160 protein-coding genes, 1 other RNA gene and 3 pseudogenes (1 of these 164 cut by a window edge) are annotated in these 187,991 nt (G+C 74.5%); 109 read left to right on the top strand and 55 right to left on the bottom strand.

Annotation, left to right across the window (positions count from 1 at the left end):
* Positions 1-6: 6 nt before the first annotated feature.
* Complete coding sequence (locus tag KMZ30_RS22045; protein ID WP_215512843.1) at positions 7-1,884, bottom strand: methyl-accepting chemotaxis protein; 1,878 nt, start codon at positions 1,882-1,884, stop codon at positions 7-9.
* A 59-nt stretch (positions 1,885-1,943) separates the two neighbouring features.
* A complete protein-coding gene (locus KMZ30_RS22040; RefSeq protein WP_215512842.1) occupies positions 1,944-3,821 on the bottom strand; it encodes a methyl-accepting chemotaxis protein in 1,878 nt (625 codons plus the stop codon).
* Between the two features lie 253 nt (positions 3,822-4,074).
* Between KMZ30_RS22040 and KMZ30_RS10335 the strand changes: the two genes are divergently transcribed.
* Positions 4,075-4,506 carry an Asp23/Gls24 family envelope stress response protein gene (locus KMZ30_RS10335; protein WP_215520010.1) on the top strand — a complete coding sequence of 144 codons (432 nt, stop codon included), beginning with the start codon at positions 4,075-4,077 and terminating at the stop codon, positions 4,504-4,506.
* A complete protein-coding gene (aqpZ, locus tag KMZ30_RS10330; RefSeq protein WP_215512840.1) occupies positions 4,503-5,237 on the top strand; it encodes an aquaporin Z in 735 nt (244 codons plus the stop codon). The genes KMZ30_RS10335 and aqpZ overlap by 4 nt, the downstream gene beginning before the upstream one ends.
* Before the next feature lie 73 nt (positions 5,238-5,310).
* Here the strand turns inward: aqpZ and KMZ30_RS10325 are convergent, their stop codons facing one another.
* Positions 5,311-6,828 carry an LCP family protein gene (locus KMZ30_RS10325; protein WP_308279731.1) on the bottom strand — a complete coding sequence of 506 codons (1,518 nt, stop codon included), beginning with the start codon at positions 6,826-6,828 and terminating at the stop codon, positions 5,311-5,313.
* 121 nt (positions 6,829-6,949) lie between these two features.
* On the bottom strand, positions 6,950-8,218 hold the full coding sequence (locus KMZ30_RS10320) for an LCP family protein (RefSeq protein ID WP_215512839.1): 1,269 nt from the start codon (positions 8,216-8,218) through the stop codon (positions 6,950-6,952).
* 249 nt (positions 8,219-8,467) lie between these two features.
* On the opposite strand from KMZ30_RS10320, the gene KMZ30_RS22355 reads away from it, so the two are divergent.
* Entirely contained in the window at positions 8,468-9,871 is a 1,404-nt protein-coding gene (locus tag KMZ30_RS22355; RefSeq protein WP_215512838.1) for an LCP family protein, read from the top strand.
* 8 nt (positions 9,872-9,879) lie between these two features.
* On the top strand, positions 9,880-10,896 hold the full coding sequence (locus KMZ30_RS10310; RefSeq protein ID WP_226902260.1) for a glycosyltransferase family 2 protein: 1,017 nt from the start codon (positions 9,880-9,882) through the stop codon (positions 10,894-10,896).
* Here KMZ30_RS10310 and KMZ30_RS10305 read toward each other — a convergent pair.
* The gene (locus KMZ30_RS10305; RefSeq protein WP_215512836.1) at positions 10,859-13,702 is read right to left on the bottom strand and encodes a glycosyltransferase; all 2,844 of its coding nucleotides are present in this window, start codon (positions 13,700-13,702) and stop codon (positions 10,859-10,861) included. The two genes, KMZ30_RS10310 and KMZ30_RS10305, sit on opposite strands and share 38 nt — an antisense overlap.
* Positions 13,699-14,061, bottom strand: coding sequence for a hypothetical protein (locus tag KMZ30_RS10300; protein ID WP_215512835.1), 363 nt, complete (start codon positions 14,059-14,061; stop codon positions 13,699-13,701). Before KMZ30_RS10300 ends, KMZ30_RS10305 begins: the two co-directional genes overlap by 4 nt.
* A gap of 27 nt (positions 14,062-14,088) precedes the next feature.
* Here KMZ30_RS10300 and KMZ30_RS10295 point away from each other — a divergent pair, with 27 nt between their 5' ends.
* Positions 14,089-16,122, top strand: coding sequence for a glycosyltransferase family 2 protein (locus KMZ30_RS10295; RefSeq protein ID WP_215512834.1), 2,034 nt, complete (start codon positions 14,089-14,091; stop codon positions 16,120-16,122).
* Here the strand turns inward: KMZ30_RS10295 and KMZ30_RS10290 are convergent.
* Genes KMZ30_RS10290 through KMZ30_RS10275 form a run of 4 tightly spaced genes read right to left on the bottom strand, consistent with a single transcriptional unit; the run spans position 16,119 to position 21,959 of the window.
* A complete protein-coding gene (locus KMZ30_RS10290; RefSeq protein ID WP_215512833.1) occupies positions 16,119-18,191 on the bottom strand; it encodes an acyltransferase family protein in 2,073 nt (690 codons plus the stop codon). The genes KMZ30_RS10295 and KMZ30_RS10290 overlap by 4 nt on opposite strands.
* Positions 18,188-20,287: a glycosyltransferase family protein gene (locus KMZ30_RS10285; protein ID WP_215512832.1), complete on the bottom strand. Its 2,100-nt coding sequence runs from the start codon at positions 20,285-20,287 to the stop codon at positions 18,188-18,190. Before KMZ30_RS10285 ends, KMZ30_RS10290 begins: the two co-directional genes overlap by 4 nt.
* A complete protein-coding gene (locus tag KMZ30_RS10280; RefSeq protein ID WP_215512831.1) occupies positions 20,284-20,880 on the bottom strand; it encodes a hypothetical protein in 597 nt (198 codons plus the stop codon). The genes KMZ30_RS10285 and KMZ30_RS10280 overlap by 4 nt, the downstream gene beginning before the upstream one ends.
* Positions 20,877-21,959, bottom strand: a complete 1,083-nt coding sequence (locus KMZ30_RS10275; RefSeq protein ID WP_215512830.1) for a glycosyltransferase — start codon at positions 21,957-21,959, stop codon at positions 20,877-20,879. Before KMZ30_RS10275 ends, KMZ30_RS10280 begins: the two co-directional genes overlap by 4 nt.
* 99 nt (positions 21,960-22,058) lie before the next feature.
* Here KMZ30_RS10275 and KMZ30_RS10270 point away from each other — a divergent pair, with 99 nt between their 5' ends.
* From KMZ30_RS10270 to KMZ30_RS10260, 3 genes are read left to right on the top strand one after another with little or no spacing between them, the layout of a single operon-like run.
* Positions 22,059-23,321: a nucleotide sugar dehydrogenase gene (locus KMZ30_RS10270; protein WP_215512829.1), complete on the top strand. Its 1,263-nt coding sequence runs from the start codon at positions 22,059-22,061 to the stop codon at positions 23,319-23,321.
* On the top strand, positions 23,305-24,213 hold the full coding sequence (locus KMZ30_RS10265) for an ABC transporter permease (RefSeq protein WP_308279730.1): 909 nt from the start codon (positions 23,305-23,307) through the stop codon (positions 24,211-24,213). Before KMZ30_RS10270 ends, KMZ30_RS10265 begins: the two co-directional genes overlap by 17 nt.
* The gene (locus KMZ30_RS10260) at positions 24,200-25,930 is read left to right on the top strand and encodes an ATP-binding cassette domain-containing protein (RefSeq protein ID WP_215512828.1); all 1,731 of its coding nucleotides are present in this window, start codon (positions 24,200-24,202) and stop codon (positions 25,928-25,930) included. Before KMZ30_RS10265 ends, KMZ30_RS10260 begins: the two co-directional genes overlap by 14 nt.
* Before the next feature lie 168 nt (positions 25,931-26,098).
* Here the strand turns inward: KMZ30_RS10260 and KMZ30_RS10255 are convergent, their stop codons facing one another.
* Genes KMZ30_RS10255 through KMZ30_RS10245 form a run of 3 tightly spaced genes read right to left on the bottom strand, consistent with a single transcriptional unit; the run spans position 26,099 to position 28,479 of the window.
* Positions 26,099-27,040 (bottom strand): glycosyltransferase, encoded by a 942-nt coding sequence (locus KMZ30_RS10255; RefSeq protein WP_226902439.1) that lies wholly within the window; start codon positions 27,038-27,040, stop codon positions 26,099-26,101.
* Entirely contained in the window at positions 27,037-27,696 is a 660-nt protein-coding gene (locus tag KMZ30_RS10250; RefSeq protein ID WP_215512827.1) for a CoA transferase subunit B, read from the bottom strand. Before KMZ30_RS10250 ends, KMZ30_RS10255 begins: the two co-directional genes overlap by 4 nt.
* Positions 27,697-27,699: 3 nt before the next feature.
* Complete coding sequence (locus KMZ30_RS10245) at positions 27,700-28,479, bottom strand: CoA transferase subunit A (RefSeq protein WP_215512826.1); 780 nt, start codon at positions 28,477-28,479, stop codon at positions 27,700-27,702.
* Positions 28,480-28,678: 199 nt separating this feature from the next.
* On the opposite strand from KMZ30_RS10245, the gene KMZ30_RS10240 reads away from it, so the two are divergent.
* The 3 genes from KMZ30_RS10240 (at position 28,679) to KMZ30_RS10230 (ending at position 35,094) form a co-directional block, all read left to right on the top strand.
* Positions 28,679-31,057 carry a cell wall-binding repeat-containing protein gene (locus KMZ30_RS10240; RefSeq protein WP_215512825.1) on the top strand — a complete coding sequence of 793 codons (2,379 nt, stop codon included), beginning with the start codon at positions 28,679-28,681 and terminating at the stop codon, positions 31,055-31,057.
* Positions 31,054-33,270: a cell wall-binding repeat-containing protein gene (locus KMZ30_RS10235; RefSeq protein ID WP_215512824.1), complete on the top strand. Its 2,217-nt coding sequence runs from the start codon at positions 31,054-31,056 to the stop codon at positions 33,268-33,270. Before KMZ30_RS10240 ends, KMZ30_RS10235 begins: the two co-directional genes overlap by 4 nt.
* A gap of 210 nt (positions 33,271-33,480) precedes the next feature.
* Positions 33,481-35,094, top strand: a complete 1,614-nt coding sequence (locus KMZ30_RS10230; RefSeq protein ID WP_215512823.1) for a peptidoglycan-binding domain-containing protein — start codon at positions 33,481-33,483, stop codon at positions 35,092-35,094.
* A gap of 82 nt (positions 35,095-35,176) precedes the next feature.
* Here the strand turns inward: KMZ30_RS10230 and KMZ30_RS10225 are convergent, their stop codons facing one another.
* The gene (locus KMZ30_RS10225) at positions 35,177-35,899 is read right to left on the bottom strand and encodes a TIGR03089 family protein (protein ID WP_215512822.1); all 723 of its coding nucleotides are present in this window, start codon (positions 35,897-35,899) and stop codon (positions 35,177-35,179) included.
* 44 nt (positions 35,900-35,943) lie between these two features.
* Between KMZ30_RS10225 and KMZ30_RS10220 the strand changes: the two genes are divergently transcribed.
* Positions 35,944-37,989, top strand: coding sequence for a thioesterase domain-containing protein (locus KMZ30_RS10220; RefSeq protein WP_215512821.1), 2,046 nt, complete (start codon positions 35,944-35,946; stop codon positions 37,987-37,989).
* A 34-nt stretch (positions 37,990-38,023) separates the two neighbouring features.
* Here KMZ30_RS10220 and KMZ30_RS10215 read toward each other — a convergent pair whose 3' ends face one another.
* Entirely contained in the window at positions 38,024-38,818 is a 795-nt protein-coding gene (locus KMZ30_RS10215) for an inositol monophosphatase family protein (RefSeq protein ID WP_215512820.1), read from the bottom strand.
* Between the two features lie 210 nt (positions 38,819-39,028).
* Here KMZ30_RS10215 and KMZ30_RS10210 point away from each other — a divergent pair, with 210 nt between their 5' ends.
* From KMZ30_RS10210 to KMZ30_RS10175, 8 genes are all read left to right on the top strand, one after another.
* The gene (locus KMZ30_RS10210) at positions 39,029-39,385 is read left to right on the top strand and encodes a PadR family transcriptional regulator (RefSeq protein ID WP_215512819.1); all 357 of its coding nucleotides are present in this window, start codon (positions 39,029-39,031) and stop codon (positions 39,383-39,385) included.
* Positions 39,382-40,119 (top strand): hypothetical protein, encoded by a 738-nt coding sequence (locus KMZ30_RS10205; protein WP_215512818.1) that lies wholly within the window; start codon positions 39,382-39,384, stop codon positions 40,117-40,119. The genes KMZ30_RS10210 and KMZ30_RS10205 overlap by 4 nt, the downstream gene beginning before the upstream one ends.
* A gap of 80 nt (positions 40,120-40,199) precedes the next feature.
* Positions 40,200-41,186, top strand: coding sequence for a DNA topoisomerase IB (locus KMZ30_RS10200; RefSeq protein WP_308279729.1), 987 nt, complete (start codon positions 40,200-40,202; stop codon positions 41,184-41,186).
* 183 nt (positions 41,187-41,369) lie between these two features.
* Positions 41,370-42,446, top strand: coding sequence for a glycosyltransferase family 2 protein (locus tag KMZ30_RS10195; protein ID WP_215512816.1), 1,077 nt, complete (start codon positions 41,370-41,372; stop codon positions 42,444-42,446).
* Between the two features lies 1 nt (position 42,447).
* Entirely contained in the window at positions 42,448-44,316 is a 1,869-nt protein-coding gene (locus KMZ30_RS10190) for a glycosyltransferase (protein WP_308279728.1), read from the top strand.
* 4 nt (positions 44,317-44,320) lie between these two features.
* Positions 44,321-45,256, top strand: a complete 936-nt coding sequence (locus KMZ30_RS10185; RefSeq protein WP_215512814.1) for a lysylphosphatidylglycerol synthase domain-containing protein — start codon at positions 44,321-44,323, stop codon at positions 45,254-45,256.
* Positions 45,253-46,059: a class I SAM-dependent methyltransferase gene (locus KMZ30_RS10180; RefSeq protein ID WP_215512813.1), complete on the top strand. Its 807-nt coding sequence runs from the start codon at positions 45,253-45,255 to the stop codon at positions 46,057-46,059. Before KMZ30_RS10185 ends, KMZ30_RS10180 begins: the two co-directional genes overlap by 4 nt.
* Positions 46,059-46,994 (top strand): DNA-3-methyladenine glycosylase family protein, encoded by a 936-nt coding sequence (locus tag KMZ30_RS10175; RefSeq protein ID WP_215512812.1) that lies wholly within the window; start codon positions 46,059-46,061, stop codon positions 46,992-46,994. Before KMZ30_RS10180 ends, KMZ30_RS10175 begins: the two co-directional genes overlap by 1 nt.
* Before the next feature lie 126 nt (positions 46,995-47,120).
* Here KMZ30_RS10175 and cofE read toward each other — a convergent pair whose 3' ends face one another.
* Both cofE and cofD read right to left on the bottom strand, forming a co-directional pair.
* Positions 47,121-48,176: a coenzyme F420-0:L-glutamate ligase gene (cofE, locus tag KMZ30_RS10170; protein ID WP_215512811.1), complete on the bottom strand. Its 1,056-nt coding sequence runs from the start codon at positions 48,174-48,176 to the stop codon at positions 47,121-47,123.
* Entirely contained in the window at positions 48,173-49,147 is a 975-nt protein-coding gene (gene cofD / locus KMZ30_RS10165; RefSeq protein WP_215512810.1) for a 2-phospho-L-lactate transferase, read from the bottom strand. Before cofD ends, cofE begins: the two co-directional genes overlap by 4 nt.
* Positions 49,148-49,395: 248 nt before the next feature.
* On the opposite strand from cofD, the gene KMZ30_RS10160 reads away from it, so the two are divergent.
* The 3 genes from KMZ30_RS10160 to KMZ30_RS10150 are packed head-to-tail and all read left to right on the top strand — an operon-like array spanning position 49,396 to position 54,288.
* Positions 49,396-49,671, top strand: a complete 276-nt coding sequence (locus tag KMZ30_RS10160) for a WhiB family transcriptional regulator (protein ID WP_308279727.1) — start codon at positions 49,396-49,398, stop codon at positions 49,669-49,671.
* Between the two features lie 58 nt (positions 49,672-49,729).
* Complete coding sequence (locus tag KMZ30_RS10155) at positions 49,730-52,819, top strand: glycosyltransferase (protein ID WP_215512809.1); 3,090 nt, start codon at positions 49,730-49,732, stop codon at positions 52,817-52,819.
* Entirely contained in the window at positions 52,816-54,288 is a 1,473-nt protein-coding gene (locus KMZ30_RS10150) for a DUF5719 family protein (RefSeq protein WP_215512808.1), read from the top strand. Before KMZ30_RS10155 ends, KMZ30_RS10150 begins: the two co-directional genes overlap by 4 nt.
* A gap of 15 nt (positions 54,289-54,303) precedes the next feature.
* Here the strand turns inward: KMZ30_RS10150 and KMZ30_RS10145 are convergent, their stop codons facing one another.
* Positions 54,304-54,720 carry a metallopeptidase family protein gene (locus tag KMZ30_RS10145; protein WP_308284319.1) on the bottom strand — a complete coding sequence of 139 codons (417 nt, stop codon included), beginning with the start codon at positions 54,718-54,720 and terminating at the stop codon, positions 54,304-54,306.
* A gap of 59 nt (positions 54,721-54,779) precedes the next feature.
* Between KMZ30_RS10145 and KMZ30_RS10140 the strand changes: the two genes are divergently transcribed.
* The 5 genes from KMZ30_RS10140 (at position 54,780) to KMZ30_RS10120 (ending at position 59,572) form a co-directional block, all read left to right on the top strand.
* On the top strand, positions 54,780-55,151 hold the full coding sequence (locus KMZ30_RS10140; protein ID WP_215512806.1) for a DUF3499 domain-containing protein: 372 nt from the start codon (positions 54,780-54,782) through the stop codon (positions 55,149-55,151).
* A gap of 156 nt (positions 55,152-55,307) precedes the next feature.
* A complete protein-coding gene (locus tag KMZ30_RS10135; protein WP_215512805.1) occupies positions 55,308-55,907 on the top strand; it encodes a TadE/TadG family type IV pilus assembly protein in 600 nt (199 codons plus the stop codon).
* Positions 55,904-56,455, top strand: a complete 552-nt coding sequence (locus KMZ30_RS10130) for a TadE family protein (RefSeq protein WP_308279726.1) — start codon at positions 55,904-55,906, stop codon at positions 56,453-56,455. Before KMZ30_RS10135 ends, KMZ30_RS10130 begins: the two co-directional genes overlap by 4 nt.
* The gene (locus KMZ30_RS10125) at positions 56,455-58,089 is read left to right on the top strand and encodes a pilus assembly protein TadG-related protein (RefSeq protein WP_215520009.1); all 1,635 of its coding nucleotides are present in this window, start codon (positions 56,455-56,457) and stop codon (positions 58,087-58,089) included. Before KMZ30_RS10130 ends, KMZ30_RS10125 begins: the two co-directional genes overlap by 1 nt.
* Positions 58,090-58,138: 49 nt before the next feature.
* Complete coding sequence (locus KMZ30_RS10120; RefSeq protein WP_215512803.1) at positions 58,139-59,572, top strand: phosphomannomutase/phosphoglucomutase; 1,434 nt, start codon at positions 58,139-58,141, stop codon at positions 59,570-59,572.
* 24 nt (positions 59,573-59,596) lie between these two features.
* On the opposite strand, the gene KMZ30_RS10115 is transcribed toward KMZ30_RS10120, so the two are convergent.
* Positions 59,597-62,614, bottom strand: coding sequence for an AfsR/SARP family transcriptional regulator (locus KMZ30_RS10115; RefSeq protein WP_215512802.1), 3,018 nt, complete (start codon positions 62,612-62,614; stop codon positions 59,597-59,599).
* A gap of 189 nt (positions 62,615-62,803) precedes the next feature.
* On the opposite strand from KMZ30_RS10115, the gene KMZ30_RS10110 reads away from it, so the two are divergent.
* Together KMZ30_RS10110 and KMZ30_RS10105 are read left to right on the top strand one after the other, a co-directional pair.
* Entirely contained in the window at positions 62,804-63,010 is a 207-nt protein-coding gene (locus tag KMZ30_RS10110) for a Trm112 family protein (protein WP_215512801.1), read from the top strand.
* An 11-nt stretch (positions 63,011-63,021) separates the two neighbouring features.
* A complete protein-coding gene (locus tag KMZ30_RS10105; protein ID WP_215512800.1) occupies positions 63,022-64,185 on the top strand; it encodes an SIS domain-containing protein in 1,164 nt (387 codons plus the stop codon).
* A 6-nt stretch (positions 64,186-64,191) separates the two neighbouring features.
* On the opposite strand, the gene KMZ30_RS10100 is transcribed toward KMZ30_RS10105, so the two are convergent.
* A complete protein-coding gene (locus tag KMZ30_RS10100) occupies positions 64,192-64,728 on the bottom strand; it encodes a YbaK/EbsC family protein (RefSeq protein ID WP_215512799.1) in 537 nt (178 codons plus the stop codon).
* A gap of 39 nt (positions 64,729-64,767) precedes the next feature.
* Between KMZ30_RS10100 and KMZ30_RS10095 the strand changes: the two genes are divergently transcribed.
* From KMZ30_RS10095 to KMZ30_RS10070, 6 genes are all read left to right on the top strand, one after another.
* Positions 64,768-65,820, top strand: a complete 1,053-nt coding sequence (locus tag KMZ30_RS10095) for a cation diffusion facilitator family transporter (protein ID WP_215512798.1) — start codon at positions 64,768-64,770, stop codon at positions 65,818-65,820.
* 250 nt (positions 65,821-66,070) lie between these two features.
* A complete protein-coding gene (gene ahcY / locus KMZ30_RS10090; protein WP_215512797.1) occupies positions 66,071-67,522 on the top strand; it encodes an adenosylhomocysteinase in 1,452 nt (483 codons plus the stop codon).
* A 213-nt stretch (positions 67,523-67,735) separates the two neighbouring features.
* The gene (locus KMZ30_RS10085; RefSeq protein ID WP_308279725.1) at positions 67,736-68,743 is read left to right on the top strand and encodes a glycosyltransferase; all 1,008 of its coding nucleotides are present in this window, start codon (positions 67,736-67,738) and stop codon (positions 68,741-68,743) included.
* Complete coding sequence (rffA, locus tag KMZ30_RS10080; RefSeq protein WP_308279724.1) at positions 68,740-69,942, top strand: dTDP-4-amino-4,6-dideoxygalactose transaminase; 1,203 nt, start codon at positions 68,740-68,742, stop codon at positions 69,940-69,942. The genes KMZ30_RS10085 and rffA overlap by 4 nt, the downstream gene beginning before the upstream one ends.
* Positions 69,939-70,706, top strand: coding sequence for a GNAT family N-acetyltransferase (locus tag KMZ30_RS10075; RefSeq protein ID WP_215512795.1), 768 nt, complete (start codon positions 69,939-69,941; stop codon positions 70,704-70,706). The genes rffA and KMZ30_RS10075 overlap by 4 nt, the downstream gene beginning before the upstream one ends.
* Before the next feature lie 46 nt (positions 70,707-70,752).
* Complete coding sequence (locus KMZ30_RS10070; protein ID WP_215512794.1) at positions 70,753-72,582, top strand: hypothetical protein; 1,830 nt, start codon at positions 70,753-70,755, stop codon at positions 72,580-72,582.
* 80 nt (positions 72,583-72,662) lie between these two features.
* Here KMZ30_RS10070 and KMZ30_RS10065 read toward each other — a convergent pair whose 3' ends face one another.
* Positions 72,663-73,610, bottom strand: a complete 948-nt coding sequence (locus KMZ30_RS10065; RefSeq protein ID WP_215512793.1) for a glycosyltransferase family 2 protein — start codon at positions 73,608-73,610, stop codon at positions 72,663-72,665.
* Positions 73,611-73,821: 211 nt separating this feature from the next.
* Here KMZ30_RS10065 and KMZ30_RS10060 point away from each other — a divergent pair, with 211 nt between their 5' ends.
* The 5 genes from KMZ30_RS10060 to KMZ30_RS10040 all read left to right on the top strand — a co-directional run bounded on the left by KMZ30_RS10060 (position 73,822) and on the right by KMZ30_RS10040 (position 78,705).
* The gene (locus KMZ30_RS10060) at positions 73,822-74,418 is read left to right on the top strand and encodes an acyltransferase (RefSeq protein ID WP_215512792.1); all 597 of its coding nucleotides are present in this window, start codon (positions 73,822-73,824) and stop codon (positions 74,416-74,418) included.
* Positions 74,415-75,500: a DegT/DnrJ/EryC1/StrS family aminotransferase gene (locus KMZ30_RS10055; protein ID WP_215512791.1), complete on the top strand. Its 1,086-nt coding sequence runs from the start codon at positions 74,415-74,417 to the stop codon at positions 75,498-75,500. The genes KMZ30_RS10060 and KMZ30_RS10055 overlap by 4 nt, the downstream gene beginning before the upstream one ends.
* Positions 75,497-76,486: a Gfo/Idh/MocA family protein gene (locus tag KMZ30_RS10050; RefSeq protein ID WP_215512790.1), complete on the top strand. Its 990-nt coding sequence runs from the start codon at positions 75,497-75,499 to the stop codon at positions 76,484-76,486. The genes KMZ30_RS10055 and KMZ30_RS10050 overlap by 4 nt, the downstream gene beginning before the upstream one ends.
* A 53-nt stretch (positions 76,487-76,539) precedes the next feature.
* Positions 76,540-78,159 (top strand): hypothetical protein, encoded by a 1,620-nt coding sequence (locus KMZ30_RS10045; RefSeq protein ID WP_215512789.1) that lies wholly within the window; start codon positions 76,540-76,542, stop codon positions 78,157-78,159.
* Between the two features lie 96 nt (positions 78,160-78,255).
* Entirely contained in the window at positions 78,256-78,705 is a 450-nt protein-coding gene (locus KMZ30_RS10040; RefSeq protein ID WP_215512788.1) for a GtrA family protein, read from the top strand.
* A 9-nt stretch (positions 78,706-78,714) separates the two neighbouring features.
* On the opposite strand, the gene KMZ30_RS10035 is transcribed toward KMZ30_RS10040, so the two are convergent.
* Positions 78,715-80,229 (bottom strand): hypothetical protein, encoded by a 1,515-nt coding sequence (locus KMZ30_RS10035; protein ID WP_215512787.1) that lies wholly within the window; start codon positions 80,227-80,229, stop codon positions 78,715-78,717.
* Positions 80,226-82,433 (bottom strand): hypothetical protein, encoded by a 2,208-nt coding sequence (locus tag KMZ30_RS10030; protein ID WP_215512786.1) that lies wholly within the window; start codon positions 82,431-82,433, stop codon positions 80,226-80,228. Before KMZ30_RS10030 ends, KMZ30_RS10035 begins: the two co-directional genes overlap by 4 nt.
* Positions 82,434-82,490: 57 nt before the next feature.
* Between KMZ30_RS10030 and KMZ30_RS10025 the strand changes: the two genes are divergently transcribed.
* Positions 82,491-83,858, top strand: coding sequence for a hypothetical protein (locus KMZ30_RS10025; RefSeq protein WP_215512785.1), 1,368 nt, complete (start codon positions 82,491-82,493; stop codon positions 83,856-83,858).
* Between the two features lies 1 nt (position 83,859).
* Here KMZ30_RS10025 and KMZ30_RS10020 read toward each other — a convergent pair whose 3' ends face one another.
* A complete protein-coding gene (locus KMZ30_RS10020) occupies positions 83,860-85,200 on the bottom strand; it encodes a hypothetical protein (RefSeq protein WP_215520008.1) in 1,341 nt (446 codons plus the stop codon).
* Positions 85,201-85,462: 262 nt separating this feature from the next.
* Here KMZ30_RS10020 and KMZ30_RS10015 point away from each other — a divergent pair, with 262 nt between their 5' ends.
* From KMZ30_RS10015 to KMZ30_RS09985, 7 genes are all read left to right on the top strand, one after another.
* On the top strand, positions 85,463-85,642 hold the full coding sequence (locus tag KMZ30_RS10015; protein WP_215512783.1) for a Flp family type IVb pilin: 180 nt from the start codon (positions 85,463-85,465) through the stop codon (positions 85,640-85,642).
* Between the two features lie 94 nt (positions 85,643-85,736).
* Positions 85,737-85,937 (top strand): Flp family type IVb pilin, encoded by a 201-nt coding sequence (locus tag KMZ30_RS10010; RefSeq protein ID WP_215512782.1) that lies wholly within the window; start codon positions 85,737-85,739, stop codon positions 85,935-85,937.
* A gap of 115 nt (positions 85,938-86,052) precedes the next feature.
* Positions 86,053-86,829 (top strand): Flp pilus assembly protein CpaB, encoded by a 777-nt coding sequence (gene cpaB, locus KMZ30_RS10005; RefSeq protein WP_215512781.1) that lies wholly within the window; start codon positions 86,053-86,055, stop codon positions 86,827-86,829.
* A complete protein-coding gene (locus KMZ30_RS10000; RefSeq protein ID WP_215512780.1) occupies positions 86,826-88,004 on the top strand; it encodes a CpaE/TadZ family protein in 1,179 nt (392 codons plus the stop codon). Before cpaB ends, KMZ30_RS10000 begins: the two co-directional genes overlap by 4 nt.
* On the top strand, positions 88,001-89,404 hold the full coding sequence (locus KMZ30_RS09995; protein WP_215512779.1) for a TadA family conjugal transfer-associated ATPase: 1,404 nt from the start codon (positions 88,001-88,003) through the stop codon (positions 89,402-89,404). The genes KMZ30_RS10000 and KMZ30_RS09995 overlap by 4 nt, the downstream gene beginning before the upstream one ends.
* Entirely contained in the window at positions 89,401-91,419 is a 2,019-nt protein-coding gene (locus tag KMZ30_RS09990; protein WP_308279723.1) for a type II secretion system F family protein, read from the top strand. The genes KMZ30_RS09995 and KMZ30_RS09990 overlap by 4 nt, the downstream gene beginning before the upstream one ends.
* A 1-nt stretch (position 91,420) precedes the next feature.
* Entirely contained in the window at positions 91,421-92,332 is a 912-nt protein-coding gene (locus KMZ30_RS09985; RefSeq protein ID WP_308279721.1) for a type II secretion system F family protein, read from the top strand.
* 196 nt (positions 92,333-92,528) lie between these two features.
* On the opposite strand, the gene KMZ30_RS09980 is transcribed toward KMZ30_RS09985, so the two are convergent.
* Positions 92,529-93,185: a response regulator transcription factor gene (locus tag KMZ30_RS09980; protein WP_215512778.1), complete on the bottom strand. Its 657-nt coding sequence runs from the start codon at positions 93,183-93,185 to the stop codon at positions 92,529-92,531.
* Positions 93,186-93,204: 19 nt separating this feature from the next.
* Positions 93,205-94,803: a sensor histidine kinase gene (locus KMZ30_RS09975; RefSeq protein ID WP_215512777.1), complete on the bottom strand. Its 1,599-nt coding sequence runs from the start codon at positions 94,801-94,803 to the stop codon at positions 93,205-93,207.
* Between the two features lie 112 nt (positions 94,804-94,915).
* Between KMZ30_RS09975 and mtrA the strand changes: the two genes are divergently transcribed.
* The 7 genes from mtrA to KMZ30_RS09940 all read left to right on the top strand — a co-directional run bounded on the left by mtrA (position 94,916) and on the right by KMZ30_RS09940 (position 102,735).
* Positions 94,916-95,593 (top strand): MtrAB system response regulator MtrA, encoded by a 678-nt coding sequence (gene mtrA, locus KMZ30_RS09970; protein ID WP_308279719.1) that lies wholly within the window; start codon positions 94,916-94,918, stop codon positions 95,591-95,593.
* 26 nt (positions 95,594-95,619) lie between these two features.
* Complete coding sequence (gene mtrB / locus KMZ30_RS09965; protein WP_308279718.1) at positions 95,620-97,308, top strand: MtrAB system histidine kinase MtrB; 1,689 nt, start codon at positions 95,620-95,622, stop codon at positions 97,306-97,308.
* Positions 97,305-99,068 carry an LpqB family beta-propeller domain-containing protein gene (locus tag KMZ30_RS09960; RefSeq protein WP_215512775.1) on the top strand — a complete coding sequence of 588 codons (1,764 nt, stop codon included), beginning with the start codon at positions 97,305-97,307 and terminating at the stop codon, positions 99,066-99,068. The genes mtrB and KMZ30_RS09960 overlap by 4 nt, the downstream gene beginning before the upstream one ends.
* 135 nt (positions 99,069-99,203) lie before the next feature.
* Positions 99,204-99,980 (top strand): ComF family protein, encoded by a 777-nt coding sequence (locus KMZ30_RS22350; protein ID WP_215512774.1) that lies wholly within the window; start codon positions 99,204-99,206, stop codon positions 99,978-99,980.
* Positions 99,981-100,125: 145 nt separating this feature from the next.
* On the top strand, positions 100,126-100,752 hold the full coding sequence (gene hpf / locus KMZ30_RS09950; protein WP_215512773.1) for a ribosome hibernation-promoting factor, HPF/YfiA family: 627 nt from the start codon (positions 100,126-100,128) through the stop codon (positions 100,750-100,752).
* Between the two features lie 56 nt (positions 100,753-100,808).
* Positions 100,809-101,537 (top strand): response regulator, encoded by a 729-nt coding sequence (locus KMZ30_RS09945; protein ID WP_308279717.1) that lies wholly within the window; start codon positions 100,809-100,811, stop codon positions 101,535-101,537.
* Positions 101,530-102,735, top strand: coding sequence for a winged helix-turn-helix domain-containing protein (locus KMZ30_RS09940; protein WP_215512772.1), 1,206 nt, complete (start codon positions 101,530-101,532; stop codon positions 102,733-102,735). The genes KMZ30_RS09945 and KMZ30_RS09940 overlap by 8 nt, the downstream gene beginning before the upstream one ends.
* Before the next feature lie 62 nt (positions 102,736-102,797).
* Here KMZ30_RS09940 and KMZ30_RS09935 read toward each other — a convergent pair whose 3' ends face one another.
* Positions 102,798-103,946: a GNAT family N-acetyltransferase gene (locus tag KMZ30_RS09935; RefSeq protein WP_215512771.1), complete on the bottom strand. Its 1,149-nt coding sequence runs from the start codon at positions 103,944-103,946 to the stop codon at positions 102,798-102,800.
* A 179-nt stretch (positions 103,947-104,125) separates the two neighbouring features.
* Here KMZ30_RS09935 and secA point away from each other — a divergent pair, with 179 nt between their 5' ends.
* Positions 104,126-106,990 carry a preprotein translocase subunit SecA gene (gene secA, locus KMZ30_RS09930; protein WP_215512770.1) on the top strand — a complete coding sequence of 955 codons (2,865 nt, stop codon included), beginning with the start codon at positions 104,126-104,128 and terminating at the stop codon, positions 106,988-106,990.
* Positions 106,991-107,495: 505 nt separating this feature from the next.
* On the opposite strand, the gene KMZ30_RS09925 is transcribed toward secA, so the two are convergent.
* Both KMZ30_RS09925 and KMZ30_RS09920 read right to left on the bottom strand, forming a co-directional pair.
* Entirely contained in the window at positions 107,496-108,035 is a 540-nt protein-coding gene (locus KMZ30_RS09925) for an Rv3235 family protein (protein WP_215512769.1), read from the bottom strand.
* Positions 108,032-108,793 carry a LysM peptidoglycan-binding domain-containing protein gene (locus tag KMZ30_RS09920; RefSeq protein WP_215512768.1) on the bottom strand — a complete coding sequence of 254 codons (762 nt, stop codon included), beginning with the start codon at positions 108,791-108,793 and terminating at the stop codon, positions 108,032-108,034. The genes KMZ30_RS09925 and KMZ30_RS09920 overlap by 4 nt, the downstream gene beginning before the upstream one ends.
* 124 nt (positions 108,794-108,917) lie before the next feature.
* Between KMZ30_RS09920 and KMZ30_RS09915 the strand changes: the two genes are divergently transcribed.
* Positions 108,918-109,460 (top strand): hypothetical protein, encoded by a 543-nt coding sequence (locus tag KMZ30_RS09915; protein ID WP_215512767.1) that lies wholly within the window; start codon positions 108,918-108,920, stop codon positions 109,458-109,460.
* A 5-nt stretch (positions 109,461-109,465) separates the two neighbouring features.
* Here the strand turns inward: KMZ30_RS09915 and KMZ30_RS09910 are convergent, their stop codons facing one another.
* A complete protein-coding gene (locus tag KMZ30_RS09910) occupies positions 109,466-109,702 on the bottom strand; it encodes a helix-turn-helix domain-containing protein (RefSeq protein ID WP_215512766.1) in 237 nt (78 codons plus the stop codon).
* 128 nt (positions 109,703-109,830) lie between these two features.
* On the opposite strand from KMZ30_RS09910, the gene KMZ30_RS09905 reads away from it, so the two are divergent.
* The 5 genes from KMZ30_RS09905 (at position 109,831) to pruA (ending at position 115,394) form a co-directional block, all read left to right on the top strand.
* The gene (locus KMZ30_RS09905) at positions 109,831-110,493 is read left to right on the top strand and encodes a CpaB family protein (protein ID WP_215512765.1); all 663 of its coding nucleotides are present in this window, start codon (positions 109,831-109,833) and stop codon (positions 110,491-110,493) included.
* Positions 110,490-111,755 carry a nucleotide-binding protein gene (locus tag KMZ30_RS09900; protein WP_215512764.1) on the top strand — a complete coding sequence of 422 codons (1,266 nt, stop codon included), beginning with the start codon at positions 110,490-110,492 and terminating at the stop codon, positions 111,753-111,755. The genes KMZ30_RS09905 and KMZ30_RS09900 overlap by 4 nt, the downstream gene beginning before the upstream one ends.
* A gap of 12 nt (positions 111,756-111,767) precedes the next feature.
* Positions 111,768-113,213: a WS/DGAT/MGAT family O-acyltransferase gene (locus tag KMZ30_RS09895; RefSeq protein WP_215512763.1), complete on the top strand. Its 1,446-nt coding sequence runs from the start codon at positions 111,768-111,770 to the stop codon at positions 113,211-113,213.
* Positions 113,214-113,235: 22 nt separating this feature from the next.
* Positions 113,236-113,664 carry a DUF6912 family protein gene (locus KMZ30_RS09890; RefSeq protein ID WP_215512762.1) on the top strand — a complete coding sequence of 143 codons (429 nt, stop codon included), beginning with the start codon at positions 113,236-113,238 and terminating at the stop codon, positions 113,662-113,664.
* A gap of 101 nt (positions 113,665-113,765) precedes the next feature.
* The gene (gene pruA / locus KMZ30_RS09885; RefSeq protein ID WP_215512761.1) at positions 113,766-115,394 is read left to right on the top strand and encodes an L-glutamate gamma-semialdehyde dehydrogenase; all 1,629 of its coding nucleotides are present in this window, start codon (positions 113,766-113,768) and stop codon (positions 115,392-115,394) included.
* A 171-nt stretch (positions 115,395-115,565) separates the two neighbouring features.
* Here the strand turns inward: pruA and KMZ30_RS09880 are convergent, their stop codons facing one another.
* The 3 genes from KMZ30_RS09880 to KMZ30_RS09870 form a co-directional block, all read right to left on the bottom strand.
* The gene (locus KMZ30_RS09880; protein WP_215512760.1) at positions 115,566-116,060 is read right to left on the bottom strand and encodes a DUF2505 domain-containing protein; all 495 of its coding nucleotides are present in this window, start codon (positions 116,058-116,060) and stop codon (positions 115,566-115,568) included.
* A gap of 67 nt (positions 116,061-116,127) precedes the next feature.
* Positions 116,128-116,649, bottom strand: coding sequence for a hypothetical protein (locus KMZ30_RS09875; protein WP_215512759.1), 522 nt, complete (start codon positions 116,647-116,649; stop codon positions 116,128-116,130).
* On the bottom strand, positions 116,646-116,957 hold the full coding sequence (locus KMZ30_RS09870) for a hypothetical protein (protein ID WP_215520007.1): 312 nt from the start codon (positions 116,955-116,957) through the stop codon (positions 116,646-116,648). Before KMZ30_RS09870 ends, KMZ30_RS09875 begins: the two co-directional genes overlap by 4 nt.
* 76 nt (positions 116,958-117,033) lie before the next feature.
* Between KMZ30_RS09870 and KMZ30_RS09865 the strand changes: the two genes are divergently transcribed.
* The 4 genes from KMZ30_RS09865 (at position 117,034) to KMZ30_RS09850 (ending at position 126,179) form a co-directional block, all read left to right on the top strand.
* Positions 117,034-118,206, top strand: coding sequence for a M20/M25/M40 family metallo-hydrolase (locus KMZ30_RS09865; RefSeq protein ID WP_215512757.1), 1,173 nt, complete (start codon positions 117,034-117,036; stop codon positions 118,204-118,206).
* Entirely contained in the window at positions 118,196-119,596 is a 1,401-nt protein-coding gene (locus KMZ30_RS09860) for an aminotransferase class I/II-fold pyridoxal phosphate-dependent enzyme (RefSeq protein ID WP_215512756.1), read from the top strand. The genes KMZ30_RS09865 and KMZ30_RS09860 overlap by 11 nt, the downstream gene beginning before the upstream one ends.
* 162 nt (positions 119,597-119,758) lie before the next feature.
* Entirely contained in the window at positions 119,759-124,672 is a 4,914-nt protein-coding gene (locus KMZ30_RS09855) for an NAD-glutamate dehydrogenase (protein ID WP_215512755.1), read from the top strand.
* Between the two features lie 25 nt (positions 124,673-124,697).
* A complete protein-coding gene (locus tag KMZ30_RS09850) occupies positions 124,698-126,179 on the top strand; it encodes a sensor histidine kinase (protein WP_215512754.1) in 1,482 nt (493 codons plus the stop codon).
* A gap of 100 nt (positions 126,180-126,279) precedes the next feature.
* Here the strand turns inward: KMZ30_RS09850 and KMZ30_RS09845 are convergent, their stop codons facing one another.
* Positions 126,280-126,528, bottom strand: coding sequence for a WhiB family transcriptional regulator (locus tag KMZ30_RS09845; protein ID WP_030527568.1), 249 nt, complete (start codon positions 126,526-126,528; stop codon positions 126,280-126,282).
* Positions 126,529-126,904: 376 nt separating this feature from the next.
* Here KMZ30_RS09845 and KMZ30_RS09840 point away from each other — a divergent pair, with 376 nt between their 5' ends.
* Entirely contained in the window at positions 126,905-127,240 is a 336-nt protein-coding gene (locus KMZ30_RS09840; RefSeq protein WP_215512753.1) for a hypothetical protein, read from the top strand.
* A gap of 98 nt (positions 127,241-127,338) precedes the next feature.
* On the opposite strand, the gene KMZ30_RS09835 is transcribed toward KMZ30_RS09840, so the two are convergent.
* The 3 genes from KMZ30_RS09835 to KMZ30_RS09825 all read right to left on the bottom strand — a co-directional run bounded on the left by KMZ30_RS09835 (position 127,339) and on the right by KMZ30_RS09825 (position 132,098).
* Positions 127,339-127,632: a HigA family addiction module antitoxin gene (locus KMZ30_RS09835; RefSeq protein WP_215512752.1), complete on the bottom strand. Its 294-nt coding sequence runs from the start codon at positions 127,630-127,632 to the stop codon at positions 127,339-127,341.
* Between the two features lie 16 nt (positions 127,633-127,648).
* Positions 127,649-127,930 carry a type II toxin-antitoxin system RelE/ParE family toxin gene (locus KMZ30_RS09830; RefSeq protein ID WP_215512751.1) on the bottom strand — a complete coding sequence of 94 codons (282 nt, stop codon included), beginning with the start codon at positions 127,928-127,930 and terminating at the stop codon, positions 127,649-127,651.
* 115 nt (positions 127,931-128,045) lie between these two features.
* Positions 128,046-132,098 carry an FtsK/SpoIIIE domain-containing protein gene (locus KMZ30_RS09825; RefSeq protein WP_215512750.1) on the bottom strand — a complete coding sequence of 1,351 codons (4,053 nt, stop codon included), beginning with the start codon at positions 132,096-132,098 and terminating at the stop codon, positions 128,046-128,048.
* A gap of 148 nt (positions 132,099-132,246) precedes the next feature.
* Between KMZ30_RS09825 and KMZ30_RS09820 the strand changes: the two are divergent.
* The 4 genes and pseudogenes from KMZ30_RS09820 to KMZ30_RS22720 form a co-directional block, all read left to right on the top strand.
* Positions 132,247-132,873 (top strand): annotated as a pseudogene (locus KMZ30_RS09820) (ATPase, T2SS/T4P/T4SS family); the annotation flags it as partial.
* Positions 132,874-132,949: 76 nt separating this feature from the next.
* Complete coding sequence (locus KMZ30_RS09815) at positions 132,950-133,666, top strand: hypothetical protein (RefSeq protein ID WP_215512748.1); 717 nt, start codon at positions 132,950-132,952, stop codon at positions 133,664-133,666.
* Entirely contained in the window at positions 133,666-134,073 is a 408-nt protein-coding gene (locus KMZ30_RS09810) for a hypothetical protein (RefSeq protein ID WP_215512747.1), read from the top strand. The genes KMZ30_RS09815 and KMZ30_RS09810 overlap by 1 nt, the downstream gene beginning before the upstream one ends.
* Before the next feature lie 290 nt (positions 134,074-134,363).
* The gene (locus KMZ30_RS22720; RefSeq protein ID WP_443678500.1) at positions 134,364-135,353 is read left to right on the top strand and encodes a rolling circle replication-associated protein; all 990 of its coding nucleotides are present in this window, start codon (positions 134,364-134,366) and stop codon (positions 135,351-135,353) included.
* Positions 135,354-135,517: 164 nt separating this feature from the next.
* Here KMZ30_RS22720 and KMZ30_RS09800 read toward each other — a convergent pair whose 3' ends face one another.
* Positions 135,518-136,909, bottom strand: a complete 1,392-nt coding sequence (locus KMZ30_RS09800) for a recombinase family protein (RefSeq protein ID WP_215512746.1) — start codon at positions 136,907-136,909, stop codon at positions 135,518-135,520.
* A 22-nt stretch (positions 136,910-136,931) separates the two neighbouring features.
* Between KMZ30_RS09800 and KMZ30_RS09795 the strand changes: the two are divergent.
* From KMZ30_RS09795 to KMZ30_RS09760, 8 genes and pseudogenes are all read left to right on the top strand, one after another.
* Positions 136,932-137,546 (top strand): annotated as a pseudogene (locus KMZ30_RS09795) (TadA family conjugal transfer-associated ATPase); the annotation flags it as partial.
* Entirely contained in the window at positions 137,543-138,412 is an 870-nt protein-coding gene (locus KMZ30_RS09790; RefSeq protein WP_215512745.1) for a type II secretion system F family protein, read from the top strand. The pseudogene KMZ30_RS09795 and the gene KMZ30_RS09790, both read left to right, overlap by 4 nt.
* Positions 138,409-139,338 (top strand): type II secretion system F family protein, encoded by a 930-nt coding sequence (locus KMZ30_RS09785; protein ID WP_215512744.1) that lies wholly within the window; start codon positions 138,409-138,411, stop codon positions 139,336-139,338. Before KMZ30_RS09790 ends, KMZ30_RS09785 begins: the two co-directional genes overlap by 4 nt.
* Before the next feature lie 19 nt (positions 139,339-139,357).
* Positions 139,358-139,564 carry a hypothetical protein gene (locus KMZ30_RS09780; RefSeq protein WP_215512875.1) on the top strand — a complete coding sequence of 69 codons (207 nt, stop codon included), beginning with the start codon at positions 139,358-139,360 and terminating at the stop codon, positions 139,562-139,564.
* 10 nt (positions 139,565-139,574) lie between these two features.
* On the top strand, positions 139,575-139,961 hold the full coding sequence (locus tag KMZ30_RS09775; protein WP_308279716.1) for a TadE/TadG family type IV pilus assembly protein: 387 nt from the start codon (positions 139,575-139,577) through the stop codon (positions 139,959-139,961).
* 50 nt (positions 139,962-140,011) lie between these two features.
* Positions 140,012-140,437 (top strand): TadE/TadG family type IV pilus assembly protein, encoded by a 426-nt coding sequence (locus KMZ30_RS09770; RefSeq protein ID WP_215512743.1) that lies wholly within the window; start codon positions 140,012-140,014, stop codon positions 140,435-140,437.
* Entirely contained in the window at positions 140,434-140,898 is a 465-nt protein-coding gene (locus KMZ30_RS09765; RefSeq protein WP_215512742.1) for a pilus assembly protein TadG-related protein, read from the top strand. The genes KMZ30_RS09770 and KMZ30_RS09765 overlap by 4 nt, the downstream gene beginning before the upstream one ends.
* Positions 140,899-140,945: 47 nt before the next feature.
* A complete protein-coding gene (locus KMZ30_RS09760; protein WP_215512741.1) occupies positions 140,946-141,290 on the top strand; it encodes a hypothetical protein in 345 nt (114 codons plus the stop codon).
* A gap of 361 nt (positions 141,291-141,651) precedes the next feature.
* Here the strand turns inward: KMZ30_RS09760 and KMZ30_RS09755 are convergent, their stop codons facing one another.
* The gene (locus KMZ30_RS09755; protein ID WP_215512740.1) at positions 141,652-142,386 is read right to left on the bottom strand and encodes a FadR/GntR family transcriptional regulator; all 735 of its coding nucleotides are present in this window, start codon (positions 142,384-142,386) and stop codon (positions 141,652-141,654) included.
* 155 nt (positions 142,387-142,541) lie between these two features.
* Between KMZ30_RS09755 and KMZ30_RS09750 the strand changes: the two genes are divergently transcribed.
* The 4 genes from KMZ30_RS09750 to KMZ30_RS09735 all read left to right on the top strand — a co-directional run bounded on the left by KMZ30_RS09750 (position 142,542) and on the right by KMZ30_RS09735 (position 146,247).
* Positions 142,542-143,069 carry a gluconokinase gene (locus tag KMZ30_RS09750; RefSeq protein WP_207022725.1) on the top strand — a complete coding sequence of 176 codons (528 nt, stop codon included), beginning with the start codon at positions 142,542-142,544 and terminating at the stop codon, positions 143,067-143,069.
* The gene (locus KMZ30_RS09745) at positions 143,066-144,478 is read left to right on the top strand and encodes a GntP family permease (protein ID WP_215512739.1); all 1,413 of its coding nucleotides are present in this window, start codon (positions 143,066-143,068) and stop codon (positions 144,476-144,478) included. Before KMZ30_RS09750 ends, KMZ30_RS09745 begins: the two co-directional genes overlap by 4 nt.
* Positions 144,479-144,599: 121 nt before the next feature.
* On the top strand, positions 144,600-145,718 hold the full coding sequence (gene prfB / locus KMZ30_RS09740; RefSeq protein WP_215512738.1) for a peptide chain release factor 2: 1,119 nt from the start codon (positions 144,600-144,602) through the stop codon (positions 145,716-145,718).
* Between the two features lie 4 nt (positions 145,719-145,722).
* Positions 145,723-146,247, top strand: coding sequence for a TY-Chap domain-containing protein (locus tag KMZ30_RS09735; RefSeq protein WP_215512737.1), 525 nt, complete (start codon positions 145,723-145,725; stop codon positions 146,245-146,247).
* A gap of 15 nt (positions 146,248-146,262) precedes the next feature.
* Here the strand turns inward: KMZ30_RS09735 and KMZ30_RS09730 are convergent, their stop codons facing one another.
* Positions 146,263-148,344 (bottom strand): cell wall-binding repeat-containing protein, encoded by a 2,082-nt coding sequence (locus tag KMZ30_RS09730; protein ID WP_215512736.1) that lies wholly within the window; start codon positions 148,342-148,344, stop codon positions 146,263-146,265.
* 299 nt (positions 148,345-148,643) lie between these two features.
* On the opposite strand from KMZ30_RS09730, the gene ftsE reads away from it, so the two are divergent.
* The 5 genes from ftsE to KMZ30_RS09705 all read left to right on the top strand — a co-directional run bounded on the left by ftsE (position 148,644) and on the right by KMZ30_RS09705 (position 154,326).
* On the top strand, positions 148,644-149,366 hold the full coding sequence (ftsE, locus tag KMZ30_RS09725; RefSeq protein WP_215512735.1) for a cell division ATP-binding protein FtsE: 723 nt from the start codon (positions 148,644-148,646) through the stop codon (positions 149,364-149,366).
* 1 nt (position 149,367) lies between these two features.
* Entirely contained in the window at positions 149,368-150,273 is a 906-nt protein-coding gene (ftsX, locus tag KMZ30_RS09720; protein WP_215512734.1) for a permease-like cell division protein FtsX, read from the top strand.
* 138 nt (positions 150,274-150,411) lie between these two features.
* A complete protein-coding gene (locus KMZ30_RS09715; RefSeq protein ID WP_215512733.1) occupies positions 150,412-151,791 on the top strand; it encodes a M23 family metallopeptidase in 1,380 nt (459 codons plus the stop codon).
* Between the two features lie 70 nt (positions 151,792-151,861).
* The gene (smpB, locus tag KMZ30_RS09710; RefSeq protein ID WP_207022730.1) at positions 151,862-152,353 is read left to right on the top strand and encodes an SsrA-binding protein SmpB; all 492 of its coding nucleotides are present in this window, start codon (positions 151,862-151,864) and stop codon (positions 152,351-152,353) included.
* A gap of 2 nt (positions 152,354-152,355) precedes the next feature.
* Complete coding sequence (locus KMZ30_RS09705; protein ID WP_308284318.1) at positions 152,356-154,326, top strand: DUF2207 domain-containing protein; 1,971 nt, start codon at positions 152,356-152,358, stop codon at positions 154,324-154,326.
* Positions 154,327-154,422: 96 nt separating this feature from the next.
* Here KMZ30_RS09705 and KMZ30_RS09700 read toward each other — a convergent pair whose 3' ends face one another.
* Entirely contained in the window at positions 154,423-154,596 is a 174-nt protein-coding gene (locus KMZ30_RS09700) for a CsbD family protein (protein WP_215512732.1), read from the bottom strand.
* A gap of 211 nt (positions 154,597-154,807) precedes the next feature.
* Here KMZ30_RS09700 and KMZ30_RS09695 point away from each other — a divergent pair, with 211 nt between their 5' ends.
* The gene (locus KMZ30_RS09695) at positions 154,808-155,413 is read left to right on the top strand and encodes a DinB family protein (RefSeq protein WP_308279714.1); all 606 of its coding nucleotides are present in this window, start codon (positions 154,808-154,810) and stop codon (positions 155,411-155,413) included.
* Here the strand turns inward: KMZ30_RS09695 and KMZ30_RS09690 are convergent.
* Entirely contained in the window at positions 155,402-158,785 is a 3,384-nt protein-coding gene (locus KMZ30_RS09690) for a pyruvate carboxylase (protein WP_215512862.1), read from the bottom strand. The genes KMZ30_RS09695 and KMZ30_RS09690 overlap by 12 nt on opposite strands.
* A gap of 161 nt (positions 158,786-158,946) precedes the next feature.
* On the opposite strand from KMZ30_RS09690, the gene KMZ30_RS09685 reads away from it, so the two are divergent.
* Both KMZ30_RS09685 and ssrA read left to right on the top strand, forming a co-directional pair.
* Complete coding sequence (locus KMZ30_RS09685; protein WP_215512730.1) at positions 158,947-159,543, top strand: hypothetical protein; 597 nt, start codon at positions 158,947-158,949, stop codon at positions 159,541-159,543.
* A 131-nt stretch (positions 159,544-159,674) separates the two neighbouring features.
* Positions 159,675-160,042, top strand: a transfer-messenger RNA (tmRNA) gene (gene ssrA / locus KMZ30_RS09680).
* 75 nt (positions 160,043-160,117) lie between these two features.
* Here the strand turns inward: ssrA and KMZ30_RS09675 are convergent.
* Both KMZ30_RS09675 and KMZ30_RS09670 read right to left on the bottom strand, forming a co-directional pair.
* A complete protein-coding gene (locus KMZ30_RS09675; protein WP_215512729.1) occupies positions 160,118-160,732 on the bottom strand; it encodes a YgjV family protein in 615 nt (204 codons plus the stop codon).
* Positions 160,729-161,349, bottom strand: a complete 621-nt coding sequence (locus KMZ30_RS09670; RefSeq protein WP_215512728.1) for an SIMPL domain-containing protein — start codon at positions 161,347-161,349, stop codon at positions 160,729-160,731. Before KMZ30_RS09670 ends, KMZ30_RS09675 begins: the two co-directional genes overlap by 4 nt.
* An 83-nt stretch (positions 161,350-161,432) precedes the next feature.
* Between KMZ30_RS09670 and KMZ30_RS09665 the strand changes: the two genes are divergently transcribed.
* The 5 genes from KMZ30_RS09665 to KMZ30_RS09645 all read left to right on the top strand — a co-directional run bounded on the left by KMZ30_RS09665 (position 161,433) and on the right by KMZ30_RS09645 (position 166,537).
* Positions 161,433-162,860 carry an NAD-dependent malic enzyme gene (locus KMZ30_RS09665; protein WP_215512727.1) on the top strand — a complete coding sequence of 476 codons (1,428 nt, stop codon included), beginning with the start codon at positions 161,433-161,435 and terminating at the stop codon, positions 162,858-162,860.
* Positions 162,857-163,237, top strand: coding sequence for a VanZ family protein (locus KMZ30_RS09660; protein ID WP_215512726.1), 381 nt, complete (start codon positions 162,857-162,859; stop codon positions 163,235-163,237). The genes KMZ30_RS09665 and KMZ30_RS09660 overlap by 4 nt, the downstream gene beginning before the upstream one ends.
* Before the next feature lie 222 nt (positions 163,238-163,459).
* Positions 163,460-165,604, top strand: coding sequence for a DEAD/DEAH box helicase (locus KMZ30_RS09655; protein WP_215512725.1), 2,145 nt, complete (start codon positions 163,460-163,462; stop codon positions 165,602-165,604).
* Positions 165,601-166,158 carry a YqgE/AlgH family protein gene (locus tag KMZ30_RS09650; protein WP_215512724.1) on the top strand — a complete coding sequence of 186 codons (558 nt, stop codon included), beginning with the start codon at positions 165,601-165,603 and terminating at the stop codon, positions 166,156-166,158. Before KMZ30_RS09655 ends, KMZ30_RS09650 begins: the two co-directional genes overlap by 4 nt.
* A gap of 58 nt (positions 166,159-166,216) precedes the next feature.
* A complete protein-coding gene (locus KMZ30_RS09645; protein WP_215512723.1) occupies positions 166,217-166,537 on the top strand; it encodes a DUF3039 domain-containing protein in 321 nt (106 codons plus the stop codon).
* A gap of 48 nt (positions 166,538-166,585) precedes the next feature.
* Here KMZ30_RS09645 and KMZ30_RS09640 read toward each other — a convergent pair whose 3' ends face one another.
* From KMZ30_RS09640 to KMZ30_RS09630, 3 genes and pseudogenes are all read right to left on the bottom strand, one after another.
* Positions 166,586-167,152 carry a hypothetical protein gene (locus KMZ30_RS09640; protein WP_215512722.1) on the bottom strand — a complete coding sequence of 189 codons (567 nt, stop codon included), beginning with the start codon at positions 167,150-167,152 and terminating at the stop codon, positions 166,586-166,588.
* Between the two features lie 16 nt (positions 167,153-167,168).
* Positions 167,169-167,714, bottom strand: coding sequence for a matrixin family metalloprotease (locus KMZ30_RS09635; RefSeq protein WP_215512721.1), 546 nt, complete (start codon positions 167,712-167,714; stop codon positions 167,169-167,171).
* Between the two features lie 243 nt (positions 167,715-167,957).
* A pseudogene (locus KMZ30_RS09630) lies at positions 167,958-169,314 on the bottom strand (ISL3 family transposase).
* A gap of 366 nt (positions 169,315-169,680) precedes the next feature.
* Here KMZ30_RS09630 and KMZ30_RS09625 point away from each other — a divergent pair.
* The 5 genes from KMZ30_RS09625 to KMZ30_RS09605 all read left to right on the top strand — a co-directional run bounded on the left by KMZ30_RS09625 (position 169,681) and on the right by KMZ30_RS09605 (position 175,285).
* Positions 169,681-170,673 (top strand): zinc metalloprotease, encoded by a 993-nt coding sequence (locus KMZ30_RS09625; RefSeq protein ID WP_226902255.1) that lies wholly within the window; start codon positions 169,681-169,683, stop codon positions 170,671-170,673.
* Between the two features lie 95 nt (positions 170,674-170,768).
* On the top strand, positions 170,769-172,535 hold the full coding sequence (locus tag KMZ30_RS09620; protein ID WP_215512720.1) for a DEAD/DEAH box helicase: 1,767 nt from the start codon (positions 170,769-170,771) through the stop codon (positions 172,533-172,535).
* 2 nt (positions 172,536-172,537) lie between these two features.
* Positions 172,538-172,822, top strand: a complete 285-nt coding sequence (locus KMZ30_RS09615) for a hypothetical protein (protein WP_215512719.1) — start codon at positions 172,538-172,540, stop codon at positions 172,820-172,822.
* A 141-nt stretch (positions 172,823-172,963) separates the two neighbouring features.
* Positions 172,964-174,787, top strand: coding sequence for a 5'-nucleotidase C-terminal domain-containing protein (locus KMZ30_RS09610; RefSeq protein ID WP_215512860.1), 1,824 nt, complete (start codon positions 172,964-172,966; stop codon positions 174,785-174,787).
* A 198-nt stretch (positions 174,788-174,985) separates the two neighbouring features.
* Positions 174,986-175,285: a hypothetical protein gene (locus KMZ30_RS09605; RefSeq protein ID WP_215520006.1), complete on the top strand. Its 300-nt coding sequence runs from the start codon at positions 174,986-174,988 to the stop codon at positions 175,283-175,285.
* Between the two features lie 17 nt (positions 175,286-175,302).
* Here the strand turns inward: KMZ30_RS09605 and KMZ30_RS09600 are convergent, their stop codons facing one another.
* Positions 175,303-175,794: an Lrp/AsnC family transcriptional regulator gene (locus KMZ30_RS09600; RefSeq protein WP_215512717.1), complete on the bottom strand. Its 492-nt coding sequence runs from the start codon at positions 175,792-175,794 to the stop codon at positions 175,303-175,305.
* A 107-nt stretch (positions 175,795-175,901) separates the two neighbouring features.
* Here KMZ30_RS09600 and hppD point away from each other — a divergent pair, with 107 nt between their 5' ends.
* Positions 175,902-177,140 carry a 4-hydroxyphenylpyruvate dioxygenase gene (gene hppD, locus KMZ30_RS09595; RefSeq protein ID WP_215512716.1) on the top strand — a complete coding sequence of 413 codons (1,239 nt, stop codon included), beginning with the start codon at positions 175,902-175,904 and terminating at the stop codon, positions 177,138-177,140.
* Positions 177,141-177,204: 64 nt separating this feature from the next.
* Here hppD and KMZ30_RS09590 read toward each other — a convergent pair whose 3' ends face one another.
* A complete protein-coding gene (locus tag KMZ30_RS09590) occupies positions 177,205-178,038 on the bottom strand; it encodes a DUF427 domain-containing protein (protein ID WP_215512715.1) in 834 nt (277 codons plus the stop codon).
* Between the two features lie 54 nt (positions 178,039-178,092).
* Entirely contained in the window at positions 178,093-179,592 is a 1,500-nt protein-coding gene (locus KMZ30_RS09585) for an amino acid permease (protein WP_215512714.1), read from the bottom strand.
* Positions 179,593-180,028: 436 nt separating this feature from the next.
* On the opposite strand from KMZ30_RS09585, the gene KMZ30_RS09580 reads away from it, so the two are divergent.
* Positions 180,029-180,889: an RDD family protein gene (locus tag KMZ30_RS09580; RefSeq protein ID WP_215512713.1), complete on the top strand. Its 861-nt coding sequence runs from the start codon at positions 180,029-180,031 to the stop codon at positions 180,887-180,889.
* Positions 180,890-180,899: 10 nt separating this feature from the next.
* On the opposite strand, the gene fahA is transcribed toward KMZ30_RS09580, so the two are convergent.
* Together fahA and KMZ30_RS09570 are read right to left on the bottom strand one after the other, a co-directional pair.
* Entirely contained in the window at positions 180,900-182,108 is a 1,209-nt protein-coding gene (fahA, locus tag KMZ30_RS09575; protein ID WP_215512712.1) for a fumarylacetoacetase, read from the bottom strand.
* Positions 182,105-182,995 carry a hypothetical protein gene (locus KMZ30_RS09570; protein WP_215512711.1) on the bottom strand — a complete coding sequence of 297 codons (891 nt, stop codon included), beginning with the start codon at positions 182,993-182,995 and terminating at the stop codon, positions 182,105-182,107. Before KMZ30_RS09570 ends, fahA begins: the two co-directional genes overlap by 4 nt.
* A gap of 71 nt (positions 182,996-183,066) precedes the next feature.
* Here KMZ30_RS09570 and KMZ30_RS09565 point away from each other — a divergent pair, with 71 nt between their 5' ends.
* Positions 183,067-183,270: a hypothetical protein gene (locus KMZ30_RS09565; protein ID WP_215512710.1), complete on the top strand. Its 204-nt coding sequence runs from the start codon at positions 183,067-183,069 to the stop codon at positions 183,268-183,270.
* Positions 183,271-183,319: 49 nt separating this feature from the next.
* On the opposite strand, the gene KMZ30_RS09560 is transcribed toward KMZ30_RS09565, so the two are convergent.
* From KMZ30_RS09560 to KMZ30_RS09550, 3 genes are read right to left on the bottom strand one after another with little or no spacing between them, the layout of a single operon-like run.
* The gene (locus KMZ30_RS09560) at positions 183,320-184,408 is read right to left on the bottom strand and encodes a DNA polymerase IV (RefSeq protein ID WP_215512709.1); all 1,089 of its coding nucleotides are present in this window, start codon (positions 184,406-184,408) and stop codon (positions 183,320-183,322) included.
* Between the two features lie 25 nt (positions 184,409-184,433).
* On the bottom strand, positions 184,434-184,595 hold the full coding sequence (locus tag KMZ30_RS09555) for a hypothetical protein (protein ID WP_157577414.1): 162 nt from the start codon (positions 184,593-184,595) through the stop codon (positions 184,434-184,436).
* On the bottom strand, positions 184,595-184,951 hold the full coding sequence (locus KMZ30_RS09550) for a hypothetical protein (protein WP_215512708.1): 357 nt from the start codon (positions 184,949-184,951) through the stop codon (positions 184,595-184,597). The genes KMZ30_RS09555 and KMZ30_RS09550 overlap by 1 nt, the downstream gene beginning before the upstream one ends.
* A gap of 228 nt (positions 184,952-185,179) precedes the next feature.
* Between KMZ30_RS09550 and KMZ30_RS09545 the strand changes: the two genes are divergently transcribed.
* The 4 genes from KMZ30_RS09545 to murI all read left to right on the top strand — a co-directional run.
* Positions 185,180-186,418 carry a homogentisate 1,2-dioxygenase gene (locus tag KMZ30_RS09545; RefSeq protein ID WP_215520005.1) on the top strand — a complete coding sequence of 413 codons (1,239 nt, stop codon included), beginning with the start codon at positions 185,180-185,182 and terminating at the stop codon, positions 186,416-186,418.
* 28 nt (positions 186,419-186,446) lie between these two features.
* A complete protein-coding gene (clpS, locus tag KMZ30_RS09540; RefSeq protein ID WP_030527521.1) occupies positions 186,447-186,737 on the top strand; it encodes an ATP-dependent Clp protease adapter ClpS in 291 nt (96 codons plus the stop codon).
* On the top strand, positions 186,737-187,336 hold the full coding sequence (locus tag KMZ30_RS09535; RefSeq protein ID WP_215512706.1) for a DUF2017 domain-containing protein: 600 nt from the start codon (positions 186,737-186,739) through the stop codon (positions 187,334-187,336). The genes clpS and KMZ30_RS09535 overlap by 1 nt, the downstream gene beginning before the upstream one ends.
* A gap of 108 nt (positions 187,337-187,444) precedes the next feature.
* Positions 187,445-187,991: the 5' portion of a glutamate racemase gene (murI, locus tag KMZ30_RS09530; protein WP_215512705.1), read on the top strand. Its footprint extends 281 nt past the window's final position; the window shows 547 of its 828 coding nt (coding positions 1-547); the start codon lies at positions 187,445-187,447; its stop codon lies beyond the right edge, outside the window.

Raw genomic sequence — 187,991 nt, 5'->3', positions numbered from 1 at the left:
GCCGGGTCAGTGCTGGAACTGGGCGACGAGGGTCTGGAGCTGGGTGCTCATGCGGGCGAGCTCGAGGGAGGCGCTCTGGCTGTCGGCGGCGGAGCCGCTGGTGACCTGGGCGGTGTCGGCGACGATGCCGACGGAGTCGGTGATGTCGCCGGAGCGGGTGGCGGCGGCGACGGCGCGCTGGCTGATCTCGGTGGCGGTGACGCTCTGTTGCTCGACGGCGCCGGCGATGGCGGTCTGGTGCTCGGTGATCTCCTCGACGACGGTGGCGATCTGGCCGATGGCGGTGGCGGCGGCGGCGCCGTCGGTCTGGATCTGGTGGACGCGGTCGGTGATGTCGGCGGTGGCGGCGGCGGTCTTCTGGGCGAGGTCCTTGACCTCGCCGGCGACGACGGCGAAGCCGCGGCCTGCCTCGCCGGCGCGGGCGGCCTCGATGGTGGCGTTGAGGGCCAGGACGTTGGTCTGTTCGGCGACGGCGCGGATGAGGCCGATGACGTCGGTGATCTCGGCGGAGGAGCGGCCGAGCTGTTCGACGGTGGTGGTGGTCAGGCGGGCGAGGTCGGTGGCCTTGACGGCGACGCGGGCGGCTTCGGAGGCGGAGTGGGAGATCTCGCCGATGGAGGCGCCGAACTCGGTGGAGGCGGCGGAGAGGGAGTCGATGTGGGAGAAGACCTCCTGGGCGGCGCCGGAGGCGAGCTGGGCGCGGGCGCTGGTGTGCTGGGCGGCGGAGGCGATGGAGGCGGAGGCGACGGAGACCTCCTCGCTGGCGGCGGCGAGGGTGACGGCGTCGTCGCTGATGGTGGTGATCATGGTGCGCAGGCGGGTGGTGGCCGCGTCGAGGGAGCGGCCGACGTCGCCGAACTCGTCGCGGCCGTCGGGCAGGTCCTTGGCGCGCAGGTCGCCCTCGGCCAGGGCCTGGACGGCCTGCACGGTGCGGCCGGCGTCGCGGCGGGTCAGCACGACCATCCCGGCCACCAGCCACAACGCCAGCACGAGCGAGACGGCGGTGGCCGTGAGGTCGAAGCGCTGCTCGCCCGCCAGGTGGGCCTGACGCGTGGCGAGCAGGGCGTCGAACGCGTCGATCGTCGGCTCGGCGGCCGTGACGGCGGCGGCCGCCAGGGCGGAGGAGTCCGTGGCCTCCCGGGTCTCCAGGTCGGCCAGGACGGCGTCGCTGAGGGCCGCGCCCGCGTCCGCGACGTCACGCAGCCCGGCCACCTCCTGGGCGAGGACCGCGCGCTCGGTGGTGGCGACGGCGACCTCCACGTCGTCGCGCAGGCCGCGGACGTGGGTGCGGATCGCCCCGGCGAGCAGGGCCTGCTCGGCGACGCGCTCGTCGACCGAGGTGGCCTCGGAGGGGACACGGGCCTCGATCGCCTCGAGGAGCAGGTCGGGAAGCCCGACGAAGGCCGCGTCGGCGAGGCTGGCCGAGTCCAGGTCGGCGTCGAGGGTGACGTTCGCGGCGTGGCTGACGGCCTCGACGAGGTCGACGAGGGCGCCCGCGGTGTCGGCGACACCGGCGGGAGTGGTCGCCCCGGACGCCGTGGCATCGACCGCCGCCATCTCCTCCTCGACACCCAGCTCCGGGTGCGCGGCGACGGCGGCCCGCAGCGGGGACAGGTCCAGCGGACGGCCGCCCGCCAGGTCGGCCAGGGCCGCGACGGCCGGGTGCAGCACCTGCACACCGGCGCGCTCGGCGGTGGTCTCGGCGATGTCCGGCGAGCTGAGCGCGAGGTAGGAGCGGCCCAGCAGCAGCACCGGCACGAGCAGGACCACGGTCAGCAGCAGCAGGCGTGAGGCGAGGCGCAGTCGGCCGACGACGGCGACGACGGGTGCGACCACGATCGTGCCCGGGTGCGGGCGGGAGGTCGTCGGGGCGGCAGTGCTCATGGTGTCGTTCCTCGGGGTGAGCGGTGGTGGGGCGTCGTGCTGCTGGTCGTGCGGCCGGGTCAGTGCTGGAACTGGGCGACGAGGGTCTGGAGCTGGGTGCTCATGCGGGCGAGCTCGAGGGAGGCGCTCTGGCTGTCGGCGGCGGAGCCGCTGGTGACCTGGGCGGTGTCGGCGACGATGCCGACGGAGTCGGTGATGTCGCCGGAGCGGGTGGCGGCGGCGACGGCGCGCTGGCTGATCTCGGTGGCGGTGACGCTCTGTTGCTCGACGGCGCCGGCGATGGCGGTCTGGTGCTCGGTGATCTCCTCGACGACGGTGGCGATCTGGCCGATGGCGGTGGCGGCGGCGGCGCCGTCGGTCTGGATCTGGTGGACGCGGTCGGTGATGTCGGCGGTGGCGGCGGCGGTCTTCTGGGCGAGGTCCTTGACCTCGCCGGCGACGACGGCGAAGCCGCGGCCTGCCTCGCCGGCGCGGGCGGCCTCGATGGTGGCGTTGAGGGCCAGGACGTTGGTCTGTTCGGCGACGGCGCGGATGAGGCCGATGACGTCGGTGATCTCGGCGGAGGAGCGGCCGAGCTGTTCGACGGTGGTGGTGGTCAGGCGGGCGAGGTCGGTGGCCTTGACGGCGACGCGGGCGGCTTCGGAGGCGGAGTGGGAGATCTCGCCGATGGAGGCGCCGAACTCGGTGGAGGCGGCGGAGAGGGAGTCGATGTGGGAGAAGACCTCCTGGGCGGCGCCGGAGGCGAGCTGGGCGCGGGCGCTGGTGTGCTGGGCGGCGGAGGCGATGGAGGCGGAGGCGACGGAGACCTCCTCGCTGGCGGCGGCGAGGGTGACGGCGTCGTCGCTGATGGTGGTGATCATGGTGCGCAGGCGGGTGGTGGCCGCGTCGAGGGAGCGGCCGACGTCGCCGAACTCGTCGCGGCCGTCGGGCAGGTCCTTGGCGCGCAGGTCGCCCTCGGCCAGGGCCTGGACGGCCTGCACGGTGCGGCCGGCGTCGCGGCGGGTCAGCACGACCATCCCGGCCACCAGCCACAACGCCACGACCAGGGCGGCGAGGGTCGCGACGAGGTCCTCCCGCTGGGCGGCGGTCAGCTCGTCCACGCGGCCCGAGAGCAGGGCGTCGAACGCGTCGATCGTCGGCTCGGCCGCGGCGGTCGCCGCCGAGGCCACCGTGGTGACGTCGGCCGCCTCCCGGTTCTCGAGGTCGCGGACGATGCTCGCGGACAGCGCGTCGGCGGCAGCAGCGGCGGCCGTCAGGCCTTGGACCTCGCGAGCGAGGGCGGGGCGGTCGGTGTCGGCGAGGGCCACCTCGAGGTCGTCGCGGATGTGGCGGGCCTGGGTCCGCAGGGTCCCCCCGAGCAGGGCCTGCTCGGCAACGCGCTCGTCCACCGTCGTGGCCTCCGTGGGCACGCGGGCCTGGGTGGCCTCGAGGAGGAGGTCCGGCAGCTCGGCGAAGGTCGCGTCGGCGAGGCTGGAGGAGTCCAGGTCGGGGTCGAGGGTGACGTTCGAGGCGCGGCTGACGGCCTCCACGAGGTCGACGAGGGCGCCCGCGGTGCCGACGACACCGGCGGGAGTGGTCGCCCCGGACGCCGTGGCATCGACCGCCGCCATCTCCTCCTCCACACCCAGCTCCGGGTGCGCCGCGACGGCGGCCCGCAGCGGGGACAGGTCCAGCGGGCGACCACCGGCCAGCTCGGCCAGCCCGGCGACCGCGGGTCGCAGGACCGCCAGGCCCTCGCGCTCGGCGGTGGTCTCGGCGATGTCGGGTGCGCTGAGGGCCAGGTAGGAGCGCCCGAGCAGCAGGACGGGCACGAGCAGGACGGCGGTCAGGAGGAGCAGGCGCGCGGGGAGCCGCAACCGCCGGACGACCACGAGGACGGGCGCGAGCAGGACTGCGCCCGGTCCACGGCGCGGGGTCGTCGGGGTGGCAGCGCTCATCGGGGTCCTTCCCTCGTGCTCGAGCGTCCCGGGGGCCGGTCGCCGCCTCGGATCGTGACGACCCATCGGCCGGCGGGTGCGGCGGCTCCAGAAAGATTTCGTCAAGAACGGATCAAACCCTCGACAGCCTCGTGCCGCCGCGAAGGCGCCGATTCGATGTGGCGCACGTCACCCTCGACACGGCGTGCGCTCCGCCGCGTCCCGGCGACTGACGGGGTGGACCACATCACCGAGAGAGAAGGAGCTGACCACCATGACAGGCCCCGCCACGACGGCCGGGACCGTCGCCACCGCCCCCACCACCCGGGGGCGCACCCGCATCGCCGACTCGGTCGTCGGCACCGTCGCCACCCTCGCCGCCCGCGAGGTGCCGGGCGTCGCCCGCGTCGGCACCGGGGCCGAGCGCCTCGCCGGCGCGGTCGTGCACCGACTGACCGGCAGCGCCACCTCGACCGCCGGCGTCACCGTCGTCGTCGAGGAGGGCACCGCCTCGTTCGAGGTCGAGCTCGTCGCCACCGGTGACCGCCCCGTCCACGAGACGGCCGACGACGTGCGCGAGCACGTCGTCGAGGCCGTCGAGGGCATGACCGGCCTGCGCGTCGGCCGGGTCGACGTCACCGTCGCCGACCTCGAGGACCCGGACCCCACCACCAGCACCGACCACACCGAGGAGGACGACCGATGAGCACCGCGACCGAGACCGTCTCGACCACCCGCCGGCTCGGCGCCGAGCTCGTCGGCACCTTCTGGCTCGTGCTCGCCGGGTGCGGCACGGCCGTCCTCGCCGCCACCGCGACGGCGCAGGCCGACGGGCGACCCGTCCTCGTCGGGGTCGGGTACCTCGGCGTCGCCCTGGCCTTCGGCCTCGCCGTGACCACCGCCGCCTACGGCGTGGGTCACCTCTCCGGCGGCCACTTCAACCCGGCCGTCAGCGTCGGGCTCGCCGTGGCGGGCCGGTTCTCGTGGCGCGACCTGCCCGCCTACGTCGGGGCGCAGCTCGTCGGGGCGGTCCTCGGCGCCGGCGTCCTCCTCGCGGTCGCGTCCGGGCGTCCCGGCTTCACGACGGCCGACGGGTTCGCCACGAACGGCTTCGGCGACCGCTCGCCGCAGCAGTACGGGCTGCTCGCGGCCCTCGTCGTCGAGGTCGTGCTCACCGCCGTCTTCGTGCTCGTCATCGTCGGCGCCACCGGCGAGCGCGCCCCGAAGGGCTTCGCGCCGTTGGCGATCGGCCTGACGCTGACGCTGATCCACCTCGTGTCGATCCCGGTGACGAACACCTCCGTCAACCCCGCCCGCTCGCTCGCCCCGGCCCTGTTCGCCGGCGGCGCCGCGCTCGGCCAGGTGTGGCTGTTCGTCCTCGCGCCGCTCGTGGGCGGGGTGCTCGGCGGGGTCGTCGCCGCGCGGCTGCGTCCCTGACCCGGCCGGACGACGGACGGCGGCCCGGTGCGTGCGCACCGGGCCGCCGTCGGGTGACGGGGGCGACCCGTCCTCAGGTGGTCTGGCAGATGGACTGGCTGGCCGGTCGGGTCTCGAGCGTGGGGGTCGCGCTCGGTGCCGGCGCGGCCGCCGTGACCGACGGCGTGGGCAGCGGCTCGCTGCCGACGCGGTTCTCGACCTCGACGGGGTTCTCGGCGCCCGGTCCGAGGGTGACGCGGACGGTCTTCCCGAGTCCGGTGGCCTCCTCGACCTTCGCGCCGGGGAAGGCCGCGGCGACCGTGCGCGCGGCCTCCTCGTGGCCCGTCGAGTACTCGACGAGCGTGCCGGTGCGTGCGTCCGGTGCGTTGCCCGTGCCCGAGACGGTGAAGCCCTGCGCCTCGAGGATGGCGGCGTCCTGGCTCGCGAGCCCGGAGGTGCCGGCGCCGTTGAGCACCTGGACGGTGATCTCGTCGGGGGAGACGGTGAGCGGCGACGCGGACGGCGACGGGTTCGCGCCCTTCGTCGGCGTCTCGTTGACCGGGTGGTCCTCGCGGATCGACTCCCAGATGAGGTCGGCCGAGTCCTGCCACTGCACGCGGTTGGGGTCGTTGGGGTAGACCTCGTTGGGCACGGTGATGAACTCGATGTTCTTCAGCCCGATGCCGCGGATGCTCTCGGCGAGGTCCTTCATCGTGCCGAGGCCGAACTCGGGGTCGGTCGTCAGCGACCTGGTCGCCGCGCTGAGGAACGAGTAGAGGTGCGTCGGCTGGAAGAGCAGCTTGCTCGAGGTCGCCTCTTGGGCGACCGAGGAGAGGAACGCCTGCTGGCGCTTGATCCGGCCGAGGTCCGAGCCGTCGCCGACGGACTTGCGGGTGCGGACGTACGCGAGCGCCTGCTCGCCGTCGAGGGTGTGCTTGCCCGGCGTCAGCCTGAGGTGCGAGTTCGGGTCGTCGATCGACTCGGTGGTGCAGACCTCGACGCCGTCGAGCGCGTCGACCATCGACTTGAAGCCGCGGAAGTCGACGACGGCGTAGTGGTCGACGAGCACGCCGGTGTTGCCCTCGAGCGTCCGGATGAGGCAGCCGGTGCCGCCGATCTTGTAGTTGTGGTTCCACTGCCGCATGACCCACTGGTCCTTCGGCGCGCTCTTGGAGCACTCCGGCGGGGCCTTGGTCATCGAGTCGCGGGGGATGGAGACGACGGTCGCCCACGTGCGGTCGGCCGACAGGTGCACGAGGAGGTTGGTGTCGGAGTGCTGGCCCGGGTCGTCGACGACCTTGCCGTAGGTGTCGTTGCCCTCGCCCGTGCGGTTGTCGGAGCCGAGGAGCAGGAGGTTGACCGCCCCGCGGGCCTCGGGGGCGCGGGTGGGACGGTCGGTGCCGACCGCCTCCGAGACGTCGACCTTCGTGATGTTGCTGTTGAGCTTCCACGCGGCGACCGCGACGCCGGTGCCGCCGACCGCGAGGGCGACGACGAGCGCGATGACCGTGCGCTTGACCCACGGGCTGCGGGTGCTGCCGTGCACCTCACGGCGGCTCGGCAGGGCCTGCGGGGTCCCCTCGGGGGCGTCGTCGGGTCGCGCGCCGTCCACCGGGGCCTCCTGCGCTCGGGGTCCACCCGCGGCACCGACTCGGTGGGCGGGGTCCCGCGGGCACGGGACCGGGCGAGTGTACCGACCGGTTCTGGACGGATCCTGAGAACCGGGGCGGGGGTCAGCCCCCGGTCGGCTTCCCGTCGGTGCCGGGCGGCGGGGCCTCCAGCGGGGTGCCGTCACGCAGCATCCCGAACAGCTCCTTCGAGCGCTGCGCGTCCCAGACGACCGAGGAGCCCGCCGACGTCGTGACGTTCGCGTTCCCGATGGGCACCACGAGGCTGAGCGCCTCGTCGGAGGAGACCTTCCGCATCGTCGAGAGGATCCGGTAGGCGTCGAGGAGGCTCGTCTCCTGCCCGACGTAGACGCTCGAGGCGGCGGCGTGGGTGAAGGACCACCAGCGCCACGGCACGAGGACCGTCGAGGGCGTCGCGGCCTCCTTCATCACGGCGCCGAGGAACTGCCGCTGCCGCTTGGCCCGGCCGATGTCGCCCTCGGGGTCGGAGTAGCGGGCGCGGACGTACCCGAGCGCCGTCGGACCGTCGAGGGTCTGGCAGCCCTTGGCCAGGTCGATGTGCGCCTTCTCGTCCTTGATGGCCCGGGGGACGCACAGGTCGACCCCGCCGAGGCTGTCGACGACGGTCGAGAAGCCCCCGAAGCCGATCTCGACGTACCCGTCGATGCGCAGGCCGGTCGCCTGCTCGAGCGTCCGGACGAGGAGCTTCGGGCCACCGATCGCGAAGGCGGCGTTGACCTTGTTCTCCCCGTGCCCGGGGATGGGCAGGAAGCTGTCGCGCGGCACCGAGACCAGGGCCGGCTTCCCCGAGCCCGACGGGGTGTGGACGAGGATGATCGAGTCGGTGCGCCGGCCCTCGGCGGTGCCGGTGCCGAGCTTCTTGCGGTCCTCGCGGCTCAGGCCTTCCCGGCTGTCCGAGCCGACGAGCAGGTACGTGTGGCCGTCGCCCGCGGCCGGACGCTCGCCGGAGGGGACGTCGTCGACGCGCGAGACGCTCGACCAGGCGTGCCACGGGGCGAACGCCGTGAACCCGACCCACGCGACGAGGAGGAGGACGACGAGCGAGGCGATGCGCCGACCGCGTCCGGGTCGCCGCGTGCGGGGAGCGCGCGGGGGACGGGGCTCGCGCGGCGGCCGGCTCGTCCGGCCGCCCGGCGTCCGCCCGCCGCCGCCTCCGGCCGGGACCGGCCGGCCGTACTCGTCGTACGCCACCGGGTCGGCGGCGACGCCGGCCGGGGGCGCCCCGCCGGACCGCCGGGCGGTGCCGGGGGAGGGCGCGCCGCGCCGGCGCCGGGTGTCGACGACGTAGACGTCGTCGTCGCCGCTCCCGGGCGCGGGGCGGCGCGGGATCGGTCGGGCGTGGTCGTCGGACATCCGGGTCCTCTCGGGAAGGGGCCGACCACTTAGTGTGCCCGCAACCGCCGGGCGCCCGTCGTCCGCGGTCCGGGAAACGGCGCCCCGGCCCCCGGCGCGCCTCGCGCGGAGGGCTCCGGCCCGCGCGAATACTGGGCGGCTATGGGAGAGGCAGGGACCGGCGTGCTCGAGCGCACCCGGGGGTCGGGTGAGCGACGCGGGCCGGGTGACGGGACCGGGGTGGGACGTCGGCACCACCGGCGGCGAGCCGTGACCCTCCTCCTCCTCACGCTCGTCCTCCCCGGCACGGCCCAGCTCGTCGCCGGGCGCCGCGCCGTGGGCCGGCTCGCCCTGCGCGTGTGGCTCGGCGTCCTGGCCGTGCTCGCCCTCGGCGGGCTGCTCGCCCTGGTCAGCCGGCCGGCGGTGCTCTGGCTCCTGACGCGCGGGTGGCTGCTCCTGCTCGCGCAGGTCGTGCTCGTGCTCCTCGCGGTCGGCTGGGCCGCGCTCTTCGTCGATGCGTGGCGCCTCGGCCGCCCGGACCGGCTGCCGATGGGCGACCGCCGGGGCCTGCTCGGCGGGCTCGTCGTCCTCCTGCTCGTGCCCGGTCTCGTCGGCTGGACCGGCGTCGGCGTCGGGCAGGCCCGCGGAGCGCTCACCTCGCTCTTCGGCACCGGCGAGGCCGCCGCCGCGGCGCACGGCCGGTACAACGTCCTCCTCCTCGGCGGCGACAGCGGCAAGGGGCGCACGGGACTGCGCCCGGACTCCATCCAGCTCGCGAGCGTCGACGCCGCGACCGGCCGCTCGGTCCTCTTCGGCTTCAGCCGCGAGACCGAGGACATCCGCTTCCGCCCCGGCTCGACGATGGCCCGGCTCATGCCCGAGGGCTGGACCTGCGGTGACGACTGCCTGCTCAACGGCCTCTACACGTGGGGTCGGGACCACGCCGAGCTCTTCCCGCCCGGCACGAAGGACCCCGGTCTCCTCGCGACGAAGGAGGCGGTCGAGAGCCTGAGCGGCCTCGACGTGCAGTACTCCGTCATGGTCGACCTGCGTGGCTTCGCGAGCATCATCAACGCCGTCGGCGGCCTCGACGTCACCGTGCAGCGCCGCACCCCCATCGGGGGCAACGGCGCGCCGGTCAGCGGGTACATCGAGAAGGGCGAGCAGCACCTCGACGGCTACCACGCGCTTTGGTACGCCCGGAGCCGCTACGGGTCGACGAACTACGAGCGGATGGCCCGGCAGCGCTGCGTGACGAGCGCCCTGGTCAAGGAGCTCAACCCGCAGACCCTGCTCCTGAAGTTCGGGAGCATCGCGCAGAGCACGACGGGCCTCATCACCACCGACATCCCGCAGGACGCGCTCGCCGACCTCGCCGACGTCGCCGTGAAGACCAAGCAGGAGAAGATCACCTCGGTCAACTTCGTGCCGCCGCTCATCAAGCCGTGGGACTACGACCCCGAGGTGGTCCGCTCGACCGTCGCGAAGGCCATCGCCCGCAGCGAGGCCGGCCCGTCCCCCAAGGCCACGGCCGCCGGCCCGCGGCCGTCCGCCGCCGCGTCCGCCACGAGTTCGCCCACGCCGACGGGGTCGACCCCCGCGGTGATGGAGCGCCCCGGCACCGACCCCGACGCCGACACCGGCGACCTCGCGAGCGTGTGCTCTGCGGGATGATGTCCCCGATGAGCACCGAGCCCGCCGCACGCCCCGCCCAGCAGCCGCTCCCGGCGACCCCGTCGGTCAGCGTCGTCGTCCCCGTCCTCGACGAGGAGCGCCACCTCGAGGACGCCGTGCGGATGGTGCTCGGTCAGGACTACGCCGGACCGCTCGAGGTGGTCCTCGCGCTCGGTCCGTCGCGCGACCGCACCGACGAGGTCGCCGAGCGGCTCGCGGCGGCCGACGAGCGGGTCCGGTTGGTGCGCAACCCGACCGGCCGCACACCGGATGCGCTCAACGCCGCCGTCGGGGCGGCGACCGGCGACGTCGTGGTCCGCGTCGACGGGCACGCCGAGATCCCGCCCGGGTACGTCGCGACCGCCGTCGCGACGCTCGCCGAGACCGGCGCCGACAACGTCGGCGGCACGATGGACGCCCGCGGGCGCACGGCGTTCGAGCGGGCGGTCGCGGCGGCGATGCGCAGCCCGCTCGGGGTCGGCTCGTCGCGCTTCCACACCGGGGGCGGGGCCGGGGAGGTCGACACCGTCTACCTCGGCTGCTTCCGGCGCTCGGCGCTCGAGCGCGTCGGGGGCTACGACCGGCGCTTCACGCGGACCCAGGACTGGGAGCTCAACCACCGGATCCGGGCGTCCGGGGGCACCGTGTGGTTCACCCCGGACCTCGTCGTCACCTACCGACCGCGGTCCGGGTTCCGCGGGCTGGCGCGCCAGTACCGCGACTACGGGCGGTGGCGGCGGGTGGTCGCCGGGCTGCACGGCGGCACGCTCAACGCCCGCTACCTCGCCGCGCCGACGATGGTCGTCGGCACGGGCGTGGCGACGCTCGTGGGCCTCGCGTGGTGGCCGGCGCTCGTCGTGCCGGCGGGCTACGTCCTCGCCGTCGGGGTCGGCGGGGTCGCGATCACCGCCGGTGAGCCGGTGCGGACCCGGCTGCTCGCCGGGCCGGTGCTCGCGACGATGCACTGGGCGTGGGGGTGGGGCTTCCTCACCTCGCGGCCGCGTCGCCTGCTCGGCGACGGCTGACGTCCGGGGCCGGGCTGCCGGCCGGCTCGAGGACCACGCCGTCCCGGCGCACGAGCACCCCGACGACGCCGAGATCGCCTGCGCGCGAGGCGAGCACGTCGTCGAGCATCGCGTCGGCGGTGTCACGGACGGTCGCGAGGAGCCACGCGGCCACGCAGCCGGCGTCCGCGTCGTCGCCGAGGACGAGCGCGACCTCGTCGGCGCGCTCGCCGTCGGCCGCGCTGCGCACCGGCAGCGCGAGGACCCGGCGTCCGGCGTGCGCCGCCGGGAGCCACGACGGCGCGCCGAGCAGCGGCTCGGGGTCGACGGTGGCCGGCGGGCGCGGGGGCCCGAGCAGCTCGCGCACGTCGGCGAGGAAGCGCTCGTGCCCGAACGCGGCGCGGACCATCGCGAGGGTCTGCGCCACGCGGGCGTGGAAGACCTCCGGGTCGCGGTAGCGGGCCACGACGGCCGGGACCTCGTGCGGCAGCGCGTAGTCGAGCGCCGCCCCGAACGTCGGCTCGTGCTTCGGGTGGGTGACGACGACGCAGCCGCTGGCGGCCGCCTCGAGGAGCACCCGGCCGAAGGCCTCGTGCGCGTCGGGGTTGTCGACGTAGACGAAGACGTCGAGGTCGGCGAGGAAGTCGCGCGTGTCGAGGGCCCGGTGCGGTAGCACCTCCCACTCGGCGGGGTACCGGTCCGGCCCGCTGCCCGCCGCCTCGGAGAGACGCTTCAGCTGGGCGCGCGCGCCCATCATCCGGACCCGGTGACCGGGGCCGAGGTCGTAGGCGGCGAGCACGTCGGCCCACGTCGAGGGGAACTTGATGACGTCGTCGCGCGAGTACCGGCCGACGACGAGCTCGCCGCCCGCGGCGGGGTCGCGGCCGTCCTCGCGGACGTGCCAGTCGTCGACGTCGATGAGCCCGAGGTCGTCGGTCGGGAGGAGCTCGATCGTCGGGTCCTGCGCCTCGAGCAGCTCGCGGACGGTCGGTCCCTGGGGCCACCACACGGGTCGCCGCCCGAAGAGCTCCTCGGTCCGCTCGGTGACGTCGCGCACGACGTAGCGCTGGTCGGAACCGTCGAGCTCCAGGGGCGCCTGGTTGGCGACGACGACCACCCGGCGCGGCCGGAAGGCGGCCGGGGCGTGCGGGGGGTACTGGAGGATGAGGGGGTAGCGGACGACGAGCACGTCGACGTCGACGTCGTCGTCGACCTGCACCTGGGACACGGCCCCCGAGCGCAGGAGGTCGACGAGGGGTGCGCACAGGGGCGGGTCGTCGGTGGACATGAACCGCAGCGCCTCGAGGTGGAGGACCCCGACGGTGAGCCCGCCCTCGAGGCAGGCGCGGATCTCCTCGAGCATCGAGCGCTGCGGGCCCCCGAAGCGCCGCCAGTCACCACCGAACACGACGTCGTAGCGGCGGGGCCCGGCGGCCGGCCGGGTGTTCCAGCGCTGCGGCTGCGGGAACGTGCGGGCGGCGGTCGGGTCCAGCCACGGGTCCTCGGTCCCCGTCCGGATCCCCTGGTGCCAGGCGGCGTAGACGCTCTTGTACTCGTGCCGTGACCCGTGCCGCCATCCGCGCGAGAACTCCTCCGCCGAGAGCGAGCCGGCGAGGGTGCGGTTGAACGTCATGACGTGGGGGAGGGTCGGGACGCGCTGGCCGAAGGCGGCCTCGATGCGCCGGGCGTACTCGGTGTCGGCGCCCTTGCGGGTCGGGTCGAAGAAGCCGACGCGCGCCAGCGTCGGGTGCACCGGCACCATGAGCGAGGCCGCCGACGGGTAGCGGGGTGCGTAACCGGGTCGGCTCAGGCGCAGGTCCTCGCCGATCCGGACCCCCTGCGAGCGGACGGCGACCCGGCCGGGGTTCTCCAGGAGGTGGCGGACGGTGACCTCGACCATCTGCGGGTGCACCCAGTCGTCGGAGTCGACGACGGTGAACCAGTCGCCGGTCATCAGCCGCAGGGCCGTGTTGCGGGCCCGGTAGGTGCCGCCGTTGACCGCCTTGCGGACGACGGTGACGCGGGGGTCCAGGGCCTCGACCTCGTCGAGCAGCGGGGCGGTGCCGGGACCGGAGGCGTCGTCGACGACGAACAGCTCGAGGTTGCGCCACGTCTGGGCGAAGACCGAGCGGACCGCCGTCAGCAGGTCGCTGCGCCGCGGGCGGAACGTGCTCATGAGGACCGTGACCCGGCCGGGGTGCTCGACGGCGGGTGCGTCGGCGGTCAGCCGGTCGAAGGGGGTGCCGGTGCCGGGGGCCAGCCGGACGGGCGCCGTCGGCCCCCCGACGGCCTCGGCGAAGGCGGCGCCCCACGCGCGCTCGTCGCCCGTGCCGGTCGCGGCGAAGGGGTTGAGGGCGTCGGCCCGGGCCGCGAGCCGCACGTCCTCGCGGACCTCCGGACGCTCGAGCAGGCGCAGCGCCCCCCGCGGGTCGCCCGCCGCGAGCCGGACCTGCCCGAGGAGCTCGACGGCGCGCTCGTGCACCCGGCCGAGCGCGTGGTCGGCCTCCAGGACGTCGGCGAGGGCGAGCACCGTCGCGGTGGACTCCGGTCCGGGCAGCTGCAGCGCGACGACCATCGCGTACCGCGCGAGCAGGTCGGCGTCCATGCCGGGCTCGAGACGGGCGGGCCGCCCGTCGGCCCAGGCGGACAGCTGCTCCGGCGTGTGGCCCGGCCAGGCGTGCTCGGCGATCACCTCGCGGGCGTGGACCGAGCGCGTGCGCAGCGCGGTCGTCAGCACCTTGTCCGGCGCCCGGTTGCCACGGCGCAGCGTGTCGCGGGCGACGGTGCGCCGGGAGGCGGACGGGGTGGCGGCCCCGCGACCGCTCACGACTCGGAGCGCTCGGCGCCGTCGTGACCGGCGGCCAGCTGCTCGACGGTGCCCTGGAGGCGGTCCAGCCGGGCGGTGTACTGCGCCTGGAGGAGGCGCACCGTCCCGACGACGTCGGCGGCCGTGGCCGGGGGCGGGGTGAGGGCGGCGTCGGGGACCCCGCGGGCGCCCTTGTCGAGGCGCCGCTCGATGCGGCGGACGCGCACGTTCGTGTCGGCGGCGAGGCCGATGAGCACGGCGGCGAACCCGGCCCCGACGAGGGCCAGCAGCCACGGCTGCCCGAGCACCGCGCCCACGAGGAGCAGCACGGCGAGGCCGGCCCCGGCGACGAGGCTGGCCTGTACGATTCGGGACTTCATGGAACTCCTAGTGCGACGCGAGCAGCGATGACAGCATATCCGCGCCCCACCGAGGCCGGGCCGGGGCTCCTGCCCTCCGCACCGGGCCACCTCTACGCGGGAGTCGCGACGACCGCCGCCGAGGCGGGGGCTCCCGGTGCCTGGACGGCGGCGCACCTCGTCGACGCCGTGGACCGCGCACCGGATGCGATGGCGCAGTACGCGACCCGCACCCGTTCGGTCGTGGTGCGCGAGGCGCTGGCCCGCCGAGCCACGGACGGCGCCTCCGGGTGGGCCGACGTCCTCGCCGGGGCCCCGGTGCACGGCGAGCCGACCCTGCGGGCCGCGCTCGCGCTCGCCCTGGCCGCCGAGCCCGACGGCTCCGGGCTGCGGGTCGCCGCCGACCTCTACGACGACCTCGCGCACACCGTCGACGTCGCGCGCCTGGCGCCGGTCCACCACCTCCTCGCCCTCCAGACGCGCTACCTCGCCGGGCCCCGGACGGCCGTCGCCGACCTCCTGCCCCGGTGGCGACGCGCGCCCGCGGTCGTCCGGGACGGTCTCGCGCTCGACCTCGCCCGCCCCGCCGCGTGGGACGCCGGTGCTCCGGGGTCCTCGGAGGAGGAGCGCCGCTGGGGCGCCGCGCTCGGCCGGATGGTCTTCGGCCACCATCCCGACGTCGTCGTCGGGGTGGCGTCCGACCGCACCGGGGTCGCCCCCTTCGACCGGCTCACCGCCGCAGGCCACCGGCCCGCCTCGGTCTCGGGCGAGCTCGTCACCGTCATCGTCCCCAGCTGGCGACCGGACGCGCCCGGGATGCGCGTCGCCGTGCGCTCGATCCTCGAGCAGACCTGGGCCGACCTCGAGGTGCTCGTCGTCGACGACGCCTCCGGTCCGGACTTCGACGACCTCTACGCCGAGGTCGGCGCGATGGACGAGCGGGTGCGCGTCGTGCGGATGGAGCGCAACGGCGGCAGCTACCTCGGCCGCAACGCCGCGTTCCGGCTCGCCCGGGGCACGGCGATCACGTTCCAGGACAGCGACGACTGGTCGCACCCCTGCCGCATCGCCGACCAGGTGGCCGCGCTCGCCGAGTCGCCCACCGTCGGGGCGAGCCGCAGCGACGCGCTGCGCGCCCGGGAGGACCTCAGCCACCAGTGGCTCGGCTACCGGCCGGTGCGCGCCAACGCGAGCTCGCTCATGCTGCGCCGCAGCGCGGTCGACGCCCTGGGTGACTTCCTGCCCATCCGCCGGGGCGCCGACTCCGAGTACGCCGAGCGCATCACCGCGACCGGCGGGGCCGTCGTCGACACCGGCACGGTGCTCGCCGTCACGCGGCTGCGCTCGGGGTCGCTGTCGCGCGGCGACTTCTCCTACCAGTGGACGACGCCGCAGCGGCTGGCCTTCAAGGGGCTGTTCCGCTCCTGGCACCGGGCCGCGGGGGCCGACGGGCTGCACGTCGACGCGGGGGAGGGACTGCCCCTGCGGGTCCCGACGGCCTTCGAGGTGGCCGCCGGGCGCCGGCGGCTCGACCTGGTCGTCATGGCCGACCTGTCGCTGCCCGTCGACGACGTCGTCGACGGCGTGGTCGAGCCGGGTCGCCGGGTGCCGCCGACCGATGCGCTGACGCTCGACGCCGCCCGGGTCGCCGTGCGCGCCGAGGTCGTCCGCGAGGCGCTCGCCGCGGCACGGGACGGCCGCTCGGTGGGGGTCTGGCACGTCGAGGCCCCCCACCGCCGGGGCGGGCGGGCCGAGATGCACGACTCGTGGTTCGACCTCGTCACCGACGGGACCCTCGCCGCCGCCGTCAGCCCCGACGAGGCGGTCGACGTCGAGCGCCTCGTCGTCGCCGACCCGCGGCTGCTCGCCGTCGGGCCGACCACGACCCTCGCGCTGGAGCCGCTCCGGGTCGAGCTCGTCGAGCCGGACCCGCCGGCGGCGGCGTCCGACCTGCTCGCCGACCTCGTGGCGAGCGACGTCGACCCGCTCGTCGTCGACGACGCGCTGACCGTCGCCCGACGGCTCTTCGGGGCGGTGACGGTCGTGCACCGCCCGGTGCCCGTCGCCGCGACGGGCCGCTAGGGGCGGTCGACGACCGCCGCGAGCCGCTCCTCGAGGGGGGCCTGGAGGATGCGCACGAAGGTGCCGGTGATGTGCGAGCCCTGGCGGTAGGTCAGGACGTTGCGGTAGATGCCCGCGCACTCGCCACCGGGGCAGACCCAGGGGTCCATGTCGACCCACGAGGCGCCGCTGCTCTTCGCGGCGGCCTCGAGCGCCGCGCTGCCGGGGCTCTGCTCGTAGGGCCACGAGCAGGCCGCCCGGTCGTCGGGGTGCTGGGCGACGCACTCGTAGACCGGGGTGAGGTCGCTCGGCGGGTTCGGGGTGTTGGACAGCGCGACCACGCGGACACCGGCGTCCTCGAGGGCCGTCCACGTGGCGACCAGGCCGGCGCGGTAGGCGTCCGGCGTCGCGGTGCCGGAGGCGTCGTAGGCCGTGCTGTAGACCGACGAGGTGATGACGACGTCCGGCTTGTCCGGCCCGGTGAGGCGCTTCAGCACCTCCTGGCCCCAGGTGCGGCACGCGTCGTACGGCGCGTCCTGGTAGGGCACGGTGGCGTCGACGAAGGGGCACGAGCTCTTCGTCCAGCTCGTGACCTTCCAGCCGCGCTCCTGCCCGATGGCGTCGACGGCGGGGACCCACTGGGCGACCTTGGAGTCGCCGACGACGGCGACCGACAGCGAGCCCTTCGGGTCGCCGGCGGTGCAGGGCTTGGGGGTGCTCACCTCGACCTCGGTCTGGCAGCCCTGCGCGTAGAGCGACGGGACGTCGGCCGTCGCCCCCTGCGCGGTCGGCGTGAGGGTGCTGAAGAACGGCTCGGCGTCGTAGGAGTCACGGCCGGGCGGCGTCGTCAGCGAGGTGAACCCGGCGTCGGTGCGGGCCCCGCGGTCGTCGGCCTGCGAGCTCGTGGCGGCCCACATCCCGAGGCCGACGACGAGGCCGGCCACCGAGATCGCGGCGCCGACGCCGAGGGCCCGGCGCGGGTGCTCGCCGAGCCACGGGTGGCGGCGCAGCGGGTTCTCGACGAAGCGGAACGAGAGGTAGGCGGGGACGAACGACACGAGGACGGCGAGCGTGCCGGTCACCGCGGAGAGCGGCCCGAGCACCCACTCGAACGCCCGCAGCACCGGCCAGTGCCACAGGTACAGGGAGTAGGACAGGCCGCCGACCCAGCGCAGCGGCCGGGTGCCGAGGAGGACCTCCGGGCCGGTGCGGTGCGCCCGGAAGCCGGCGACGATGACCACGGCGGTGGCGAGGGTCGGCAGCACCGCGGCGTAGCCCGGCCAGGCGAGCGTGCCGTCGTAGGTGAGGGCGGCCAGGGCCAGCGCGGCGAGCCCGACCCAGCCCAGGACCGCGGCGAGCCGCTCCGGCAGCCGGGCCCACCGGTTGGCGCCGAGGGCGACGAAGGCGCCCAGGCCCATCTCCCAGAGGCGGGTCGTCGTGACGAAGAACGCGCGGGCGGGGTCCTCGGCGGTGAGGACGAGCGACCAGACGAAGGTCGGCAGGATGATGAGCAGCCCGAGCCCGACGGCGAGGGCGAGGCGGGTGCTGCTCCAGCCGAAGCGCCGGCGCAGGAGGAGCACGAGGATGATGGCCAGCGGCCAGACGATGTAGAACTGCTCCTCGACCGCCAGCGACCAGAAGTGCAGGACGGGGGAGGGTTCGAGGTCCTCGGCGAGGTAGTCGACCGAGCGGCCCGCGAAGACCCAGTTGACGACGTAGCCCGCGGCCCCCGCGATGTCGAGGCCGAAGGTGCCCCGTTGCGTGCGCGGCGCGAGGAACCACGTGAGGACGGCCGTCGTGAGCAGGACGAGGCCCGCTGCCGGCAGCAGCCGCTTGGCGCGCCGGGCGTAGAACCCGACGAGCGAGAGCCGGCCGCTTCGCTCGACCTCGCGGACCACCTGGGTGGTGATGACGAAGCCCGAGACGACGAAGAACACGTCGACGCCGATGAAGCCGCCCGAGGGGCCCAGGCCCGCGTGGTAGGCGAGGACGAGCCCGACCGCGACGGCGCGCAGGCCCTCGACGTCACCGCGCCAGCGGCGGGGGGTGGCGGCGGGCGACGGGGCGGGACGGGACTGCGTCGTCGTCACGGCGTGCTCCCGAGGACGACCTCCACGTACGTCGCGTCGGCGTCCGAGCCGTCGAAGAGGTCGGCCGCGCGGGCGGCGGTCGCGGTGACCGCCGCGGGCCAGGTGTCGGGGTGGGTCACGGCGACCAGTCTCTCAGCCGCTTGCTCCACGGTGGTCACGACCCACGCGTCGTCGACGAGGCCGTGCGGGCCCCCACGGCTCGCGAGCAGCGGCCAGTCGCGCACGACGGGCACCGCGCCTGAGCCGGCTCCCTCGATGAGCCCGCGGTGGCAGCCCTCGCTGCGGCTGGTGCTGAGGATGACGCCGATGCCCTGCAGGACGGCGGGGACGTCGTCGGTCCAGCCGACGACCTCGACCCGGTCGCCGAGCTCGGCCAGCCGGCGGTCGACCTCGGCGTGGTACGCGCGACCCGCCACGGTGGGGACGGCGGCGCCGGTCGGTGGGGCGCCGACGCACACGAGGGTGTAGCCGGGGCAGCGCTCGAGCAGGTCGAAGGCCCACAGGGGGTCCTTCGGTCGACGGCTCCAGCCGATGAGGCCGAGGCGCGTGCGGGCCCCGGGCGTCTTCGGTCGGGCGAGCCCCTCGATGCTGCCGAAGCTGGGGACCACCCGGACCGGCACGTCGTGGCCGAGGACCGCGAGGAGGGCGCGGACCAGGTCGCGGAAGGCGGGGCTGACGACGACGACCTCGGCGACCCGGGTCCAGTCGGTGAGGACGAACCACGGGTCGAAGGCGTCGACGCGGTGGATGCGCATCGACAGCCGCGGCCCCGGGGGGAGCGCGTGGCTGAGGAACGCGGTCGACTTGTCGGCCCAGTCCGAGAAGACCGCCCGGTGCTCGTCGCCGACGGCCGCGAGGTCGCGCAGGAGGTCGGTCTCGGTGCGGCGCAGTTGCCGGCGGTCAGGCACCCCGGGCCCCGCCGGCCAGCGGCGCAGGAGGGTGAGGGCCGCGAGGGCGTCCGGGGTGAGCGGCTTGGCCGAGAAGGTCTGCCGGCGGGCGAGGTCGACGACGTCGACCTCGAGGCCGCCCACGGTCTCGAGGGCGGCGACGACCTCGGGGTGGAAGGTGCCGTAGGCGCCTGTGACCACCGCGACGGGCGCCCGGTCCTGCGCGGCCCGCTGCTCCTGCGTCCGCTCGCGCGCCAGCGCCCCCCGTCCCCCGGAGGTCACGGCGCGGAAGGTCGTGCTCGCGACGAGGTCGGCGAGGAACCGCTCGGGGGTGTCGACGAGCGGTGAGCCGTCGCCGTCCGCGTGCAGCTCGCGGTGGAAGAGCAGGAGCAGGGCGTCGGACAGCAGCGCGAGGGCGAGCTGCCCGCGACCGGCGGCGAGGGCCGCGTCGGCGGCCTCGAGCGTGCCGCGGGCCACGGCCGAGAGCCGGTCGAGGTCGGTCGCCCCGGGGTCGGGGTCGAGGACGAGGCCGGCGGCGGCCTCCTGGGCGGCGAGGCCGGACGCGAGGGCCGCACCCCCGTCGGGCCGCAGGATCCGGCCGGCGAGCCGGGCCGCCCGCCCCCCGAGCGTCCGCGAGCGCCCGGCGAGCCGCCGGGTGAGGTCGGCGACGAGGAGCGTCGTCGGGGCGCCCGGGACCGGCGCAAGCCGGGGCGGCGCGAGCTCGTCGTCGGGCACGGCGAGCGGGTCGGAGCCGGCCTCGGCGACCGCCTCGAGCCGCTCGGCCCACGTCGTCAGGTCGGCGAGGAGGCTCCGCAGGGCCGGCACGTCGGTCGAGCGGACGAGCGGGAGGCCGTGGAGCACGGCCGGGACGCCGTCGAGGGCCGCGTCGAGGAGGGGGTCGGACGAGACGACGAGGTCGACGCCACCGGTCACCGCCCGACGCAGGTCGGCGGAGCGCTTGAGGTCGTGGACGACCCGGGCCACCGCGGGGCGGCCGCGGGCCGCGACGAGCGACGCCGCCCGGACCCGGCCCTCGCGCAGGGCGGGCAGCGCGTCGGCGGGGGGCTCCAGCGCCTGCGTCCGGACCCCCACGGAGGTGGCGCCCGGGTCGAGGGGCGCCGGCTCGCCGTCGGGGCGGTGCAGGACGAGCACGCGCACGAGGGGGTCGGTGGCCGCGGCGAACCAGCCCGCGTGCAGGGGGCCCGTCACCGGAAGCGTCCCGCCGTGCGCCCGGACTCCAGGGCGGGGCGGACCGCGCGGAGCAGACGGGCGTCGGCCGCGGGGACGCTCCCGTCGGGGGCGAGGTGCACGAGGTGCCACGTCCGGAAGCCGTCGACGACCGAGACGAGCCGGCGCCCGACGTAGGCCTCGTGCTCCGCGGGGTCGCCCCACCAGCCCGCGGCCGGCACGACGTGGTCGACGACCACGCCACGGCCGCGCACGGCTGCGAGGTCGGGCCGGTCCACGACGAGCACGGGACGGAAGGCGCCGGTCTCGTCGCGCAGGGCGCAGACCGCGTCGAGCCCGCGCGCGAAGGTGTCGTCGTCGGCCCCGAGCAGGACGAAGGCGACGACCGGCAGCAGCTCGGCGTCCGGGTCCGCCGCCGGGCCCGAGCGGAACGGGCGGCGGGCGACCCCGAGGCCGTGGTCGGGGTCGAAGACCCGCCACACGAGGTCGGTCAGGGTGCGGTTGGAGCGCAGCCGGGGCAGCACGCGGTCGCCGACGAGGCGGAAGCCGGGGGTGCGGCGGGCCGCGGCGGCGAGGCGCTGGCGCCGGTCCGCGCTGCGGTCGAGGGGGCTCATCGGGCCCCCTCCGCGAGGGAGGCGACGAGCGTCGCGGCCGCCCCGGCGCCGTTGCCCGGGTCGGCGGAGCGGGCCGCCGCGGCGAGGGACGGGCCGCGCTCGAGCAGCGTGTCGACGGCCGCCCGCCCCCGGTCGTCGGTCAGGGTGCGGGCCGAGAGCGCCCAGCCGCGCGCCGCCGCGTGCTCGGCCCGGGCGACCTGGTCGTCGAGCGAGGTCGCGTCGTTGGGGACGAAGAGGGTCGGCAGCCCGAGCCGCAGGTGCTCGTGGAAGGAGTTGTAGCCGGCGGCCGCGATCGCGACGTCGAACGCGGCGAGGTGCTCGGAGATGGGGAAGTGGCGCACGAGGTGCACGTCGTCACGGCCGGCGGCCTGCTCGGCGATGCCGGCCTGGGTCACGCACACCCCGACCCCGCGGGCCGCGAGCGCGCGGACCGCCGCCCCCACCTCGTCGGCCGTGTCGTTGATGTTGCCGGCGCCGAGGGAGACGAGGGCGAGCGGACCCTCGGCCGGCAGCCCGAGGGCGCGCCGGGCGGTGGCGCGGTCCGAGCACTCGGCGGGGTCGACGAGGGTGACCGGCCCGACCCGGTGGGCGTCGGTGCCGACGGTGGCGCCCCGGTCGGCGTCGGCGGCGAGGTCGCCGGGCTCGAGGACGGCGTCGAACCACGCGGCCTTCGCCAGCTGGTGGGTGTTGCGCCCGGGCTTCCACATCGCCCGGCGCGACCACACGGCGCGCGTGCCGGGGGAGGCGGCGAGGGCGGCGTCGAGGCCGGCGTAGGGATGGGTGCCGTCGAAGACGAGGACGGCGGGCCGCAGCCGCTGCACCGCCTCGCGCATCCGCTCCGCGAAGAGCCAGCGCCACTCGCCCGAGTCCATCCCGGTGGCGTCCTTGCTCGGCAGGTACTCCCACGGCACGCCGTAGCCGCCCACGACCGGGACCGCCTGGCTCAGCGAGACGACGTGGGGGCGCAGCCCGTCGGGCAGGCGGCGGCCGTACGCGAGGAGCCGCGTCAGGTGCCCCATCCCCGCCCCGTTGCTGGAGACGAGCAGGACGACGTGGTCCGTCCCCGGCGAGCGTGACATGGTGCCCGATCATGCCACGCGCCGGGGGCCCGCCGACGCTGGGATAGAGTGTCGGACGCTCTGGACCAGGAGCTCCCCCCGACCTCTCAGGAGATCTGCATGTCCGTGGACGTCACCGTCATCGGCCTTGGCTACGTGGGCCTGCCCCTCGTCCAGGAGGCGGTGCGCGCCGGGCTCACCGTGCGCGGCTACGACATCAACCAGGGCGTCGTCGACGCGCTGAACGGGGGCACCTCCCACATCGACGACATCAGCGACGCCGAGCTCGGCGAGATCCTCGCCGGCGGCTTCCGGGCCGCGACGACCGAGGACGTCATCGCCGACGCGCAGACGGTCGTCATCTGCGTCCCGACCCCGCTCGGCGAGGACGGCGGGCCCGACCTCGGCGCCGTCGAGGGCGCGGTCCACGCGATCGCCCGCAACCTCACCGCCGGCAAGCTCGTCATCCTCGAGTCCACGACCTACCCCGGCACGACCGACGAGGTCGTCCGCCCGATCCTCGAGGCCGGCGGGATGACCGCGGGTGAGGACTTCCACCTCGCCTTCTCGCCCGAGCGCATCGACCCGGGAAACGAGAAGTTCGGCGCGAAGAACACGCCGAAGGTCGTCGGTGGCTTCACCCCCGCGTGCGGCGACAAGGCCGCCGCGTTCTACGGCCAGTTCGTCGACACCGTGGTGCGCGCCAAGGGCACCCGCGAGGCCGAGACGGCCAAGCTGCTCGAGAACACCTACCGCCACATCAACATCGCCCTCGTCAACGAGATGGCGCGCTTCTGCCACGACCTCGACATCGACCTCTGGGACGTCATCGACGCCGCCAAGACCAAGCCGTTCGGCTTCCAGGCGTTCTACCCGGGCCCGGGCGTCGGCGGCCACTGCATCCCGATCGACCCGAACTACCTCTCCTACAACGTGCGCGCGAAGCTCGGCTACCCGTTCCGCTTCGTCGAGCTGGCCCAGGAGATCAACGCGACGATGCCGGCGTACGTCGTCCAGCGCGCGCAGGACCTCCTCAACGAGGACGGCAAGGCCATCCGCGGCGCCTCGGTGCTCCTGCTCGGCGTCACGTACAAGCCGAACATCGCCGACCAGCGCGAGTCGCCGGCCGTGCCGGTCGCCCGCCACATGCTCGACAAGGGCGCGAAGGTCAGCTTCCACGACCCGCACGTCGACGCGTGGAAGCACTTCGGCGACACCGTCCCGGCCGCCGGCGACCTCGACGCGGCGGTGGCCGAGGCCGACCTCGTCGTCCTGCTGCAGAACCACCGCGGCTACGACGTCGACGCCCTGGCCGGTGCCTCGAAGCGCTTCTTCGACACCCGCGGCGTCGTGACGCCGAGGGACCGTGCCCACCGCCTCTGACGAGGCCCGCCGCCCGGCGCCGTCGGCCGGTGCCCTGAGCGACGCGGACGCCGAGGAGCTCGCGCGGAGCAACGGGCTGACGCTGCTCACGGCGCGGCCCTCGTTCCCGGACTACGTCCGCGACCTCTGGCAGCGGCGGGGCTTCGTGCTGACCCTGTCCCAGGGGCGCACGGAGGCGCGCTACCAGAACAACCGGCTCGGCCGGCTCTGGTCGGTGTTCAACCCGATGCTGCTCATCCTCAGCTACTTCCTCATCTTCGGGGTGCTGCTCGGGACCCGGCGGGGCGTCGACAACTTCATCGGCTTCCTCTCGATCGGCGTCATCGTCTTCGGCGTCAGCGGCTCGGTCATCTCGAGCGGTGCGCGGTCGATCACCGGCAACACCGGCCTCGTGCGGGCCCTGCGCTTCCCCCGGGCGGTCCTGCCCGTGTCGGTCGGCGTCACGGAGGTGCTGGCCGCGCTCCCGGCGTTCGGGGTGCTCGTCGTCCTCATGCTCGTCAGCGGCGAGCGCCCGACGTGGACCTGGCTCCTCCTGCCGCTCGCGGTCGCGCTCCAGCTCGTGCAGGTCATCGGGCTCGCGCTCATCGCGGCCCGCATCACGCACGGTTCCCGCGACCTCGCCAACCTCATCCCGCTCCTGCTGCGCCTCCTGCGCTACACGAGCGGTGTCTTCTTCTCGATCTCGCACTACACGGCGCGGGCGCCGTCGGTCGGTCACGTCCTCGAGTACCAGCCCTTCGCGCTGCAGCTCGAGACCGTGCGCCAGTCGCTGCTCGCCGAGACCCCGCTGGAGCTGATGCCGTGGATCGCCTCGGCGATCTGGGCCGTCGTGCTCCTCGGCGGGGGCCTCGTCTTCTTCTGGCGTGGGGAGGCCACCTATGGGCGCGGCTGAGCGCACCCCCTCCGTCGTCGTCTCGCACGTCGACATCGTCTACCGCGTCTTCGGCAGCCGGGCGCGCACCGGCGACCGCCCGCCGGGCCTGCGCGGGATGCTCGCGCGCGGCGACCGCGCCCCCCGCCGGGTGCACGCCGTCAAGGACGTGTCGTTCGTCGCGTACCACGGCCAGTCGATCGGCATCATCGGGCGCAACGGCTCGGGCAAGTCGACCATCCTGCGGGCCATCGCGGGGCTCATCCCGCCGACGAGCGGCCGGGTGTGGGCCGACGGCTCCCCGGCGCTGCTCGGGGTCAACGCCGTCCTCGAGAAGTCGCTCTCCGGCGCGCGCAACGTCTACATCGGCGCACAGGCCCTCGGCCTGACCAAGGCCGAGGTCGACGCGAAGTTCGACGAGATCGCCGACTTCGCCGACATCGGCGACGCGATCCACCTGCCGATGTCGACCTACTCGTCGGGGATGGCCGCGCGGCTGCGCTTCGCCATCTCGACGGCGGCGCGACCGGGGGTCCTCATCATCGACGAGGCCCTCTCGACCGGTGACGCCGCCTTCCGCGAGCGCAGCGCGCAGCGCATCGAGGACCTGCGCGGGGAGGCCGGCACGGTCTTCCTCGTCTCGCACTCCGCGAACACCATCCGCGAGATGTGCGACCGCGCGATCTGGCTCGACCGGGGCGAGCTCGTCGCCGACGGTCCGGTCGACGACGTCGTCGACGCCTACGAGGAGGCCGGTCGCCGCGGGACCATCGGCCCGATCGAGATCGAGCAGGACGTCCCCGGCGTCGAGCGCTGGGCGGGCAAGGACCGCTACGCGGTGTCGGCCACCACCTCGGCACGCGCCGTCGAGCCGCGTCCCGAGCGGGTCCTCGTCGCCGGTGGCACCGACCTCGCCGTCGCCCTCGCCGCCGTGCCCGCGGCCGTGCGCTCCAACTCCCCGCTGCTCCTCGTGCGCAGCCGGTCCGTCCCGCCGGTCGTGCTCGCCGAGCTGCGTCGCCTCGCGCCCGACGAGGTCGTCGTCGTCGGCGACCCGCAGGGCGTCGGCGACTCCGTCGTCGAGGCCCTCGAGAAGGCAGGCCTGGACACGCGGCGCGTCCCCGGCGGCGACAGCCAGACCGTCGTCGCGACGCTGGCCCGGGACGAGGCCCCCACGGGCCGGCCGGTCTTCGTCGTGCCCGCGCGCGACGAGGCGGCGGCCCTCGCCGCCGCCCTGCGCGCGGTCGCCGTCGAGGGCACCGTGCTCGTCGTCGGCACCGACGGGGTCGACCCCGAGGTGCTCGACACGCTGCGGGCGCTGCGCCCCTCCGAGGTGCACCTCCTCGTCGAGCGCGCCGACCTCGCCGCGTCCGTCACCGACGTCCTCGCCGAGGCGGCCGGGGTGCCCGTGCGGCGCCACCTCAGCCCGTCGCCCGCGGAGGTCGCCGTCGCGGCGACCGAGGGGCACCGCGAGAACGTGGACCTCGTCTACGTCGCGGCCGCCCCGGCCGACGCGGTCACCGGCGCGCTGGTCGCCGCGCAGAGCGGCATGCCGCTGCTCCTCGTCGAGCGCGACGCGGTGCCGGAGCCCGTCCACGACGCCCTGCGGCGGCTGCGGCCGGCGCACGTCGTCGTCCTCGGCGGGGTGCCGTCGGTCTCGACGGCGGTGCGCCAGCAGCTGACCGACTACGTCGTCGACGAGGACGCCGACGAGGCCTCGCGCCTCGAGGACTCCTTCTGACCGGTCGGGTGCCGTCGGCCGACGGGTCCGGGCGTGGAGCAGCCCCGTCGTCACGGTGACGGCGCGGATCCTCGCTCGTGACGGGGATGCAAGACCGTCACGACGGAGCAACCCCGTCATCACGGTGACGGCGCGGATCCTCGCGGTCCTCGGTCGGCCCGCGCCGGGTCAGACCGAGTCGGCCCGGCGGTACTCCTCGTAGTTGTGGCCGAGCAGGCCGGCGAGCGTGCCCACCCCGGAGGCGACCCGGCGCACGGCGAGCGAGCGCAGGGCCGGGCGGGCCAGGGCCACCGGCAGCAGCACGACGCCGTGGCCGGTGCGCAGGACCGCCCGCGCGAGCACCTCGAGGGTGGTCCGCGGGCCCGGCGCGAGCAGCCGCCGGGCGACGGTGTCGCCGGCGCCCGACCGGTAGGCCCGGCGCACGTACCAGCCCCAGGTGAGGCGCGCGCCGCCGATGGTCTCCTCGACGACCGCCTCCTCGCACCACTCGACGACGAACCCCTCGCGCACCGCGCGGAGGAAGAAGTGCAGGTCGCTGGACCCGGTGTGCCGGAACGCGTCGTCGAACGGCACGTCCAGCCGGTCGAGCACGGCCCGGGAGACGAGGGCGTTGCCGGTGTACCCCTTCGACATCCGGGTGCCCGTCGTGTGCCGTCCCGTGGGGTCGAACAGGTCGCTCGAGCGGGCCCAGGCGGGGGCGTCCGCCGGCAGCCGCCGACGGACCGGTCCGGTCACGGCGTCGGCGCCGGAGCGCCGCCAGTGGCCGACGAGCGTCGCGAGCCAGTGCGGCGGCGCCTGCTCGTCGTCGTCGACGAAGACGAGCGCGTCGGCGTCGGCGGCGAGGGCGAGGGTGACGATGCGGCGGCGCACCGCGGGGATGCCCGGGTCGGGCTCGACCTCGTAGGTGACCGGCCAGCCGAGCGACCCGGCCAGCGCGTCGGCGACCTCGCGGGCGCTGCCCGCGGGGTCGTTGTCGACGACGACGAGCCGCGGCTCGACGCCGTCCAGGCCGGTCTGCGCGGCGAGGGTCTCCCCGAGCCGGCGCAGCCCGTCGGGCCGCAGCCGGGTCGCGACCCCGACGACGACCCGGAGCGGGGGAGCGGCCGTCAGCGGGTGCTCCCCGGCGCGGGCTGCAGGTCGACCGTCAGCGGGGCGCCGGTGGCCTCGCGGACCTGCTCCTCGGTGACGTCCGGGGCGAGCTCGCGCAGGACGAGGCCGTCCTCCGTGACGTCGATGACGGCGAGGTCGGTGATGATCCGCTGGACGACCTGCTTGCCGGTCAGCGGCAGCGAGCACTCGTCGACGATCTTGTGCGAGCCGTCCTTGGCGACGTGCTCCATGAGGACGACGACCTTCTTCGCGCCGTGGACGAGGTCCATCGCGCCGCCCATCCCCTTGACCATCTTGCCGGGGATCATCCAGTTGGCGATGTCGCCGGTGGCCGAGACCTGCATCGCGCCGAGGATGGCGGCGTCGACCTTGCCGCCGCGGATCATCCCGAAGGACAGGGCGGAGTCGAAGTACGAGGCACCGCGGCGGACCGTGACGGTCTCCTTGCCGGCGTTGATGAGGTCGGGGTCGACGGCGTCCTCGGCCGGGTACGCGCCGACGCCGAGGATGCCGTTCTCGGACTGCAGGACGATCTCGACGTCGTCGGGCACGTAGTTCGGCACGAGGGTCGGCAGGCCGATGCCGAGGTTGACGTAGGCGCCGTCCTCGAGCTCGGCGGCGGCGCGGGCGGCCATCTGCTCACGGGTCAGCGGCATGGCTCAGGCCTCCTGGGTCGCGCGGACGGTGCGCTTCTCGATGTGCTTGTCGGCGGCCTGCTCCGGCGTCAGCGGCAGGACGCGCTGGACGTAGATGCCGGGCAGGTGCACCTCGTCGGGGTCGAGCTCGCCGGGCTCGACGAGCTCCTCGACCTCGGCGACCGTGACGCGGCCGGCCATCGCGGCGAGCGGGTTGAAGTTGCGGGAGGACTTGTTGAACACGAGGTTGCCGTGCCGGTCGCCCTTCCAGGCGCGAACGAGGCCGAAGTCGGCGACGATCGCGTGCTCGAGGACGTACTCGCGCTCCTCGCCGTCGCGCTCGAAGACCCGGACCTCCTTGGCGGGGGAGGCCTTCTCGACGCCACCGTGCCCGTCGTACTTCCACGGCAGGCCGCCGTCGGCGACCTGGCTGCCGACCCCGGTCGGGGTGAAGAAGGCCGGGATGCCGGCGCCGCCGGCGCGCAGCCGCTCGGCGAGCGTGCCCTGCGGGGTCAGCTCGACCTCGAGCTCGCCCTCGAGGTACTGGCGCGCGAACTCCTTGTTTTCCCCGACGTAGGAGGAGACCATCCGCCGGATCTGCTTGCTCGCCAGCAGGATCCCCAGACCCCACTCGTCGACCCCGCAGTTGTTGGAGACGACCTCGAGGTCCGTCGTGCCGGCGCGGTGCAGCTCGGCGATGAGGACCGACGGGATGCCGCAGAGCCCGAACCCGCCGACGGCGAGGGTGGCCCCGTCGGAGATCCCGGCCACGGCCTCGGCAGGAGTGGCGACGACTTTGTCCATGGCGGGCACTCTAGTGCGGGGTCGTGGGGACCCCACGAGCGGTCCCGGCCACACCGACCGGGCGGTTCGACGGTGCGCGGCACCACCCCCGCCGACGCCGCCCCGGCCGTTCGGTCACGATCTCCTGTGACGCCAGTGAACGCAGGGGTCCCCTGTGGCACCCTGACTGCGTCCGACCCCCTGCCTCTGGACCCCCATCATGACCTCTGCTGCCCTTCGGCGTCCCCTGTCCCTCGTCGTGGCCGTCGCCGTGGCGACCGTCGTGCCCGTCCTCACCTCCGGTGGGACCGGCGCGGCCGCCGCCCCGACGCCCGTCCCCACCGCCCTGCGCTCCTACGGCCTGGCCCCCACCGGCGGCACCGCCGCCGCGGCGCCGTCGACGTCCTCGGCGCAGGAGCGCTCCGCCGTCGCGACGCCGCCCGCCGCGCAGTCCCGCGTCGTCGAGATCGGCGGCCGGGCGCACGTCGTGGGGGTGACCTGGCCGGACGGCGCGGTGGCGTCGACGGCGCGGGTCGAGATCCGCGAGGAGCGCGCGGGCGCCTGGGGCGCCTGGCAGTCCCTCGAGGCCGAGTCCGACGACGGGCCGGACGCCGGCACCCCGGAGCAGCGCGGCCAGCGCGGCGGCACCGCCCCGTGGATCTCCACCGCGGACGCCGTCCAGGCCCGCGTCGTCGGTGACGCGACGGGCGGCACGCAGGCACGCCTCGACGTCGTCGACGCGTCGACCACCGCCGCCGACGAGGCCGTCACCTCCACCCCGGCCGGCAGCGCGTCGGCCGCCGGGACGATGCCCACCATCCTCACCCGCAAGGACTGGGGCGCCGACGAGAGCATCCGGCACGCGAAGCTCGGCTACGGCGAGATCAAGGCCGCCGTCGTCCACCACACCGTCGGCTCGAACACCTACTCCTCGTCCGAGGTGCCGAGCATCATCCGCGGCATCTACGTCTTCCACACCAACGGCCGCGACTGGGGCGACATCGGCTACAACTTCCTCGTCGACCGCTTCGGGCGCACGTGGGAGGGGCGCTACGGCGGGATGGACCAGCCGGTCATCGGCGCCCACGCGATCGGCGTCAACAGCCAGAGCTTCGGCACCTCCGTCATGGGCGACTTCACGTCCGCCGCAGTGCCCTCGGCCGTCGTCACCGCCCAGTCCAAGCTCATCGCCTGGAAGCTCGGCCTCGCCCACGTCGACCCGACGACGACGACGACGCTCGACGGCTTCGGCACCAACCCGACGGTCATCGGCCACCGCGACGTCTACGCCACGTCGTGCCCCGGCGCGCAGCTCTACGCGAAGATCCCGCAGATGCGGACGCTCGCCCGCCAGTACCAGGGGACGATGCTCTACGGGCCGCGGATCAGCCGGACCGCCTGGTCCTACGGCGGGTCCGGGGCCGACCTCTCGGCGCGGGCCGGGGGAGCGATGACCTGGACCATCACGGTGTCGAGCCCCTGCGCCGGCACGGTCGCCTCGCTGCGCGGCACGCGCAGCGCCGCCGGCGGGTTCTCCGTCCGGTGGGACGGCCGTGACTCCTCGGGCGACCTCGCCCTGCCCGGCGACTACGTCGTGACGATGACGGGGAAGGCCGGCTCCGGCAGCACCTCGAGCTCGACGGTCGAGTGGCCCGTGACCATCGCCGCGACGACCGGGTCACCGCCCGGTGCCTGCCCCCCGCGCCTGGAGGGGTCCGACCGGTTCGCCGTCGCCGTCGCGGCGTCGAAGGCCAAGGACCCGTCGACCCGCAAGGTCGTCCTGACCAACGGCCAGGCCAACGCGATGGCCGACGCGCTCGTCGCCGCGCCGCTCGCGCAGAAGCAGGGCGCCGTGCTGCTCCTGACGAACACCACCAAGCTGCCCTCGGCGACCCGTGCCGAGATCGTCCGGCGCAAGGTCACCCAGGTGACGGTCGTCGGCGGCGAGCCGTCGGTGTCGTCCGCGGTCGTGCGCGAGCTGACCTCGCTCGGGGCCACGGTGACGCGGATCGGCGGCGCCACGCGCTTCGAGGTCGCGGCCAACGTCGCCCGCGCCGTGACGGGCGGCGCGGCGGCCCCGGACGTCCTCGTCGCCAGCGGTCGGCAGGCCGCGCTCGCCGACGGCCTCGCGCTGTCCGGCCCGGCGACCCGCCTCGGCCGTCCCATCCTGCTCGTCGACGCGACGGTCCCCGCCGCCACCCGCACGGCCCTGACGACCCTCCAGGTCCGGCGGACCGTCGTGGCCGGCGGCGCCGTGACCGTCCCCGACACCGTGCTGCGGGCGCTGCCCTCGGCCCGGCGCCTCGACGGCGCGAACCGCTACGACCTGTCGGCGAACATCGCGACGTGGGCCCGCGGGGCCGGTGTCCCGACGGCCGACGTGCTCGTCGCGTCGGGCGAGACCACGGGGCTCGCCGACACGTTGTCGGGTGGTCAGCTCGGACGCCCGACCCTCTACGTCCGCCAGGCCGCCACGAGCCCCTCGGTCGTCGCGTGGCTGCGCGCGGACCCGGCGTCCACCGCAATCACCGTGCTCGGGGCGCCGGTCACCGTGTCGTTGCGCACCGGCGGCTACCTCCGCGCGGCGGTGACCCCGTGACGCGCGCCCGGCTGCTGCGGCCGCTCGTCGCGGCGACGGCCGCGCTCGCCCTCGGCGGCGCCCTCGCCCCGGCGGCGCTCGCGGGCTCGGTGACGTGGGGGGCCGACCAGGCCCGGCCGGGGCCCTCCGCGTCGGGCGAGACCCCGACGGTCCTCGCGCCGTCGCCGGCGCCGGCGCAGGCCCGGACCGCGGCCGCCGCCGGCACCTGGACCCTCTCGGGGGCCGGCTGGGGGCACGGGGTCGGGATGAGCCAGTACGGGGCGATGGAGATGGCCCGCGACGGCTACACCGCGTCGCAGATCCTCCGGCACTACTACACGGGGACCGACTACACGGTGGTCGACGACTCCGCCCAGGTCCTCGTCAACCTGCAGCACCAGACCTCGTCGACGACCTTCTCGACGTCCGCGCTCTCGGCGGGCGGGGGGACCCTCACCGTCGTCTCCGGCGGGACCGCGCTCACCGCGCCCGCCGGCACCACCGCGACCGTCACGGCCTCCGGCTCCGGCGTCAAGGTCACCTGCCCGGGGTGCAGCCCCGCCACGACGGCCTCGGGCACCACGGCGGCCGTGTACTGGGACGACACGAGGACGTTGCTCTCGACCGGCGGGGCGCGCTACCGCGACGGCAGTGTCGCGGTGAGCCGCACGCCGGGCGGCTCGACGCTCGAGGTCGTCGGCCGGATGCGCCTGCACGACCAGTACCTCGACTACATCCGCGAGGTGCCGTGGTCGTGGCCGACCGCCGCGCTCGAGGCGCAGGCCGCCGCGGCCCGCGGGTACGCCCTCAGCGCGATCCGGGGCGGGGTGCGCAGCGCGTGCGCCTGCCACGTCTACGACACGGTGCAGAGCCAGGTCTTCGGGGGCTACCCCGGGTCGGCGGACCTGCCCTACTGGAAGAGCTGGCAGGCTGCGGTGCGCGCGGCGGGCTCCGGCACGCGGGGCTACGTCGTCACCTACCAGGGCGCGGTCATCCAGGCGTTCTACGCGTCCTCGACCGGCGGACGCACCCAGAACAGCGAGGACGTCTGGTCCTCGGCCGTGCCGTACCTGCGCAGCGTCGACGACCACTGGAGCCTGCGCTCGAGCAACCCGCGCCGGGCGTGGGTCTCGCGGCCCTCCACCTCGACGCTGGCGTCCGCCTTCGGCCTGCCCGACGTGGCCTCGCTGGACCTGTCCTCCCGGGACGCCTCGGGCGCCGTCCACACGGCGACCGCGACCTCGACCGGTGGTGCGCGGGCGAGCATCAGCGGGGCCTCGTTGCAGGCCAGGCTCGGGCTCTACTCGAGCTACGTCGCCCGTCCCACCGAGCGCATCGACGGCAGCAACCGCTACGCCGTGGCGCAGGCCGTCGCGGCGACCCACGACCAGGGCGCGAGCACGGTCGTCATCGCCAGCGGCGAGGACGCCGGGCGCGCCGACGCCGCCGTCGCCGGACCGCTCGCCCAGGCCCTCGGGGCGCCGCTCCTCCTCACCCAGCAGGGCAAGCTGCCGACGCAGACCCGCGCCGAGCTCGCGCGTCGGGCCGGCTCCCTGACCCGGGCCGTCGTCGTCGGGGGCGCGCCCACGGTCGACGACGCCGTCGTCACCGAGCTGCGGGCCCGGGGTCTCTCGGTGACCCGCCTCGGCGGGCGCGACCGCTACGAGGTGTCGGCGGCGGTGGCCCGCCGGGTCGCCGCCGAGCGCCCCGTCGCCGCGGTGGTCGTCGCCTCGGGATGGGCGCTCGCCGACGCGCTCGGCGCCGGCGGACCTGCCGGCGCGGTGGGCGAGCCCATCCTCCTCACGCGCCAGGACCGGCTCCCGGACCCCGTCGTGAGCACGCTGGGCGACCTCGGCCTGGACGCCGCGCGGATCGTCGGCGGCACCCCCTCGGTGGGGGCCGGCGTCGAGACCGCGCTGCGGGCGCGCCTCTCCTCCGTGCGTCGCCTCGACGGTGCGGACCGGTACGAGGTCGCGGCCGCCGTCGCCGCCTACTACCTGCCGCGCCTGGGCGCGGTCACGCGGGTGTCGCTCGCGAGCGGCGAGGACCGGGCGCTGACCGATGCGCTCACCGCCGGCTCGCTGGGGCAGCCGATCGTCCTCACGCGCAGCACCGACCTCCCGCCGTCGAGCGCGGCGGCCCTGCAGGCGATGGCCGGCCTGGAGCGGGTCGTCGGGCTCGGTGGGACGGTGTCGGTCTCCACCCGCGTCCTCGACGCCGCCGGGGACGCATGAACGGCGTCCCCGGCATCGGCCGTTCGGGCCTTTACCAGGGCAAGTACACGCGTGTAATTCGACGGAATCGCTTGCGGCACGCCCGTGCCCGATGAGAGAACAGATGTGCCCGGTGATCCGGTGGTGACGGATGTGACATCCGGGACCACGGATCGCCGAGTGCGCCCGGCCCCCTGCCCCGGGCGCCCGTACTCCGGATGGAGCCTCTGCGTGTCCCTGCCCAACCACGACTCCGTGGCGCCCCGGCGCCTGCCCGCCCGCGCCCTGGGCGCCCTCTCGGCGTCGGTCATCGCCTTCCCGCTCGTCGCGGGCTCGGCCCAGGCCGCGACCTTTCCCTACCCCAAGCCGTCGAAGCCGCTCCCGAGCGCCCTCGACGTCGCACCGCCCTACCAGCCGGGGACCCTCTGCCTCACCGAGGACCAGCCCGGCCCGGTCGCCTTCGCCAAGCTCCTCAACGCCACCTACGGCGCCCACGTCTACGGCGTGCTGCGCGCGTGCGACCAGGAGCACGGCGAGGGCCGCGCGCTCGACTGGATGCTCAACGCGAAGAACGCGAACGACCTCGCCCTCGGCAACGCCGTCACCCGCTGGCTCGCGCAGGCCGACTCCGAGGGCCGCTCGGGGGCGATGGCCCGCCGCTTCGGCATCAACTACATCATCTGGAACAAGCGGATCTGGAAGGCCTGGGCCCCCGACCGCGGCTGGCAGGCCTACACCGGGTCCTCGCCGCACACGGACCACATCCACCTGTCCTTCACGTGGGACGGCGCGGTCAAGACCACGTCGTGGTGGACCGGCAAGGCCGTGACCACCTACCTGACGGGCCCTCCCGGCGGTGTCCAGCCGACCTCGCGCGACCCGAAGGACTACGTCAACGTCACCCTGCGGAAGGGCTCGCGCGGCATCGCCGTCGAGGTCCTGCAGAAGGCGATCGGCGGCCTGACGGTCGACGGCTCGTTCGGTCCCGCCACGGAGGCCCGTGTGCTCGCGTACCAGAAGCAGAAGGGCCTGACGCAGAACGGGATCGTCGACAGCCGCGTCTGGAACGCGTTGATCGGCGCGCCGGCCGGCGGGTCGGGCGGCACGGCGCCGGCCCCCTCGACCTCGCCGCTCGACAAGTACGCCAAGATCACCCTGCGGCTGTGGTCGCGCGGTGAGGCGGTCAAGGCGATGCAGAAGGCGATCGGCGGCCTGACCGTCGACGGCTCCTTCGGGCCGAAGACCCTGGCGCGCGTCAAGGCCTGGCAGAAGTCCAAGGGCCTCGCGGTCGACGGGGTCGTCGACGCGAAGGACTGGAAGGTCCTCGCCGGGGGCTCCGCCGGCGGGGGGAGCGGCAGCACCGCCCCCGTGACCACCCGGCCACCGTCGAGCGCGCCGACCTCGTCGACGCCGACGACCGAGCTGACCGCCTACAAGGGCACCACCCTGCGCAAGGGGTCGAGCGGGTCCGCCGTCCGCGCCCTCCAGAAGGCCCTCGGGGGCCTCGCGACCGACGGTCGCTTCGGCCCCGCCACCCAGGCACGGGTGGTCTCGTTCCAGCGGTCGGCGAAGCTGTCGGCCACCGGGGTCGTCGACCGCCGGACCTGGGACGCCGTGGAGCGCGCCGAGCACCCGCTGCTGCGCTACTGGAACACCGTGCTCCGCCGGGGTGCGCACGGCAGCTCCGTCACGGCGCTGCAGAAGGCGTTGCGCATCACCGCCGACGGGTCCTTCGGCCCGAAGACGGAGGCGGCCGTCCGCTCGGCCCAGAAGTCGGCGCACCTCGCGCAGACCGGGGTCGTCGCGACCCTCACCTGGAAGGCCGTCGAGGCCCGGATGCGCTGAGCCGTCGCCGCGCGGTGGTCCCTCGGGCCGCCGCGCGGCGACGACCCGGCGCCGCCGCTCCGACCGGCTCGTCGGCCGACGGTCACCGGCGCTCGGTCACGCCCTCGCTGTCGAGGCGCGCCGCGAGCACGTCGTCGCCGGGTGTGCCGCGGGTCAGCACGAGCGAGCCGTCGGCCGCGAACGCCTCCAGGGCGAGGCGCAGGAAGGCCTCCGTGTCGGAGGTGGCCGTGTGCAGCCGCCCGGCCGTCCCGGCGGCGGGCACGAGCGCGTCGAGGGCGTGGAGGCCGGCCGCCGTCCGCAGGCCGTCCGCGCCGGGCTCCGGGTCCTCCCGCGGCTCGAACACGTCACCGTGCGTGGCGATCTCGCGCGCCTCGTCGACCGCGCCCGGGGGCACCTCGACGGAGGCGGCCCGCGCGAGCGCGGCGAGGGTGACGACGACCACGTGGTCGGCGTCGTCGAGGTCCGCCACGCCGGCCGGGTCGTCCGTCACGACGACGTCGACCGGGCCCGGGGCGTCCGACGTCACCACGCACGCCCCGACCGACCACGCGGCGAGCGCCCAGTACAGGGTGCGCCAGTGCGGCGGCAACGCGAGCCGCACCGCCGTCCCCGGCGACGCGTCGAGCTCGTCCTGGAGCAGGTTGGCCGCCTTGGCGACCCAGTTGGCGAGGACCCGTGCGGAGAGCTCGATGCGCTCGCCGTGGGTCGGGCCGTCCGTGTCGTCGTAGACCGTGATGCGCGGGCGGCCGGGGTCGCTCGCGACGAGGCGGGCGAGCAGCGCGGCGGGGGTCGGGTCGTGGGCCATCGCCCGCACGGTAGCAACGGGGACGCGGTCTAGGCTCATGGCCCATGACCGACCCCGCCCCGGAGCCCGGCCGCCTGCTGACCCGGGGAGCCCTGGCCGCCGGCCTCTGGGTGGTCCTCGTGACGTCGCTCGGCGGGCTCGCGGCCGCGGTGGGGGTGTGGACGCCGTGGGTCGGCTGGCTCGTGGCCGTGCTCGCCGCCGTCGGCGCGTGGGTCGCGGTGCGCGGCCTGCCGGGGGTGCGGACGGGGGTCGGGCCGGCCGTGGCGCTCGTCGCGCTGGTCGTCGGCTTCGCGGTGTACGCCGGCGTCACCCACTCCGAGCACGTGCTGCCCCGGCGCGACGCCGCGAGCAACCTCCAGGCGGCGATCAGCCTGGCCGCGACGGGGGAGCGGGTCGTCCCCGTCGACACGTCGGTCATCGGCGGCCCCCGCGCCCTCGAGGACGGTGAGGTGACCGTCGCCAGCGCCGCCTTCTACCAGGTCGGGTCGGCGCAGGACCCCGCCGTGCAGCCGCAGTTCCTCATGGCGCCCGCCGTCGTCTACGGGTACGGCGTCTGGGCCGGGGGGCCGCCGGCCGCCCAGGTCCTGCCGGCGGTCGTCATGGGGCTGGTGCTGCTCGCCCTCGGGCTGTTCGCCGCGCACCTGGCCGGGCCGTGGTGGGGCGTGGCGGCGGCTGGTCCGACCGCGGTGCTCTTCCCCGTCCTCAACGTCGCGCGGGGGACCTACTCGGAGCAGCTGGCCCTGCTCACCCTCGTCGGCGGGCTGCTGGCCCTCACGCTCGCCGTCGGGCGCGACGGGCCGGGCGTGCGCCGGCTCGCGCTCGTCGCCGGCGTCCTCGTCGGGGGGACCGGGCTCGCCCGTGTCGACGCGCTGCGCGAGGTGCTCCTGCTCGTCCCCTTCCTCGCCGTCGGCGCCGCCCTCGGTCAGCGCTGGGTGCGGCCGGTGTCCGTCGGGCTCGTCGCCTCGAGCGTGGTCGCGTGGGGGCTCGCGCTGCTGCTCTCGTACCGCTACCTCGGCGACATCCACGCCAGCCTGCTGCCGCTCGCCGCCATCGCCGTCGTCGTCCTCGCCGCCTCGCTCGGCGGCCTGGCGCTGTGGCGGCGCGGGCGCCGGCTGCCGGGCGGGGCCGTCCGCCGGCTGCCGGACGTCGTCGGCGCGCTGACCGTCGTCGTCGGCGTCGGCCTGTGGACCCGCCCGTGGTGGATGACCGTGCGCCAGGACCCCAACGACCCCGGAGCCCGCTACGTCGCCGGGATGCAGCGCCGCCAGGGCCTGCCGGTCGACGGGGGTCGCACCTACGCCGAGCACACCGTCGACTGGCTCTCCTGGTACGTCGGCTGGGCCGCGCTCGTCGTCGCGCTCGTCGCGCTGGCGGTCCTGCTGCGCCGGGCGCTGCGCGCGCTCGGCGAGGGGCGGCTCGCGCCGTGGGCGCCCGTGCTCGTCGTGGCCGCCGGCTCGACCGTCCTCACGCTGCTGCGCCCCGGCATCACCCCGGACCACCCGTGGGCCGACCGGCGGCTGCTCGTCGCGCTCCCGTTCGTCGTCGTCCTCGTCACCGTGGCGGCGGCGTGGGCGTCGCGTCGGCTGGTGTCATCCGGGCGCGCCTGGGGGACACCGCTGGTGGCGGTCGTGACGGTCCTCGCGCTCGGGGTGCCGGCGGTGCTCGCGACGTGGCCGTTCCGTGGGGTCGGGGTCGAGCGCGGGTCGCTCGAGGCGGCCGACCGCGTGTGCGCGGCGCTCGCTCCCGACGACGTCGTGCTCGGCATCGACGGCCGCGCCTCCTCGGAGTGGCCGCAGACCGTGCGCGGGATGTGCGGCCGGCCGTTCTTCGTCGCGTCGACCCCGGTGCGCCAGGACCCGCAGCGCCTCGGGGTCCTCGTCGAGCAGCTCGCGCGCGGCGCGTCGTCGAGCGGGCACCGGCTCGTCCTGCTCGCGGCCGACGGCCCGGAGGCCATCGAGGAGCTCGGTCTCACCCCGCGCTCGGTGGCGGACCTGCGCTTCCCCGAGGAGGAGCACGCGCTCGACCGCCCGCCGCGACGCACCGACCTCGGCGGCGTTCGCGTGTCGGTCGCCGAGGTGCCCCTGCGCTGACCGCTCGTCACCGGCCGCGGCCGGCGGCGGTGGGTCAGCGGGTGAAGTGCTCCGCGGCCCGGCGCCGCACCGCGCCGCAGGTGTGCGGGTCGACGGCGACCACGAGGCCGGGGAGGAGCGAGCGCGGGCCGTACGGGGTGCCGTCGGGGTGGACCACCGAGCCGCCGGCCTCGGTGACGAGCAGCGTGCCGGGGGCGTGGTCCCACGGGTTGGAGCGCGAGTAGACGATGTAGTCGGTCGCGCCCTCGACGAGCCGGGTGTAGTCGACGCCGCAGCACACCCACGACAGCCGCATCTTCGGCAGGCCGTCGAACGCGTGGTCTCGCAGGCTCCACATCGAGGTGACGCCCTGCGGGTCGCGGTCCTCGGGGACGGGCGTGCAGGTCATGCGCTCGCCGTCGCGGAACGTGCCGGCCCCCTTCTCGGCGACCCAGGTCCGGCCGTGCTCGGGCTGGTGGATCCACGCCCGGACGGTCTCGCCGCCGATCGTCTCGGCGACCATGACCGCGTGGTCGGGGGAGCCGTGGACGAAGTTCTTCGTGCCGTCGACCGGGTCGACGGTGAAGGCGTGCTCGGCCCCGAGGTAGCGGTCCATCAGCGCGTGGTCGGCGGCGAAGGCCTCCTCGCCGAGGACGACGGCGTCGGGGTAGGCCTCGCGCAGGCGCGCGGAGATGACCACCTCGGCCTCGCGGTCGGCGACGGTGACGAGGTCGCCGGGGTTCTTCTCCATCACCTCGCCCTCACCGAGCGAGCGGAACCGGGGCGTGATGACCTCCGCGGCGACCTCGCGCAGGAGGTCGGCGACGGCGTCGGTCGAGAGGCCGGACATGGGGGCAACGGTTCCACACGGGTGCGACGTCGGCCAAAACGACCCCACCCGCCTCCCCTTTTCGGGGTGACCCCGACATGTCCACGAGACCCCGGTTCGGAGCCGGGGTCTCGTGGACGAACCGGGGGGACGGACCCGGCCGGCCGGCGTCCGCCAGATCGCCGGCCGAGATAGGTAGACAGACCATCTAGGTAGTGCCACGATGTAGCCATGACGACGGAGGAGTGGCCCACCGAGTGGCTGCGGGCCGTGCTGGGCCTCGCGGTCCTCGGGGTGCTCGAGGACTCGCCCGCCCACGGCTACGCGGTGGCGCAGCGACTCGCCGAGCGCGGCCTCGGCAAGGTCCGCGGCGGCACGCTCTACCCGCTGCTCGGGCGGCTGCAGGACGCCGGATGGGTCCAGGGCGAGTGGGAGCCGGGCAGTGCCGGCCCCGGGCGCAAGGTCTTCCGCCTCACCGCCACCGGTCGCCGCCACCTCGCCGAGCAGGGCGAGCGATGGGATGCCTTCTGCCGCACCACCGGCCTCGTGCTGTCCCCGACCACCGCCTCCGAGAGGACCCCCCGATGAGCGAGACCCCGTCCACCCGCCACCCCCGCGAGCTCGCCCCCGCGGCGGACCCCGCGTGGGTCGACGCCTTCGTCGTCGAGCTGCGCCTGCTGGGCGTCCCGGGCGAGACGATCGGCGACCACCTCGTCGTCGTCGACACGCACCTGCGGGAGTCCGGCGAGGCGGTCCGTGAGGCGTTCGGAGACCCGCGCGGCTACGCCCGCTCCCTCGCACCCTCCGGGGGGACGTCGGCCGGGGTCGACGGCGACACGGTCCTCATGGCGGTCCTCGGCCTGCTCGGTGTCGTGCTGGTGCCGCTGGCCCTCGGCGCCCTCCTCGACGGCGCCGGCGTGGCCGTGACCGCGGGTGGCCTCCTGCTCGCGCTCGTCCTCGGCGCCCTCCTCGCGGGGCTCCTCGCCCCCGGAGCCCCGCTGCTGCGGCTCCTCGTGGAGCGCCGGTGGGTCGGGGTCGTGCTCGCGCCGGTGCTCGTGGCGGTCGGGGCGGCCGTCCTCCTGCTGCTCCCCGGCGAGCTGGTCCGCGTCCCCGCGGTCGTCGTGCTCGCCGTCGGGCTCGTCGTCCTCGCGGCCGGTGCGCTCGTGGCCGGCCGCGCGGCTCCGGACCGGGTGGCACCCCCCGGAGGCGGTGCGGCCGACGCGGCGGCGGACCGCAGCGGGCGGCTCGTCGCGATGCTGCTCCTGCCCGCGTGCGCCGCCGTGGGGTGCGCCCTCGTGCTCCTCCTGCGGGTCCTCGGCTGAGCGCGGCCGCGTCCTCGCAGGTCACACGCGTACGGCCGGCCTCGCGTGGGTAGGGTCGCGCCATGGCGAGGTTGCGGCGGGTGTCCCCGCGGTCGGCGGGGTGGACGCGCAAGCGGGCGGGCAAGGGCTTCTCCTACCGCGACGCCGCGGGGGAGTCGCTGCCCAAGGAGTCCGTCGAGCGCATCCGGGCCCTCGCCATCCCGCCCGCGTGGCAGGACGTGTGGATCTGCCCCCGCGAGAACGGCCACATCCAGGCGGTCGGGACGGACGCCGCCGGTCGGCGCCAGTACCTCTACCACCCGGACTGGCGCACGGCCCGCGACGAGCTGAAGTTCGACCGCGTCAAGGTCGCCGGCACCCGGCTGGCCAAGGCGCGCGAGTCGATCGTCGGCGACCTCGCCGCGGAGGGGATGCCCCTCGCACGCGCCGCGGCGACGGCCACGCGCCTGCTCGACCTCGGCTACTTCCGCATCGGCTCGGACGCCTACACCGACGCCAACGGCTCGTTCGGGCTGACCACGCTCGAGCGCCGGCACGTCCGTCGCCGGGGCTCGGACCTCGTCTTCAGCTTCGTCGGGAAGTCCGGCATCGAGCACTCGATCTCGGTCAGCGACCCGCAGGTCATCGAGTCGCTCAACTACATGCGCAAGCGGCGCGGCGGCTCCAAGCGGCTGCTCGCCTACCGCGGCGAGGCGAAGTGGGCCGACCTGCAGGCGTCGGCGGTCAACGAGTACATCTCGACGATGGTCGCCGAGGACCTGACGGCCAAGGACTTCCGCACCTGGCACGCGACCGTGCTCGCCGCGGTCGCGCTCGCCGAGTCGCCGGAGAAGGGTGACACCGCCGCCTCCCGCCGGCGCGCCGTCAAGGCCGCCGTCGAGGAGGTGTCGGCCTACCTCGGCAACACCCCGACGATCGCCCGCAAGTCCTACATCGACCCGCGCGTCATCGACCAGTACGAGGACGGCGTGACGATCGCGGGGACGCTGCGGCGCTCCTACCCGGACGACGCCAAGCGGCAGGCGGCGATCGAGAAGGCGGTCGCGCGCCTCATCGACGGCGCCTGACCCCGCCGTGCCGGGGTGGTCTCGGCGTGCCGGGGCGTCATGGCAGGGCGGCGGGGCGAGGTGAGGGCGGCGAGGCGGGGTCGAGGCGGCCAGGCGGTGCGAGGGCGGCCGGGCGAGGTCGCGGTGGACCCCCGGGAGCGCCGGGACGAACGCAGGCGCGCCGCGCCGGTAGGCTCGCGGGCGATGAACGAGCACCCCGCGGCGCCCGAGGGCGACCCCACCCACGACGTCCTCCACGCGGCCCCCACCGAGCAGATCGACGTCCGCACCGGTGAGATGGCCGGCCGCAGCAACGACCCCGCGACCGGCGGCCGGGCCACCCGGACCAGCGGCGGCTACGTCATCGAGGACGGGCCCGACGGCCCCGGCCCGGCGCCGTACGTCACGGTCGTCCTGCCCTGCTACAACGAGGGTGCGCACGTCCTCAAGGAGATCGACCGCATCTCCGCCGTGCTCGAGGACTCCGAGCACACCTACGAGATCCTCTGCATCGACGACGCGAGCACCGACGACACCCTCGAGGTGCTGCGCGGGGCCCAGCGGCGCTACCCCCACATCCGCGTCCTGCCCTTCCGGCGCAACGGTGGCTCCGGCACCGCGCGGCGCATCGGCACGCAGCAGGCCCGCGGCGAGATCGTCGTGTGGACCGACGCCGACATGACCTACGAGAACGAGCGCATCCCCGAGCTCGTGCGGATCCTGCGCGACGACCTCACCTACGACCAGGTCGTCGGCGCGCGCACGACCGAGGAGGGCACGCACAAGTGGGCCCGCGTGCCCGCGAAGTGGCTCATCCGCAAGATCGCCGAGTGGCTGACCAAGACCCGCATCCCCGACCTCAACTCGGGCCTGCGCGCGTTCCGCCGCGAGGTCTCGCTGCCCTACCTCCGCCTGCTGCCGGCCGGCTTCTCGTGCGTCACGACGATCACCATCGCGTTCCTGTCCAACCAGCACGACATCAAGTACGTCGAGACGACCTACGCCAAGCGCGCCGGCGTCAGCAAGTTCCACTTCGTCGGCGACGCCTACCGCTACATCCTCCAGGTGCTGCGGATGGTCATGTACTTCGACCCGCTCAAGGTCCTCATGCCGCCGGCCCTGTGGATGGTGGCGCTCGGTCTCGTCAAGGCCGTCGTCGACATGGTGCGCCACCCGTTCTACTTCCCGGCGAGCACGGTGCTGCTCGTCGTCAGCGGCATCATGATCGCCTCCCTGGCCCTGCTCTCCGACCTCGTCGTGCGCTCGCGCGACGGTGTCTGAGGTGTCGGACAGCGCGCTGCGGGTCGCCCTCGTCGGGCCGACGCACCCGTTCAAGGGCGGTGTCGCGGCGCACACGACGAGCCTCGCCCACGAGCTCGCGGACGCCGGCCACGAGGTCACCCTCGTGTCGTGGAGCCACCTCTACCCGGCCCTCCTCTACCCGGGGGAGCAGGCCGTCCCCGGCGGCGCCCCGGACGTCGAGCCCTTCCCGCGGACGCTGCGCGTCCTGTCGTGGGCCCGCCCCGACACGTGGCTGCGCGCCGGGCGCCGGCTGCGCGACGTCGACGTCGTCGTCGTCGTCCACGTCGTGCCGGCGGTCGTGCCGGCCCACCTCGCCCTCCTGCGCGCCGCGGGCGCCGGGGGCGGTCGTGGCCCGCGCGTCGTCGTCGTCGCGCACAACGTCCTGCCGCACGAGCCGGGGCCGGGGGACCGGCCCCTCGTCGGCTCCCTCCTGCGCCGCGCCGACGCCGTGCTCGTGCACTCCGACGCGCAGGCGGCCCTCGCGGCCGAGCTCGGCGCACCCCGCGTCCGCGAGGTCGACCTGCCGCCGCACCTGCCCGGCGGTCCGCCCGAGCCCCGCCCGGACCACGACGGCCCCGTCCGCCTGCTCTCGCTCGGCATCGTCCGCGACTACAAGGGCATCGACCTGCTCCTGGAGGCCCTGCGCGAGGTCGACGGCCCGACGCTCACCGTCGCCGGCGAGCTCTGGGGGGATGCCGGCCGCCGGGTGCGCGAGCTCGCGGCCGACCCCCGGCTGCGCGGCCGCGTCGAGGTCCACGGCGGCTACGTGCCGGCCGACCGCATCGCCGGCCTGATGGCCCGTCACGACGTCGTCGTGCTGCCCTACCGGTCGGCGACGGCCTCGCAGAACGTCCTCCTCGCCCGCCGCCACGGCCGGCCGGTGCTCGCGACGAGCGTCGGCACCTTCCCGGCGCAGGTGCGCGACGGGGTCGACGGGCTCCTCGTGCCGCCGGCCGACCGCGAGGCGCTCGTCGCCGCGTTGCGCACGCTCGCCGAGCCGGGCACCGCCGACCGTCTCGCCGACGCCGTCCGCGAACCCGACCTGTCCGGCCCCTGGGCGCACTACGTCGGCGCCCTCGAGGCGCTCGCCGCGCCGCCGGCCGTGCCCGTCGACGAGCCCGAGCCAACGGTCGTCCCCGTCGGGCCGGTCGCCCGGGCCAAGGCCGTCGTCGCAGGCCTGCGCGCCCGCCGGCAGCCGGTCCTGACGATCGGGCCGCTCGACATCCCCGAGGACGTCCGCGCCACCGACCTGCTCGCCGTCGACGCCGACGCCGTCCGGGCCGCCGAGGTGGCCCGCGAGCTCGGGCTGCCGCGCGCCAAGGACCCGGTCGCCGCGTGGGCCGCGCTGGGCGCGGTCGCCTCGCTCGTGCGCGTCCTCGACGACCGCTCGCGCACCGCCGTCATCGTCGACGAGTCGGGGTCGACGAGCCCGTTCTCGCGCTGGGCACGGGCGCTCGGCTTCGCCCCGGTCGAGCTCGAGCTGACCGGGCGGCGCGCAGCGGTCGAGGCACTCGACGTCGACACCGCGAGCCTCGACGTCGTGGCCCGCCTGCACCCCGGGGGCTGCACCGCCGACGACGTCCAGCACGTCGTCGGTCAGGCGTCGTGGTCGCTGCGCTCCGGCGGGCTGCTGCTGCTCACGCTGCCCATCGGCGACGACGACCCCGACTTCGCGGTGCGCGCGGCCGACGTCCGCGGCATCGTCGCGCGCGCCGACGACCTCGGCCTGGCCCTCGTCGGCGACGCCGACGGCGAGGTCCTCTCGCAGATGCGCGACGCGCGGGTCGCGTTCGGCGACAACGGAGCCCCGGCCTACGCGGTGCTGCGCCTGACCTTCCGGCGGAAGTGAGCCGGTGAACCGCGCCCGGGTCCTCGTCGTCGTCCGCTACGGGCTGCTCGTCCTCGTCCTCGCCGCGGTCGTCTGGGCGCTGGCCGGCAGCTGGGACGAGGTCTCGCGCGAGCTCGGCCGGATGAGCCCGCCCGCCGTGGTCCTGGCGCTCGTCCTCACGCTCGGGGCGCCCCTGTGCACGCTCGTCGGCTGGCGCATCCTCCTTGCCGACCTCGGGACGCGGCTGCCGCTCGCTCCAGCCGCCAGCGTCTTCTTCGTCGGCCAGCTCGGCAAGTACGTGCCCGGGTCGGTGTGGACGGTCCTCGCCCAGGCCGAGATGGGGACCAAGCTCGGTGTGCCGCGCCGGCGGATGGCCGTCACCGGCCTGCTGTCCATCGGGCTGGCCATCCTCTGCGGCAGCCTCCTCGGGGTGGTCGCCCTGCCGCGCCTGCTCGCGCGCGGCAGCTCGCCGGTCACGGCGTGGGTCGTCGTCGCCGCGGTCGTCGTCGGCGCCGTGCTGTTCTGGCCGCGTCTGCTCAACGCGATGGTCGCGCTCGGCCTGCGCGTGCTGCGCCGCGAGCCGCTCGACCACGAGCTCGGGGGCCGCGCCGTCCTCGCGACGGCTGCGTGGTTCACGGGGGCGTGGGTGTCGGCCGGCCTCGGCGTCGCCGTGCTCGTCCGCTCCCTCCAGCCCGCTGCCTCCCTCACCGACCTCGCCGTCGCCGGGGTCTGCGGCTTCGCCCTCGCGTCGGCCGCCGGCCAGCTGTCCGTGCTCGTCCCGGCTGGGGTCGGGGTGCGCGACGGTGTGCTCGCCCTCCTCCTCGTCACCTTCATGCCCCTGTCGGCCGCGACGGCGGTCGTCGTCGTCGCGCGCTTCCTCGCCATCGTGGCCGACCTCCTCGTCGCGGGCGGCGGCTGGGCGTGGGGGCGTCGGCACCACCTCCTAGGATCTGCGGGATGAGCGAGCGACCGGAGCGCGAGGAGCAGCTCGCCTACTCGGAGTCCATGGCGAAGATGCTCGACGAGCAGGCGCGCCGCCAGAAGGCGGCCAAGCTGATCGCCGTCGTCCGGCACGCCCTCGGCGTCGACACGCTCGCGGGCCTGCGCGCCGTCGACGTCGGCTGCTCGGCGGGCTTCATCGCCGACGAGCTCGCGCTGGCCGGCGCCACGACGAGCGGCGTCGACATCGACGAGCCGGGCCTCGAGAAGGCGCGCGCCCGCTTCGGCGAGCGCGTCGACTTCCGCGTGGCCCGGGGCGAGGACCTGCCCTTCGACGACGGCTCGGTCGACGTCGTCGTCCTCAACCACATCTACGAGCACGTCGTCGACCCCGAGGCGGTCGTCGCCGACATCCACCGCGTCCTGCGGCCCGGGGGGCTGCTCTACCTCGGCGTCGGGCACCGCTGGCAGGTCGTCGAGCCGCACCACCGGCTGCCGTTCCTCTCGTGGCTGCCGCAGCGCGCCGCCGACCGCTACATGCGCCTGACCGGCAAGGGCGAGACGTACTACGAGCACTACTACTCGCCGGCCGGGCTGCGCCGCCTCTTCGCGGCCTACGACGTGTGGGACTACACGCTGCCGGTCCTCGCCGACCCCGCCGCCTTCTCCGCCGGCGACAACGTGCCCGGGTGGGCCGCCCGCGTCCCCGAGCCCGTCCTCGCGGCCGCCCTGCCGCTGGTCCCCACGTACGTCTGGGCGGCCTTCAAGGGCGCCGCGCGGCCCGCGGGGCCCCCGCTGCGCGTGGCGCCGCGCCACGTGGGCTGATGTCCGCCGAGGGCGTGCTCCGGGTCGTGCGCACCGCACGGCCGGTGCCGCTCGGTGCGGTCGTCGGCATCTTCCGGCGCGGCGCCGGCGACCCCACGAGCCGTCGCGACGACGGCGGCTGGTGGTTCGCCTGGCGCACCCCCGACGGCCCGGTCACCCTGCGGCTCACCGCCCCCGGCGGCGCGTCCGACGAGGTGACCGCGCGGGCGTGGGGGAGCGGCACGGACTGGATGCTCGAGCAGGTGCCGGCGCTGCTCGGCGAGGACGACGACGCCTCGGGCTTCGACGCCTCGCTCCACCCGCTCGTCGCGCAGGAGTGGAGGCGCCGCCCCGGCTGGCGCGTGCCCCGCTCCGGCCTGGTCGTCCAGAACCTCGTGCCGTCGGTCATCGAGCAGAAGGTCACCGGCAAGGAGGCCTTCGCGGGGTACCGCCGGCTCGTCCGCCGCTTCGGCGAGCCCGCGCCCGGCCCGGGGGAGGAGCTCGGCCTCGCCGTCGCCCCCACCCCGGCGGGCTGGGCGTCCGTGCCCTCGTGGGAGTGGCTGGCCGCCGGCGTCGACCCGCAGCGCTCGCGGACGGTGGCGGCCGCGGTCCGCTACGCCGGGCGGCTCGAGGAGTGCGTCGGGATGCCGGTCGAGGCGGCGCGGGCCCGCATCACGGCGCTGCCGGGCATCGGCCGGTGGACGTGGGCGGAGGTCGCCCAGCGGGCGCTCGGGCTGCCCGACGAGGTGAGCTTCGGCGACTACCACGTGGCCAAGGACATGACGTGGGCGCTGACCGGTACCCCGCAGGACGACGACGCCCTCGCCGAGCTGCTCGAGCCGTGGCGCGGGCACCGCTACCGGGTCCAGCGCCTCCTCGAGCTCGGCGGCCACCACCGGCCGCGGCGCGGGCCGCGGATGACGCTGCCGACGCACCTCCCGACCCGCGGCCGCTGAGCCGGCCCGCGCAGGCGCGTCGTCCCGGACGTCGAGGGGAGGGAACACGCAGGCGTCGGGCCCGGGTCCCCTGCGTGTCTCCTGCTCTCGAGGCGTCTCCGGTCGACGCGGGCGCCCGGGGGTGCGTCAGGTCAGGCGCAGGGTGGTCGAGGCCGGGCCGCGGGCGACGACCTCGGCGTGCAGGTCCTCGCTCGCCGCGGCGACCTGCGCGCGGGTGACCAGCCGCCCGAGGTCGTAGGGGTCGGGGGCCGCGAGGACGAGCTCGGCGTCCTCGCCGGTCACGTCGACGTCGGCCGAGCCGTCCTCGACGTCGACGAGCGCGAGCGCCACGACGCGGCCCACCCGGTCGGCGAGCGGCTCCGGTGCGACGGACCGCAGGCCGACGTCCGTCGACTCCCGCGACCCGGGGGCGACCCCCAGCGCGGCCCGCACGGCCTCGACGTGGCCGAGGGCGAACCAGTCGCCGGGGCCGGTGCGGACGAGCGCGGCGGCGCCGTCGGCGGACGCAGCGAACCACGACGCCGGCAGGCCCCGCACGAGCGCCGCGGGCACGCCGTCGGCCTTGCCCTTGACGAGGTCGGCGGCCGCGGCGACCTCGTCGGCCACGGCGCGGGCGGTGACGGCGAGCGGTCGGCCGTCGTGGTCGACCCCGCCGCGCAGGTCGTCGAGGACGGCGAGCCCGGCCGCGCCGAGCGCGAAGTCGGTCTGGCCGGCGCGCCACGGACGGCCGGCGGTGTCGGACAGCACGATCCCCAGGGAGCGCTGGGGGAGGCTCTCACCGGTCGCCGCGAGCAGCGCGTCGCGCAGGCGGGCCGCCTCCGCGTCCGGGCGCTCCGGGAGCAGCAGGACCGCGCCGGTCGGGCCGGTGTTCGAGGCGTCGACCCCGGCCGCCGCCATGACCGGCCCGGCCACGGCCTCGACGACCCGGGTCACCCCGGTGGCCCCGGCCCGCTCGGCGACCACCCGCCGGGTGTGCGCGGCGACGGCGTCCGTCCGCTCACCGGGCCACGTGAGACCGGCGGCCTTGGAGACGACCTTGCTCGAGACGACGAGGCAGTCGCCGTCCGCCAGCGCCAGACCGGACGCCGCGAGCGCCGCCAGCAACAGCGAGGCGAGGTCGTCACCCGCCCGGACCTCGGGCAGCCCGGCGAGCGGGTGGACCTCGACGGCCCCGTCGCTCACGCCGTGACCGAGGAGGCGAGCCGCAGCGCGTGCGCCGCGATGCGCGCCGTCGCGTCGACGTCGGACATGAGGAGGGGTCCGTCGAAGACCTCGACCCGCGCGCGCGCCAGCGTGGTGTCGGCGTCGGCGGGGTCCACGAGCCAGGCGTCGAGGAAGTCCTCGTAGAGGCCGCCGACGGCCGCGGCGGTGGCCGGGACGCCGATGGTCTCGAGGCACGCGTCGGCGTGCCCGCGCACCGGGCGCCCCGAGATCAGCGGCGAGACGCCGACGACGGGGGCGGTGGTGCCGCGCAGGGCGTCCCGCACACCGGGCACGCCGAGGACGATCCCGATGGACACCACGGGGTTGCTCGGTGGCAGGAGCACGACGTCGGCCTGCCGGATGGCGTCGAGGACCCCCGGTGCGGCCGCGGCGCGGTCCAGCCCCGCGACGACGAAGCGGCGCGCCGGCACCGACGCCTGGTGGCGGACCCACCACTCCTGGAAGTGGATCGCGCGCTCCCCGGCACCGTCGTCGACGACGACGTGCGTCTCCACCGGGGTGTCGGTCATCGGCAGGAGCGTGATGCGCTGCTCGGGCAGGCCCCAGCGGGTGGCGAGGCGCGCGGTGACCTCGGACAGGCTCAGGCCCTGGCCGAGCCACTGCGAGCGGACGACGTGCGTCCCGAAGTCGCGGTCGCCGAGCGCGAACCACTGTGGCTGCGCGCCGTAGGCGGCGAGCTCGGACTGGACGCGGTGGCTCTCGTCGGCCCGGCCCCATCCCTGCGCCTCGTCGATGCCGCCGCCGAGCGTGTAGAGGAGGGTGTCGACGTCGGGGGAGACCCGCAGCCCGAAGAGGGTGATGTCGTCCCCGGTGTTGGCGACGACGGTGACCTCGGTGTCCTCGAGGCCGGGGGTGGTGTCGAGGTGGTGCCGCAGGCCCCGGACGAACCGGGCCCCGCCGACGCCACCGGCGAGAGCCGTGATGCGCATGGGCGCCAGTCTCTCAGCCCGGCGCCGCCGGATCGGCGGCGGACCACGTCCGGTCGTGCCCTCGGGCGGGCGCGGTCGTCCCGCGGGCGTCACGTCGTCACTCCCGTACCACAGGCAGCGGATCGCGGGAAATCCACTCGATAACACCGTTTGGCTTGACGTGCGTGGCATGACACGCGTGTAATTCCATGCATGTACTCCGGGGTGACCGGCCGGGGTGCACGGGTCGAGGTCGAGGAGGAAGCATCATGCACGAGCTCTTTCTGGTCGAGGGGATGCTCGGCTCACCGGAGCCGGAGGAGGGGGCCCTGTCCTGGCAGGAGCGGTCGCTCTGCGCCCAGACCGACCCCGAGGCGTTCTTCCCCGAGAAGGGCGGCTCCACCCGCGAGGCCAAGAAGGTCTGTGTCTCGTGCGAGGTGCGCTCCGAGTGCCTCGAGTACGCGCTCGGCAACGACGAGCGCTTCGGCATCTGGGGCGGGCTGTCCGAGCGCGAGCGCCGCAAGCTGAAGAAGCGCGCCGTCTGACGAGGGGTCTCCCCTCGTCGCAGGCCCCGCTCGGATGACGCTCGCCCCACCCCGTCCCGTGGACACCGCCCCGGCCGCCGCCGGCGCGGTGCGCCCCGTCGTCACGGCCGTCGTCGTGACCCACCGGGACCCCTCCGGTCTCGCCCGCCTCCTCGACGCCGTCCTCGCGCAGACCCAGCGTCCGGACGACCTCCTCGTCGTCGACCGCACCGGTGGCGCGGCCGTCCCCGACCCGGACGGCGTCGGCGACGTCACCGTCTCCTCGCTCGTCGAGAAGCTGCGCGGGCGCCACGACGTCGCCGTGCGCGTCGTCGCGGCGGACGGCCGGGCGCCGGTCCGTCGGGCCGTGCACCGGGCCGTGCTCGACACGCTCGGCGACCACTCCCACCTGCTGTGGCTGCTGCCGGTGGGGTCCACGCCGGAGCCGGCCGCCCTCGTCCGCCTCGTCGACGCCTGGCGCCGCTCGCCGTCCACCGGCATCGTCGGGCCCAAGCACGTCGACGCCGAGGCGCCGCACCGCCTGCGCGCCCTGTCCATCCGCACGACCCGCGGCGGGCGGCTGCTGGCGCGCCCGCTGCCCGGCGAGCCCGACCAGGGCCAGTACGACACGACGAGCGACGTCCTCGCGGTCCCGTTCGCCGGCTCCCTCGTCGAGCGGGCCCTCCTCGTCGACCTGCGCGGGTGGGAGACCTCCTTCGGCGACGTCGGGGCCGACCTCGACCTCGGCTGGCGCGCCCAGCTGAGCGGGCGCCGCGTCGTCGTCGTCCCCTCCTCCCGGATGCGCTCCGCCCCGGGTGTCGCCGTCGCCACCGCCTCCACCGCGGCGCGGCGCCGGGCCGCGCGCCGCGTGGCGCTGGCCCGCGCGCCCTGGTGGTGGTCGCCGGTCCTCGTCGTCTGGGTGGCCCTCACCTCCGTCGTCGCGGCGCTCGGGCTGCTCCTCCTCAAGCGTCCGCGCAGCGCGTGGGCCGAGCTCGGGGCCCTCACCTCCCTCGACCCGGTGCGCGGCCTGCGCTCGAAGTGGCGCACCCGCCACCGCGCGGCCGTGCGGCGCCGTGACCTCACGGCGGTCTTCGAGCCGCGCCGGGCCGTCCTCACCTCGTGGGGCGACAGCGTGCACCACGCGCTCCTGCCCCCGCAGGCACCGATCGGCGACGCGGCGGCCGACCTCAACCCCCGCTCGTGGCTCGTCCGCGTCGTCCGCCACCCCGCGATCGTCGCCGTCCTCGCGGCGCTCGCCGTCACGGTCGCGGCCGGCCGCACCCTCGGCCTCGGTGTCGTCACCGGCCTCGGCTCCGGCCTCGCCGGCGGGGAGCTCGTCGGCGCCCGCGCGAGCGCCGCCGGCCTGTGGCACGCGTGGCGCGACGGCTGGAGCGGCAGCGGCCTCGGCGGCCCCGACCTGGCCGGCCCGGCCGCGGCGCTCCTCGCGGGGCCCGCGTGGCTCGTCGCGCACCTGCCGATGGTCCCCGTCCCCGCCTCGCCGGCCGGGCTCGTCGTCGGTCTCGTCCTGCTCCTCGCGATGCCCCTCGGGGCCCTGTCCGCCTACCTGATGCTGCGCCCGGTCACCTCCCGGCGCTGGCTGCGGACCCTCGGCGCGCTCGCCTGGGCCACGTCGGGTCCGGCCGCGGCGGGCGTGGCCCAGGGCCGGCTCGGCGCGGCGGTCGCCCTCGTCCTCCTCCCGGCGGTCGCCGGCGGGCTCGCCCTGCTCGGCGCGCGGCGCGCCACCGCCACGAGCGCCTTCGCGACGGCGCTCGCGCTCGTCGTCCTCGGCGCCTTCGCACCCGTGCTCGCCGCGCTCGGGGTGCTCGTCGCGCTCGTCCTCGCGCTCGTGCGCCGGGGGTCGCGCACCGCCTCCCTCGTCACGGCCCTCGTCCCCTCCGCGGTGCTCGCGCCGTGGCTGGCGCAGGCCGGCGCGGTGTCGTGGCCGGCCGTCGTCGCGGGCTCCGGCCTCGCGGCGTGGGGCGGCGAGCCGCTGCCCGCGTGGCGCACCGCCCTCCTCGACGCCGGTGGCGCCGGCGCACCCCTGTGGTGGACGGCCGCTCCCTTCGTCGCGGTCGCGGTGCTCGCGCTCGGGGCCGGACGCCGCCGCCGGGGCGGCGCCACGACGCTCGCGCTGCTCGTCCCGCTCCTGCTCGCCGCGGCGCTCGCCGCGCCGCGCGTCCGGCTGGGGACCGTGCCCGCCGGCCTGCCGGCCGCCGGCCAGCCCATCACGCCGTGGGCCGGGACGCTGCTGCTGCCCCTCGTGCTCGTCCTCGTCCTCGCGCTCGTCCGCGGCCTCGACGGCCTGCCCCTGCGCGGCCTGCGCGGGGCCCGCCGCGTCGGGTCCTGGACCGTCCTCGGCGCGGGCGTGGCGACCGTCGCGGTGCTCGCCGGCGGGGTCGTCGTCGGTGGCCTCGGGCGGCTCCTCGCGCCGTGGAGCGACCCGCGTCCCGCGGTGGCCGTCGACCAGTCCGAGGGAGCGTTCGCGACCCGGTCGCTCTTCGTCGTCCCGGGGGACCGCGGAGCCGGCTACCGCTTCGTCGGTCGGGAGGACGCCACGCTCGTGCGCGGCCTGCCCGTCCCCTCCTCCGCCGACGCCGCCGTCGCCGGCGACGTCACCGCCCTCCTCGGGGCCGTCCCCGGCAGCGAGGCCCTCGTTCGCGACACCGCGGCCGACCTCCTCGCCGTCCGGGGCGAGCAGGTCCCGGAGGTCGTGCGCCGCCTCGACGCCACCGACGGCCTGCAGCGGATCTCGCCGCGGGCGGGCTGGGAGCTGTGGCGGCTCAGCCCCTCCGGGGCCGACTCCGAGGCCCTCGTCGCCCCGCCGCGGCTGCGGATGGAGACCCCCGACGACGTCCGCCTCGTCGTCACCACGGGCGCCCACGGGGCGACCGTGACGACGCTCGACGCCCCGAAGGGCAGCCGCCTCGTCGTCGCCGAGCCGGCCGGATGGGCCGAGCACGCGGTCGTCGAGGTCGACGGTCGCGTCCTCGGCGCCGTCGACGGCGAGCCGACACCCACCTACGCCCTGCCGACCGGCCGGGGGGAGCTGACCATCACCCTCACCGACCCCCAGCGCTGGTGGCACCTCGGGCAGCTGCTCGCGGTCGCCGTGCTCGCCTTCCTCGCCGTGCCCTTCGGCCGCCGCGAGAGCCGGGTGGCGGAGCGATGAGCCGCCTGTCCGTCGTGCGCCCCGCTCTCCCGGGCGTCGCGCGCGTCCTCCTCGCCGCCGGCGTCGCGACCGGCGCCGTCTGGGCGGCCACCGCCCGACCGGACACGCTCGACCTCGCCGCGGCGACGGGGGTCACCGAGGCGCCGGTCGCCCCGACGAGCCTCGCCACGAGCACCGACGCGATGTGCCCCGGCCCCGAGCTGACCGGCGTCGCCGGGGTCGACGACGTCCGCACCGGTGGTCGGGTCACCGCGGTCGCCGGCCCGGCCGACCTCCTCCCGGTGCCGGCGACCGGCTCCGGGAACGCCCGTGCGAGCGCGGGGTCGGTCCCGCTGGTCACCCTGTCCGCCCGCCCCGCGACGGGCACCGGCGACCTGCCCCGGACGGGACCGGTCGCCCTGCGGGCGCAGGGCGCCCTCGCCCCGGCGGTCGCCGCGACCCAGGAGTGGTCGAGCGGGTCGGCCGACCTGCGGGGCCTCGTGACCACCCCGTGCCGGAGCGCCGCGACGGACCTGTGGCTGCTCGGCGGCGGCGACGGCCCCGGACGCCTCGAGCGGCTCGTCCTCGCCAACCCGGGGGGCAACCCCGTGACCGCCGACGTCACCGTCCACGGCGCCGACGGGCCGGTCGGCCCCGCCCGGACCGAGACGGTGCCGCCCGGCGGGCGGACGACGCTCCTGCTCGACGCGGTCGCGGCGGACGAGAAGACCCCCGCGGTGCACGTCGCCGCCGACGGCGGCGGCCTCACCGCCTTCCTCTCCGACACGTGGGTCGACGGCACGACGCCCCTCGGCGCCGAGACCACCGTCCCGGCGGCCGATCCCGCGACCGTGCAGGTCGTGCCCGCGGCGCTGCTCGGGGACCGGGCGACCCTGCGCGTCGTCGCCCCGGGCGGCGACGAGGCGGTCGCGAGCGTGACCCTCCTCGGACGCGACGGACCCGTGACGACGACCGCCGACACCGTCCTCACCGTGGGCGCCGAGGGTGTGGCCGAGCTGCCGCTGCCGTCGGTGCCGGCGGGCACCTACGCCGTCGTCGTCCGCGCGGACGTCCCCGTCGTGGCGGGCGTGATGAGCCGGGTCGGCGACCCGAAGGGCGCGGGCGACATCGGCTGGGCGGTGTCCGGCCCGGTCGTCGACGAGGTCGCCGGCCTGGCGCTGCCGCCGACGCCGGGCGTGGGCCGCACCCTGCACCTCGTGAGCACGGGCGGGGCGAGCACGGCCGAGGTGACCGTCGTCGTCGGCGGCGAGGCGCGGACCCGCACGGTCTCGCTGCTGTCCGACCGCTCGGCCGACGTCGATCTCGCCGGGGCCGAGTCGGTCTGGGTCGAGCGCACGGACGGGTCGGGCGCGCTGCGCGGCGGCGTCGTGTCCACCTCGGGCTCCGGGGCGCAGCAGCTCCTCTCCGAGGTGCCGCTCGCGCCGACGGCGGTCACCTCGCCGGTCAGCCGCGCCTTCCCGCTGCCCTGAGGACCGGCTCGACGCTCAGACGTCCGGGTCGACCTCCGGGTCGAGCTCGTGCGCCGGGACGCCGAGCAGGGCGGCGACCTGCTCGGTGACGACCTCTCGCACGATGTCGGCGAGGTCGAGGTCGTCGTGGGCGCGGGCCTCGACGGGGCGCCGGTAGACGACGACGCGGTCGGTGCGCGCGGCGGTGGCCCGCAGCAGCCGACCGAGCGGGGCGACCTGCTCGTCCCACGGTGCGGGGTCGGTCGGGGGGACCTCCTGCACCGCGAACTCCGTTCCCGCGTACCGGTTCCCCAGATGGGGTCGCAGCCGGTCCGCGGCGTCGAGGACGAGGTCGTCGAAGCGCTCGCGGCGGCTGGCCATCACGGGGACGGTCGGCCAGGCGAGGGGGCCTCGAGGTCCCCTCCCGTGGCGGTCGCGGCGGCGTGGGCTCACGGCGTCGATGCTACGGCGTGCCTCCGCGGGCGGGTGGCAGCCCCGGTTAGAGTCTCGGTGTGAACCTGTCGCGGAAGTGCACGAAGACCGGCTGTCGCCAGCCGGCGGTCGCGACGCTCACCTACGCCTACTCCGACCGTGCCGCGGTCCTCGGCCCGCTCGCCACCTACGCCGAGCCGCACACCTACGACCTGTGCGCCGAGCACGCGACCCGCCTCACCGCCCCGCGGGGCTGGGAGGTGCTGCGCCTGGCGACGGAGTACCCCGACCCCGAGCCGTCGTCGGACGACCTGCTCGCCCTCGCCGACGCGGTGCGCGAGGCCGGTCGCGCGCGGCCCGCCGCGACTCCCACGGCGCCGGACGCCCCGGTCGCCGGCGAGGTGGCCCGTCGCGGTCACCTGCGCATGCTCCGGGGCAACGCGGAAGCCTGAGCGCGCTCCGGCGTGCCGGAGCGCGCCGCGTCCTCACCCGGCCGGTCCGATCTCCTCGGCCGTTCGGCCCCTCCCGTGCCGGGAGCCGTTCCGGTCGCCGCCCGGCGCGCCTAGCGTCGGCAGCGCCCACACCGCTCGCAGGGAAAGGGGCCCTCTGTGGCACGCCCGCGCCTCCGCCTCGCTCGAGGCTGCCCCGGACCGGGCCCCGACGCCCGGGACGAGCGCGGTGCGGTGGCCCTCGAGGCCGCCATCGTCTTCCTCTTCCTCTTCGCCATCCTCGCCGGGGTCATCGACCTCTCGATGTACTTCAAGGACAGCTACTCCGTCTCGACGGCGGCCCGCGCCGGGGCACGGATGGCGTCCGCCGACCCCCTCGCCTCCCCCTTCACCCGGGCCGCCGCCACCCAGGCCGCCTCGGGTCTGACCGACCTGCGCTGGCAGGACGTCAAGGAGATCTGGGTCTACAAGGCCAACGTCGGCACGACGTCCGCGCTGTCGGTCCCGTCCACGTGCGCCGTCAACTGCGTCAAGTTCACCCTCACGGCCCCCGGCACCCCGAGTGCCGGGACGGGCACCTGGCCGACGCGCAACGCGTGCACCGGCTCGCTCATCGCCGTCGACAGCGTCGGCGTGCGGGTCGTCTACCAGCACAAGGCCGCGGTGATGTTCACCAACAACGCCCTCATCACCGAGGACGTCGTCATGCGCCTGGAGCAGATCCCGTCGACGCAGCCCTGCATCGGGACGGGGGCGTGACCCGCCGGCGGCCGCGCAGGGAGCGCGGCGCGGTGGCGGTCGAGGCGGCCCTCGTCCTGCCGATGTTCCTCCTGCTCGTGGTCGGCATCATCGAGTTCGGGATGTTCTTCAAGGACTACCTGTCCGTCGCCGACGCCGTGCGTGCCGGGGTGCGTACCGCCTCGGCCGAGCCGCGGATCAGCACCTACGCGCAGGACGCCGCCGACAGCGTCGCCACCGAGGGCACCGCGTTCAACCGCGGCCAGGTCCAGGAGCTGTGGGTCTACAAGGCCAACCTCACCGACCAGTACCCCACGGGGACGAGCAGCTTCGCCAGCTGCACGACCTGCGTGAAGTTCTCGTGGAACGGCACCCGCTTCGCCCCGACGTACTCGAACTGGAAGGCCATCGACCAGAAGGCCTGCTCGTACAGCCCGCCCGACCGCATCGGGGTCTACCTCAAGACGCGGCACAACGCGTTCACGAAGTTCGTCTTCAGCTCGATCACCATCCAGGAGTCGGCCGTGCTGCGCTTCGAGCCCATGCCCCAGACGCAGGGGTGCGCGTGATGTCCCGGCCGCTGCTCCGTCAGCGCGACGAGCGGGGCTACGTCGCCGTGGTCTCCGGGCTGCTGCTCATGGTCCTGCTCGGGTTCTCGGCGTTCGCCGTCGACGTCGGGCACTGGTACCTCGAGGGCCAGCGCGCCCAGCGGGCCGCCGACGCCGCGGCGCTCGCGGGCGTCACGAAGCTGCCGGACGACCGGTTCGGCGCCTACGCGGAGGCCCAGCGCTACGCCGCCACGAACGGCTTCACCAACGGTGCGAACCAGGCCGTCGTCGCGCCCTCGCTGGCCGGTGGCTCGACGCGCCTGCGGGTCGACGTCGACTCGACCGTCACGAACTTCTTCGGCGGGTTCCTCGGGCTGGGGACGACGAAGGTCTCGCGCCACGCGACCGCCGAGTTCGCCGGGCCGGTGCCGCTCGGCAGCCCCTGCAACCACTTCGGGGACGACCCGGAGATCGGCTCGACCGGCAGCAGCAACTGCAACGGCACAGGGGCCTTCTGGGCCAACGTCGGCACCATCCCCGCCAACAAACAGAGCGGCGACGCCTTCCAGAACGACTACTGCACGTCCGCGACCTCGGACGGGTGCACCAACGGCGACAACGCCGACTACGAGCAGAACGGGCACGTCTTCACCGTCACCGTCCGCCAGCCGGTCACCAACCTGACGATCGAGGCGTTCGACCCGGCCTTCGTCGCCGTCGGCGACTACTGCGACCTGTCGTCGGCGAAGCTGCCGCAGGCCGCGGCCCTGGCGCCGGCGGACACCTACGTCAGCAACCCCGCGCAGCGGTACGCGAAGGGCAACACCTCCCCCTGGTGCACCGGTGACCAGCCGTTCACCACCGGGGCCAAGCCCAGGACCGAGTTCGTCGTCAAGGGGCCCGCCGGCAACCCCTGGGAGCCGACGGCCTGGCCGACCCTCAACACCTCGACCTGCAAGCCGCGCACCTTCGGGGGCTACAACGAGGACCTCTCCCTGGCCCTGAAGAAGAACTCGGCGCAGAACCTCGCCAGCCCGGAGATCGCGGAGACCTTCCGCCGGTGGGTCACGATCTGCACCATCCCGGGGAACGTCGCGCCCGGCACGTACTCGATCCAGGTGCACACCAACGGGCTCGGCGCCGACAACCAGAGCGGCCACAACCGGTTCTCCCTGCGGGCCTACGGCGCCGGGAGCTCCGACAAGGACAGGATCGCCGTCGCCGGCTACTCGCAGATGGTCCTCTACGCCAACATCCCGAGCGTCACCACGAAGTTCTTCCTCGCCCGCGTGCCGAGCAACTCGAGCGGGCAGTTCTTCAACGTCAACCTCTTCGACATCGGCGACGGCGCCGTACCCCCGAGCACCGTCAAGGTCGTGCCGCCGACCGAGACCGGTAGCACCTTCAGCGGCTGCAGGGGCAAGGGCATCACCAACGGCAACCTCGTCGACTGCACCATCGCGGTGAGCAGCATCTACAACGGGCGGTGGCAGACGATCACCGTCCCGATCCCGTCGACCTACTCGTGCAACGACTCCTCGCCGAGCGGGTGCTGGGTGCGCCTCGAGTTCGACTACGGAGCCGGTTCGCAGCCCGCCGACACGACGTCGTGGAGCGCGTCCCTCGACGGCGACCCCATCCGCCTCGTCGAGTGACACCGGCCCCGGCCACCCGGAGGGGAGCGCTCGCGTAGGCTCGGGCGCCGTGACCACGCGATCCCTGAGCGACCTCGTCAAGGCCTACGACGTGCGCGGAACCGTCCCCGACCAGCTCGACCCGGAGGTCGCGCGCGCCCTCGGGGCCGCCTTCGCCGAGGTCGTCCTCGCCGCGGACGACGCGCCGGCCTGCGTCGTCGGTCACGACATGCGCGACAGCGGCCCCGCGCTCGTCACCGCCTTCGCCGAGGGAGTCCGCAGCCGGGGGCGCGACGTCGTCCTCATCGGGCTCTGCAGCACCGACGGCCTCTACTACGCGAGCGGGGCTCTCGACCGGCCGGGGGCCATGTTCACCGCCAGCCACAACCCGGCGCGCTACAACGGCATCAAGCTGTGCCGCAGCGGTGCTCGTCCCGTCGGGCAGGACTCCGGGCTCGCCGACGTCCGGGTGCTGGCCGAGCGCATCCTCGCCGGGGAGGTCGCGGACCCCGACGGGCCGCAGGGCACGCTGACCGAGCGCGACGTCCTCGCCGACTACGCCGGCTTCCTGCGCGGGCTCGTCGACCTCTCGGGCATCCGGCCGCTGAGCGTCGTCGTCGACGCCGGCAACGGGATGGGCGGGTTCACCGTGCCCGCCGTGCTGGGCACGCAGGCGGGCCTCCCGGCCCTGCCGGTCGAGGTCGAGCCGCTGTACTTCGAGCTCGACGGGACCTTCCCGAACCACGAGGCGAACCCCCTCGAGCCCGAGAACCTGCGCGACCTGCAGGCCGCCGTCGTGGCGCACGGCGCCGACCTCGGGCTCGCGTTCGACGGCGACGCCGACCGCTGCTTCGTCGTCGACGAGCGAGGAGAGCCGGTGAGCCCCAGCGCGATCACCGCCCTCATCGCCCGCCGCGAGGTGGCCCGCGCCGTCGCCGAGGGTGCCGACGCGGCCGACGTCGCGGTCGTGCACAACGTCATCACCTCGGCCCAGGTGCCCGAGGTCATCGCGGCCACCGGGGCCCGGGCCGTCCGCACCCGCGTCGGCCACTCGTTCATCAAGGCCGAGATGGCGCGGCACGGTGCCGTCTTCGGCGGCGAGCACAGCGCCCACTACTACTTCCGCGACTTCTGGTTCGCCGACACCGGGATGCTGGCCGCGATGCACACGCTGGCAGCCCTGGGGGAGCAGGACCAGCCGCTCAGCGTGCTCATGGCCGACCTGTCGCGCTACAGCGCGTCGGGAGAGGTCAACTCGACCGTCGACGATGCCGCGGCGGCCACCGAGCGGGTGCTCGCGTGGGGCGAGGCCGAGGGCGTCGAGGTCGACCGGCTCGACGGGCTGACGCTGACCCATCGCGGGGGCGACGCCGACCCGATGTGGTGGCTCAACCTCCGGGCGTCGAACACCGAGCCGCTGCTGCGGCTCAACGTCGAGGCGGCGGACCCCACGACGATGGCGCGGGTCCGGGACGCCGTGCTCGCGGTGGTCCGCGCCGGCTGACGGTGCGGGGCCGGCGCGACCGGCTCAGGCGGGGCCGGGGCTGCTCCGGCGGCGCGCCACGACCCGGGCCTGCGTGGCCCGCCTGATGGCCTGCTCCTCGAGCCGCAGCGCCTCGCCGGCCCCGACCCGGTCCCCGGTGCCGTCGAGCACCTCGGCGAGCACCTGGTAGGCGAACGCCACGCTGAGCGGTCGCTCGAGCGCCGTGAACTCCTCGACGACGGTGCGCAGGTCGGACTCCGCGCCGGCGAGGTCGCCGAGGGCGAGGCGTGCCCGGGCCCGGGTGCGGCGCGAGCGCGCTGCGAGGAAGGCGTCGTGCGAGGTCAGCGCCCGGTCCAGCGCGGTCTGCGCGTCGTCGAGCGCCTCCTGCGGGCGGCCGCTCGCGAGCGCCACCTCGGCGCGGGCGTCGAGCGCGTACGAGTACATGTGGACGGCCTCGATGCTCGCGAGCAGGTCGAGCGCCTCGTCGATGAGGAGCACCGCGGGGCCGAGCTCCCCGGTGCGCCGGTGGACCCGGGAGAGCTCGAGCGTCGCGAGCGCGTAGGCGACGGTGCGCGGCGAGCCCTCGAGGACCCGGCGGGCCCGGGTGAACTCGCGGGCGGCGGGGCCGAGCTCGTCGTAGTCGTTGTGCAGCGTCCCGCGGACGACGGCGGCCCAGCCCGCCAGCGTCGGGTCGCCGCCGCGACCGATCGAGGTCTCGGCGGCGTGGACGGCCCGCTCCGCGTCGGCCCGGTGCCCGAGGGAGACCGAGGCGAGCGCGGCGACGAGCGAGGCGGCCGCGGCCGCGTCGTGCTCCCCGAGCAGGTGCAGGCGCCGGCGGGCGGCCTCCGCGAGGTCCCGCGCCTGCGTCGAGGCCGACCACCGGTCCTGGAGCAGCCAGGCGCGGCAGAGGAGCAGGTGGGCGACCCCGAGGCGGCTGTCGTCGTCGGCCCCGACGAGCGCGCCGCGGACCTCGCGGTCGGCCTCGAACCACGCGTGGAGGTCGCTGGAGGCGTCCGTCCCCAGCGCGGTCTGGACGAGGAGGCGCCAGGCGAGGTCCGGCCGGACGGGCGCGAGGCGTCGCGAGAGCGCGACGAACAGCGGTGTCTCGGTGCGGAAGAAGCGGCGTGAGCGGCGGCGGACGACCGGCGCGGGGGAGGGCGGGGCGACCGCGGCGGGCAGCCGAGGCACCGGGAGCAGGCGGTAGGGGCGGTCGGTGAGGAAGGCGTCGGCCCGGGCCGCCGCCGCCCAGCCCAGCAGCTCGACCTCGGACGGGCTCGGCCCGGGGCCGCCCGGGCGCTCGCCCCGGGTCGCGTGGCGCACGTGGGCGCGGACGAGGTCGTGGAGCCGGTACTGGGTGTCGTGGTCCTGCCGGACGACGGGCTCGACGAGGCTCGCCTCCACGAGCGCGTCGAGGGCCGCCTCGCCGGCGGCCGGGTCGTCGAGCAGGCCGCCGACGACCCATCCGCTGAACGCGTCGACGGGCAGGTGGGCGAGCGCCTCGAGCGCCGAGCGCGACGCCGGCAGCAGGCCTCCGACCAGCCCCTCGAGGCTCTCGTGGACGACGGCGAGGTCGTGCGTCAACGACGCGGTCCCGCGCAGCCGGGCCGCCAGGTCGTCCAGGCCGAGGTCGGGCCGCTGCGCGAGCCGGCCGGCCGCGAGCCGGAGGGCGAGGGGGAGCCCCCCGGTCAGCCGGATGACCTCGTCGGTCGCCTCGGGTGCCTCCTCCGTCCGGCGCGTGCCGACCAGCTCCTCGAGCAGGCGGTGCGAGGCGGTGGGGTCGAGGCTGCCGAGCCGGACGTGGTGCCCGGCCACGAGCCCCGGCAGGGGGCGGCGCGAGGTGACCACCGCCATCGAGCCGGCGCCCGCCGGCAGCAGGTCCGCCAGCCGTGCGGCGTCGTCATCCGCGGCGACGTTGTCGAGCACGAGGAGGACCCGCCGGGCGTCGAGCAGCGACCGGAGCAGGCCGACCTGCGCCCGGGTCGAGGACGGGACGGCCTCCGGGTGCATCCCGAGCAGGGGCAGGAACGTCGTGACGAGGGTCCCGACGGGGGTGCCCCCGGGGAGGTTGCCGCCGTCGTGGTGGAGCGTGCCGCCGGGGAAGCGGTCGCGCAGGGCGTGGCCGGCCTCGAGGGCGAGGGTCGACTTGCCCGTCCCCGGCAGCCCGGTGACGGACACGACGACCGCCGCGTGCTCGAGGCCCTCGGCGGCGCGCAGGATCCCGTCGACCTCCCGGGCCCGGCCGACGACGACGTCGGGCCGCCGGGGGAGCGTGCGGGGGACCGGCAGGGGAGCGGCGGTCTCCGCCCCGGCCCCGCCCGTGGCGGGGTGCACGGGGGCCGCCTCCCGGCGCGACCCGGTGAGCACCGCCTGGAGCGCCCCGGCGAGGGCCTCCGAGGGCCGTACCCCGAGCTCGCGGTCGAGCCGCTCCCGGGCCGCGTGGAAGACCTGGAGGGCTCGCCGCTGCTGGCCGGTGGCGGCCAGCGCCTGGACGAGCAGCGCGGTGAAGCCCTCGTGGTACGGGTGCCGGGCGGAGAGGGCGTCGAGCTCGGCCACGAGCCCCTGGAGCACCCCGGCGCGCAGCGCGGTCGCGTGCCGCTCCTCGAGCACCGCGAGCCGCTCCTGGAGGAGCCGGCTGCGCTCGACCTCGACGGCGACCGTCGCCGGGGTCCCGAGCAGGGGGTCGTGCACGAAGATCCCCAGGGCCCGGTCGTAGTGGCGCAGCGCCGTCAGGGGATCGGTGTCGCGAACCCGGCGCGCGGCCGCGAGCCGCTCGCCCCAGACGGCGAGGTCACGCTCGACGCGGTCGGCCAGCCGGTAGCCCCGGCCGTCGGTGACGAGGACCTCGAGACCCTCGGCCTTGCGCCGGATCCCCGAGACGAGCGCCTGGACCCGGTTGCGGGCCGACGCCGGCGGCTCGCCGTCCCACAGCCACTCGCCGAGGGAGTCGACGCCGACGTGGTCGTGGAGGGCGGCGAGGGCGAGCAGGCCGGCCTCGAGCTCGGTGAGGCGCAGCGGGCCCGACGGCCCCGTGAGGCGCAGCCGCCCGAGGATCTCCAGGTACACGTCGCCTCCTCCCCGCGCGTCGTCTCCGCGTCGTCCTCGACCCTAGAGACCGTTCCCGCAGGTCACAACAGCGGACACGCCGTGGGACGGCCGCTCGCCCGTGCCCCGCGGCGCACCGCGGCCGGGCGGGGCGCGGGCCCGGTGTGGGAGGATCGGCGACGACGTCCAGACACCCCCGGAGAGGACCCCATGAGCGAGCCGGCCGCCACCAGCGCCCACCTCGAGCCCTGGCTGCGCGAGATCCTCCGCTGCCCGGCCTGCCGGGGCGAGCTGCGCGACGACACCGGCCCCGCCGGCCCCGAGCTCGTCTGCACGAACGGCGCCTGCGGTCTCGCCTACCGCATCGACGAGGGCGTCCCGGTGCTCCTCGTCGACGAGGCCCGGCACCCGGCCTGAGGCACGCCGTCATGGGCTGGCTCGACGAGGCACGGCTCGACGACGTCGAGGCGCTCGCGGCGCTCGACTCGCGGGACACGCTGCGCTCGCTCGCCCAGGCCGGAGCCCAGGTGCGGCGGTCCCTCGTGTCCGCCGAGGAGGCGGGCATCGCGCGCGTCGCCGGCGGCGAGCGACCCCGCTCGGTGCTCGTCGCCGCGCTCGGCGGCTCGGCCGTGGTCGGCGAGGTGCTCGACTGCCTGGCCGACCCCGGCTCGCCCGTCCCCGTGATGGTGCGTGGCGACGGACCGCTGCCGGGCTGGGTCGGGCCCCTCGACCTCGTCGTCGCCGTCTCGCAGTCCGGGCGCGCGAGGGGGCCGTTGGCGCTCGCCGCCGAGGCCGGTCGCCGGGGTGCCTCGCTGCTCACCGTCGGCGCGGCGGGGTCGCCCCTCGCCGACGTCACCGCCCGGGCCCGCGGGGTCCACGTCGACGTCGCGCTGCCCGCGCCGTCGTCGCGCACGGCGCTGTGGTCGCTGCTCGCGCCCGTCCTCGTCGCCGCCGACCGGCTCGGGCTCACCGACGCCCCGGAGGACGCGCTGCAGCGGGTCGCACGGGTGCTCGACGAGGTGGCCGAGGAGTGCCGGCCCTCGTCCGACGCCTTCGTCAACCCGGCCAAGGTGCTCGCGACCTCGCTCGACGGCACCGTGCCGGTGGTCCTCGGCGACGGGGCCCTCACCGGGGTCGCCGCCTCCCGCGCCGCGCAGATGCTGTCGCGCACGGCGCGCGTCCCGGCGACGCACGGCCGCCTCCCCGACGCCGCGAGCGCGGCGGTCGCCACCCTCGACGGTCCCTTCGCGGCCGGCCTCGGGGCGCGCGACGGCGAGGGAGCGGGCGGCGGGCGCGACATCTTCGCCGACCCCTACCTCGACGGGCCCGCCCTGCCGCGGCTCGGCCTGCTCGTCCTGCGTGACCCCATGCCGTCCGCCGGCGCGGCGGGCCTGGCCGACGCGGTCGCGGCGTCCGCGGAGGACGCCGGGGCCGTGGTCCTGCAGCAGGAGGCGCGGGCCGGTCATCCCCTCGAGCGGCTGGCCTCGCTCGTCGCGCTCACCGACTTCGCGGCCACCTACCTCGCGCTCGGGCTGGGCTTCGACCCGTCGGTGTCGCGGCACGTCACCGACCTGCGCGACCGGACGTCCTGAGGGCCGTCAGTCCCGGGGACGGGTGAGGGCGAGCCGCTGCGCCCCGGGCAGCGCGAGCAGGTCCACGCCGGTGACGAGCAGCTTGCCGCCGCGGGTCCCGCTGCCGATGACGACCTCACCGGCCTCGACGACCGCGTCGTCGACGAGCACCGGCCACCCGTCCGGCAGGCCGACCGGCGTGATCCCGCCGAACTCCATGCCCGTCAGGCCCACGGCGTCCTCCTGCGGCGCGAACGAGATCTTCCGGGCGTCGAGGTGACGGCGGACGACGCCGTTGACGTCGGCGCGGTCCGTCGCGAGCACCATCACCGCCGCGTGGCGGGTCTCACCGCCACGGCGGGCCGCGACGACGACGCAGTTGGCGCTCGCGGCGAGCGCGACGTCGTAGGCGTCGCAGAACGCCGCGGTGTCGGCGAGGTCGGCGTCGATGGCCGCGGCGAGGGCGCCGTCGATGCTCGCGACCGCCGCCGCGACCGGTGGCGCGAGCAGCTCCGGGTGGTCGGCGGCGGGCCGCCAGTCGAGGGTTCCACGTGCGCTGGGCATGCGACGACCGTACGACCCGTCGGTCCCTAGGATCGGCCCATGAGCGAGACGAAGAGCGGGGAGTCCTCCGGAGGGTCGTCCGGCGAGAGCTCGGCGGCGGTGCTCGCGGCGCTGCTCGCCAACCTCGGGGTCGCGGTGACCAAGTTCGTCGCCTTCCTCCTGACCGGCTTCTCATCCATGCTCGCCGAGTCCATCCACTCGGTGGCCGACACCGGCAACCAGGTGCTGCTGCTCGTCGGCAGCAAGCGTGCCGGTCGCGCCCCGGACCAGGAGCACCCCTTCGGCTTCGGGCAGCAGCGCTACGTGTACTCGTTCCTCGTCGCGATCATGCTCTTCGTCCTCGGTGGGCTGTTCGCGCTCTACGAGGCCTACGAGAAGATCCGCGAGTCGCTCGGGGAGGAGGACTACGACCCGTTCGAGTCCCGGTGGTGGTGGGTCCCGCTGGCCGTGCTCGTGGCGGCGATGGTCATGGAGGGGCTGAGCTTCCGGACCGCGATCCGCGAGTCGAACAAGGTCCGCCGGGGCCGCGGCTGGGTCCGGTTCATCCGCACGACGAAGTCGCCCGAGCTGCCCGTCGTGCTCCTCGAGGACTTCGGCGCGCTCATCGGCCTCGGGTTCGCGATGGCCGGCGTCGGGCTGACGCTCGTGACCGCCAACCCGGTCTGGGACGGCATCGGGTCGGGCGCCATCGGCGTCCTCCTCGTCGTCTTCGCGGCCGTGCTCGCGGTCGAGATGGGCTCGCTGCTCGTCGGCGAGGCCGCGTCGCCGCGGGCGCGCGAGCGCATCATCGCGGCGCTGGAGTCCCCGGAGGCCGTCGACCGGGTCATCAACAGCCGCACCCTGCACCTGGGACCGGACCAGGTGCTCGTCGCGGCCAAGCTCGCCGTCGGCGAGACCGACAGCGCGGCCGAGGTCATCGCGGCGATCAACGAGGCGGAGCGGGCCGCGCGCGAGAGCGTGCCCGAGGTGCGTCTCGTCCTCTACCTGGAGCCGGACGTCGACACCGCCCCCGGCAGCCCGAGCGTCGACGGCCCCGGAGAGGTCTCGGCCGACCCGCGGGAGTCCGTCGTGGAGGACGCCTCGCGCGGCTGAGTCCCGAGCCGTCCCCGACCGCGCCCGCCGGTCCTCCCCGACAGCGACGACCGCGCACGTGCGGGCTCTCCGTGCCGGCCGCTCCGGAGGTCGGTCGCGTCGAAGGCCGGGGCGACGGCTGGGAGGGCGCACACCCGCTGCGGTATCCTGAGAGGCGCCGCACCGGCCCGGGTGATGACCCTCGCAACGCGCGGCCCAGATGGGCGATGCCGGTCAACCGAATCGCAACGACCTCCTGAGGAGCTCACGCATGCCCGTTGACCACAAGGTCCGCGACCTCTCGCTCGCCGAGTCCGGTCGCCACCAGATCCGCCTCGCCGAGCACGAGATGCCCGGCCTGATGTCCCTGCGCGCCGAGTTCGGCGACAGCCAGCCGCTCAAGGGCGCCCGCATCGCCGGCTCGCTGCACATGACCGTGCAGACCGCGGTGCTCATCGAGACGCTCACCGCGCTCGGTGCCGAGGTCCGCTGGGCCTCCTGCAACATCTACTCGACCCAGGACGAGGCCGCCGCGGCCATCGTCGTCGGCCCGCACGGCACCCCCGAGGACCCCCAGGGCGTCCCGGTCTTCGCCTGGAAGGGCGAGACGCTCGAGGAGTACTGGGACTGCACCGAGCAGATCCTCACCTGGCCGGGCGGCCAGGGCGCCAACATGATCCTCGACGACGGCGGCGACGCCACGATGCTCGTCCACAAGGGCAAGGAGTGGGAGACCGCCGGCCAGGTGCCCCCCACGACCGAGGAGGACACCGAGGAGTTCGGCGTCTTCAAGGCGCTCGTGCGCCGCACGATGGGCCAGGACCCGCAGAAGTGGACGAAGGTCGCCGCCGAGATCAAGGGCGTCACCGAGGAGACCACGACCGGCGTCCACCGCCTCTACCAGCTGGCCGAGGCCGGCGAGCTGCTCTTCCCGGCGATCAACGTCAACGACTCGGTCACCAAGAGCAAGTTCGACAACAAGTACGGCTGCCGCCACTCGCTCATCGACGGCCTCAACCGCGCCACCGACGTCCTCATCGGCGGCAAGGTCGCCGTCGTCGCCGGCTACGGCGACGTGGGCAAGGGCTGCGCCGAGTCCCTCCGCGGCCAGGGCGCGCGCGTCATCGTCACCGAGATCGACCCGATCTGCGCGCTGCAGGCCGCGATGGACGGCTACCAGGTCGCGAAGCTCGAGAGCGTCGTCGACCAGGCCGACATCGTCGTCACCTCGACCGGCTGCTTCAACGTCGTCACCGCCGAGCACATGCAGCAGATGAAGAACAAGGCGATCCTCGCCAACATCGGCCACTTCGACAACGAGATCGACATGGCCGGCCTCGCGAAGGTCCCGGGCGTGCAGAAGCAGGAGATCAAGCCGCAGGTCCACGAGTGGACGTTCGACGACGGCGACTCGATCATCGTCCTGTCCGAGGGCCGCCTCATGAACCTCGGCAACGCGACCGGCCACCCGAGCTTCGTCATGTCGAACTCGTTCTCGAACCAGACCATCGCCCAGATCGAGCTGTTCGGCAAGACCGACGAGTACTACGACGAGGACGGCAAGCCGGAGGTCAAGACCCTCCCGAAGCACCTCGACGAGAAGGTCGCCGAGCTGCACCTCGAGGCGCTCGGGGTCGAGCTCACCGAGCTGACCAAGGAGCAGGCCGAGTACCTCGGCGTCGACGTCGCCGGCCCGTACAAGCCGGAGCACTACCGCTACTGACCGTACGCCGCACCGCCTCCCTCAGGGCGCCGCCGGGACCTCCCGGCGGCGCCCTCGGTCGTCCGCCCGGCGCGGGGTCGTCCGAACGTCCAGATGTGTCGCCCGCGGGCGACCGCCGGTGAGAGGCCCTCGTACGGTCGGACCCACGAGATCGGTGCGGTGCTGGGTGGAGGTGGCGAGGTGTCGGTGGACGAGGCCGGCGGGCGAGGTGCGGTGGACGTCCGCACGCGTGCCGGTGGGCTGTCCGTCGTCGTCCCCTGCTACCGGTCGCAGGACACCGTGGGAGACCTCGTCCGGTCCCTCGTGCCCGTGCTCGCCGACCTGACGCCGCACCACGAGGTGATCCTCGTCGTCGACGGCTCGCCCGACGACACCGCCGCCGCGGCGCGCCGTGCCGCCGCGGAGCACCCGGGGCACGCGGTCCGGGTGGTCGAGCTGCGCCGCAACTACGGCCAGCACAACGCGCTGCTCGCCGGTGTCGCGCGCGCCCGGTACGCGGTCACCGTGACGATGGACGACGACCTCCAGCACCGTCCCGACCAGCTGTCCGCCCTCCTCGCCCCTCTCGCCGACGCCCGGACCGACCTCGTCTACGGGGTCCCGGTGGGCGAGGAGCACGGAGCCGCGCGCTCGCTCGCCTCCCGCCTCGTCAAGTCGGCGCTCGCCGTCGCCGGTGTCCCCAACGCCCGTGACGTCAGTGCCTTCCGGGCCTTCCGCACCGACCTGCGCGAGGCCTTCGGCCACGTCACCGACCCGTTCGTCTCGCTCGACGTCGTGCTCTCCTGGGCGACGACGGCGGTCCGCCGCGTCCCCGTCCGGATGGACCACCGGCTGGTCGGTGCCTCGAACTACACCGTGCGCGGTCTGCTCGCGCACGCCGCGAACATGGTCACGGGCTACAGCGTCCTGCCGCTGCGTCTCGTGACGGTGCTCGGCCTCGCCGTGTCCGTCCTCGGCGCCGCGGCGTTGGTCGCGGTGCTCGGGATGTACTGGACCGGCCGGATCCGGGTGGCCGGCTTCACGACGGTCGTCGCGATGCTCGGCATCCTCTCGGGGGCGCTCATGCTCTCCCTCGGCATCGTCGGCGAGTACCTCGGACGCCTCCACGTCCGGTCGATGCAGCGTCCCGCCTACGTCGTGCGCCCCGAGCCGATGCCCTCGCTCGGCGAGCTCGAGCGCCCGACCGAGCCCACCGTCGTCGAGCTCCGGGAGACGGCGTGACGCCGCGGGCGCTGCCCGCCCTCGCCGGCCGCGGCGCCGTGCTGCCGGTCTCGGCCCCGGTGGCCCCGGTGCGGTTCACCGCGCCGTACCGGACCGGGCGCGAGGCCGAGCTGCTGGCCGAGGTGCTCGCCTCACCGATGTGGCACGGCGACGGGGTGTTCACCCGGGCCGCCGAGGAGCTGCTGCGCGGACGGGTCGGGGGCGGCTCGGTCCACCTCACCCCGTCGTGCACGCACGCGCTGGAGCTCGCGGCGGTCCTGCTGGACCTCGGGCCGGGTGACGAGGTCGTCTGCCCGAGCTTCACCTTCACGTCGACCGCGACGGCCATCGCCATCCGGGGTGCCACTCCGGTCTTCGTCGACGTCCGCCCCGACACCCTCAACCTCGACGTGGACGCGGTGGAGGCAGCGCTCACGGCCCGCACCCGCGCCGTCTTCGTCGTGCACTACGGCGGCGTGGCGGCCGACGTGGACCGGCTCCGGGCGCTGTGCGACACGCGCGGTCTCGCGCTCGTCGAGGACAACGCCCACGGCCTCGGCGGCGCTTGGCAGGGGCGCCCGCTCGGTTCCTTCGGCACCTTCGCCACGCAGAGCTTCCACGACACCAAGAACGTCACGAGCGGCGAGGGCGGCGCCCTGGTCGTCAACGACCCCGTGTTCCGTGCGCGGGCGGAGGTGGTCCGGGAGAAGGGCACCGACCGCTCCCGGTTCCTCCGCGGGGAGGTCGACCGGTACACCTGGCAGGACCAGGGGTCCTCGTACCTGCCGAGCGAGCTCCAGGCGGCCGTGCTCGTCGCCCAGCTCGAGGCGTTCGACGAGATCCAGGCCCGGCGTCACCGGGTGTGGGGCCGCTACGCCGCCGAGCTCGCGCCGTGGGCCGACGAGCACGGCGTCCGGCAGATGCTCGTGCCCGACGGCGCGTCGCACCCGGCGCACCTCTACCACCTGGTCCTGCCCTCGCCCGCCGACCAGGCAGGCCTCATCCGACACCTCGGGCGTCGCGAGGTGTCGGCCGTCTTCCACTACCAGCCGCTGGACTCCTCACCGGCCGGACGACGTCTCGGCCGCACGCCGTCGCCCTGCACGGTGACGGCGGACGTCGCGGCGCGCCTCGTGCGACTCCCGCTGCACGCCGGTCTCACGGAGACGGACGTCGACCGGGTGGTGGACGCGGTGCTCGCGTACCGTCCGACGGCATGAGCTGGGACGACCTCCAGGGTGAAGGGGTCGTCGCCGCGCGGAGCGAGGTCGACACCGCGCGGTTCGGTGTCGTCGTGGCCCGGGTCCGGGTGGGGAGTGGCACGACCGACGAGCAGGCCGCGCGTCGGGTCGCCGACGAGATGGAGCGGATCGCCCCGACGGTGGCCGTCACGCGCTGGCCGGCCGAGCGCATCGGACTGGCGACCGAGATGCGACGCCGGGGCCTGCAGGTGCAGCCCGCCGACACCCTCGTGTACTGGGCCGCCGACGCGGACGGCCCGGCGACCCCGTCGGCGGACGGCCCGGTCCGGCTGGGCACCTCGCCGGACCTCGAGGCCGAGGTGCTCGACCTCGTCGCCTCCGTCTTCGCCGGGTACCCGACGCACTACCTCGCGAGCCCCGTCTTCACGCCGGCGCTGGTGACGGAGGGCTACGTCGACTGGGCCCGGCGAACGGTGCGGGAGGATCCCGACGCGGTGCTCGTCCAGCTCGTCGAGGGCCACGCGGCGGCGCTCGCCACCACCGCGCGCGTCGACGCGGGGCGAGCCACCGAGGTGCTGCTCGCCGGCACCCGCCGCGACCACCGGCGTCGCGGCGTCTACTGCGCCCTGCTCTCCGGCGTGCTGGCCACGGCCTCCACCGAGGGGGTCGAGAGGGTCCTCATCTCGACCCAGGCCTCGAACGTCGCCGCCCAGAGGGCGTGGTGCGCCCTCGGGCTCCGGCCCGTGGCGGCCTGGACCACCGTGCACCTGTCCCGTGCCTGAGCCCGTGGTCACGTCTCGCGGGACGGGGCGCGCCCGGGGTCCTCTCGTGCTGTCCGTAGCGCTGCTCGCCCCGCTCGGCCTGCTCCTCCTGGCGTGGTCGTGGAGGGGTCTGGACCCGATCGACGAGAGCTACGTCCTGCGGCTCGTCCGCCACCCCGAGGCGAGCCTGGCGGCCGGTGAGGTCTACCTCTTCCCGTTCGTCCTCCACCCCCTGCTCGAGCTGTGCGGCAACGACGTCGGCCTCTTCCGGCTCGTCGGGAACCTGCTGGTCGCCGGCATCGCCGTCGGCCTCGTCCTGGAGGCGGCGCCGCTCGTCGCCGAGCGGCGGTCACGGCTGGCCGTGTGCGCGGCAGCCGTCACCACCGCGGTGGCAGCCCAGCTCGTCTTCCTCCTCGAGGTGCGGGTCCTCAGCTACCGGTCCCTGGCGTTCGCGGGGCTGCTGGTGCTCGCCTGGGGCGTCGCGCGGGTCCAGCGCGGCCGCCCCGGAGGGGGCGGGGCGCTCGTGGGGCTCGGGACCTGGACGGTCTTCGTCGCCAAGCCCACGTCGGCCGTCGCGGCAGCCGTGGTGCTCCTCGTGCTCCTGGCGTGGGTCCGCCCACCCGGCCGGACTCTGGTGACGGCGACGGCTGCCCTGGTCTCCTCGGCCGCGCTGACCCTCGCCGTCGCGGGCCTCGGTCCGGTCGGTGCGGTGAGGTACCTCGCGGGCGGTCTGGACGTCGTCTCGCGGCTCGGCGCCTACCCCGGCCTGGCCGGCATGCTGGGGATCTCCCCGGTGCACCCCGTCTTCTTCCTGCTGACGCTCCCGCCCATCGTCGTCCTCGCGGCCTGGGTCGTGGCGCGGCGCCGGGTGACGGACGTCGCGGCCCTCGACCTGGCGACCAGCGCGGTCCTCGTGACGACGGCCGTCTGCCTGGCCGCGGTCGCGGTCGTGCTGCTCTCCCCGGCGACGCTGGGGTACGGCGGGTTCTCCCTCGGCGTCGTCGTCCTCGGCGCGGCGCTGGGTGCCGTGCGGTTGGTCCCCGAGCCACGACGCAGCGCGGCTCGACCGGTGCTCGTGCTCCTCGGTCTCGTCCCCTACCTCTACGCCGTCGGCTCGAACCGGGACCTCGTGACGACGACGGGCCAGACGAGCGCGGCCTGGGTGGCCCTCGTCGGTCTCGCAGCCGTGGCGACGGTGCCGACCGGGAGGCAGCCCGGGCCGCCGTGCGGCGACGACGTCGCCCGCGGTCGGATCCACGCCGGCCCACCGGCTGCTCCCGTGCTGCTCCTCACCTCGGCAGCCTGCGTCGTCGTCATGGCCGCCACGCTGCTCTGGGACGGTCCGGCGGGGCCGGGCATCGCTCGAGCGACCGAGCCGGTCCGCGTGCTGGGGGGATCCCTCCTCGTCCCGGCGGACCAGGCCGCCGTCCTCGGCCGGCTCCGCGATCTCTCCCGGAGGGACGGCGTCCTCGACGACACCCCGGTCGTCGACCTCACCGGGAGCGGTGCCGCCTACGCGCTCGCCCTGGGCGGGCGCCCGCTCGGTCGGGCGCACTTCTACACGGCGTGGAGCGGCGGGGTGGACTCGGCGAGGACGGCGCTCGCACGGGTGCCGTGCGACGACCGGGCCCGTGCGTGGCTCGTCGTCCCGGCCGGCGACCCGCCGCCGCTGGCGGCCGCCTGGACCGACGACTGGTCGGCGACCCGGCGTGGCTACGGCACCGCGGACACCTTCACCGGCTACGCCCGCGGCGCCGGCCGGCGCTTCGCGATCCTGCGACCGGGGCCTGCGGTGGCGGGCCTCCTCGGGTGTTCCCGGACCCCGCCGGTCACCGGGGCGCGCGCTGCGGGACCCACCGGGCGTCCTGCGTCGACGCCGCCCGGTGACGCCCCCTGAGCGGGCCGACCGTCGGAGGGCCCCGACGCACGGTCCGGCGCGGCGCACGCCCGGGACGGAGCGCGACCGCGAGGCACGCCTCACCCGCCGCGGTTGGCGTTCGTGGAGTCCTGGATGTCGAGCAGCATCGCGAACAGCAGCATGTGGATGCCCGAGAGCAGCGGGGCGACGCAGAGCACGACGGAGCCGGCGGAGGCGACCGGCGGCCCGAGGGTGTGGACGAGCACCCAGACGCCCACCAGCAGACCGAAACCCGTGAGCGCCAGCCCTGCGAACAGCAGGAGCGCGACGGCCGAGAAGGACTGGAGCACGTACTTCCACCAGATGCGCGTCCAGAAACCGCGGACCAGCCGGGCCGCGATGCGGGGGCCGACGGTCGCGAGGTTCATCCCGGAGACCTCGGTGCCGTAGCGCGCCGGGACGGCGACGTCGACCGCACGGACGTGCGCGATGTTCAGCTGGATGAGGAGGTCGTTCTCGAAGTCGTAGCGCTTGGCGACGAGGTCGAAGGGCACGAGCCGCAACGCGTCGCGGTGGATCGCGGTGTAGCCGTTCTGAGGGTCGAAGAGGTTCCAGTAGCCGGAGGCGGCCTTCGTGAGGAACGAGAGGGCGATGTTGCCGAGCACGCGCATCCGCGGCATCCCCGCGAAGCTGCCCCGGCCGTAGAAGCGGTTGGCCTTGGTGAACTGGGCCCGGCCGCTCGCGATGGGCTCGAGGAGCGCCGGCAGGTGGTCGGGGTCCATCTGGCCGTCGCCGGCCATGACGACGCTGACGTCGGCGCCGAGCTCGAGGGCGCGGCGGTGGCCGGTGAGGACGGCGCCGCCCACGCCCTGGTTCTCGGGGAGGCGGATCACCTCGGTGCGGGCGTCGGCCGCGGCCAGAGCCTTCTCGCCCGTGGCGTCCGGGCTGCAGTCGTCGACGACGAGGACGTGGTCGACGAGGTCCGGCATCGTCGCGATGGTGGAGGCGATGTGCGCCTCCTCCTTGTAGGCGGGGACGACGACGGCGACGCGAAGCCCCTCGTACACGGTTCCCTCCTGGTGGGCGCGACGGCGTGACGGCCCCTGCGCAGCGAAGATATCCGAGCCTCGCCGCCGGCGCCGGTCCGGCGGATCGGCCGTTCGGGCCTTTCGCCCCGCGGCCGACGCGACCGTCGGCGACCCCTCGCGTATCGTCCACGGACGGGTCCGCCCGGGCCCCCGGCGCGTCGGTCGACCGTCGGCGAGCCGTGGAGGCGAGATGACCGTGACCGTCCACCCGGGCGCCGACGTCGCCGCGGACGCCGAGCTCGGCGAGGGGACCGTCGTGTGGCACCTCGCGCAGGTGCGCGAGGGGGCACGGCTCGGCCGGGAGTGCGTCGTCGGTCGCGGCGCCTACGTGGGCACCGGTGTCCGGGTGGGGGACCGGTGCAAGATCCAGAACCACGCGCTCGTCTACGAGCCGGCCGTCCTCGGTGACGGGGTGTTCGTCGGTCCCGCCGCCGTCCTCACCAACGACCGGCACCCGCGCGCGGTGCGGCCCGACGGCGGGCTGAAGGCGGCCGCCGACTGGGACGCGGTCGGGGTGGTCTGCGCCGAGGGGGCGTCGGTCGGGGCGGGCGCCGTGTGCGTCGCCCCCGTCCGGGTGGGCCGCTGGGCCCTCGTGGCCGCCGGGTCGGTCGTGACGCGCGACGTCCCCGACCACGCGCTGGTCGCCGGCTCGCCGGCCCGCCGCATCGGCTGGGTCGGACGCGCGGGCGTGCCGCTCGAGGAGCGGGACGGGGCGTGGTGGTGCCCGAGCACCGGCGCGCGCCACGTCGTGGACGGCGAGGTCCTGCGCGAGGAGGAGCCGGCGTGACCGACGTCGTCCCGCACGCCCGCCCGATCATCGGCGAGGCCGAGGAGGCCGCCGTGCTCCGCGTCCTGCGCTCCGGCCGGCTCGCGCAGGGCGAGGAGGTCGAGGCCTTCGAGACCGAGTTCTCCGCGCACTTCGGCCTCGACCGCGCCTGCGTGGCCGTCAGCTCCGGCACGGCCGGCCTGCACCTCTCGATGCTCGCGCTCGGCATCGGCCCGGGCGACGAGGTCGTCGTGCCCTCCTTCACCTTCGCCGCGACGGCCAACGCCGTCGCCCTCACCGGCGCCACCCCGGTGTTCGCCGACGTCGACGACACGTTCTGCCTCGACCCCGACGCCGTCGAGGCCGTCGTCGGGCCGCGGACCGTGGCGGTCGTCCCCGTGCACCTCTACGGACAGCCCGCGGCGATGGACCGGCTCCTGCCGCTCGCCCGCCGGCACGGCCTCGCCGTCGTCGAGGACGCCGCCCAGGCGCACGGCGCCTCCCTCGACGGGGTGCCGGTGGGTGCGTTCGGGGACCTCGGCGTCTTCTCGCTCTACCCCACGAAGAACATGACGGCCGGCGAGGGCGGGATGGTCACCGTGGCCGCCGCCTCCCACGAGCGGCTCCTGCGCCTGCTGCGCAACCAGGGGATGCTCGAGCGGTACCGCAACGAGGTCGTGGGCCTCAACACGCGGATGACCGACCTCCACGCCGCGATCGGCCGGGTCCAGCTGACCCGCGTCGACGCCTGGACGCGGCGCCGGCAGGACGTCGCGCGACGCTACGACGCCGAGCTGCGCGGGGTCACCGTGCCCGTGGTCCGTCCCGGCGCGAGGCACGTCTACCACCAGTACACCGTCCGGGTCGCCGAGGACCGCGACGGGTTCGCCGCGGCCCTCCTGCGGGAGCACGGGATCAGCAGCGGGGTGTTCTATCCCGTTCCCGTGCACCGGCTCCCGTCGTTCGACCGTGTGCTCGACCTCCCCGCGACGGAGAGAGCGGCCCGTGAGTGCCTGTCGCTGCCCGTCCACCCGGCGCTCTCCGACGACGTCGTCGACCGCGTCGTCGAGGCCGTCGCCCGCGTCGCGGGGGCGGGCTCGTGACGGCGACGCTGCGGGCCGGCCTCGTCGGCCTCGGGATGATGGGCCGCCACCACGCGCGCGTCCTCGACGCGCTGCCGGGCGTCGAGCTCGTCGCGCTCGCCGACCCCGGCGGTGACCCCCACGGCGTCGCGGGCGGCCGGCCCGTCGGCCGCGACGTGCAGCACGTGCTCGACATCGGGGTGGACTGCTGTGTCGTCTCGGTGCCGACGGCGCACCACGAGCCGGTCGCCGTGGCGCTCGCGGAGGCGGGGGTCGCGACCCTCGTCGAGAAGCCCCTGGCGCTCGACGTCGCCGCCGCCGAACGCGTCGTCGAGGCCTTCCGCTCGCGCGGGGTGCTCGGCGCCGTGGGGCACGTGGAGCGCTACAACCCGGCGCTGCAGCAGGCCAGGCGCCGGCTCGAGCACGGCCAGCTCGGGGAGCTCTACCAGGTGGCCACGCGTCGACAGGGGCCCTTCCCCCGGCGGATCGGCGACGTCGGGGTCGTCATGGACCTCGGGACGCACGACATCGACATCACGGAGTGGGTCACCCAGCAGCCCCTCGTGTCGGTCTCGGCGCGCACGACCCACCGCTCCGGGCGCGCGCACGAGGACCTCGTCGCGGTCGTCGGGCAGCTCGCCGACGGCGGCATCACCAACCACCTCGTCAACTGGCTCTCACCCTTCAAGGAGCGGCTCGTCGTCCTCACGGGCACCGAGGGTTCCTTCGTCGTCGACACCCTCGCCGCGGACCTCACGTTCCACGCCAACGGCCCCGGTGAGCTTCCCTGGGACGCCATCGCGCAGTTCCGGGGGGTGAGCGAGGGGGACGTCGTGCGCTACTCGTTCGCCAAGCCAGAGCCCCTCCGCACGGAGCTCGAGGCGTTCCGGGACGCGGTCCTCGGGGTCGGCAGCGACGTCGTGACGCTCGAGAGCGCCCTGCGGACCATCCGCGTCGCCGCCGCCTGCCTCGACTCCGCCCGGACCGGGACGACGGTCGGGGTCTGATGCCCGCCGCGGGCACGGAGCCGCCTTCGCACCGGGAGGACCCGCTCGGGTCCGTGGGCGGGGCCGCGTCGGCCGCGCTCGTCGGTCTCGGCGCGCTCGTCGCCGCGGCGGTGCTCGCCGACGCCCTCGGGGTCCGGCCGCTGCACTCCCGAGGTGGGTCCGCGGTGCTGCTGGCCGGCGCCGTGGCGGTCGCGGTGGCCGTCGGGCGGTGGGGGCACGCGTCGCGCGCAGCCGGGAACCGACGCCGTCCGCTCGCGGCTCTCGTCGCGGCCGCCCCGGCCCTCGTCGTCCTCCTCGACGCCGCCCTCGCGAGGGCGCTCCCGCTCGGGCAGCGGGTCGAGTGGTACCTCGGCGGCGACCACGTCCGGCACCTCGTGATGACGGCGCAGGAGCAGGCCGAGGGCACCCTGTCCTACGACCTGGCGACGTACCCACGGGGCTGGCACACCCTGAACGCCGCGGTCTGGGGGACGCTCGGGATCGACCCCGCCTCGTCGATCGCGCAGGCCGTGGACGTGTCCGCGCTGCTCACGTGGTCGCTGTCCGCCGCCCTCGCCCTGGCGACCGCCGCCCTCGCGACGTCGCTGGGGTCGCGGGCCGGTCTGTCGGGGCGCGCCGCCGCCGGTGCCGGGTTCCTCGCGGGCTGCGCGACGCTCTGGCCGGTCTTCCAGGCCAACTACCAGGCCCTCGGGCTCGAGGCGTCGCTCCTCGCGGCCTGCGTCCTCGCCGTCGTGCTCCGCGGGGTGCTCGACGACGCCACCGGGGTCCGCGGGCTCCTCGGCGCGGCCGCGGGCGTCGTCGTCGTCGCGCACACGTGGCAGCTGCTCCTGCCGGTCGTGGGGCTCGCGCTGCTGTGGTCGGGGTGGTCGGTCGCCCGACGGGGTGGCCGGCCGGCGGTGGGGACGGCCGTCGTCCTCCTCGCCACGGCGCTCGCGTCCGCCCCCGCGCTGGCCGCGGTCGTCTCGCGCGTCGGCGTGGGGCACGCCCGCGACGCGGACGTCGTCTCACCGGTCCCGTGGGTGCTGCTCGCCGTCGGTGTCGCCGCCGGCGTCCTGCTCGCCGTGCGCCACGGGGGCGGGGCGCGTCGGCTCCTCGCGCTGACCGCTCTCCCGGCCGTCACGGGGCTGTGCCTCGCGGCCTGGGTCGGGGTGACCCCCGGGACGTACTACCCGAGCAAGCTGATGTGGCACACGGCGGTCCTCGGGCTCGCGCCGGCGGCGGTCGTCGCCGTCGGCGCGCTGCGGGCGGTGGACCGCGCGGCGTTCGCCGGGTCGTCCGTGGTGCGGGTCGTCGGTGGCGCGGGCGTGCTGGTCGCCGTCCTCTACGCCCTCGTGGGCCCGGGGGCCGCCTTCGTCGGGGCCTGGTCGACGGCCGACGGCCCGACGGTCCTGCGGGTCGTCTCGACGCCCGGAGCGGCACGCGCGCAGCTGGTGGTCACCGACGGCCCGCTCATCACCGACACCGTCGCCCGCATCCTCCTCGACGCGGTGGACCCGCGACCCGGGGCGACACCCCGTCCGCAGGAGCCCCTCTCGCTCGACGAGGAGTGCCGACTGCTCCGCGGGGTCGCCCTGCCGACGGTCGTGACGGACCGCCCGGCGGACCAGGTGCGGGCCCGCTTCCGGTGCATCGCCCCGCAGACCCCGGTGGTCGTGCCCGTTCGTCCCGAGTAGGTCGGCCGAACGGTCGCCGGCCCGTCCCGGGGGCGGGTGCCCCGGGCCGGCCGCCGTAGCGTCCGGACGACCGACCGACCGAGAGCGAGGACCCGCATGGCCCAGCCCGCACTGGCCCCGTCGACGGCGAGGGCGTCCGGCGCGCTCCTGCGACGGTCGTGGGCCGAGCTGCCGGTCGTCGTCCGCTACGCCGTCGTGGGCGGTGTCACGCAGGCGGTGTACCTGTCGACCCTGGCGGGCGGGCTCGCCGTCGGGGCCCACTACCTCGTGGCGCTCGTCGTCGCCCAGCTGGTGGCGATGGCCTTCGCGTTCCCGGCCTACCGGGGCCAGGTCTTCCGGGCCGACGGTCCGCTCCGGCGCCAGCTCGTCGCGTTCGTCGGGGTGTGGTGGACCGGCGCAGCCCTGAGCCTCGGCGGGGTGCCCGCCCTCGTCGAGCTGGGCCACCTGCCGCCCCTCCCGGCCCAGCTCCTCGTCCTCGTCCTCGTCGTCGGGCTCAGCTTCGTCGGGCACCTGCGGGTGACCTTCCGGCGACGCCCGACCTCCTGAGCCACCGGCTCAGCGCTCGCGCACCCAGACGCGCAGGCCGGACACCTCGCCGGCCGGGCGCCACCCGGGGTCGGCGTCCAGCGCCGCCGCGAGCCGCGCCGTCGGCAGGTCCGACGTCGAGAGCAGCGCGCACGTCGCCCCCGTCACCGCGCGGGCCGACGTGTCGGCCCCGGTGAGGACGGCCAGGGCCTCGCGGTTGCGCTCCCGTCCCCAGTAGTCGGCGCGGGTGTCGACCCAGACCCGCACGTCGGGCCGCAGCAGGAGCACCGGACCGGCCGAGCCCGGGTCCGACACGAGCCGGCAGCCGCGCGGCAGCAGGGGGAGGGCCGCCGCCTCGGGGGGCCGGGCGAGCGTCGCGCCGGCGAGGAGGACCAGCGGCGAGAGCAGGACGAGCACCGCCGTGAGGACGACGCGCCAGGGCCGAGGGGCGGACCACCGGCGCACGACCGCGTGGCGGAAGACGCCCTCCGGCTGCGCGGCTCCGGCCCGCGCGACGACCCGGGCGGCGAGCCGCGTCGCGAGCAGGGCGGCGACGGGGGCGAGGGTGAGCAGCGCGACGCCGACGAACCGCACGCCGCCGAGCCCGCCGAGGGCCGCCGGGGCCCCGAGCACCGAGAGCGCGCCGAGCAGCCCGACGCGGTCGTCCGTGGCCCGGGCACGCCAGCGCCGCAGGACGAGCAGCACCGACGCGACCGCCAGCGCGAGCGCGGCGACGGCGGTCGGGACCCAGCGCGGCGCGAGCCCGTCGGCCGTGGGGGGCAGCCACTCGAGGATGGAGCCGTCGGCCGCCGCCTGGACGGTGCGGGTGACCGACCACGCGTCGAGGCCGTAGGGGCCGGCGAGGACCCCCGCGCCGAGGCCGGCACCGGCGCCGACGACGACGGCGACGCGCCGGGCGCGGTCCACCGCCGGGGCGCCGAGGCAGAGGATCGTCACGGCGAGCCAGGCGGCCGGGGCGAGCAGGAGCCACGACAGGTGCAGCCAGGAGCCCGCCCACGCGACGACGAGGCCGGCGAGCCCCGCCGCGACCGCCACGAGCGCCGGGGGACAGGTCGCCGAGGACCTCACCCCGCGGTCGGCGAGGAGCACCCACGCCAGCCACAGCGACTGGGCGACGAGCGTCGCGCGGGGCGAGACCATGGGGAGGGCGAGGAGGAGGACGACGAGCACGCCGGCGAGGGCGGGGAGCGGCCGCGCCCCGACCCGCCGCGCGAGCGCCAGGGTGAGGGTCGTGAACGTGAGCATCGAGGCGAGGCCCACGAGGAAGAGACCGGGCAGCCCGACGGCGCGCCAGGCCAGGCCGAGGGTGTCGTTCCACGCCGGTGAGGTCTGGGTGAAGAGGGCGTCGACCGGGTCCCAGCTCCACGAGTCCGGGCGGCGGAGCGGGGCTCCGGCCAGGTTCTCGACGCCGGCCCGGGCCTGCCAGTAGGGGTCGCGCTCGTCGACGACGCCGGCCCGCACGACGGCCAGCGCGGCGAGGGCCAGCCAGGGCAGCAGCCAGCCGCGCCCGGCCGGCCGGGTCACGGCAGGACCCAGCCGGTCGCCGTCCGGTCGGTCAGCGCGACGGCGCGGCGCCCGCCGGGTGCCGTCACGGCGAGGTCGCTGACGAACGCGGCGGTGACGCGCTCGGTCTCGACGTCCTTGTCGGTCGGTCCCGTGACCCTGACCGATAGGTCGGTCGCGCCCCGGACGGCCTCGACGTCGAAGGACAGGCGGGTGGGGGCGGCGTCGGTCACGTCGACGCGGGCGACCTCCCGGGAGCCGTCGGTGACGACGACCTCCCGCCGTTCCGCGCCGACGCCACGCACGGCCATCGAGACGGTGACCGGGGTGGTCTCGCCCGGGTTGGCCAGCGACACAACGGCGTACGGGCCGACGTACTGGCCGTACGTGCCGTCCACGGTCTCGGGCTCGTAGCCGCTCACCGACCCGAGCACCGGCGCGAGGACCTGGGCGCGCAGCGCGAGGTCGCCCTCCCCGGCGCCGCCGACCCGGCGCAGGTCCCAGGCGACGAAGGTGCCGTCGGCCGTCTCGGCCACCGGCTCGCCCCAGGCCGCGGTGAGGCGGGCCGACGGGTCCTGCGCCGCGGAGAAGCCCTGCGTGTCGACCTCGAGCGCGCAGAACCCGGCCGAGCGCAGGTCGGCGGCCAGGGCCGTGAGGTCGGACGGGTCGACCGCCGACTGCCAGGTCGCGGCCTCGGTGCCCCGCATCGCGGCCGCGCTGAAGCGGAGGTCGTCCGAGGCGAGGTAGGGCTTCAGCTGGTCGTAGCCCTGCATCGTGCCCGGGCCGAGCGTCTCGGGGTAGGGGAGCACGGGCACCTGGAAGACGCCGCAGCCGGCGCCGACCCGCTCCTGGAGGGTCGAGGTGTAGGCCCGCAGGCCGGCCATCTCGCGGGCGATGCCCCGGTGGTCGGGTGCGACCGCCGGGTTGGTCTGGTCGAGGCTGCCGACGACGACGAGCGCGCCGGCGACGAGGCCGGCGGTGAGCAGCCCCCGACGCCGTTCGAGCCGCGTCAGCCAGGCGCCGACCGCGAGCAGGGCGAGCGTGAGGATGTACAGGGACATGCGCGACCACGTCCGGACCTGTGGGGTCGCGAACACGGCGATGAACGAGCCGAGGCCGCCGACCGTGAAGAGGAGGAACGACACGAGCATCAGCCCGGACCAGCGCGCGTGCTCCGGGTCCGGCCGACGGCCGGCGAGCAGGGCCAGCAGCCCGATGACGGCGAGGCCCGTCATCCCCGCGACCCCCACCACGCCGAGCGCCGAGGTCTCGACGGTGGCCCGGGTCGCCGACCGGTAGGCGAACGTCAGGTACTGGAGCGCACCGACCCGGTGGTCCGGCCACGGCAGGACCAGGTCCATGAGCTTGCCGGCGAACAGCTCCGACTCGGCGGGGTTGCGCCCGGCGGGGACACGGCCCGTCACGAGGACGCCCCGCATCCCCAGCCGCGCCACCGCCAGCGGCACGGCGATGACCAGGCCGATGCCGCCCATCACCGCGAGGCCGCGCAGCAGGTCGGCCGGCACCCCGGCGACCCGCCGGGCCAGGGCCGCGACCGCCAGCAGGACGAGGGTGAAGGCCACGTAGTAGACCCCGCTGCCGCCGACGACGACGACCGCCGCGACGGTGACGAGCGTCCGGCCGCCCCGCCACCACGGCACCGGCCCGCCCCGGGGGGAGAGCAGGGCCCGGCCGCGGGCCACCTCGAGCACGAGCCACAGCGCGACGGGGACCACCCAGTACTGCGCGAGGTAGAGGTGCCCGAAGCGCTCGGCGTGGCCCGGCGCGTTGGCGAGGAGCACCCCGAGGACGAAGCCGGCGGGCCGTCCGAGCCCCTGGCTGCGCGCCAGGAGGTACCCCGTCGCGCCGGTCAGCGGGAAGGACAGGACGAAGTACACGCCGCCGGCCGTGTAGACGCCCGGCACCACGAGGTCCACGGCCTTGATGGCCAGGAGGTGCAGGACGTTGAGCTCGGGGAAGAACGAGCCGTCCTGACCGAAGGGGAAGCCGAGGTCGGGGTTGCGCCAGTACCAGCCGTGGTCGTGCACGTCCCTGAGCATCGAGAGCACCTGCGTGTGGTCCCACCCGAGGTCGATCGGGTTCGCGGGGTCCCACTGCCACAGGCGGAGCGACCACGCACCCACGGCGAGGGCGACGAGCACCGTGGCGGCCATCCAGGAGGCCTCACGGGCGCGTCGGGGTCGTGTCGTGCTCCCGGTGGCCATGAGCGTCGATTATGGTCGAGCCCCCGCTCCGACCCCGGCAGCTCGAGGAATCCCGTCATGTCGCAGGCCGATCCCGCCCCGGTGGCCGCCGGCCGCCGTGGTGTCCCGGTCGCCTCGCTCGCCGTCGCGGCGTGGGTCGTCGCGCTGTCCTTCTTCGTGCTCCTCGGGTCCGACCTCCTGTGGGTCGTCGCGCTCGGCGACACCGTGCGCGCGACCGGCGGCGTGCCCGAGGGCATCCCCTTCGCCACCGCCCCCCAGGACGGCTGGCACAACCCGGTCGTCCTGGCCGAGCTGCTCCTGTCCGTCGTGGCCGGGCTGGGCACCCCCGCCCTGGCGGCGCTCCAGCTCGTGCTCGTCGCCGGCACGCTGCTCGTCGTCCTCGCCGACGGTCGACGGGCGGGTGGCTCCGAGCTGCGCGGAGCCCTCGTCGTGTCGCTCGTCGTGGTCGGTGCGGCCGCGCCGTTCGCGGTGACGCGGCTCCCGTCGCTCTCGCTCGTCCCCTTCGTGCTGGCCGTGGCGTTGATGCGCCGGCAGCACGAGCGTCCGGACCGCGGCCTGTGGTGGATGGTGCCGCTCGTCGCGCTCTGGGGGAACCTCCACGGGGCGGTCCTCGTCGGGCTCGCCGTCCTCGGGGTGTTCCTCGTCCTCTCACCCGGCGGCGGCCCGTGGACCCGCCGGGTCGGCGTCGGCGCCGGGTCCGCGGTGGCCGCCCTCCTCACCCCCGCCGGGCTCTCGACGCCGGCCTACTACGCGCAGGCCCTGGGCAACGAGGCCGCCGTCCGCGGCACGGACCTCTGGGCCCGACCGAGCCTCGGGCACCCCCTCGACGTGGCGATGCTCGCCGCGGCCGCGGTCCTCCTGGCGCTCGCGGCGCGGGCCCGGATGCCCCTCTGGGAGTGGGCGGCCGCCGTCGGCCTGGCGCTCGGCACGGCGTCGGCCGCCCGCAACGGCGTGTGGCTCCTGCTCTTCCTCGCGGCCGCGGCGATGCGTCCGCGCGCAGCCGCGGAGCCGGCGCCGTCGCCTGCCGCACGACGGTCCGCCGTGCCACCGGTGGCCCTGGGCGCGGCCGCCGTCGTCGCCGGCGTCGTCCTCGCCGGACGCGGCCCGGCGGTCGGGCCCCCCGGGCAGGCGGCCGTCGGCGCCGTGCGCGAGGTCGCGGCGGGCCGGCCCGTCCTGGCGGTCGAGCCGTTCGCCGAGACCCTGGCGCGCGAGGGGGTGCGCGTCTGGGCGGCCAACCCCGTCGACGCCTTCCCGCAGGCGGTCCAGGCGGCCTACCTCGACTTCCTCCACGACGGCACGGTGCCCGTCGGAGCGGACGTCGGTGTCGTCGTCGTCGAGCAGGACGAGACCGCACCCGTGGTCGCCGACGGCTGGCGCGTCGTGCGCGAGGTCGGTGGCTACGCCGTGCTCGAGCGCGACGGCTGAGTCACCCGCGCCGCCAGAGCACCCACCGGCCCTCGGCGGCGGTCCGTGACCAGCCGGCCGCACCGGAGAGGCCCCGGTCGAGGGGCTCCCCGACCCGCGTGAGGACCGCGCGGACCCCGTGCTCGTCGGCGTACGCCTCCCAGCCGGGACGGGTCGCCGAGAACGCCTCGTACGCGGCGGCCGTCGCGGGGGAGTAGACCTCGGCCCGCAGGTCGCGGAGCAGCCGGACCTGCGGGTGGGCCCAGAGCACCCACCCCGAGGCGTACGCGTCGACGACGGTCGGCGTCCCGGCCGGCAGCCGCTCCACCGCCGCGTCGACGGCCCGCGGCAGCGGCCCGGCCTCCGGCCCGCCGAGGACCACGCCGGGGACGAGGAGGAACACGGCGGCCACGGCGAGCCCGGGCCACCGTTCCCGCCGTGCCGGAGGGCCCCCGGCGTGGAGCGTGCGGGCCAGGGCGGGCGCCACGAGGAGGGCTCCGACCGCGATGGTGCGGACGGAGGAGGCCGCGAGGACGACGCCCGCGCCGGCGAGGAGCAGCGCCGGGAGGTCGAGCCGCCGGGCGCGCACCAGCCGCACGAGCACGACGAGGGCGAGCACCAGGACGAGCACGAGGAGGGGGTTGGTCGGGGCCGGTGGCTTCCACTCGTTGACCGTGGTCCGGGCGGCCACCCCGACCGCGAAGGGCTCGACGAGCGCCCGCGGACCGAAGGGCCCGAGCACCGGGACGAGGGCCGTGCCCGCGAGCAGGGCCGCGAGCCGGCCCCACGGGACCGGTCCGGGGCGCCGCCCCAGGGCCAGCGCGACGAGGACGAGCAGCCCGAACCCGACGCCGAGCGGCCAGGACCCGTGCATCGCGGACCAGAGCCAGGCGACGGCGAGCAGCGACCACCGGGGGCGCCCGTCCACGAGCGTCCCGGTCCACAGGTGCAGGGACACGGCCGCGAGGACGAGGCCGAGCAGCTGCGGGCGCTCGCCCCATGCCGCCGACGTCGCGACGAGGGCAGCGGTCGCGACCACGACCGAGGCGAGCGGGCCGGCCCACCGGCGCGCGGTCGCGGCGAGGAGCGCCGCGAGGGCGACGAGGAGCAGCGCCCGGACGGCGTGGATCCCGGGGACACCGGCGACGTCGTCGACGACACTCATCCCGACCTGCGCGAGCCACTGGGTCGGCACGTACGGACGGTCCGCGAGAACCGTGAGGGGGTCCGGGAGCGCGCCGAACCACTCACCGTCGCGCAGCGACCGTCCGATCCGCAGGTGCAGCCACAGGTCCACGTCCGGGCCCGCGCGCAGCCGCAGGAGGAGTGCTGCGAGCACTGCACAGACGGCCCAAGCGATCACCAAAGGCGTTCTGGCGCTTCGGTCTTCGCGATGCGGGTCGGGTGTCGTGGACATCTCGCTGGCCTCGGGGCGGTGGGTGGTCGTGGACGAGCATGTCACGACCGGCGCGCGGCCCCGGGGAGCGATCGGCCGAACGGTTGACCCGGTCGCACCGTACGGGCGGGCGCGTTCGGGCCCATCGGTCCATGCCGCTCGCGGGCCGGACCTGACAGCGTGGTGACTGCTCGACAGCACCCCTCCGTACCGAAAGGCAACACCCGTCATGACCAAGGCCCTCGTCAAGCTCCAGATGAAGTTCAACGACCTCCGCTCCGAGAAGGGTGCGACCGCCGTCGAGTACGGCCTCATGGTCGCCCTCATCGCGGTCGTCATCATCGTCGCCGTCGCGCTGCTCGGCACCCGCCTGAGCACCATGTTCAACAACGTGGCCGGCAGCATCTGATCTCCGGATCACCACTGCTCGGGGCGTCGGTCGCGGTCGGGGGACCGACGGGACCGACGCCCCGAGCCACATCCGACAGGAGCAGGTGACACCCATGACCCAGCACGTCATCCGACGGACGGCGGCGGCGCGGTCGCGCCTGGCGCCCCTCCTGGCCACACGCCGCGAGCGCGGGGCCACCGCGGTCGAGTACGCGCTGATGATCGGCCTCGTCGCCATCGTCATCATCGCGTCGGTGACCATCCTCGGCCGCAACCTCACCACCTTCTTCCAGAACGCCGCCGCCAGCATCTGACGGCACCGGCGCCGGCGGACCGAGTGGTCGCCGCGGCCGGCTCCACCGCAGGACCCCCGCCACCCGGTGGGGCAGCACACGCAGCTGAACTCACCTCTGTAAGGACACCGTTCCCATGGGTCGTCGTATCCTCGCCATCCTCACGGCCGCCGTGATCGCGCTCGTCGGGGCCGTCCTCGTCCTCGTGTACGCGCGGGGTGCGGACGCCCGCGCCGTGGCCGCCGCCAGCCCGACGAAGGTCTACGTGTCCAACACGGTGGTCCCGGCCGGCACCTCCCTGCGGGACGCGGTCCGCCTCGGCCAGGTCGTCCAGACCGACGTCGCCGCCCGGGCCAAGCCGCTCGGCGCGCTCGAGAAGGTCGACGAGGACAACAGCGACCTCGTCGCGCTCACCGACGTCCAGCCCGGCCAGTACGTGCTCGCGGCAGCGTTCGGGGACACCCCGGTCGGCGAGAAGAAGCTCCAGATCGACCCCGGCAAGCTCGCCGTCTCGGTGCAGCTCCAGGACCCGGCGCGGGTCGGCAACTTCGTCACCCCGGGCTCCTACCTGACGATCTTCATGACCTACCAGGAGACTCCATCGGGCGGGGCCGGTGACGGCGCGGACGCCTCGACCGGCATCCAGAAGACCTCGGTCCTCCTCGACAACGTCAAGGTCATCGCGATGGGTGACGCGTCGCTCACCCCGGTGCAGACGACCGACGGCGACGGCGCCGAGGCCCAGAGCGCGAGCTTCCTCGTGACGCTCCAGGTCACTCCCGAGGACGCCGTGCGCCTCGTCCACGCGATCAACGGACGGACCCTGTACGCCGCCCTGCGCGGCTCGGAGCTGAAGATCAGCCCGACCCTCGAGGCCGACGACCTCAACATCTCGAAGGTCGCGGCGCAGTGATCATCCTCTGGGACCCCGACCCCACCGCGGTGGAGCGCTACCGCTTCGCCCTCGGACCGGACACCACGGCCCTCGACTCCTCGATCGTCGTGGGGCGCACGCTCCACGACGACCCCAAGGTCGACCAGGTCGTCATCGGCCAGGACGTCTCCCTCGACGACGCGTGCGCCCTCGCGGAGGGCGCCCGCCTCGACCGCCCCGAGCTCGGCGTCATCCTCCTGCGCTCGCGCATCGACGTCACGACCCTCTCGCAGGCGCTGCGCTCCGGCATCCGCGAGGTCGTGGGCGCCGACGACCACACCGGGCTCGCGGACGCCCTGCGGCGCAGCCGGGAGCTCACCGCCCGGCTCGTCGGGCACGCCGGCGGCGGCACCTCCAAGGACGGCAAGATCATCACGGTCTTCTCGGCCAAGGGCGGCGTCGGCAAGACGACCGTCTCGACGAACACCGCCTGCCAGCTGGCCCGGCTCGGGCACAAGACCCTGCTCATCGACCTCGACCTCTCCTTCGGCGACGTCGCGATCAGCCTCCAGCTCGTGCCGGACCGCTCGGTCTTCGACGCCGTCGCCATGGCCGGCACGATCGACGACGAGGGGGTGCGCAGCCTCGTGACGACCCACGAGACGAGCGGTCTCGACGTCATCTGCGCCCCGAACGACCCGGGCGACGCCGACCGCATCCCCGTCTCGACCGTCGCCGAGCTGATCAAGGTCGCCCGCCGGACCTACGACTTCGTCGTCGTCGACACCCCGCCGAGCTTCACCGAGCACGTGCTCGCGTCGGTCGACCTCTCCGACATCCTCGTGCTCATCGCGACCCTCGACATCCCGGCCGTCAAGAACCTCCGCGTCGCCATCGACACGCTGGACATGATCGGCAGCCCGAAGGACTCGCGCGTCATCGTCCTCAACCGCGCGGACGCCAAGGTCGGCCTGCGCCCGGAGGACGTCGAGTCCGCCATCAAGACCGCGATCGCCGTCAACATCCCGAGCTCGCTGACCGTCCCCGCGTCGGTCAACCGGGGTGTGCCGATCGTCCTCGACGAGCCGAAGCTGCCGGTCAGCGTCGCCATCCGCGACCTCGTCGACCACCACATCCGCCCCCGCTCCGCGGGCGAGGACGTCGAGCCCGTCGACGCCCACGCACGCCGAGGTCTCTTCAGGAGCCGTCGATGAGCCTCGCCGACCGTCTCGACAGCGTCCGCCGCGCCCAGGCCGCGGTCTCCCAGGCGCAGCAGCCGACCACCGCCGGCGGCGCAGGCCCCCGGCCGGGTGCGGTGCCGCGGCGCCGGGTGCTCGACCCGTTCGGCGAGGTGAAGGGCCGGGTCCACCAGGCCCTCATCGAGAGCCTCGGGCCGCGCCTGTACGACCCGCACCTGCCGGAGGCCGAGCTGGCCCAGCAGGTCCGCACCACGCTCCAGCAGACGATCGACGCCGAGCAGAGCCCGCTCTCGCACGCGGACCGCACCCGGATCGCGCAGGAGGTCTCCGACGAGATCCTCGGGCACGGCCCGCTCGAGCCGCTGCTGCGCGACCCCGAGATCTCCGAGATCATGGTCAACGGCCCGGACAGCATCTACGTCGAGCGCAGCGGCAAGCTGTACTCGGTCGAGACGCACTTCTCGAACGAGGCGCACCTGCGGCGCGTCATCGACAAGATCGTCGGCCGCGTCGGCCGGCGCGTCGACGAGGCGAGCCCCCTCTGCGACGCCCGCCTGCCCGACGGCTCGCGCGTCAACGCGGTGATCTCCCCGATCGCCCTCGACGGCGCGATGCTGACCATCCGCAAGTTCTCGCAGGACCCCTACACCGACGCCGACCTCATCGCGTTCGGGACCATCACTCCGAGCGTGCGCGACTTCCTCAAGGCGTGCGTCATGGGTCGGCGCAACATCGTCATCTCCGGCGGTACGGGCTCGGGCAAGACGACGACGCTCAACGTCATCTCCTCGTTCATCCCCGAGGACGAGCGGATCGTGACGATCGAGGACGCCGCCGAGCTCCAGCTGCACCAGGACCACGTCCTGCGCCTGGAGTCGCGACCGGCGAACATCGAGGGCAAGGGCGCCATCGCGATCCGTGACCTCGTGAAGAACTCGCTGCGCATGCGGCCCGACCGCATCGTCGTCGGCGAGGTCCGCGACGGCGCCGCCCTCGACATGCTCCAGGCGATGAACACCGGCCACGACGGGTCGATCACGACCGTGCACGCCAACACCCCGCGCGACTCGCTCGCCCGCCTCGAGACGATGGTGCTCATGGCCGGTGTCGACCTGCCGGTCCGGGCCATCCGCGAGCAGGTGGCGGGTGCGGTCCAGCTCATCGTCCAGCAGTCCCGCCTCAAGGACGGCTCACGGCGCATCGTCGCCATCACCGAGGTCGTCGGGATGGAGGGTGACGTCGTGACGCTCCAGGACATCTTCACCTTCGACTGGGCCGCCGGCCGCGACGAGAACGGCCGCTTCCGGGGCACCCTCGTCTCGACCGGCCTGCGGCCGAAGTTCCTCACCGAGCTGCACGACCTCGGCATCGAGGTCTCCCCGCAGCTGTTCATCAACGGGGCCCGGCTGACGTGAGCCCCCACCTGCTCCCGCCACGCCACCGGGCGGCCGTCCTCCCGGTGGCGGTCGTGGCGCTCGTCGTGCTCCTGGCGCTCCTCGTGCCGGTGCTCGCGGCGTCCCGGGCGCACGCCGCCGACAGCATCCCCTCGACCCTCAGCGACGTGCGCGTCAAGGGCGACGAGGTCACCGCGACCCTCGTCCTGCGGCCGGGCAGCAAGGTCGACGTGGACTGGAAGAGCGTCAGCGCCACCTTCGGCTCGCGGATCGTGCCGGTCGCCGTCTCCGCGCCGACCAAGCAGCCCCGCTCGACCATGCTCGTCATCGACACGAGCGGCTCGATGGGGGCCGCCGGCATGGCCGTCGTCCGCGACGGCGTCGACCGCTTCCTCGCGGCCGTGCCGCCGGACGTGAAGGTCGGTGTGGTCTCGTTCGCGTCCACCTCCGGCATCGACGTGGCGCCGACCACCGACCGCGCCGCCGTGCGCAAGGCCGTCGGCGCGCTGCGCGCCGGTGGTGAGACCGCCCTCTACAAGTCCGTGCAGGACGCGGTCCGTGGCCTCGGCACCGAGGGCGAGCGCAGCCTGCTCCTCCTCAGCGACGGTGGCGACACCGTCGCCGGCCTCGACGGCGGGAGCGCCGCGGAGTCCGCGGAGCAGTCGAAGGCGCTGCGCGCCCTCGAGCGGGCGAAGGTCCGGGCGGAGGTCGTCTCGTTCAACTCGGGTGAGGCGAACGTCCAGGTCCTGCGCCAGTTCGCCGCTGCCGGAGGCGGTTCGGTGGCCGACGCCGCCGACCGCGCCGCCGTCGCCGCGGCCTTCGACGCCGCCGCCGTCGCCCTCGACTCGCAGGTCGTGCTGACGATCAGCAAGCCCGCCGACGTCGGGGGCGACCAGCTGCTGACGGTCGACGGCACCGCGTCCGGGCGCTCCTTCATCAACAGCTCGCGGCTCGACCTCGGCGACGTCGCCCCGGTCGAGGTGCCCGAGGACGACGGCCCGGTGATCGCCCCCGTCGCGCAGACCGACCCCGCGGCGCTGGCGACCATCACCGCGGTCGCGCCCGCCTTCCTCGTGCCCGCCGTCGCCGTCGTCTTCCTCGGCGTCTTCGGCCTCGCCGTCGCCTTCGCCGCCCCGGCCTTCCGCAGCCGGCGCGCGGAGCGCCTCGAGGCCATCGAGGGGTACGGCATCGGCCGGGCGCGGGCCCAGGCGCGGCAGGCACCGACCGCCGCGGCCATCAGCGAGTCCATCGTCTCGATGGGCGAGTCGTTCATGGAGGGACGCGACTCGACGACCCGCACGATGGAGCTGCTCGTGCGCGCCGACCTGCCGTGGCGCGCGGGGGAGTGGCTCGTGCTGCGCCTCGTCGCCGTCGTCATCGGCATCGCCGGCGGCATCCTCCTCGTCGGCTCGGTCCCGCTCCTCGGAGGCGTGCTCGGCGCGTTCGTCGGGCTGGTCCTGCCGCCGGTCTTCCTGCGGACCCTCGCCAAGCGGCGGGCGCGCAAGTTCGAGACGCTCCTGCCGGACGTCATGATGCTCGTGGCGACGTCGCTCGCCTCCGGCTTCAGCCTCCTCCAGGCGCTCGACTCGGTCGCGCAGGACGCCGGCGAGCCCGCGGCCAAGGAGTTCAGCCGCGCCCTCGCCGAGGCCCGCATCGGCTCGGACGTCAGCGACGCGCTCGACAAGATGGCCGTGCGGATGGACAGCCCGAACATGCGCTGGACGACGATGGCCATCCGGATCCAGCGCGAGGTCGGCGGCAACCTCGCCGAGACCCTCCGCACGACGGCCGCGACACTGCGCGAGCGCGAGATGTTGCGCCGCCAGGTCAAGGCGCTCTCGGCCGAGGGCCGCCTCTCGGCCTACGCCCTCATCGGGCTGCCCATCGGCCTGTTCCTGTACAGCACGGTCGCCAACCGCGCCTACGTCAGCCTCCTCTGGACCCGGCCGCTCGGATGGCTGATGCTCGGCGCGGGGATCGTGGCGATGGGGCTCGGCGTCGTGTGGATGCGCAAGATCGTCAAGATCGAGGTGTGACGTGATCCTCCTGCTCACCGCCGCCGGCTTCGTCGCCCTGGCGATCGTCCTGCTCGTCCTCGCCGTGGGGATGGGCGCCGGCTCCGCGACCGGCGTCGCCCGCTCGCTCGAGCTCCTCCAGCAGAAGCCGACGACCCGCGACGTCGCGACCAACGAGCTCGGCGTCCAGGAGCGGCTCCTCGCGCCGACGCTGGACCGACTGCGCGGCTTCGCGGACCGGCTCTCGCCGGCCGGCACCGGCGGGCGGATCGCCCGCAACCTCGAGCGGGCCGGCAACCCGTCGATGTGGACCGTCGAGCGCGTCATGGGGGCCAAGGGGCTCGGGCTCATCCTCGGTGTCGTCGTCACCCTGCTCGTCATGGGGCTGTCCGTCACGGGGATGCTCGCGGCCGTCGCGGCCGGCGTCCTCGCCTTCTTCCTGCCCGACCTGCTCGTCTACAACGCCGGCATCAAGCGCCAGCAGGACCTGCGCAAGGGCCTCGCCGACTCGCTCGACATGCTCACCGTCTGCGTCGAGGCGGGGCAGGGCTTCGACGCCGCCATCCTCCAGGTGGCCCGGACCGTCCACGGCCCGATCGCCGGCGAGTTCGCCCGCGTGCTGTCCGAGATGCAGATCGGCAAGTCGCGCGGCGAGGCGTTCTCGTCGCTCGGCGAGCGCACGACGGCGCCCGAGATGAAGAACTTCGTCAGCACCCTCGTCCAGGCCGACCGGCTCGGTCTGCCCATCGCCGCCGTGCTGCGCGAGCAGACGAAGGAGATGCGCGTCGTGCGCCGTCAGCGCGCCGAGGAGCAGGCCCAGAAGGTCACGGTGAAGATCCTCTTCCCGCTGCTGCTGTGCATCTTCCCGGCGCTCTTCATCGTCATCATCGGCCCCGGCGTCATCACGATCATCGACTCGTTCAGCTCGATGTGACCCGCGCCCCGCGCGAGCCCGCACGTGCGGGCTTCTCGTGGTGGGGCGGTGCGCCCGGACCTCCTCGGAACATCCGCGACGTCACGGTGACGACCCGGATGTTCTCTCGTGACGGGGATGCATCCCCGTCACGGCGGAGGTTCCGCGTCCTCGCTGTGAACGCGGCGGCCGGCGGGAGTCGTTCTCCCGCAGCGGGTCAGGTGCGGTCGACGTCGGCGACGAGGCCGAGGCGCACGGCCGCGATGACCGCGCTCGCCCGGTTGTGGGCGCCGAGCTTCTCGTAGATCTTGCCGATGTGCGTCTTGACGGTCGACGGGCTCATGAAGAGCTGTCGCCCGACCTGCGCCACCGACGCACCCTCGACGAGGAGCTTGAGCACCTCGGTCTCGCGGCTCGTGAGCGTCGTCTGGGGGGCCTCGTGCTGGCGGCGCATCGCCTCGGCGAGACCGCTCGCGGAGAACTCGAGAGGGAAGTCCGCGGCCCGGCGCACCGCCGAGAGCACCTGGTCCGCCGGTGCGCTCTTGCGCACGAGCGCGGAGGCCCCCGCGTCGAGCGCCTCGAGCAGGGTGGAGTCGTCGTTGAGCATCGTGAGGACGACGAGCCCGATGTCCTTGGAGCGCTCGCGGACGGCCCGCACGAGCGAGAGGCCGCTGCCGTCGGGCATCGTCACGTCGATGACGGCCACGACCCGTCCGGGGGGCGGGGTCCGGAGCAGGCGGTCGAAGAGGGCCCGACCCTCGGCGAGCGAGCCCGCCTGACCGACGACGCTCACCTCGTCCTGGGCGTTGAGCATCCCCGCCACGGCCTCGCGGACCACCGCGTGGTCGTCGACGAGCACCACGCTGATCGTCACGGTCTCTCCCTCGGTTGGTTCAGCTCGCAGGATGGAGCGTCCCGGCAGGCGACGGCTCCTCGACGGTCAGGTTAACGGTGGTGCGGCCGTTCGGCTCGTTGCGCACGACGAGTGTCCCGGTCAGCTCGTCGAGCGTGGTGTTGCGGTAGGAGCGCCGCGCGCGTCGCGGGTCGCCGTCGTGCGACACCTCGACGACGGCCGGGCCGACGACGGAGGTGCTCAGGCTGACCCACGCGTTGCGGGCCCCGGAGGCCTGTGCGTCGGCGAGGACGTCCATGACGAGGCGGTGGACGAACATCTCGACGCGCGGGTCGAGCCGGCGCCGGCCCTCGCTGACCGTGACCGTCGTGCGGACGCCGGTCATGCTGCCGAAGCTCTGGACCGCGGCACCGAGCACCGCGCCGAGACCGCTGCCCGGTCGCTCGGCCACGCGCAGGTCGGTGATGTGGGTGCGCAGGTCGGCCATGGCCTCGCTCAGCTGCTCGCGCAGCCCGTCGAGGGCGTCGCGCATCCCCTGACCGGGCGGGCCCGCCTGCATCCGCAGCGCGTCGACGGCGTACCCGAGCGCGGCGAGCTCCTGGGCGATGCCGTCGTGGATGTCGCGCGCGATGCGGTTGCGCTCCTCGAGGCTGGCGTACTGCCGCAGGTTGCCGAAGAGGAGGCCGGCCTGGACGGTCGGGGCGAGGCGGCGCGTCACCTCGGAGACGGCGCGCCGCTCCTCGTGGCTGAAGGGGTGGTCGACCCCGCGCTCGACGACGACGACGGTCGTGGGGCCGACGCCGTAGGCGAAGGGGACCACGAGCGCGCTGCGCTCGCCGAGCTCGTCGGCGAAGGGGATCTGGGTGGGGCGCCAGCTCGCCGGGTTCTGCGCCAGCAGGTCCGACAGCGCGTCGGCGAGGTACCAGGGCGCCCGCGTCGAGCCGCGCAGCGCGACCGGGACGAGGTGCTCGGAGTCGGAGGCCACGAGGACGGCGCTGCGGGAGGAGGGGACCTCGGCGGAGAGCAGGTCGAGCGCGAGCGTCGCCCCTGCCGGCGCGTCGAGCCCGGTGGCCATCTCCTCGGAGAGGTCGTGGAGCCGCTGGATCAGCTGGATGGCCTCGCGCGCAGCAGGATCCGCGCTCTCGGAGTCGCTCTCGACGGCGAGCCGCTGGTTCCACGCGCCGAGCGCCCCGAGGACGAGGGCCGCGGCGACCCACGCGACGAGCCCGATGCGGAACCCCTGGTCGGTGTTGTGGCCCACCGAGGTCAGGAGGTAGACGGCGCTGCCGACGACGCAGGTGCCGAGGTAGCCGACCCGGCCGAAGCGGGAGCCGGCGTGGTACGCGGGGACGAGGAGGAGGAGCGAACCGGACTGCGCGGCAGCGTCGTAGCCCGCCCCCGCCGCGCCCGCCGAGAGGCAGAGGAGGGTGAGGACGACGGTGTCGAGGAGCCCCTGCCGCGAGATCGGGAGGCGGTCGAGGGCCGTGACCACGAGGTCGAGCGCGAGCACCGCCAGGAGCCACGGCGCGAGCTCGACGATCTTCCCCGCCAGCACGGCGAGGAAGATGCTCAGCACCGCGAACGCGAGGCGGATGGTGGCGGACGCGTCCATGCGCGCCAGCCGGAACAGGCGGACCACGGTTCACAGGGTACGGGCGCGACGCCGATCCCTCCTGTCATTCGGAGTTCTCACAGGCCCCTGTGTGATCATGGAGGCGGAGTCAACGCTCGGGGAAGGACGGGGACGTCTGGTGAAGGGTCGTGTGCTCGTCGTCGACGACGACCTGGCGCTCGCGGAGATGCTCGGCATCGTCCTGCGTGCCGAGGGTCTCGAGGTGGAGCACGTCGCGGAGGGCGGAGGTGCCCTGGAGCTGTTCCGGCAGTACCGGCCCGACCTCGTCCTGCTCGACGTCATGCTGCCCGGCACCGACGGCCTCGAGGTCTGTCGCCAGATCCGCGGCGAGTCGGGCGTGCCGATCGTCATGCTCACCGCGAAGACCGACACCGTCGACGTCGTCCTCGGGCTGGAGTCCGGGGCCGACGACTACGTCGTCAAGCCGTTCAAGCCCCAGGAGCTCATCGCCCGCATCAAGGCGCGGCTGCGGCGCGGCGACGAGCCGGCGCCCGAGCGCCTGACCATCGGCGACCTCGTCATCGACGTCGCCGGCCACACGGTCGCGCGCGACGGCCGGCCGCTCGGCCTGACCCCCCTCGAGTTCGACCTCCTCGTCGCGCTGGCGCGCAAGCCCTGGCAGGTGTTCACCCGCGAGGTCCTCCTCGAGCAGGTGTGGGGCTACCGGCACGCCGGCGACACCCGGCTCGTCAACGTGCACGTGCAGCGCCTGCGCAGCAAGATCGAGCACGACCCCGAGCACCCCGAGATCGTCGTGACGGTCCGCGGCGTCGGCTACAAGGCCGGCCGGGCCTGACGGTGCCCGGGGCCGCCGACGTCGGCGTGGGTCGGGACACGTCGGCCCGCGAGCCGGTCCGTGGGGTCGTCGTCGGCCCGACCGCACCGCCCGCACCGCGGCGCGAGCGGCCGGCCGTCGTCCTGCTGCACCGGGTCTCGGCCGGCGGGGGGCGTCGCCTGCGCGGGCTGCGCCGACGCTGGCGGCAGTCCCTGCGCCTGCGGGTCGTCGCGACGACGATGCTGCTCGGCCTCGCCGTGGTCAGCGTCCTCGGCTCGGTGCTGCACGAGCAGATCGCGACCGGGCTCGAGCGCAGCCGGATCACCAACTCGCAGTACGAGGCCCTGTCGCTGACGTCGCGGGCGCAGGTGCAGTGGAACGCGTCGACGTCGGCGTCGGTCGACGAGCTCAACCGGTCGGCGACGGACATCATGACGCGCATCCTCAGCGCCCCCGGGCCGGACCCCAGCCGCTACGTCGTGATGAACCGGTCGACGAACAACGACAGCGACATCGTGCTCGTCGAGGCGCGCAGCAACCGGGCGGTGGGCATCGACGCCGTGAGCCCGCAGCTGCGGACCGCCGTCGCCGCCGACCCTGGCCGGCAGCACACGCAGGTGAGCACGCTGCGGCTCGGTGGGCGCGAGGTCCCGGCCGTCGTCGTCGGCAGCGTCGTGACGATCCAGAACGCCGGCCTCTACGACCTCTACTTCATCTTCCCGATGGAGCAGGAGGTCGCGACGATGGACCTCATCGGCAACGCGTTCCTCGTCGCCGGCGTCATCCTCACCCTCCTCGTCGGGGCGGTCGCCTGGGTCGTCACCCGCCAGGTCGTCACCCCCGTGCGGCGCGCCGGGCAGGTCGCCCAGCGGCTCTCCGCCGGACGGCTCAACGAGCGGATGCCGGCGCGCGGCGAGGACGACCTCGCGCTGCTCGCGACCTCCTTCAACAACATGGCCGACAGCCTCCAGAGCCAGATCCGCCAGCTCGAGGGGCTCTCCGCGGTCCAGCAGCGGTTCGTCTCCGACGTCTCGCACGAGCTGCGCACGCCGTTGACGACGATCCGGATGGCCGTCGACGTCCTCCACGGTTCGCGCGACGAGTTCGAGCCCCCGGTCGCGCGCTCCGCCGAGCTGCTCGCAGGCGAGCTCGACCGCTTCGAGGCGCTGCTCGCCGACCTGCTCGAGATCAGCCGGTTCGACGCCGGCGGGGCCGTGCTCGATCTCGAGCCGGTCGACCTGCGGGGCACCGTCGCGAAGGTCGTCGAGGCGGCGCGCCCGCTCGCCGAGCGCCGCGGGAGCGTCGTCACCGTCGTCACCCCGGACGGCCCGGCCGAGGCCGAGGTCGACGAGCGCCGTGTCGAGCGCATCCTGCGCAACCTCGTCGTCAACGCGGTCGAGCACGGCGAGGGCCGGCCCGTCGAGGTGCGCGTCGGGGTCGACGAGCACGCCGTCGCCGTCGTCGTCGAGGACCACGGGGTGGGCCTGCGCCCCGGCGACGCGGCCAACGTGTTCACGCGCTTCTGGCGTGCCGACCCCGCCCGCGCCCGCACGACCGGTGGCACCGGCCTCGGGCTCTCGATTTCCCTCGAGGACGCCCGCCTGCACAACGGCTGGCTCCAGGCGTGGGGCGAGCCGGGGGAGGGGTCGCGCTTCCGCCTCACGCTGCCCGCCCAGGCCGGCACCAGCCTTCACTCCTCCCCGCTGCCGCTCAGCCCCCGGGACGAGCAGCCGTGAGGTCCACCCGCCTGCTCGCGGTGCTCGTCGCCGCGCTGCTCCTCGCCGGGTGCAGCGGGCTGAGCGGCGGGGGCCCGGTGCAGCCGGGGCTCGACGTCTCGGCGCCCATCGCCCCCCAGATCGGGCTGGTCTACCCGGGCCCGGACGCCAGGGCGGACCAGGACCGGGAGGCCATCGTCAGCGGCTTCCTGCGGGCCGGGGCCTCGAGCGACGGCAAGTACGACAACGCCCGCAAGTTCCTCACCTCCCGGATGGCCGAGCGGTGGCAGCCGGACGAGACCCTCGTCCTGCTCTCCGGGAGCGAGTCGCCGACGACCCGCCTGCTCGACCCGGCCACCGTCCAGGTCACCGCCCCGGTGGCCGGGACCGTCGACGCCGACGGGCGCTACACCGCGGCCGAGCCGGGCAGCTCCACCTCGGCCCGCTTCTCGCTCACCTCCGTCGGCGGGCGGTGGCGCATCGACGGCATGCCGGAGGGCTTCGGGCGGTGGATCGCCGACGACGACGTCCCCCGCCTCGTGCAGCCCTTCGCGGTCCACTACGTCTCGACGAGCCACCGGGCCACCGTCCCCGACGTCCGGTGGTTCCCGCTGGACCGGCTGCTGACCCGGCTGGCCAACGCGCAGCTGGCCCCCGTCCCCGACCACCTCCTCGGGGCGGCGACGACCGCCGTACCGGCCGGCGCACGGCTCCTCGGCGACGCCGTGTCCGTGGACGCCTCGGGGGTGGTGTCGGTCAACCTCATCGCGAGCCGCCTCGCGCCGGGTGAGACGACCCGCGAGAACATCTGGGCCCAGTTCCTCACGACCCTCACGCAGGACCCGACCGTCACCGCCGTGACGCTGCAGATCGACGGGGTGCCCGTCGACCTCGACGGCGTCGAGGGTCCGGTCTCCTCGCTCGAGCGCATCGGCTTCCCCCTCGAGTCCGAGACCGCCGCGGTCCCGCCCGTCGTGCGCCGCGGGGCGACGGTGGCGGTCTTCGACCCCACCGGCAGCGTCCGCGAGAAGGGGGCCACGGGCGGCGCGCGCACCTACCCGGACGTCCCGGCCGACTTCACCCACCTCGCCCTCTCCGCCGACGGTGCCGAGACCGCGGCGGTCGACCCGTCGGGCGACGGGCTCTCGCGCTGGCGCGGGACCAACCGGTACGAGGTGCCGCCCTTCGGCACGGACGTCGGGGCCCCCGCCTACGACCGCCGCGGGTTCCTCTGGGCCGGGGCCGTGGGCTCCGACGGTGCCCGCCTGTTCACGGTCGACACACGGGTGTCCCCGGCGGACCTCGTCGCCGCCCGCGCCCAGCCGGTCCAGGCCCCCTGGCTCGCCGGCCGTCGCGTCCTCGAGGCGCGGGTGGCCACCGACGGTGACCGGGTCGTCGTCCTGTCCTCGCGCCCCGACGGGAGCGCGGTCCGGCTCGACCTCGCCGGTGTCGTGCGCGGCGGGGGCCAGCGGCCGGAGCGGCTCTCCGCCCCGCTGCGGCTGGGGGCCTGGATCACCCGGGCGACCGGGCTGACGTGGGTCGACGCGCAGCAGGTCGCGACGATCGCCTCGGTCGACGGGGCGCCGGCCCGCCCCGTCCTCGTCTCCGTCGACGCGGCGGTGTCCACGCTGCCCGAGGCCGGCGGCGCGAGGGCCGTCGCCGCGACCGCGGGCGAGCGGGGTCTCTACCTCGTGACCCGGGAGGACCGGCTGCTGTCCCGCTCGGGCCTGCGCTGGGTCGACAGCGGGGAGGCCACCGACCTCGCCACACCCGCCGGCTGACCACCTGGCAGTCGTCCACAGGGACGGCCGCCGTCGGTCACCGTCCACAGGGGCCACCGCGCCGGCGGCCACGCCCGTCGCGGCACCGACCCGGTGCGCCAGGCTGGACCCGGACCGAGCGGGAGGTGGCGGCGGGTGGACGAGCGGCGCGGGCGGCGGGGCGGCCGGTGGACGGCGCCGGCGGAGGTGCCCGGTGCCGTGCGCGCAGGACTCAGGGACGCGGTCGGCCTCGTGCTGCCGGTGCGCTGCGGCGGCTGCGCGGCACCCGGCGCCGCCTGGTGTCCCGGCTGCCGCCGGGCGGCGGGCGTCCCGCTCCCCGGGAGCGGCCCGGTCCCGGGGGCGGACCCGCAGGTGTGGGCCGCGACGGCCTGCGCCGGCCCCGTCCGGCTCGCCGTGACCGCCCACAAGGACGCGGGGCGCGCCGACCTGCGCCCGGAGCTCGCCGGGCTCCTCGCCACGGCGATGCACCGGGCCCTCGTCACGGATCCCGGCCTGCGGGCCGCGCGCCCGGACGGCACGGTGCTCGTCGTGCCCGTCCCGACCTCCCGTCGGGCCGGACGGCGCCGGGGAGAGGACGCGGTGGCGGCACTCACGGCCACCGCCACCCGGCGGCTCGGGGACCCCTCGCTGACGTGCCGACCGGTACTGCGGCACACCCGGCCGGTGGCCGACCAGACCGCTCTCGGACGAGCGGCACGGGCGGCGAACCTCGCGGGGTCGATGGCCGTCCGGGCCGCTGACCTGCGGCTCCTCGACCACGCCGTCTGCCTGCTCGTCGACGACGTCGTGACGACCGGGGCGACGCTGGCCGAGGCCGCCCGGGCGCTGCAGGCGGCGGGCGCGGTCCACGTGGTGGCGGCGGTCGTCGGGGCGACGCCCCCGACGACGTCCCGGGCGAGGGTGTCCGCGTGACGAGCACGACGAGACCGGTTCTCCCGTCGTGGTTGTGAGGCCCCTCAGGTGGGGCTAGCGTCTGTGCATGGACCCCGTGTTCCGGAGGTGGTGCCCCTGTCGCTGAGTGTTCGGCCCCCACACCATCGAGCACGAGGAGGACCACGTGGACATCGTCGTCACCGGACGGCACCTGACCGTCTCCGACCGATTCCGGGACCACATCGAGGAGAAGCTGGCCAAGATCACCCAGCTCGCCCCACGCACCCGGCGGGTCGAGGTCATGGTCAGTCATGAGGCCAACCGCTCCCAGGCCAAGGCCTGCGACCGGGTGGAGGTCACCTGCTACGCGAAGGGCCCCGTCGTGCGCGCCGAGGCGTGCGCCGACGACAAGTACGCGGCCCTCGACGTGGTGATCGACCGGCTCATGGAGCGCCTGAGGCGTCAGAGCGACCGCAAGCGGGTGCACCGCGGCCGTCGCACGCCCGAGTCCGTGGCGATGGCCACCTCCCGGATCCAGGCCCCGGACGCCCCGGCGGCCGAGAGTGAGGACGTGCCCGACGACCCGTTCGGCGACTCCCCGATCGAGGTGCGCGAGAAGGTGCACCGCTCGACACCGATGACCCTGACCGACGCCCTGGCCCAGATGGAGGCGGTCGGCCACGACTTCTACCTCTTCCACGACGTCGACACCGACCGCGCGAGCGTCGTGTACCGGCGCCGCGGGTGGTCCTACGGCGTGCTCCACCTCGATCTCGAGGAGGGCGGAGACGTCCAGGAGGCCGCGTCGTAGCGCCTTCCCGGGCGTGGGGGCCGCACGGCGGCCCGCGGACCTGACACGATGACGACGTGACGGACGAGGTGAGTGGGGTGGCGGAGGCGCACGGGACCGACGAGGTCTCCGGGCTGCCCTCCGGCCCCGTCCGCGTCGTCATCGCCGACGACCACGCGCTCTACCGGCAGGGCATGGCGATCGTCGTCGAGCTCGACGGGGCGGCCACCGTGGTCGGCCAGGCGAGCAACGGCAGCGAGGTCGTCGAGCTCTGCGCCCGGCTGCACCCCGACGTCGTCCTCATGGACGTGCGGATGCCCGTGGTCGGCGGCATCGAGGCGACGGCTCGCCTCCACGCCGCCGACCCGCGCATCCGCATCCTCATGCTCACCATGAGCGACGACGAGGACGACCTCTTCGAGGCGATCAAGGCCGGGGCGAGCGGCTACCTGCTCAAGGACCTGCCGGGCGAGGAGGTCGCCGACGCCATCCGCCGGGTCCACGACGGGCAGGCGATCATCCCGCCGGGGATGGCCGCCACGCTGCTCCAGGAGTTCAGCCGGCTCAGCCAGAACGACGCGCCGCCGGAGGGCCCCGAGCCGACCACCCTGACCGACCGCGAGGTCGAGGTCCTGCGCCACGTGGCGCGGGGGATGGTCAACCGCGAGGTCGCCGAGGCGCTGGGCATCGCCGAGAACACCGTGAAGAACCACGTCCGGAGCATCCTCGAGAAGCTGCACCTGCACTCGCGGGTCGAGGCAGCCGTCTACGCGCACCAGCAGCGGCTCGTCCCCCCGGATGCCTGAGCCGGCTCCGGTCCGGCTCACCCGCCCCGCCGCGCGCCGCATCGCGCTCGCGGCGCAGGGCTTCGCCCGGCCCCGTCCTCCTGCGCCCGGGGTGCGCGACCTCCAGCGCGTCGTCGACACCGTCGGCGTCGTCCAGATCGACAGTGTCAACGTCGTGGTCCGCAGCCAGTACCTGCCCTTCTTCTCGCGGCTCGGCCCGTACGACACCGGCCTGCTCGACCGCGCCCGCGACCGCGCGCCGCGGCGGCTCGTCGAGTACTGGGCCCACGAGGCGTCCCTCGTCCCGCCCTCGACCTGGCCGCTCCTGGACTTCCGGATGCGCCGCGCCCGCGACGAGTCGTGGGGCGGCATGCAGCGCGTGGCCCGCGACCACCCGGGCCTGGTCGAGACCGTGCTGGCCGAGGTGACCGCCCACGGGCCGATGACGAGCCGCGAGGTGGAGGCGGCGCTGGCGCACGACCTGCCGCGCGAGCGGGAGCACTGGGGCTGGAACTGGTCGCTCGTCAAGAACGCCCTCGAGCACCTGTTCTGGGCCGGGCGGCTGAGCAGCGCGGGGCGCACACCGCAGTTCGAGCGGCGTTACGCGCATCCCGCGCGGGTGCTGCCCCCGGCCCTGCGCGAGGCCGCGCTCGACCCCGCCGCGCGACCCACCGACGAGGAGGCCTTCCGGCGGCTGGTCGAGATCGCCGCCCGGGCGCACGGCGTCGGCAGCGAGCAGTGCCTGCGCGACTACTTCCGGCTGCGGCCCGAGCAGGCCCGACCGGCCATCGCCGCCCTCGTCGCCGACGGCGTCCTCGTGCCCGGCGTCGTCGAGGGGTGGAGGCGACCGGTCTACCTCCACCGGGACGCGCGGCGGCCGCGACGGGTCCACGCCCGGGCCCTGCTCTCGCCGTTCGACTCGCTCGTCTGGCAGCGGGACCGGGTCGCCGCCCTCTTCGGGTTCGACTACCGCCTCGAGATCTACGTGCCCGAGGAGCTGCGGGTGCACGGCTACTACGTGCTGCCGTTCCTCCTCGGGGACGAGCTCGTCGCGCGGGTCGACCTCAAGAGCGACCGCGCCGCCGGCCTGCTGCGGGTGCGGCGGACGACGTGGGAGCCGGGGCGCGGCGGCGAGGCCGACCGCGCCGAGCTCGACGCGGAGCTGCTGCTCCTCGCCGGGTGGCTCGGCCTGGCCGGGGTCGCCGTCGACCCTCGCTGAGTCGCCCTGTGCGACAGCGCCGTCCGAGGGGCGCCGGCGGACGCCGGACCGCGGCGGCGCCCTCAGGGCGTCCAGGGGCGCAGCCGCTCCCAGTGCAGGGACTCGACCGTCCGACCGCCCGGCAGCAGGTCGGCCTCGGTCTCGCGGCCCCAGATCTCGAAGCCGGCCGCGTCGAGCACGGCGTTGCTCCCGACATTGTCCTCGGCCGTCTGCGCGACGAGCCGGCGCAGACCCATCCCGCCGTCGGCCCGCGGCGCGAGGGCGTGCTGCGCGACGAGCCGCGCCGCGGCCGTGGCGACGCCGCGCCGTCGGGCGCTCGGCAGGACCTGGTAGCCGAGCTCGGCGGTGTCGTCGTCGAGCGTGCCCTCGTGGACGAAGACGAGCGCCTCACCGAGCGCCCGGCCGGTCGCCGCGTCGGCGACGCACCAGCTGAGCGTCGTCCCGAGGGCCATCTTCTCGCGCCGGGTCAGCAGCCACGCGGGGAAGGTGTCCGGCTCGAGGATGCCGCGCGCCGGCATGTGGTGGGCGGGCTGGTCGCGGGGCTCGAGCGCGTCGACGTCCTCGTCGAGCCACGGGCGCAGGACGAGCCCGCCCGCCTCGTCGGTGCGCAGGACTGGGGGCTCGGGCCACGGGGTGCGGGCCTCGAGGACGTCCTCCGGGCCCACGCTGGCCTGCCACGCGTCGAGCGGCGGCCCGCCGCCGACCGCCTCCAGCGAGCCCGGGAGGGTGCCGTGGTGGGTGAACCCGCACGCCCACGCGACGCGCCAGGACGCGAAGTTGCCGCGCTCGGCCCTCCAGTGCACCCGGTGGCCGCCCTGCTCGAGGAACCACGCGACGACGAGCCGGACGGCGGCGGCCATGTAGCCCCGGCCCCGCGCGTCCGGGTGCAGGAGGTAACCGAGCTCGGCGACCGCGCCGCCGAGGCGCGGGCGCAGGTCGACGGTGCCGAGGTAGCCGCGGCCGGGGTCGGCGGCGTCCTCGAGGGCCCAGAGCCGGTCGCCCCCCTCGTCGTTCCACCCCGCCTCGACGAGCGCGAGGAAGTGGGCGGCGTCGGCCTCGGCGTAGGGGCGGGGCACGGTCGTCCAGCGGACCGCCTGCGGGTCGCGGCACTGCTCGACGAGCCGGGGCAGGTCCTCGGGGCGGTGGGCGCGCAGGCGCACGTGCCCGTCGGTGAGCACCGGCACGCGGTCGGGGAAGACGGCCTCGGTCATGGGCCCCACCCAACCACCGGGACCCGCCGACCGGGAACCGGGACGCGCCGACCGCCCGTTGGACCCTCGGGTGCGCCGCCGCGGGACGGCCGCGGGGGCCTCGACTACCCTAGGCGGGTCCGGCGCTCGGGCACCGCCTCGTCCGACCGCCGCCGTCCGTCTACCAGGGAGTCCCACTCGTGAAGATCGTCGAGAAGCTGCTGCGTGCCGGTGAGGGACGCATCCTCAAGAAGCTCGACAGCATCGCCGCGCAGGTCAACGCGATCGAGGAGGACTTCGCCAAGCTCACCGACGCCGAGCTGCGCGGCGAGACCGACACCTTCCGCCGGCGCCTGGCCGACGGCGAGACGCTCGACGACATCCTGCCCGAGGCGTTCGCCGCGGTCCGCGAGGCCGGCAAGCGCACCATCGGCAAGCGGCACTTCGACGTGCAGATCATGGGTGGCGCCGCGCTGCACATGGGCAACGTCGCCGAGATGCGCACCGGTGAGGGCAAGACCCTCGTCGCGACGCTGCCCAGCTACCTCAACGCCCTGAGCGGCAAGGGCGTCCACGTCATCACGGTCAACGACTACCTCGCCGAGTACCAGTCCGAGCTGATGGGCCGCGTCCACCGCTTCCTCGGCCTCGAGACCGGCTGCATCCTCTCGTCGATGACGCCCGAGCAGCGCCGCGTCGAGTACGCGAAGGACATCACGTACGGCACCAACAACGAGTTCGGGTTCGACTACCTGCGCGACAACATGGCGTGGTCGACCGAGGAGCTCGTCCAGCGCGGCCACAACTTCTGCATCGTCGACGAGGTCGACTCGATCCTCATCGACGAGGCGCGCACGCCGCTCATCATCTCGGGCCCGGCCGACGCGCCGACCAAGTGGTACACCGAGTTCGCCCGCATCGCCCAGCGCCTGGAGCGTGGCGAGCTGGAGTCCGGTCGGGGCGACTACGAGGTCGACGAGAAGAAGAAGACCGTCGGCGTCCTCGAGCGCGGCATCGACAAGGTCGAGGACCACCTCGGCATCGACAACCTCTACGAGTCGGCCAACACCCCGCTCATCGGCTACCTCAACAACGCGATCAAGGCCAAGGAGCTCTTCCAGCGCGACAAGGACTACGTCGTGATGAACGGCGAGGTCCTCATCGTCGACGAGCACACCGGGCGCATGCTCGCCGGCCGTCGCTACAACGAGGGCATGCACCAGGCCATCGAGGCCAAGGAGGGGGTGGAGATCAAGAACGAGAACCAGACCCTCGCGACGATCACCCTCCAGAACTACTTCCGCATGTACGACAAGCTCTCGGGCATGACCGGGACGGCGATGACCGAGGCCGCCGAGCTCAACTCGATCTACAAGCTCGGCGTCGTCCCGATCCCGACCAACCGCCCGATGGTCCGCCAGGACCAGGCCGACCTCGTCTACCGGACCGAGGAGGCCAAGTACAAGGCCGTCGTCGACGACATCGCCGAGAAGCACGAGGCCGGCCAGCCGGTCCTCGTCGGCACCGTGTCGGTCGAGAAGTCGGAGTACCTCTCCGAGCAGCTGCGCCGCCGGGGCATCCGCCACGAGGTCCTCAACGCCAAGCACCACGAGCGCGAGGCCTCGATCGTCGCCGACGCGGGCCGCAAGGGCGCCGTGACCGTCGCGACGAACATGGCCGGTCGAGGCACCGACATCATGCTCGGCGGCAACCCCGAGTTCCGCGCCGTCGCCGCGCTCAAGGACCGCGGCCTCGACCCGCACGAGACGCCCGAGGAGTACGAGGCCGCCTGGGACGCGGCGCTCGAGCAGGCCGAGGCGCAGGTCAAGACCGAGCACGAGGAGGTCACCGAGCTCGGCGGCCTCTACGTCCTCGGGACCGAGCGGCACGAGTCGCGCCGCATCGACAACCAGCTGCGCGGCCGCTCCGGCCGCCAGGGCGACCCGGGCGAGTCGCGGTTCTACCTCTCGCTCGAGGACCACCTCATGCGGCTGTTCAACGCCGGGCTCGTCGACCGGGTGATGACGACCGCGAAGCTCGACGACGACCAGCCGATCGAGTCCAAGCTCGTCTCGCGCTCGATCCAGTCGGCGCAGGCGCAGGTGGAGGCGCAGAACTTCGAGATCCGCAAGAACGTCCTCAAGTACGACGACGTCCTCAACCGCCAGCGCACCGTCATCTACGAGGAGCGCCGCCGCGTCCTCGAGGGCGAGGACCTGCACGAGCAGCTGCGCTTCTTCGTCAACGACGTCGTCGAGGGCTACATCGACGCCGAGACGGCCGAGGGCTTCGCCGAGGACTGGAACCTCGAGCGTCTGTGGACCGCGCTGCGTGCGCTCTACCCGATCTCGGTGACGCCCGAGCAGCTCGAGGAGGCCGCCGGTGGCCGCTCCGGGCTGACGACGGAGATCCTCAAGGAGGAGCTGCTCTCGGACGCCCACCGCGCCTACGACGAGCGCGAGGCGGCGCTCGGGTCCGAGGTCATGCGTGAGGTCGAGCGGCGCGTCATGCTCTCGGTGCTGGACCGCAAGTGGCGCGAGCACCTGTACGAGATGGACTACCTCCAGGAGGGCATCGGCCTGCGGGCCATGGCCCAGCGCGACCCGCTCGTCGAGTACCAGCGCGAGGGCTTCCAGCTCTGGCAGGCGATGAACGAGGCCGTCAAGGAGGAGTCCGTCGGGCTGCTCTTCCACGTGGACGTCCACGTCGACGAGCCCGAGCAGGCGCCGGCCGTCCAGCCGGTCCACGTCTCGCAGATGCTCGGCGCGATGGCCGGGGGCGGCGGCGCCGCGACCGAGGAGGCTCCGGCCGAGGCGGCCGAGGAGCGCGACCCGTCGGTCGAGGACGCCCCGCACGTCGAGGTCTCCGGGGTCGGCGTCGGCCGCCCGCGCACCGGTGCGCTGCACTACTCGGCGCCGACCGAGACCGGCGAGGTCGAGGTGCGGGACGACCGCGCCGGCACCGGCGCCACCCTCACCGAGGAGCAGCTCGCGACGACCCGCAAGAACGACCCGTGCCCCTGCGGCTCGGGCAAGAAGTTCAAGATGTGCCACGGTCGCCGCTGAGCGACACGCACGACGAAGGCCGGGCCGGTTCCCCTCGGGGGAGCCGGCCCGCTCGTCGTCCGGGGTCTCGAGGCCGGCGGGCCTGCGGTGGGCCGGCACCCTCCGGCCCACGCGCCCCTCGCGCCTCGACATTTCGGGGTCACCCCGAAATGTCCGCGAGACCCCGGTTCGGAGCCGGGGTCTCGTGGACGAACCGGGGTCTCGAGGCTGGCGGGCTCTGGCGCGGGTGATGGCGCACCCGGTGGCGCGACACCGGGGGTGATCACCCCCGTTCCTGCGCCTCGAGCCGCACCACGCGCCGGCTTACGAGCCCCGGCCGAGCACGACCACCGCGTCGGCGCCACCGTCGTCCGGACGAACGTCGTGAGGACGCCCCTCCTCCGGACGAACGTCGTGAGGACGACCCTCGTCCGGACGCCCTCGTCCGGACGAACGTCGTGAGGACGACCCCTCCTCCCGACGTCCCCTCGTCCGGACGCCCTCGTCCGGGGCGGCTCGTGGCCGGTCAGCCCACCTGGAGGGCGGCGACCCGCCACTTGCCGTCCTGGCCGACGAGCCGCAGCGCGACCGCCCGCACCCGCGGCCCGTGCTGGACGACGGCGGCGACCTCGGCGACCCCGTCCGCGGGTTCGCAGACCCGCACCCTCAGCACGTGCGTCCGGTGCACGGGGGAGCGGCGCCCGTCGGCCGACCGGCGCGCCACCCGCGCGCCGCGGCGGGCCAGCACCGCGTAGACCTCCGGGGTCGTCCAGCGCAGGACCTGGGGCGCGGGCCGCTGCCCACCCATGACCTCGAGGAGCGCCTGGACGATGTAGGTGCCCCAGGCCGCGGGGTCGGGCAGCGCGGCGCGCGCGGTGCGCTGCGGACCGAACACCTGCTCGTCGGTCGCGCAGGAGAGGTCGACGGCGAGGGCGTCCTGGACGTACCCCGGTACCCGGGGCGGGGTGGGCCGGGCGGCCCGGGCCCGGCGCAGGGCCTCGCCGAGGGGCAGGGCGGGCGGCAGCGGGCGCACGGGGAGCAGGCTCGGGGGCGTCGCCCGGCTCACGACGCGTCCACCGCCGGCACCCGCAGCACCTGGCCGGGCAGCAGCAGGTCGGGGTCGGCACCGATGACCGCTCGGTTCGCGGCGTACCACCGGGGCCAGGCCCGGGCGACCTCGGCGTCGGTCGCGCCCGGTCCGAGGTGGTGGGCGGCGAGCGTCCAGAGCGAGTCACCGCGGTGCACGACGACTGCGTCGGCGTCGGTCACGGAGAACCGTCCGCTGACGACCCCCACGTCGGGCTGGGGGCGCACGCGCGGGGCGTCCGGGGTCCAGCCGGGGTCCGGGGCGGGCCCCGGGGACGCCGGGTCCGTGGAGCCCGCGACCGCGGGGGCCCCGACGACCGCCGTGGCGCTCCATCCGGGGTCGGGGAGCCCCGGGCCGCCGGACGCGGCGCTCGCGGTCCCCGCCCCCGCGGTGACGACCCCGGCACCGAGGAGGAGCGCGGCCAGCTGCCGGGCGGCCCGCGGCGTCACCGCCGCCGCGAGCCGCGCCGCCCCACGCCCGACCGCACCCGGCGCGCCGGCGAGCGCCGCCAGCACGAGGGTGAGGACGAGCCAGCCGAGCCCCAGGACGGCGAGCGCGGCGGCCGCCGCCACGAGCGCGTCGTCGACCGCCACCGGCACGCCCGCCAGGCCGGCGCGGGCCGTGCCCAGGGCGAGCCGACCGAGGGCGCCGGCGCCCAGCGTGGCGGTCGCCCCCGCGGTGACGGCGATGATCGGGCCCGTTCGGTGTCGTTTGACGTCGTTTGGTGTTCCCTGCATGAGGTGGACCGTAGACCGTGCGGCCGACAGCGGCAAGCGGTGATCGCTAGCCTGTGGACATCACGGGTGACGGACCAGCGCCGGGTGGATCTCCACGGGAGGTCGTCCGGCCCGGAGGGGGACCATGAGGTGGGAGGGGCTGTTCGCGGACCTCGAGGGCCAGCTGGCCGCCGAGGAGCGGCGCGAGCTCGACAGCGAGGTGGCCGAGCGAACCCGGCGGGAGCGGGCGCTCGTCGACCTCACCGCCCGGCTCCTCGCCGGCGTGGGGACGCAGGTGTCGCTCCTCGTCGAGGGGGGCCGGGAGGTCAGCGGCACCCTGAGCGACGTGGGTGACGGCTGGCTGCTGCTCGGCGACGGCACGCGGGAGCGGCTCCTCCCGGTGCACGCGGTGCTCGCCCTCGGTGGCCTGCCGCCGCACGCCGACCCGGGGCGCAGCGCGCGGCGCTTCGGCCTCGGGCACGCCCTCCGGGTCCTCGCGCGCGACCGCGCGACCGTCGCGCTCGCACTGGCCGGCGGGACCTCGCTGGTCGGCACCATCGACGTCGTCGGCTCCGACCACCTCGTGCTCGCCGAGCACCCCGAGGGCGAGCCCCGCCGCCGCGGGAACGTTCGCGCCGTGAGCGTCGTCCCGTTCGCCGCACTGCGCGTCGTCGGGTCGCGCCGGTGAGCCGCTCAGCCCTCCGGGGCGGCTCCCTCGCCGGCCTCCGCGCGCGTGGCGACGAAGTCACGCGTCTGGGCGTACATCCGCTCGATGTAGGCCTCGAGCTCGCTCGTCTCGACCCGCCACTGGCCGCGCCCGCCCACCTTGATGGCCGGCAGGTCACCGCTGCGCACGAGGGCGTAGGCCTGGGCCGCGGAGACGTCGAGGATCTCCGACACCTCGGTCAACGGGATGAAACGCTTCGGCACGCCGCCAGTCTGCCACCGGCCGGCCCGGCGCCGGCAGCGTCCTCCACAGCGCCCCGTCCGGCGGTCCGTCGTCCACAGGCCGGTGCGACGGACCTGCGCGTCGGGCGCGGCTCGGGCAGGATCCCGGCATGACCGATCTCCCCGCGCCCACGGCCTCCCGCCTGCGGGCCCCGTCGTGGCGCGACTCCCGGCTGCTGATCGGCGTCCTGCTCGTCCTCGTCTCCACGGTCGCGGGCTCGCTCGTCGTGGCCCGCGCGGACGACCGCGTCCCGGTCTGGGCGGCGGCCCGCGCGATCACGCCCGGGCAGCGGCTCGCCGCGTCCGACCTCACGGCCGTGCAGGTGCAGCTCGGCGACGCCGCCGCGGGCTACGTCGCCGCCGACCGGCCGCTCGCGGCCGACGCCTACGCGCTGCGCGAGCTGCGGGCGGGCGAGCTCCTGCCCCGCAGCGCCGTCGGCGCCGCGTCCGCCGTCGGCGTGCAGCAGGTCGCGCTCCGGGTCGACGGCACGTCGGCGGCCGCCCTGCGCCGCGGCTCGCTCGTCGACGTCTACGTCAACCGCCCCGAGGACGGCTCGGGCGGGGTGGGGGTCACCCGGTACGCCGGGCCCGAGCGCGTCCTCGAGCGCGTCTCGGTCGCCGCGGTCGCCGAGGACGACGGCGTGCTCGCCGGCGCCGAGCAGACCCGTCCGGTGCAGGTCATGGTGCCGAGCGGCGACGTCCGCGACCTCGTGGCCGCCGTCGACGACGGCGCACGCATCACCCTCGTGCCGGTCCCGGGGGGCGTGCCGTGACCACGCTGCTCACCGCCCTCACCCACCGTCACGAGGCCCAGTTCGTCGAGGTGCTCGGGGCTGCCCGCGGGCTGACGCTCGTCCGGCGCTGCGCCGACCTCGCCGAGCTGCTGTCCGTGGGGGCGGCCGGCGTCGCGCGGGTCGCCGTGGTCTCGCCGGACCTGCGCGGGCTCGACCGCGACGCGCTGCGGCACCTCGCCGGCCACGGGGTGCGGGTCGCGGGGCTCGTCGCCGCCGACGACGAGGAGGGGGAGCGCCGCCTGCGGCAGCTGGGGGTCGCCACGCTGCTGCACCCCGACGACGCCCCCGACGCCGTCGACGCCGCGCTGTCGGCCCTGGCGGACGCCACGACCTCGCGCCGGCCGGACGACGAGGAGCCGGTGGAGGAGAGCGGGGTCCCCGAACCGCCGGGACGCCCGACCCCGGTGACCGTGGTCTGGGGTCCGACGGGCGCACCCGGGCGCACGACCGTCGCCGTCACCGTCGCGGCGGCCCTCGCGGCCGACGGTGTCCGCACCCTGCTCGTCGACCTCGACACGTGGGGGGCGTCGGTGGCCCAGGTGCTCGGCCTCGTCGACGAGGCTCCCGGCGTCGCGGCCGCGGCCCGGGCCTCCGAGCAGGGCACCCTCGACGTCCCGGCCCTCGCCCGCCTGGCGCCCGAGGCGCTCCCGCGGTTGCGGGTGCTCACCGGGCTGCCCCGTGCCGACCGGTGGCCGGAGCTGCGGACGGCGGCCGTCGAGGACCTCCTGCGGCTGGCCCGCGGGATCGTCGACCACGTCGTCGTCGACGCCGGCTTCGCGATCGAGGACGACGAGGAGCTGAGCTACGACACGGCCGCCCCGCGCCGCAACGCCGCGACGCTGGCCGCCCTCGAGGCCGCTGACGCCCTCGTCGTCGTCGGCGCCGCGGATCCCGTCGGGCTCCAGCGGCTCGTCCGCGCCGTGCAGGAGGTGGCGCTCGTCGCCGCGCCACCTCCCCTCGTCGTCGTCAACAAGGTCAGGGCCTCGGCGGCCGGGCCCCGGCCCGAGCGCACCATCCGCGACGTGCTCGGGCGCTTCGCCGGCCTCGAGGAGGTGCGGATGCTGCCCTGGGCGCCCGACGACTGCGACGAGGCGGTGCTGACCGGCCGGACGCTCACCGAGGTCCGGCCGCGCGGAACGCTGACCCTCGCCCTCACGGCGCTCGCCGCCGCCCTCGACCCCCGCTGCGCCGACACGTCGACCACCGCCCGTCACGGCCGACGGCGCCGGGCGGCGGTCTGACACCATAGGGCCGTGGCCGACCGACTCAGCGCGCTCGACGCGTCCTTCCTGCGCCTGGAGGACGCGACCACCCCGATGCACGTCGGCTCGGTCATGGTCTTCGACGTGCCGGCCGAGGGCTTCGACTACGCGACGCTCGTCGACCTCATCAGCGAGCGCATCGCCCACGTCCCGCGCTACCGCCAGCGCATCAAGACCGTGCCCGCCGGGCTCGGCAACCCGGTGTGGGTCGACGACCGCTCCTTCGACCTCAGCTACCACGTGCGCCGCAGCGCCCTGCCCCGTCCCGGCTCCGACGAGCAGCTCGAGGAGCTCGTCGCCCGCATCCTGCCGCGCCCCCTGGACCGCTCGCGCCCGCTCTGGGAGGTCTACCTCGTCGAGGGCCTCGCCGACGGCCGCTTCGCGATCATCACCAAGAGCCACCACAGCCTCGTCGACGGCGTGCACGGCGTCGACATCGGTGGCGTGCTCGTCGACGGCCGCCCGGGCGGTGGCGACGGCGTCCTCGCGACGTGGCGGCCGCGGCCCGAGCCCACGTCGGCCGAGCTCCTCGTCGGCGCCCTCGCCGAGGTCGTGCGCACCCCGGGCCAGCTCGTCGACACCCTCCGCAGCGGCGCCGTCGACGTCGCCCGCACCGCCGGCAAGGTCGCGTCGGTCGCCGGTGAGGTCGTCTCGACCCTCGCCCGCGTCTCCGCCCGCCCGGCGCCCGACTCGCCGCTCAACGCCTCGGTCGGCCGCGCCCGCCGCTACGTCATGGTCGGGACCGACCTCGAGGACTACCGCACGGTGCGCACCCGGCTCGGACAGGGATCGTTCGCCGACGAGGTGACGGTCAACGACGTCGTCCTCGCCACCGTCGCGGGCGCGTTCCGCTCGTGGCTGCTGACCCGTGGCGAGCCCGTCTACCCGGGCACCACCGTCCGGGCGCTCGTGCCGGTCTCGGTGCGCCCCGCGGACGACGCCCCCGCCGACGTCGGCGCCGAGGTCACCGCGTGCTTCGTCGACCTGCCCGTCGGCGAGCCCAAGGCGTCGATGCGCCTGCACCAGATCGCCTTCTCGATGCGCCAGCAGACCGAGGGCGGGGGACGCCGCGCGGTCTCGGCCGAGGCGCTCGCCGGGGTGGGCGGCTTCGCGCCGCCGACGCTGCACGCGCTCGGCGCGCGGCTCGGCGGGATGGTCTCGCGGCGGCTGCACAATGTCGTCATCACCAACGTCCCCGGCCCGCAGACACCCCTGTACGCCGACGGCGCGCAGATGGTCGCGACCTACCCCGTGACGCCGCTCGGCGCCGGGCAGGCGCTCTCCATCGGGCTGACCTCGTACGACGGCGGCGTCTACTACGGCCTGTACGCCGACCGCGACGCGATGCCGGACGCCGATGTGCTCGGCCGCGGCATCGTCGACTCGCTCCAGGAGCTGCTCGACGCCCCCCGCCCGCGCGGCCGCCGGCGCGCGTGAGCGACCCCACGAGGAGGACCCGATGGCCCTGACCCGCGTCTACCTGCCGCTCACCGCGGCCGACCTCGAGGCGCTCGCCGACGGCCGGGACCTCGGCACGCCCCCGGTCCCCGCGCACGGCGTGACACCCGCGCTCGGCACACCCGGCCTCGTCACCGACGAGGAGGAGCTCGAGCACCTCGCCTGGGAGGCCGCGGCCGACGAGGCCGACGCGCTGCGCGACGGCGACGAGCGCCGCGTCGTCGCGTCGGCCGACCTCGACGCCGGCGTCGTGTCCGTCCCGGCCGACGGCGACGTGCCCTCGCGCGTGGAGCTGCTCGCCGTCGTGCCGCGATCGCGGATCGTCTCCTTCCACGTCGACGAGTCCGCCGGCGACACCGGCACCGCCGACCTGCTGTGGTTCGACGTCACCGAGCTCGGCGACGTCCTCGACCTCCTCGCCCGCGACTGAGGTCGGGTCCCGGCCCACCCCGGGGCGAGTTGCGTCCGGCCGAGGCCGGGCGCGAGAGTGGGGCGTCCCGACATCGTGACCCGAACGAGGTGCCCCACCCCATGGACGCTGTGACCCAGGTCCCCGCCCCCACCAACGAGCCCGTCCGCGACTACGCGCCGGGCAGCCCCGAGCGCGCGGCCGTCGAACAGGCCCTCGTCGAGCTCGCCGCCGAGCGGCACGAGCTGCCGCACACGATCGGCGGCAAGCGCGTCATGGGCGGGGGGAGGAAGTTCGAGGTCCGCCAGCCGCACAACCGTCGTCACGTCCTCGGTGTCTCGAAGGGCGCCACGAAGGCCGACGCCGTCGCCGCCGTGGACGCCGCCCGCGCGGCCGCCCCCGGCTGGCGCGACCTCTCCTTCGACGACCGCGCCGCCATCCTCCTCAAGGCCGCCGACCTGCTCGCCGGCCCGTGGCGCGCACGGCTCAACGCCGCGACGATGCTCGGCCAGAGCAAGACCGCCTACCAGGCCGAGATCGACGCCGCCTGCGAGCTCATCGACTTCTGGCGCTTCAACGTGCACTTCGCCCGCCAGATCATGGCCGAGCAGCCGCCGGCCAACAGCGCCGGCGTGTGGAACCGCAGCGACCACCGCTCGCTCGAGGGCTTCGTCTACGCGGTGACCCCGTTCAACTTCACCGCCATCGCCGGCAACCTCCCGACCGCGCCGGCGCTCATGGGCAACACGGTCGTCTGGAAGCCGTCGCCGACGCAGCAGCTCGCCGCGCAGCTGACGATGGAGCTGCTCGAGGAGGCGGGGATGCCCCCGGGCGTCATCAACCTCGTGACCGGCGACGGCGTCGCGGTCTCGGACGTCGTCCTGTCGCACCCCGACTTCGCCGGGCTGCACTTCACCGGCTCGACGGCCACGTTCCAGTCGCTGTGGCGCACCATCGGCGAGAACCTCACGGGCTACCGCCACTACCCGCGCATCGTCGGCGAGACCGGCGGCAAGGACTTCGTGCTGGCGCACCCGAGCGCCGACGTCGACGTCCTGCGCACCGCCCTCATCCGCGGCGCGTTCGAGTTCCAGGGCCAGAAGTGCTCGGCCGCGTCGCGCGCCTACGTGCCGCGCTCGCTGTGGAAGAAGATGCGCGACGACCTCGTCCAGCTGACGGACGGCATCCCGATGGGCGACGTCACCGACCTGTCGAACTTCATGGGCGCGGTCATCGACGAGCGGGCCTACGCCAAGCACGTCGCGGCCATCGACCGCGCGCACGCGACGAGCCACCTCGACGTCGTCGCCGGTGGCACGTACGACGACTCGCAGGGCTGGTTCGTCCGCCCGACGATCGTCGAGAGCAGCGACCCGACCGACGAGATGTTCACGACCGAGTACTTCGGCCCGATCCTCGCGGTCCACGTCTACCCGGACCGCCAGTACGACAAGGTCCTCGACCAGATGGAGTCCGCGGCGCCCTACGCGCTGACCGGCGCCGTCATCGCCCAGGACCGCGCGGCCGTCGCCGACGCGATGCACCGCCTGCGCTTCGCCGCCGGGAACTTCTACGTCAACGACAAGCCGACCGGCGCCGTCGTCGGCCAGCAGCCGTTCGGCGGCGGGCGCGCCTCCGGCACGAACGACAAGGCGGGCTCGGCGGCCAACCTCATGCGCTGGACCTCGACGCGCTCGATCAAGGAGACGTTCGTCCCGCCGACCGACCACCGCTACCCGCACATGGGCTGACCCCCGGTCCCAGCTTTTCGGGGTCACCCCGAAATGTCCACGAGACCCCGGCTCCGAGCCGGGGTCTCGTCGACGTCCCGGGGTCCAGCGCCGCCCCAACACCTCTGCATCGCGTGCTACACCGCAGTAAGGGTCGTGATGACGACAGATACTGCGGTGTAGCCCGCGACGTCAGCGGCCGAGGCGCTCGCGCAGCAGGCCGACCTCGACGTCGACCGCCGCGTTGATGGGGTCCGCCGCCGCCTTCTCGATCCTGCCGCCGACGAATGGCACGTTGGCCTTGAGCTCGGTGTCGAGGACCTCGGCCGAGCCGTTGCCGTCCGGCTCGAGGCGCAGCGTGCCCTTGAGCGTCAGCGGTGCGCCCTTGACGTGCAGGTCGACGACGGCCTCGCGGGAGCCGTCGGGGGCCGGGGCGCCCCAGTCGTAGCTCTCGATGACGGTGAGCGTCGCGCCGACGAAGGACCGGGCGACGTCCGGCAGACCGTCGGCCGGCAGCTCACGCGTCGTCGCGACCCGGTGCCCGACGGCGCTCTGCGTGACGTCGGCGCTCCACGCACCGCCGCCGGTCGTCGCCTCGCACTTGGCCTCCTGGAAGCCACGGTCGGTGAGCAGGGCGTAGACCTCGTCGGGGGTCGCGTCCAGCCGCTCTCGCCTCGTCAGTCGCACTCGGTCCGTCCTCGCAGGTCGCAGGAGGGCGGGCCGCACCGGGCCCGCCTCGGGTCCGGCGATCCTCTCACCCGCGCCGCATGGTGTGGGAGAGCGCGGCGAGGCGCTCGGTCGAGGCACGCAGGTCGGCGAGGAGCAGGTCGCGCCGTCGTCGGTGCTGGTGCAGGACGAGGGTGAGCTCGGCCGCGATGCGCTCGGCCGCCGCGTCACCGTCGGCGACCGCCTCCGCGTCGGCCTCGCCGCGCACGCCCCACGCCGGCACGACGCGTCCGTCGCGCACGACGAGCCCGGCGGCCTCCGCGCGTTCCTCGACCCTGCGCCCCCGCGCGACCAGGTCGGCCAGGTCGGTCGCCCGGTCCTGCAGCTCGCGCCCCATCCGCTCGAGCTCCTCGGCCGCGGTGACGGCCGCCGCGGCGACCTCGGCACCGCGTCGCCGAGTGGCCACCGACGCACGACCGGGCCAGCCGTCGCCGAGCTCCTCGACCGCCGGGCCGAGCGCACGGCCCGATGCCGCGAGCCGCCGCGCGACGTCGGCGACCGCCGCGGCGCAGGCCGAGAGCGAGGCCGGGTCGCCGGGGACGACGCTCATCGCCGGGCCTCGTCGTCGCGCCGCGTGGTCAGCGGGATGACGGGTGCGGTCGCGCCGGGCGCCTCGGCCCGGGGCGGGGCCGCGTGCGGCGCCAGCACGGCGGCCACCTCGTCGGCGGCCTCGCCGAGCGCGCGCAGGGTGTCGGCGGCCTGGTCGAGCCAGTCGTCCAGGACCCGCTGGGGGCGGGGCTCTCCCGTGACGACGAGGCAGGCGAGCAGGTCGTCCTCGGCCGCGGGCAGGAGGTCGCGCAGCGCGTCGAGCCGGTCGAGCGCGGTCCGAGCGAGCGAGGGGTCGGGACCGAGGGGCACGACGCCACGGTAGCCACATCGGTCACACCGGCCGCGCGGTTGCCCACAGGCCGCCCGCGCCGCGTAGCGTCGCCGCGTGAGCACTCCCGACCTCGGCGCCGACGCCGTGGCCCTGACCGCCGAGCTCGTCGCCACCGACTCGGTCAACCCCGGGCTGGTGCCGGGCGCCGCCGGGGAGGCCGCGGTCGTCGACCTCCTGGACCGGCGGCTGGCGGCATCCGGCTTCGACACCCACCGCGTCACGCCGTCCGGCCACCCCGACCGGCCGAGCCTGCTCGCCGTCGGCCCGGGCGAGCCCGGGATGCCGTGCCTCGTCCTCACCGGCCACGTCGACACGGTCGGCACCGACGGGATGGACGCGCCGTTCACCCCCGTCGTCGAGGGCGACCGCCTCGCCGGCCGTGGTGCGTGCGACATGAAGGGCGGCGTCGCCGCCGTCGTCGTCGCCGCCGAGGAGCTCGTGCGCCGCACCGCGCGGGTGCGCGTCGTCCTCGCGCTCGTCGCCGACGAGGAGGACCTCAGCCTCGGCACCGAGGCCGTCCTCGCGGCCCTCCCGCGCCTCGGCCTCGCCCCGGACGCCGCGCTCGTCGCCGAGCCGACGTGGCTCGCCCGTACCGCCTCCCTGCGTGGCTACGCGGTCGCCGAGGTCACGCTGACCGGCCGGGCCGCGCACTCGTCGCAGCCGCAGGAGGGCGTCAACGCGGTCGCCCACCTCGGTCGCCTCCTCACCGCGGTCGAGGGGCGCGGCCACCACGTCGCGGCGTCCGGCGGCTCGCTCATGGTCACCGTGGCCTCCGGCGGCGAGTCGCCCTTCGTCCTCGGCCGCTCGGCCCGCGCGGTCGTCGAGCGACGCACGGTGGCGGGCGAGGCCGCCGACTGCGTGCTCGCCGAGCTCGACGAGCTCCTCGACGGGCTGCGCGCGGAGGACCCCACGGTCGACGCACGGGTCCGGCTCGTCGTCGCGCGCGAGGCCTGGCGGCTGGATGCTGCCGGGCCGGCCGCCGCCCTCGCCGACGCCCTCGACGCCGCGCTCGCCGCCGAGGGCGTCGAGCAGCCCCCGTCCCTCGACGCGCCCTACTGGATGGAGGCGCCGCTCTGGCAGGCGGCCGGTGTGCCGGCCCTCGTGTGCGGACCAGCCGGCGGGGGCCTCCACGCCGCCGACGAGTGGGTGGACCTCGGGCAGGTCCGCCGCTTAGCCGGCGCCCTCGTGGCCGCGGCCGAGTCGTGGGGGAGCGCCCGTGCCGTCTGACCCGCGCGGGCTGCGCGCGGACGCGCCCCTGCTCGACGCCTGGCTGCGCTTCCACGAGGACGCGCCCACGCCGTTCACCATCCCCGGGCACAAGCAGCGGCACGACCTCGTCGGTGACGTCGTCGCCGGCGACGTCCCGCTCTACGCCGGGCTCGACTCGATGAAGCTGTCGCGGGGCGTCCTCGCCGAGGCCGAGCGGCGGGCGGCGCGCGCCTGGGGTGTCGACCTCTGCCGCTTCTCGGTCGGCGGCTCGACGCACGGCAACCAGGCCGTCGCCCTCGCGCTCGGGCGCCCCGGCGACGAGGTCGTCGTCTCGCGGACGCTGCACCGCTCGATGCTCCTCGGGCTCGTCCTCGCCGGGCTCGTGCCGGTCTGGGTGCGTCCCGAGGTCGACCCGGCCCACGGGCTGCCGGTGGGGGTGGCCCCGACGGCGGTCGACGCCGCGCTGAGCGAGCACCCGCGCGCCGTGGCCGTGCTCGTCGGCGACCCCTCCTACGTCGGCACCGTCGGCGACGTCGCGCGCCTCGCCGACGTTGCTCACGCCCACGACGTGCCGCTCGTCGTCGACGCGGCGTGGGGCGCGCACCTCGGCTTCCACCCCGACCTGCCGCCGCACGCCCTCGCCCTCGGCGCCGACGTCGTCGTCACGAGCGCGCACAAGGCGCTGCCGGCGGTCTCGCAGGGCGCCCTCGTCCTGGCCCGGTCCGGCCGCATCGACCCGCGTCGCCTCGACGCCGGCGTGGAGGCGACGGCCACGACGAGCCCGGCGGGCGGCATCCTCGCCTCGGTCGACGCGGCGCGGGCCCTGCTGGAGCGCGACGGCGCGTCCCTGCTCGGGCCGGTCCTCGACGCGGTCGCCGCGGCTCGCGCGCGGCTGGCCGCGGTCGACGGGCTCGTCGTCCTCGACGGCCCGGGCGCCGACCCGCTGCGGCTGACCCTCGTCCTGCCCGGCACGGGTGCCGACGGCAACGCCGTCGAGGCCGACCTCCTGCGCCGCGGCCTGCCGCTCGAGATGGCCGACCGCGACACCCTCTGCGCGATGGTGACCCTCGCCGACACACCCGCCGGCGTCGCCGCGCTCGCCGACGCGCTGCTCGACTCCCTCGCGCGGCGGCGCGGCCCGGCCCGCGCCCTCGCCCCGAGCGGCGTCTGGGCGGTCGACCCGGAGGCCGCCAGCACGCCGCGCGAGACCGTGCCGCTGGAGGCCGCCGTCGGCCGGGTGAGCGCCGAGCTCGTGGCCCCCTACCCGCCCGGCGTCCCGGTGCTGGCGCCCGGCGAGCGCGTCACGGTCGCGGCCGTCGACGCCCTGCACGCCGCCCGCGCGGCAGGCAGCCGCATCGCCTACGCCGCCGACCCGACGCTGGCCAGGCTCGACGTCGTCGCCCACTGAGCCGGGGTCGGCGACCGCGCACGAACCGTCCCGCCGACGAGACACCCGCGCCGCAACCCCGGGCGGCCCCGGCGAGCACGGGTGGATAGGCTCGGTGGCACCCACGAGGACGTGGCCACCGCTCGTGCGGTGCCACCCGCGACGAAGGAGTGCCACCGCACCATGTCGACCGCCCCGGCCACCCACCGCGAGGAGATCCTCGCGCCGATCGCGGCAGCGTACGAGGAGCTGGCACCCGACGGCTGGGGGCGCGACTTCCTCGAGCGGTACTTCCGCCACACCCCCCTCGACGAGCTGACCTCGCGCACCCCCGACGTCTTCGCCGGGGTCGCCCACAGCCACCTGCGCCTGGCCCGGACCCGGCCTCCGGGCACCGCCAACGTCCGCGTCTACAACCCGAGCAGCGACACCGACGGCTGGTCCAACCCGCGCACCATCGTGCAGGTCGTCACCGACGACATGCCCTTCCTCGTCGACTCCGTCACCGGCGCCCTCGTCCAGGCCGGCATCGACATCCACCTCATCGTCCACCCGCAGCTCGTCGTCGTCCGCGACGCGGTCGGCGAGCTGACCTCGGTCGCCGACCGCGACATCACGAAGGGCTTCCGCAGCGGGGCCGTCGGCGAGCTCGCCGAGTCCTGGATGCTGCTCTCGATCGACCGCGAGAGCGACGAGGAGCGGCGTGCCGAGATCGAGCGCACCATCCGCGACGTGCTCGAGGACGTGCGGCAGTCGGTCGAGGACTGGCCGAAGATGCGCAGCCGCTGCCTCGTGCTCGCCGCCGAGCTCGAGGGCGGCCAGGCCGCCGGGGTCGACCCCGAGGAGGTCGCGCTCGCCGTCCGCTTCCTGCGCTGGATGGCCGACGACCACTTCACCTTCCTCGGCTACCGCGAGTACACGCTCGACGAGCGCGGCGGCGGCGAGGTCATCGCACCGGTCACCGGCACGGGTCTCGGTCTCCTGAGGGCCGATCCGCCGCTCGGCGCCGACCCGGACCTCCTCAGCCCCGAGGCGTCGCACATCGCGCACACCCGCGAGCTGCTCGTCCTCACGAAGGCCAACTCGAAGTCGACCGTCCACCGCGTCGCCCACCTCGACTACGTCGGCGTCAAGACGCTCGACGAGCGCGGCGAGGTCGTGGGGGAGCGCCGCTTCCTCGGCCTGTACGCGTCCACCGCGTACACCGAGTCGGTGATGCGCGTCCCGCTCGTCGCCGAGAAGGTCCAGGCGGTCATCGACCGCTCCGGGCTCGCGGCCGACAGCCACACCGGCAAGGACCTGCTCGAGGTCCTCGAGAACTACCCGCGCGACGAGCTCTTCCAGGCCGGGGTCGAGAACCTCTACGAGACGGCGCTCGCGGTCACGCAGCTGCAGGAGCGACGCCGGACCAAGCTCTTCATCCGCGAGGACGACTTCGGCCGCTACGCCTCGTGCCTCGTGTTCATCCCGCGCGACCGCTACAACACCGCCGTGCGCCTGCGGATGGCCGACATCCTCAAGGACACCTTCGGTGGCGTCGAGGTCGAGTTCTCGGCGCGGGTCAGCGAGTCCGCCCTCGCCCGACTGCAGTTCGTCGTCCGGGTCGCGAAGGGCCAGCGCATCCGCACCCTCGACCGCGCCGAGCGCGACGCGCTCGAGCAGCGCCTCGTCGAGACCAGCCGCACCTGGGCAGACCGCCTCGGCGACGCGCTCGTCACCAAGTACGGCGAGGAGGACGGCGACCGGCTGATGAGCCGCTTCGGCCGGGCGTTCCCCAACGCCTACGAGGAGTCGTTCTCGGTCGTCCAGGGCATCGCCGACATCAGCCACCTCGACCGGCTCGGCGCCGACCGTGGCACGAGCGTCGCGCTCTACCGGCCGCTCGGGGCGCCGGACGACATCCGCCGCTTCAAGCTCTTCCGCGTCGAGCCGCTGTCGCTCACCGACATCCTGCCGATCTTCACGCACATGGGCGTCGAGGTCGTCGATGAGCAGCCCTTCCAGGTCGAGCGCGGCGACGGCTCGTCCCTCCACGTGTACGACTTCGGCCTGCGCGTCCCCGACCACGAGATGTGGGACTCCTGCTCGCACGACCGGCTGCGCGACCTCTTCGAGGAGGCCGTCGCCGCCGTCTGGGACGGCCGGGCCGAGTCCGACGGCTTCAACAAGCTCGTCCTCGGCGCGCAGCTGACCTGGCGCCAGGTGGTCGTGCTGCGCACCGTGGCGAAGTACCTGCGCCAGACCCGGGCCACGTACTCGCAGGACTACCTCGAGGACGCGCTCGTCGCCCACCCCGGCATCGCGCGCGACCTCGTCGAGCTGTGGGAGACCCGCTTCGACCCCGACGCGTTCACCGCCGACGAGGTCGGGACGATGGCACGCGACGAGGCCGAGGAGGAGGTCGCCCGGCGCGTCACCGAGGCCCTCGACGACGTCTCGAGCCTCGACCACGACCGCATCGTCCGCGCCTTCCTCGGCGTCATCCGCGCCGGGCTGCGCACGAACTTCTACCAGCGCGGCCGCGACGGCTCCGACCATCACGGGTACGTGTCGGTCAAGCTCGACCCGCGCGCCGTGCCCGACCTGCCCGCTCCCCGACCGCAGTTCGAGATCTTCGTCTACAGCCCGCGGGTCGAGGGCGTGCACCTGCGCTTCGGCCCGGTCGCCCGCGGCGGCCTGCGCTGGTCGGACCGGCGCGAGGACTTCCGCACCGAGGTGCTGGGCCTGGTCAAGGCGCAGATGGTCAAGAACGCCGTCATCGTGCCGACCGGCTCCAAGGGCGGCTTCTACGCCAAGCAGCTGCCCGACCCCGCCGTCGACCGCGAGGCGTGGCTCGAGGAGGGCAAGGCGGCCTACCGCCTCTTCATCTCCGGCCTGCTCGACGTCACCGACAACCGCGTCGCCGGCGCCGCGGTCCCGCCCGAGCGGGTCGTGCGCCACGACGGCGACGACACCTACCTCGTCGTCGCGGCCGACAAGGGCACGGCGACCTTCTCCGACATCGCCAACGGCGTCGCGCAGTCGTACGGGTTCTGGCTCGACGACGCCTTCGCCTCCGGCGGCTCGGCCGGCTACGACCACAAGGCGATGGGCATCACCGCCCGCGGCGCGTGGGAGTCGGTCAAGCGGCACTTCCGCGAGATGGGGCACGACACCCAGACCGAGGACTTCACGGTCGTCGGCGTCGGCGACATGAGCGGCGACGTCTTCGGCAACGGGATGCTCCTGTCGGAGCACATCCGTCTCGTCGCGGCCTTCGACCACCGGCACGTCTTCGTCGACCCCAACCCCGACGCGGCCACCTCGTTCGCCGAGCGCCGGCGCCTGTTCGACCTGCCGCGCTCGTCGTGGGACGACTACGACCACACGCTCGTCTCCGAGGGCGGCGGCATCTTCCCGCGCACGCTCAAGTCGGTGCCGGTCTCGCCGCAGATGCGCGAGGCGCTCGGCCTCGCCGACGGCGTGCGGTCGATGACGCCGGCCGAGCTCATCCACGCGATCCTCCTCGCGCCGGTCGACCTGCTGTGGAACGGCGGCATCGGCACCTACGTCAAGGCCTCGACCGAGGACCACCTCGAGATCGGCGACCGCGCCAACGACGCGATCCGCGTCAACGGCGACGAGCTGCGGGTCAAGGTCGTCGGCGAGGGCGGCAACCTCGGTCTCTCGCAGCTGGGTCGGATCGAGGCGGCGTTCCACGGGGTGCGCGTCAACACCGACGCGATCGACAACTCCGCGGGCGTCGACACCTCCGACCACGAGGTGAACATCAAGATCCTCCTCGGCGAGGTCGTCCGCGACGGCGGGATGGACATCGCGCAGCGCAACGAGCTGCTCGCGTCGATGACGGACGACGTCGCCGATCACGTCCTGCGCGACAACTACGAGCAGAACGTCCTGCTCGGCAACGCCCGCGCGCAGGAGCACGGGATGGTCAGCGTCCACGAGCGGTTCATGCACTGGCTCGAGGACCGCGGGCTGCTGGACCGGGGGCTGGAGTTCCTCCCCGTCGACAGCGAGCTCGAGAAGCGGCAGAACGCCGGCCTCGGCCTCAAGAGCCCGGAGTTCTCGGTGCTCGTCGCCTACGCGAAGCTCGCGCTCAAGGAGGACATCCTCGCGAGCTCGATCCCCGACGACCCGTACTTCGAGGCGACGCTGGCGGAGTACTTCCCGCCGCCGATCCGCGAGCGCTTCTCGGGCCAGCTCGGCGAGCACCCGCTGCGCCGCGAGATCATCACGAACTCGGTCGTCAACTCGATGGTCAACCGCGGCGGCATCACCTTCGCCTACCGGGCGCAGGAGGAGGCCGGCGCGACGCCGGAGCAGGTGACGCGGGCCTTCGTCGTCGCGCGCGAGGTGTTCGGGCTGGCCGACTTCGTGCGGCGGGTCGAGGCGCTCGACAACGTCGTGCCGACCTCGGCGCAGACGGCGCTCTACCTCGAGTTCCGCCGGCTGCTCGACCGCACCGTGCGCTGGTTCCTCTCGGCGCGGCCCTCGCAGCTCGACATCGGCGCCGAGGTCGAGCGCTTCGCCGGCGTCGTCCAGGAGCTCGCGCCGACGGTGCCCGACCTCCTGCGCGGTGCCGAGCGGACCCGGTTGGACGAGAACGCCGCCCGCCTCCAGGAGGCCGGCGTGCCGGAGGACCTCGCGGTGCACGCGGCGTCGCTGCTCGACCAGTTCTCGCTGCTCGACATCACGGACATCGCCGCCGACACCGGCCGCGAGCCGACCGACGTCGCCCCGCTGTACTACCTCGTGTCCGAGAAGTTCGGCATCGACGGGATGCTCGGCAAGGTCACCCGCCTGCCGCGCGAGGACCGCTGGGACGCCCTGGCCCGTGGCGCGCTGCGCGACGACCTCTACGCCGTGCTCGAGTCGCTGACCCGCTCGGTCATCGAGACCTCGGGCACGACGGGTGTCGACGCGCACGACCCGGCGGCGCAGTACGCGGCGTGGCGTGAGGCCAACGGCGAGTCGGTCGACCGGGCGACGTCCGCGCTCGCGGGCATCGTGCGGCTCGAGCAGCCGAACATCGCGGCCCTCTCGGTCGCGCTGCGGACGCTGCGCTCCGTCATCCGGGTGGGCGCGTCGAGCTGACCGCGCGTGACCTAGGCTCGGCGGCGTGAGCACGCTCGCCGAGATGCTGCGGACGACGTCGGACCTCGAGCCGACGGAGTCCGAGTGGCTGCACCTCCTCGCGGGGGACTGGCAGCTCGTCGCCGACCTGTCGTTCGCCGACCTCGTCCTCTGGGTGCGCGGAGGTCTCGACGGCTGGCGGGCGGTCGCGCACGTGCGCCCGAACACCGGCCCGATGGTGTTCTACGACGACATCGTCGGGCGCGGCTCGACCCGCCAGCGGGCGGCGATGCTCGACAACGCCGCCCGCCAGCGCCGGATCGTCGCGGCGCCCGTGCCGACGGTCCGCGAGGACATGTCGATCCGCGAGGACGCCGTGCCGGTGCTGTGCGGCGAGCGGGTCATCGCGGTCGTCACGCGGCACACCAACCTCACCGGCGGGCGCACCCCGAGCCGCCTCGAGCTGACCTACCGCGACCTCGCGGACTCGATCCTGCGGATGGTCGCCACGGGCGAGTTCCCCTCGCCGTCGGCCCCGACCGGGCTGCGCCGCGGCGCCCCGCGGGTCGGCGACGGCGTCATCCACCTCGACCCCGACGGCGTCGTGCGCTACGCCAGCCCCAACGCGGTCTCGGCCGTGCACCGGATGGGCCACGTCGGCGACGTGATGGGCGAGACGCTCGCCAAGGTCGTCACCGACCTCGTCGCGGCGGGGGAGCGGGCGGTCGACGAGTCGCTGGCCGTCGTCGTCATGGGCCGCGCGTCCTGGCGCACCGAGGTCGAGACGGCGAGCGCGACGGTGACGATGCGCGCCATCCCGCTCACCCTCAACGGGGTGCGGACCGGCGCGATGATCCTCCTGCGCGACGTCTCGGAGCTGCGCCGGCGCGAGCAGGAGCTGCTGACCAAGGACGCGACGATCCGCGAGATCCATCACCGGGTCAAGAACAACCTCCAGACGGTGGCCGCGCTGCTGCGCCTCCAGGCGCGTCGGGTGCCCCAGGAGGACGCACGGGCCGCCCTCAACGAGGCGGTGCGCCGGGTGGCGGTCATCGCGACGGTGCACGAGACGCTGTCGTCGGGCTTCGACGAGACCGTGTCGTTCGACGAGATCGCCCTGCGCGGCCTGCGGGCGGTCGTCGAGGTCGCGGTGCGCGAGCACCACGTCGACAGCCGCTTCGAGGGCTCGTTCGGGCGGGTGCGCGCCGAGGACGCGACCGCGCTGGCGATGGTCATCTCCGAGCTCGTCCAGAACGCCATCGAGCACGGGCTCGAGGACCGCGACGGGTCGATCGTCGTCAAGGTCGACCGTCGGCCGGCCGACGGCGGCGACGAGCTGACCGTGTCGGTCACCGACGACGGCGCCGGCCTGCCCGCGGGCTTCCGGCCGGGGATGGCCGGGCTCGGCACGAAGATCGTCACCTCGTTCGTCCAGGACCTGCGCGGGCGCATCCGCTGGGAGAACACGCAGCCGCACGGGACGAAGGTGGAGTTCGTCGCAAAGCTGCGCCCGCTCGGCGGCCGCTGACTCGCGGCGCCGGGCGGGCGCAGGCGGTGGTGCTGGTGGGGGCTGTCGTCAGCCGGCGCGGCGGGCGCCGGTGTCGTGGGGGCGGTTGCGTCGCCCCTGCTCAGCCGGCGCGGCGGGCGCGGGCGTTGCGACGCTTGAGGGCGCGGCGCTCGTCCTCGGACATGCCGCCCCAGACGCCGGCGTCCTGGCCGGACTCGATCGCCCACTTGAGGCAGGTGTCGAGGACCTCGCACCGACGGCAGACAGCCTTGGCCTCCTCGATCTGAGCGATCGCCGGGCCGGTGTTCCCGATCGGGAAGAACAGCTCGGGGTCCTCGTCGAGGCAGGCAGCGCGGTCGCGCCAATCCATGGATGGAGCTCCTTGGTCGGGGTCACAGAAGTCGGTCGAGCACCGGCAGTGAGGGGTGGGCTGCAGGGTTCGTCATGCGGTGGGATGCGCCCTTGCAGCCCGGTGACGGACGTGTTTCGCACAGACGTCCGTGGCGTTACTCTACCGTGACGTACCCAATCGCGGCTAGGGGATACCCCCGGTCGTTCCGGGTGTCGGTGCTCACCACGGCTCAACGGGTGGACGGGGGCCACGTGTTCCCGAGGGGTGGGGTAGGACCACGCGACGCCCGAGCGTAGCGCTCGCCTAGGCTGCTGCGGTGCCTCCGCAACCGCCTTTCGACGCGGCCCCGGCGCCCACGCCCGGGCCCCGACGCGTCGCCGCCACCCTCTGTGGCGTGCAGTCGCTCGCGCTGCTCGGGTTCGCCGTGTTCTACGTCTACGAGCTCGCGATCGGCGAGGGCAGCGACGCCGGCCGGGTCGTGATGTCGGCCCTGCTCATCCTCCTCGGCGCCGTCGGCCTCGGGCTGCTCGCCAAGGGCTGGCTCGGCGAGCGCCGCTGGCCGAGGACGCCGACCGTCGTCTGGGACCTGCTGCTCCTGCCGGTCGGCGCGAGCATCCTCCAGGCCGGGCGCACCGGCCTCGGATGGGGCGTCCTGGCCCTCGCCCTGGCCACGCTCGGGGCGGCGCTGCTGGCGCGCGTGCCGGACGTGGAGTTCGACGACCCCGCCTGACGTCGTCCCCAGCGGACCGCGACCCAGTCGAAGGATGGTCGCCGCAGCACCGACCAAGTGGCCGCCTGGCCTTCTGCACCGACGGGCGGCACGTGGGATCAGGCGCTCCGGAGCGGCTGGATGAGGTCGAGCGCCTCGCCGAGGTGTTCCTTCTCGAGCTCGAGGTCGTACCGGGTCTGCAGGTTGAGCCAGAAGCGGTCGGTGGTGGCGAAGTAGCGAGCCAGGCGCAAGGCGGTGTCGGCGGTGATCCGGCGTTTGCCGTGGACGATCTCGTTGATCCGCCGCGGAGGGACGCCGATGGAGACCGCCAGCCGGTGCTGGGTGACCCCCAAGGGGGCGAGGAACTCGTCGAGGAGAACCTCTCCGGGGTGGATGGGCGCGATGGTCGCCATGGGTGCCTCCTTCGGGCTAGTGGTCGTCGACGATCTGGACCTCTTCGGGACCGGCGGGGGTCCACACGAAGCAGATGCGCCACTGCTGGTTGATGCGGATGCTGTGCTGACCCGCACGGTTGCCCTTGAGCGCTTCCAGCCGGTTGCCCGGTGGCACCGTGAGGTCGTCCAGGACCTCGGCCGCATCGAGCATGACGAGCTTGCGGAGCGCGACACGTTCGATGCGGGGATCCAGCGTCCTGGTGTGCTGTCGTGCCCAGAGCCGTTCGGTGGGCGTGTCCCCGAACGACCTGATCACTGGACGAGCATAACGCCACGCGTTATGCGCTGACCAGCCGCGAACAGCGGCTCCGAAGGTCGATGGACGCGGCCGCCGGCGTGCTCGTCCCACGGCACGGCAGACGGCGCCGACGTCATGCTGCGCCCGTAGCCCCACCGCCGAGGGCGGACGCCGCGCCGTCGGTGTGCCACGGGTCGTCCGTGAGGACCTGCAGCGGGGTGGCCGCACCCTCGACGACGAGGAGGCCACGACCCGGCGGTCCTCCCGCGGCCCGGGCCAGTGCCGGCCGCGGTATCCCGACGAGGGCGGCGTCGTCGGCGGTCGGCTGCAGGAGCAACGCGGCGCCGCGCCGGGCCACGGAGACGTCGAGCCCGCGCAGCCGGCTCGCGAGCGCCCGGGTCGGTGACGAGACGACCATCGCACCTCCGTCCCGGTCGAGGAGCGACGCGATTTCCTCGAGCACCGGCAGCACGGGAGCGTCGTCGAAGAGGTGGGCGTCGTCCACGAGCACGAGCAGGTCGGTGCTCTCCCGCCGGAGCGCGACGAGCCGGTCGGTGTCCAGCGGCCCGAGCACGGGACACCGGTCTGCAGCGACCGAGGACGTCGTGGCCGACGGTCGGGGAGTCAGGAGCACGAGGGGCCGGCCACCGTCGGCGGCGGAGGTGGCGAGCACGCGCACGGCCGTCGTCCGGCCGGACCGGGCGCGGCCCGTCACGAGGAGTGACCGGCCGTGGTCCGACGGGCGCCAGGCGCAGGGGGCGGACTGGGGCCCCGCCACCCCGATGAGCAGCTCGTCCCGCCCCGGTGGGGCCGACCCCGGGGCGACGGTGCGGCGGTCCACCCGCGCCGGGAGCGGCCTGTAGGTCCACGGCGGTGTCGCCGGCGTGGAGGCGGCCGACCCGCCGCGGCCGACGGCGGCGACGTCGGCCGGTCCGGCGAGGAGGACCTGGACCTCGCGCCGATCGCTGACCCGGCATCCGCGGCCGGGGGGTACGTCGGCAACCGTCGGCGGTGTGGCCGGCAGGCCGAGGAGGGCGGCATCGAGCGGGTCGGGTCGGCCCAGCAGGAGGGTCTCGCCGCCGAGCGCCGCCCAGGTCGGACGCAGCAGCTCCCGTCCTCCGGTCAGCAGGCCGTGCACGTCCGTGTCGCGCACGAGGCGCAGCACGCGCTCGCCGCCGGTCGCCACCTGGCCGGGGTCGCCGTCGAGGCGGTCGACCCCGTCGACCACGAGCAGCGTGGCGGTCCGCGCGTCGGCTCTCGACGTCTGCTCCAGACGGGACAGGAGCGCGTCGACGCCCACGTGGTCCGTCGGGTCGACCACCGAGCCGACCTGCGGGAGGGAGGACAGGTCGTCGAGGCCGGGCGGCGCGATGATCTGGAGCTCGAGCGGCCCGGGGTGCGCTGCGCTGGCCGCGAGGACGATCGCACGCAGTGTCGCGCTCCGCCCGCTGCGTGACGGGCCGACGACACGCCAGGTCGGTGTGCCGGGCGACCAGGCCCAGGTGGAGCGACGCTGGCGGTCGGGCTCGTCGACGAGGGCCACCGTGCCGGGCAGGTGCTCGGCGACGGGGACGACGGCGGGCAGCGGCGGCACCCACGGACGGCGTGGCGGGGGCGTCCCGAGCGCCTCCGCTGCTCGCCGGACGACGTCGACCACGGCGCGGACCTCCGCATCACGCTCCGGCGCGGCTCCCGTCCCCGACGGGGAGGTGGCCGGCGCGCTGCGCACTCGCGCCGGGTCCGGGTGGCCGGATGCGGCTCGGACCCGGACGTGCCGCCGGAGCGTGTCGGCCGGGGCCACGAGGGCGGCCTGGAACGGGTGCAGGACGCCGTCACCGCCCCGGCGCACGCCGCGGCCGGGCCGGTCGGCCGGGATGGCCGCGGCGTCGCCGGACTCGACGACGAGGCAGGAGTCGGCCGAGTCGCGCAGGCGGAAGGCGATCCGCAGGCTCACGTTGGCCTGGATCTCGGCCCCCAGGCTCCCCGTCGGACGCTGGGTCGCCAGCACGAGGTGGATGCCGAGCGAGCGCCCCTGGGCCGCCAGGCGCACGAGGGTGCGGATCGCGTCAGGGTGCTCGTCGACGAGGGCGCGCACCTCGTCGACGACCACGACGAGCCGGGGGAGGGGTTCGCCCGTGGGTCGGCGGAGCCGGCGTGCCGTGTCGAGGTCCGAGGCGCCGAGGTCCGCGAGCACCTGCTCGCGGCGGCGCAGCTCGGCGGCGAGGGAGTCGAGCACCCGGTCGACGAGATGCGTGTCGAGGTCGGTGACGAGGCCGACCACGTGGGGCAGGTCCACACAGGGGCCGAACGCCGCCCCGCCCTTGAAGTCGACGAGCAGGAGGGTCACGTCGTCGGGGGCCGAGTCGAGGGCCAGGCCGGTCACGAGGGCGCGCAGCAGCTCGGACTTCCCCGACCCGGTGGTGCCGCCGACGAGGACGTGAGGTCCGTCCGTCCGCAGGTCGAGGCGCCACGGGCCGTGCTCGTCGACACCGATGGTGGCGGTCGGTCCCGCCGAGGTGGCCCAGCGACACAGCACGGTTCCGGGGTCGGTGCCGAGCCCGAGGAGGTCGCCGGTTCTCGCCGTCGCGGGCAGGTCGGCGCGGCCCGGCTCGACCTCGCGCAGCGGCGCCAGCGCGCGGACCACCCGCTCGAGCCACCCGTCGGAGGTCCCGTCGGCGATGAGCTCGGTGACCGTCTCCGCGTGCTCGAGGAGGTACCGCCCACCACCACGATGACGCAGCACCGCGCCGCCGACCGTCGGCGGGGGCCCGGCGCCACCGGAGAGGACGAGGCCTCCGTCGTCGAGGACGCGGGCGACGCGGGCGGTGGCACCGGGTGCCGTGACGTCCGGGACGACGAGCAGGCGCCGTCCGGGGCTCGCGGCGTGCGGGAGCAGCCACAGGGTCGTCCAGGCGGATGGCTCGCCCGGCTCGAGCACCTCGACCGACAGGGACCGCGGTGGCTGGTCGACGAGCACCTGTCCGACGAGGGACCGCACCACGGCTGCGCCGACCTCGGGGGGAGCCTGCACGTGCAGCGACCCGACCCGACCGAGGTCGAGCGCCACCGGGGCGTCCTGCAGGAGGGGATGGTGCGCCTCGCCCGCGTCGTCGACGACCGTCAGCTCGGCCGTGACCTGACCGAGCCCCAGCCGCAGCACCGGCCCGTCCACGCCGTGCCAGAGTCCGCCACCGCCCCGCTCCGCGGTGATCAGCACCTGGTGCGCGTCGGGGAGGCCGGTGAGGAGCCGGAGTCGCTCGGCCGCGACGGCCGCTGCGACGGTGTCGTGATGACGGGCGAGCGCGAGGGCGTGCTCGGCGAGGGCCCGGCGGTGACGTCGCCGGCCACCGAGCCGGTCACCGACGCCGGTGCTCAGCAGGACGACGGGTCCGAGCAGCGCGAACGCGAGAACCTGGGCGCCGAGGAAGAACGCCAGCCCGACGACGACCGGCACGGGAGCCAGGGCCGCCACCCAGGGCAGCCGGGCACGGACCGGTGGCGTGGGGGCACGTGGAGCGGTGACGGTCGGGGCGGTCCGCGGGGCGATGGGTGACGGGGACACCGGGACTCGTGCGGTCCCGTCGCCGGGATGGTCCCGCGGGGGCCCCGGCGCCGCCGCCCGCCGCAGCCGCAGGGTGGTGGCGCCGACGCGGACCTCGGAGGAGGTGTCGATCTCGGTGTCGCCCTCCAGCGGGGCGCCGTCCACGATCACGCCGTTGGTCGAGTGGTCGTCGCGCACGCGGACGCCGGAGTGGTCGGCCTCGATGCGGCAGTGAAGTCGGCTGAGGGAGGGGTCCGCCAGGCACAGGTCGGCGAGCTCGGAGCGCCCGACGCTGAGGCCGGGTGGACGTAACGGCACCGCGCGCCCGGCGTCGGGGCCCCCCACCGTCGTGAGGAGAAGCAGCGCCGGGGGTGTTGCCCTCGTGAGCCGGCCGTCGGCCGCGGGCGCCGGGCCTGCCACGGTGTCGGGGACCACCAGCGAGACGCCGTGCAGCAGGGGCGGTGTGCCGACCCGGGCGGACGCGGGCACCCGTTCCCCGTCGTGGAGGAGTCCGGGGACGGGGACGCCGAGGTGCTCCGCCAAAGCCTGCTGGAGGTCGCCTGCCGTCGCGGCGCCGCTCCACGCGACCACGACCCCGATCGCCTCGTGGCGTCGCGGCAGGTGCACGGTGGCGGTGAGCTCCATGTCCGGGACGCTAGACGTGTCCTCCGACCCGGCCGTCGAGTTTTCCACAGGGTGCGGAACGGGGGTCGCGCTCCGGGCCCGCGCGGTGCTTGGGTGTACCCCAGAGCACGGGCCGGGGGCGGTCCGCGGGAAAGGGGGTGGGCCGGAGATGGATGCCGTGCGTGCGCTCGAGACGGAGGTCCGTGAGCTGATCCGGCGCTCCAACCTCGACCCCCTCCGCGACGAGCCGGCGGTGCGTCGGCTCGTGCAGGACGCCGTGAACGACTACGACGAACGCTCCATGCACGGGGGGATGGCCGTCATCCCCGACCTGGCCGCCGCGTCGAGAGCGGTGTGGGACAGCGTCGTCGGGTTCGGTCCCCTGCAGCAGTACTTCGACGACCCGCAGGTGGAGGAGATCTGGGTCAACGAGCCGTCACGCGTGTTCGTCGCGCGGGACGGCGTCGCGGAGCTGACGACCACGCTCCTCACCGCCGACGAGGTCCGTGACCTCGTCGAGCGGATGCTCAAGTCGTCCGGACGCCGGGTCGACCTCAGCTCACCGTTCGTCGACGCCGTGCTGCCGGACGGTAGCCGGCTGCACGTGGTCATCCCCGACATCACGCGCGAGCACTGGTACGTCAACGTCCGCAAGTTCGTCGTCAAGGCGGACTCGATGGACGACCTCGTGCGGCTCGGGAGCCTCGGCGCACAGGCGGCGCGCTTCCTCGAGGCCGCCGTCACGGCCGGTCTCAACATCCTCGTGTCCGGCGGGACGCAGGCGGGCAACCCCACAAACTCCTAATGCCTCCTCAGCCGACGAGCGCGCCGCAGGGTACTGTCAGCGCAAAGTAGGAGAGGGGTGGATTCGGTTGGTTCGCAAGGTCGCGTCAGAGTTCTTGGCTATTTTTCTCGCTATCGCCTCCATCGTTGGTTTGTATCTCGCTGCCGATCAAATTGACCGAGTCTGGATCTTTTGGGTAACCGTGCCGGCGGCGGCCGCGATCACGTTTGCCCGCGTCTACGGTAAGAAGTTTTTCGATTGGGCTAACCGAATCAAGAATTACAATCGCCTGTTGAAAGAGGCGACGGACGAAAAAGTACGGGCGGATGATGCCGAGAGCCGCGTGCGCACATTGCAGAAGGAGGCTGAGGCTGCGCATGCCAAAGGTGTGGAGGAGGGTGCGCGCGCGCTCTATGGATCAATACTGGCTACCGCCTGCGCTCTTAAATTGCAGTCGGTGGTTGTGACGGAGAAAGGTTTGAGTCTGGTGGCGACTTGGGCTGGTCCTCCGAAGGGCCCCGCGAGTGTGGGATCCCGATATCAGGTGGAAGCAAAATCGAGCAACACGGTGTTCGGAACGGTTGAGGTTGTCGAGGTTGATAGAGAGGGTCGCACAGCTCAACTTGCGGTCATCTCGCGGGCAGTGCCGGATTTCTGGTCCAAGTTGGAGGAGCGCGCAACCCTAGACGATTCGCCACCGAACACAGCCAGGCTTACGGCGGCGCCAACTCCTATACAGGTGCCGGGCACCAGGCCTCACAAACGTTCCCAAGGACATGACCAGACATTGGTGGAGGAAGCATGATGGATGAAAGGCTGAGCGGCACCCCAGTTCGCATTATTCGGGCGAAGGTTGCCCAAATAACCAGCGACTACGATATCGCGATCAATGCAGGGAGCAATCAGGGGGTGACCAGAAACTCTCTTGCTCGACTTTTTCGAGATGTAGATATCAAAGACCCCGATACCAATGAACACCTAGGCTCCGTCCGCTATGTGCGCGTCATGTTGAAGGTGTCCAGCGTGGCCGACAAATACTCCATTGCGCGGCTGCATGATCCCGAGGCTGCCCCGGCGTGGGGTGCCCCTCCGGAAAAGAAGCGTTTCACTGATGACGAGTTCGCCGATGAGATCGATTTCGTCTTCATTAACCGTGGGGAAGCGTGTGAGATCGTCGTGCGGACGGATGGCAAGGAGGAGCCGCCGTTCTGACGTGAAGTGCGCGGCGCAGCCGCGCACTTGACTTGAACTAGCAACACAACTCGTTCCCGGGACCACAGGGAGGCTGGCGACCCATAGCGGCTGTCGTTGAGCGGCGGTGGAGCCTGTCAAGGGCGCGCAGCGGCGTAGCGGACCCTTGACGGGCGGGGGAGCCGTCAGAGACTGGCGCGGCGGGTCGGCGGCCGCAAAGGTGAGCCGAACGGCTGAGGTGACACGTGTGTAGTTCCCGTGCTCTGATGTGTGTGCGGCGCCTCTGACCGGGGGCGAACTAACTACTACACATGAATTCCCCAGCCGCGGGGTGCAAAGCGAGTCACAACCGGACGCATACGCAGACGTCCACGACACGAACTCGCAGGGTGACGGGAGCACGGCAGCAGGCCCATCCGCAGGGGTCTGAGGTCGCCCGTGATGACGACAAACGAGACCGGTCGAGCCCATGGCTCCCGGTCTTTCGCATGTCCTGGGGGCTTCGCCTTCGTCTTGTGGAGCGATTTGTCGTGTCGTCGTCATTGCTGCGTGAGCCACCGACCTTCAAGGGGTGGCAGTTGTCCTTGTGTGCTGCGGCGGGGGAGGCGGGGGGCTCTTTCGTGTCCTCGCGTCCGCGTCCGCCGGGTGTGCGGGTTGGTCCGGCTGCGGACCCTGAGCGGGCGCGGGAGGAGGCGGGGCGGCGTGCTCGCTCGCGGATGCGCCGCTACTGCGCCGCGAACCGGTTGAACCGGTTGGGGACGCTGACGTATGCGGGGGCTGGGGTGCATGACCCTCGGCAGGCGCGGGCGGACGTGGGGGTGTTCTTCCGGAGGCTGCGTGCGGAGACCGGTGGGAAGCCGTTCCCGTATGTGTGGGTGCCGGAGTGGCACAAGTCCGGCCACGGGCTGCACCTGCACTTCGCTGTGGGTGACTTCATCGCTCGGGGCAAGATCGACCGTGCCTGGGGTCGCGGCTTCGTCCACATCAAACTGCTGGGGGACCTGCCGGTCGGGTCGGGCTCGTTCGCGCAGTCGCGCAAGGCGGCGGGCTACCTGTCGAAGTACGTGGGCAAGTCCTTCGATGACGACGCGGCCGGGGTGAAGCGACCCAAGGGGCTGCACCGGTTCGACGTCGCGCAGGGATACACGCCCAAGCGGGTGCTGCTGCAGGGTGCCTCGCGGGATGAGGTGCTCGAGGCGGCGGCCGGTGCGATGGGTGGCCCCCCGGATGTGTTCTGGTCCTCGGATGAGGCCGAGGGGTGGCAGGGCCCTCCGACGGTGTGGGTCCAGTGGCGCGGCTAGAGCGGGAGGCGCTGGCGGCGTGGGTGGCTGCCACGTGTGAGGCCTCGGGGGTGCCGGTGTTCGTGTCCGATCCCGTCGTGCTGCGTCAGGTGGCCTCGTTGTCGGCGGAAGCGGGAGGGGAGGGGCCCAAGCGCGGCAGCGCGGCCGCTCCCCACCCGCTGCGCTTACACGCGCCAGGTGATGCCCACCCGGGCCGGGTCGATGGTCCGCACTCCTGGGGTGCCGGGGTGGATGGTGATGTGGCTGATGAGGGCGCGCACGATGGGGACCTGTCGGCTGAGGTTGGTCTGCGGCCACTCACGGCGTAGGGCGCTGGCGTTGCCGATGTGGCCGGCCAACGCGGTCGAGCCGGCTTGGCTGGCCTGCCGGGCACGGTTGGCCTTCAGCCGGGCGTCGATGGCGGTGCGGGCGGTGACCCACTCCGGGCCGGTGATGGCCTTGGCGGCGTAGAGCCCGGCGAGTTCTTCCAGCTGCGCCGCGTCGGCGGCGATGGACTCCGACAGGGCGGCGCTGTTCTCGTCCTTCCGCTGCTGGCCGTCGATGGCTGCCGCGAGTTCGGGGGTGTCGAGCCGGTAGAGCACGGCCTCGGCCACCAGTTCTTCGACGCTGGCGCTGATCATCGTCCCGCCGCAGCCTCCGAAGTCCGGTCCGGTCCTGCACATGTAGCGGCGGCGGTCCCGGCTGCGGCCGGTGACCATCTTGGAGCCACACTTGCCGCAGCGCAGCAGCCCGGACAGCAGGTAGGCGCGGGCGCTGCGGTTGGTGCGTCGTGCCGGGTCCTTCAACAGAGCGACGATGCGGGCGTGGTCTTCCTCGGTGATGATCGCTGGCCACGCGGCCTTGCCGATGACCTGACCTTGGTGCTCGCGCAGCCCGGCGATCCGGGGGGATAGCAGCAGGTTGCGGACCGTGGTGGTGCGCCACTCCTTGCCGGTGACGGTGTGAATGTCGCTGTCCTGCAGCCACCGCACGAGGCTGACCAACGGCTCACCGGCCAACAGGCGGGAGGCGAGGGTGCGGATGGTGGCCGCTTCGGCCTCGTCCAGGTGTAGCCGGTCGGGGGTGAACCCGAACGGGCGCATCCCGCCACCGGAGGGCAGGCCGCGCTCGGCGAGTTCCCGCTGCTTGCGTTTCGTGCGCCGGGACTTCGCATCCGACTCGTTCGCGGCGACCGCTGCCATGAGCCGTGCCACGAGCAGGCCGTCACCGCTGCCCAGGTCGAACTCGCCGTGCAGCGTCACAACGTCCTTGACCCCGGCCCGGGTGCAGGTGTCGGCGAACTCCTCCAACTCAATCGGTCTGCGGTGCAACCGATCCATGTGCCAAACCACGACCGCGTCAACGTCCCCGGCTCGGATCGCGTCGAGCATCGCCCGGTACTGCGGACGGACCTTCCCGCTGTACGCGGACGTGTCATCGTCGACGTACTCCACCGGCGCGGGCCATCCGCGGCGCTCCGCTTCGGCGCGGCAGTCGGCCAGTTGGCGCTGCGTGCCAAGACCCTCACCGCCCCGGTCCTGAGAGATGCGGGCGTAGATCGCGGGGGTTGCGGGCATGGGGGCAGACTAACGACTAGTCGGCAAGACCACCCTCCTCAACTGCCTGGCGTCCGCGGTGCCCGCGCGCGAACGCGTCGTCACCTGCGAGGAGGTCTTCGAGCTGCGCATCCCGCACCGCGACGTCGCGGCGATGCAGTGCCGCCAACCGTCGCTCGAGGGGACGGGGGAGGTCCCTCTGCGACGGCTGGTCAAGGAGGCGCTGCGCATGCGGCCGTCCCGGATCATCGTCGGTGAGGTGCGCCAGGCCGAGAGCCTCGACCTGCTGATCGCCCTCAACTCGGGCCTGCCGGGCATGTGCACGATCCACGCCAACAGCGCTCGCGAGGCGGTGACGAAGATGTGCACCCTGCCGCTGCTCGCCGGTGAGAACGTCTCGGCTCGCTTCGTCGTCCCGACCGTCGCCTCGTCCATCGACCTCGTCGTGCACGCCGCCCTCGAGCGGGACGGGCGCCGCACCGTCCGCGAGATCGTGGCCGTGCCGGGTCGCGCGGAGGAGGACGTCGTCGAGATCGCCGAGCTCTTCGTGCGTCGCGGAGGGGAGCTGGTGCGGGCCGACGGGTTCCCGCCCCACGAGGAGCGGTTCGAGCGAGCGGGCCACGACCTCGCGGCGCTGCTGGCGCGGGGCCCGTCGTGAGCGGGCTGCTCCCGGGGCTGGCCTTCGGCGTCGGTGCCTTCCTCGTCTGGTGGAGCTGCTGGGTGCCCGAGCCGGGCGAGCGCCGCCGGGGCCACCTCGCCGGTCCGGTCGAGGTGCTGCGCGACGAGGTCGTGCAGGCGGGGTTTCGCGGCCTCGGCGTCCGGACGCTCCTCGGCTCGTGCGTCGTCGCGTTCGTCCTCGTCCTGGCGCTCGGATGGTTCGTCATCGGGGTGCTGCCGATCGCCGTCTGCTTCGCGGCGATGGCGGGAGCGCTGCCGCTTCTGGTGGTCCGGCGTCGGGCCCGGAAGCGCCGCGCGGTGCTGCGCGACCTCTGGCCCGAGGCGGTCGACAACATCGTGTCGGCCGTCCGCGCCGGGATGGCCCTGCCCGAGGCACTGGCCCAGCTCGGCGACCGCGGTCCGGAGGAGCTGCGCGAGCCGTTCCGGCGCTTCGCCGAGGACTACCGGCTCACCGGTCGCTTCTCCGACTGCCTCGACCGCCTCAAGGAGCAGTTGAGCGACCCCGTCGGCGACCGACTCGTCGAGAGCCTGCGCATCGCGCGCGAGGTGGGCGGGAACGACCTCGGACGGCTGCTGCGCACGCTCTCCGGCTTCCTGCGCGAGGACGCCCGCACCCGGGCCGAGCTCGAGACACGGCAGTCGTGGACGGTCAACGCGGCCCGCCTCGCCGTGGCCGCGCCCTGGGCCGTCCTCGCGATGATGTCCACGCGCCCGGAGTCCGTCCAGGCGTACTCGACGAGCCTCGGGGCGGCGGTGCTGGCTGTCGGCGCGCTCGTCACGGCGGTGGCCTACTGGGTGATGATGCGCATCGGGCGGCTGCCCGAGGACCAGCGGGTCCTGCGGTGAGCGACCTGGCCCGCATCGGTGCCCTGCTCGGTCTCGTGGCCGGCGTGGGGCTCCTGGTCGTGTGGTTCCGCCTGCCGCGCAACCGCCGTCGTGGGCTCGCGGACCGGGTGCTGCCCTACCTCCGCGACACACCGCGGCCGTCGCGGCTCCTCGACGACCGTGCGACCGGCGGGGTGCTCACCTCGGTCGCCGCGCCCGTGCTCCGCGACCTGGGTCGGGGCGTCGAGCGGGTGCTCGGGGGTGCGTCCTCCGTCAGCAACCGTCAGCTGCGGGCGGGAGGGACCGCCGACGTCGACCGCTTCCGGGCGGAGCAGGTGCTGTGGGGGATCGGGGCGGCGGTCGTCACCGCGACCACCGGCACGCTCGTGGTCCTCGCGCGCGGCGGCTCGGTGCTCACCGTCGTCCTCCTCACCGGGATCGGTGTCGGCCTCGGGGTGACCGGCGCCGACTACCTCCTGACCGTGCGCGCCGTGCGTCGAGAGCGCCGCATGCTCGCCGAGTTCCCGACCGTCGCCGAGCTGCTCGCGCTGGCCGTCGGGGCCGGCGAGGGTGCGGTCGGCGCCCTCGAGCGGGTCTGCCGGCTCTCCCAGGGCGAGCTGGCGGCGGAGCTGCGACGGTGCCTCGCCGACGCGCGCGCCGGGGCGAACCTCCCGACTGCGCTGCAGGGGCTGGCCGACCGGACCGGCCTGCCGAGCCTGCGGCGCTTCGTCGACGGGGTGGTGGTCGCGGTCCAGCGTGGGACGCCCCTGGCCGACGTGCTCCGGGCGCAGGCCCAGGACGTCCGGGAGGAGGGGCGCCGGGCACTGATGGAGGCGGGGGGCAAGAAGGAGATCGCGATGATGGTCCCGGTCGTGTTCCTCATCCTGCCCGTGACCGTGATGTTCCTCGTCTTCCCCGGTTACACCTTCTTCCGCTTCACGATCTGACCGATGAGAGAGGACGACCATGAGAACCACCCACCTCGCCGCCCGCCTGCAGGGCGTCGCCTTCCGTGCGCTGAACCGGGCCGAGCGACGGGCCGAACGAGGTGACGTCCCCGGCTGGGTGCTCATCACCCTCATGACCGCGGGTCTCGTCACGGTGCTCTGGGCCGTGGCGCGGGAGCAGCTCGTGAACCTGTTCCGCAACGCGCTGTCCTCGGTGACCGGCTGACCGGCGCGCCGTGTCCGGGCCTCGCCGGTCGGAGCGCGGAGCAGCAGCCGTCGACTTCGTGATGGTCTCCGTCCTGCTCACGACGATCTTCCTCGCCCTGCTCCAGCTGGGGCTGGTGCTCCACGTCCGCAACGTGCTGATCTCCTGCGCCTCGGAGGGGGCCCGGGCCGGTGCGCGGGCCGATGCCGTCCCCGGAGAGGCCGTGCTCCGTACCCGTTCGCTCGTCGGTGCCTCGCTCTCGCCGCGGTACGCGCGGTGGGTGAGCGCACGCGAGTCCACGGTCTCGGGGGTGCGTGTGGTCGAGGTCGAGGTCGTGGCACCGCTGCCGGTGCTGGGGCTGCTCGGGCCGGAGGGCCGCCTCGACGTCGTCGGCCGGGCGTTCCGGGAGGACCAGTGAGCCGCCCGCGTCGTGCGCCGGCCGCACGGCGACGCCCCGAGGGCAGGGTGATGCGTCGCGAGTCCGGCAGCGCCGTCGTCGAGTTCGTCATGCTCGGAGTGCTCCTGCTCCTACCGCTCGTGTACCTGGTCTTCGCCCTCGGGCGGGTCCAGGCAGGGGCCTTCACCGTGAGCCAGGCCGCTCGCGAGGCCGGACGCGCCTACGTGACGGCCGATGCGGGGGAGGACGCCACGAGCCGGGCACGAGCCGCCGCGCGGATCTCCTTCCTGGACCAGCGCTTCGAGGACACCGGGACGCTGACGATCGCGTGCGACGGCTCCCCGTGCCTCCGGCCGGACGGTCGTGTCGAGACGACGGCCACGGTGCGGGTCCCGCTGCCGCTCGTGCCGGCCTTCCTCGAGGACGCCCTGCCCCTCAGCGTCCCGGTCACCGCCTCGCAGGTCTCGACCGTCGACCGCTTCCGGGTGCTGCCGTGACGGCGCGCGACCCCTTCGTCCGCGACGAGCACGGGACCATCACGGTGTACCTCCTCGGGCTCGTCCTCGTCGCGATGACCCTCGTCGCCGGGACCGTCGCGGTGACCTCGGCGCACCTGGCGCGGGTGCGGATGCTCGATGCGGCGGACGGCGCCTCCCTCGCCGCGGCGGGGGCCCTCGACGAGGGGGCCTACCGTGAGGGTGTCGGTGACTCCGTACCGCTCGCGACCTCCTCGGTGCGCGCGCGGGCCGCGTCCTACCTCGGCTCCGTCGAGCGTCCGACCGGAGTCCTCGACTGGCGGCTCGGACCCGCGACCGGCAGCCCGGACGGGCGCACCGCCGTCGTCGACCTCAGCGGTGAGGCCGAGCTGCCGCTGGTCGGTGGCGTGCTGCGAGAGCTCGGCGTCAGCATCACCGTCCACGTCACCTCGCGCGCCCGCTCCGACCTGCTGGCTCACTGACCGAGAGTCCCTGTCGCCGGCGGGTCGACGGGCGTAGCGTCGGTGACGTGCCCGATCTCCCCGCCCGGTTGCGCGGCCGATGGTGCATCCGCTCGACCGACAGCTTCCTGTCCATCGGCTCGCGCGGCAGCATCCTGTCCGTCGGCAGCGTCGGCTCCGTGCTGAGCATCGCGAGCGTCGGGTCGTTCGCGTCCGTGCTCAGCCTCGGCTCCTCGATGAGCCTCGCGTCGGCGTTCTCGAGCATGTCGATGTTCTCGGCCCTCTCCGAGCGCAGCGACCGCAGCCTGCTCTCCAGCCGCAGCCGGCGCAGCCTCCTGTCCGACGGCAGCAGCGACGCGGTCCGCGGCCACCTCGAGGCCGGCGACCGCCACCACCTGCTGCCGCTCGACTGACATCGGGCGCGACGCAGCGGGGCGGCCGGGCCCTGCTCCCGACCACCCCGCCCGTCCACGACGCCGGCGCCCCTGCGCACCGATGCGGTGGACCACGTCGAACGCCTGTGTCCCCGTTCCGCGGACCCTGCGAGCGGCCGACCGGCGAGCCCCTGCTGCCCGCCGTCGAGGGGAAGGAGACACGCCCCCGCGCCCTGATACATCCGCAGAAGAGTTCTTTCCGGTCCGCCTCCACCCCACTGATTGCGAGTTCCGCCGCCGGACACGCCGTTCGCGGGCGTGTCGACCGGCGGAACTCGCAAGAAGTCGGGAAAGGCCCGGGTGGGGGCAGGGTGGGCGGGGGATCGGGGAAGGGGGAGGGTCAGTCGTCGGTGGTGGCTCGGAGGGCGGCGCTCGCCTCGTCGATGATCGCCGCCATCGCCGCGGACGCGGCCACCGCGTCCCCGGCCCCGATGGCCTGCGCCACCTCGGAGTGCAGCCGGATGGCCTCGGGGTTGGGGCGGGCGGGCATGAGGTCGTGGTGGGTGCGGCCGGCGAGGACCTCGTCGACGACCCCGGAGAGGGCCGCGAGCATCTCGTTGCCGGAGGCCTCGAGCAGCGCCCGGTGGAACTGCTGATCCGCCGCGAGGTAGGCGACGAGGTCCTGGGCCTTGGCCTGCACCTGCATCTCCATGACGGCGGCGGCCATCCGGGCGCACTGCTCGCCGGTCGCGCGCGCGGCGGCCAGTGCCGCGGCCACCGGCTCGATCCCGCGCCGCAGCTCGCCGAGCGAGAGCAGCTGCTCCTCGCGACCCGGGCCGTCCAGGCGCCAGCGGATGACGGTGGGGTCGAAGACGTTCCACGCCGAGCGCGGCTGCACGAGCACACCGACCCGCCGCCGGGTCTCGACCAGGCCCATCGCCGACAGCACCCGCACCGCCTCGCGCACGACCGAGCGCGAGACACCGAAGCGCTCGTCGAGCCGGTCGATGCGCAGCACCGAGCCCTCCGGCGCCGCCCCCGACACGATCTCGGCGCCGAGGGCGTCGAGCACCCCGGCGTGCAGGCCCGGCGTGGGCGGGCGGCGGCCCGGGTCGGACCGGGGAGGCGTGGCCATGCGGCAAGGGTGCCAGACGCCGATGTATGCGCCTGCCCGACGTGACTGATGAGACTTTCTCAGGCTCAGGGGTTGATAAAGCAGACTTAAAGGCGCATGCTGTGCGACGACCCGCCCTCGGCGTCGAGGGCCCGCCGACACAGGAGTCGCGCAGCATGACCACCACCAGCCCGTCCCCCCTCGTCGTCGTGATGGGGGTGTCCGGATCCGGCAAGACGACCGTGGGTGCTGCGCTCGCCCAGCGGCTCCGGGTGCCCTTCGCGGACGCCGACGACTTCCACCCGCCGGAGAACGTCGCGAAGATGTCCGCCGGCGTCCCCCTCACCGACGACGACCGCGAGCCCTGGCTGCGGACCATCGCCGCCTGGCTCGACGCGCACGCAGAGGCCGGGGGAGTCGTCTCCTGCTCGGCCCTGAAGCGCTCCTACCGCGACCTGCTCCGCGAGCAGGCGACGCAGACCTTCTTCCTCCACCTCCACGGCGACCGCGACGTCATCGCCGCGCGGATGGCCGGCCGCCCCGGTCACTTCATGCCGGCGGCCCTCGTCGACAGCCAGTTCGCGACGCTCGAGCCCCTCCAGGCCGACGAGCTCGGCACCGCGCTCGACGTCAGCGCCCCCGTCGACGACCTCGTCGAGCAGTCCCTCCAGATCCTCGCCCCGAAGGACGGTTCCCTCCGATGACGACCACCGACCTCCACGGGCTGCTGTTCCCGGCCCTCACCGCCGCCGACGGCGCGACACAGAGCATCCCCGCGAGCCGGCTCATCCCCGCCGCGCTGCTCGGCATCGCCGTCATCGTCGTGCTCATCACCCGCTTCAAGCTCCACCCCTTCCTCGGCCTGACCCTCGGCTCGCTGACCGTCGGCGCCGTCGCCGGGGTCGCGATGGGCGACGTCGTCGACTCCTTCACCAAGGGCTTCGGCTCCACTGCGGCGGGCGTCGGCACGCTCATCGCCCTCGGCGCGATGTTCGGCAAGCTGCTCGCCGACTCCGGCGGCGCCGACGAGATCGTCGACACCCTCATCGGCCGCTCCTCCGAGCGCACCCTCCCGTGGGCGATGGCCGCGGTCGGCGCGATCATCGGCCTGCCGATGTTCTTCGAGATCGGCCTCGTGCTCCTCATGCCGGTCATCTACCTCGTCGCCCGCCGCGCCCAGGTCTCAGTGGTCCGCGTCGGCATCCCCGCCCTCGCCGGCCTCTCCGCGATGCACGGCCTCGTGCCGCCGCACCCCGGCCCGCTCGTCGCCATCGACGCCCTCAAGGCCAACCTCGGCCTCACCCTGATGTTCGGCGTCATCGTCGCCATCCCGACGATCGCCGTCTCCGGGCCGCTGTTCGCCAAGCTCGCCGGCCGCTGGGTCGACGTGCCCCCGCCCGCCATGTTCGGCACCGGCGACGACGACGAGCGCGGCTCCCGCGAGCGCCGGCCCTCCTTCGGCCTGACGATGTTCGCCGTCCTCACCCCCGTCGTCCTCATGATGGGCAAGGCGCTCGCCGACATCTTCAGCAGCGAGGGCACCGCCCTGCGCTCCGCCCTCGACTTCATCGGCACCCCGGTCATCGCGCTCCTCATCGCCGTCCTCGTCGGGATGGCCACCCTCGGCCGCGGCGCCGGCATGGGCATGAAGGAGATCAGCACGAGCCTCGAGGGCTCGCTGCCCCCGATCGCCGGCATCATCCTCATCGTCGCCGCCGGTGGTGGCTTCAAGCAGACCCTCGTCGACACCGGCATCGGTGAGCTCGTCGCCGACTGGGTGCGCAGCAGCGGCATCTCGGTCCTGCTCCTGGCCTGGGTGGTCGCGGTCCTCATCCGCCTCGCGACCGGCTCCGCCACCGTCGCCACGGTCACCGCGTCGGGCATCCTCGCCCCGCTGGCCACCGGGCTGCCGGCAGCGCAGGTGTCGCTGCTCGTGCTCGCGATCGGCGCCGGCTCGGTGTTCTTCAGCCACGTCAACGACGCCGGCTTCTGGCTCGTCAAGGAGTACTTCGGCCTCTCGGTCGGCCAGACGTTCAAGTCGTGGTCGGCGATGGAGACGCTGCTCTCGGTCACCGGTCTCGTCGTCGTGCTCCTCCTGGGGCTCGTCGTCTGACCGACGCACCACCGCCACCCGACACGGCCCGCACCCCACCGGTGCGGGCCGTGCCGTGCGTCCGGTCCGCGCGACCCGGCGCGTCGGGGCCCCGAGCCCCGCTCGCGTAGGCTGACCCCTCGTGGCCACCGACTTCACCCAGGAGATCAAGGACCTGCGCAGCACGATGGCGTCGGTCCGGGAGGTCACCGACCTCACCGCCCTCGAGCAGCAGATCGCCGAGTACGAGCAGCAGGCCGCCGAGCCGTCCCTCTGGGACGACCAGGAGCGCGCCCAGCAGGTGACCTCCGGTCTCTCCCGCGCCAAGGCCGAGCACGACCGCGTCGTCGGGATGGACGCGCGCATCGACGACCTCGAGGCCCTCGTCGAGATGGGCCAGGAGGAGGACGACGCCGACACCCTCGCCGAGGCCGAGCGCGAGCTCGTCAAGGTCCGCAAGGCCGTCGGCGAGCTCGAGGTCCGCACCCTGCTCTCCGGCGAGTACGACGAGCGCGCCGCCGTCGTCACCATCCGCGCGGGCGCCGGGGGCGTCGACGCCGCCGACTTCGCCGAGATGCTCATGCGCATGTACCTGCGCTGGGCCGAGCGCCACGGCTACCCGACCAAGGTGATGGACACCTCCTACGCGGAGGAGGCCGGCCTGAAGTCGGCCACCTTCGAGGTCGACGTGCCCTACGCCTACGGCAACCTCTCGGTCGAGGGCGGCACCCACCGCCTCGTCCGGATCAGCCCCTTCGACAACCAGGGCCGCCGCCAGACGAGCTTCGCCGCCGTCGAGGTCGTGCCGCTCATCGAGGGCACCGACAGCATCGACATCCCCGAGAACGAGCTGAAGATCGACGTCTTCCGCTCCAGCGGCCCCGGCGGCCAGTCGGTCAACACGACCGACTCCGCGGTCCGGATGACACACATCCCCACCGGCACCGTCGTCTCGATGCAGAACGAGAAGTCGCAGATCCAGAACCGCGCCGCCGCGCTGCGGGTCATGCAGTCGCGCCTCCTGCTCATCAAGAAGGCCGAGGAGGCCGCCGAGCGCAAGGAGCTCGCCGGCGACATCAAGGCGAGCTGGGGCGAGCAGATGCGCTCCTACGTCCTGCACCCGTACCAGATGGTCAAGGACCTGCGCACCGAGCACGAGGTCGGCAACACCTCGGGCGTCTTCGACGGCGACATCGACGGCTTCATCGAGGCCGGCATCCGCTGGCGCAAGGCCCAGGAGAAGGCCGACGCGCAGGGCTGACGCCGTGCCCGCCGACCCCCGCCCGCCGATGACCGACGCGCTCGACCCCGCCTGGGGCCCCTGGACCGACGACCTGGTCGCCGCCGTGCGCGGCCTCGACGACGGCGCCTCGCTCACCGTCACCGCCCCGCCGGGGCACGAGCGGATGGCCCGCAGCGGCTCCCGGCTGCGCTGGCTGCTCGGTGGTGGACGCCGCCCCGTGGCCCCCTTCGTGCGCCTCGTGCGCGCCGAGGACCACCTGCGCGGCCACTGGGCCGGCCCCCAGCGGGCCGGCGGCGCGTTCCCGTGGACCCGCGAGGAGGAGGAGCGCATCCTCGCCGCCGGGTGGCACGTGCCGACCGCGGCCGACGGCAAGGACTACCTGCGCTTCTGGCCCGACGACGTCCCCAGCGGGCCGTTCCTGCCCGAGGCGGACGCGCGCCGCGCGGCGACCGTCGTCGCCGCCACCTTCCGCGACGTGCTCGGCGTGACGCCGGACGGCGGGTCGCCCGCCTCCGGGCTCCCCGCCGTCCGTCACGACACCGCCTGAGGCGGTCCCGACCCGCTACTGCTCCGTCGTGAACGCGGGCCCGTAGTAGGAGGTCTGGTTGCCGGCCAGACGCCGGCCGGTGTCCATCGCGCCCTGCGGCACCGAGGGGGTGCCGCCGAAGACGAGCACGTTGTCGATCGACTCCTCGGTCTGGCGGATCTGCGCCTCGGTCCCGGCCGGCAGCGTGGTCTTGCCGTTGGTCAGGAGGATCGGCTGGCCGTACAGGCCCATGAGCGAGCCGGCCGACGCGGCGTCGGGCCAGTTGCGCCCGTCGGCGAGGGCCAGCACCCACCAGCCGGCGAAGAAGCGCTGGGCCACGTTGGCGGCGACCTCGTAGCGGTTGGCGCCGTCGACGACCTCGGTCCGGGAGTCCCCGACGACCGCGTCCTTGCCCGAGCCGCCGATCGCGAAGATCGACGCGGTCGGCGCGAGCGTCCCGAGGTAGGTCCGGACGACGTCGGGCAGCTTCGAGCCGTTGGTGAGGAGGATCGGCGCGTCGTACGCGGTCGCGGGGGGACCGGCGACGAGCGCGTCGGCGAAGGCCCAGCCGGAGGAGACGAACGCCGCCGTGGGCGGCTGCGCGCCGCCGTTGCCGCCGCGGAGGCGGTCCATCTCCTTGGCGACGTTGACCGCGACCTCGAACCGGTTGGCGCCGCCGATCCGCTGGGTCGAGTACCCGAGGGCCCGGATCGCGCTCTCGATCGACGCCGGGACCGTCGTCGTGGACCCGAGGATGTAGACCTTCTTGCCCTTGGCCAGGCTGTCGGTGAGCGCCAGGGCGGTCTCCGGGCGCAGGGCCCGCGAGTCGGTGAGCAGGAGGGGGCCTTGGTTCTCCGTGGCGAGCGGGCCGCCGGCGAGCGCGTCGGCCTCGGCGTACGCCCCGGCCACGACCGCCGCCTCGCTCGTCGCGGGGTCGTAGAAGGCGGCGGTGTTCGCCGAGACCTCGTAGCGGTTCGCGCCGTCGATCCGGTAGGGGTCCGCCGCGGGGTTCCTCGGCTCGAAGGAGAGCAGCGTCGGCTTCGTCGCCGGCGACGCCAGGAGCGTGTCCGCGCCGACGTCCGAGTAGCGGCCGCTGGAGTCGGCCTTGTGGAGGCGCACCTGGAAGCTGGAGCACTCGTTGCCGACGGGGCCGTTCGGCCGGACGTACGCGAGCCAGGTGCGGTCCGGGGAGAAGACCGGCGCGGCGACCCCGCAGAGGGTCCCGACGTCGGCGACGGCGACCGGGGTGCCGTACCCCGTGGTGTCGGGGGAGCCCGACGTGTCCTGGTGGTCGACGTAGAGGCGGGCGCCCGAGCCGCCGGGGCCGACGCCCTCGAAGGCAAGGTAGGTCGCCCCGTCGTTGGCGCCGGGGACGATGCCGGTGCCCGGCTCCTGGCCGACGCCGGGGGCCTCGGGACGGTAGGCCGACAGCCCGAGCACGTGGGTGCCCGAGCCGCTGAAGGTGCCGATGAACGGGGCGGCGATCCCGGTGATGTCCGAGGTGGCGCCGCTGCCCGTGTGGAGGAAGAGCTCGCCCCCGTACGGGCTGACGGCCGGCGACGTCGCGTCGGTCGGGCTGTCGAAGGGGATCCGGTAGTCGGGGTTGGTCGACTGGGCGAAGAGCCCGGCGTCGGTCGTCAGCGCGAAGGCGTCCCCGGCCGGGCCCCACGCCACGGGTGCGTTCGAGGCCGGGTGGTCGACGACCGGTCCGGTGCCGAGCGGCAGGGGCTCGACCTTGACCAGGCCCCCCGCGCGGTAGGCCATCGTGTCGCCGGCCGGCCCGACGGCGACGTCGGTGCGGTCGGTCCGGGGCGAGGTCGTCCCGACCGCGCCGTTGGCGTCCTTGAACGACACCCGGGTGGTGCCGACGCCGTCCGAGACCCAGAGGGCGGCCGGCGGCGGGGGAGGCGTGAGCACGGCGGCGAGCGCGGAGCGCGCGTCGGTGGCCCGGGCCCGGTGCAGGGCCCGGACGAAGGCGTGGTGGTCGGCCGGCGTCGTGGCGACCGGCGCCGGGTCGGTGCGTCCGGCGGGTTCGCCGGCCGACGCCGTCCCCCCGGAGGAGACGACGAGAGCGGTCAGGGCGGCGGCGGCGACGGCCGGGCCGAAGGTGCGGTGCATGGAGACGTCCTCACTGACGACAGAGGTGAGGGCCCGCATCCGGACGCCCCTGCGCGCGGACCCGTGCCCCGGGGTCAGGAGGCCCGGGACACGGGGACTGTAACTCCGGTGACGGTCCGGGGTCCTGCGATCGGAGGGATCGGGGCCGGTCGGGGGAGCCACCCCGGGAGGCGCCGACGCGCCGGGACCCGCCGACGGGCGTGGGCTGACCGGCGCGCGCGGGGAGTCGACCTATCCTCGAGGGTGCCGTGGTCCGTCCGCGGCCCCCTGCCCCCGAGCCCTGAGGCCCTGACCACCGCATGATCCGCTTCGAGAACGTCACGAAGGTCTACCCGCGCTCCACCCGGCCGGCTCTGGACGGCGTCGACGTCGACATCGACCGCGGCGAGTTCGTCTTCGTCGTCGGGCCCTCCGGGTCCGGCAAGTCGACGATGCTGCGCCTGGCCCTGCGCGAGGAGGCCGCCACCGAGGGCGTCGTGCTCGTCGCGGGCCACGACCTGCGCAAGCTGTCGACCCGCCAGGTGCCCCGGCTGCGCCGCGAGATGGGCGCCGTCTTCCAGGACTTCCGGCTCCTGCCGAACAAGACGGTGCACGAGAACGTGGCCTACGCGCTCCAGGTCATCGGCAAGCCGCGCCACGCCATCCGCCAGCTCGTGCCCGAGACCCTCGAGATGGTCGGGCTGGCCGGCAAGGAGAAGCGCTTCCCGCACCAGCTCTCCGGTGGCGAGCAGCAGCGCGTCGCCATCGCGCGCGCCGTCGTCAACCGGCCGCAGATCCTCCTGTGCGACGAGCCCACGGGCAACCTCGACCAGGCCATCAGCCTCGAGATCGTCCGTCTCCTGGACCGCATCAACCGGACGGGGACGACGATCGTCATGGCGACGCACGACCACGACATCGTCAACGCGCTGCGCAAGCGGGTCCTCCAGCTCGCCGACGGCCACGTCGTGCGTGACGAGCGGGAGGGCAACTACCACCAGACGGTGGAGCTGCCCGTGGTGACGACGGACGGGGAGGCCTGAGATGCAGATGCGCTTCCTCGCCTCGGAGGTCGGCTCCGGACTGCGCCGCAACGTCTCGATGGCGGTCTCCGTCGTGCTCGTGACGATGGTCGCGATGTTCCTCCTCGGCCTCGGCCTGCTGGCCCAGCGCCAGGCGGACACGATGAAGGGCTACTGGTACGACCGCATCCAGGTGTCGATCTACCTGTGCAACGCCAACGCGCTCGCGCCCAACTGCGAGGGCAAGGCCGCGACCGACGCCCAGCGCACGGCCCTCCAGGACCAGCTCGAGGCGCTGCCCGAGGTCAAGCAGGTCTTCTACGAGTCCGAGCAGCAGGCCTTCCAGCGCTTCAAGGAGCAGTTCCGCAACAGCCCGATCGCCGGCAACGTCCAGGTCGGGGACCTGCCGCCGAGCCTGCGCGTGCAGCTCGACGACCCCACGAAGTTCAAGAACGTCACGACGCAGTTCGAGGACGCCCCGGGGGTCGCGACGGTGCAGGACCAGGAGAAGGTCCTGTCGAAGTTCTTCACGATCATCAACTGGATCACGGTCTTCGCCGTCTTCCTCGCGGCGCTCATGGCCGCCTGTGCCGCGCTGCTCATGGCGACGACCATCCGGCAGGCGGCGTTCATCCGGCGCCGCGAGATCGGCATCATGCGGCTCGTCGGCGCCTCGAACTGGACCATCCGCGCGCCGTTCATCTCCGAGATGGTCATCGTCTCGGCCGTCGGGGTGCTGCTCGCCGTCGGCCTGCTCATCGGGCTCACGCAGTACGTCTTCACCGAGGGCGCCAGCCAGATCGCGCTGTCGCAGGCGTTCATCGGCACCTCCGACGTGTGGCTGCTCGCGCCGTGGATGCTCGGCGGTGTCGTGCTCATCGCGGTCGGCACGAGCGTCGTCACCCTGCGGCGCTACCTGCGCGTCTGACCCGGCCCGACCTGCACGGACCCCTCGTGCGGGGCGCTGGGCGGTGAGAGACGCCTGATGCCCGCTCGGCGCGCGAGGCCGGGGCGATGTGCCCGTCGACTGTGCAAGCCGGTGTGGTTCGTGTTACCAATGGTGATCATGGGACGACCTGACGGCCTCCGCGGCCCCCGCACGCGCCGCCTCCTCGGGCTCGCCGCGGCGATGACGTGCTCGAGCGCGCTCGTGCTCGCGGTGGCCCCCGCGGCGCCGGCCGCCCCCGACCCCGGGGCGCAGAAGCGGCAGGTCGACCGCAAGGTGGACGACCTCGTCAACCAGGTCGAGGACTCCACCGACGCCCTGCGCTCGGCGTACAAGAAGCTGCACGCGACCGAGGACAAGCTGCCCGCCGCCCGCAGCGCCCTCGAGAAGGCGCGCTCGGCGGCGGACGCCGCGGACGCCGCCGAGGCGAAGGCCGCCCAGGACCTCGAGGTCGCGAAGGCCAACGAGGCCAAGGCCGCCGCCGACCTCCAGGCCTCGACCAAGGCCGTCGCCGCCGGGCGCAAGCGCCTCGCCCAGTTCGCCTCGCAGGTCTACCAGCAGCAGGGGTTCGGCCAGCTCGACGTCGCCCTCTCGAGCACCCAGCCCCAGCAGTTCGCCGACCGGCTCGCGATGGTCGACACCGTCCTCGACGTCCAGAACGCGACGATGCAGCGCCTGACGAGCGAGCAGGCGGGCCTCACCGCGCTCGAGGACCACGTGAGCGCCCTGCGCGTCGACTCCGCCCGCAAGCAGAAGGCCGCCGCCGCCGCCCTGAAGAAGGCGGAGGCCGCGCGGGCCTCCGCGCAGCAGGCGCAGCTCGACCTCGAGTCGCTCGTGACGGCCCAGCGCGGTCAGGCCATCGACTTCCGCGACGAGCTCGCCGCCGACAAGAAGCAGCTCGCCGAGATGAAGGCCGAGCAGGACCGGCTGAGCGCCGTCCTCGCCCGCCGCGCGGCCGAGGCCCGGGCCCGGGCCGCCGCGGAGGCCAAGAAGCGTGCCGAGCAGAACAAGGGTGGCGGTTCCTCCGGCGGGTCCTCGGGCGGGGGGTCGACCTCGGGGGGCGGCTCCGGCGGTGGAGGCTCCTCCACCGGCTCCGGTGTGCTCTCGCGCCCCGTGCGCACCGGCTGGGTCAGCTCCGAGTTCGGCCAGCGGTTCCACCCGATCTACCACTACTGGAAGCTGCACTCCGGTCGCGACTACGCGGTCGGCTGCGGCACGCCGGTCTACGCGGCGGCGTCCGGCACCGTCATCTCGGCAGGCTGGGGTGGCGGCTACGGCAACCGCATCGTCATCGACCACGGCCTCGAGCGCGGCGTCGGGCTCGCGTCGACGTACAACCACCTCACGTCCTTCGTCGTGCAGGGCGGCTCGGTGAGCCGCGGCCAGCTCATCGCGTACAGCGGGACGACGGGCACGTCCACGGGGTGCCACCTGCACTTCGAGACCCTCCAGGACGGTGCGTTCGTCGACCCCCGCAAGTGGCTCAACAACCTCGGCTGACCGGCCGCGCGACCGGCGCCGGCGGGAATCGCCGTGAGCCGGTGCCACCCGGGCGGGTAGCCTCCTGACCGTGGCGAAGGACAAGGGGCGGACCCCCGGGACGAAGCTCGTGGCGAGCAACCGCAAGGCGCGCCACGACTACCTCGTCGAGGACACCTACGAGGCCGGCATGGTCCTCATGGGCACCGAGGTCAAGGCGCTGCGGATGGGCCGGGCCTCGCTCGTCGACGGCTGGGCCGGCTTCGACCGCGACGAGGAGCTCTGGCTCGAGGGCGTCCACATCCCCGAGTACGTGAACGGGACGTGGACCAACCACACGCCGCGCCGGCGCCGCAAGCTCCTCCTGCACCGCCGCGAGCTCGACAAGATCGCCCAGGCGACGCGCGAGTCCGGCTACTCGGTCGTCCCGCTCAGCCTGTACTTCAAGGAGGGCCGCGCGAAGGTCGAGATCGCGGTCGTCAAGGGCAAGCGGGCCTACGACAAGCGGCAGGCGCTGCGCGAGCGGCAGGACAACCGCGAGGCCGAACGGGCCATCGCCGCCCGGCGGCGCGGCGAGGACTGACGGTGCCCCGCCGCGGCGGGGTGCGGGCCGCGCTCCTCCTCCTGCTGGCCTGCCTCGCCGCGCTCACCGCCTCCGCCCCCGCGGCGGCCGCCGCTCCGGGGGCGCGAGCACCCGAGCGCGTCGGTGCCTGGGGCGGCGCCGCACCGGCCGCCCTGCCGGCGCAGGAGCAGGCCGACTCGCTGCACACGAGCATCGAGGCGCAGGAGGACGGCAGCGTCGTCGTCACCGAGGACATCACCTGGCGCTTCCCGGAGGGGGAGGACCGGCACGGCATCTACCGCCTCGTCCGGGTCCGCGCGGGCTACCGCGACAGCGAGACGCAGTACCGCTACTACGAGCTGTCCGGCATCGAGGTCACCTCGCCGACGGGTGCGCCCACCGACATCACGGTCGAGGACTACGGCGCGGACCGCCGGATCCGGATCGGCAGCCCGTCCGAGACGGTCAGCGGCACCGCGCGCTACGTGGTGCGCTACCGCCTCGCCCACCTCGTCAACGACATCGGCGACGGCACCGCCGAGGTCTACTACGACGTCGTCAGCACGGCGAGCTCCTTCCCGCAGCACGACGTGCGCGCGACGGTCACCGGCCCCGCCGACGTCACCCGCGCGGCGTGCTTCCACGGGCCGTACGGCTCGACCGACCCGTGCTCCGCGACCCCCGGGACCAGCGCCGAGTACACGGTGCCCGACCTCGCGGCCGAGGAGGGAGCCTCCGTGGTCGCCTCGTTCCCGCGCGAGGCGTTCGGCGACCTCACGCCCGACCTGCGCGAGGGCGACGTCGGCAGCACCGGGGGCAGCACGGTGACCCCGGCCACCGCCCGCACCCTCGGGCTGCTCGCCACCGGGGGCGGGCTGCTCGTCCCGCTGGCCGCCGGCACCCTCATGGGGCTGCTCGTGTGGCGCCGCGGGCGCGACGAGCGCTACGCCGGCCTGACGCCGGGCCTCTCGCCGGGGGCCGGCGAGACCGCGCCGGTCGTCGTCGGCGGGCCCGCGCCCACCGTGGCCGTGCAGTTCACGCCGCCGGAGGGCGTCCAGCCCGGTCTGGTCGGGACGGTGCTCGACGAGGAGGCCGGGCTCGTCGACGTCACCGCGACCATCATCGACCTCGCGGTGCGCGGCCACCTGCGCATCGGGCGTGAGGAGCGGGGCGCCCTCCGATCCGACGACTGGCTCCTGACCCGGACCACGCCCCCCGCGGGCAGCGTCCCCCTCACGCCGTACGAGCAGCTCCTCCACGAGTCGCTCTTCGCCGCCGGCGACCAGGTCGCGCTCTCGTCGCTGAAGAACCGCTTCAAGCCCACCGTCGACGCCGTCCAGCGGCTCATGTACGAGGAGGTCGTCGAGCGCGGCTGGTTCCGTCGCAGCCCGCAGGCGCAGCGCTCGGGCTGGATGGCGCTCGGCAGCGTGCTCGTGGGCGTCGGGGTGCTCGGAGGCTTCTTCCTCGCCGGACCCGCGTCGGGTCTGTTCGCCGACTCCGGCCTGCCGGTCAGCCCCGTCTGGGTGCTCGCGGGTGGGCTCGTCGTCGGCGGCCTCGTGACGCGCGCGCTCGGGCGGCGGATGGCGGCCCGGACCGCCGAGGGCTCGGCCGTCCTCGCCCGCTCGAAGGGGTTCGAGCGCTACCTCGCGACGGCCGAAGCGAACCAGATCCGGTGGGAGGAGGCGCAGGACCTCTTCAGCCGGTTCCTGCCCTACGCCATCGTCTTCGGGCTCGCCGACCGGTGGGCCGCGGTGTTCGAGGAGGTCGCCGCCGCAGCGGCCGCCGCCGGGCACACCGTCGTCAGCCCGCTCTGGTACGTCGGCTCCTGGGGGGACGGTGGTTTCCGCGACGTCGCCTCGAGCATGGACTCGTTCTCGACCGTCGCCGCCGGGACCCTCGTCTCCACCCCGGGCTCGTCCGGGTCCTCGGGCTTCAGCGGGGGAGGCGGCTTCAGCGGCGGCGGTGGCGGGGGATCCTCCGGCGGCAGCTGGTAGCGCGGCCGGCCGGGTCGGCCCCGCACGACGGACGGGCCGCCCCCCGAGGGAGCGGCCCGTCGTGGTTCCCCGACCCGTGAGCCCGGGAGCCCTGTGTCAGTGCTTGAAGGCGTCCTTGACGTTCTCGCCGGCCTGCTTGACGTCCGACTTCGCCTGGTCCCCGCGGCCCTCGGCCTCGAGGCGCTCGTTGTCGGTCGCCTTGCCGGTGGCCTCCTTGGCCTTGCCGACGACGTCGTCCTTCATGTTCTCGATCTTGTCTCCGAGACCCATGGGGTGCTCCCTTCGCTACGGGGTGCAGCACGCCCCGCCAGGAACGCACCGCGCTGATGGGTCCCACGCTATGCACGCTCGACCGCCCGTGGGGCTTTCGACGCGACAAACTTTCGACGAACATTCGACGCCGCAGGTCGCGGCCTCTCGCCGGCACCCTCCGCCGCCCGCCGACGGGACGCCGCGCGTGCCGTCGTGGGATGCTCCCGCCGTGACCTCCAGCGAGTCGCCCGACACCTCCACGGAGCACGACGAGCCTCCGGCGCGCTTCGCGGACGAGGACCTGCGCGGCGCGCGGTTCGTCCGCTGCGACCTCTCCGGCGCCGTCCTGCGGGCGGTCGACGTGGCCGGGGCGGAGATCGACGCGCCCTGGCTGCTCGAGGGAACGCTCGACGCCTCCGTCGACGGGGAGTGGTCCTTCGCCGAGACGGTGCGGCACCTCGTCATGGCCACCGACACCTGGGTGCGGGGCGCCGTGCTCGGGGTCGAGCGGCCCTGGCACCCGCTGGGGATGCCGAACGCCGAGTACGCCGCGGACGGCCACGACCCGTCGGTCTTCGCCCCGGGCACGCCGACGTGGTCCGAGGTGCTCGCGGTCCGGGCGGACCGCACGGCCCTCGTGCGCGGCCTCCTCGCGGAGACGACCGCCGACGAGCTCGACGCGACCCGCGCCAACCCGTGGGCGCCCCGGTACCCGGAGACCGTGCGGTCCTGCCTCCACACCGTCCTCGAGGAGGAGTGGGAGCACCTGCGCTACGCCCTGCGCGACCTCGACGTCCTCGACGGCCGAGGGGAGGAGCGCGGCTCAGCCGGGTGACACGACGAGGACGAGGTCACCGCCCTCGACCTGCTGGTGCCCGGAGATGGCCAGCCGCTCGACGGTGCCGCCCGTCGGCGAGGTGATGCTCGCCTCCATCTTCATCGCCTCGATCGTCGCGACGACGCCGCCCGCCTCGACGGTGTCTCCCTCGGCGACGACCGGGGTGACGACGCCGGCGAAGGGGGCCGCGACGTGGCCGGGCGTCCCGGGATCGGCCTTCTCGGCGGCCTTGGTCGCCACCTCGACCGAGCGGTCGCGCACCTGGACCGGGCGGAACTGGCCGTTGAGGGTGCACATGACGGTGCGCATCCCCTGCCGGTCCGGGTCGCCGATCGAGCTGATGCCGAGGAGGAGCCGCTTGCCGGCCTCGATCTCGGCTTCGTACTCCTGGCCGTGCTCCAGGCCGTGGAGGAACTCGATCGTGCCGAGGACCGACAGGTCGCCGTAGAGCTCGCGGGTCTCCTCGAACTCGCGCGTCGGCCCCGGGAAGAGCAGCTGGTTGAGGGTGCGCCGGGTGTCGGTGACGAGCGCCTCCTCCTGCTCGGGCGTCAGCTCGGTGACGCGCGGCTTGGGGGTGCGGCCCTGGAGCGCCTTGGTCCGGAACGGCTCGGGCCAGCCCCCGGGCGGGTCGCCGAGCTCGCCGCCGAGGAAGCCGATGACCGAGTCCGGGATGTCGTAGCGGGTCGGGTTCTCCTCGAAGTCCGCCGGGTCCGCGCCGGCGCCGACGAGGGCGAGCGCGAGGTCGCCGACGACCTTGCTGCTCGGCGTCACCTTGACGAGGTGCCCGAGGATGCGGTCGGCGGCGGCGTACATGTCCTCGACGTCCTCGAAGCGGTCGCCGAGCCCGAGCGCGATCGCCTGCTGGCGCAGGTTCGACAGCTGGCCGCCGGGGATCTCGTGGAAGTAGACGCGGCCGGTGGGGGAGGCGAGCCCGGACTCGAACGGCGCGTAGAGCCGGCGCACGGCCTCCCAGTAGGGCTCGAGCGCGAAGACGGCGTCGATGTCGAGGCCGGTCTCGCGCTCGGTGCCGTCGGTCGCCGCGACGAGGGCGGAGAGGCTCGGCTGGCTGGTCGTCCCGGACATCGTCGCCGTCGCGGCGTCGACCGCGTCGACCCCCGCGTCGATGGCGGCGAGCAGCGTGCCGACCTGCCCGCCCGCGGTGTCGTGCGTGTGCAGGTGGACCGGCAGGTCGAAGTTCTCGCGCAGCGCCGTCACGAGGCGCCGGGCCGCCGGCGCCCGCAGCAGCCCGGCCATGTCCTTGATCGCGAGGACGTGCGCGCCGGTGCCGACGATCTCCTCGGCGAGGCGCAGGTAGTAGTCGAGCGTGTAGAGCCGCTCGCCCGGGTCCATGAGGTTGCCGGTGTAGCAGAGGGCGACCTCGGCGACCGCGGTCCCGGTGTCGAGCACCGCCTCGACCGCGGGGCGCATCTGCGAGACGTCGTTGAGCGAGTCGAAGATCCGGAAGACGTCGAGGCCGGTGCGGGCGGCCTCGTGGACGAACGCGTCGGTGACCTTCGTCGGGTACGGCGTGTAGCCGACCGTGTTGCGCCCGCGCAGCAGCATCTGGAGCGGGATGTTCGGCATCGCCTCGCGCAGCAGGGCCAGACGCTCCCACGGGTCCTCGTGGAGGAAGCGCAGCGCGACGTCGTAGGTGGCCCCGCCCCACGCCTCCATCGAGAGCAGCTGCGGGGTGGTGCGGGCGACGTGGCCGGCGACGTGCAGCAGGTCGCGCGTGCGCATCCGGGTGGCCAGCAGCGACTGGTGGGCGTCGCGGAAGGTGGTGTCCGTGACCGGCACGTCGGTGCGCTCGCGCAGCTGCCGCGCGAACTCGGCGGGACCGACCCGCAGCAGCAGGTCACGGGTGCCGGGGGGCAGGGGCGCGTCGGTGTCGAGCGGCGGCAGCTTCGTGCGCGGCTTGAGGTGGGTGGTCGCGGGACCGTGCGGCTGGTTGACGCTGACGTCCGCGAGGTACTGCAGCAGCTTGGTGCCGCGGTCGCCGCCCATCCGCGCCTCGAGGAGCTCGGGCCGCTCGTCGATGAAGCCGGTCGTCGCCTCGCCGCGCTGGAAGACGGGGTCGGCGAGGACGGCCTCGAGGAAGGGGATGTTCGTCGAGACGCCTCGGATCCGGAACTCAGCCAACGCCCGTCGCGCGCGCCGGACGGCCACGCCGAAGTCGCTGCCGCGGCACGTGAGCTTGACGAGCATCGAGTCGAAGTGCGGGCTGACCTGGGCGCCGACGAACACGGTGCCGCCGTCGAGGCGCACGCCGCCGCCGCCGGCCGAGCGGTAGACGGTGATCTGGCCGGCGTCCGGACGGAAGCCGTTGGCCGGGTCCTCGGTCGTGATGCGGCACTGCAGCGCGGCGCCACGGGTGCGGATGTCCTCCTGGCGCAGCCCGAGGTCCTCGAGGGTCTCGCCCGCGGCGATCCGCATCTGCGAGACGACGAGGTCGATGTCGGTGACCTCCTCGGTCACGGTGTGCTCGACCTGGATCCGCGGGTTCATCTCGATGAAGACGTAGCGGCCGTCCTCGCCGAGGAGGAACTCGACGGTGCCGGCGTTGCGGTAGCCGATGGTCTCGGCGAAGCGCACGGCGTCGGCGCACATGCTCGCGCGGACCTCGGGGTCGAGGTTCGGAGCCGGCGCGATCTCGACGACCTTCTGGTGGCGGCGCTGCACCGAGCAGTCGCGCTCGAAGAGGTGCAGGACGGTGCCGGTGGCGTCCGCGAGCACCTGGACCTCGATGTGCCGCGGCCGGACCACGGCCTCCTCGAGGTAGAGCGTCGGGTCGCCGAACGCGGCGTCGGCCTCGCGCTGGGCGGCCTCCAGCGAGTCCCGCAGCTGCGCCCGGTCGTCGACCCGGCGCATCCCGCGCCCGCCGCCCCCGGAGACGGCCTTGACGAAGACCGGGAAGCCGATGTCCTCGGCGGCGGCCGCGAGCGCGTCGAGGTCGGTCGTCGGCTCGGCGCCGCGCAGCGTCGGCAGCCCCGCCTCCCGGGCAGCGGCGATCGCCCTGGCCTTGTTGCCCGCGAGGTGCAGCGCGGAGGCCGGCGGGCCGATGAAGGTGATGCCGGCGGCCTCGCACGCCTCGGCGAGGTCCGGGTTCTCCGACAGGAAGCCGTACCCGGGGTACACGGCGTCGGCGCCGCACTCGACGGCGACCCGGACGATGTTCGCGTGGTCGAGGTAGGCGCGGACCGGGTGGCCGACCTCGCCGATCTCGTAGGACTCGTCCGCCTTGAGCCGGTGCTCGGACGTGCGGTCCTCGTGCGGGAAGACGGCGACGGTCTTCGCGCCCAGCTCGGTGGCGGCACGGAACGCGCGGACGGCGATCTCCCCGCGGTTGGCGACGAGGATCTTCTGGAACACGGCGGACCTCCGGGCGTCGGGGAGCGGCACCGACCACCCTAGTGACGAGCGCCACACCGGGGCCCGGACGTCCACGGAGCCGCGCCTGCACATCGACACGCTCCTCGCATCGACCGTTCGGATGTCCCGGATGCGTTCCGGTTGCGCTTAGCCTGTCTGTCGTGCAGGGGTACCGCAGGGGTGCACCCACCTCCGCACGCGTCGGCGTGCTGCAGGTGGTCGCTGCCGCCTGCGCGGGTGTCGCCGCCGTCGTCGGGATGGTCGCCCTGCAGCCCGGTGGGCTCTCGGCGCTCGACGGCCGGCCGGCACCGAGCACCTCCCCGGCGCCGTCGTCGCCCGCTCCCTCCCGGGAGCCCAGCCCGACGCCCGAGCCGTCCTCGTCCGAGGCCCCGTCGTCGTCGGACCCGTCGGCGACCACCACGGCGCCGCTCCCGGAGGCCACCGCGTCCCCGACCACGACGTCGTCCGCGCCGCCGACGACGTCCTCGACGACGGCTCCGCCCCCGCCCCCGCCGTTCGTCAACCGCACGAACCCCTGGATCCGCCCGCTGCCGGTGCGTTCGCCGTCCCCGACGCCGACGGACACCCCGACCCCCTCGCCGTCCCCCTCGACGGACCCCTCCAGCCCCGAGCCCTCGCCGACGGCCACCGGCGACCCGGCCACGGCCGACCCGACCGGCGGCGCCCCGAGCTCGGGGGCGGGCGAGCCCACCCCCGAGCCCTCGGCCGCCGCCGACCCCGCGGTTCCGGCCTCCTGACGCCGCCCGCGGGCCCGCGGGGCGGCCCGGAGGGGAATCGGGTTGGGGCTGTCGTCGTTGCACGGCATACTGGCGGTGCGGCGACCTCGGTCGCCGGTGACAACTCAACAGCGTGGGAGTGCTCCCCTCAGGGGGGTGATCGGTTTCGACATTGGTCGGATGTCCAGTGGGAAGCGGGTCGAGGAGGCACGGTCATCTCGTCAAACGCTCCGTGCAAACCAATAGGTGCCGATTCCAAGCGCACCGACTTCGCCCTCGCCGCCTGAGCGAGCCCGAAGTCCGTTGGCCTGAGCATGATCTCGGCTCAGTAACCAGCGTCATCTAGAGATCTTGCTGCGTCGTCACGCCGAGGGGCGACGCGGGACTCCCACTCGGCTGGGCCTGTCGGGGAACGTGTGCGCGCGAGCCCCGGGGCCGAGAAAATCCACAGCGCACTGCACCCGGAGAAGCCCTGGTCTCCCGTCAGTGGACGCGGGTTCGATTCCCGCCACCTCCACCACGGCGCACTCCCACGCCTGCCCCGCAGACGACCCGGGCCCTCGTTCCGAGGGCCCGGGTCGTCCACGCCCGGGGCTCAGCCGAGGTCGAGCCGGAAGCGGTCGCCCTCGCGGGTGAAGCCGAGCCGGTCGTAGTACGGCGCGACCATCCCGGGTGCGGTGAGCACGCGGCGCACCCCGAGCTCGTGGAAGAGGCCGGACCGACGGAAGACGAACTCACCCGGCGCGAAGTCGCGGAACCGCGGTGTCACGTAGTCGAGCTCGACCTCGGCGGTGCCGTCACCCACGTCGCGGACGACGATGACGCCCGCCGTCTCGTCGCCGTGCTGCACGAGCCACGTCGAGCGCGACGGGTCCGTCCCGGCGGTGAACGCGGGGAAGAAGCGCGCGAGGTCGCCGGACCACAGGTGCAGGACGTGCAGCAGGTAGCCGTCGTCCTCGCGCACCGGGACGACGGCGAAGGCCCGCTCGTCGCCCCGGTCCCGGAGCATCCGGACGATGAACCACAGGTTGATGCCGGCGAGGACGACGTTCATCGCGACCATCGGCCAGACCCCGAGCACCGCGTTGAAGACGACGAGGATGACGCAGGCGACCGTGTTGAGCACGCGCAGCCGCAGGATGCGGGCCTGGAGCAGCGAGAAGACGAGCAGCGCGGACCCGAACCAGCCGAGCGCGTCGACCCAGGTCACGGCTCGCCCAGCGCGAAGCGCAGCTGCACCTCGACCCCGACGACCGACTCGCCGCCCTCGAGGGGGACGCCCGCGTCGGCCGCGGCGAAGCGCGCCTTGGGCATCGGCGCCGGGCCGCCCACCGGGGCCTCGCGCACGCGCAGCACCGGCCCGAGCGGGCGGCCGGCGAGGCGGGCCCACTGCCGGGCCCGCTCCTGCGCGTCGGCGAACGCTGCGTCCCGCGCGCGCACGAGCAGGGGAGCGGGGTCGGCCACCTCGAGCGAGACCCCGTCGACGGCCAGGGCGTCACCGGCCGCGCCGGCGAGCGCCGCGATGACGTCGCCGGCCCGGGCGCGGTCGAGCACGCGCAGGCGCAGCGACTGGTGCGCCGTGTACCCCACCACGCCCTGCCCCTCACGGTCCCAGCGCGGGGACACACCCATCCCGGTCGTGCGCCGGTCGGCGTCACGCACCCCGTGGTCGTCGGCCGCGGCGACCGCGGCGGCGAGCCGGTCGGAGAGGCCGGAGAGCGCGGAGGCGACGTCGGGGCCGTCGACGTGCACCCGCACGTCGAGGACGACGACGTCGGGCGGTGCACCGGCGCTGCCGGTGCCGGTCACGTCCACGTGGTCCGACATGCGGGTCACGCTAGCGGCGCGGGGGCGACCGCACCACGGACCCCGATTCGGGATACCTGCCGGTACGCGGTTAGATCGACCGCATGCCCGCCGCGCCCTCCATCGCCAACAGCGTCACCGTCCGCCTCGTCCTGCCCGCCCGGCCCACCGCGGTCAGCGAGATGACGAGCCTCATCGAGAAGGCGGGCGGGGTCGTCACCGGCCTCGACGTCACCGGCTCGGGCCACGCGCGGATGCGGGTCGACCTCACGATGCTCACGCGCGACGTCGACCACGCCGACGAGATCGTCGCGGTCATGCGCACGGTCGAGGGCGTGGAGATCGGCAAGGTCTCGGACCGCACCTTCCTCATGCACCTCGGCGGCAAGCTGACCGTGGAGTCGAAGGTGCCGATCCGCACCCGTGACGACCTCTCGCTCATCTACACGCCGGGCGTCGCCCGTGTCTGCATGGCGATCGCCGACAACCCGGCCGACGCCCGCCGCCTGACGATCAAGCGCAACACCGTGGCGGTCGTCACCGACGGCACGGCGGTGCTCGGGCTCGGCGACATCGGCCCGCTCGCGGCGCTGCCCGTCATGGAGGGCAAGGCGGCCCTGTTCAAGCGCTTCGCCGACATCGACGCCTTCCCGATCTGCCTCGACACCACCGACGTCGACGAGATCATCCGCACGGTCAAGGCCATCGCCCCCGGGTTCGCCGGCATCAACCTCGAGGACATCTCGGCGCCGCGCTGCTTCGAGGTCGAGGCGCGCCTGCGCGAGGAGCTCGACATCCCGGTCTTCCACGACGACCAGCACGGCACGGCGATCGTCGCGCTCGCCGCGCTCCGCAACGCCCTGCGCGTCGTCGGCAAGCGGCTCGAGGACGTCCGCCTCGTGATGAGCGGTGCCGGGGCGGCCGGCACCGCCATCCTCAAGCTCATGCTCCACGCCGGGGCGCGCCACGTCGTCGTCGCCGACGTCGACGGGGTCGTCCACCGCGACCGCGCCGACGTCCTCTCCGGCGACCACCCGAACCACGCGTGGATCGCCGAGCACACCAACCCCGACGACATCAGCGGCTCCCTCGCCGACGCGGTCCGAGACGCCGACGTCTTCCTCGGCGTCTCGGCCCCGAACATCCTCTCGGAGGAGGCCGTCGCCTCGATGGCCCCCGGCTCGGTCGTCTTCGCGATGGCGAACCCGGTGCCCGAGATCGACCCCGAGATCGCCGCCCGGCACGCCGCCGTCGTCGCGACCGGTCGCTCGGACTTCGCGAACCAGATCAACAACGTGCTCGTCTTCCCCGGCGTCTTCCGCGGGCTCATCGACGCCGCGAGCAGCCACGTGACGATGGAGGTGCTCCTCGCCGCGGCCGACGCCCTCGCGGGCGTCGTGACGGAGGAGGAGCTCAACGCGACGTACATCATCCCGAGCGTCTTCCACCCGGACGTCACGAGCACCGTCGCCGACGCCGTGCGCCGTGCCGTCGAGGTCGTCGAGGGCGTCCACGACGACCCCGACGCGTGACCGCGGCGCCCCCGCGCCCCGGCCGTGTGGCCGGGGCGCTGGCCCTGGCCGCGACGATCGTCCAGCTCGTCGTCCTCTACGTCCCGCGGGCGCCGGGCGTCGACCCGTTCCCGCACGCCGACAAGGTGGTCCACCTCACGGTCTTCCTCGTCCCGGTGGCCCTCGCCGTGCTGGCCGGGGTCCGGGTCCGCTGGGCCGCCGGGGTCTTCGCGGCGCACGCCGTCCTCAGCGAGGTCGTGCAGGCCACGCTCCTGCCGGCGCGCAGCGGTGACCCCCTCGACGCGGTCGCCGACCTCACCGGTGTCGCGCTCGGGGCGCTCCTCGGCGTGACCCTCGCCCGTCGGCGCGTGGCCGGGAGCGCCCCCGCGCGCTGGTAGACTGGACCTCTTGACCGAGGTGGCCCGGCGCCTGGCCGCGCCGATGCCCGCAGAGTGCGGGCCGCTCCACACCACTCCCACCCGGTCCGCCGGTGACACCGCGAGGTCGAACCGGCCACCCAGGGCCACAGACGGCCCCGAGGCTCGTTGTCCGTGCTGGTTCGCCACCGGTTGACGACGTGTCTGTCAACCGAACCGACGAACCACGAAGGTGAATCACCCATGCCCAAGAAGGCATCCGGGCCCAAGGCCCGTTGGACCGCTGCCCAGAAGGCGGAGGCCCAGAAGGGCCCCAAGAAGCCGCACCGCGGCCAGTCCGCCCGCAGCACCGACACCACCGAGCGCACGAAGCGCCCCCGGGCCGAGCGCTCGCCGCGCTGGGACCGCGAGGACCCGCGCCGCGGTGACCGCCCCGCCCGCAGCGAGCGTCGCGAGGGCCTCCAGCGCGAGGACCGTCCGCGTCGGGACGACCGCTTCCAGCGGGACGAGCGTCCGGCGCGCTTCCAGCGCGAGGACCGTCCGCAGCGGTTCCAGCGGGACGACCGTCCGCGTCGCGACGACCGCTTTCAGCGCGAGGACCGTCCGCAGCGGTTCGAGCGTGACGACCGTCCGCGTCGGGACGACCGCTTCCAGCGGGACGAGCGTCCGGCGCGTTTCCAGCGCGAGGACCGTCCGCGTCGCGACGACCGCTTCCAGCGGGACGAGCGTCCGGCGCGCTTCCAGCGCGAGGACCGCCCGCAGCGCTTCGAGCGCGACGACCGCCCCCGCCGCTGGGTCTCCGGCGACGGTGACGAGCGCCGCGTCCACCGTCCCCACGACGAGCGTCCCCGCCGCGAGCGCGGGGACCGTCCCTTCCGTGAGCGGTCGCCGCGCGTGGCCGACCCCGTGCGGCGCGACCGCCACGAGGGCCGACACGTCGAGCAGCGTGGCTACGAGGCGCCGCGCAGCTTCGAGGAGGCCGAGGCCGAGCGCGCAGAGGCCGACACCTGGACCGCCTACCGCTCGGTCGCGGCCGGTGGCCCGCGCGAGGTGACCGAGGACAACGGCTTCGCCGCCCTCGGCCTGCCCGAGCGCCTCGTCGAGCGTCTCGCCCGCGACGGCATCACCGAGCCGTTCCCGATCCAGGCCGCGACGATCCCCGACGCGCTGTCGGGCCGCGACGTCCTCGGCCGGGGCCGCACCGGCTCCGGCAAGACCCTCGCCTTCGGCCTGCCGACCATCGCGCGCCTCGCCGACGGTGTGCGCCCCGAGCCGCGTCGCCCGCGGGCGCTCGTGCTCGTGCCGACCCGCGAGCTCGCGATGCAGGTCAGCGACGCGCTCGAGCCGTTCGTCCACGTGACCGGTCTCAAGCACCGCCTCGTCGCCGGCGGCCTGTCCTACGAGGGCCAGATCTCGGCGCTCAACCGCGGCGTGCACCTCCTCGTCGCGACGCCGGGCCGGCTCGTCGACCTCATGGAGCGCGGCGCCGTCGAGCTCGGCGGGGTCGAGGTCGCCATCCTCGACGAGGCCGACCACATGGCCGACATGGGCTTCGTGCCCGAGGTCACCGCGATCCTCGACGCCGTGCCCGAGGGCGGGCAGCGCCTGCTCTTCTCGGCCACGCTCGACCGCGGTGTCGACACCCTCGTGGAGAAGTACCTCGTCGACCCGGTCACCCACTCGACCGACGACGCCCAGGCCGCGGTGACGACGATGAGCCACCACGTGCTCCTCATCGACCCGCAGGACAAGAAGACCCTCACCGCCGAGCTGTGCTCCCGTGCCGGTCGCACGGTCGTCTTCGCCCGCACCCAGCTCGGGGCCGAGCGCATCGCCCGCGAGCTGCGCGAGCGCGGGGTCCTCGCCGCGGCGCTGCACGGCGGTCTGTCGCAGGGCGTGCGCAACCGCGTCCTCGGCGCCTTCCGCGACGGCCGAGTCCCCGTGCTCGTCGCCACCGACGTCGCCGCCCGCGGCATCCACGTCGACGACATCGGGATGGTCGTCCAGGTCGACCCGCCGACCGACCACAAGGACTACCTGCACCGCGCCGGCCGCACGGCCCGCGCGGGGGAGGAGGGCGCCGTCGTCATGCTCGCCCTCCCGCACCAGCGCAAGATGGTCACTCGCATCATCGAGGGGGCCGGTGCCGAGGCGCAGGTCGCCAAGGTGGCGCCGGGCGACGCGACCGTCTCCGCGCTCGGTGGCGTCGCCCCGAGCGGCGTGCCGGTGCCGGACGAGGTCTGGCGCCCGCTGCTCGAGGCCAAGCCGCAGGGCCGGGGCGGCCCGCGCCGCGGTGGCCCGCACCGGGGTGGTCCGCGCGGCGGTCGCCCCCAGGGTGGTCGCAGCGGCGGTCGTCCGCAGGGTCGCGGGGGCAGAATGGGCGCGTGAGCGCCTCCACCACCGGGCGCCTCCTCGTCGCCACCCCGCAGATCGAGGAGGGCGTCTTCCACCGCAGCGTCGTCCTCGTGCTGCACCACGGCGACGACGGGGCGCAGGGCGTCGTGCTCAACCGCCCCGTCGACGCCGACATCGACTCCGTCCTGCCCGGCTGGGAGGAGCACGCCAGCCGGCCGGCCACCCTCTTCCAGGGCGGGCCGGTCCAGCTGGACTCCGCGCTCGGGCTGGTCGCCGTCCCCGGCGACTCGCCCGAGCCGACCGGGGTGCGGCGGCTCTTCGGGGCCGTCGCCCTCGTCGACCTCGACACCCCGCCCCCGCTCGTCGTCCCCGAGCTGTCGGGCCTGCGCATCTTCGCGGGCTACGCCGGGTGGTCGCCGGGCCAGCTCGAGGAGGAGATCGCGACGGGGTCGTGGTTCGTCGTCGACACCGAGAGCGCCGACGCCTTCACCGACCACCCGGCCGACCTCTGGCAGCGGGTCCTGCGCCGCCAGCCCGAGCCGCTGCGCTGGATGGCGCTCTACCCGCCGGACCCCTCGCTCAACTGACGCCGTGGGCCGCCGGCGTCCGGGAGGCCCCGCAGGCCGAGCGCGTACCCTGCTGCCCATGAGCGAGACGATGCCGCCGCCCAGCGACCCGAACGCGCCGCAGGGACAGCCCGACGGCCCGCAGACGCAGACGGCCGTCCTCGAGCGCACCGAGACCGTCCCCGAGGTCGCCGAGCCCGGCGACCACGAGCGCTTCGCGCACTACGTCCGCAAGGAGAAGATCCTCGAGAGCGCGCTGTCGGGGGAGCCGGTGACGGCCCTCTGCGGCAAGGTCTGGATCCCCGGGCGCAACCCCGACCGATTCCCGGTCTGCCCCACGTGCAAGGAGATCTACGAGTCAATGAGGCAGACCGGGAATTCGGGCGAGGGAGATAGCTAGAGCTTCTGCACGCGGCCATACCGCTGCGTCTCTCCTGACGGTAGGCGTCTACCGCTTGACCTGTTCGCGCACCGAGGCTTCGACGTCTGCGAGGCTGTCGAGCGGAGGAATTTTCCCCATAGAGTCCCTGTATACGTCACCATCGGCGCGGAGGTACCGCACTACCCAAGACGTTGGGCCCAGATCGGGGAAGACCAAAATCCCCTTTCGGTCGGCAGTGTTCAATGCGAACACCCCCGTCATCCCCACATCAATGGCTGGCTGAATGTCAGTTTCGAACGTGTACTTGCTCCGGTCGAAGTCGACGACGGTCACCTTGCTCGGCGCGTCGAATCCCAACGGGTCATCCACGGTCAGGGTGAAGACCGAGTACGTTATGCCCTCCTTCGAGGGCACCGTCCCTCGGGCCTCCGTCACGGTGCCGACGACGACAGCCTTGGAATCGTTGACGACTTCCTCCCACGAAGAATAGACCGGCGCGTCGCCGCCGATCTCCTGCGGAGGGCTGGCGCCCAAATTGCCCGAGCCGGTATCCGACGGGCTCGCGCAGGACGTCATCAGGATGCAGCACGCAAAAGCACCTACGAGCTGCCTTACTGTTGATGGCAGGGTCATCCCACCCGCTCCAATCTTAGTAGTACATCGCATTGAGGTGATCCACGTCCCGCACCGATGGGGTCCGGCAGTACGTGAATTTCTCGGTTCCCTGATACATCAATGATGCATTGGTGCGGCAGGTGCCGGATGTCGGGTGGCTCATACCTGCCGCGTGACCGAGCTCGTGTGCCGCCACGACGTACTTGTCCACATTGTCAATCTGCGACATCGTGGCTACGTTGTATCGAAGGCGGACTTGGTTGTTGTTCCAGAGCCCATTCGTCGAGCCGCCGCAGGTGGCGTTCACGGCATCAGGTCCTACCCACGCCCAAAACTGATTGGGATAGTAGTCATCCTCGATGAAGATGTTGTAGGTCGACCCAGAGCCCCTGAACTTGACGTCTGTGGCCTTCTGGTTCCATCTTTCTCGACCGTCATAAGTCACTGTCTGGTAGAGGTCGCTGACAGCAGAGAAGCGGTAGTAGATGGGCTCGGTGCTGGCCGGGAATCGGCCGCACAAGTTGTTATGGTCGCTGGGGAGTGCGTTCGCAGCCCGGGGCACGACCACCACTCCCAACACGACCAGACCTATGATGAACGCAGTAGCCCGTCGGCACAAGAAACCCATACCCACCGACGCCGTTCGTTGATTCCCCATGCGCGAAATTTGGCACCGGAGCCCGACCCGGTTTCCCGGACAGTTTCGGTGTGGTGATCATGCGATGGCGGCGGTGTGAAGGGCTTCGTACTCGTGCGGGGACAGGTAGCCGAGGGTGGAGTGTCGCCGGCGGGGGTTGTACGGCTCTTCGCCGATGAGTGTGGGTCACAGGCGTGGGCCGCCGCCGATGAGGAGCATTCGTAGGCGGTAGTTGTCTCTGTTCCTGAAGCCGCGGGCGACGCGGCGGTGGAGCGCGATGAGGCCGTTGATGGCTTCGGTGCCGCCGTTGCTTGCGCCGTCGGTGTCGAAGTAGCCCGGGGGTACCTCCCGCTCGCGGGGGCGGAACTCGCTGCGCCACTGCTTCAGGGTCCGTCCGAGGCGGGCGACCTCGGGGATCGGGCACGTGATGAACGTGGCGAGGATCTTCTCAGTGACCGCCCGACCGGCGGCGTGGCTGTCCTGGTGGTAGGCGGAGCGGACCTGCTGGGCGCACGCCCACGCGACTTCGACCTCGAGGTGCCGCTCGTCGGCGGCCCACACCGCGTCCAGCCGCGCTCGTTGCCGGTCGGTGAGGTTCTCGGCGCCGGCGCGCAGGATGTTCCGGGTCCGGTACAGCGGATCGTTCTTGCGGCCGCGGTGGCCGTGGATGTCCTGCTGCACCCGGCGGCCGACCTCGTCGACCACGCCGGTGGCGAGCTTGACCACGTGGAAGGCGTCCAAGACTGCGCGGGCGTCGTCGAGCTGGTCATCGATCGCGTTCTTGTACCCGCGGAACGGATCCAACGTGGCGATCGCGACTCCGGCCCGGAAGGCCTCGCCCCGCTCGGTCAGCCAGCTCGTGTACGCCTGCCCGGAGCGTCCAGGGACCAGGTCCAACAGCCGAGCCCTGATCCGGCCGTTCGCATCTCGGGTCAGGTCGACCATCCCGGTCAGCTCCTTCGGACCCCGCCCCCCCTGCCTCGATCGGCTTGGTCGACATGTGGTGCCACACGTGCTCATCGACCCCCAGGATCGTGGCGTTCTCGAACCGTGACTGGTCGGCGTCGGCGGCCTGCAGCAACGGCCGGATCGACTCCCACACGGTGCGCCACCCCGTGCCGAGCTGACGGCGGATCCCGTTCACCGAGGCGTGCTCGCGACGGATCTGCTCGATCGCCCACCGGCACGCCCGCACCGTCAACGACGACCGCGGGGCGGCGACGCGCTCGTCCTGCTCCACGAACGTCCCGACCGGGGAGCCCAGCTCGGGGCGCACCCAGCGTCGCTTGCGCCACCGGATCCGCACCGGGCGGCCCATCGCCGGGGCATCGACCAGACCCACCACGACCCTGCCGTGCCCGTGAGCGAGGACCCCGCAGGCCGGGCAGCCCATCACGGTCGGTTCGGACTCCACCGTCACCACGAGCCGGCCGCCGTCATCGCGATCCACCGCAGTCACGCGCAGGCCCTCCAGACCGACCAGCACATCGCAACGCTCGCAGTAGCCGCCCCGGGCACGGCAGCACAACGTAGGCTCACTCATCGTCGAGGTCCTCGCGATCAGAAGTGGTAGAAGTCCTCTGATCCTCGGGGACCTCGACCCATCCCTCCCTCAGCCAGCCCATCGGCGCGTCGTGCTCACCCCACACTCATCGGCGAAGAGCCATCAAAGCCAGCGACTCACGAGAACCGTCGGTGGATCAGGGCTGAGACGGGGCTGAGGGTCTCTCGCCGGAGTTGACCGAGTTCTTACGCGGGCCTGACCCGCAGCAGTCGCCGGGCGCGTATCGCGGGAGGCCGAGGTCTTACGCAACCCTGACCGCGGGCTGACCCCGTCGGCCCGGACGCGCGCCTAGCGTCCTGCGGGTGCCCCGGTCGACCGACCGGGCTGACTCCCGGAAGGACGCCCATGCGTACTCGTTCCCTCACGGCCCTCGCCGCCCTCACCCTCGGCGCGGCCGGCTCCCTCGTGCCCCTGTCCTCGGCCCAGGCCCGTCCGATGGCGGCGGACACCGCCCAGTCGGCCGAGTGCACCGTGCACAGCGACGTCGTGGGCGGCCGACACGCCGCCGGGCCGAACCGGGCCGACCCGCACGAGCTGACCCCGGCCCAGACGAAGGCGAACGACGCCGCGATGGCCAAGGCGCTCGCGGCCAAGGGCTACGACACCCGCACCGACGGCAAGGCCGTCACGCAGTCGGCGCAGAAGTCCGCTGCGGCCTCGAACAAGAAGCCCGTCGCGGCGTTCGCGGGGGGCGTCGTCGACGTCTACGTCCACGTCATCACCGACGGCACGAACGGGAAGCTGACGAGCACCCAGATCACCAACCAGATCTCGGTCCTCAACAACGCCTACTCCTCGGCCGGGTTCTCCTTCCGCCTGGCCGGCACGGACACGACGACGAACGCCTCCTGGTACCAGGGCCTCACCGACGGCACCACGCAGGAGCGCCAGATGAAGACCGCCCTGCGCAAGGGCAACATGGGCGACCTCAACCTCTACACCGCGAACCTCGGCGGCGGCCTGCTCGGCTGGGCGACCTTCCCGAAGGCGAGCCAGGACGTCATGGACGGCGTCGTCATCCTCGACCAGTCGGTGCCCGGTGGCACGGCCGCCCCGTACAACCAGGGCGACACCGGCACGCACGAGGTCGGCCACTGGATGAACCTCTACCACACCTTCCAGGGCGGCTGCTCGGGCAGCGGTGACTCGGTGTCCGACACCCCGGCCGAGGCCTCGCCGGCCTACGGCTGCCCCACCGGCCGCGACACCTGCGGCACCGCCGGCCTCGACCCGATCACCAACTTCATGGACTACTCGGACGACGCGTGCATGAACACCTTCACGACCGGCCAGGCCACCCGGATGCAGAACGCGTGGCTCGCCTACCGCAACGTCTGACGAGCCATCCCGGCTAGCACAGACCGAGGGCCCCGGCGCAATCCGCCGGGGCCTTCGGTGTGTCGTCCGGCGGCCGGTTATCGTGGCCGTCGCCCATGAGTACCTCTGCTGCCGGACACCTGCCCCCCGCCTATCCCGAGCGGGCCGCGTGGGGAACCGCGTCGAAGCTCCGCGCGTGGCAGGAGGAGGCCCTGGCCGCCTACCTGACCCGCCAGGAGAAGGACTTCCTCGCGGTCGCGACGCCCGGCGCCGGCAAGACGACGTACGCGCTGCGGATCGCCACCGAGCTGCTCGACCGCGGCATCGTCCGGGCGATCACCGTCGTCGCCCCGACCGAGCACCTCAAGACGCAGTGGGCCGACGCCGCGGGCCGGGTCGGCATCCAGCTCAACCCCTCGTTCTCCAACGGCGCCGGCGTGCAGTCCAGCGAGTACCACGGCGTGGCGCTGACGTACGCGCAGGTCGCCGCCAACCCGGGGCTGCACAAGCGGCGCACCGAGGCCGAGCCGACGCTCGTCATCCTCGACGAGATCCACCACGGCGGCGACGCCCGCTCGTGGGGCGACGGCATCCGCGAGGCCTTCACGCCGGCCACCCGGCGCCTCTCGCTGACCGGGACGCCGTTCCGCTCCGACACCAACCCGATCCCGTTCGTGCGCTACGAGATGGACGCCGCGGGCATCCTGCGCTCCGGCTCGGACTACACCTACGGCTACGCGGCCGCGCTGCGTGACGGCGTCGTGCGCCCGGTCCTCTTCCTCGCCTACGGCGGGGCGATGCGCTGGCGGACCAAGGCCGGCGACGAGGTCGCGGCCCGGCTCGGGGAGCCCCTGACCAAGGACATCACCGCGCACGCGTGGCGCACGGCGCTCGACCCCAAGGGCGAGTGGATCCCGGCGGTGCTCAGCGCCGCCGACAAGCGCCTGTCCGAGGTGCGCCGGCACGTGCCGGACGCCGGCGGCCTCGTCATCGCCTCCAACCAGAACGCGGCCCGCGCGTACGCCCGCATCCTCACCGACATCACGGGCGAGAAGACGACGGTCGTGCTCTCCGACGACGCCGGCGCGAGCTCGCGGATCGAGGAGTTCAGCCAGAGCGAGGCGCGCTGGATGGTCGCGGTCCGGATGGTGTCGGAGGGTGTCGACGTCCCGCGCCTGGCCGTCGGCGTCTACGCCACCTCGACCTCGACCCCGCTCTTCTTCGCCCAGGCCGTCGGCCGCTTCGTGCGGGCCCGCCGTCGCGGCGAGACCGCGTCGGTGTTCCTGCCGTCGGTGCCGATCATCCTCCAGCTCGCCGCGACGATGGAGGAGGAGCGCGACCACGCGCTCAACCGCCCGAGCAGCGACGAGGACGAGGCGTCCCTGTGGGCCGAGGAGGAGGGGATGCTCGCCGCCGCCAACCGGACCGAGAAGACCCTCGGGCTCGACGAGTCCCGCTTCGAGGCGCTGGAGTCCGACGCCCACTTCGACCACGTGCTCTTCGACGCCAAGCAGTTCGGCCTGCACGCCGAGGTGGGATCCGAGGAGGAGCAGGACTACCTCGGCCTGCCGGGGCTGCTCGAGCCGGACCAGGTCGCGATGCTGCTCCACGAGCGCCAGGCCAAGCAGGCCAAGGGGAGCTCGGCCCGGCCGCAGCCCGCGCAGGGGCCGACGCCGGTGGCCCAGCACCGCGCCCTCGCCGCGCAGCGCAAGGAGCTCAACAAGCTCGTCGCCGCGTACTCGAGCAAGACCGGGGCCCCGCACGCCAACGTCCACATGGAGCTGCGCCGGGCCTGCGGCGGCCCGGAGCTCGCGTCCGCGACGAGCGAGCAGGTGACCGAGCGGATCGCGAAGATCCGCAACTGGTTCGTCGGGCGCCGCTGACGATGGCCTCCGCCGACCTCGAGCTGCGCATCGCCCTGCTGCGGGTGGGGTTGGTCCTCGGTGCCGTCGCCGAGGCCGGCTTCCTCACGTGGGGGGCCGTCGCGGTGCCGGAGCACGGGTGGTTCGCCGGCGTGGCACTCGCCGTCCTCGCGGTCGTCCTCCTTGTGGTGGGAGGCCGGCGACGAGCCGCGTCGGCAGGCGAGCGTGGTACCTGGCTCCTCGCGCTCGGCGGGCTCTGCGTCGGGGCGACGCCCTTTGTGGCGGCAGTGGTCGGCAACGCCACCTGAGGACGACACCGGGCGTTCACCGGATGCTCAGCGCATCCTGAGAGAACGGCCACGCCCTCGTCGCGCACCGGCCGCCCGGACGGGCTAACGTGCCGCCCCGTGACCGACAACACCTCTGCATCCCGCCGTCAGCTGCTCACCATGGCCGTCGTCGGTGGCGCCGGCCTCTGGGCGGCCCCCTCCGCCTCCGCCGACCCCCACCACGGGCACGGCCACGACCACGACCACCACCACGACCACCACCACGGCGGCAAGACCTTCCGCCTCACCGTGCTCGGCACGACCGACCTGCACGGCAACGTCTTCAACTGGAACTACTTCGCCAACACCGCCTTCTCCGACTCCAAGGGCAACCAGATCGGCATCGCCAAGGCCGCGACGCTCATCAAGGCGATGCGCGCCGAGCGCGGCGCGAGCACCTGCCTGACGCTCGACGCGGGCGACACGATCCAGGGCACGCCGCTCGCGTACTACTACGCGAAGATCGACCCGATCACCGGTGGCTCCAAGCACCCGATGGCCCTCGCGATGAACGCCGTCGGCTACGACGCGGCCGCGCTCGGCAACCACGAGTACAACTACGGGCTCGACACGCTGCGGGCCTTCCAGAAGCAGTGCCGCTTCCCGCTCCTGTCGGCGAACTCGGTCGACTGGAACACCGGCCGGCCGGTCTTCCCGCCGTACGTGCTCAAGCGGGTCAAGGTCAAGGGCGGCAAGGACATCACGGTCGGCATCCTCGGCCTCGTGACGCCCGGCGTCGCGATCTGGGACAAGGCCAACGTCGAGGGCAAGGTGAAGTTCCCCGGCATCGTCGAGCAGGCGAAGGTGATGGTCCCGCGCCTGAAGCGGATGGGCGCCGACGTCGTCGTCGTGTCCTGCCACTCCGGCCCGGTCCCCGGCTCGAGCTACGGCGACGCCCTGCCCTACCCCGAGAACGCGAGCACCCAGCTGGCCGAGGAGGTCCCCGGCATCGACGCGGTCCTCGTCGGCCACGCCCACCTCGAGGTCCCGCAGAAGCTGGTGACCAACAAGGTCACCGGCAAGCAGGTGCTCCTCAGCGAGCCGTACTACTGGGGCATGCGCGTCTCGGTCATGGACCTCGACCTCGCCTTCGAGCGCGGCCGCTGGTCGGTGCGCTCGTCCTCCGCGACGCTGCTCAACGCGAACACCGTCCCCGAGGACGCCAAGATCGCGGCCCTCGTCCGCCCCGCGCACGAGAAGGTCCTCGCGTACGTCAACGGCGTCATCGGCACGTGCACCGAGGCGATGTCGGCCGCGACGTCCCGCTACGAGGACACCGCCGCGATGGACTTCATCAACCTCGTCCAGGGCCAGGCCGTCAAGGACGCCCTCGCCGGCACCCCGCAGGCCGACCTGCCCGTGCTGTCGATCGCCGCGCCGTTCAACAAGGACGCCGCCATCCCCGCGGGCGACGTGACCGTGCGCGACGTGGCGGGGCTGTACATCTTCGACAACACGCTGCTCGGCATCACGCTGACCGGCGCGCAGGTCAAGGCCTACCTCGAGCAGTCGGCGACCTACTTCCAGCAGGTCACCTCGGCCGGCCCTTTCACGCCGGAGCAGGTGACCAACGCGAAGACGTCGACCGCGCCGAACGGCACGCCCGACTACAACTACGACATCATGGGCGGCCTCGACGCACCCCTGACGTACGAGATCGACATCGCCAAGGCCCCGGGCTCGCGGATCACGAACCTGCAGTACGCCGGCGCCCCGATCGACGAGGCGCAGCAGTTCGTCATCGCCATCAACAACTACCGCCAGTCCGGCGGTGGTGGCTTCCCCGGCGTCACGACGGCCCCGGTCGTCTACAACCGGCAGGTCGAGATCCGGCAGCTGCTCATCGACTGGGTCACCGCCAACCAGCAGATCGACCCGCCGAGCTTCGCCTCCACCGACTGGCGCCTCGTCGCGAACGGCACGCCGGTGGTCATCACCGCCTGAGCTCCGTCCCGCACCCCGGACGGGGCCTCCACCCCGTCGACCGAACAGAACACGCCGTGCCCGAGGAATCGGGCACGGCGTGTCCTGTTCACTCGACAGGCGCTCGTCTCCGGGCGCTCGTCTCCGGGCGCGGCCACGGAACGCCGACATGGGTGCCCGACCGCGCCACTCGGGGCGGGCGTGGTGCAGGCTGGGCACGTGGGGGTCCTGGGCGCTGTGCGGAACGCGGGGTGGTTGGGCTACCGGTTCGTCCTCGGGATGGTCATGTACCCCGTGGTGCTCGTCCTGCTCGGGCTCGTGGCCGTCGCCTCGGACGAGCCGGTCCTCTGGGTCGGCGTCGGGGTGGGCGCGCCGGCCTGGGTCGTGGCCTGGCTGGTCGTCCTGCGCTCGCACCGCGAGATCGAGGCCGGGCGCTCGCAGGACCTGACGCCCGGGACCCTCGCCGTGCCGATCGTCGTGATGGTGGCCGCTGCCGTCGTCCCCTGGTTCCTCACCTGAGGTCGGCGCGGTCGGGCTCAGGCGTCGGCGCGGGTGGCGGCCGACGCGACGAGCGGGCCGGTGCGGTGGGGGAGGTGGGTCACGAGGCAGATGGCCGTGTTGGCCCGCAGGACGTGGACGTCGTCGATGATCTCGTCGATGACCCGGCCGAGGTCGGCGTTGTCGCGGGCAGCGACCCGCACCACGAGGTCGCCGACGCCGGTGATCGAGTGGATCTCGAGCACCTCGGGGATGGCCGCGAGGTGCGCGACGACCGGCTCGTGGCCCTGCCGCTGGCTGATCTCGAGCGTGCAGAACGCGGTGACGGGGTACCCGAGGGCGTCGGGGTCGACCTGCGGGGCGAAGCTGCGGATCACCCCGCGCTCCTGCAGGCGGTCCAGGCGCGCCTGAACCGTGCCGCGCGCCACCCCGAGCCGGCGGGAGGCGCCGAGCACGCCGACGTGCGGGTCCTCGGTGAAGAGGGCGATGATCCGGGCGTCGAGGGCGTCCACCCCGTCCTTGTTGGCCATGGTCACATCGTCCAGCAGGAAGGGATCCCGAGGCAACAGCATGCACATCGTGTGCACCGTGTCGGCGAGTGGTTGCACATCCCGACCAGCGCCCCGACAGTGGCGGGATGACTGACACGACGACGACGTCCGCCAGCCGCCTCGACCTCACCGACCAGGAGCGCGCGGCCGATCTCGACCTCGAGCAGCTCAAGCAGCTCGTGGGCCTGGTCGACTACGACGAGAGCACCGACCCGTTCCCGGTCACCGGCTGGGACGCCATCGTCTTCGTCGTCGGCAACGCGACGCAGACCGCGCACTACTACCAGAGCGCGTGGGGCATGGAGCTCGTCGGCTACACCGGCCCCGAGAACGGCACCCGCGACCACAAGGCGTACGTCCTGAAGTCCGGCTCGATCCGCTTCGTCGTCAAGGGCGCGGTCACCCCCGACAGCCCGCTCATCGAGCACCACGCGAAGCACGGCGACGGCGTCGTCGACATCTCCCTCGAGGTGCCGGACGTCGACAAGTGCGTGGAGCAGGCCCGCCGCGCCGGCGCGACCGTCCTCCAGGAGCCCGAGGACCACACCGACGAGCACGGCACCGTGCGCGTCGCGGCCATCGCGACCTACGGCGAGACGCGGCACAGCCTCGTCCAGCGCGTCGTCGACGGCACGACCTACGCCGGCCCGTACCTGCCCGGCTACGTCGCCACCTCCTCGACCTTCGTCAAGCGCGACGGCGCCCCGAAGCGCCTCTTCCAGGCCCTCGACCACATCGTCGGCAACGTCGAGCTCGGCAAGATGGACGAGTGGGTCGGCTTCTACAACAAGGTCATGGGCTTCGTGAACATGGCCGAGTTCATCGGGGACGACATCGCCACCGACTACTCGGCGCTCATGTCCAAGGTCGTCGCCAACGGCAACCACCGCGTGAAGTTCCCGCTCAACGAGCCGGCGATCGCGAAGAAGAAGAGCCAGATCGACGAGTACCTCGAGTTCTACGCCGGCCCCGGTGCGCAGCACCTCGCGCTGGCGACGAACGACATCCTGCGCACCGTCGACGAGCTGCGCAAGGAGGGCGTCGAGTTCCTCGACACCCCGGACGCCTACTACGACGACCCCGAGATGCGCGAGCGCATCGGCGAGGTCCGCGTGCCGATCGAGGAGCTGAAGTCCCGCAAGATCCTCGTCGACCGCGACGAGGACGGCTACCTCCTCCAGATCTTCACCAAGCCGCTCGGCGACCGGCCGACCGTGTTCTTCGAGATCATCGAGCGCCACGGCTCCCTCGGCTTCGGCAAGGGCAACTTCAAGGCGCTCTTCGAGTCCATCGAGCGCGAGCAGGACAAGCGCGGCAACCTCTGACGCGCGAGCACTGGGGCACGCTCGACGCCGCCGGATTCCGAGGGGGTCCGGCGGCGTCGCCGTGTCAGGAGCGCTCCTGGTCCGCGGGGGAGGACCAGGGGGTGACGGGCCGCGGGACGGGCTCGCCGTCGACGACGAGGTCGGTGCGCTCGGCGTAGAAGCAGACGAGGTCACGCAGCGCCGCGACCTCGGGCAGCGGGTCCGGGTAGGACCAGGCGACGTCCTCGACCGCGGGCCGCCCCTCGCGCGCCGGGAGCGACCAGTAGCGGGCGTCCCCCTTGTACGCGCAGGTCGTCGTCGACGCGCTCGGGACGAGCAGGTCGAGCCGCACGTCGTCCGACGGGAGGTACCAGCGCGTGGGGATGTGGGTCTCGTGCACGGCGGTCGCGCGGTGGGTGTCGGCGAGGACGACACCGTCGACGGCGACGACGACGTGCCGGTCGGCCGCGAGGAGGTCGATGCGCTTGAACGGGTCGTGCGGGTGGCCGGTGACGTCGGTGGCCTCCTCGACCCAGTCGAACGGCGACCACTCGACGACGACCCGCCCGCCGAGGTCGGGGTCGTCCGGGGCGAAGGCGCTGTCCGTCACCCGGGTGTGCCCCACCACGAGGTCGAAGGAACGCCCCGGTGTCGTGTGCCAGCCGAAGTTCACCGGGCCGAGCACCGGGGGGAGCGGGTCGGGCACGGGGGTCGGGCGCCGCGGGTCGAGCGTGGCCACGAGGTCCTCGGGCGGGACGGCGTACATCGGCACGACGCGGCGCGGCTCCCAGACGAGCGCGGCGTCGACGCTGTCGAGCACGGGGACGCCGTCGAGGGTCGCGCGCACGCGTCGGGCGACCGGCTCCCACAGCAGCCCGGAGTGCAGGGACATCAGGTGGGTGCCGAGCCGGAGCGCCATCCCCCGATGGTGCGCCGGGGAGCACCGTCGGTCAACGGCGCGACGTCCGCTCGCTCAGGCGGCGGAGTCGGCGCGCGCGTTGAGCCGTGCGTGCTTGCGGCCGTAGAGGAAGTACACGAGGAACCCGAGCACCATCCAGACGGCGAACCGCAGCCAGGTCTCGACCGACAGGTTGGTCATGAGGTAGACGCAGGCCAGCGCCGACAGGGCCGGGACGACCGGCGAGAACGGCGTGCGGAAGGGCCGCGGGAGGTCGGGCTTGGTCCGGCGCAGCACGGGCACGGCGATCGAGACGACGACGAACGCGAACAGGGTGCCGATCGAGACGAGGTCGGCGAGCGCCGTGAGCGGGACGAACCCGGCGAGTGCGGCGACGAGGACGATCGTCATCATCGTGATCTTCCACGGCGTGCCCCACTTGGGGTGGACCTCGGCGACCGAACGCGGGATGAGGCCGTCGCGGCCCATCGAGAAGCCGATCCGGCCCATCGCGACGATGTCGACGAGGATCACCGACGTCAGCCCCGCGACCGCCGCGATCGAGACGAGGATCGACGCCCAGCCGGCGCCGACCGCGTCGAAGGCGCTGGCGATGGGGGCCCCCTCGTTGAGCTCCGAGAACGGGACCATGCCGGTGATGACGAACGACACGCCGACGTAGAGCAGCGTGCAGACGCCGAGCGTGCCGAGCAGGCCGAGCGGCAGGTCGCGGCTCGGCTTCTTCGTCTCCTCGCCGAGGTTGGCGACGGCCTCGAACCCGGTGTACGCGAAGAAGACCACGGCGGCCGCGGTGAGGACGCCGGCGAAGCCGAAGGCCGTCGGCTCGATGCCGAACAGCGCTTGGCTGACCGGCTGCTTGAGGCCCGAGGTGCCCTCCTTCACCGGCTCTGCCGGCGGGATGAAGGGCGTGAGGTTGGCGGCCTTGACGTAGAACGCGCCGGCGATGATGACGAAGACGCAGATCGCGACCTTGACGACGACGAGGGTGTTGGTCACGCGCGCGCTCTCGCGGATGCCGACGACGGCGACGACGCCGAGGAGCAGGACGATCGCGACGGCCCCCAGGTTGACGACCGACTCCTCGCCGAAGATCGACGTCGGGAGGTCGAACAGCTCCTGCGCGTAGCCGGACCATCCGCGCGCGACCACGGCTGCGCCGAGGGCGAACTCGAGGATGAGGTCCCAGCCGATGATCCACGCGAACACCTCGCCGATCGTCGCGTAGGCGTACGTGTAGGCGGAGCCGGCCGTGGGGACGGCGGAGGCGAGCTCGGAGTAGCAGAGGGCCGCGAGCAGGCTCACGGCGCCGGCGATGACGAACGAGATGACGACGCCGGGGCCGGCGTGGTTCTTGGCCTCGATCCCGGTGAGGGTGAAGATCCCCGTGCCGATGACGATGCCGATGCCGAAGCCCATGAGGCTGAACGGGCCGAGGCGCCGGCTGAGCCGGCCCGGCCCCTGGGTGTCGCCGCCGCCCTCGCCGTCCGGGCCGCCGGCCTGCGCCAGGACGTCCTCGACGGGCTTGGTGCGCAGGACGGAGTGGTCGTCGCTCATCCGGCGACCCTACGACCGGCGGGGGAGCGGTGGTGCGGTGCGTCCACGGGCGCTGCGAGCCCGTCCCGGGTGACCCCTCGCGTCCCCTGCCGGTTGCTCCTCTCCCTGGAGCAACCGGGACGAACGGTGCTCCTCGACCACTGCTCCTGGTTGCCTCGGGTGGTGGAGCGACCGGGATGAGCGGCGCTCCTCGGCCGCTGGTCCTGGTTGCCTCGGGTGGTGGAGCGATCGGGATGAGCGGCGCTCCTCGACCGCTGGTCCTGGTTGCGTCGGATGGTGGAGCGAACGACAGCGGCGGTGAGGGGTGTACCGGTCCCGGGCAATGACGGCCGCCCACGCACGGCGGCCGGCGAGGGCTCTCGGAGGCCACCATCCCGTGCCGTCCCGGGAGGGCCGCGCACCGGGACGTCCGGGTCCGCGTGCGATCCTTGGGCGCATGACGACGCCGAGCGCCCCCGGCTGGTACGAGGACCCCGACGACGCGACCCGCCTGCGGTACTTCGACGGCATCGTGTGGAGCAGCCACACCACCCCGCGCCACGCCCAGCCCGCCGCACCTTCCGCCCCCGCCGCGAACACCCCCGTCGACCCGGCGTCCACCGCCGCGCCGGGCGCGCCGACCGGCTCCGCCGGGCCCGGCGACCCCGCCGGCCCCGCAGGTCCCCAGACCCAGGGCACCCCGTGGGGCGGCGCCCCGCAGCAGCCGTGGGGGCAGCCTACGGCGCAGCACCCGCACTGGCAGCAGGCCCCGGTCGACCGCGCCCTGCGGATGCCCGACGGCGACGTCGTCGCCGAGTGGTGGCGCCGCCTGCTGGCCTGGGTCGTCGACTCGGTGCTCACCGGCCTGCTCGCCGGGCTCGCGTCCCTCCCGCTCATGGGCCCCTACCTCGACGCCGTCCGCGACTGGCTCCAGGCGTCCGCCAACGGCGAGAACCCCGACTTCTCCGTGCCGCTCAACGCCTTCGCCGAGATCGCGCTGCCGATCGGGCTCATCCAGATCGGCGTCGGCCTGGTCTACTCGACCCTCTTCCTCGTCTGGCGCTCCGCGACGCCGGGCAAGATGCTGCTCGGCACCATCGTGCGCCCCACGGCGGGACGCGCGCGGATCGGCGTGGGGGTCGCCCTGCGCCGCCAGTCGCTCGGGGTCGTCAGCGACCTGCTCCAGCTCAACCCGCTGCTCAACGTCGCCGGCATCGTCCTGTCGGTCGTCGATCCGGGGTGGCTGATCCGCGACCCGCGCCGACAGGCGCTGCACGACAAGGTCGCCGACACCGTCGTCGTGCTCCGGAAGCGCTGAGCCACCCGGGTCAGCGGGCGGCGCGCACCGTCCCGGTGCACTCGCCGAACCCGATGACCGACCCGTCGGGGCCGGGGGCGGTCGCGCGCAGCGTCACCGTGTCGCCGTCCTCGAGGAAGGTGCGCTCGGTGCCGTCGGCGAGGGTGACCGGCTCCTGGCCGCTCCAGGTCAGCTCGAGGAAGCACCCGCGGGTCTCCTTCGCCGGACCCGAGATCGTGCCGGAGCCGAAGAGGTCGCCCGGGCGGACGCTCGCGCCGTTGACGCTCAGGTGCGCGAGCATCTGGGCCGGCGACCAGTACATGTCGCGGAACTCGGGCCGCGAGACGACGGTGCCGTTCCAGTCGACCTCGACGTGGACGTCGAGACCGTACGCGCCGTCACCCGCGAGGTAGGGCAGCGGCTGCGGGTCCTGCCCGGGCAGCGGCACGCGCGCGGCACGCAGTGCGTCGGTGGTCACGACCCACGGGCTGATGCTCGTCGCGAAGGACTTGCCGAGGAACGGGCCGAGGGGGACGTACTCCCAGGCCTGGAGGTCGCGGGCCGACCAGTCGTTGAGGAGCACGACCCCGAAGAGGTGCTCGTCGGCGTCCGCGAGGTCGACACGGTCGCCGAGGGCGGTCGAGCCGCCGACGACGAAGCCGAGCTCGGCCTCGATGTCGAGGCGGACGCTCGGGCCGAAGGTCGGGGCGTCGTCGGCCGGGGGCTTGCGCTGCCCGGTGGGCCGCACGACGTCGGTCCCGGAGACGACGACGGTGCCGGCGCGCCCGTGGTACCCGATCGGCAGGTGCTTCCAGTTGGGCGTCAGCGGAGCCGAGTCCGGGCGGAAGATGCGGCCGACGTTCGTCGCGTGGTGCTCGCTCGCGTAGAAGTCGACGTAGTCGGCGACCGCGAACGGCAGGTGCATCGTCACGTCGGACACCGGGACGAGGTGGGGCTCGACCGTGTCGCGGTACTCGTCGTTGGTCAGCTGCTCGGTCAGCCACGCGCGGGCCGCGCTCCACGCCGGCCGGCCCTCGGCGAGGAAGGCGTCGAGGGACCCGCCGCGCCAGACGGCGGCGGACTCCATCCCGGCCTGCTCGGCGCACGCGACGAGGTCGAGCACGTGGTCGCCGACGCGGACGCCGACGCGGCGCTCGCCGTCGGTGCCGGTCGAGAAGACGCCGTAGGGCAGGTTGTGCAGGCCGAAGGGGTGGTCGGCGGGCAGGTCGACCCAGGTCATGGCGCGGGGTCCTCTCCGGGGGTGGGGTGGTCGGTCGCGGCGAGGCCGAGGGTGGCGAGCTCGCCGAGGGGGTCGGTGACGGTGCAGCAGCCGTAGGCGGTGAACGCGGCGCGGACCCGTCGGGTGGTCGAGTCCGGCCAGGCGAGGACCAGGTCGGCGAGGGCGAGGCCGTCGCGCACGTCGAGCAGGGCGGCGACCTCGGCGACCGGTGCGCCCTCGAGCGCCGCGGCGGTGGCCACGAGGACGTCGAGAACGCCGTGGTTCTCCTCGTCGGAGCCGCCGGCCGCGTAGGTCCCGCGGACGGCGTGGTGCAGGCCGCCGGTCAGCTTGAACGGCACGCGCGCGGAGGTGGCGGCGACGAGGAAGCCCGCCAGCTCGTGCTCGTCCGGCCAGGGCCAGGTCGGGGTCGGCCCGGTGCGGAACTTCGCGACGACCGCGTCGCCCTCGGCGACGGCCGCCCGGACGTCGGCCAGGGCCATGTCGCGGGCCTCGGGCTCACGCGGCACCTCGAGCGCCAGCGGCAGGTCGCCGGGCAGGTCGAGGCGGCGCCAGCGGTCGGTCCAGCCGAGCTCGGCGCCGCGCACGTCGACGCGGGGATCGGCGCCGAGGACGGCGAGACCCTCTCGCAGCACGGCCGGGTCGGTGCCGGGCCGGGCGACGACGCCGAGGTCGAGCGGGCCGCGCCCGGTCCACCGGCCGGCGTCGAGCGCGTCGAGCAGCGCGGGGGCGGACGACGCGGGCACGAGCAGCGGCCCGACGCATCCGCCGTAGGGCGCCGCCCGGTGCGCCGCGTGCGACGAGACCGCCTCGGGCAGAGGGCTGTTGCCGGGAGGGAAGACCGCGGCGTCGTCGACGAGGGCGCGCAGGAGCTCCGGCGGCGTCGGCATGCTGTCCAACCTATCGCGGTCGTCGGGGGCCTTCGGTCCTGCGGTGGTCCCACGCCGGTTAGCGTCGGCACATGGGACGAGACGACGAGCAGACCGACGGCCAGGTGTCCGAGGTGCAGCAGATGGACGGCGAGGACGCCGGGACGCCGATCAGCGACGACCAGTCGGTCAACGCCCAGCCCGACGGCGAGTCGGGCGAGGTCCAGGAGGGCCCGGCCGGCCCCAACGCCTGGGTCCCCGGCGACGACGGCACCGAGCCGTCGCACGGCAACTGACCGCCCGGTCGCGCAACCCGCACGTGCGGGGTGAGCGAGGGGGCTGTCGTCAGACGCGGCCGCGGACCGGCGTGCGCTCGACGTCGTCGCCCTCGTCGGGCATCGTCATCTCCGCCCGGACCCCGAGCAGCCGTACCTCCCGGCCTTCCTCGAGGTGGTCGGCCAGCAGCGCCTGGACCGCCGCGTGCACCGGCCCCGGCTCCGACGTCGTCGCCGGCAGCTTGCGGCTGCGGTTGACCGTGAAGAACGGCGCGTAGCGGATCTTCAGCCCGATGCGCACGACCGGCCGCCCCTCCCGCCCGACGTCCTCGAGCACCTGGTCGGTCAGCACCCGCACCGCCTCACGCACCTCGTCGCCCGTCACGAGGTTCGACTGGTAGGTCGTCTCGCGGCTGTGGCCGCGGGCGACCCACGGGGTGTCGTCGACCTCGGCCGAGCCCTCGCCGCGTCCGAGCGAGCCGTACCAGGCGCCCATCCGCGGCCCGAACTCACCGACCAGCACCTCGGGAAGCGCGGCGGCCAGCTCGGACACGGTGCGGATGCCGTGCGTCGCCAACCGGGCCGAGACCCGCGCGCCGACGCCCCAGAGGTCGGCCGTCGGACGATGGCCCATCACCTCGACCCAGTTCGCGGCGGTCAGGCGGAAGACCCCCTGCGGCTTGCCGAAGTCGGTCGCGATCTTCGCGCGGACGCGGGTGTCGCCGATGCCGACCGAGCAGTGCAACGAGGTCCGCCCGAGCACCGCCGCCTGGATGTCGCGGGCCAGCACCTCGGGGTCGTCGGTGTCAGCGCCGACGAAGCCCTCGTCCCAGCCGAGCACCTCGACGACGAGCCCGAGGTCGCGCACCGCGGCGAAGACCTCCTCCGACGCGGCGAGGTAGTGCGGGCCGTCGACCGGCAGGAAGACCGCGTCCGGTGCCTTGCGGGCGGCGACGCGCAGCGGCATCCCCGAGCGGACGCCCCGCTCACGTGCCTCGTACGAGGCCGTCGAGACGACGGCCCGCTCGGTGGGGTCGCCACGGCCGCCGACGACGACCTCGCGCCCGGCGAGCTCCGGCCGGCGCAGGACCTCGACCGCGGCGATGAACTGGTCGAGGTCGACGTGCAGGACGAAGGGGAAGGCGCGAGCCGTCGTCACCGCCCCCTCGGTGCCGTGGCGGCGGTCAGCGGCCGGTGTCCTCGGGCAGCGGGGTGCGGGCCGCGTCCTCGACGCGGGTGTCCTCGCGCGTGCCGCGCCGGCGGGCGTCCTTGACGAGCGCACGGGCCAGCCGCACCGTCGAGGACGGCAGCCGGGCCATGTTGCTCGGGCCGGTCGTCGCGGTCATCACGCCTCCTCCTGCTCGGTACCCCCATCATCCCTCGCCGGGAGGGCGAGGTCCACCTCCTCGGACCCGGTGGTTCCCTCGGTGATCTGCTGGCCGAGCCGGATGCGCGCGATCCGGCGGGCGAGCTCGCGGTCCTCGTCGCTGCCGAGGTCGGAGTCGATGAGGTCGGCGAGCAGCTCGTCGCCGATCTGCTGCTCGGCCTCGGTGTCGGCCGTGACCAGCGCGATGGCCTGGTCGAGCCGCTGGCGCCACTCGCCGCGGGCGTCCTGGCGCTGCCCGCGCAGCGCGACCCACGCCGCGCCGGCCGCGCCGACGAGGGCGCCGGCGAAGGAGAGCAGCGGGACGAGCCACGTCATCGCCCCATCATGACGGCCCCCACCGACGCCCCGCCCGGCGAGTGCACAAGGTGTCCGGTCGTCCGCGGTGCCTGCTGGGCAGATGTGGCCACTGTGCCCCGCCATCACCGGGCAGACGTGCCGGTCGACGAGGTCGGGCCCTAGGGTGGGCGGAGCAGGTCGGACCGGCCCCGAGGCGCGGCGACCCGCAGCACAGCGACCCGAACCACAGTGAGGTGGACGACAACCGTGGCGCACTACCAGGCGATGGGCAGCATCCCCCCGAAGCGGCACACCCAGCACCGCCGCCCCGCCGGGCGTGGCCGGAAGGGCGAGCTGTACTACGAGGAGCTCATGGGGGAGGAGGGCTTCAGCTCGGACTCGAGCCTGCTCTACCACCGCAACATCCCCTCGACGGTGTCCGGCGCCCGCGTGTGGGACCTGCCCGACCAGTCGACGACCCCCAACCACCCGCTGACCCCGCGCCACCTGCGCCTGCACGACCTCTTCGCCCCCCAGGACGTCAAGGGCACCGACGCGGTCACCGGACGGCGGCTCGTGCTCGGCAACGGCGACGTGCGCATCTCGTACGTGGTCGCCGGGGCCGACAGCCCCTGGTACCGCAACGGCGTCGGTGACGAGTGCGTCTACGTCGAGCGCGGCTCGGGCCGCGTCGAGACGGTCTTCGGCGCGTTCGACGTCGCCGAGGGCGACTACCTCGTCATCCCTCGGGCGACCACGCACCGGTGGCTGCCCAAGCGCTCGACGAAGAACCCGCTGCGGCTGTACTGCATCGAGGCCAACAGTCACATCGCCCCGCCGAAGCGCTACCTCAGCCGCTACGGCCAGCTCCTCGAGCACGCCCCGTACTGCGAGCGCGACCTGCGCGGTCCGCAGGGCCCGCTGCTCGCCGAGGACGTGGGCGCGAAGGCCACCGACCCCGCCGAGGTCTTCATCAAGCACCGCGGCAACGGTCCGGGCGGCATCGTCGGCACGGTCCACGAGCTGCCCTTCCACCCGCTCGACGTCGTGGGCTGGGACGGCTGCCTCTACCCGTACGCGTTCAACATCCGCGACTACGAGCCCATCACCGGCCGCGTCCACCAGCCGCCGCCCGTGCACCAGGTGTTCGAGGGCTGGAACTTCGTCATCTGCAACTTCGTGCCGCGCAAGGTCGACTACCACCCGCTGGCCATCCCCGTGCCGTACTACCACTCGAACGTCGACAGCGACGAGATCATGTTCTACGTCGACGGCGACTACGAGGCGCGCAAGGGCTCGAACATCGGCAAGGGCTCGGTCTCGGTGCACCCCGGCGGCCACGCCCACGGCCCCCAGCCCGGCGCCTCCGAGGCGTCCATCGGCGCGGAGTACTTCGACGAGCTCGCCGTCATGGTCGACACCTTCCGCCCGCTCGACCTCGGCGAGGGCGGCCTCGCCGTCGACGACGGGGTCTACGCGGGGTCCTGGGACCGCGGTCGCGGCTGACGGCTCGGCGGTCCCTATCCTTGGGGCCGTGTCGCTGTCACCCGTCACCGAGGAGGTCGTCCGCCCGGCGGAGGACCTCGCGGCCGACGTCCCATGGGTGACCATCGTCTGGAACGACCCGGTCAACCTCATGTCGTACGTCACCTACGTGCTCCAGGAGCACTTCGGGTACGGCCGGGCCAAGGCCGAGAAGCTGATGATGCTCGTCCACACCGAGGGCCGCGCGGTCGTCGCCAACGGCACCCGCGAGGCGATGGAGGCCGACACCGAGGCCCTCCACGGCTACGGGCTGTGGGCGACCTTCCAGAAGGACAGCTGATGGCGAAGGCGTTCCGCCGCACCGGTCGCGGCGCGGACCGGCGCTACGTGGCGACCCTCGGCGCGGGGGAGCGCGACGTCGTCGCGACCGTCATGGACCAGGTGCACGACCTCCTCGAGCCGCCGGCGCCGCCGGACACCGGGGACGCCGCCTTCGACGACCTCGTCGCCGGCCTCGACCTCGGTGCCGACCCCGCCCCGGCCGCCGTCGACGAGGGCCCGCGCGACCCCGCCCTCGACCGACTGCTGCCGGCGGCCAACCGCGAGGACCCCGAGGCCGCGGCGGAGTTCCGCCGGCTCACCGAGGGCGGCCTGCGCCACCGCAAGGCGAGCGCGCTCGCGGCCTCCGCCGAGCTGCTGCGCGGCACCGACCACGTGGAGCTCGACGCCCCGCAGGCGCGCGCGTTCCTCACCGCGCTGACCGACGTCCGGCTGGTCCTCGGCGAGCGGCTCGGGCTGCGCACCGACGAGGACCTCGAGGTGATGGAGCAGATGGCGACCTCGCTCGACGAGGACGACCCGCTGCTGCACGCCCTCGCGCTCTACGACTTCCTCACGTGGCTCCAGGAGACCCTCGCCGAGGCGCTGCTGCGCCGCTGAGCCCGGTGCCCCGCAGCCGCCGCGCGACGACGCGGGCCTCGACGGTGTGACGCGCGCGACCGCCCGTCGAGGAGGACCGCGTCGGCGTCGCCACCTACGCTGGGTCGGGTGACCGACTCACCGATCGGGGTGTTCGACTCCGGCTACGGCGGCCTGACCGTCATGCGGGCGATCCTCGACCAGCTGCCCCACGAGTCGGTGGCGTACTTCGGCGACACCGCCCGCGCGCCGTACGGGCCGCGCCCGATCGCCGAGACCCGCGAGTACGCCCTCCAGTGCCTCGACCGGCTCGTCGACCACGGCGTCAAGGTCCTCGTCATCGCGTGCAACACCGCATCGGCCGCGGTCCTGCACGACGCCCGCGAGCGGTACGACGTGCCGGTCGTCGAGGTCATCCGGCCCGCGGTGCGCCGCGCCGCCGCCGGCACCCGCAGCGGCCGTGTGGCGGTCATCTCGACCCTCGGCACGCACCAGTCGGGGGCCTACCTCGACGCGTTCGCCGCGGCGCCGCACCTGCGGGTGACGAGCACGCCGTGCCCGCGCTTCGTCGAGTTCGTCGAGGCCGGCGTCACGGGCGGCCCCGAGCTCGTCGGCGTCGCGCACGAGTACCTCGACCCGCTGCGCGAGGAGGGCGTCGACACGGTCGTCCTCGGCT

The sequence above is a fragment of the Phycicoccus mangrovi genome, from assembly GCF_018729305.1.
GTDB lineage: Bacteria > Actinomycetota > Actinomycetes > Actinomycetales > Dermatophilaceae > Phycicoccus > Phycicoccus jejuensis.
This window is presented reverse-complemented; position numbering and strand designations above follow the sequence as displayed.

Coding starts and splice junctions, on each gene's coding strand:
- KMZ30_RS09800 (WP_215512746.1), bottom strand. CDS start 136,909: ATGCCCGCAACCCCCGCGATCTACGCCCGCATCTCTCAGGACCGGGGC.
- KMZ30_RS09825 (WP_215512750.1), bottom strand. CDS start 132,098: ATGGAGCTCACCGCCACCGTGCACCTGCCGCGACGCCACGAGGCGATC.
- KMZ30_RS10210 (WP_215512819.1), top strand. CDS start 39,029: ATGACGACGGAGGAGTGGCCCACCGAGTGGCTGCGGGCCGTGCTGGGC.
- KMZ30_RS22720 (WP_443678500.1), top strand. CDS start 134,364: ATGAATTCCCCAGCCGCGGGGTGCAAAGCGAGTCACAACCGGACGCAT.
- KMZ30_RS10015 (WP_215512783.1), top strand. CDS start 85,463: ATGACCAAGGCCCTCGTCAAGCTCCAGATGAAGTTCAACGACCTCCGC.
- KMZ30_RS10270 (WP_215512829.1), top strand. CDS start 22,059: ATGTCCGTGGACGTCACCGTCATCGGCCTTGGCTACGTGGGCCTGCCC.
- KMZ30_RS09755 (WP_215512740.1), bottom strand. CDS start 142,386: ATGGCCACGCCTCCCCGGTCCGACCCGGGCCGCCGCCCGCCCACGCCG.
- pruA (WP_215512761.1), top strand. CDS start 113,766: ATGGACGCTGTGACCCAGGTCCCCGCCCCCACCAACGAGCCCGTCCGC.
- KMZ30_RS09640 (WP_215512722.1), bottom strand. CDS start 167,152: ATGACCCTGCCATCAACAGTAAGGCAGCTCGTAGGTGCTTTTGCGTGC.
- KMZ30_RS10060 (WP_215512792.1), top strand. CDS start 73,822: ATGACCGTGACCGTCCACCCGGGCGCCGACGTCGCCGCGGACGCCGAG.
- KMZ30_RS09915 (WP_215512767.1), top strand. CDS start 108,918: ATGAGGTGGGAGGGGCTGTTCGCGGACCTCGAGGGCCAGCTGGCCGCC.
- KMZ30_RS22045 (WP_215512843.1), bottom strand. CDS start 1,884: ATGAGCACTGCCGCCCCGACGACCTCCCGCCCGCACCCGGGCACGATC.
- KMZ30_RS10195 (WP_215512816.1), top strand. CDS start 41,370: ATGAACGAGCACCCCGCGGCGCCCGAGGGCGACCCCACCCACGACGTC.
- KMZ30_RS09995 (WP_215512779.1), top strand. CDS start 88,001: ATGAGCCTCGCCGACCGTCTCGACAGCGTCCGCCGCGCCCAGGCCGCG.
- cpaB (WP_215512781.1), top strand. CDS start 86,053: ATGGGTCGTCGTATCCTCGCCATCCTCACGGCCGCCGTGATCGCGCTC.
- aqpZ (WP_215512840.1), top strand. CDS start 4,503: ATGAGCACCGCGACCGAGACCGTCTCGACCACCCGCCGGCTCGGCGCC.
- KMZ30_RS09935 (WP_215512771.1), bottom strand. CDS start 103,946: ATGACCGAGGCCGTCTTCCCCGACCGCGTGCCGGTGCTCACCGACGGG.
- KMZ30_RS09890 (WP_215512762.1), top strand. CDS start 113,236: ATGGCCCTGACCCGCGTCTACCTGCCGCTCACCGCGGCCGACCTCGAG.
- KMZ30_RS09610 (WP_215512860.1), top strand. CDS start 172,964: ATGGCCGTCGTCGGTGGCGCCGGCCTCTGGGCGGCCCCCTCCGCCTCC.
- KMZ30_RS09645 (WP_215512723.1), top strand. CDS start 166,217: ATGAGCGAGACGATGCCGCCGCCCAGCGACCCGAACGCGCCGCAGGGA.
- KMZ30_RS09700 (WP_215512732.1), bottom strand. CDS start 154,596: ATGGGTCTCGGAGACAAGATCGAGAACATGAAGGACGACGTCGTCGGC.
- KMZ30_RS09750 (WP_207022725.1), top strand. CDS start 142,542: ATGACCACCACCAGCCCGTCCCCCCTCGTCGTCGTGATGGGGGTGTCC.
- KMZ30_RS09920 (WP_215512768.1), bottom strand. CDS start 108,793: ATGCAGGGAACACCAAACGACGTCAAACGACACCGAACGGGCCCGATC.
- KMZ30_RS10220 (WP_215512821.1), top strand. CDS start 35,944: ATGACCGACCCCGCCCCGGAGCCCGGCCGCCTGCTGACCCGGGGAGCC.
- KMZ30_RS10100 (WP_215512799.1), bottom strand. CDS start 64,728: ATGCCCAGCGCACGTGGAACCCTCGACTGGCGGCCCGCCGCCGACCAC.
- KMZ30_RS09715 (WP_215512733.1), top strand. CDS start 150,412: ATGGGACGACCTGACGGCCTCCGCGGCCCCCGCACGCGCCGCCTCCTC.
- KMZ30_RS10160 (WP_308279727.1), top strand. CDS start 49,396: ATGCACGAGCTCTTTCTGGTCGAGGGGATGCTCGGCTCACCGGAGCCG.
- KMZ30_RS10275 (WP_215512830.1), bottom strand. CDS start 21,959: ATGTCACGCTCGCCGGGGACGGACCACGTCGTCCTGCTCGTCTCCAGC.
- KMZ30_RS09615 (WP_215512719.1), top strand. CDS start 172,538: ATGGCCTCCGCCGACCTCGAGCTGCGCATCGCCCTGCTGCGGGTGGGG.
- KMZ30_RS10250 (WP_215512827.1), bottom strand. CDS start 27,696: ATGCCGCTGACCCGTGAGCAGATGGCCGCCCGCGCCGCCGCCGAGCTC.
- KMZ30_RS09590 (WP_215512715.1), bottom strand. CDS start 178,038: ATGGCGCTCCGGCTCGGCACCCACCTGATGTCCCTGCACTCCGGGCTG.
- KMZ30_RS10025 (WP_215512785.1), top strand. CDS start 82,491: ATGTCGCAGGCCGATCCCGCCCCGGTGGCCGCCGGCCGCCGTGGTGTC.
- KMZ30_RS10215 (WP_215512820.1), bottom strand. CDS start 38,818: ATGTCCGGCCTCTCGACCGACGCCGTCGCCGACCTCCTGCGCGAGGTC.
- KMZ30_RS09855 (WP_215512755.1), top strand. CDS start 119,759: ATGTCGACCGCCCCGGCCACCCACCGCGAGGAGATCCTCGCGCCGATC.
- ahcY (WP_215512797.1), top strand. CDS start 66,071: ATGCCCGTTGACCACAAGGTCCGCGACCTCTCGCTCGCCGAGTCCGGT.
- KMZ30_RS10260 (WP_215512828.1), top strand. CDS start 24,200: ATGGGCGCGGCTGAGCGCACCCCCTCCGTCGTCGTCTCGCACGTCGAC.
- KMZ30_RS22040 (WP_215512842.1), bottom strand. CDS start 3,821: ATGAGCGCTGCCACCCCGACGACCCCGCGCCGTGGACCGGGCGCAGTC.
- KMZ30_RS10010 (WP_215512782.1), top strand. CDS start 85,737: ATGACCCAGCACGTCATCCGACGGACGGCGGCGGCGCGGTCGCGCCTG.
- KMZ30_RS10245 (WP_215512826.1), bottom strand. CDS start 28,479: ATGGACAAAGTCGTCGCCACTCCTGCCGAGGCCGTGGCCGGGATCTCC.
- KMZ30_RS09570 (WP_215512711.1), bottom strand. CDS start 182,995: ATGCCGACGCCGCCGGAGCTCCTGCGCGCCCTCGTCGACGACGCCGCG.
- KMZ30_RS10205 (WP_215512818.1), top strand. CDS start 39,382: ATGAGCGAGACCCCGTCCACCCGCCACCCCCGCGAGCTCGCCCCCGCG.
- KMZ30_RS09670 (WP_215512728.1), bottom strand. CDS start 161,349: ATGTCGGACCACGTGGACGTGACCGGCACCGGCAGCGCCGGTGCACCG.
- KMZ30_RS09620 (WP_215512720.1), top strand. CDS start 170,769: ATGAGTACCTCTGCTGCCGGACACCTGCCCCCCGCCTATCCCGAGCGG.
- KMZ30_RS09555 (WP_157577414.1), bottom strand. CDS start 184,595: ATGACCGCGACGACCGGCCCGAGCAACATGGCCCGGCTGCCGTCCTCG.
- KMZ30_RS09770 (WP_215512743.1), top strand. CDS start 140,012: ATGCGTCGCGAGTCCGGCAGCGCCGTCGTCGAGTTCGTCATGCTCGGA.
- KMZ30_RS09565 (WP_215512710.1), top strand. CDS start 183,067: ATGGGACGAGACGACGAGCAGACCGACGGCCAGGTGTCCGAGGTGCAG.
- KMZ30_RS10040 (WP_215512788.1), top strand. CDS start 78,256: ATGGCCCAGCCCGCACTGGCCCCGTCGACGGCGAGGGCGTCCGGCGCG.
- KMZ30_RS09580 (WP_215512713.1), top strand. CDS start 180,029: ATGACGACGCCGAGCGCCCCCGGCTGGTACGAGGACCCCGACGACGCG.
- fahA (WP_215512712.1), bottom strand. CDS start 182,108: ATGACCTGGGTCGACCTGCCCGCCGACCACCCCTTCGGCCTGCACAAC.
- KMZ30_RS09585 (WP_215512714.1), bottom strand. CDS start 179,592: ATGAGCGACGACCACTCCGTCCTGCGCACCAAGCCCGTCGAGGACGTC.
- KMZ30_RS10030 (WP_215512786.1), bottom strand. CDS start 82,433: ATGGCCACCGGGAGCACGACACGACCCCGACGCGCCCGTGAGGCCTCC.
- KMZ30_RS09940 (WP_215512772.1), top strand. CDS start 101,530: ATGCCTGAGCCGGCTCCGGTCCGGCTCACCCGCCCCGCCGCGCGCCGC.
- KMZ30_RS10110 (WP_215512801.1), top strand. CDS start 62,804: ATGAGCGAGCCGGCCGCCACCAGCGCCCACCTCGAGCCCTGGCTGCGC.
- KMZ30_RS10320 (WP_215512839.1), bottom strand. CDS start 8,218: ATGTCCGACGACCACGCCCGACCGATCCCGCGCCGCCCCGCGCCCGGG.
- KMZ30_RS10240 (WP_215512825.1), top strand. CDS start 28,679: ATGACCTCTGCTGCCCTTCGGCGTCCCCTGTCCCTCGTCGTGGCCGTC.
- KMZ30_RS10105 (WP_215512800.1), top strand. CDS start 63,022: ATGGGCTGGCTCGACGAGGCACGGCTCGACGACGTCGAGGCGCTCGCG.
- cofD (WP_215512810.1), bottom strand. CDS start 49,147: ATGCGCATCACGGCTCTCGCCGGTGGCGTCGGCGGGGCCCGGTTCGTC.
- KMZ30_RS10175 (WP_215512812.1), top strand. CDS start 46,059: ATGTCCGCCGAGGGCGTGCTCCGGGTCGTGCGCACCGCACGGCCGGTG.
- KMZ30_RS10335 (WP_215520010.1), top strand. CDS start 4,075: ATGACAGGCCCCGCCACGACGGCCGGGACCGTCGCCACCGCCCCCACC.
- KMZ30_RS10300 (WP_215512835.1), bottom strand. CDS start 14,061: ATGAAGTCCCGAATCGTACAGGCCAGCCTCGTCGCCGGGGCCGGCCTC.
- KMZ30_RS10280 (WP_215512831.1), bottom strand. CDS start 20,880: ATGAGCCCCCTCGACCGCAGCGCGGACCGGCGCCAGCGCCTCGCCGCC.
- KMZ30_RS09745 (WP_215512739.1), top strand. CDS start 143,066: ATGACGACCACCGACCTCCACGGGCTGCTGTTCCCGGCCCTCACCGCC.
- KMZ30_RS10295 (WP_215512834.1), top strand. CDS start 14,089: ATGACAGCATATCCGCGCCCCACCGAGGCCGGGCCGGGGCTCCTGCCC.
- KMZ30_RS09905 (WP_215512765.1), top strand. CDS start 109,831: ATGACCGATCTCCCCGCGCCCACGGCCTCCCGCCTGCGGGCCCCGTCG.
- KMZ30_RS09845 (WP_030527568.1), bottom strand. CDS start 126,528: ATGGATTGGCGCGACCGCGCTGCCTGCCTCGACGAGGACCCCGAGCTG.
- KMZ30_RS10075 (WP_215512795.1), top strand. CDS start 69,939: ATGAGCTGGGACGACCTCCAGGGTGAAGGGGTCGTCGCCGCGCGGAGC.
- KMZ30_RS09655 (WP_215512725.1), top strand. CDS start 163,460: ATGCCCAAGAAGGCATCCGGGCCCAAGGCCCGTTGGACCGCTGCCCAG.
- KMZ30_RS10310 (WP_226902260.1), top strand. CDS start 9,880: ATGAGCACCGAGCCCGCCGCACGCCCCGCCCAGCAGCCGCTCCCGGCG.
- KMZ30_RS09780 (WP_215512875.1), top strand. CDS start 139,358: ATGAGAACCACCCACCTCGCCGCCCGCCTGCAGGGCGTCGCCTTCCGT.
- ftsX (WP_215512734.1), top strand. CDS start 149,368: ATGCAGATGCGCTTCCTCGCCTCGGAGGTCGGCTCCGGACTGCGCCGC.
- KMZ30_RS09875 (WP_215512759.1), bottom strand. CDS start 116,649: ATGAGCGTCGTCCCCGGCGACCCGGCCTCGCTCTCGGCCTGCGCCGCG.
- KMZ30_RS09835 (WP_215512752.1), bottom strand. CDS start 127,632: ATGGCGACCATCGCGCCCATCCACCCCGGAGAGGTTCTCCTCGACGAG.
- KMZ30_RS09625 (WP_226902255.1), top strand. CDS start 169,681: ATGCGTACTCGTTCCCTCACGGCCCTCGCCGCCCTCACCCTCGGCGCG.
- KMZ30_RS10180 (WP_215512813.1), top strand. CDS start 45,253: ATGAGCGAGCGACCGGAGCGCGAGGAGCAGCTCGCCTACTCGGAGTCC.
- KMZ30_RS09810 (WP_215512747.1), top strand. CDS start 133,666: ATGGATGAAAGGCTGAGCGGCACCCCAGTTCGCATTATTCGGGCGAAG.
- KMZ30_RS10150 (WP_215512808.1), top strand. CDS start 52,816: ATGAGCCGCCTGTCCGTCGTGCGCCCCGCTCTCCCGGGCGTCGCGCGC.
- KMZ30_RS10225 (WP_215512822.1), bottom strand. CDS start 35,899: ATGGCCCACGACCCGACCCCCGCCGCGCTGCTCGCCCGCCTCGTCGCG.
- KMZ30_RS09550 (WP_215512708.1), bottom strand. CDS start 184,951: ATGACGTGGCTCGTCCCGCTGCTCTCCTTCGCCGGCGCCCTCGTCGGC.
- KMZ30_RS09600 (WP_215512717.1), bottom strand. CDS start 175,794: ATGGCCAACAAGGACGGGGTGGACGCCCTCGACGCCCGGATCATCGCC.
- KMZ30_RS10125 (WP_215520009.1), top strand. CDS start 56,455: ATGTCCCGGCCGCTGCTCCGTCAGCGCGACGAGCGGGGCTACGTCGCC.
- KMZ30_RS09730 (WP_215512736.1), bottom strand. CDS start 148,344: ATGCACCGCACCTTCGGCCCGGCCGTCGCCGCCGCCGCCCTGACCGCT.
- KMZ30_RS09535 (WP_215512706.1), top strand. CDS start 186,737: ATGGCGAAGGCGTTCCGCCGCACCGGTCGCGGCGCGGACCGGCGCTAC.
- KMZ30_RS10095 (WP_215512798.1), top strand. CDS start 64,768: ATGAGCGAGACGAAGAGCGGGGAGTCCTCCGGAGGGTCGTCCGGCGAG.
- ftsE (WP_215512735.1), top strand. CDS start 148,644: ATGATCCGCTTCGAGAACGTCACGAAGGTCTACCCGCGCTCCACCCGG.
- KMZ30_RS09665 (WP_215512727.1), top strand. CDS start 161,433: ATGCCCGCCGCGCCCTCCATCGCCAACAGCGTCACCGTCCGCCTCGTC.
- hppD (WP_215512716.1), top strand. CDS start 175,902: ATGACTGACACGACGACGACGTCCGCCAGCCGCCTCGACCTCACCGAC.